The sequence below is a fragment of the Pseudarthrobacter sp. TE9888 genome, assembly GCF_056279345.1.
Genome location: NZ_JBWBRD010000002.1, coordinates 1,409,186 through 1,633,282, shown reverse-complemented (window position 1 = coordinate 1,633,282; position 224,097 = coordinate 1,409,186). Strand labels below are relative to the sequence as shown.

At 65.9% G+C, this 224,097-nt stretch carries 213 protein-coding genes, 3 tRNA genes and 3 pseudogenes (2 of these 219 only partly in view); 111 read left to right on the top strand and 108 right to left on the bottom strand.

The genetic code is table 11. The features are described from left to right. Positions 1-698: the 3' portion of an IS481 family transposase gene (locus ACZ9J7_RS08215; RefSeq protein ID WP_476207363.1), read on the top strand. Its footprint begins 280 nt before the window's first position; 698 of the gene's 978 nt are visible here — the last part of the coding sequence; its start codon lies off the left edge, out of view; the stop codon is at positions 696-698. Between the two features lie 4 nt (positions 699-702). Here ACZ9J7_RS08215 and ACZ9J7_RS08210 read toward each other — a convergent pair whose 3' ends face one another. Then, positions 703-3,141, bottom strand: a complete 2,439-nt coding sequence (locus ACZ9J7_RS08210; protein ID WP_476208513.1) for a phosphoketolase family protein — start codon at positions 3,139-3,141, stop codon at positions 703-705. Positions 3,142-3,327: 186 nt separating this feature from the next. Between ACZ9J7_RS08210 and ACZ9J7_RS08205 the strand changes: the two genes are divergently transcribed. Further along, positions 3,328-5,559: a catalase gene (locus ACZ9J7_RS08205; RefSeq protein WP_476208512.1), complete on the top strand. Its 2,232-nt coding sequence runs from the start codon at positions 3,328-3,330 to the stop codon at positions 5,557-5,559. A gap of 175 nt (positions 5,560-5,734) precedes the next feature. After that, a complete protein-coding gene (locus ACZ9J7_RS08200) occupies positions 5,735-6,334 on the top strand; it encodes a hypothetical protein (RefSeq protein WP_476208510.1) in 600 nt (199 codons plus the stop codon). Positions 6,335-6,401: 67 nt separating this feature from the next. Here ACZ9J7_RS08200 and ACZ9J7_RS08195 read toward each other — a convergent pair whose 3' ends face one another. Both ACZ9J7_RS08195 and ACZ9J7_RS08190 read right to left on the bottom strand, forming a co-directional pair. Beyond that, positions 6,402-6,986: a histidine phosphatase family protein gene (locus ACZ9J7_RS08195; RefSeq protein ID WP_476208509.1), complete on the bottom strand. Its 585-nt coding sequence runs from the start codon at positions 6,984-6,986 to the stop codon at positions 6,402-6,404. A gap of 66 nt (positions 6,987-7,052) precedes the next feature. Beyond that, positions 7,053-7,940: an HAD family hydrolase gene (locus ACZ9J7_RS08190; RefSeq protein WP_476208507.1), complete on the bottom strand. Its 888-nt coding sequence runs from the start codon at positions 7,938-7,940 to the stop codon at positions 7,053-7,055. A gap of 249 nt (positions 7,941-8,189) precedes the next feature. On the opposite strand from ACZ9J7_RS08190, the gene ACZ9J7_RS08185 reads away from it, so the two are divergent. After that, positions 8,190-9,185: a hypothetical protein gene (locus tag ACZ9J7_RS08185; RefSeq protein ID WP_476208505.1), complete on the top strand. Its 996-nt coding sequence runs from the start codon at positions 8,190-8,192 to the stop codon at positions 9,183-9,185. Between the two features lie 86 nt (positions 9,186-9,271). Here ACZ9J7_RS08185 and serS read toward each other — a convergent pair whose 3' ends face one another. Then, positions 9,272-10,552, bottom strand: coding sequence for a serine--tRNA ligase (gene serS / locus ACZ9J7_RS08180; protein ID WP_476208503.1), 1,281 nt, complete (start codon positions 10,550-10,552; stop codon positions 9,272-9,274). Positions 10,553-10,640: 88 nt separating this feature from the next. Between serS and ACZ9J7_RS08175 the strand changes: the two genes are divergently transcribed. Further along, complete coding sequence (locus ACZ9J7_RS08175) at positions 10,641-11,738, top strand: diacylglycerol/lipid kinase family protein (RefSeq protein WP_476208501.1); 1,098 nt, start codon at positions 10,641-10,643, stop codon at positions 11,736-11,738. A 6-nt stretch (positions 11,739-11,744) separates the two neighbouring features. Here ACZ9J7_RS08175 and ACZ9J7_RS08170 read toward each other — a convergent pair whose 3' ends face one another. The 3 genes from ACZ9J7_RS08170 to ACZ9J7_RS08160 form a co-directional block, all read right to left on the bottom strand. Continuing rightward, positions 11,745-11,969, bottom strand: a complete 225-nt coding sequence (locus tag ACZ9J7_RS08170) for a hypothetical protein (RefSeq protein WP_476208500.1) — start codon at positions 11,967-11,969, stop codon at positions 11,745-11,747. 94 nt (positions 11,970-12,063) lie between these two features. Next, positions 12,064-13,035 carry a prephenate dehydratase gene (pheA, locus tag ACZ9J7_RS08165; RefSeq protein ID WP_476208499.1) on the bottom strand — a complete coding sequence of 324 codons (972 nt, stop codon included), beginning with the start codon at positions 13,033-13,035 and terminating at the stop codon, positions 12,064-12,066. Beyond that, positions 13,035-13,361: a rhodanese-like domain-containing protein gene (locus ACZ9J7_RS08160; RefSeq protein WP_224024197.1), complete on the bottom strand. Its 327-nt coding sequence runs from the start codon at positions 13,359-13,361 to the stop codon at positions 13,035-13,037. The genes pheA and ACZ9J7_RS08160 overlap by 1 nt, the downstream gene beginning before the upstream one ends. Before the next feature lie 206 nt (positions 13,362-13,567). Between ACZ9J7_RS08160 and ACZ9J7_RS08155 the strand changes: the two genes are divergently transcribed. The 5 genes from ACZ9J7_RS08155 (at position 13,568) to ACZ9J7_RS08135 (ending at position 16,936) form a co-directional block, all read left to right on the top strand. Continuing rightward, entirely contained in the window at positions 13,568-14,974 is a 1,407-nt protein-coding gene (locus ACZ9J7_RS08155; protein ID WP_476208495.1) for an amidase, read from the top strand. A 128-nt stretch (positions 14,975-15,102) separates the two neighbouring features. Further along, on the top strand, positions 15,103-15,327 hold the full coding sequence (locus ACZ9J7_RS08150) for a hypothetical protein (protein ID WP_476208494.1): 225 nt from the start codon (positions 15,103-15,105) through the stop codon (positions 15,325-15,327). A 126-nt stretch (positions 15,328-15,453) separates the two neighbouring features. Next, a complete protein-coding gene (locus ACZ9J7_RS08145; RefSeq protein ID WP_476208492.1) occupies positions 15,454-15,663 on the top strand; it encodes a hypothetical protein in 210 nt (69 codons plus the stop codon). 197 nt (positions 15,664-15,860) lie between these two features. Continuing rightward, positions 15,861-16,316 (top strand): LapA family protein, encoded by a 456-nt coding sequence (locus ACZ9J7_RS08140; RefSeq protein WP_476208490.1) that lies wholly within the window; start codon positions 15,861-15,863, stop codon positions 16,314-16,316. 38 nt (positions 16,317-16,354) lie between these two features. Beyond that, positions 16,355-16,936, top strand: coding sequence for a dihydrofolate reductase family protein (locus ACZ9J7_RS08135; protein ID WP_476208489.1), 582 nt, complete (start codon positions 16,355-16,357; stop codon positions 16,934-16,936). A 103-nt stretch (positions 16,937-17,039) separates the two neighbouring features. Here ACZ9J7_RS08135 and ACZ9J7_RS08130 read toward each other — a convergent pair whose 3' ends face one another. The 3 genes from ACZ9J7_RS08130 to ACZ9J7_RS08120 are packed head-to-tail and all read right to left on the bottom strand — an operon-like array spanning position 17,040 to position 21,182. Further along, a complete protein-coding gene (locus tag ACZ9J7_RS08130; protein ID WP_476208487.1) occupies positions 17,040-18,527 on the bottom strand; it encodes a carboxyl transferase domain-containing protein in 1,488 nt (495 codons plus the stop codon). Between the two features lie 28 nt (positions 18,528-18,555). Further along, positions 18,556-19,764 (bottom strand): CaiB/BaiF CoA transferase family protein, encoded by a 1,209-nt coding sequence (locus ACZ9J7_RS08125; protein WP_476208485.1) that lies wholly within the window; start codon positions 19,762-19,764, stop codon positions 18,556-18,558. Between the two features lie 47 nt (positions 19,765-19,811). After that, complete coding sequence (locus ACZ9J7_RS08120; RefSeq protein ID WP_476208484.1) at positions 19,812-21,182, bottom strand: SLC13 family permease; 1,371 nt, start codon at positions 21,180-21,182, stop codon at positions 19,812-19,814. Between the two features lie 134 nt (positions 21,183-21,316). Between ACZ9J7_RS08120 and ACZ9J7_RS08115 the strand changes: the two genes are divergently transcribed. Then, positions 21,317-22,015, top strand: a complete 699-nt coding sequence (locus ACZ9J7_RS08115; protein WP_476208482.1) for a FadR/GntR family transcriptional regulator — start codon at positions 21,317-21,319, stop codon at positions 22,013-22,015. 138 nt (positions 22,016-22,153) lie between these two features. Further along, positions 22,154-23,599: a purine-cytosine permease family protein gene (locus tag ACZ9J7_RS08110; RefSeq protein ID WP_476208480.1), complete on the top strand. Its 1,446-nt coding sequence runs from the start codon at positions 22,154-22,156 to the stop codon at positions 23,597-23,599. An 86-nt stretch (positions 23,600-23,685) separates the two neighbouring features. Here ACZ9J7_RS08110 and ACZ9J7_RS08105 read toward each other — a convergent pair whose 3' ends face one another. Both ACZ9J7_RS08105 and ACZ9J7_RS08100 read right to left on the bottom strand, forming a co-directional pair. Further along, positions 23,686-24,195: a DUF4190 domain-containing protein gene (locus ACZ9J7_RS08105; RefSeq protein WP_476208478.1), complete on the bottom strand. Its 510-nt coding sequence runs from the start codon at positions 24,193-24,195 to the stop codon at positions 23,686-23,688. Between the two features lie 34 nt (positions 24,196-24,229). Continuing rightward, a complete protein-coding gene (locus ACZ9J7_RS08100) occupies positions 24,230-24,826 on the bottom strand; it encodes a LysE/ArgO family amino acid transporter (protein ID WP_476208476.1) in 597 nt (198 codons plus the stop codon). A gap of 70 nt (positions 24,827-24,896) precedes the next feature. Between ACZ9J7_RS08100 and ACZ9J7_RS08095 the strand changes: the two genes are divergently transcribed. Next, positions 24,897-25,823, top strand: coding sequence for a LysR family transcriptional regulator ArgP (locus ACZ9J7_RS08095; RefSeq protein WP_476208474.1), 927 nt, complete (start codon positions 24,897-24,899; stop codon positions 25,821-25,823). On the opposite strand, the gene ACZ9J7_RS08090 is transcribed toward ACZ9J7_RS08095, so the two are convergent. Further along, entirely contained in the window at positions 25,783-26,715 is a 933-nt protein-coding gene (locus ACZ9J7_RS08090) for a nuclease-related domain-containing protein (RefSeq protein ID WP_476208473.1), read from the bottom strand. The two genes, ACZ9J7_RS08095 and ACZ9J7_RS08090, sit on opposite strands and share 41 nt — an antisense overlap. A 241-nt stretch (positions 26,716-26,956) precedes the next feature. Between ACZ9J7_RS08090 and pgm the strand changes: the two genes are divergently transcribed. After that, positions 26,957-28,609, top strand: a complete 1,653-nt coding sequence (gene pgm, locus ACZ9J7_RS08085; protein ID WP_476208472.1) for a phosphoglucomutase (alpha-D-glucose-1,6-bisphosphate-dependent) — start codon at positions 26,957-26,959, stop codon at positions 28,607-28,609. Here pgm and ACZ9J7_RS08080 read toward each other — a convergent pair. Further along, the gene (locus ACZ9J7_RS08080) at positions 28,606-29,121 is read right to left on the bottom strand and encodes a 2'-5' RNA ligase family protein (RefSeq protein ID WP_476208470.1); all 516 of its coding nucleotides are present in this window, start codon (positions 29,119-29,121) and stop codon (positions 28,606-28,608) included. The two genes, pgm and ACZ9J7_RS08080, sit on opposite strands and share 4 nt — an antisense overlap. A 127-nt stretch (positions 29,122-29,248) precedes the next feature. Beyond that, positions 29,249-29,854, bottom strand: a complete 606-nt coding sequence (locus ACZ9J7_RS08075) for a malonic semialdehyde reductase (RefSeq protein ID WP_387563785.1) — start codon at positions 29,852-29,854, stop codon at positions 29,249-29,251. A gap of 201 nt (positions 29,855-30,055) precedes the next feature. Here ACZ9J7_RS08075 and ACZ9J7_RS08070 point away from each other — a divergent pair, with 201 nt between their 5' ends. Both ACZ9J7_RS08070 and ACZ9J7_RS08065 read left to right on the top strand, forming a co-directional pair. Next, a complete protein-coding gene (locus ACZ9J7_RS08070) occupies positions 30,056-31,408 on the top strand; it encodes a uracil-xanthine permease family protein (protein ID WP_476208467.1) in 1,353 nt (450 codons plus the stop codon). 75 nt (positions 31,409-31,483) lie between these two features. After that, entirely contained in the window at positions 31,484-31,951 is a 468-nt protein-coding gene (locus tag ACZ9J7_RS08065) for a hypothetical protein (RefSeq protein WP_476208465.1), read from the top strand. A 17-nt stretch (positions 31,952-31,968) separates the two neighbouring features. Here ACZ9J7_RS08065 and ACZ9J7_RS08060 read toward each other — a convergent pair whose 3' ends face one another. Next, positions 31,969-32,874: an SGNH/GDSL hydrolase family protein gene (locus tag ACZ9J7_RS08060; RefSeq protein WP_476208463.1), complete on the bottom strand. Its 906-nt coding sequence runs from the start codon at positions 32,872-32,874 to the stop codon at positions 31,969-31,971. Beyond that, a complete protein-coding gene (locus ACZ9J7_RS08055) occupies positions 32,871-33,755 on the bottom strand; it encodes a GAF domain-containing protein (RefSeq protein ID WP_476208461.1) in 885 nt (294 codons plus the stop codon). The genes ACZ9J7_RS08060 and ACZ9J7_RS08055 overlap by 4 nt, the downstream gene beginning before the upstream one ends. 277 nt (positions 33,756-34,032) lie before the next feature. Between ACZ9J7_RS08055 and treS the strand changes: the two genes are divergently transcribed. Continuing rightward, complete coding sequence (gene treS / locus ACZ9J7_RS08050; RefSeq protein WP_476208459.1) at positions 34,033-36,312, top strand: maltose alpha-D-glucosyltransferase; 2,280 nt, start codon at positions 34,033-34,035, stop codon at positions 36,310-36,312. Positions 36,313-36,347: 35 nt separating this feature from the next. On the opposite strand, the gene ACZ9J7_RS08045 is transcribed toward treS, so the two are convergent. Next, positions 36,348-37,565, bottom strand: a complete 1,218-nt coding sequence (locus ACZ9J7_RS08045) for an ROK family transcriptional regulator (protein WP_476208457.1) — start codon at positions 37,563-37,565, stop codon at positions 36,348-36,350. A gap of 196 nt (positions 37,566-37,761) precedes the next feature. Here ACZ9J7_RS08045 and ACZ9J7_RS08040 point away from each other — a divergent pair, with 196 nt between their 5' ends. The 10 genes from ACZ9J7_RS08040 to ACZ9J7_RS07995 all read left to right on the top strand — a co-directional run bounded on the left by ACZ9J7_RS08040 (position 37,762) and on the right by ACZ9J7_RS07995 (position 48,041). After that, the gene (locus ACZ9J7_RS08040; RefSeq protein WP_476208455.1) at positions 37,762-38,838 is read left to right on the top strand and encodes a Gfo/Idh/MocA family protein; all 1,077 of its coding nucleotides are present in this window, start codon (positions 37,762-37,764) and stop codon (positions 38,836-38,838) included. After that, positions 38,835-39,656, top strand: a complete 822-nt coding sequence (locus tag ACZ9J7_RS08035; RefSeq protein WP_476208453.1) for a hypothetical protein — start codon at positions 38,835-38,837, stop codon at positions 39,654-39,656. The genes ACZ9J7_RS08040 and ACZ9J7_RS08035 overlap by 4 nt, the downstream gene beginning before the upstream one ends. A gap of 113 nt (positions 39,657-39,769) precedes the next feature. Next, entirely contained in the window at positions 39,770-41,095 is a 1,326-nt protein-coding gene (locus ACZ9J7_RS08030; RefSeq protein ID WP_476208451.1) for an ABC transporter substrate-binding protein, read from the top strand. Between the two features lie 13 nt (positions 41,096-41,108). After that, positions 41,109-42,071, top strand: a complete 963-nt coding sequence (locus ACZ9J7_RS08025) for a carbohydrate ABC transporter permease (RefSeq protein ID WP_476208449.1) — start codon at positions 41,109-41,111, stop codon at positions 42,069-42,071. Continuing rightward, entirely contained in the window at positions 42,071-42,961 is an 891-nt protein-coding gene (locus ACZ9J7_RS08020; protein WP_476208447.1) for a carbohydrate ABC transporter permease, read from the top strand. Before ACZ9J7_RS08025 ends, ACZ9J7_RS08020 begins: the two co-directional genes overlap by 1 nt. A 40-nt stretch (positions 42,962-43,001) precedes the next feature. Then, the gene (locus ACZ9J7_RS08015; protein ID WP_476208445.1) at positions 43,002-43,754 is read left to right on the top strand and encodes a sugar phosphate isomerase/epimerase family protein; all 753 of its coding nucleotides are present in this window, start codon (positions 43,002-43,004) and stop codon (positions 43,752-43,754) included. Then, positions 43,751-44,878, top strand: coding sequence for a Gfo/Idh/MocA family protein (locus ACZ9J7_RS08010; RefSeq protein ID WP_476208443.1), 1,128 nt, complete (start codon positions 43,751-43,753; stop codon positions 44,876-44,878). The genes ACZ9J7_RS08015 and ACZ9J7_RS08010 overlap by 4 nt, the downstream gene beginning before the upstream one ends. A 46-nt stretch (positions 44,879-44,924) precedes the next feature. Then, complete coding sequence (locus tag ACZ9J7_RS08005; protein ID WP_476208442.1) at positions 44,925-46,103, top strand: Gfo/Idh/MocA family protein; 1,179 nt, start codon at positions 44,925-44,927, stop codon at positions 46,101-46,103. A 41-nt stretch (positions 46,104-46,144) separates the two neighbouring features. After that, positions 46,145-47,146, top strand: coding sequence for a sugar phosphate isomerase/epimerase family protein (locus tag ACZ9J7_RS08000; RefSeq protein WP_476208441.1), 1,002 nt, complete (start codon positions 46,145-46,147; stop codon positions 47,144-47,146). A gap of 4 nt (positions 47,147-47,150) precedes the next feature. Continuing rightward, on the top strand, positions 47,151-48,041 hold the full coding sequence (locus ACZ9J7_RS07995; RefSeq protein ID WP_476208439.1) for a TolB family protein: 891 nt from the start codon (positions 47,151-47,153) through the stop codon (positions 48,039-48,041). Positions 48,042-48,063: 22 nt separating this feature from the next. Here the strand turns inward: ACZ9J7_RS07995 and ACZ9J7_RS07990 are convergent, their stop codons facing one another. From ACZ9J7_RS07990 to ACZ9J7_RS07980, 3 genes are all read right to left on the bottom strand, one after another. Next, complete coding sequence (locus ACZ9J7_RS07990; protein ID WP_476208437.1) at positions 48,064-48,942, bottom strand: glycosyltransferase family 2 protein; 879 nt, start codon at positions 48,940-48,942, stop codon at positions 48,064-48,066. Next, positions 48,890-49,057, bottom strand: coding sequence for a hypothetical protein (locus tag ACZ9J7_RS07985; RefSeq protein ID WP_476208435.1), 168 nt, complete (start codon positions 49,055-49,057; stop codon positions 48,890-48,892). Before ACZ9J7_RS07985 ends, ACZ9J7_RS07990 begins: the two co-directional genes overlap by 53 nt. Positions 49,058-49,120: 63 nt before the next feature. Continuing rightward, positions 49,121-49,498 (bottom strand): hypothetical protein, encoded by a 378-nt coding sequence (locus tag ACZ9J7_RS07980; protein ID WP_476208433.1) that lies wholly within the window; start codon positions 49,496-49,498, stop codon positions 49,121-49,123. Between the two features lie 150 nt (positions 49,499-49,648). On the opposite strand from ACZ9J7_RS07980, the gene ACZ9J7_RS07975 reads away from it, so the two are divergent. Beyond that, a complete protein-coding gene (locus ACZ9J7_RS07975) occupies positions 49,649-50,170 on the top strand; it encodes a DUF6328 family protein (RefSeq protein ID WP_476208431.1) in 522 nt (173 codons plus the stop codon). A gap of 3 nt (positions 50,171-50,173) precedes the next feature. Then, positions 50,174-50,836 carry a DUF6766 family protein gene (locus ACZ9J7_RS07970; protein WP_476208429.1) on the top strand — a complete coding sequence of 221 codons (663 nt, stop codon included), beginning with the start codon at positions 50,174-50,176 and terminating at the stop codon, positions 50,834-50,836. Positions 50,837-50,858: 22 nt separating this feature from the next. On the opposite strand, the gene ACZ9J7_RS07965 is transcribed toward ACZ9J7_RS07970, so the two are convergent. From ACZ9J7_RS07965 to ACZ9J7_RS07950, 4 genes are all read right to left on the bottom strand, one after another. Next, complete coding sequence (locus ACZ9J7_RS07965; RefSeq protein ID WP_476208428.1) at positions 50,859-51,983, bottom strand: glycerate kinase; 1,125 nt, start codon at positions 51,981-51,983, stop codon at positions 50,859-50,861. Positions 51,984-52,060: 77 nt separating this feature from the next. Next, the gene (locus ACZ9J7_RS07960) at positions 52,061-52,870 is read right to left on the bottom strand and encodes an SDR family oxidoreductase (protein ID WP_476208426.1); all 810 of its coding nucleotides are present in this window, start codon (positions 52,868-52,870) and stop codon (positions 52,061-52,063) included. Between the two features lie 19 nt (positions 52,871-52,889). Then, entirely contained in the window at positions 52,890-53,342 is a 453-nt protein-coding gene (locus tag ACZ9J7_RS07955) for a hypothetical protein (protein ID WP_476208424.1), read from the bottom strand. Between the two features lie 373 nt (positions 53,343-53,715). Then, entirely contained in the window at positions 53,716-54,492 is a 777-nt protein-coding gene (locus ACZ9J7_RS07950; RefSeq protein ID WP_476211818.1) for a class I SAM-dependent methyltransferase, read from the bottom strand. A 217-nt stretch (positions 54,493-54,709) separates the two neighbouring features. Here ACZ9J7_RS07950 and ACZ9J7_RS07945 point away from each other — a divergent pair, with 217 nt between their 5' ends. The 3 genes from ACZ9J7_RS07945 to ACZ9J7_RS07935 all read left to right on the top strand — a co-directional run bounded on the left by ACZ9J7_RS07945 (position 54,710) and on the right by ACZ9J7_RS07935 (position 59,159). Then, the gene (locus ACZ9J7_RS07945; RefSeq protein ID WP_476208422.1) at positions 54,710-56,353 is read left to right on the top strand and encodes an ATP-binding protein; all 1,644 of its coding nucleotides are present in this window, start codon (positions 54,710-54,712) and stop codon (positions 56,351-56,353) included. A gap of 20 nt (positions 56,354-56,373) precedes the next feature. Continuing rightward, entirely contained in the window at positions 56,374-57,924 is a 1,551-nt protein-coding gene (locus ACZ9J7_RS07940; RefSeq protein WP_476208420.1) for a putative bifunctional diguanylate cyclase/phosphodiesterase, read from the top strand. Positions 57,925-58,094: 170 nt separating this feature from the next. Beyond that, entirely contained in the window at positions 58,095-59,159 is a 1,065-nt protein-coding gene (locus ACZ9J7_RS07935; protein ID WP_476208418.1) for an EAL domain-containing protein, read from the top strand. A 66-nt stretch (positions 59,160-59,225) separates the two neighbouring features. Here ACZ9J7_RS07935 and ACZ9J7_RS07930 read toward each other — a convergent pair whose 3' ends face one another. Beyond that, the gene (locus ACZ9J7_RS07930) at positions 59,226-59,462 is read right to left on the bottom strand and encodes a DUF6480 family protein (RefSeq protein ID WP_476208417.1); all 237 of its coding nucleotides are present in this window, start codon (positions 59,460-59,462) and stop codon (positions 59,226-59,228) included. A gap of 133 nt (positions 59,463-59,595) precedes the next feature. On the opposite strand from ACZ9J7_RS07930, the gene ACZ9J7_RS07925 reads away from it, so the two are divergent. Then, on the top strand, positions 59,596-59,949 hold the full coding sequence (locus ACZ9J7_RS07925; protein ID WP_476208415.1) for a hypothetical protein: 354 nt from the start codon (positions 59,596-59,598) through the stop codon (positions 59,947-59,949). On the opposite strand, the gene ACZ9J7_RS07920 is transcribed toward ACZ9J7_RS07925, so the two are convergent. The 3 genes from ACZ9J7_RS07920 to ACZ9J7_RS07910 form a co-directional block, all read right to left on the bottom strand. Beyond that, positions 59,946-60,782: a glycerophosphodiester phosphodiesterase family protein gene (locus ACZ9J7_RS07920; RefSeq protein ID WP_476208413.1), complete on the bottom strand. Its 837-nt coding sequence runs from the start codon at positions 60,780-60,782 to the stop codon at positions 59,946-59,948. The genes ACZ9J7_RS07925 and ACZ9J7_RS07920 overlap by 4 nt on opposite strands. 41 nt (positions 60,783-60,823) lie before the next feature. Further along, the gene (locus ACZ9J7_RS07915) at positions 60,824-61,087 is read right to left on the bottom strand and encodes a hypothetical protein (protein WP_141182959.1); all 264 of its coding nucleotides are present in this window, start codon (positions 61,085-61,087) and stop codon (positions 60,824-60,826) included. A gap of 123 nt (positions 61,088-61,210) precedes the next feature. Beyond that, on the bottom strand, positions 61,211-62,029 hold the full coding sequence (locus ACZ9J7_RS07910; protein WP_476208411.1) for an HAD family hydrolase: 819 nt from the start codon (positions 62,027-62,029) through the stop codon (positions 61,211-61,213). Between the two features lie 157 nt (positions 62,030-62,186). Here ACZ9J7_RS07910 and ACZ9J7_RS07905 point away from each other — a divergent pair, with 157 nt between their 5' ends. Both ACZ9J7_RS07905 and ACZ9J7_RS07900 read left to right on the top strand, forming a co-directional pair. Then, a complete protein-coding gene (locus tag ACZ9J7_RS07905; protein WP_476208409.1) occupies positions 62,187-62,618 on the top strand; it encodes a LexA family protein in 432 nt (143 codons plus the stop codon). Between the two features lie 26 nt (positions 62,619-62,644). Next, positions 62,645-63,925 carry a Y-family DNA polymerase gene (locus ACZ9J7_RS07900; protein ID WP_476211817.1) on the top strand — a complete coding sequence of 427 codons (1,281 nt, stop codon included), beginning with the start codon at positions 62,645-62,647 and terminating at the stop codon, positions 63,923-63,925. Positions 63,926-63,977: 52 nt separating this feature from the next. Here ACZ9J7_RS07900 and ACZ9J7_RS07895 read toward each other — a convergent pair whose 3' ends face one another. Continuing rightward, positions 63,978-64,124: a lmo0937 family membrane protein gene (locus tag ACZ9J7_RS07895; RefSeq protein ID WP_141158652.1), complete on the bottom strand. Its 147-nt coding sequence runs from the start codon at positions 64,122-64,124 to the stop codon at positions 63,978-63,980. 386 nt (positions 64,125-64,510) lie between these two features. Between ACZ9J7_RS07895 and ACZ9J7_RS07890 the strand changes: the two genes are divergently transcribed. Beyond that, on the top strand, positions 64,511-65,689 hold the full coding sequence (locus ACZ9J7_RS07890; RefSeq protein WP_476208408.1) for an ABC transporter substrate-binding protein: 1,179 nt from the start codon (positions 64,511-64,513) through the stop codon (positions 65,687-65,689). Positions 65,690-65,896: 207 nt separating this feature from the next. Continuing rightward, positions 65,897-66,910 carry a matrixin family metalloprotease gene (locus ACZ9J7_RS07885; protein WP_476208407.1) on the top strand — a complete coding sequence of 338 codons (1,014 nt, stop codon included), beginning with the start codon at positions 65,897-65,899 and terminating at the stop codon, positions 66,908-66,910. 7 nt (positions 66,911-66,917) lie between these two features. Here ACZ9J7_RS07885 and ACZ9J7_RS07880 read toward each other — a convergent pair whose 3' ends face one another. Together ACZ9J7_RS07880 and ACZ9J7_RS07875 are read right to left on the bottom strand one after the other, a co-directional pair. After that, positions 66,918-67,868, bottom strand: a complete 951-nt coding sequence (locus tag ACZ9J7_RS07880; protein WP_476208405.1) for a carbohydrate kinase family protein — start codon at positions 67,866-67,868, stop codon at positions 66,918-66,920. A gap of 36 nt (positions 67,869-67,904) precedes the next feature. Next, positions 67,905-68,696 carry an alpha/beta hydrolase gene (locus ACZ9J7_RS07875; protein ID WP_476208403.1) on the bottom strand — a complete coding sequence of 264 codons (792 nt, stop codon included), beginning with the start codon at positions 68,694-68,696 and terminating at the stop codon, positions 67,905-67,907. Between the two features lie 175 nt (positions 68,697-68,871). Between ACZ9J7_RS07875 and ACZ9J7_RS07870 the strand changes: the two genes are divergently transcribed. The 5 genes from ACZ9J7_RS07870 to ACZ9J7_RS07850 all read left to right on the top strand — a co-directional run bounded on the left by ACZ9J7_RS07870 (position 68,872) and on the right by ACZ9J7_RS07850 (position 72,797). Next, the gene (locus ACZ9J7_RS07870) at positions 68,872-69,525 is read left to right on the top strand and encodes a cyclodeaminase/cyclohydrolase family protein (protein ID WP_476208401.1); all 654 of its coding nucleotides are present in this window, start codon (positions 68,872-68,874) and stop codon (positions 69,523-69,525) included. 78 nt (positions 69,526-69,603) lie between these two features. Continuing rightward, complete coding sequence (locus ACZ9J7_RS07865) at positions 69,604-70,536, top strand: hypothetical protein (RefSeq protein WP_476208399.1); 933 nt, start codon at positions 69,604-69,606, stop codon at positions 70,534-70,536. 83 nt (positions 70,537-70,619) lie between these two features. After that, positions 70,620-70,931 carry a hypothetical protein gene (locus tag ACZ9J7_RS07860; RefSeq protein WP_476208398.1) on the top strand — a complete coding sequence of 104 codons (312 nt, stop codon included), beginning with the start codon at positions 70,620-70,622 and terminating at the stop codon, positions 70,929-70,931. Between the two features lie 49 nt (positions 70,932-70,980). Next, a complete protein-coding gene (locus tag ACZ9J7_RS07855; RefSeq protein ID WP_476208397.1) occupies positions 70,981-71,718 on the top strand; it encodes an SDR family NAD(P)-dependent oxidoreductase in 738 nt (245 codons plus the stop codon). Next, on the top strand, positions 71,715-72,797 hold the full coding sequence (locus ACZ9J7_RS07850) for a LacI family DNA-binding transcriptional regulator (RefSeq protein ID WP_476208396.1): 1,083 nt from the start codon (positions 71,715-71,717) through the stop codon (positions 72,795-72,797). Before ACZ9J7_RS07855 ends, ACZ9J7_RS07850 begins: the two co-directional genes overlap by 4 nt. Positions 72,798-72,873: 76 nt before the next feature. Here ACZ9J7_RS07850 and ACZ9J7_RS07845 read toward each other — a convergent pair whose 3' ends face one another. From ACZ9J7_RS07845 to uriH, 3 genes are read right to left on the bottom strand one after another with little or no spacing between them, the layout of a single operon-like run. Further along, entirely contained in the window at positions 72,874-73,836 is a 963-nt protein-coding gene (locus ACZ9J7_RS07845; RefSeq protein ID WP_476208394.1) for a ribokinase, read from the bottom strand. After that, positions 73,833-75,248: a uridine transporter UriT gene (gene uriT / locus ACZ9J7_RS07840; protein WP_476208392.1), complete on the bottom strand. Its 1,416-nt coding sequence runs from the start codon at positions 75,246-75,248 to the stop codon at positions 73,833-73,835. Before uriT ends, ACZ9J7_RS07845 begins: the two co-directional genes overlap by 4 nt. A 15-nt stretch (positions 75,249-75,263) precedes the next feature. Then, positions 75,264-76,385 (bottom strand): uridine-preferring nucleoside hydrolase UriH, encoded by a 1,122-nt coding sequence (uriH, locus tag ACZ9J7_RS07835; protein WP_476208390.1) that lies wholly within the window; start codon positions 76,383-76,385, stop codon positions 75,264-75,266. A 269-nt stretch (positions 76,386-76,654) separates the two neighbouring features. Between uriH and ACZ9J7_RS07830 the strand changes: the two genes are divergently transcribed. After that, a complete protein-coding gene (locus ACZ9J7_RS07830) occupies positions 76,655-77,668 on the top strand; it encodes a LacI family DNA-binding transcriptional regulator (RefSeq protein ID WP_476211816.1) in 1,014 nt (337 codons plus the stop codon). Here ACZ9J7_RS07830 and ACZ9J7_RS07825 read toward each other — a convergent pair. Then, complete coding sequence (locus ACZ9J7_RS07825; RefSeq protein WP_476208388.1) at positions 77,625-79,109, bottom strand: M1 family metallopeptidase; 1,485 nt, start codon at positions 79,107-79,109, stop codon at positions 77,625-77,627. The two genes, ACZ9J7_RS07830 and ACZ9J7_RS07825, sit on opposite strands and share 44 nt — an antisense overlap. Before the next feature lie 325 nt (positions 79,110-79,434). Here ACZ9J7_RS07825 and ACZ9J7_RS07820 point away from each other — a divergent pair, with 325 nt between their 5' ends. Both ACZ9J7_RS07820 and ACZ9J7_RS07815 read left to right on the top strand, forming a co-directional pair. Next, complete coding sequence (locus ACZ9J7_RS07820) at positions 79,435-80,541, top strand: GTP pyrophosphokinase (RefSeq protein ID WP_476208386.1); 1,107 nt, start codon at positions 79,435-79,437, stop codon at positions 80,539-80,541. A gap of 9 nt (positions 80,542-80,550) precedes the next feature. Next, positions 80,551-81,528: a hypothetical protein gene (locus ACZ9J7_RS07815; protein ID WP_476208384.1), complete on the top strand. Its 978-nt coding sequence runs from the start codon at positions 80,551-80,553 to the stop codon at positions 81,526-81,528. 330 nt (positions 81,529-81,858) lie between these two features. Here ACZ9J7_RS07815 and ACZ9J7_RS07810 read toward each other — a convergent pair whose 3' ends face one another. Further along, positions 81,859-82,476: a carboxymuconolactone decarboxylase family protein gene (locus ACZ9J7_RS07810; protein WP_476208382.1), complete on the bottom strand. Its 618-nt coding sequence runs from the start codon at positions 82,474-82,476 to the stop codon at positions 81,859-81,861. After that, complete coding sequence (locus ACZ9J7_RS07805; RefSeq protein WP_476208381.1) at positions 82,469-83,839, bottom strand: MFS transporter; 1,371 nt, start codon at positions 83,837-83,839, stop codon at positions 82,469-82,471. Before ACZ9J7_RS07805 ends, ACZ9J7_RS07810 begins: the two co-directional genes overlap by 8 nt. A 254-nt stretch (positions 83,840-84,093) precedes the next feature. On the opposite strand from ACZ9J7_RS07805, the gene ACZ9J7_RS07800 reads away from it, so the two are divergent. The 5 genes from ACZ9J7_RS07800 to ACZ9J7_RS07780 all read left to right on the top strand — a co-directional run bounded on the left by ACZ9J7_RS07800 (position 84,094) and on the right by ACZ9J7_RS07780 (position 90,525). Beyond that, positions 84,094-85,005, top strand: coding sequence for a VOC family protein (locus tag ACZ9J7_RS07800; RefSeq protein WP_476208379.1), 912 nt, complete (start codon positions 84,094-84,096; stop codon positions 85,003-85,005). Positions 85,006-85,008: 3 nt separating this feature from the next. Continuing rightward, positions 85,009-85,947 (top strand): fumarylacetoacetate hydrolase family protein, encoded by a 939-nt coding sequence (locus ACZ9J7_RS07795; protein WP_476208377.1) that lies wholly within the window; start codon positions 85,009-85,011, stop codon positions 85,945-85,947. Positions 85,948-85,950: 3 nt separating this feature from the next. Then, complete coding sequence (locus ACZ9J7_RS07790) at positions 85,951-87,549, top strand: bifunctional 3-(3-hydroxy-phenyl)propionate/3-hydroxycinnamic acid hydroxylase (RefSeq protein WP_476208376.1); 1,599 nt, start codon at positions 85,951-85,953, stop codon at positions 87,547-87,549. Between the two features lie 67 nt (positions 87,550-87,616). After that, positions 87,617-88,408 (top strand): IclR family transcriptional regulator, encoded by a 792-nt coding sequence (locus ACZ9J7_RS07785; RefSeq protein ID WP_476208375.1) that lies wholly within the window; start codon positions 87,617-87,619, stop codon positions 88,406-88,408. A gap of 107 nt (positions 88,409-88,515) precedes the next feature. Continuing rightward, positions 88,516-90,525, top strand: a complete 2,010-nt coding sequence (locus ACZ9J7_RS07780) for a flavin-containing monooxygenase (RefSeq protein WP_476208374.1) — start codon at positions 88,516-88,518, stop codon at positions 90,523-90,525. 32 nt (positions 90,526-90,557) lie between these two features. Here the strand turns inward: ACZ9J7_RS07780 and ACZ9J7_RS07775 are convergent, their stop codons facing one another. From ACZ9J7_RS07775 to ACZ9J7_RS07760, 4 genes are read right to left on the bottom strand one after another with little or no spacing between them, the layout of a single operon-like run. Beyond that, the gene (locus ACZ9J7_RS07775) at positions 90,558-91,904 is read right to left on the bottom strand and encodes a carboxylesterase family protein (protein ID WP_476208373.1); all 1,347 of its coding nucleotides are present in this window, start codon (positions 91,902-91,904) and stop codon (positions 90,558-90,560) included. 59 nt (positions 91,905-91,963) lie between these two features. Then, on the bottom strand, positions 91,964-93,946 hold the full coding sequence (locus tag ACZ9J7_RS07770) for a flavin-containing monooxygenase (RefSeq protein ID WP_476208371.1): 1,983 nt from the start codon (positions 93,944-93,946) through the stop codon (positions 91,964-91,966). A 17-nt stretch (positions 93,947-93,963) separates the two neighbouring features. Further along, the gene (locus ACZ9J7_RS07765) at positions 93,964-95,559 is read right to left on the bottom strand and encodes an FAD-dependent monooxygenase (protein WP_476208369.1); all 1,596 of its coding nucleotides are present in this window, start codon (positions 95,557-95,559) and stop codon (positions 93,964-93,966) included. Between the two features lie 20 nt (positions 95,560-95,579). Then, positions 95,580-96,422, bottom strand: a complete 843-nt coding sequence (locus ACZ9J7_RS07760; RefSeq protein WP_476208367.1) for a fumarylacetoacetate hydrolase family protein — start codon at positions 96,420-96,422, stop codon at positions 95,580-95,582. Between the two features lie 124 nt (positions 96,423-96,546). Between ACZ9J7_RS07760 and ACZ9J7_RS07755 the strand changes: the two genes are divergently transcribed. Next, positions 96,547-97,251 carry a GntR family transcriptional regulator gene (locus ACZ9J7_RS07755; RefSeq protein WP_476208365.1) on the top strand — a complete coding sequence of 235 codons (705 nt, stop codon included), beginning with the start codon at positions 96,547-96,549 and terminating at the stop codon, positions 97,249-97,251. Between the two features lie 17 nt (positions 97,252-97,268). Here the strand turns inward: ACZ9J7_RS07755 and ACZ9J7_RS07750 are convergent, their stop codons facing one another. The 13 genes from ACZ9J7_RS07750 to ACZ9J7_RS07690 form a co-directional block, all read right to left on the bottom strand. Beyond that, positions 97,269-98,144: a VOC family protein gene (locus ACZ9J7_RS07750; protein WP_476208364.1), complete on the bottom strand. Its 876-nt coding sequence runs from the start codon at positions 98,142-98,144 to the stop codon at positions 97,269-97,271. 33 nt (positions 98,145-98,177) lie between these two features. Further along, entirely contained in the window at positions 98,178-98,891 is a 714-nt protein-coding gene (locus ACZ9J7_RS07745; RefSeq protein WP_476208363.1) for an SDR family oxidoreductase, read from the bottom strand. After that, the gene (locus ACZ9J7_RS07740; protein WP_324643703.1) at positions 98,888-99,577 is read right to left on the bottom strand and encodes a TetR/AcrR family transcriptional regulator; all 690 of its coding nucleotides are present in this window, start codon (positions 99,575-99,577) and stop codon (positions 98,888-98,890) included. Before ACZ9J7_RS07740 ends, ACZ9J7_RS07745 begins: the two co-directional genes overlap by 4 nt. After that, the gene (locus ACZ9J7_RS07735; protein ID WP_476208361.1) at positions 99,574-100,410 is read right to left on the bottom strand and encodes an ABC transporter ATP-binding protein; all 837 of its coding nucleotides are present in this window, start codon (positions 100,408-100,410) and stop codon (positions 99,574-99,576) included. The genes ACZ9J7_RS07740 and ACZ9J7_RS07735 overlap by 4 nt, the downstream gene beginning before the upstream one ends. After that, entirely contained in the window at positions 100,400-101,173 is a 774-nt protein-coding gene (locus tag ACZ9J7_RS07730) for an ABC transporter permease (RefSeq protein WP_476208359.1), read from the bottom strand. The genes ACZ9J7_RS07735 and ACZ9J7_RS07730 overlap by 11 nt, the downstream gene beginning before the upstream one ends. After that, positions 101,170-101,937, bottom strand: coding sequence for an ABC transporter permease (locus tag ACZ9J7_RS07725; RefSeq protein ID WP_275181162.1), 768 nt, complete (start codon positions 101,935-101,937; stop codon positions 101,170-101,172). The genes ACZ9J7_RS07730 and ACZ9J7_RS07725 overlap by 4 nt, the downstream gene beginning before the upstream one ends. 168 nt (positions 101,938-102,105) lie before the next feature. Continuing rightward, positions 102,106-103,101 carry an ABC transporter substrate-binding protein gene (locus ACZ9J7_RS07720; RefSeq protein WP_476208357.1) on the bottom strand — a complete coding sequence of 332 codons (996 nt, stop codon included), beginning with the start codon at positions 103,099-103,101 and terminating at the stop codon, positions 102,106-102,108. Positions 103,102-103,223: 122 nt separating this feature from the next. Beyond that, the gene (locus tag ACZ9J7_RS07715; RefSeq protein ID WP_476208356.1) at positions 103,224-104,867 is read right to left on the bottom strand and encodes a bifunctional 3-(3-hydroxy-phenyl)propionate/3-hydroxycinnamic acid hydroxylase; all 1,644 of its coding nucleotides are present in this window, start codon (positions 104,865-104,867) and stop codon (positions 103,224-103,226) included. After that, entirely contained in the window at positions 104,864-105,616 is a 753-nt protein-coding gene (locus tag ACZ9J7_RS07710; protein ID WP_476208355.1) for an HpcH/HpaI aldolase family protein, read from the bottom strand. Before ACZ9J7_RS07710 ends, ACZ9J7_RS07715 begins: the two co-directional genes overlap by 4 nt. Beyond that, a complete protein-coding gene (locus ACZ9J7_RS07705) occupies positions 105,613-106,065 on the bottom strand; it encodes a nuclear transport factor 2 family protein (RefSeq protein WP_476208353.1) in 453 nt (150 codons plus the stop codon). The genes ACZ9J7_RS07710 and ACZ9J7_RS07705 overlap by 4 nt, the downstream gene beginning before the upstream one ends. Next, positions 106,058-106,852: a 2-keto-4-pentenoate hydratase gene (locus ACZ9J7_RS07700; protein WP_476208351.1), complete on the bottom strand. Its 795-nt coding sequence runs from the start codon at positions 106,850-106,852 to the stop codon at positions 106,058-106,060. Before ACZ9J7_RS07700 ends, ACZ9J7_RS07705 begins: the two co-directional genes overlap by 8 nt. Before the next feature lie 5 nt (positions 106,853-106,857). Further along, positions 106,858-107,718, bottom strand: a complete 861-nt coding sequence (locus ACZ9J7_RS07695; protein ID WP_476208349.1) for an alpha/beta fold hydrolase — start codon at positions 107,716-107,718, stop codon at positions 106,858-106,860. Further along, positions 107,715-108,656: a 3-carboxyethylcatechol 2,3-dioxygenase gene (locus ACZ9J7_RS07690; RefSeq protein ID WP_476208347.1), complete on the bottom strand. Its 942-nt coding sequence runs from the start codon at positions 108,654-108,656 to the stop codon at positions 107,715-107,717. The genes ACZ9J7_RS07695 and ACZ9J7_RS07690 overlap by 4 nt, the downstream gene beginning before the upstream one ends. A 227-nt stretch (positions 108,657-108,883) precedes the next feature. Here ACZ9J7_RS07690 and ACZ9J7_RS07685 point away from each other — a divergent pair, with 227 nt between their 5' ends. The 6 genes and pseudogenes from ACZ9J7_RS07685 (at position 108,884) to ACZ9J7_RS07660 (ending at position 114,800) form a co-directional block, all read left to right on the top strand. Further along, complete coding sequence (locus tag ACZ9J7_RS07685) at positions 108,884-109,936, top strand: D-2-hydroxyacid dehydrogenase (protein WP_476208346.1); 1,053 nt, start codon at positions 108,884-108,886, stop codon at positions 109,934-109,936. 14 nt (positions 109,937-109,950) lie between these two features. Then, positions 109,951-110,688 (top strand): fumarylacetoacetate hydrolase family protein, encoded by a 738-nt coding sequence (locus tag ACZ9J7_RS07680; RefSeq protein ID WP_476208344.1) that lies wholly within the window; start codon positions 109,951-109,953, stop codon positions 110,686-110,688. A gap of 91 nt (positions 110,689-110,779) precedes the next feature. After that, a complete protein-coding gene (locus ACZ9J7_RS07675) occupies positions 110,780-111,577 on the top strand; it encodes an IclR family transcriptional regulator (protein ID WP_476208342.1) in 798 nt (265 codons plus the stop codon). A gap of 156 nt (positions 111,578-111,733) precedes the next feature. Then, positions 111,734-113,083 (top strand): MFS transporter, encoded by a 1,350-nt coding sequence (locus tag ACZ9J7_RS07670; protein ID WP_476208340.1) that lies wholly within the window; start codon positions 111,734-111,736, stop codon positions 113,081-113,083. 2 nt (positions 113,084-113,085) lie between these two features. Further along, positions 113,086-114,023, top strand: a pseudogene (locus ACZ9J7_RS07665) (NAD(P)-dependent oxidoreductase). Positions 114,024-114,167: 144 nt separating this feature from the next. Then, a complete protein-coding gene (locus ACZ9J7_RS07660) occupies positions 114,168-114,800 on the top strand; it encodes an ANTAR domain-containing protein (RefSeq protein ID WP_476208339.1) in 633 nt (210 codons plus the stop codon). A gap of 21 nt (positions 114,801-114,821) precedes the next feature. Here ACZ9J7_RS07660 and ACZ9J7_RS07655 read toward each other — a convergent pair. Together ACZ9J7_RS07655 and ACZ9J7_RS07650 are read right to left on the bottom strand one after the other, a co-directional pair. After that, a pseudogene (locus ACZ9J7_RS07655) lies at positions 114,822-115,685 on the bottom strand (sugar phosphate isomerase/epimerase family protein); the annotation flags it as partial. A gap of 38 nt (positions 115,686-115,723) precedes the next feature. Next, positions 115,724-116,113, bottom strand: coding sequence for a CBU_0592 family membrane protein (locus ACZ9J7_RS07650; protein ID WP_476208337.1), 390 nt, complete (start codon positions 116,111-116,113; stop codon positions 115,724-115,726). Positions 116,114-116,368: 255 nt separating this feature from the next. Here ACZ9J7_RS07650 and ACZ9J7_RS07645 point away from each other — a divergent pair, with 255 nt between their 5' ends. The 3 genes from ACZ9J7_RS07645 to ACZ9J7_RS07635 all read left to right on the top strand — a co-directional run bounded on the left by ACZ9J7_RS07645 (position 116,369) and on the right by ACZ9J7_RS07635 (position 119,716). Next, positions 116,369-116,818 carry a helix-turn-helix transcriptional regulator gene (locus ACZ9J7_RS07645; RefSeq protein ID WP_476208335.1) on the top strand — a complete coding sequence of 150 codons (450 nt, stop codon included), beginning with the start codon at positions 116,369-116,371 and terminating at the stop codon, positions 116,816-116,818. Next, a complete protein-coding gene (locus tag ACZ9J7_RS07640; protein ID WP_476208334.1) occupies positions 116,815-117,234 on the top strand; it encodes a VOC family protein in 420 nt (139 codons plus the stop codon). Before ACZ9J7_RS07645 ends, ACZ9J7_RS07640 begins: the two co-directional genes overlap by 4 nt. Before the next feature lie 94 nt (positions 117,235-117,328). Then, positions 117,329-119,716, top strand: a complete 2,388-nt coding sequence (locus ACZ9J7_RS07635; protein WP_476208333.1) for an ATP-binding cassette domain-containing protein — start codon at positions 117,329-117,331, stop codon at positions 119,714-119,716. A gap of 32 nt (positions 119,717-119,748) precedes the next feature. Here ACZ9J7_RS07635 and ACZ9J7_RS07630 read toward each other — a convergent pair whose 3' ends face one another. Further along, on the bottom strand, positions 119,749-120,723 hold the full coding sequence (locus tag ACZ9J7_RS07630; protein WP_476208332.1) for an alpha/beta hydrolase: 975 nt from the start codon (positions 120,721-120,723) through the stop codon (positions 119,749-119,751). Between the two features lie 60 nt (positions 120,724-120,783). Between ACZ9J7_RS07630 and ACZ9J7_RS07625 the strand changes: the two genes are divergently transcribed. Then, on the top strand, positions 120,784-121,356 hold the full coding sequence (locus ACZ9J7_RS07625) for an MOSC domain-containing protein (RefSeq protein WP_476208331.1): 573 nt from the start codon (positions 120,784-120,786) through the stop codon (positions 121,354-121,356). Positions 121,357-121,379: 23 nt separating this feature from the next. Here the strand turns inward: ACZ9J7_RS07625 and ACZ9J7_RS07620 are convergent, their stop codons facing one another. From ACZ9J7_RS07620 to ACZ9J7_RS07565, 12 genes are all read right to left on the bottom strand, one after another. After that, entirely contained in the window at positions 121,380-122,909 is a 1,530-nt protein-coding gene (locus tag ACZ9J7_RS07620; RefSeq protein WP_476208329.1) for an aldehyde dehydrogenase family protein, read from the bottom strand. Further along, positions 122,906-123,676: an HD domain-containing protein gene (locus tag ACZ9J7_RS07615; protein ID WP_476208328.1), complete on the bottom strand. Its 771-nt coding sequence runs from the start codon at positions 123,674-123,676 to the stop codon at positions 122,906-122,908. The genes ACZ9J7_RS07620 and ACZ9J7_RS07615 overlap by 4 nt, the downstream gene beginning before the upstream one ends. 30 nt (positions 123,677-123,706) lie before the next feature. Next, entirely contained in the window at positions 123,707-125,008 is a 1,302-nt protein-coding gene (locus ACZ9J7_RS07610) for an NAD(P)/FAD-dependent oxidoreductase (protein ID WP_476208326.1), read from the bottom strand. A 2-nt stretch (positions 125,009-125,010) separates the two neighbouring features. Beyond that, positions 125,011-125,331: a 2Fe-2S iron-sulfur cluster-binding protein gene (locus ACZ9J7_RS07605; protein WP_286400767.1), complete on the bottom strand. Its 321-nt coding sequence runs from the start codon at positions 125,329-125,331 to the stop codon at positions 125,011-125,013. A gap of 49 nt (positions 125,332-125,380) precedes the next feature. Continuing rightward, positions 125,381-126,124 carry an SDR family NAD(P)-dependent oxidoreductase gene (locus ACZ9J7_RS07600; protein WP_476208323.1) on the bottom strand — a complete coding sequence of 248 codons (744 nt, stop codon included), beginning with the start codon at positions 126,122-126,124 and terminating at the stop codon, positions 125,381-125,383. Between the two features lie 37 nt (positions 126,125-126,161). Continuing rightward, entirely contained in the window at positions 126,162-128,030 is a 1,869-nt protein-coding gene (locus tag ACZ9J7_RS07595) for a PEP-utilizing enzyme (RefSeq protein WP_476208321.1), read from the bottom strand. A 61-nt stretch (positions 128,031-128,091) separates the two neighbouring features. Continuing rightward, complete coding sequence (locus ACZ9J7_RS07590) at positions 128,092-129,171, bottom strand: PEP/pyruvate-binding domain-containing protein (RefSeq protein WP_476208319.1); 1,080 nt, start codon at positions 129,169-129,171, stop codon at positions 128,092-128,094. A 5-nt stretch (positions 129,172-129,176) separates the two neighbouring features. Further along, on the bottom strand, positions 129,177-130,454 hold the full coding sequence (locus ACZ9J7_RS07585; RefSeq protein ID WP_476208318.1) for a cytochrome P450: 1,278 nt from the start codon (positions 130,452-130,454) through the stop codon (positions 129,177-129,179). A 121-nt stretch (positions 130,455-130,575) separates the two neighbouring features. After that, positions 130,576-131,370, bottom strand: a complete 795-nt coding sequence (locus tag ACZ9J7_RS07580; protein WP_476208317.1) for an IclR family transcriptional regulator — start codon at positions 131,368-131,370, stop codon at positions 130,576-130,578. Between the two features lie 97 nt (positions 131,371-131,467). Then, entirely contained in the window at positions 131,468-132,157 is a 690-nt protein-coding gene (locus ACZ9J7_RS07575) for an HD domain-containing protein (RefSeq protein WP_476208315.1), read from the bottom strand. A 195-nt stretch (positions 132,158-132,352) separates the two neighbouring features. Continuing rightward, positions 132,353-133,708 (bottom strand): MFS transporter, encoded by a 1,356-nt coding sequence (locus ACZ9J7_RS07570; protein ID WP_476208313.1) that lies wholly within the window; start codon positions 133,706-133,708, stop codon positions 132,353-132,355. A 201-nt stretch (positions 133,709-133,909) separates the two neighbouring features. Next, a complete protein-coding gene (locus ACZ9J7_RS07565) occupies positions 133,910-134,782 on the bottom strand; it encodes an NAD(P)-dependent oxidoreductase (protein WP_476208311.1) in 873 nt (290 codons plus the stop codon). Positions 134,783-134,919: 137 nt separating this feature from the next. On the opposite strand from ACZ9J7_RS07565, the gene ACZ9J7_RS07560 reads away from it, so the two are divergent. Next, a complete protein-coding gene (locus ACZ9J7_RS07560) occupies positions 134,920-135,180 on the top strand; it encodes a DUF3072 domain-containing protein (RefSeq protein ID WP_476208309.1) in 261 nt (86 codons plus the stop codon). Between the two features lie 94 nt (positions 135,181-135,274). On the opposite strand, the gene ACZ9J7_RS07555 is transcribed toward ACZ9J7_RS07560, so the two are convergent. After that, on the bottom strand, positions 135,275-135,478 hold the full coding sequence (locus ACZ9J7_RS07555; RefSeq protein ID WP_476208307.1) for a hypothetical protein: 204 nt from the start codon (positions 135,476-135,478) through the stop codon (positions 135,275-135,277). Between the two features lie 302 nt (positions 135,479-135,780). On the opposite strand from ACZ9J7_RS07555, the gene ACZ9J7_RS07550 reads away from it, so the two are divergent. Together ACZ9J7_RS07550 and ACZ9J7_RS07545 are read left to right on the top strand one after the other, a co-directional pair. Next, positions 135,781-137,124, top strand: a complete 1,344-nt coding sequence (locus ACZ9J7_RS07550; protein ID WP_476208305.1) for a glycosyltransferase family 87 protein — start codon at positions 135,781-135,783, stop codon at positions 137,122-137,124. A 28-nt stretch (positions 137,125-137,152) separates the two neighbouring features. Beyond that, on the top strand, positions 137,153-138,409 hold the full coding sequence (locus ACZ9J7_RS07545) for a glycosyltransferase 87 family protein (protein WP_476208303.1): 1,257 nt from the start codon (positions 137,153-137,155) through the stop codon (positions 138,407-138,409). 21 nt (positions 138,410-138,430) lie between these two features. On the opposite strand, the pseudogene mptB reads toward ACZ9J7_RS07545, so the two are convergent. Both mptB and ACZ9J7_RS07535 read right to left on the bottom strand, forming a co-directional pair. Further along, positions 138,431-140,057: pseudogene (gene mptB, locus ACZ9J7_RS07540) on the bottom strand (polyprenol phosphomannose-dependent alpha 1,6 mannosyltransferase MptB). A gap of 149 nt (positions 140,058-140,206) precedes the next feature. After that, complete coding sequence (locus ACZ9J7_RS07535) at positions 140,207-140,608, bottom strand: MerR family transcriptional regulator (RefSeq protein ID WP_476211815.1); 402 nt, start codon at positions 140,606-140,608, stop codon at positions 140,207-140,209. A gap of 180 nt (positions 140,609-140,788) precedes the next feature. On the opposite strand from ACZ9J7_RS07535, the gene ACZ9J7_RS07530 reads away from it, so the two are divergent. Next, positions 140,789-142,288 (top strand): SulP family inorganic anion transporter, encoded by a 1,500-nt coding sequence (locus ACZ9J7_RS07530; RefSeq protein ID WP_476208302.1) that lies wholly within the window; start codon positions 140,789-140,791, stop codon positions 142,286-142,288. A gap of 61 nt (positions 142,289-142,349) precedes the next feature. On the opposite strand, the gene ACZ9J7_RS07525 is transcribed toward ACZ9J7_RS07530, so the two are convergent. From ACZ9J7_RS07525 to ACZ9J7_RS07505, 5 genes are all read right to left on the bottom strand, one after another. Continuing rightward, on the bottom strand, positions 142,350-143,471 hold the full coding sequence (locus ACZ9J7_RS07525) for an NAD(P)/FAD-dependent oxidoreductase (protein ID WP_476208300.1): 1,122 nt from the start codon (positions 143,469-143,471) through the stop codon (positions 142,350-142,352). 75 nt (positions 143,472-143,546) lie between these two features. After that, positions 143,547-144,590: a Gfo/Idh/MocA family protein gene (locus ACZ9J7_RS07520; protein WP_476208298.1), complete on the bottom strand. Its 1,044-nt coding sequence runs from the start codon at positions 144,588-144,590 to the stop codon at positions 143,547-143,549. After that, complete coding sequence (locus ACZ9J7_RS07515) at positions 144,590-145,372, bottom strand: amino acid ABC transporter ATP-binding protein (RefSeq protein WP_275181364.1); 783 nt, start codon at positions 145,370-145,372, stop codon at positions 144,590-144,592. The genes ACZ9J7_RS07520 and ACZ9J7_RS07515 overlap by 1 nt, the downstream gene beginning before the upstream one ends. Next, positions 145,369-146,157, bottom strand: coding sequence for an amino acid ABC transporter permease (locus ACZ9J7_RS07510; RefSeq protein ID WP_476208296.1), 789 nt, complete (start codon positions 146,155-146,157; stop codon positions 145,369-145,371). The genes ACZ9J7_RS07515 and ACZ9J7_RS07510 overlap by 4 nt, the downstream gene beginning before the upstream one ends. 97 nt (positions 146,158-146,254) lie before the next feature. Continuing rightward, entirely contained in the window at positions 146,255-147,118 is an 864-nt protein-coding gene (locus ACZ9J7_RS07505; RefSeq protein WP_476208294.1) for an ABC transporter substrate-binding protein, read from the bottom strand. Between the two features lie 173 nt (positions 147,119-147,291). Between ACZ9J7_RS07505 and ACZ9J7_RS07500 the strand changes: the two genes are divergently transcribed. Beyond that, on the top strand, positions 147,292-148,401 hold the full coding sequence (locus tag ACZ9J7_RS07500; RefSeq protein ID WP_476208292.1) for a LacI family DNA-binding transcriptional regulator: 1,110 nt from the start codon (positions 147,292-147,294) through the stop codon (positions 148,399-148,401). A 25-nt stretch (positions 148,402-148,426) separates the two neighbouring features. Here ACZ9J7_RS07500 and ACZ9J7_RS07495 read toward each other — a convergent pair whose 3' ends face one another. Continuing rightward, positions 148,427-149,467 carry a LacI family DNA-binding transcriptional regulator gene (locus tag ACZ9J7_RS07495; RefSeq protein WP_476208290.1) on the bottom strand — a complete coding sequence of 347 codons (1,041 nt, stop codon included), beginning with the start codon at positions 149,465-149,467 and terminating at the stop codon, positions 148,427-148,429. A gap of 296 nt (positions 149,468-149,763) precedes the next feature. Between ACZ9J7_RS07495 and ACZ9J7_RS07490 the strand changes: the two genes are divergently transcribed. The 7 genes from ACZ9J7_RS07490 to ACZ9J7_RS07460 are packed head-to-tail and all read left to right on the top strand — an operon-like array spanning position 149,764 to position 157,002. Continuing rightward, a complete protein-coding gene (locus tag ACZ9J7_RS07490; RefSeq protein WP_476208289.1) occupies positions 149,764-151,083 on the top strand; it encodes an extracellular solute-binding protein in 1,320 nt (439 codons plus the stop codon). 6 nt (positions 151,084-151,089) lie between these two features. Next, positions 151,090-151,992 carry a carbohydrate ABC transporter permease gene (locus ACZ9J7_RS07485; RefSeq protein ID WP_476208288.1) on the top strand — a complete coding sequence of 301 codons (903 nt, stop codon included), beginning with the start codon at positions 151,090-151,092 and terminating at the stop codon, positions 151,990-151,992. Continuing rightward, positions 151,992-152,894 carry a carbohydrate ABC transporter permease gene (locus ACZ9J7_RS07480; RefSeq protein WP_476208287.1) on the top strand — a complete coding sequence of 301 codons (903 nt, stop codon included), beginning with the start codon at positions 151,992-151,994 and terminating at the stop codon, positions 152,892-152,894. Before ACZ9J7_RS07485 ends, ACZ9J7_RS07480 begins: the two co-directional genes overlap by 1 nt. A 13-nt stretch (positions 152,895-152,907) precedes the next feature. Next, positions 152,908-154,098: a Gfo/Idh/MocA family protein gene (locus ACZ9J7_RS07475; protein WP_476208286.1), complete on the top strand. Its 1,191-nt coding sequence runs from the start codon at positions 152,908-152,910 to the stop codon at positions 154,096-154,098. Positions 154,099-154,151: 53 nt separating this feature from the next. Then, positions 154,152-155,156, top strand: a complete 1,005-nt coding sequence (locus ACZ9J7_RS07470; RefSeq protein WP_476208285.1) for a sugar phosphate isomerase/epimerase family protein — start codon at positions 154,152-154,154, stop codon at positions 155,154-155,156. 47 nt (positions 155,157-155,203) lie between these two features. After that, positions 155,204-155,902 carry a ThuA domain-containing protein gene (locus tag ACZ9J7_RS07465; protein WP_476208284.1) on the top strand — a complete coding sequence of 233 codons (699 nt, stop codon included), beginning with the start codon at positions 155,204-155,206 and terminating at the stop codon, positions 155,900-155,902. Then, a complete protein-coding gene (locus ACZ9J7_RS07460; RefSeq protein WP_476208283.1) occupies positions 155,887-157,002 on the top strand; it encodes a Gfo/Idh/MocA family protein in 1,116 nt (371 codons plus the stop codon). The genes ACZ9J7_RS07465 and ACZ9J7_RS07460 overlap by 16 nt, the downstream gene beginning before the upstream one ends. A gap of 36 nt (positions 157,003-157,038) precedes the next feature. On the opposite strand, the gene ACZ9J7_RS07455 is transcribed toward ACZ9J7_RS07460, so the two are convergent. Continuing rightward, positions 157,039-158,190 (bottom strand): GGDEF domain-containing protein, encoded by a 1,152-nt coding sequence (locus ACZ9J7_RS07455; RefSeq protein ID WP_476211814.1) that lies wholly within the window; start codon positions 158,188-158,190, stop codon positions 157,039-157,041. Positions 158,191-158,406: 216 nt separating this feature from the next. Here ACZ9J7_RS07455 and ACZ9J7_RS07450 point away from each other — a divergent pair, with 216 nt between their 5' ends. Beyond that, positions 158,407-159,768 carry a hemolysin family protein gene (locus ACZ9J7_RS07450; RefSeq protein WP_476208282.1) on the top strand — a complete coding sequence of 454 codons (1,362 nt, stop codon included), beginning with the start codon at positions 158,407-158,409 and terminating at the stop codon, positions 159,766-159,768. Further along, positions 159,761-160,801, top strand: coding sequence for a hemolysin family protein (locus ACZ9J7_RS07445; RefSeq protein ID WP_476208281.1), 1,041 nt, complete (start codon positions 159,761-159,763; stop codon positions 160,799-160,801). Before ACZ9J7_RS07450 ends, ACZ9J7_RS07445 begins: the two co-directional genes overlap by 8 nt. Before the next feature lie 35 nt (positions 160,802-160,836). On the opposite strand, the gene ACZ9J7_RS07440 is transcribed toward ACZ9J7_RS07445, so the two are convergent. After that, on the bottom strand, positions 160,837-162,102 hold the full coding sequence (locus ACZ9J7_RS07440; RefSeq protein WP_476208280.1) for an MFS transporter: 1,266 nt from the start codon (positions 162,100-162,102) through the stop codon (positions 160,837-160,839). A gap of 89 nt (positions 162,103-162,191) precedes the next feature. Between ACZ9J7_RS07440 and ACZ9J7_RS07435 the strand changes: the two genes are divergently transcribed. The 8 genes from ACZ9J7_RS07435 to ACZ9J7_RS07400 all read left to right on the top strand — a co-directional run bounded on the left by ACZ9J7_RS07435 (position 162,192) and on the right by ACZ9J7_RS07400 (position 170,394). Further along, the gene (locus ACZ9J7_RS07435) at positions 162,192-162,731 is read left to right on the top strand and encodes a CGNR zinc finger domain-containing protein (RefSeq protein ID WP_476208278.1); all 540 of its coding nucleotides are present in this window, start codon (positions 162,192-162,194) and stop codon (positions 162,729-162,731) included. 250 nt (positions 162,732-162,981) lie between these two features. After that, entirely contained in the window at positions 162,982-164,142 is a 1,161-nt protein-coding gene (rsgA, locus tag ACZ9J7_RS07430) for a ribosome small subunit-dependent GTPase A (RefSeq protein WP_476208276.1), read from the top strand. A gap of 44 nt (positions 164,143-164,186) precedes the next feature. Then, positions 164,187-164,903 (top strand): alpha/beta fold hydrolase, encoded by a 717-nt coding sequence (locus tag ACZ9J7_RS07425; protein ID WP_476208274.1) that lies wholly within the window; start codon positions 164,187-164,189, stop codon positions 164,901-164,903. Positions 164,904-164,946: 43 nt separating this feature from the next. Continuing rightward, positions 164,947-166,050 carry an agmatine deiminase family protein gene (locus tag ACZ9J7_RS07420; protein ID WP_476208272.1) on the top strand — a complete coding sequence of 368 codons (1,104 nt, stop codon included), beginning with the start codon at positions 164,947-164,949 and terminating at the stop codon, positions 166,048-166,050. Next, positions 166,047-167,813 (top strand): amidase, encoded by a 1,767-nt coding sequence (locus ACZ9J7_RS07415; RefSeq protein ID WP_476208270.1) that lies wholly within the window; start codon positions 166,047-166,049, stop codon positions 167,811-167,813. The genes ACZ9J7_RS07420 and ACZ9J7_RS07415 overlap by 4 nt, the downstream gene beginning before the upstream one ends. Before the next feature lie 32 nt (positions 167,814-167,845). Continuing rightward, positions 167,846-168,742, top strand: a complete 897-nt coding sequence (locus ACZ9J7_RS07410) for a pentapeptide repeat-containing protein (protein ID WP_476208269.1) — start codon at positions 167,846-167,848, stop codon at positions 168,740-168,742. A gap of 37 nt (positions 168,743-168,779) precedes the next feature. Next, the gene (locus ACZ9J7_RS07405) at positions 168,780-170,030 is read left to right on the top strand and encodes a D-arabinono-1,4-lactone oxidase (RefSeq protein ID WP_476208268.1); all 1,251 of its coding nucleotides are present in this window, start codon (positions 168,780-168,782) and stop codon (positions 170,028-170,030) included. Between the two features lie 22 nt (positions 170,031-170,052). Continuing rightward, positions 170,053-170,394, top strand: a complete 342-nt coding sequence (locus ACZ9J7_RS07400; protein ID WP_476208267.1) for a hypothetical protein — start codon at positions 170,053-170,055, stop codon at positions 170,392-170,394. 14 nt (positions 170,395-170,408) lie between these two features. Here ACZ9J7_RS07400 and ACZ9J7_RS07395 read toward each other — a convergent pair whose 3' ends face one another. Continuing rightward, the gene (locus ACZ9J7_RS07395; RefSeq protein WP_476208265.1) at positions 170,409-170,939 is read right to left on the bottom strand and encodes a MarR family winged helix-turn-helix transcriptional regulator; all 531 of its coding nucleotides are present in this window, start codon (positions 170,937-170,939) and stop codon (positions 170,409-170,411) included. 273 nt (positions 170,940-171,212) lie between these two features. On the opposite strand from ACZ9J7_RS07395, the gene ACZ9J7_RS07390 reads away from it, so the two are divergent. The 3 genes from ACZ9J7_RS07390 to ACZ9J7_RS07380 are packed head-to-tail and all read left to right on the top strand — an operon-like array spanning position 171,213 to position 173,202. Then, positions 171,213-172,112: a hypothetical protein gene (locus ACZ9J7_RS07390; protein WP_476208264.1), complete on the top strand. Its 900-nt coding sequence runs from the start codon at positions 171,213-171,215 to the stop codon at positions 172,110-172,112. Then, complete coding sequence (locus ACZ9J7_RS07385) at positions 172,112-172,543, top strand: phage holin family protein (protein WP_476208262.1); 432 nt, start codon at positions 172,112-172,114, stop codon at positions 172,541-172,543. The genes ACZ9J7_RS07390 and ACZ9J7_RS07385 overlap by 1 nt, the downstream gene beginning before the upstream one ends. Beyond that, positions 172,540-173,202 carry a DUF3618 domain-containing protein gene (locus ACZ9J7_RS07380; protein WP_476208261.1) on the top strand — a complete coding sequence of 221 codons (663 nt, stop codon included), beginning with the start codon at positions 172,540-172,542 and terminating at the stop codon, positions 173,200-173,202. The genes ACZ9J7_RS07385 and ACZ9J7_RS07380 overlap by 4 nt, the downstream gene beginning before the upstream one ends. 96 nt (positions 173,203-173,298) lie before the next feature. Here ACZ9J7_RS07380 and ACZ9J7_RS07375 read toward each other — a convergent pair whose 3' ends face one another. Further along, positions 173,299-174,120: a LysR family substrate-binding domain-containing protein gene (locus ACZ9J7_RS07375; protein ID WP_476208259.1), complete on the bottom strand. Its 822-nt coding sequence runs from the start codon at positions 174,118-174,120 to the stop codon at positions 173,299-173,301. Between ACZ9J7_RS07375 and ACZ9J7_RS07370 the strand changes: the two genes are divergently transcribed. After that, positions 174,083-174,487 carry a DUF5997 family protein gene (locus tag ACZ9J7_RS07370; RefSeq protein ID WP_476208258.1) on the top strand — a complete coding sequence of 135 codons (405 nt, stop codon included), beginning with the start codon at positions 174,083-174,085 and terminating at the stop codon, positions 174,485-174,487. The genes ACZ9J7_RS07375 and ACZ9J7_RS07370 overlap by 38 nt on opposite strands. An 87-nt stretch (positions 174,488-174,574) precedes the next feature. On the opposite strand, the gene ACZ9J7_RS07365 is transcribed toward ACZ9J7_RS07370, so the two are convergent. Beyond that, positions 174,575-174,955, bottom strand: a complete 381-nt coding sequence (locus ACZ9J7_RS07365; protein WP_476208257.1) for a VOC family protein — start codon at positions 174,953-174,955, stop codon at positions 174,575-174,577. A gap of 163 nt (positions 174,956-175,118) precedes the next feature. On the opposite strand from ACZ9J7_RS07365, the gene ACZ9J7_RS07360 reads away from it, so the two are divergent. After that, positions 175,119-175,745, top strand: a complete 627-nt coding sequence (locus ACZ9J7_RS07360) for a hypothetical protein (RefSeq protein ID WP_476208255.1) — start codon at positions 175,119-175,121, stop codon at positions 175,743-175,745. A gap of 60 nt (positions 175,746-175,805) precedes the next feature. Further along, entirely contained in the window at positions 175,806-176,414 is a 609-nt protein-coding gene (locus ACZ9J7_RS07355) for a DUF6919 domain-containing protein (RefSeq protein ID WP_476208254.1), read from the top strand. Between the two features lie 26 nt (positions 176,415-176,440). On the opposite strand, the gene ACZ9J7_RS07350 is transcribed toward ACZ9J7_RS07355, so the two are convergent. Next, on the bottom strand, positions 176,441-176,923 hold the full coding sequence (locus tag ACZ9J7_RS07350; protein WP_476208252.1) for a pyridoxamine 5'-phosphate oxidase family protein: 483 nt from the start codon (positions 176,921-176,923) through the stop codon (positions 176,441-176,443). Between the two features lie 66 nt (positions 176,924-176,989). Beyond that, positions 176,990-178,381: a flavin monoamine oxidase family protein gene (locus tag ACZ9J7_RS07345; protein ID WP_476211813.1), complete on the bottom strand. Its 1,392-nt coding sequence runs from the start codon at positions 178,379-178,381 to the stop codon at positions 176,990-176,992. Positions 178,382-178,517: 136 nt separating this feature from the next. Between ACZ9J7_RS07345 and ACZ9J7_RS07340 the strand changes: the two genes are divergently transcribed. The 3 genes from ACZ9J7_RS07340 (at position 178,518) to ACZ9J7_RS07330 (ending at position 181,184) form a co-directional block, all read left to right on the top strand. Further along, positions 178,518-179,249, top strand: a complete 732-nt coding sequence (locus ACZ9J7_RS07340; RefSeq protein ID WP_476208251.1) for a TetR/AcrR family transcriptional regulator — start codon at positions 178,518-178,520, stop codon at positions 179,247-179,249. 79 nt (positions 179,250-179,328) lie between these two features. Next, positions 179,329-180,456 carry an L-talarate/galactarate dehydratase gene (locus ACZ9J7_RS07335; protein WP_476208249.1) on the top strand — a complete coding sequence of 376 codons (1,128 nt, stop codon included), beginning with the start codon at positions 179,329-179,331 and terminating at the stop codon, positions 180,454-180,456. Between the two features lie 23 nt (positions 180,457-180,479). Continuing rightward, complete coding sequence (locus tag ACZ9J7_RS07330; protein WP_476208247.1) at positions 180,480-181,184, top strand: FadR/GntR family transcriptional regulator; 705 nt, start codon at positions 180,480-180,482, stop codon at positions 181,182-181,184. 193 nt (positions 181,185-181,377) lie between these two features. Here the strand turns inward: ACZ9J7_RS07330 and ACZ9J7_RS07325 are convergent. After that, positions 181,378-181,460 (bottom strand) — tRNA-Leu (locus tag ACZ9J7_RS07325). A 395-nt stretch (positions 181,461-181,855) separates the two neighbouring features. On the opposite strand from ACZ9J7_RS07325, the gene ACZ9J7_RS07320 reads away from it, so the two are divergent. From ACZ9J7_RS07320 to pknB, 7 genes are read left to right on the top strand one after another with little or no spacing between them, the layout of a single operon-like run. Next, positions 181,856-182,596 (top strand): FhaA domain-containing protein, encoded by a 741-nt coding sequence (locus tag ACZ9J7_RS07320; protein WP_476208245.1) that lies wholly within the window; start codon positions 181,856-181,858, stop codon positions 182,594-182,596. Continuing rightward, entirely contained in the window at positions 182,593-183,075 is a 483-nt protein-coding gene (locus ACZ9J7_RS07315) for an FHA domain-containing protein FhaB/FipA (protein WP_141158780.1), read from the top strand. The genes ACZ9J7_RS07320 and ACZ9J7_RS07315 overlap by 4 nt, the downstream gene beginning before the upstream one ends. Positions 183,076-183,077: 2 nt before the next feature. After that, on the top strand, positions 183,078-184,778 hold the full coding sequence (locus ACZ9J7_RS07310; RefSeq protein ID WP_476208242.1) for a PP2C family protein-serine/threonine phosphatase: 1,701 nt from the start codon (positions 183,078-183,080) through the stop codon (positions 184,776-184,778). Beyond that, the gene (locus tag ACZ9J7_RS07305; RefSeq protein ID WP_476208240.1) at positions 184,775-186,163 is read left to right on the top strand and encodes an FtsW/RodA/SpoVE family cell cycle protein; all 1,389 of its coding nucleotides are present in this window, start codon (positions 184,775-184,777) and stop codon (positions 186,161-186,163) included. The genes ACZ9J7_RS07310 and ACZ9J7_RS07305 overlap by 4 nt, the downstream gene beginning before the upstream one ends. After that, entirely contained in the window at positions 186,160-187,620 is a 1,461-nt protein-coding gene (locus ACZ9J7_RS07300; protein ID WP_476208239.1) for a peptidoglycan D,D-transpeptidase FtsI family protein, read from the top strand. Before ACZ9J7_RS07305 ends, ACZ9J7_RS07300 begins: the two co-directional genes overlap by 4 nt. Then, entirely contained in the window at positions 187,617-189,347 is a 1,731-nt protein-coding gene (locus ACZ9J7_RS07295; protein ID WP_476208237.1) for a protein kinase domain-containing protein, read from the top strand. Before ACZ9J7_RS07300 ends, ACZ9J7_RS07295 begins: the two co-directional genes overlap by 4 nt. Before the next feature lie 15 nt (positions 189,348-189,362). Beyond that, positions 189,363-191,330: a Stk1 family PASTA domain-containing Ser/Thr kinase gene (gene pknB / locus ACZ9J7_RS07290; protein ID WP_476208236.1), complete on the top strand. Its 1,968-nt coding sequence runs from the start codon at positions 189,363-189,365 to the stop codon at positions 191,328-191,330. Positions 191,331-191,356: 26 nt separating this feature from the next. On the opposite strand, the gene ACZ9J7_RS07285 is transcribed toward pknB, so the two are convergent. From ACZ9J7_RS07285 to ACZ9J7_RS07275, 3 genes are read right to left on the bottom strand one after another with little or no spacing between them, the layout of a single operon-like run. Next, entirely contained in the window at positions 191,357-191,998 is a 642-nt protein-coding gene (locus ACZ9J7_RS07285; protein WP_476208235.1) for an aminodeoxychorismate/anthranilate synthase component II, read from the bottom strand. Beyond that, a complete protein-coding gene (locus ACZ9J7_RS07280) occupies positions 191,995-192,165 on the bottom strand; it encodes a hypothetical protein (protein ID WP_476208234.1) in 171 nt (56 codons plus the stop codon). Before ACZ9J7_RS07280 ends, ACZ9J7_RS07285 begins: the two co-directional genes overlap by 4 nt. A gap of 2 nt (positions 192,166-192,167) precedes the next feature. After that, positions 192,168-192,962: a class E sortase gene (locus ACZ9J7_RS07275; protein ID WP_476208233.1), complete on the bottom strand. Its 795-nt coding sequence runs from the start codon at positions 192,960-192,962 to the stop codon at positions 192,168-192,170. Positions 192,963-193,135: 173 nt separating this feature from the next. Between ACZ9J7_RS07275 and ACZ9J7_RS07270 the strand changes: the two genes are divergently transcribed. Both ACZ9J7_RS07270 and ACZ9J7_RS07265 read left to right on the top strand, forming a co-directional pair. Further along, entirely contained in the window at positions 193,136-193,387 is a 252-nt protein-coding gene (locus tag ACZ9J7_RS07270; protein WP_141158788.1) for a cell division protein CrgA, read from the top strand. Between the two features lie 55 nt (positions 193,388-193,442). Further along, complete coding sequence (locus ACZ9J7_RS07265; protein WP_476208231.1) at positions 193,443-194,033, top strand: DNA-3-methyladenine glycosylase I; 591 nt, start codon at positions 193,443-193,445, stop codon at positions 194,031-194,033. Between the two features lie 201 nt (positions 194,034-194,234). Here the strand turns inward: ACZ9J7_RS07265 and ACZ9J7_RS07260 are convergent, their stop codons facing one another. From ACZ9J7_RS07260 to ACZ9J7_RS07250, 3 genes are all read right to left on the bottom strand, one after another. Next, entirely contained in the window at positions 194,235-194,702 is a 468-nt protein-coding gene (locus tag ACZ9J7_RS07260; protein WP_476208230.1) for a carboxymuconolactone decarboxylase family protein, read from the bottom strand. 542 nt (positions 194,703-195,244) lie between these two features. Next, positions 195,245-196,123 carry a rhomboid family intramembrane serine protease gene (locus ACZ9J7_RS07255; RefSeq protein WP_476208228.1) on the bottom strand — a complete coding sequence of 293 codons (879 nt, stop codon included), beginning with the start codon at positions 196,121-196,123 and terminating at the stop codon, positions 195,245-195,247. Between the two features lie 9 nt (positions 196,124-196,132). Further along, on the bottom strand, positions 196,133-196,678 hold the full coding sequence (locus ACZ9J7_RS07250; RefSeq protein ID WP_141158792.1) for a peptidylprolyl isomerase: 546 nt from the start codon (positions 196,676-196,678) through the stop codon (positions 196,133-196,135). 154 nt (positions 196,679-196,832) lie between these two features. Between ACZ9J7_RS07250 and ACZ9J7_RS07245 the strand changes: the two genes are divergently transcribed. Further along, on the top strand, positions 196,833-197,774 hold the full coding sequence (locus ACZ9J7_RS07245; protein WP_476208227.1) for a hypothetical protein: 942 nt from the start codon (positions 196,833-196,835) through the stop codon (positions 197,772-197,774). A 102-nt stretch (positions 197,775-197,876) separates the two neighbouring features. Further along, complete coding sequence (locus tag ACZ9J7_RS07240; RefSeq protein ID WP_476208225.1) at positions 197,877-198,752, top strand: glycosyltransferase family 2 protein; 876 nt, start codon at positions 197,877-197,879, stop codon at positions 198,750-198,752. 3 nt (positions 198,753-198,755) lie between these two features. On the opposite strand, the gene ACZ9J7_RS07235 is transcribed toward ACZ9J7_RS07240, so the two are convergent. From ACZ9J7_RS07235 to dnaA, 12 genes are all read right to left on the bottom strand, one after another. Continuing rightward, the gene (locus ACZ9J7_RS07235) at positions 198,756-199,730 is read right to left on the bottom strand and encodes a DMT family transporter (RefSeq protein WP_476208224.1); all 975 of its coding nucleotides are present in this window, start codon (positions 199,728-199,730) and stop codon (positions 198,756-198,758) included. 82 nt (positions 199,731-199,812) lie between these two features. Then, a tRNA-Ala gene (locus ACZ9J7_RS07230) sits at positions 199,813-199,888 on the bottom strand. Positions 199,889-199,960: 72 nt separating this feature from the next. Further along, positions 199,961-200,077 (bottom strand): DLW-39 family protein, encoded by a 117-nt coding sequence (locus ACZ9J7_RS07225; RefSeq protein WP_210411329.1) that lies wholly within the window; start codon positions 200,075-200,077, stop codon positions 199,961-199,963. Positions 200,078-200,148: 71 nt separating this feature from the next. Next, a tRNA-Ile gene (locus tag ACZ9J7_RS07220) sits at positions 200,149-200,222 on the bottom strand. Positions 200,223-200,319: 97 nt separating this feature from the next. Next, complete coding sequence (locus ACZ9J7_RS07215) at positions 200,320-200,991, bottom strand: DUF3566 domain-containing protein (protein WP_476208221.1); 672 nt, start codon at positions 200,989-200,991, stop codon at positions 200,320-200,322. Then, the gene (gene gyrA / locus ACZ9J7_RS07210) at positions 200,984-203,662 is read right to left on the bottom strand and encodes a DNA gyrase subunit A (RefSeq protein ID WP_476208219.1); all 2,679 of its coding nucleotides are present in this window, start codon (positions 203,660-203,662) and stop codon (positions 200,984-200,986) included. The genes ACZ9J7_RS07215 and gyrA overlap by 8 nt, the downstream gene beginning before the upstream one ends. A gap of 55 nt (positions 203,663-203,717) precedes the next feature. Further along, on the bottom strand, positions 203,718-205,805 hold the full coding sequence (gene gyrB / locus ACZ9J7_RS07205; protein ID WP_476208217.1) for a DNA topoisomerase (ATP-hydrolyzing) subunit B: 2,088 nt from the start codon (positions 205,803-205,805) through the stop codon (positions 203,718-203,720). Positions 205,806-206,180: 375 nt separating this feature from the next. After that, on the bottom strand, positions 206,181-206,735 hold the full coding sequence (locus ACZ9J7_RS07200) for a DciA family protein (RefSeq protein ID WP_476208216.1): 555 nt from the start codon (positions 206,733-206,735) through the stop codon (positions 206,181-206,183). Then, complete coding sequence (gene recF, locus ACZ9J7_RS07195) at positions 206,725-207,930, bottom strand: DNA replication/repair protein RecF (RefSeq protein WP_476208214.1); 1,206 nt, start codon at positions 207,928-207,930, stop codon at positions 206,725-206,727. The genes ACZ9J7_RS07200 and recF overlap by 11 nt, the downstream gene beginning before the upstream one ends. A gap of 45 nt (positions 207,931-207,975) precedes the next feature. Further along, positions 207,976-208,860, bottom strand: coding sequence for a phosphogluconate dehydrogenase (NAD(+)-dependent, decarboxylating) (gene gnd, locus ACZ9J7_RS07190; protein WP_476208212.1), 885 nt, complete (start codon positions 208,858-208,860; stop codon positions 207,976-207,978). A 116-nt stretch (positions 208,861-208,976) separates the two neighbouring features. Beyond that, positions 208,977-210,101, bottom strand: coding sequence for a DNA polymerase III subunit beta (gene dnaN, locus ACZ9J7_RS07185; RefSeq protein WP_141158802.1), 1,125 nt, complete (start codon positions 210,099-210,101; stop codon positions 208,977-208,979). 537 nt (positions 210,102-210,638) lie between these two features. Further along, a complete protein-coding gene (gene dnaA, locus ACZ9J7_RS07180) occupies positions 210,639-212,060 on the bottom strand; it encodes a chromosomal replication initiator protein DnaA (RefSeq protein ID WP_476208210.1) in 1,422 nt (473 codons plus the stop codon). A gap of 470 nt (positions 212,061-212,530) precedes the next feature. On the opposite strand from dnaA, the gene rpmH reads away from it, so the two are divergent. The 8 genes from rpmH (at position 212,531) to ACZ9J7_RS07140 (ending at position 218,273) form a co-directional block, all read left to right on the top strand. Then, entirely contained in the window at positions 212,531-212,668 is a 138-nt protein-coding gene (gene rpmH, locus ACZ9J7_RS07175) for a 50S ribosomal protein L34 (RefSeq protein WP_003800212.1), read from the top strand. 40 nt (positions 212,669-212,708) lie between these two features. Then, positions 212,709-213,119 carry a ribonuclease P protein component gene (gene rnpA, locus ACZ9J7_RS07170; RefSeq protein ID WP_476208202.1) on the top strand — a complete coding sequence of 137 codons (411 nt, stop codon included), beginning with the start codon at positions 212,709-212,711 and terminating at the stop codon, positions 213,117-213,119. Further along, entirely contained in the window at positions 213,112-213,504 is a 393-nt protein-coding gene (gene yidD / locus ACZ9J7_RS07165; RefSeq protein WP_476208200.1) for a membrane protein insertion efficiency factor YidD, read from the top strand. Before rnpA ends, yidD begins: the two co-directional genes overlap by 8 nt. Before the next feature lie 15 nt (positions 213,505-213,519). Then, positions 213,520-214,485, top strand: coding sequence for a membrane protein insertase YidC (gene yidC / locus ACZ9J7_RS07160; RefSeq protein WP_476208199.1), 966 nt, complete (start codon positions 213,520-213,522; stop codon positions 214,483-214,485). Continuing rightward, complete coding sequence (locus ACZ9J7_RS07155) at positions 214,485-215,048, top strand: Jag family protein (protein WP_476208197.1); 564 nt, start codon at positions 214,485-214,487, stop codon at positions 215,046-215,048. The genes yidC and ACZ9J7_RS07155 overlap by 1 nt, the downstream gene beginning before the upstream one ends. A gap of 20 nt (positions 215,049-215,068) precedes the next feature. Further along, positions 215,069-215,719: a 16S rRNA (guanine(527)-N(7))-methyltransferase RsmG gene (gene rsmG / locus ACZ9J7_RS07150; protein WP_476208195.1), complete on the top strand. Its 651-nt coding sequence runs from the start codon at positions 215,069-215,071 to the stop codon at positions 215,717-215,719. Positions 215,720-215,808: 89 nt separating this feature from the next. Further along, positions 215,809-216,891: a ParA family protein gene (locus ACZ9J7_RS07145; RefSeq protein WP_476208194.1), complete on the top strand. Its 1,083-nt coding sequence runs from the start codon at positions 215,809-215,811 to the stop codon at positions 216,889-216,891. Between the two features lie 65 nt (positions 216,892-216,956). Continuing rightward, positions 216,957-218,273: a ParB/RepB/Spo0J family partition protein gene (locus ACZ9J7_RS07140; protein WP_476208192.1), complete on the top strand. Its 1,317-nt coding sequence runs from the start codon at positions 216,957-216,959 to the stop codon at positions 218,271-218,273. 4,227 nt (positions 218,274-222,500) lie between these two features. On the opposite strand, the gene trxA is transcribed toward ACZ9J7_RS07140, so the two are convergent. The 3 genes from trxA to ACZ9J7_RS07125 all read right to left on the bottom strand — a co-directional run. After that, the gene (gene trxA, locus ACZ9J7_RS07135) at positions 222,501-222,827 is read right to left on the bottom strand and encodes a thioredoxin (protein WP_476208191.1); all 327 of its coding nucleotides are present in this window, start codon (positions 222,825-222,827) and stop codon (positions 222,501-222,503) included. Positions 222,828-222,863: 36 nt separating this feature from the next. Then, positions 222,864-223,820 (bottom strand): thioredoxin-disulfide reductase, encoded by a 957-nt coding sequence (gene trxB / locus ACZ9J7_RS07130; RefSeq protein ID WP_476208189.1) that lies wholly within the window; start codon positions 223,818-223,820, stop codon positions 222,864-222,866. 221 nt (positions 223,821-224,041) lie between these two features. Further along, positions 224,042-224,097 carry the final stretch of a discoidin domain-containing protein gene (locus ACZ9J7_RS07125; RefSeq protein WP_476208187.1) on the bottom strand. The gene runs 1,594 nt beyond the window's last position, so 56 of the gene's 1,650 nt are visible here — the last part of the coding sequence; its start codon lies beyond the right edge, outside the window; its stop codon occupies positions 224,042-224,044.

Here is a 224,097-nt window from a genome sequence, read left to right as displayed (position 1 = left end):
GGATTGCGGCCCACCTGGGCGTGGCCCGCTCGACCGTAGGCAAGGTCCTGGCCCGATACCGGATGCCCCGGCTGGCCTGCCTGGACCAAGGCACCGGGCTGCCCGTCCGGAAGCCTGCACCGCAGCGCTACGAACACAACAACGCCGGAGACCTGGTCCACGTGGACATCAAGAAACTCGGGCGCATCCCCGATGGCGGCGGGCACCGCGCCCTGGGCCGGGCGCTGGGCCGTAGGAACCGAAGGGCCGGTACCGGGTACGCGTACCTGCACCACGCCGTCGATGACCACTCACGGCTCGCGTACTCGGAAATCCTCGGCGACGAAAAGAAGGAAACCGCCGCCGCTTTCTGGGTCCGCGCGGCGGCGTTCTTCGCCGCGCACGGCATCACCGTCAAAGCCGTACTGACCGATAACGGATCCTGCTACCGCTCCCGGGCCTTCGCAGCAGCCCTGGGCCCACACCTCAAGCATCGGCGGACCCGCCCCTACCGGCCGCAGACCAACGGCAAGGTAGAACGCTTCAACCGCACTCTCGCTACGGAATGGGCCTACGCCCGGCCCTACACTTCAGAAGCCGAACGCGCCGCCACCTACGACCAGTGGCTCCACCACTACAATCACCACAGAACCCATACCGGCATCGGAGGCAAAACCCCCATCAGCCGCGTTCACAACCTCAGTGGGAATTACACCTAGGGCGTCAGCCGCCCAGCTTCCAGTTGCGGATCTCCTCCGGGTCCTCGCCGTGGGTGCGGGTGTGCTCCCGGGCGCGGTTCCGCCGGTCCTGCAGGTCCTGGCGCAGGAGCGCCTGCGTCCCGGCGAGCCCGGGCACCCGGTCAATCGCGTCGATGGCCAGGGTGAAGCGGTCGATCCCGTTCAGCATGGCCATGTCGAACGGGGTGGTGGTGGTGCCCTCCTCCTTGTAGCCGTGCACGTGCAGGCCCTGCTGGTTGGTGCGGCGGTAGGCCAGCCGGTGGATCAGCGCCGGGTAGCCGTGGTAGGCGAAGATGACGGGTTTGTCGGCGGTGAAGATTCCGTCGAAGTCAGGGGCCGGCAGGCCGTGCGGGTGCTCGCTGTCGTCCTGCAGCCGCATCAGGTCAACCACGTTCACCACGCGCACTTTGAGCCCGGGGGCCCCTTCGCGGAGCAGTTCGGCGGCTGCCACCGTTTCCACCGTGGGGACGTCGCCCGCGCAGGCCAGAACGACGTCGGGCTCCTCGCCGGGGACTTCCGAGCCGGCAAACGTCCAGATACCCAGGCCGCGCCGGCAGTGGTTGGCGGCATCGGCCGGGCCCAGCCAGGTGGGCGAGGGCTGCTTGCCGCTGACCACGATGTTCACGTAGTCCGTGGACGCCAGGCAATGCTCCATGACCGACAGCAGGGTGTTGGCATCCGGCGGCAGGTACACCCGGATGATTTCGGCCTTCTTGTTCACCGCATGGTCGATGAACCCCGGGTCCTGGTGCGAGAACCCATTGTGGTCCTGCTGCCACACATGCGAGGACAGCAGGTAGTTCAGCGACGGAACCGGCTGGCGCCACTGCAGTGTGCGGTGCACCTTGAGCCACTTGGCATGCTGGTTGAACATCGAATCGACAATGTGGACGAACGCCTCGTAGCAGTTGAACACCCCATGCCGGCCCGTGAGGAGGTAGCCCTCAAGCCAGCCCTGGCACAGGTGCTCGCTCAGCACCTCCATCACCCGGCCGGACCGCGCCAGGTGTTCGTCGACGTCGTCAATCCGGTACTGCCACACCTTGTCGGTGACCTCGTAGACGTTCTGCAGCCGGTTGGACGCCGTCTCATCGGGGCCGAAGAGCCGGAAATTCTCCATGTTCTGCGCGATGACGTCCCGCATCCAGGAGCCGAGCGTGACCATGGGGCTCACGCGGTCGGTGCCCGGGCTGGGCACGTCGACGGCGTGGCCCTGGTACGCGGGCAGTTTGAGCGCACGCCGCAGCAGTCCGCCGTTGGCGTGCGGTGTTGCGCTCATGCGGAAGTCGCCGGTGGGTGCGCCCTTGGCGACGTCGGGCCGGAGCCTTCCCTCGGCGTCGAACAGTTCGCTTGGACGGTACGACTCCAGCCACTCCTCCAGCTGCTTCAGGTGTTCTCCATTGGTGCGGACCTCCGACAGCGGCACCTGGTGGGCACGCCACGTCCCTTCCACCTGGAGGCCGTCCACGGTGCGCGGCCCGGTCCAGCCCTTCGGCGAGCGCAGGACGATCATGGGCCAGCGGTGCCCGCCCTCCCCCTCCTTTTCGGCGTCCGGATCCTGCCGGTGGGCGTCTTGGATGGCCTTGATATCGGCCAGGCACCGGTCCAGCACGGCGGCGAAGTCCCGGTGTGCCTGCTCCGTGTTGTCCGGATCCTGCACGGTGACGAAGTAGGGCTCGTGGCCGTAGCCGCGCAGCAGCTGCTCCAGCTGGTCCTGCGGCATCCGGGCCAGGACTGTGGGGTTGGCGATCTTGTAGCCGTTCAGGTGCAGGATGGGCAGCACCGCGCCGTCCGCCGCGGGGTCCAGGAAGTTGTGCGAGTGCCAGCTGGCGGCCAGCGGACCGGTCTCAGCCTCGCCGTCACCGATGACGACGGCGGTCACCAGCTGGGGGTTGTCAAAGACGGATCCGTAGGCGTGGGCCAGGGAGTACCCGAGTTCACCGCCCTCGCTGATGGAGCCGGGGCTTTCGGGAGCCGCGTGGCTGGGAATGCCGCCCGGGTAGGAGAATTGCCGGAACAGTTCGGCCAGCCCGGCCTCGTCGTTGCCCACGTGGGCATAGATTTCCGAGTAGGTGCCCTCCAGCCAGGCGTTGGCGACGACAGCGGGGCCGCCATGGCCGGGACCGGCAACGAAGAGCATCTCCAGGTTGTCGCGGCGGATGACGCGGTTCAGGTGCGCGTAGACGAAGTTGAGTCCGGGGGTGGTGCCCCAGTGGCCCAGCAGGCGGGATTTGGTGTCCTCAGCCTGCAGGGGTTCGCGCAGCAACGGGTTGGAGCGGAGGTAGATCTGGCCTACCGAGAGGTAGTTGGCGGCACGCCACCAGCGGTCAACGAGCTCCAGTTCCCCCTGCTCGATGCCTTCCTGCTGCACGTCGTCCTGCTGCATGGTGTCCTGCATTCCATCGTGCCCAGCGCTGCCGGCCATAACCATCCTCACCTCGGGTGTGCCGCTGCAGGCGGCTGTTTCCCCATCGCAACAGATGGAGGGGCCGGGTGGCAACCCCCGCCGCCGGACCTTGCCTTTGGCGCCTTGGGCACCTGTAGGGTACTAAGCAAGCTTAGCTTTCGCTGAGGCGGGAGCTGGGACCATCAATTGTGGGGAGATCGAGACATGCCAGCCGAAGACGACGTTGTAATTCCCGGGGTTCCGTCCAGCGAGCCGCCGGCGCTCGAGGAGCCCACCAGCCCGCAGGAGCCGTTGCCGCCCAAACCGGACCAGCGCGGGCCCGAGGCCGTGTCCCCCACGGGCAGCCCAACCGGCGCGCCGGCCACCGCCCGCGCCCAGTCCGGCCAGTACCTGACCACGGCCCAGGGCCTGCGGCTGCAGGATACGGACCATTCCCTGAAGGCCGGTGCGCGCGGCCCCATCCTGCTGCAGGACCACCACCTGCGCGAGAAGATCACCCACTTTGACCACGAACGGATCCCGGAGCGCGTTGTCCACGCACGCGGCGCGGGCGCGCACGGGGTGTTCCGGTCCTACGGCACGGCGTCGAAGGTAACGCGCGCCGGTTTCCTTGCCGCGGACGTCGAAACGCCCGTGTTTGTTCGGTTCTCCACGGTGCTTGGCTCCCGTGGGTCAGCCGACGCCGTCAGGGACACCCGCGGGTTCTCCACCAAGTTCTACACCGATGAGGGCACCTACGACCTCGTGGGCAACAACATTCCGGTGTTCTTCATCCAGGACGGCATCAAGTTCCCGGACGTGGTGCACGCGGCCAAGCCCCATCCGGACCGCGAGATTCCCCAGGCCCAGAGCGCGCACGACACCTTCTGGGACTTCGTGTCGCTCCACACCGAGGCGCAGGCCCACACCCTGTGGAACATGTCGGACCGCGGCATCCCCCGCTCCTACCGGACCATGGAAGGCTTCGGCGTCCACACGTTCAGGCTCATCAACGCGGCCGGCGACACCACCCTGGTCAAGTTCCACTGGAAGCCCAAGCAAGGCGTGCACTCGCTGGTCTGGGAGGAAGCCCAGATCATCAACGGCATGGACCCGGACTTCCACCGGCGGGACCTGGCGGACGCCATCGAGGCCGGCGCCTACCCGGAGTGGGAACTGGGAATCCAGACCTTCCCGGACACGGAAGACCAGATGTTCCAGGGAATCGACCTTCTGGATCCCACCAAGTTCGTCCCCGAGGAACTGGCGCCGGTGCAGCCCATCGGGCTCATGACCCTTAACGCGAACCCCACCAACTACTTCGCGGAAACCGAGCAGGTGGCCTTCCACCCGGGGCATCTGATGCCGGGCATCGACGTCACCAATGACCCGCTGCTGCAGGTCCGCCTGTTTTCCTACCTGGACACCCAGATCTCGCGGCTGGGCGGGCCCAATTTCGCGCAGATCCCGATCAACCGGCCGCACGCCCCCGTCAACGACATGCTGCGCGATGGCATGCACCAGACGGCGGTCCATGGCGGTGCCGCGCCGTACCGGCCCAATTCGCTGGATGGCGGATGCCCGTTCCTGGCGGGACAGGACATGGGGGCATTCGTGGACGTGCCCCTGGCGGTTGCGGAATCCATCAAGGAACGGCGCAACCCGGCATCCTTCGATGACCACTACAGCCAGGCCCGGTTGTTCTTCCGCAGCCTGAGCTCCGTGGAACAGGACCACGTGATCCAGGCCTACACGTTCGAGCTCGGCAAGTGCTACGAGAGCGCCGTCCGAGAACGCCAGCTCCAGGCCCTGGCCAACATTGACGCCGCGCTGTGCGCCGCCGTCGCCGCGGGCCTCGGCATGCCGGCCCCGGAGGCCACCGAGCAGGTGCCGGACCGGGATCCCAGCCCTTCCGTGTCCCAGGTGGGTGGGACCTGGCCGGTTGCCGGGCGCGTGGTGGGCATCGTCGCCGACGCTTCCAGCGACCTTGCGGAGGTGGAGGCCGCCCGCAAGGCGCTCGACGCCGAAGGCATGGTCCCGCTGGTCATCGCACCCAACGGGGGCGTGCTTTCCTCCGACGGGTTGTCGGTGACGGTGCAGCGGACCTTCCTCACGGCACGGTCCACCGAGTTCGACGCCCTCATCGTGGCCGGGGGCAAGCAGCCCGCGCCCGATGCGTCCGCGGGGCGTGATGCTAAGGCGGGAGAGCCGGCTGACGGACTGGATCCGCGGGTGGCTCTCATGCTGTCCGAGGCCTACCGCCATGCCAAGGCCATCGCCGCCTGGGGCTCCGGCTCGGCCGTCCTGGAAGCGGCCGGCATCCAGGAAGGGGCGGCAGGTGTCGTGGCCGGCAGCGATGCGGCTTCGGTGACCGCCACGGTTTCCGGGCTCGTCGCCGCGCACCGCGCCTGGGACCGTTTCCCGGCCGCCGGCGCCGCAGCAGTACAGGACGGCTGATCAAGCCGCGTTAACCTACAGGTCCGTTTGCAGGTCCACCGTTGGGGGTCCGCGTCAACGCGATGCGGACCCGCAGCCGGGCGGGGCCCGGAACCGGGACGGCCGGTACCGGGCAGGCGGTCCGGGCAAAACCACCGGTTTCGCAATTACTACTTCCGGGTAGTGTGGACCCAGAATGTTCACCCTCACCATCAACCAGACGGACAGCCGGCGCGACGGCGACCAGGTGCCGCAGCTGCTCAAGGCGCTGCGGCATATCCCCGCGCGCCTGGATTTCGACCGGTCAGTGGAGGACGAGGTCCAGGGCATTGTCGACTGCCCGCACCAGGCCGTGGAGGCCGCACTGATCGCCCTGCGGAGCGGGCACTGGTTCGTGGGGATCGGCGCAGGGCCGGTGAACGAGCCGTTGCCCAACCAGATCAAGGACGCCTCCGGCCACGGGCTGGTCTATGCCCGCCAAGCGGTGGACCGGCTCCGCAGCAGCAAGGAACGGGTACCGGTTGCCGTGGAGGGTCCGCTGGCGGATGTTGCCCACGACGCCGAAGCGATCCTGCGGCTGCTGGGCCATATCGTGCGGGAGCGGTCCGGCGCGGAATGGCGCGTGCTGGACCTGCTGACCCCGGGAGTCCGCGGCCAGCAGAAGGCCGTGGCGCAGGAACTCGGGATCACCACCCAGGCGGTCAGCAAAGCCGTCGCGCGGGCGCAGTGGAACGAAGAACATGCCGCCCGGCCCGCAGCTGCCCGGTTACTGGCGCTGGTCCTCGCGGTGGACTGACTGCCGGCGGGTTGACCGCCTGGGCCGCGTCCCGCCGTCGTAATGACTGCCAGGGCTCTTCCGGGCCTTAGCTGGCCGTGGCGGCCAGGACCGGCTCGCCGTTGAAGTACTCCAGCTTCCAGCCGTCCACCGCGTGGTGGTGGGCCAGATTGAGGGCCGCGTTGTCCACGCTGGCCAGGGTCTGGCCGATGGCGCGGCTGAGGCTGACGCGCAGCAAGGTGCCGTGGGTGACCACCAGGACGCGCTGGCCGCGGTACTCCTCCGCCAGCGCTTCCAGGGCTGCGAGGCCGCGGTCCGCGGCTTCATCTTCGCTCTCGGCGCCCTTGAACCCGCCGGGTACGCGCAGCGCCTCCAGTTCGGGACCGGCCTGCATTCCCTCGGCCGGCCCGAAGCTGCGTTCGGTGAGCCCAGGGACGCGCCGGGAAACCGTCAGCCCGAGCCCTTCTGCGATCAGGTCCGCGGTCTCGGCGGCGCGGCTCAGCGGCGAGGAGACGATGGCGTCCCATTCGTATGGAGCAAGGATGGCGACGGCGTCCCGCGCCTGGCCGCGTCCGACGTCGTTCAGGGGGATGTCGGTCGCCCCCTGCAGCCGGCGCTCGGCATTCCAGTCGGTCTGGCCATGGCGGACGAGGGCGAACGTCGTAAGGGTCATGCCTCTATTCTGCCTTGGCTCCAGGCCCGCACCGGAATCGCGGCAGCGGACAGTGCCTTCAGCGCCTTAGAGGAGGCTGCGCAGCACGTGGGCGGCACCGTCGTCGTGCACTGAGTGGGTGACTTCGTCCGCCGCAGCGACCACTTCCGCCGGGGCCTGCCCCATGGCAACGCCGCGGCCGGCCCACGTGAGCATTTCGATGTCGTTCCGGCCGTCACCCACCGCAACCGTCAGGTGCTCTTCAAAGCCAAGCCGGAGCCGGAGGTTTTCCAGGGCGCTGGCCTTGGTGACTCCCGCTGCGGCGATGTCCAGCCAGGCCGTCCAGCCCACCGAGTAGGTCACCCCCGCGAGGCCTACGTGGTTGATGGCCTCGTTGAACTCTTCGGGCGTGTTCTCGGTGCTGAACACCACCACGCGGACGGCGGTAGCCTCCAGCATGGTCTGGAAGTCAACGCCCACCGCCTCAACCCCGAAGCTGGCATCCTGGAACCGCTCGGTGGAGAGGAACCTGCCGTCGGCGTCCTCAAGCGCATACTTTGCGGAGGGAAGCCGTTTGCGCAGGGCACGCAAGGCAGGTCCCGGATCAAACGTGGCCTTGTGGATCACCTCGTAGCCGTTTTCCAGTTCGGGGTGCAGCCGAAGGGTCACCCCGCCGTTGCAGCACACGGCGTACCCGCGCTCGATCCCGATCTTTTCGATGATGGGAAGCGTTGCGTTCAGTGAGCGGCCGGTGGCGATCATCACCTCGTGCCCGGCGGCCACCACGGCCTGCGCCGCTTCCCGTACGCCAAGGGACATGTGGCCGTCGTGGTTTACCAGCGTGCCGTCCACGTCCAGGGCGACCATGAACTTCTGGTCCACCTCAGCGAAGCCGATGCTGTTGCGGTTGTAGTCTCGATTGTTGTCTCGCCGGTCATCGTTGCCGGCGACTGAGGTTTCAGTCAGCGTTGTCATTCACACAGTGAAGCAGACGCAACTGGCACGCGCTAGGACGCGGACCACAGGTTTATTGAACTGTTGGTTAACACGGCGGATTTCCACACTCACGGTGCACCGGCTCACGGTGCACCGGCCAACGGACACTGCACCTCCGCACACGCGGGTGTACCGTCCGCCTCGCGGTGCGAACTCCCGACGCCGGTTATCCACATGCACCCGCCGGGCCCTTCAGCCACCAATCACGCTCCAGCGACGATGAATAGCATGCAGCTGATTTCCGCCCTGGACCTGCGCCGCACCACCGGGGACACCCGGTCACTCAGCAGGCGCTATGCGAAGGGTGAACTTGTCCGTGTTCGCAAGGGTGTTTACGCCGCGAAGGATGAATGGGTGTCGCTGGCTCCTTGGGAAAGGTACCTCCAAACGGTCCGGGCCGTGCACCTGGAACTGCCACAATCCACGTTCTGCCTGAATACGGCCGCCGTCCTGTGGGACTTGGAACTCCTTGCTGTGCCCGGATATGTTCACTTGTCCGGGGCATCCAGGGGCCACACCGGCCGCAGCCAGCCAACAACCTCCGCGGCCCCCGACAGATCCGGGCGAACCGGAATCACCCACCTCACCGCTTACGGCATCCACAGGCATCGCGGGGATGCCGCGTCGGTCCGGCGCGGTGGTCTGCTGGTCACTCCGCTGCCCGATACCGTCATAAGTGTCCTGGCTAGGGAAAGCTTCGCGGCAGGAGTCGTCCTGGCGGACCACGTAATCGGCAACCGCCGCCATTCCGGACCTCCGATCAGCGAGGCCGAACTGTTCCAGGCGGCTTTCGAGCTTCCGTCGGCCGCGCGCCGAAACTGGGTGGCACAGGTGCTTAGCTTCGCCTCGCCCCATTCAGAGTCAGCAGGAGAATCCCTCAGCCGCGCACAGATGCATCTTCTCGGCTTTCCGGCCCCCATGCTCCAGGCAAAGTTCCGGCAGGGAGGTTTGCTGCTCGCCCGGACTGATTTCTACTGGCCGCGGTACCGGTTGATCGGCGAGTTCGACGGCGACTCGAAGTACCTGAGCGACGACTACCTGGGCACCCGGACGGCGCGGCAAGCGGTGTTGGCGGAGAAGAAACGCGAGGACAGGCTCCGGGCGGCGGGTTTCCGGGTTGTCAGGTGGGACTGGGCCACGGCCTCCGACCCTTCCCGCCTTACGGCGTGCCTCCGCCAGGCGGGCCTGCCGAATACCCTCACCAAACCGTCCAGCACCCGCTAACGGAAAGTGCACCCCCGCGCTAGGGGGTGCAATGTCCGTTTGAGGGTGCGTTGTCCAGGTGCGGGTGCACCAGAGGGCAAGAACCCCTAGAGGACCGGGAGGACCTCGAGGCCGCCCAGGTACTTCTGCAGGGCCTTCGGCACGTTCACGGAGCCGTCCGCGTTCTGGTGGTGCTCCAGCAGCGCCACGATCCAGCGGGTGGTGGCCAGGGTGCCGTTCAGGGTGGCCACGGCACGGGTGCCCTTGGCTGCGCCCTCCGAATTCACCACCCGCTCGCGGATGTTCAGGCGCCGGGCCTGGAACGTGGTGCAGTTGGAGGTGGAGGTCAGCTCGCGGTAGGCGTTCTGCGTGGGGACCCAGGCTTCGCAGTCGTACTTGCGGGCCGCGGAGGTGCCGAGGTCACCGGCGGCCGTGTCGATCACCCGGTACGGCAGCTCGCACTTGGCCAGCATTTCCTCTTCCCAGGCCAGGAGGCGCTGGTGCTCGGCGGCGGCCTCTTCAACGGTGGTGTAGATGAACATCTCCACCTTGTTGAACTGGTGCACGCGGATGATGCCGCGGGTGTCCTTGCCGTGGGATCCGGCCTCGCGGCGGTAGCAGGAACTCTGGCCCGCGTAGCGGATAGGACCGGCGGAGAAGTCCAGGATCTCGTCAGCGTGGTACCCGGCCAGCGCCACCTCAGAGGTGCCCACCAGGTAAAGGTCGTCTTCGGCAAGACGGTAGATCTCGGCGTCGTGCTTTACATCGAAGCCGGTGCCCTGCATCGTCTCGGGGCGCACCAGGGTGGGGGTGATCATGGGGACGAAGCCGGCCTGGATGGCCTGGTCCATGGCCATCTGCAGCAGTGCCATCTCCAGCCGGGCACCCACGCCGCGCAGGAAGTAGAAGCGCGCGCCGGAGACCTTGGCGCCGCGTTCCATGTCGATGGCGCCGATCAGCTCGCCGATCTCCAGGTGGTCCTTCGGCTCGAAGTCGGGGAATTCACGCGGGGTGCCAACGGTCTTGACCACCACGTAGTCGTCCTCGCCGCCTTCGGGAACGCCGTCCTCCACCAGGTTGGGGATGGTGCGCAGCAGTTCTTCCTGCTTGGTCTGGGCGGCGTCGGCTTCCGCGGAAGCGGCTTTGACCGAATTGGCCAGTTCCTTGACCTCGGCCAGCAGGGCCTGCTTCTCCTCGCCCTTGGCCTTCGCCACCTTCTTGCCGAACACGTTCTGCTCCGCGCGGAGGTTCTCGAAGCGGAGCAGGGCGGCACGGCGGGCGGAATCCGCGGAGATGATCGCGTCCACCACTGATTCGTCCGCGCCGCGGGCGCGCTGGCTGGCACGGAACTTGTCCGGGTTTTCGCTGAGGTCTTTTACGTCGATCACCAGACAAGGGTATCCAATTCACTGCACGACGGCGGGCGCGCGGCTCCGTGCCGCGGCCCGCCTTGCGCCGGGCTACTGTTGAAGCACCATGAGCGACTGGATTCTCTACCTGCTGATTGCGGTGGCGCTTGCCTTCGCCACCTCCAGCTGGTGGGGGGTGCGCCGCCTCAAGGCACTGCATGTGCGCAGCGCCGTGGCCGGGGAAGCCTACGACTCAGGACTGGCGCGGCAGCGGGTTGCGGTGGTCCTGAACCCCATCAAGGCGCGGGCCGACGAAGCCAGGGGAATGATCCACAGGGCATGCCTGGCGGCAGGGTGGGAAGAGCCAGTCTTTTTCGAGACGACGGCGGAGGATCCCGGATTTTCGCAGATGCAGGCCGCGTTGGCGGGAAAGCCCGACGTCGTCCTGGTGGGCGGCGGCGACGGCACCGTCCGTGTGGTGGCTGAGGCCCTCGCGAACACCGGCGTTGCCATGGGCCTGATTCCGCTGGGCACAGGAAATCTCCTGGCCCGGAACGTGGACCTGGACGTGAACGATCTCCACGCCAATGTCCAGACCGCGCTTTTCGGGCGGCAGCGGTACATTGACACTGCCCGGATGGCCATTGAGAACTCCCGCACGGGCCACTATTCGGAGCACGTCTTCCTGGTGATCGCCGGTATCGGCATGGACGCCGAAGTCCTGGCCGATACCAACGCCGGCCTGAAGAAAGCCGTGGGCTGGCTGGCCTACACGGAGGCGGGAGTGCGCCACCTGCCGGGCCGGCGGAAGAAGGTCTCGATCACCCTGGATGACAGCCCGGAGCAGGTAAGGAACATCCGCAGCGTGCTGTTCGCCAACTGCGGCCTGGTCCCCGGCGGCATTGACTTCATCCCGCAGGCCATGATCGACGACGGGAAGCTGGACGTCGTCGTGATGAGCCCCCGCAGCGCCCTGGGGTGGCTGCTGATGTACGTGAAGATCATGTTCAAGCACAGTGGAAAGTTGCCCATCATGACCGTGTACCGGTCAGTCAAGGTGGTCATTAAGTGCCCCGAACCGATGCCCACGCAGCTCGATGGCGACACCGCGGGGGAAGCCACTCAGCTTACGGTCGGGGTGGAGCCCCGGTCACTCCTGGTCAGGGTCAGGGGGCTGGAGCGGGGCGGCGGCCCGGCGCACGGCAGCACGCGCGTGGCGCGCTAACGGGCATCAGGATCCGGACTTCTTCCCTGCATCAGCAGCAGCTTTCGCGTCCGCGTGAGCTTGTTTGGCAGCAGCGTGGGCTTCGGATTGCTCGCGGATCATGGCCTGCTCCTCTTCAAAGCGCAGGCGGTCAGCGCGGTCGGCGTCGTCCCCGTCCCAGTCCTGGTTGTCTCCGGTCGGCTTGGGGTTGACGATCATCCCCTGGCCGTCATTGTCAGTGCTGCTGGTCATGACCCGCTCCCTTCGTCAGGGGCCATACCCCGTGTGGATCAAGCAAGCATACGCACAGTCCACAGTCCGCGGAAGTATTTCCATGGGCATTTGCCTACGCTTTGGGCGAAGCCCCGGAACCGCTTTCACCTGCGGCGGATTCCTCGGCGAGGACGGATTCCACCCATGTGCGGGCGGCGGCGAAGGCCGCGTCGGAGGTGTGGGCCGGAACCCGCGTGGCGTGCCGGTCGGCCCTGGCGTAGGAGCCCAGGAAGCGGGTGCCGGGACTGATGCGGTGCAGCCCCGCCAGTGCATCGGCCACCCTGGCCTCGCGGGTATGGCCGTCGGCGTCGATGCTGAAGAAGTAGTGGCCCAGGTACTGTCCGGTGGGCCGTGATTCGATCCTGCTAAGGTTGACGCCGCGGCTGGCGAACTGGTCAAGGATCTCCATCAGGGCGCCGGGGCGGTCCTCCGGCAGGGGAACCACAACGGTGGTCTTGTCCGCTCCGGTGCGTTCCGGCAGCGGAGCCGGCCGGCTGATCAGGATGAAGCGCGTCACTGCGCCGGGGTTGTCGCCAATGTCTTCCGCCAGGACAGACAACCCTCCATGCTCCCTGGCCACGAGCGGCGCGCAGATGGCCGCATCGTACGGGCAGTCCGCATCCAGCAGCCCCAGGGCAGCAGCGGCCGTCGACGATCCGGGGACATATTCCGCACCAGGTATGTTCCTGTCCATCCACAACCGGCATTGCGCCCACGCGTGGCCGTGCGTGGAGACACGGCGAACGTCCTCCAGCCGCACGCCGGGGCGGGCAGCCAGGACGAAGCTGATGGGAACCAGGACCTCGCGGATGATCCGCAGTTCCGGGCCGGTGGCAATGGCATCCAGCGTGGCAGTCACGCCGCCCTCCACCGAGTTTTCGATGGGGACCATGGCAGCGTCAGCGGTTCCCCCGCGTACTTTGTCCAGGGCGGCATTGACGTTCGACGCCGGCATCCGGACCGCCTCGCGGGCGCCGGGAACCAGCAACAGGGCAGCCTCGGTGAAGGTGCCTTCCGGGCCGAGGAAGGTATAGGTATAGGGCACTAAAGCACCAGGGGCTTGAGTCCGTTGTCCGAGACCAGGGGCTTACCGGATTCCAGCCACTGGTCCATGCCGCCGGAAACGTTGATGGCGGTATACCCCTGGCCGGTGAGCCACTGGGCCACGCGGAAGGAGCGGCCACCCGTGCGGCAAATGACGTAGACGTCCTCGTCCGGGTCGAGTTCACCCAGCCGGGCCGGGATCTGGTCCATGGGAATGTGGACTGCACCCTCGGCGTGGCCGGCAACCCACTCGTAGTCCTCCCGGACGTCCAGGATCACGGCGTCGGCGGGGACGTCATGGACGGGGACGGTATCGAAATCGCTCATCGGAGTCCTGTCTTGGCGGATCTGGTGGATCAAAGTCAGGTTTAAGCCTAGCCCTTCCGGCTCCCTGCACCCGGAACACATCCAGAAATAGGGGCGGGTTAGGCTGGTCAAGGCCCAGGAGGTTTCCATGTCCCAGCAGTTGACCGCCCTTCCCGCACCACCCGGTGGTGCCTGCGCGAACGCCGGGCCCCGGCCGGCAGGCCGCCGTGCCTGAACTCCACGAACTTTCAGCGCTGGCGCTGCGGGACCTCCTGCACAGCGGAGCCGTGTCCGCCGCCGAGGCCACCACCCACTTCCTGGAACGGATTGGACGGGAAAACCCACTGCTGGGTGCCTTCATCACCGTGACGGCGGACCAAGCCCTGGAGCAGGCCGCGGCGGCGGACACCTGCCGCCTTCATTCCGACGCCGGTGACCTGTCGCTGCTGCACGGCATGCCGCTTGCCTTCAAGGACCTCACGGACGTGGCGGGGGTAGTGACCACGCACGGCAGCGCCGCCCTGGACCACAAACCAGCCCCCGCCGACGCTCCCCTGGTGTCCCTTTTCAAGGACGCCGGCGTGGTTTCGCTGGGCAAGACCCAGGTGCCCGAATTCGGACTGACGGCCTACAGCGAAAACCGCATCGCACCGCCGTCGCGCAATCCGTACGCACCCGGCCGGAGCTCGGGCGGTTCGTCCGGCGGCAGCGCAGCCGCCGTGGCGGCAGGGCTGCTGCCCTTCGGTCCCGGGACCGACGGCGGCGGATCGGTCCGCATCCCGGCCGCCGCGTGCGGGCTGGTGGGGCTCAAGCCGGGCCGGGGCCTGGTGGCGGCGGGGGAAAGCGCCGGTGACCCTGCACGGTTGGTGACACCGGGACCCCTGGCCCGGAGCGCAGAGGATGCCGCACTGATGATGGACGTCCTGGCCCCGGGGAACCAATACCTCGAGGCAGTCCGGCAGGAGCCGCCGCGGCTAAGGATCGGCATCACGCTGGACAGTCCCTGGTCCGGCACCTTTCCGTTCACGCCCGACCCGGAAGCCCTGGACGCGCTCCGGGCCGGCGAATCCCTCCTGGAACATGCCGGCCATACGCTTGGTGACGCGGGCGTCCGCTACGACAACCGGTACCCGGACGCCTTCACCACAGCCTGGACCGCCGGAGTGGGCGCCGCCCGGATCAGCCCATTCCGGGAAGCGCTGCTGGCGCCCCTGACCCGAACCTTCCGCCGGCGCGCGCAGCAGCGCAGCCCCGCCAAACTTGCCGAGGCGCTGGCGTTCCTGCGGCAGTTCCAGCACGACACCGAGGCGCAGTACCGGCAGTGGGACCTGATGTTGATGCCCGCGCTGGCGCAGACGCCCCGGCCGGTGGGCTGGTTCACCGGCACCGCGCACGGCAGCGACCGCTGGCCGTCGGCACATTGGCCCGGGGACGCCGACGGCGACTACCGCAAGCAGTGCGAATACGCACCCTGGTCCTCGATGGTGAATGTGTGCGGGCTGCCGGCCATCACCATCCCCGTGCATTGGACCGGTGGCGCCCACGGGAGCGGACTTCCGATGGGAATCCAGCTGGTGGGCCCCATGGGTTCCGAGGCCCTTCTCCTCCAGGTGGCGCGCCAGGTGGGGTACTGAGGCAGGGCACTTTGCTGTTGACCTTAACCTAACGGCGGCTTAACCCAGCTGTAACCTGGGCTACCCAGACTGGTAAAGCGCCATTCCGTTTCCTCCACCTACCAAAGCTCCACGAGGAGTTGTCCCGCATGAATGCTGAACACAGCGCAACCGACTCCGAAACTTACACAGCGCCCCCCGATGGCCGGCCCGACCTGAGCAACACCAACGTCCGGGAGGACCTCGCCATGGCCGGCCGCTGCGCTCTGGTCCACCTGCCGACGGGCCGGACCTGCCTTCTGCCCCTCCGGCACCAGGGGCCCTGCGAGTTCCACCGTCCGCAGGAGGCACAGGACATCGTAAACGGCGGCTGACACCCCCGCATGGCCTGCCCTGCGGGCTGTAGACCGGGGCCATGGGGCCCATGTTGACTTTCCCTGCGTATCGACTCCCGCGCCATTCAGGAGGACGATTAAAGGACAGTCACCAAGGAGGTCTGTATGTGCTACGCATCGAACAAGGACTTCGGATGGGGCGCCAGGAAAGAACCGACGCGCCGGCCCGAAGCCGAGGCGAAACCGGAAACCCCCGCGGAAACGCCCGGGAAGCCGGCCAAGGAACAGGAATTCACGTTCTGGGCCTTCCCCAACTGGCGCAGGACGCCTGCGCCGCACACGCCCTCCGCCGAGCGGAACAAGGAGAGGGTCTAACGCCCCGGCAGTAATGACCGGGCTGGAGTAGAAGGAGGGGTTCCCGGACGGGTGCCCCTCCGCCGGCAAAACACCCCGGCACCGGCTCTGGCTGCAAGCCTTGGCCGCGCACCCCGTTACACGCGTTGTACTATCGCGACCCCGACGTCTATGGTTGCACAATAAGCATGCTTATTATTCTGCGAAAGGAAACGAGCATGAGCGCAGGACAGTACACGCCAGGACCGGACCGCCTGCCGGAACGCGACGTCACCACGCCGCCATCAAGCCCGGCCCAGCCGTCAGGGGACGGCGCCGCAACCCACGGTGGTGCCCCGTCCTACCCAACGCGGGAGCCCGGAACGCCGGCCGCAGGAACCTCGCCCCCGACAGCCCCGGGCGGCGCCCAGGAGCGAAAAGTCACTCGCGCCGGCGTCATCTGGGCAGCGGTAGTGGCTGCCTTGGTGCTCCTGATCCTGCTGATAGTTTTCATCCTGCAGAACCAAGAACAGGCCTCGGTGAAATTCCTGGGATTCGAGGGCTCTGTCCCGCTGGGCATGGCACTGTTCATCGCCGCCGTGACGGGCGGAGTGCTCGTAGCCGTCGCCGGCGGCGCGCGGATTCTGCAGCTTCGCTCCAACGCCCACCGGGCACGGGTCCGGCAGCGCAGGTAACCGCGGCTGCCAGGCCGGCGCGGGAGAGGCTGGCATTAATGGGCAAGGTTGTGGTGGCCAACCACGTGACGCTCGACGGCGTGATGCAGGGACCCGGCCGGCCGGACGAGGATACCCGCGGCGGCTTCAGCCGCGGCGGTTGGGCCGTTCCCTACGCAGACCAGGCCACCGTCCACAAGATGGGCGAACGGATGGGCCCCGACCACGCCTTCCTGTTCGGACACCGCACTTACCGGCAGTTGCTGGAGTCCAGGAACCGGCAGGGCGGCCCCTTCAAGGACGCCCTCCTCAATACGCCCAAGTACGTCGCGTCGAGGAATCCGGAAGCCCAGCTCGAGTGGCCCCATTCAACCCTCCTGCACGGTGACGTTGCCGCCGCCGTGCAGGAACTGCGGGTAGGCACCAGCTCAAACCTGGTGGTCATGGGCAGCGGGGAGCTGATCCGCTCCCTCATGGCCGCCGGCCAGATCGACGAGTACCTGCTCATGATCCATCCCGTCGTCCTGGGCACGGGCCACCAACTTTTCGCCGGCGGCAGCCGCACTGCGCTGCGGCTGGTGGAAGCAGAACCTACTGCCACCGGCGTCATCGTGGCCCTCTACACCCCCGACCGCCGGTAAGGAACGGCGCGCGGCCCAAACCGCCGTCGAGCGCTGTTGCCCCACCCCGTACCGCGCCCGTACCGCGCCCGTGCCGCGGTGCGCCCCGGCCAGGCGGGACCTGTCAGTGGGCTCCCAGGGTAGCGAACTTGCGGGCCCGTGCGGCCACGAGATCAGGTACCGGAGTGGAGGCCACGGTGCCCAGCTCATACTCAATCGCCCGTGCCATCCGGACGCAGAAGTCGCGCGGCTCCAAGGAGGCATCCCCGCGCTCATCAACGATATGGTCCACCAGCCCGTTCGCGTACAGCGCGGCGACGTTCACACCCTGCGCCTGGGCCATGGCGGGCGCAAATTCGGTGGTCCGGTGGACGATGGCGCTGGCCCCTTCCGGCGGCAGCGGCGATAGCCAGCTGTGCTGTGCGGCGATGGTCCTGTCCGCAGGCAGCAGCGCCAGCGCCCCTCCGCCGGCCCCCTGGCCAAGCAGCACGGAAACCGACGGGGAACCGAGTCCGATCAGTTCGTGCAGGGAGCGCGCAATCTCGCCGGCAAGCCCGCCTTCCTCCGCTTCCTGCGAAAGGGCGGCACCAGCGGTGTCGATGACGGTCAGCAGGGGCAGCCGCAGTTCTTCCGCCAGCTTCATCCCCCGCCGCGCTTCCCGCAATGACCCGGGACCCATGCCGGCGGCGTCTTTCCGCAGCGGGCGCGCGTGCCCCAGCACGATGCAGGACTGGGTGCCGAAGCGTGCCAGTGCCAGCAGCAACCCGGGATCCTTCTCCCCCTGCCCGGTTCCGTTGAGGGGCAGTGCGTCCGTGGCGCCGAACTTCAGCAGCTGGCGCAGGTCGGGGCGCCGCGGCCGCCGGGAGAGCTCAATTGACGTCCAGGCGTCCACGGACGATGGCCGGACGTTCACAGTGTCGGGCGCCGCAGGACGCGCCGGCAGCGGGTCCGCCGGAGCGAGGATGTCCAGGGCCCGGCCCACCAGATCGGCGAGATCGCCGGGCTCCACCACGCCGTCGATCAGCCCCTTGTTGAAAAGGTTTTCCGCCACCTGAACGTTTTCCGGGAACGCTTCGCCATAAAGGGCCTGGTACACGCGCGGGCCCAGGAATCCCAGCAGCGCCCCGGGTTCAGCCACGTTAATATGCCCCAGGGATCCCCAGGAGGCCATGACGCCACCGGTGGTGGGGTGGCGCAGGTAGACCAGATAGGGAAGCCCGGCCTGGCGGTGGGCCCGGACTGCCCCGGTGATTTTCACCATGGAGAGGAACGCGAGCGTCCCCTCCTGCATCCGGGTGCCGCCGGAGGCAGGGCCGGCCAGCAGCGGCAGGCCCTCCGCCGTGGCGCGTTCGATGGCGGCAACAATCCGTTGCGCCGCCGCGTGGCCGATCGATCCGGCGAGGAAGGAAAATTCGCTGACGATGAGTGCGACCCTGCGGCCGCGGATCAGCCCGGCTCCGGTGATCACTGATTCGTCGGCGCCGCTGCGCTCCCGCGCCTTGGCCAGGTCCCGGGCATACTCTTCGGACAGCCCGGGCTGCTCCGGTTCCGTGTCCCAGGAAACGAAGGAACCGGGGTCCACCACGACTTCCAGCAACTCGGTGGCGTTCATGTGCCGCACCTTCTCTGCCGTCGCCACGCTACTTGGCACCCGGAGCCGCGGGGGCCAGGCCCAGCCATTCCCGGATGGCGGCGCCGTCCTCATTAAGCAGCGGCGGCGCGTCGTGCTGTGTCGGGGTGGTTTCCGCGGCGTCGCCGGGTGCGAAGAACCGCAGCGGCGGCCCCGGCAGGCTCACCTTTCCCAGCAGGGGATGGTCCACGTCCACCACCAGGCCCTGGGACGCCACCTGCTCCCAGGCGTACACCTCATCCAGTGCGCGGACCTTGCCGGCGGGGATCCCGGCGTCGTTCAGTTTCTGCAGCAGTTCCGCTGCCCCGTACCCCGAGAAGGCGCGTTCGACGGCGGCAATCACCTCGCCACGGTTCCGCACCCTTTCGGCGTTGCTGGCGAAACCTGGGGCGGACGCGTCCAGGCCGAAGGCTGCCGCGAAGGACTGCCACAGCTTCTCACTGCCGACGCTGATCTGGACGCTGCCGTCCTTGCAGTTGAACAGGCCGTAGGGGGCGATGGACGGGTGGTGGTTTCCCTGGGCCTGCGGAACTTCGCCGGCAACGGTGGTCCGGGTGCCCTGGAAGGCGTGGACGCCAATCAGGGAGGCGAGCAGCGACGTGCGCACCACCTGGCCCTGGCCGGTCCGGTTCCGCTCCACCAGGGCCGCCAGGACGCCGAACGCCCCGTTCATGCCGGAGAGCAGGTCGGCGATGGGAACGCCCACTCGCTGCGGATCATCAGGGCCTGAGCCGGTGAGGGACATGAGGCCTGCTTCGCCCTGCAGGATCTGGTCGTAGCCGCTGCGCTGGGATTCGGGGCCATCGTGGCCAAAGCCGGTGATGGACAGGATCACCAGGCGCGGGTTGAGCTCATGCATCGCTGCCGTCGAGAAACCCAGCCGGTCCATGACGCCGGGCCGGAAGTTCTCGATCACCACATCGGCCCGCTCCAGCAGTCCGCGCAGCACCGCCTGGCCGTCACCGCTTTTCAGGTCCAAACTGATGGATTCCTTGTTGCGGTTGCAGGACATGAAGTAGGTGGACTGCAGGTCGTCTTCGGGTCCCACGAAGGGCGGGCCCCATCCCCGGGTGTCGTCCCCCGTGCCCGGGTTCTCCACCTTGATGACGCGGGCACCGAGGTCCGCCAGCATCATGCCGGCGTGCGGTCCGGCCAGTGCCCGGCTGAGGTCGACGACGGTGTGCCCGGCCAGGGGCCCTTGGCGGTTCTCGGTGCTCATGTTCTGGTTTCCTTTCTAAAAAACAGGCTGGGCGGGGGCGATGGCCGTTAGAGCCAGCCGGGGACCACCAGTGCCAGCCATGCCAGGATGGGTCCGGCCACGATGACGATGCCGCTGTAGCCGAGGATCCGCTTGTAGAACTGGTCCTTGTCCACGCCCTCCGGGGCGTTGGCGAGCACCAGGGCGCCGTTGGTGGAAAACGGCGAAACGTCCACGATCGTTGCTGAGACGGCGAGGGCGCAGATGACGCCCACGGCGCCGATTTCACCGGTGGACAGGAACGGAACGGCGAGCGGGATGAGCGCTGCGAGGATGGCGGTGGAGGAGGCGAAGGCGGACACCACGGCGCCGATGAAGCAGATGATGAGGGCTGCAAGCAGCGGCATTCCCAGGCCGGCCACGCCGCTGGAGACGAATTTGATGGTGCCGGCTTCCTCCAGCACGCCGACGAAGGTCAGCATGCCGCAAATGAGCAGCACGGTGGACCAGCTGATCTTGTTGATGGCGCCCTTCTGCGCGGCGGGCGAGACCAGCGCCAGCACGATGGCGATGGTGATGGACACAAAGCCGACATCCATCTTGAAGCCGAGGGCCACAACGGCCAGCACGATCAGTCCGGCAATGGTGACCAGCTGGGGGATCCGTTCGGAACGTTCCTTGGTGGCGGCGATGCCGTCGCCTGCGGGGTCGCGGGGGCCGTACATGCCGGAGCCGAAGCCCTTGAAGGGGACGTCGCCGCCGGCTGCCTTGGCGCCGACGCTGACGGACATGCGGGCTTCGGCTGCCTGCTCCACGAAGTGCCCCACCTTGGAGGACAGGAGGGTCTTACCGCCAAGGACCACGAACAGCACCAGCGCGATGACCAGGTTGAAGATGAAGCTTGAGAGGAACAGCGCCGTCGGGCTGAAGGCGAGGTCGGTCTTGGCCAGGATGCCGTTGACGGTGACGCCGTAAACCGCGATGGGCGAGAAGCCGCCGGCCTGCGCGCCGTGGATCACCATCATGCCCATCAGCAGCGGGCTGATTTTGTACTTGCCGGCGAAGCTCAGGGCGATGGGGGCAATGATGGCGACGGCGGCAGGAGACAGTGCGCCCACGGCGGTGATCACGGCGGTGATGGCGAACATGACCCAAGGGATGAGGGCAACGCGGCTGCCCACGAGTTTGACGGCGCCCCGGACCAGGAGGTCGATGGTGCCGTTGTTTTGCGCGATGGCGAAGAGGTAGGTGACGCCCACTATGGTCAGGAAGAGGCCGCCGGGGAAGTTGGCCAGGATCTCATTGGTGGACATGCCCAGCACCACGGCGCCGAGCAGGAAGGCGCCCACGAAGGCGAGCGCGCCCATATTGAGGGGCAGGACGGTGGCGAGCAGGAACATCGCCGCCAGGATGATGATCGATAAGACAGGAGCGGACATCGTTGGTCCTCCATTGGGGGGTGCGAGAGTGTGACGTGAGTTACTGGCTCACTGGACTAGCCTCTTAGACAGTGAGTCTATCTGTCAATAGACGGTGCCGGTATTCTGGACAAGTACACCCAAGGGAGGGCTTTGTGGAGAAGACGGCACGGATGGGCCTGGAACGCGTGACGCGGCCCCGGCTCTATGAGCAGCTGGTGGAGCAGATCCTGGCGTACATAGAGTCCGCGCAGCTCAAGCCGGGCGACCTCCTTCCGGCGGAGCGCGACCTCGCCGAGCGGCTGGGCGTTTCCCGGGCCACCCTGGCCCAGGCGCTGGTTGCCCTCGAGGTACTCGGCGTTATTGACGTGCAGCACGGCACCGGCGCCGTCCTGGCCAGGCGCCCCAGCGTGGCCTCGGTGGTCAAGGGCCTGCGTGAACACCAAAGCCGGCTGCCGGAAATCGTGGAGGCCCGGAGCACCCTTGAAGTGAAGCTGGCGGCCCTGGCTGCCGAACGCCGGACGGACCAGGACCTTGCCGCCATCGACAACGCCCTGGACGTCATGGCCAGCGAGATCGGCGACGGCGACCGCGGAACCCATGGCGACGAACTGTTCCACCAGGCCATCACCGCCGCGGCGCATTCCTCGGTCCTGGCGCAGCTGATGGCTTTCATTGCGGAAATGATCCTGGAGACCCGGATGGAGTCGCTGGGCCAGCCCGGCCGCCCGGAACAGTCCCTGGCATCACACCGGAAGATCGCCGATGCCGTGCGCGCGCAGGACGGCGAGGTAGCAGCCAAGGCGATGCTGGCGCATATCGAGCTTGTCTCGGACGTGGAGCTGCTCCGCTAGCAGCCACGGACCGGGCCGCCCCACGGCGACACGCCGGGCTGTCTGGGTTCCCGGACAGCCGCCGCGGGATGGCGGTGTTGCGGCGCCCGGAAACCCGATGTGATGGACCCTACGTTTTCATCACTGAGGAGTTTGGCCATGGCCGGAGGCAGTACCGCCGTAGAGGCACGATCAATCGACATGATTCCGCCGGGCGAGCGCCACGGCCACCCGCGGGGCCAGTTCACCCTGTGGTTCGGCGCCAACGCGCAGATCACCGCCATCGTGGACGGCGCCCTCGCCGTGGTGTTCGGGGCGGATGCTTTCTGGGCCATCGTGGGCCTGCTGGTGGGGAACGTGCTGGGCGGCGCCGTCATGGCCCTCCACTCTGCCCAGGGCCCCAAGCTGGGGCTGCCCCAGATGATTTCCAGCCGGGCCCAGTTCGGCGTCTACGGCGCTGTGATCCCGCTGGCACTGGTCATCCTGATGTACGTCGGCTTCGCCTCCACCGGCACCGTCCTCTCGGGGCAGGCCATCAACCTCATGCTGGGAGTGGATACGCCCGCCGTCGGAATCCTCATCTTCGGCGCGGCCACCGCGCTGCTGGCCATCCTGGGCTACAAATACATCCACGCGCTGGGCCGCATCGCCACCGTGCTGGGCCTGGCCGGCTTCCTCTACCTGACGGTCGCCGTCGCCACCAAGTTCGACGTCACCCAGGTGATGATGGTCAAGGGCTTCGAGTGGCCCACCTTCCTTACCGCCGTCGCCCTCGGCGCCGGCTGGCAGCTGACGTTCGGCCCGTACGTCGCCGACTACTCCCGCTACCTCCCGGTGCACACCTCGGAGCGCAAGACGTTCTGGTACACCTTCGCCGGCTCGGTGGGCGGCGCCCAGTGGGCCATGACCCTGGGCGCCCTGGCCGGCGGACTGTCAGCCGCCAAGCTGGGCGGGGATTTCCTGAAGAACCAGGTGGGGTACATGGGAGACCTCGCCGGCGGCGGGCTGCTCGCCATCTTTATCTACCTGATGATTGTCACGGGCAAGCTGACGGTGAACTGCCTGAACGCCTACGGCGCCTTCATGTGCGGCGTGACCATCAGCACCGCGGTCAACCGGCGGGACACCGTCTCCAAAGCCGTCCGGATCGCCTTCATCGTTGCGGTCATAGGCGCCAGCGTCCTCATCGCGCTGTTCGCCAGCAAGGACTTCCTGAACCTGTTCAAGAACTTCGTGCTCCTGCTGCTGATGGTGTTCACGCCATGGTCCGTGATCAACCTGGTGGACTATTACAAGATCTCCCGGGACCGGCTGGACATCCCCGCCCTGTACAACCCGGACGGACGTTACGGCCGCTGGAACGCCGCCGCCCTGGTCTCCTATGGAATCGGCGTCGTCATCCAGGTCCCGTTCCTGGCGCAGTCGCTGTACACCGGCCCGGTCACCAAGCTGCTGGGCGGCGCGGACATCTCCTGGCTCGTGGGGATCGCGGCCACCCTCGCCGTCTACTACCCGTGGGCCAAGGCCACCAACCGCGCCCCGGCGGAATCGATCTACCCGGCGGGCACGGTTGCGGAGCCGGCGGCCGCCGCAGCGAAGGGGTAGGCAGCCGGGGAAAGCGCGACGGCGGCCTGGGCATCAGGTGCCCGGGCCGCCTTTCGTGCCGGACCGGAGCGCCCGGCACCTGCCGGTTAGAACGTGCCGGTGCTTGACCCGGCAGTGCCCGCGACGGCCACGCCAATGATGAACAACAGCCAGAGCGCCCCGTAGCCCAGCAGGCAGAGGTAGCCCAGCACCAGGCCGGTGATGGACATCCCCTTGCCCGAGGGTTCACGGCGCAGGGCCAAATGGCCGGTGATGATGGCGGCGAACTGGGGCAGCAACAGCCAGCCCATGAGCACCGAGGCGATGCCGCAGACCATGCTGGCGATGCTCAGCGTCTTGGGTTCCACCTGCTGGCCGTAGTAGGACGGTTGGCCGAAATACTGGGGCTGGCCATACTGAGCCTGGTTATATGGTCCCTGGCCGTACTGCGGCTGGTTGTACTGGGCCTGCCCGTACTGCGGCTGGTTGTACTGGGACTGGCCGTAGCCGGCTCCCTGCCCATACTGGGCCGGCGGCTGGTACCCGGGCCACGGCGAGCCGCCGGGCTGGTTTTCGGGACGCTGGTAGTCCGGTCCCTGGGACGGCTGGTTGCTCATGGTTTCTCCCCTGTAAATCTGGCTACAGCCTACTTCAGTGCAGGACCAGCCGGACGGCCAGGACCACCATCAGGACGCCAATGGCGGCGTCGATCCACCGCCAGGTCCGGGGACTGGAGAGCACCCGGGCCAGTGCCCTCGCCCCGTAGCCGAGGGCCGTGAACCACAGGACGCTTCCGGCCACGGCGCCGGCGGCAAAGGTCCAGCGCAGCCCGGGGCCCTGCTGGTTGGCGAGGCTGCCCAACAGCACCACGGTGTCCAGATAAACATGTGGGTTGAGGAAGGTCAGGGCGGCCGTGGTGGCGACAACCGAACTCCTGGACCTGGGCGACTGCTCCGTCAGGGCGGAAGGCCTCGCGGCTGCCAGGAAGGACCGCACCGCGAACCACAGCAAATACGCGGCACCGGCCCAGCGCAGGACTTCAAGGACTCCGGGGAATTGGGTAACCAGCGCTCCGATCCCCGCTGTTCCGCCCACGATCAGCAGGGCATCGCCGGCCATGCAGACAGCCACGACCGCCCCGATATGTTCCCGGCGGATGCCTTGCCGCAACACGAAAGCGTTCTGGGCGCCGATCGCCACGATCAGAGCCAGCCCGGTCAGCATTCCCGTTATTCCCGCGGTCCACATCCCACGACCATAGGATTGCGCTGCGGCTGTAGACAAATAACGGATTCTTGCCTGTCCTTAGAATGTCTTCATGAACCTTGAGCACCTGAAGGCCCTCGTCGCGGTAGTCGACGAAGGAACGTTTGAGGCCGCGGCAGACCTGCTCCGCGTCACTCCGTCAGCCGTGAGCCAGCGCATCAAGGCGCTGGAAACATCCGTGGGGCAGGTCCTGGTGCGTCGCCGGCTGCCTTGCACCGCCACCGACGCCGGCGCGTTGCTGCTGCGGATGGGCCGCCAAGTGCAGGTCCTGGAGGCCGAGACCGCAGCAGCATTGGGAGCGGGGTCAAGCTCACGGGCCCATCTGCCGGTAGCCGTCAACGCGGATTCCCTGGCCACCTGGTTCCTCCCCGTCCTGCACCGGGCCGCCGCGTGGGAGGACTCCGCCCTCGACCTGCACGTTGAAGACCAGGGCCACAGCAGCCAACTGCTCCGCGACGGCGCGGTGATGGGCGCGGTGACCTCCGACCCCCTGCCGGTGAGCGGGTGCCGCGTGGAACTGCTGGGGTCCATGCGCTACATCCCGGTGGCCACTCCTGGCCTGCGCCGGCGCTTCTCCGGCCCGGACGGCACGGACTGGGCGGCCATGCCGGTCCTGAAATTCAACGCAAAGGACACCCTGCAGCAGCAACTGCTCGCCATGAAGGGTGTGCTGCACGCTCCGCCCACGCATACTGTGCCTTCATCCCAAGGATTCCTCGCAGCCGTCAGGGCCGGCCTGGGCTGGGGAATGATCCCGGAGCTCCAGCTCTCAAACGAACTGGCAGACGGCACCCTGGTCCGGCTGGACGAGCCGGCCCATCAGGACGTTGCCCTCTACTGGCAGGCCTGGTCCCTCGATTCAAACCGGTTCGCGCGGCTCGGCGCGGCGGTCCGCGGGGCAGCCATGGACCAGCTGCGGCCCGGGACCCGGCAGGAGCCTAGCGGGCCAAGTAGGGCAGGAAATAGACGGCAAAAATAACGAAGGCAGCGAGCAGCGCCAGCTTGGCTCCGCTGGTCCCGCCGTGCTGCTGCGCCCTGGTGTTCCGGCCATGGCGCCAATGGCCGCCCGGCGCAGCCGCATGCTGACCGGCCTGGACATCCCGTGGCGGCAGGGCACGGCCGGCGGGGTGCCGGGATACGCTGCGGGCCCTGGCTGCGTCCTTGGCTCCGGCGTCCTTGGCTCCGGCCTTGCCTCCCGGGCTTGCGGCGGGACCGGCCGGGGGCAGGGCTCCCGCCGGGCGCACCACGGTTCCCGGGCGCACGTTGCGCAGGGCGGTGATTCCGGGCTCCTGCTCGTGCGTGAGCTGCCGGCCCAGGTCCTCGTACAGGCCCACCACGGCCTGCTGGTCCAGCACCGCCGGCAGCGACTCGATCGCCGGGACCACCCGCTGCGAACCGGCCACGGCCACGTCCGAGTCGGTGATACCAAAAAGGTCAGGCTGCGCAGCCATGCAGATCAGTGGGCGCACCAGCCTGCGGTGCGGCGGAGCCAGCACCGAGGCGACGGCAGCGCACTGGGCCAAGGCGCCCTCAACGGCCTGGGTACGTGCATAACGGCCCTGCCACAGCACACCGGAAGCCACCTGCACCTCGCCGGTCCAGTTCTTCGAATCCACCACCACCACACCGCCCGGCCCCACCAGGACGTGGTCCAGGGTGGCCTTGGGCCTGCCCGGCCAATGGACATCGTGGAGCACGTACCAACCGCGGGGAACCAGCTCGCTGAGCTTGTCGGCAACCGTCCGCTCCCCCACCGCACCGGTATCCCATGCCCTGGTGGAGTGTTCGGCCTCATCCAACCGGCGTTTCAGCCGTGCCACGCGCTCGGCAGCAAGCCTGGACTGCTCCGCTGCCCCGTCTCCTGCCCCCATTGGACGTCCCCGTTTCCTTGCCGGAACCGACGGAGGCGGCGGGCCGCCGTCGTCCGTTCCTTCCGCGTGCTTTCGTGGAATTTCCTTGAAATTAGCAGGGCACGGAAGGCCCGGTATATAGGTACTTTTGCGGCCGTGTACTCAGGTTAACTACTTGGTTTGTGTCCGTCACAGCAGGTCACAGCGTCCGGATTCTGGGCGGATCGTTTTGACTCCTGCCAGCTTCTGGCATGCTGGAGCCATGGCTAGCCGCGCGGGTACAGTTGCCCAACCCCAGGACCTTGTTGACATCACTGCGCTCCTTGACGCGTATTACGACATCGCGCCGGACCTCAGTGATCCCGGCCAGCGCGTGGTGTTCGGGACATCCGGGCACCGGGGATCCAGCCTGAAGGCCTCCTTCAACGAGCAGCACATCGTGGCCATCACCAAGGCCATCGTGGAATACCGGGCCGCCCAGGGGGTCACCGGTCCGCTGTTCCTGGCCAAGGACACCCACGCACTGAGCGAGCCGGCACAGAACTCAGCCCTCGAGGTCCTCGCCGCCAACAGCGTCCAGGTGCTGGTCGATGCCCGGCACGGCTACACCCCCACCCCGGCCCTGAGCCACGCCATTCTCACGTACAACCGGAAGGGGGCGCCCGGCGCACCGCAGGCTGACGGCATCGTGGTGACGCCCAGCCACAACCCGCCCGCCGACGGCGGCTTCAAGTACAACCCCCCGCACGGCGGCCCGGCCGACTCGGACGCCACGGGCTGGATCGCCAACCGCGCCAATGAGCTGCTGGAAAACGGCCTGCGGGGCGTAAAGCGTATTCCGCTGGCCGACGCGCAAGCCGCGGCCACCACCGGCAAGTTCGATTTCCTCTCCAGCTACGTGGACGACCTTCCGTCCGTCCTGAACCTGGACGCCATCCGCGAGGCCGGCGTACGAATCGGTGCCGACCCCATGGGCGGCGCCTCCGTTGACTACTGGGGCGAGATCGCCGAGCGCCACCACCTGGACCTCACCGTGGTGAACCCCACCGTGGACCCGCAGTGGGCGTTCATGACGCTGGACTGGGACGAGAAGATCCGCATGGACTGCTCCTCGCCGTCCGCCATGGCCTCACTGATCCAGCGGATGTCCGCAGGCGGATCCTCCTTCGATATCGCCACGGGCAACGACGCGGATGCAGACCGCCACGGCATCGTCACCCCGGACGGCGGGCTGATGAACCCCAACCACTACCTCGCCGTCGCCATCGATTACCTGTACCGCAACCGCAGCGGCTGGAACCCGGCCTCCGTGGTGGGCAAGACCCTGGTGTCCTCTTCCATCATCGACCGCGTGGCGCAGAGCCTGGGCCGCAAGCTCGTGGAGGTCCCGGTGGGCTTCAAGTGGTTTGTGCCCGGCCTGCTGTCCGGTGAAGGCGCGTTCGGCGGCGAGGAATCCGCCGGCGCCTCCTTCAACAAGCTGGACGGCAGCGTATGGACCACGGACAAGGACGGCATCCTGCTGGCCCTCCTGGCGTCCGAGATCACCGCCGTCACGGGCAAGTCCCCGTCGCAGCTGTACAAGGGCCTGACCGACCAGTTCGGCGCCCCGGTCTACGCCCGGATCGACGCCGCCGCGACGCGTGAGCAGAAGGCCAAGCTGGGCAAGTTGTCCGCCGCTGACGTGACTGCCACGTCGCTGGCGGGCGAGGAAATCACCGCCAAGCTCACCGAGGCCCCCGGCAACGGCGCAGCCATCGGCGGCCTGAAGGTGGTCACCGAGAACGCCTGGTTCGCCGCCCGGCCCTCCGGCACCGAGGACGTGTACAAGATCTACGCCGAGTCCTTCAAGGGCGAGGACCACCTGAAGCAGGTCCAGGCCGAGGCCAAAGCCCTGGTGGACAGCGTCATCGCCTAGCTTTCACCTTCGCGGCTCCACAGCCTGAGGACGCGCCTGATGGCGTGGTCGCCACCGGGAGCCATGTCCACCAGGGCGACGCGGTCAAGCACGACGGCGTCGCCCCGGTGGAGGCGCTTGCCACCGTGGTGTGAGACGTGGGGACGGTACCCGGCGAGGGTGTGGGCGGGCGTCAGGATTCTTCCGTCCATGGTGCCGACGGCGGCAACCAACTGCGCGTGCAGCCCCTGCAGGTCCTGCTGGGGCTCGATGAGGCTGACCGGCACCGAACCGTTGCGGCCGAAGGCGGCGTCCTCCCCCACGGCGAGCGCGGCGCCAAGCGCTGCGGCTGCCGGTGCGTCAGCGAGCCCGGCGATGCTTTCGGCGACGTCCGCGCTTTCTGTCGTGGCGGCGTCGAACCTCACGTCAAACCGCAGCAGCGTGATGTGCAGCGGCCAGTCCGTGCGCGGGAAGACCTGGCCTTCGGCCACGGGCTCCACGAAGGCCACAAAAATCAGGTTCCGGGTCGCCATGGCCCCAGTCTCCCACCGGCCCGTCAGACGCCCCATCACCTCCCGCCCTTAAAACCCAAACGCCCCATCAGTAGGTGATAGGGCGTTGGGAAAAAGGGGGCCGGAAGTGATGGCGCGTCGGGGAGTGTTAGACGGTGCGGACGGCGTCGTCGTAGGAGTACTTGGGCTTTGCTTCGCCCCAGGCCTCCTCGCCGGGCTGGCCAATGTTGACCACCAGGAAGCTCTTCTGGTCGCCGGCCGGGAAGAAGGCGGCATCGATAGCGGCGAAGTCGGCGCCGGTCATGGGACCTGCGGCGAAGCCGAGCGAGCGGACGGCCAGGATGAAGTAGCCCGCCTGCAGGTGGGCGTTGTTGTTGCCCGTGGCGGCCGCGAGCGCGGGATCGGCGTCGTACATGGCCTTGGGGGCGTTGTAGCCGGGGAGGAAGTTGTCCCACTTGCCGGCCCAGTCGGTGTCGTAGCTGAGGATGGCCACGAGCGGGGCGGAGGCGGTCTTGGCCTGGTTGCCGCGGGACAAAGCGTCCACCAGGGTGGCCCGCGCCTCGGCCGAACGGACGTAAGTGACGCGCAGCGGCTGGGAGTTGAAGGCGGTGGGGCCGAACTTGGTGAGCTCATAGATGGCCTGGGCCTGCTCCTCGGTCACCTCGCCGGTGAAGGAGTTGGCGGTGCGGGCCTGGGCGAAGATGGCGTCCACGGCTGCCGAATCGATAACCGCTTCTTCATGGGCAATGGTCATTGGCGTACCTTTCGCTGCGGGTCACCCGCCTGCCGCGGTGGCCCCTGGTTGCTTTCCATAGTTGCAACTTCAAGTGAACGCTGGCTCTTCCCACATCGGGGGTGACCTTGGCCACAGCGGGTGCGCGCGAAAACTTGGCGGTATTCTGGACCGAGTTGATCTTCGCCCCCTCGCGGCACCCCCTGAAAGGCATTCCTTCCCATGAGCATGCTCGGAATCAAATGGAAGCTGCACGGCACCGGCAAAACCATCAAGCCCGGCCAGGTGGTGGCCCCGGATGAGCGGCTGGCGTGGCCCCTGACCATCGGCGTGGGCATGCAGCACGTGGTGGCCATGTTCGGCGCCACCTTCCTGGTCCCCATCATCACCGGCATGCCGCCCGCCACCACGCTGTTCTTCTCGGGCATCGGCACGCTGCTGTTCCTGGTAATCACCAAGGGGCGGGTACCCAGCTACCTGGGCTCGAGTTTTGCGTTTATCGCCCCCATTACCGCCTCACAGGCCCAGTTCGGGATTCCCGGTGCCCTGGGCGGGGTGGTGCTGGCCGGCGCCACGCTGGCCCTGGTGGGCGCCGTGGTGCAGAAATTCGGCGCTGGCTGGATCAACCGGCTGATGCCTCCCATTGTCACCGGTGCCATCGTGGCGCTGATTGGCCTGAACCTGGCCCCAGCGGCAAAACAGAACTTCGACGCCGCCCCCATCACTGCCCTGGTCACGCTGGTTACCATCATCCTGGTCAGCGTCCTGTTCCGCGGGATCCTGGGCCGGCTCAGCATCCTGGTGGGCGTGGTGGTCGGGTACCTGGTGGCCATGCTCCGCGGCGAAGTGAAGTACGACAAAATGGACGCCGCAGCCTGGGTCGGCCTGCCGCACTTCCAGACTCCCGAGTTCCACATCGGCGTCCTGGGCCTGTTCGTCCCGGTGGTTTTGGTGCTGGTGGCGGAGAACATCGGCCACGTGAAGTCCGTGGCCGCCATGACGGGGCAAAACCTCGACGGCGTCTCCGGACGGGCGCTGATGGCAGACGGTGCCGCCACCGTCCTGGCCGGCTTTGGCGGCGGCTCGGGCACCACCACCTACGCGGAGAACATCGGCGTCATGGCAGCCACCAAGGTGTATTCGACGGCGGCCTACTGGGTGGCGGGGATGTTCGCCATCCTGCTCAGCTTCTCGCCGAAGTTCGGCGAACTGATTGCCACCGTCCCGGCGGGTGTGCTGGGCGGCGCGGCCACCATGCTCTACGGCATGATCGGCATCCTGGGCGTCAAGATCTGGGTGCAGAGCAAGGTGAACTTCTCCAACCCCATCAACCTGACCACCGCCGCCGTCGCCCTGATCATCGGCATCGCTGACTACACCTGGACCATCGGGGACCTGAAGTTCACCGGTATCGCCCTTGGTTCCGCTGCCGCGCTGGTGATCTACCACGGCATGAAAGCCATCGCGAAGGCGCGTGGAACGGTGGCGGAGCCCGAAACGGAACAGGGCATCCTGCCTCCCGCCGTGAAGTCGGCGCTGAACGCAGCCTCCAAGCGGGCACCGAAGAAGCGTTGAGGCTGAATACAGCGGGGCAGCTCTGAGGGCCCGGTGTAGGTTGGAAGGACGTCAAGCACTACGTTCGGGGGATCCATGCTTGAGAGTTTCATGCGGCTGCCGCGGCCAACACCGCCGGCAAACCACCGCCACGTCCAGCAGTCCGACCTTCCGCCGGAGCAGATCCACACCCTGGACCCGGTGCCCAGAGGCCGCCTGGCGGCCTGTGTAACCGCATTCCTTCTGGGCAGCTGGATGCTTGCAGTACCCGTGGCGCTCATTGACCAGCTCAAGGACGCACCCGGGGCCGGGGCGGCCATTGTTTTCGGGATCGTCGTCGCCCTTGGCGTGGCCACAGCCGCCCTCGGGGGCTTCCTGTTCTTCAACGCCAGGGACCGCCGGAGGCCCTGGTCCGTGGCGCTCATCGGCGCCCTGGCCGGATCTTTCATTGCCGCGGTGCTGTCAGTGTTCCAGCCGGGATACGGCCTGCTGTTGGCCGTCCCGGCCATCGTGGCAGGGGTCCCCGCGGTGATCGTGCTCGCCAGGGACGCCCGCAGGTCCTGAAACGGGTTTGCCCGCGGCTAGGCTGCCTGCCCTTCCGGCGCGGTCCCGTCAGGGGCGCCAAGGTTCCCGCCCGCAACCGGGTGGCCCGGCGGGAACGGGCCAGGGAGGCCACGGCCAAACACGGGTCCCGGCTGCGGCCGCTTCGCCGCCAGTCCGTCAGCATGCCGGGGAAGCAACTGCTTCAGTACCCATGGCATGAAGTACTGGCGCGCCCACACCAGGTCCTCGGCCCGGGCCTGCGTCCACCCGTGGGCCGGAAGCGGCCGCGGCTGGAGCGGCTTCAGCGGGTGGGCCACCTTCAGGGCGTTGAGGGTGGCCACGGCCACGGAGTGGTGGCCCAGCGGGGACAGGTGAAGGCGGTCCGGGTCCCACATCACTGCGTGCTGGAGCTCCGGCAGGCACCACAGGTCCACCATGATGGCGTGGTGCCGCGCACCGATCCTGTGCAGGTGCTCGTTGTAGATCGCCACCCGTCCGCGGATCTTGCCAAAGACGGGGGTGTCGCCCCAGTCCGGACCCGCGTACAGGAGGACGGTGGCTCCGGTGGCTGACAGGATGCCGACGGCTTCGTCGATCTTTTCCGCCAGCTTGTCCGGATCCCCATGCCGGAACACAATGTCGTTGCCGCCGCCGGACATGGCGATCAGGTCAGGCTTCAGCGCCAGCGCCGGCTCCAGCTGCACGTCGAGGATCTGCCGCAGGAGCATCCCCCGGATCGCAAGGTTGGCATACGCGAAGTCCGGCTGGCCTTCGGCGAGTTCTTCCGCCACCCGGTCCGCCCATCCCCGGAGGCCGCCCAGGCTGTTCGGTTCGGGGTCGCCGATTCCTTCGGTGTAGGAGTCCCCCAGGGCAACGAACCGGTGCCAGGGGTGCTTCTCCGGTCCGTCCGCGACGGGGCGCAGGTCCTGCTTCTCTATGGTCATGCTGTCCTCCCTTCAGCCGCGGGCGGGGGTTCCCTCCCCGCCGCAGCATCCTTGCGGGGCGACGTTCCGGTTGGAAAGTCCCGCCCCGCCGACGACGGCCGCGGAAGTTCCGCCACGCCGTCGTACGTTTCCTGCCGCAGCCCCGAAGGCTGCCCGGCCCCGCGGTCCACACCGACGGGGGCCACGACGTTCAGCGCCGCATCCCGCAGGTCCATTTCGTGATGCAGCGCCTGCGTCTGCAGGAACCGCAGCGCGCCCTCGCGGGTGAGGCCGTATTCGTTCATGAGGCTGCGCACCGCCAGGTCCACCAGGACGAGGGAGCTTTGGACGACGGCGAGACCCGCCGTTGCTTCCGCGCGCTCGGCGGTGCGGACCACCACCCGCAGGGCGCGCGATACCTGGCGGGCATAGCTTTGGCTCAGCACCAGGTCATCGCTGGTGAAGGCGTGCGGGGAGGCTGCGTAAAGGGTGATGGCCGCGCTGGTGGCACCTTCGCTGAGGATGGGGACGGAAAGCAGCGACTGCACGCCATGGACGGCGGCGGCACTGGAGTAGCCGGGCCACCGGCGGTCGCGGCCCAGGTCCGAGAGCAGGACGAACGCCCCGGTACGCAGGGCTTCCATGACCGGTCCGTCGGCGAACGAGCACTGTTCCCGGTCAGCCTCGCGCGCCTGCTCGGAACTGGCAGCCAGGGTGCGCGCTTTCCCCAAGCGAAAGAGGGTGGCCGCCCAGCCGATGCTGCGGCGCTCACCTTTGATGCCCGCCATGAAGTCGCGGGTGACTTCCCGGAGGTAGTCTTCGACGTCTTTACTGTCGAAGACTACCTCCGGCGTAACTGGAAGCGGTCCCCAGCCAACCTGCCCCGAGGGATCAGCGGCCATGTTCCAGCCCTGCTATCAGCGCTTCGGCCCACTGCAAAACCTTTGCTCTAAGAATACGACCCCTTGGCGCGTTGGTGGGGGAATCCGGCAAAACAATGGGGATTCCCCCATTGGGCAGAGAACCGGCGCGCCGGTGTCCCTCCCGCTGGCTCCGCCGGGCAGTAGCATCGGGAGGGGGATCACCGAATACTCCCTGCTCGCTTGGGTACCTGACCTTGGGCAAGGGGTCTTGGAGCATCCATGCCAGCACGGAAACGAGCAATGGAAAGAGGAGCTTATGCGGGAGCCGGGCACCAGCGAGCGTACTTCGGAAGCGGATGAGGCCGCGCAGGCCAGCGTGGAAGTGGAAGAGGACGCGGCGGAGCCGTCACCGGACCTTGAGGTCACGTTCGACGAGCAGTTCTTCGCGGCCCGCCCCAAGGCACTGCGTCCCATCGCGCGCCGGCGGCAGTTCGTGGGCAGCCGGCCGTCCTTCGAATTCGACGGGCGTAACGCGGCATACGTGGAGTGGCTGCGGAACCAGGCCATGCTCGGGGACGCGAACACGCTGGCACGGCAGCTGTCCGGCCAGGCCAGCATGTGGCAGAACTCGTACGCGCATCCCAACCCGCGGGCCGCCGTCGAACGCGCCTCCGTATGGTTCACCGCCTACCCGCTGTCCTTCATCACCCGGACCGGGCAGTCATTCCTGTCCGCCCTCGGCGACCCCGAAATGTGGAAGGCGTTCCGCGAGATCGGGATCCGCGGAATCCATACCGGACCCGTGAAGCTCGCCGGCGGCATCAGCGGCTGGTCCCACACGCCCAGCGTGGACGGGCACTTCGACCGCATCAGCATGGCGATCGACCCCGTCTTCGGCACCGAAGAAGAGTTCCGCAGCATGTGCGAGGTGGCTGCCGAGCACGAGGGCACGGTGATCGATGACATCGTCCCCGGCCACACCGGCAAGGGCGCGGACTTCCGCCTGGCCGAGATGAACTTCCGGGACTACCCGGGGATCTACCACATGGTGGACATTCCGGAAGAGGACTGGAACCTGCTCCCGGACGTCCCGGAAGGCGCAGACTCGGTCAACCTCAGCCCCGATTCGGAGCAGGCGCTGCAAAGGGCCGGCTACATCATCGGCCGGCTGCAGCGGGTCATCTTCTACGAGCCCGGGGTCAAGGAAACCAACTGGAGTGCCACGCGGCCCATCGTGGACACCACCGGCAAGACCCGCCGCTGGGTCTACCTGCACTACTTCAAGGCCGGCCAGCCCTCCATCAACTGGCTTGACCCCACATTCGCGGGCATGCGCCTGGTGGTGGGCGACGCCCTGCACTCGCTGGTGGACCTGGGCACGGGGGCACTGCGCCTCGATGCCAACGGCTTCCTGGGCGTTGAGAAGAGCGCGGAAGAGCAGCCCGGCTGGTCCGAAGGGCACCCGCTGTCCGAAGCCGCCAACCAGCTCATCGGCTCCATGATCCGCAAGGTGGGCGGGTTCTCCTTCCAGGAGCTGAACCTGACCATTGACGATATCAAGGCGACCTCGGAGTCCGGCCCCGACCTCTCCTACGACTTCATCACCCGCCCGGCGTACCACTACGCCCTGGTCACCGCCGATACCGAGTTCCTGCGGCTGACCCTCCGGCTGTCCATGGAAATCGGGGTGGACCAGGCCTCACTGGTGCACGCTTTGCAGAACCATGACGAACTCACCTACGAGCTGCTGCACTTCGCCGCCGGCCACCGGGACGAGATGTTCGAGCTCAACGGCGAGGAACTCACGGGCGCCCAGCTGGCCGAGAACGTGCAGCAGACCCTGCGGGACCGTCTCACCGGCGAGAATGCGCCCTACAACGCCGTGTTCACCACCAACGGCATTGCCTGCACCACGGTCAGCTTCATCATGGCCGCCCTGGGGATCAAGGACCCGGCCGCCGTCACCCCGGAGCAGGAGGCGCAGATCCGGGACGTGCACCTGCTCCTGGCCATGTACAACGCGCTGCAGCCCGGAGTCTTTGCCCTGTCCGGCTGGGACCTCACCGGTATCCTGGCACTGGACCGCAGCAGCGTCGGCGAGCTCACGTCACAGGGTGATACGCGGTGGATCAACCGCGGTGCCCACGACCTCATGGGGACCAGCCCGGACGCCACCAACTCATCGGCAGGAATGCCGAGGGCCCGCAGCCTGTACGGTTCCCTGCCGGACCAGCTGCAGGACCAGGACTCCTTCGCGCGGCGGCTGCAGCGGATCCTCGCCGTGCGCGAGGAAAACGGGATCGCCACCGGTACCCTCCTGGACGTGCCCGAGGTCTCCAACCGCGCAGCGCTGGTGCTGGTCAACCGGCTGAAGGACGGGGCCCTGCAGGTCACTGCCCTGAACTTCTCCGGCCAGGACATTACCGGCAGCATCCAGTCCAACGAACTGCCGTCCGGCGCCAACGTCCAGGACCTGTTCAGCGGGGAGACCGTGGCGCAGGTGGACGACCTGCACAGCTTCTTCCTGGAGCTGCCCGCCTACGGCGGAACGGCCCTGCTGTTGACCGAGGCGCCGGAACCCGAGGCGGAGGCGTAAGAAGCCGCCGGGTAGCGCCGGAGCACTGCCCGGCGCTACCCGGCGATGGCGCCGGCCAGGGTGGCTTCAATGATGGCCGGCGACAGAATGTACTGGGTGACCAGCTGGCTTGCCCCCAGCACGGCAGCCTGGCTTCCGGCGCGGGAGACGCTGATGCGCAGGTGCGAGGTGGCGAGCGGGGGCGAGCGCCGGTACACCACTTCGCGGATGCCGGCCACCACGTGCTCCCCCGTCTCACCAAAGCTGCCGCCCACCACAATCACGGACGGATTGAGCAGGTTGACCACGGTGGCCAGCACCTCACCGATGTCCCGGCCTGCCTGGCGCAGCGCCTGGATGGCCTGCAGGTTGCCGTCTGCGGCGAGCCGGATCACGTCGGCGCCCCTCCCGACGTCCAGTCCGTGCTCCCGCAGCGAACGGGCGACGGCGGGACCTGACGCGAGTGCCTCCAGGCACCCGAAGTTTCCACAGGCGCAGAGGACATCCGCGCCTCGGGCCACCTGCACGTGCCCCAGGTCGCCCGCCGTGCCGTTGGCGCCACGCTGCAGTTCGCCGTTGCTGATGATGCCGGAGCCGATGCCGGTGGCCACCTTGACGAAGAAAAAGTTGTTGTGCTCCGGCCAGTGGGCGGACTGCTCCCCCAGAGCCATGATGTTCACGTCGTTGTCCACCAGCACGTGGACGGGCAGGGACCGCTGGACGTAGCTGACCACGTCGAACCCGTCCCAGCCCGGCATGATGGGCGGCTTCACCGGCTTGCCGGTGTCATGTTCCACGGGTCCGGGCAATCCAATGCCGATCCCGGCAAGTTCTGCGACGCTGCGTCCCGCCGAGGCCAGCAGCTCCCTGCCCTGGGCCACCACCTGGTCCAGCACGGCCTCCGGACCGTCGGCCACCTGCTGCTCGAGCCGGTGTTCGGCGAGGATTTTGCCCCCGAGGTCGGTAACCGCCACCACCAGGTGCGTGGCACCAACATCCACGGCCAGGACCAGGCGGGCTGCGGGGTTGAAAGCAAAGCGCGACGGCGGCCTGCCGCCGCTGGAGAGGGCTTCCCCTGCCGGGCCCACCAGTCCGGACAGCATGAGCGCATCGATCCGGGAGGCCACCGTGGAGCGGGCCAGCCCGGTGCTCAGGGCAAGTTCGGCGCGGGTGCGGGCCCTACCGTCGCGGAGCAGCTGGAACAGGTCCCCAGCACGCGACAGGCTGCCGACGTCGGAGTCTTTTCCGGCCTGCCTGCCCGTCGTTGAAGTCATGTCTAAGTCATAACACTGTTACTTACTGCTGTCACCACGTCAGAAGAATGACGCGAAACAAACAACTTTTGCTTGACGCGCGTCAAAAGTAGTTCTACGTTGTGATTCAGGGCACATTCGCGGTTCCGATGGCAACCATCCGCCGCACTGATCCCTCCGGCACTCCAGAGTCCGCCTTACAAAGAGGTAATAGAACTTGTCCCATATCGAAGCGCCAGCAGAACGGCCCCTGGGCGTCGGCATCCTCGGCGCCGGGCCCGTCACCCAGGCCATCCACCTTCCGGCACTGGCCCGGCTCCAGGACATCCTGGAAGTACGGCACATCATGGACGTGGACCCTGCTGTTGCCTCGTCGGTGGCAGCGCGCGTCGGCGCCACCTCCAGCACCGGCATGGATGCCCTGCTGGGAGACCCTGACGTGGACATCGTGGCCATTTGCAGCCCCCACCAGTTCCATGCGGACCAGGTCATCGCCGCCTGCCGGGCAGGAAAGAAAGCGGTCCTCTGCGAGAAGCCCTTCGCCATGAACGGTGGGGAGGCAGCCAGGATCGCGGACGTCAGCGCCGAAACGGGCGTGCCGATCGTGGTGGGAGCCATGCACACCTTCGATCCCGGCTGGCTGGCGGCGGAACAGAACTGGGGTGACCTTCCGGAGCGCGTGCACACCATTCGTTCCTCCATCGTCCTGCCGCCGAATGCCCGCTTCGAAGACTTCGCCACCGAAATCATCACCCGCCCCGCCGCAGGCAACCCCGATTACTCGGACGTCGAGGTCATCAAGGCGATGATGCAGGGCGGGATCATGGGCCTGGCTATCCACGACCTCCCCCTGGTGCGCCGCTTCACGCCGGACTTCGGCGACATCGAGGTGCTCCAGGCCCGGCACGTGCGGCCCTTCGGCTACGCCGTTTCGCTCCGGACCCCCACCCGCGTGATCGAACTGCGCGCAGTTATGAACAGCACCTGGAAGCCGGAATGGACCTTCGAGGCCATCAGCGACGACTCTGCGCTCCACATCGACTTCACGCCGTCCTACGTCCAGGCCGGATCCGCCGTGGCCACCTTCTCCCGCGGCAGCCAGGTCACCAGTTACGGCCCCTACGGCCACAACGGCTACGAAGGCGAGTGGCGGCACCTGGCCGAACTGGCCCGCGGAACCCGACAGGCACCCTCCGCCCAGGATTTGATCGATGACCTGACGTTTGCCCTGGCCATCTCGGAGGCCACCGTGCAGAACGTTGCCGCCGCCGAAAAGGCAGGAGTGAACGCATGAGCGCCTACACAGTGGCAGCAACGCCCCGGGCCGAGGAAGCAGGGGCCGTAGCTTCGGCGGTTGCGTCCCTGCCGGCAACCTTCGGCCCCGCCGCACAGGACCGGACCGCCGACGTTGCGGTAATCGCCGGCGAAGCAGGCTGGACCACGGAGGCCGCCCGGGCCATCGAATCCGGGTCGCGCGGCATTCTGGTGGTGGATTCCGTCCCGGAGGAGACCACGCAGCTGGCGGACGCTGCCCGGGCCGCCGGTGCCGCCGTCGTCCTCGATCTCCACTGGGCCTCCAACCCCGCGCTGATCAACGAAAGCGGCAATCCCGACGGCCGTGATGCCGTACGGGGCGGCCTGGGCACGGCGTCCCTGATGGACAGCGTGGCGACGGCGACCCCGGGCACTGACGTCCGGCGCCTCCTGGCGCGGCACTTTGCCGCCGTGCTGGCCGTCAGCGGACCGCTGTACAGCGCCGAAGTCCTCCGCAGCGATGCCGGCGGATACACGGTCAGCGCACGCCTGGCCAACGGCGCGCCGTTCACCGCCCAGGGCGTGCTCACCGCCGCCCGCCCGGCCGGCGTCGACATCCACCTCTACACGGCCGACGGCGGGGTGGCCGTCCGGGTGCCGGACCCGGACGCCGCGTGGCCCGCCGAAGTCAGGGCCACCGGGGCCCACGGCGAACTTTTGCTTCCAACCCTGTACGAATCCGCCCACCGTGCGGCGTGGCGGCGGCTGAAGACCCATCTCAGCGCCGGCACCCTCCCGGCCGACCTGGCCGGGTTCGCCCGGCTGACCGACCTCTACGCAACCCTCGCTGCAACGTAACCAGCCCACCGATACGCAACCGAACAGCAGTCCAGTCCCACCTCCATTCTCAACGATGAGCAGGACCGCACCAACGGCGCACAGCGCAAGACGGTCCCGAAAGGACACACATCATGAACGCAACTCCCGAACAGCGCCGCTCCTTCTCACGGCGCGGTTTCCTGGGCCTGACGGCTGCCGCAGCCTCCGTACCCCTGCTCGCTGCCTGCGGCGGCGGCTCAGCGTCACAGGGCGGCGGAGGCGGTGCGGGCGGGACCGTCAAGTTCTGGGACATGCCGTGGGCCACGCCCGCCTACAACGACGCTGCCAAGGGCATCGCCGAGGGCTTCAGCGGAGCGAACGGCAGCAAGGCGTCCTACCAGATCATCCAGTGGGCCAACTTCTACCAGACCTTCTCCTCCGCCATTGCCTCCAAGACAGGCCCGGCGGTTTCCACGGGCGGCGGCTTCCAGGCCTTCCAGTTCGAGCAGCAGGGCCAGATCGCCTACGCGGACAAGGTGATCGACAAGCTGAAGGCCAATGGCCAGTTCGACGACTTCCTGCCCGGCGTCCTGGACCCGTTCAAGTCCAGCAAGGGCTACGTGGCGGTCCCGTGGCAGCTGGACATGCGCGTCTTCTGGTACCGCAAGTCGCTGTTCGAGAAGGCGAACGTTGCCCTGCCCACCGACTGGCCTTCCCTGCTGGAGGCCGGCAAGGCGCTGAAGAAGATCGGCGCCTTCGGCTTTACCACCGGCGCCGGCACAGGCAACAACTACGCCAACCACTCCATGATCATGATGATGGTCAACAACGGCGGCGGTGTCTGGAACAAGGACGGCGAGCTGGACCTGCTGAACGACCGCAACGTCGAGGCCATGGAGTTCGTCCTCGAACTCGTCTCCAACGGCATCGTCGATCCCGCCGCCGTGAGCTACACCACGGACAACATGTCGGCCCAGTGGAAGGACGGAAAGGCAGGATACGGCCTGTTCCAGGTGAACGTCCCGCAGCGTGTCGGCGACACTTCAGGCGACCTGCTGGTGGCTGACCCCATCAAGGGCCCGCACGGCGACAAGGCCACCATCGTGTTCCCCAACAACATCATGATGTACACCAACACACCGTCGCAGGACGCCTCGGAAGAGTTCCTGGTGTACTACCTGGGCCAGCTCAAGCAGCTGTGGCAGAAGAAGCTCATGTCCGCCCTCCCGGTCTTCAAGTCGATCACCGAAATTCCGGAATTCGCCGACGACCCCAACAACGTCAAGATCGTCAAGGACTGGCAGCCCATCGCCAAGACCTTCGCCGCCCAGGGCAGCACCCTGAATGCCAACCTGGCCGCCCTCGACGGCGGACAGGCGCTGAACCAGTTCAGCCAGACCATCATCACCGGGAAGTCGGACGCCAAAACTGCCCTGCAGGCCTTCCAGTCCGGCCTCGAATCCGTCCTGAAGAAGTAGAACGGCACCGGCCATGTCCAGTACCACCGCACAGTCCGGCCTGTCACGGGCCCGCCGGGGACTCGCCCCCGGCGGGTCCGGGTCCGCCCCCGGCAAACGCAGGAGCAAGCTCTCCGCGCAGGCCACCAAAACGTTCTTCTGGCTCCTGCTTCCCTCCGTGGTCCTGCTTGTCCTGATCCACGGCTACCCGCTGATCTACGCGGCCGTCCAGGCCACGCATGACGGAAACCTGCTCCAGACCGGCAACTTCGTGGGCGTTGAGAACTTCGCCACCGTCCTCAGCTCGCCCGCGTTCTGGAAGGCCGCCCAGTTCACGCTCTGGTTCACCATCGTGGGCGTCTTCGGATCCTGGCTTGTAGGACTGGGCCTCGCCCTGCTCCTGCGGACCAAGATTCCGGCCGGCAACACCTTCAAGGTCCTGCTCCTGCTGCCCTGGGTGGTGCCCATCGTGGTGTCCTCCACTGCCTGGAACTGGCTGGTGGCCACGCCGGACAGCCTGATCCCGTCCCTGTTCCGAAACCTGGGCATGGGCACACCGCTCTTCCTGGCGGACCCCACCCTGGCCTCGGTCACGGTGATGGTGTTCAAGGTCTGGGTCAGCTTCCCCTTCATGATGATGATGATCTCCGCAGCCCTGGCCTCCGTGGACAGCACCGTCTACGAAGCGGCCAGCATGGACGGGGCCAGCCGCTGGCAGCAGTTCAGCCAGATCACCCTGCCGCTGATTGCCCGCTCCACCTACATCAGCTGGATCCTGATGACCATCTTCTGCGTCAACGACTTCCCCACCATCTACCTGCTCACCGGCGGCGGCCCCGTCAGCGCCACCACCTCCCTGGTGGTCCTGGCTTACCGGACCGTGTTCCAGGACTTCGCCACCGGCCCCGGCGTGGCCATCGCCTTCCTCATGACCATGACCCTGGTGGTCATCTCGGTCATCCTGTACCGCCAGATCCGAAAGTCGAGCGTCGAATAATGAGCGCAGTCCTTCACGCCCACGCAGATTCCGGCCCCGCGCTTGGCGTCGACACCGGCAAGCGCCGCAGGGTCCTCTCCGAAGCGGGCCAGCGAGGCCGCTGGTGGCGCTTCACCGCGATCCTCATCATCACGGCAGTTGTCCTGGTACCCATCATGGTCACCGTGGTGCTCGCCTTCACCCCCGGGCCCAACAGCACCGCCACCGGGCTGACATTCGAGAACCTCAGCGGCGTCTTCTCCAAGACCCTGGCCGCCACCTGGCTGAAGAACAGCCTGGTCACCACCCTCTCCACCGTGGTGGTCTCCGTGGCCGTGGCCGCCCCGGCCGGCTACGTCCTCTCCCGCGGCCGCAGCAAGGCAGTCTCCGGTTACTCCCTGCTGCTGTTCGTCATGCAGTCCCTGCCCATCATCACCTCCGTGGTGCCGCTGTTCATCCTGTTCGCCGGCATGGGCCTGGTGGACAACCTCCTGGGCCTGACCATCATCTACGTGGGCTCCACGATGACTGTGGCCACCTGGATGATGGCCGCGTACTTCGACTCCATCCCCATCAGCCTCGAGGAGGCGTCCTGGATCGACGGGTGCTCGGTCTTCGGATCCTTCACCAAGGTGGTCCTCCGGAATTCCCTGCCCGGCGTGCTCTCCACCGCCATCTTCGCCTTCCTCCTGGCCTGGAACGACTACCTCGTAGCCATCGTGTTCCTGCGCTCGAACGAAATCTTCACGCTTCCCATGGGCGTGCAGTCCTTCTTCCAGCAGAATGCCACGGACTGGACCTCCGTCATGGCCCTGGCCGTGATCATGATGCTCCCGCCCGTCATCGTCTTCGCCACGCTGAACAAATACTTCAGCGTCGGCGGCATCGGCGGCTCGCTCGCCGGCCGCTGACCCGTCAACTTCGATCCACTACAGAACGCTAAGGAAACCCATGTCCTACTCACTTCAGCTGTACACCCTGCGCAACGCGATCGCGGAGGACCTTCCGGGCACCATCAGGAAGGTTGCCGGGATCGGCTACACCCAGGTTGAGCCCTACAACTTCGTGGCCACCGCAAAGGAGCTCGGCGCCGCACTGAAGGAAAACGGCCTTACCGCGCCGTCCGGCCACGCGCCCCTGCTGAGCCAGGACCAGGACGAAATCTTCGCCGCCGCCAAGGAACTGGGAATCAGCACGGTGATTGATCCGTTCCTGCCCGCCGAGCACTGGCAGAAAGCCGAGGACATCCAGGCCACCGCAGCGAAGCTCAACTCCGCCGCGAAGAAGGGCGCCGAGTACGGGATCCGGGTTGGCTACCACAACCACGCCTGGGAACTGGAGTCCACCATCGAGGGCCGCACCGCCCTGGAGTACTTCGAGTCCCTGCTGGACCCGGCACTGGTCCTTGAAGTGGACACCTACTGGGTGGCCGTTGGCGGCCAGGACCCCATCGATATCCTCACCAAGCTTGGTGACCGCGTGAAGTTCATCCACATCAAGGACGGCCCCCTTAACCGGGACAACAAGGCACAGCAGCCGGCCGGCCAGGGCAAGGTCCCCGTGATGGACGTCATCGCCGCTGCGAAGTCCCTTGAGGTAGGCGTGGTGGAGTTTGACGACTACGACGGCGACATCTTCGAGGGCATCGCCCAGAGCCTGGCCTTCCTGGACAGCAACACCGCAGCCGAAGGAGCCAACGCGTGAGCACCCCGGCAGGCACCCCGGCCCGCAGCGGCCCGGTGGGAGTCGGCGTCATTGGCGCCGGCGTCATCAGCAAGCAGTACCTGGATAACCTCACGGCGTTCCCGGACCTGAAGGTCTATGTCATCGCCGACCTCTTCGAGGACGCCGCCGAGGCCCGCGCCAAGGAGTACGGCATCCCTGAGTGGGGAGGCGTGGACAAGGCCCTGAACCACCCCGACGTCGAGATCATCGTCAACCTCACCATCCCCGCCGCGCACGTGGAAGTGGCCACCGCGGCAGTCAATGCAGGCAAGCACGTCTGGACCGAAAAGCCGTTCTCCCTGGATCGCGAATCCGGGCTGGGGCTGCTCAAGACCGCCGACGCCGCAGGCATCCGCCTGGGCTGCGCGCCGGACACCTTCCTCGGCGCCGGCATCCAGACCGCCCTGCGCCTGATCCAGCGCGGCGACATCGGCACCCCGCTGACCGCCATGACCACGTTCCAGACCCCCGGCCCGGAATCCTGGCACCCCAACCCTGCCTTCCTCTTCCAGCACGGTGCCGGCCCGCTGTTCGACATGGGACCGTACTACCTCACCGCCCTGGTGCAGGCCTTCGGCTCCATCCGCAAGGTGGCCGCCGTCGGCTCCAAAGCCAAGGACGTGCGCGTGATCGGTTCCGGACCCAAGGCCGGCGAGGAGTTCACCGTCGAGGTGCCCACCCACGTCTCCGCCATGGCACAGTTCGAATCCGGCGCCTCCTCGCACAGCGTCTTCTCCTTCGAATCCCCCCGGACCCGGATGGGGTTCGTGGAGATCACCGGAACCGAAGCCACCCTCTCGCTGCCGGACCCCAACTACTTCACCGGCGACATCAAGCTTTGGCGCGCCGGTGATGAGGACTGGACCACCGTTCCCGCTACCGGGCCGGCCAACGGCCGCGGCATGGGCGTCCTGGACATGGCCCGCTCCCTCCGCGCCGGTGTGAGGCATCGGGCCACGGGTGAGCTGGCGTACCACGTCCTGGACACGATGGTCTCCATCAGCGAGTCCGTGGATTCCGGCACGTTCGTCGACGTCGAAAGTTCAGCCCCGGCATCCGCCGCCCTCCCCGAGGACTGGGCACCGGAAACCGCAACCCTCTAATCCGGCAAAACCAGTCCAGCCAGCAGGAAGCACGCAGGAACGCATCATGACCGAACCCGAACACCCGTCCACTCCCCCGGCCTCCCGTCCGGGTTCCCGCCCGTTGGGTGTGGCAGCCATCGGTTACGCCTTCATGGGCAAGGCCCATTCCAACGCGTGGCGGAACGTGGCCAGCTTCTTCGACGTCCCGGCCTTCGAGCAGAAGGTCCTCGTGGGCCGGGACGCCGGCGCCGTGGCGCAGGCCGCTGCCAGGTACGGGTGGGCCGAATCGGCAACGGACTGGCGCACCGTGATCGAACGGGACGACATCGACATCGTGGACATCTGCGCCCCCGGCTGGATGCACGCAGAAATCGCGGTCGCTGCCCTGGCAGCGGGCAAGCACGTCCTGGTGGAAAAGCCCCTGGCCAATACCCTGGCCGAGGCCGAACTCATGACCGCCGCAGCGGCCAAGGCCAGGGCCCGGGGTGTGCAGTCGATGATCGGCTTCAACTACCGCCGGGTCCCTGCCCTGGCCCTGGCAAGGGAGCTCATCGCAGAAGGCCGGCTGGGCACGGTCCGGCATGTCCGCGCGGCGTACCTGCAGGACTGGCTGGCCGATGCCGAGGCACCCATGACGTGGCGGCTGCGGAAGGAAACCGCCGGGTCAGGCGCACTCGGGGACATCGCCTCCCACGCCATCGACCAGGTCCTCTTCCTCCTGGGCGGCGAGGTCAACGAGGTCACCGGCCGGCTCAACACCTTCGTGGACCGCCGCCCAGGCGAGAACGGCTTAGAGGACGTCACGGTCGACGACGCCGCCTGGGCCACGCTGTCCCTGGCCTCGGGCGCCATCGCCTCAGTGGAGGTTTCCCGGGTGGCCACGGGCAGGAAGAACAGCCTCCAGATCGAGGTCTACGGGGACAAGGGCAGCCTGCTCTTCGACCTCGAAAACCTCAACGAGCTGGGCTTCCTGGACGCCACCCTCCCCGTCCGGGAGCAGGGCTTCCGCCGGATCCTGGTCAACGAACCCGAACACCCCTACCTCGAAGCCTGGTGGCCCCAAGGCCACATCATCGGCTGGGAACATACCTTCACCCACCAGGTCCGTGACTTCCTGTTGGCCATCAAGGACGGAACCCAGCCCTCGCCGTCGTTCGAGGAAGGACTGAATGTCCAGCACATCCTCAACGCCGTTGAGGAATCCGCAGCCAACAAGAGCACCCTCACCGTCGTCCGCCGATAAGGCCCCACCAGGCGCCAGCACGCCACCAGCCAAGGAGATCCATGTCCCGCCCGTTCACCCTGTTCACCGGCCAGTGGGCCGATTTGCCCTTCGAGGAAGTCGCGAAACTGGCCTCCGGCTGGGGCTACGACGGCCTCGAAATCGCCGTCTCCGGCGACCACCTGGACGCCTGGCGCTGGGACGAACCCGGCTACGTCGACTCCAAGCTGGAAATCCTGGACAAATACGACCTCAAGGTCTGGGCCATCTCCAACCACCTCAAAGGCCAGGCCGTCTGTGATGACCCCATCGACTTCCGGCACCAGGCCATCGTCGGGTCCAAGGTCTGGGGCGATGGCGACCCCGAAGGCGTCCGCCAGCGCGCCGCCGAGGAAATGAAGCACACCGCCCGGCTCGCCAAAGCCCTCGGCGTGGACACGGTCGTCGGGTTCACCGGCTCCTCCATCTGGCAATACGTCGCCATGTTCCCGCCCGTCCCGGAAAAGGTCATCGACGCCGGCTACCAGGACTTCGCCGACCGCTGGAACCCCATCCTGGACGTCTTCGACGAAAACGGCGTCCGCTTCGCCCACGAGGTCCACCCCTCCGAAATCGCCTACGACTACTGGACCACCGTCCGCACCCTCGAAGCCATCGGCCACCGCGAAGCGTTCGGCCTGAACTGGGACCCCTCCCACATGATGTGGCAGGGCATCGACCCCGTCTCCTTCATCTGGGACTTCAAGGACCGGATCTACCACGTGGACTGCAAGGACACCAAGATCCGCCAAACCGGACGCAACACCGTCCTGGGCTCCCACCTGCCCTGGGGCGACCCTCGGCGGGGCTGGGACTTCGTCTCCGCCGGCCGCGGCGACGTCCCCTGGGAAGCCTCCTTCCGGGCGCTGGCCGCCATCGGCTACAACGGCCCCATCAGCATCGAATGGGAAGACGCCGGGATGGACCGGCTCCACGGCGCCCCCGAAGCCCTAGCCGCGCTCAAGAAATACGACTTCCCCGCGTCCCAAACCAGCTTCGACGCCGCCTTCAGCAGCAAGGACTGAACCGGTGCGCAGGCTGTCGCCGGGCCAGCGCTGCGAGGTGTGGACCGCCGCGGCCACGGGATCCCTGGAACTTGCATACTCCACGGGGAATATGCTCCTGGAGGCACCCAATTGGACGCCTGACGGCCAGGCACTCATCCTCAACGGGGACGGCAAATTATGGCGCCTGGGCCTGGCAGATGGATGCCTCGCCGAGGTCCCCCTGACCGGCGTTCCCGCCTTGAACAACGACCATGTCCTGGCCCCCGACGGGGAAACAATCTACCTATCCGCGAATGACGGGCACATCTACCGTGCACCCCTTGCGGGCGGGCCGGGCACAAGGGTGACGGGCGACGACGGGTCCTTCCATTTCCTGCACGGCGTCAGCCCGGACGGCAGTGAGCTCGCTTATGTCGGGATCGAGGACGGGGACTTCTCGCGCCCGGGGCGCCTCATGACCATGCCGTCCCACGGGGGCGCCGGCGCGGCCGTCGATATCGGGCCGGGCCACTGCGACGGGCCGGAATACTCGCCCGACGGGAAATGGCTGTACCTGAACACCGAATCCTTCAGCACGGCTCCCGGACACGCCCAGCTGGCCCGCGTCCGGCCGGACGGCAGCCAGTTCGAACAGCTCCTGGCGAGCGGCACCGTGGACTGGTTCCCGCACCTCTCCCCGGACGGCAGCCTGGCCAGCTACGTCCGCTTTCCTGCCGGAACGGAAGGCCACCCAGCGGACCTGGGGGTCGACGTCGTCCTTGTGTCCACCAGTGACTGGGCCACGCCGCTGCAGACCTGGCCGGTGTTCGGCGGACAGGGCACCCTCAACGTCAACAGCTGGTCGCCGGCCTCCGACCGCTTCGCCTACGTGGCGTACCCGCTGCAGGCGCCGCCAGTACCCGCCACGGGCTGAAGCTAGCCGCCACCCCGGGCCACTAAGGCGCCTGGGCGGCTTCCCGGTCCAGGACAACGTCGTACGCCTCCACCTGCCGGTCCGCAACCGTCGTGGGCGATTCAAGGTGCACTGCCCCGGAGGGCAGGATGCCCGCGCCGCCATAGCGCTCCATCACCTGCCATTGCGCCACCACGTCCTCGCCGGCGTGCCCGGCGGGAAGGCTGCTCCAAAAGCGGAACCCACCGGCGTCAACCAGCAACTGCCTGCGGTACAGGACGCAGCCGCCCAGCCACGCCACGTGGTACGGCACCCACTCGCCCGGCTCCAGGGACAGGTCGGCGCTGACGTGGCTCAGGTTCGCGGCGCTATGCAGCGGCCATCGGTCGAATCCCGGGCCATCCGGGCGGATCCGCTCGGGAGTCACCGGCCCGTCCCACGCCTCGAAAGGTGCCGTCTGGTCGGGCCTGCGGTCAGCCAGGAAGGACAGCCCCTGCGGTGCCATGCCCACGAAACCGCATCCAAGCTCATCCAGGGCGCGGCTCAGCAGGTCCAGTGCGCCCGGTTCCAGCCAGATGTCATCGTCCAGGAAGAGGCACTGGCCGGCGGTGGAACGGTCCAGGAGGAACTGCCGGTGTTCGGCGAGCCCCCGGCGCGGCAGGTGGCGCAGCAGGGTGACGGGCCGGCCTTGCGCTTCGAGGACCCGCACCATCGCGGCGGCCGCCGGATGTTGCCACGCGGGCTCGCCCGCTGACTGGTCGCTCACCACGACGGCGAACGCGGGGTCCTGCTGGCCGGCAAGTCCGGCGAGGGTCACGGCGAGCTCGGCGGGCCGGTTGCAGGTGGGCACCAGGACATCCACTGCCGCCTCACCCTGCCGGTCCGCGGGCTGCGCCCACTGCCCTGAAGACCTCCTGCCCACGGTCCACCCTCCTGGCGTCGATATCGGTTCCGGCGTCCAGCACGGGCGTCCCCCGCTCCCTGCCGGCGTGGTTTCCCGTGTTCCGTACCCAGCCGAACCCGATGTATGCGGTCACGGAAGAGCCCCGGTCCGGCTGCCGGCAGGGCAGCAGGAACCGGGGCCTGCGGGAAAAGCTGGCTTATCCGGCGTCGAAGCTTTCGTCGTCGTCATTAGGCGATTCCTCCTGCGGAAGGTCGTTTCCGCTGCCGTCCGGGATGCCTGTGGCTTCCTGGCCGGACTCCGAGGAGTTCGGCGCCGACCCCTGGGAATCGTCATTGGACTCATCGATCTCCGCGGCACTGGACGGGAGGTCCATGTCGTGCGGAACCGGGTCCTGGCCCATCCCGGACTGCGGCTCGTTGGTGTCCGCGCCCGCCGACGAAGCGCCGCCGGACTGCTGGGCGCCGCTGCCGGACTGCTGGCGGCCCTGCGTGCCCGCCGCTTCCTGCTCGGCGGTGGGGGTGCCGTAGCCGCCCGGGGCCGACTCGGGTTCAGCCTGCTGGTTTTCCTGCGTCATGCTTCCTCCTGTTGTGCGTTGCCGATGGTGCACGGGTGATAATCAGCAAACTTATCAAATGTGGGGGCAGGCGCAACGGGCAGCCTCCTTTCTGGGTACAGGAGGAGTAGAAAGAAGACGTGAACCCCTGCCGGAGAGGAAGGAGCGCCGATGTCCGATCTTGAGGACTACACCGGCCGCACGGGCCGGAACGAGACCCGTGAGGAGCAGCTGGACCGCAACTGGGCCGAGCTCCTCCAGGAGCTGCGCGTACTCCAGACCGGCGTGCAGATCCTTGCCGGCTTCCTGCTGACACTGCCGTTCCAGCAGCGGTTCGAGAAGCTGGATGACTGGGAGGTCGGCCTCTACCTCGCCAATGTGGTTACTGCCGCCCTGACCACCGCCTTCATCCTCCTCCCGGTCAGCGTGCACCGGCGGCTCTTCCGGAAGCGGCTCAAGGAAACGCTGGTTTCCAGTGCCGACACCATCACCAAGATCGCCCTGGGCGGCATCGCCCTGTTGAGCGCCGGGACCGCCGCCCTGGTCTTCGATGTCGCAGCAGGAAAATCTGCCGGCGTCACGGCCGGTGGTGCGCTGCTGGGCGTCATGGTGGTGATGCTGGTGTTCGTTCCCCTCCGCCTGAACAAGCGCGCCACCGGGAGGATCCTTCCGCCGCCAGAAAGCAAGGAGTGATGAATGCGCAAGTGGGCTAAAGAGCATGGGCTGCTGGTGGCCAACCTTGGCCTGTTCCTCGTGTTTTTCGTGGGAATGGTCCTGTCCGGCGCGGCGTCCTACAGCGAAGACCAGCAGGCCCACGGCGAACCCGCCGTGTCCGTGCTCCAGTTCCTGGGCACGGGCGCGTTCGTTGAGGCCACCTTCGAGAACTGGGAATCGGAGTTCCTGCAGATGGCCATGTACGTGGTCCTCACGGTGTTCCTGTTCCAGAAGGGCTCATCCGAGTCCAAGCCAATGGGCAGGAGGGCACCCCAGGACCAAGACCCGCGGGATGCGCAGATCAGCAGTGCCACGCCGTGGCCCATCCGGCGGGGCGGGCTAGTGCTCAAACTGTATGAGCACTCTTTGTCGATCCTGTTTTTCGTCCTGTTCCTGGCCTCATTCCTCCTGCACGCCGCCGGCGGCGTGGACGAGTACAACCAGGATCAACAAAGCCACGGGCAGCCCGACGTCACCTTCCTGCAGTACCTGGGAACCAGCCGCTTCTGGTTCGAATCCTTCCAGAACTGGCAAAGCGAGTTCCTGGCCGTCGGGGTCCTGGTGGGCGCATCGGTGTACCTCCGGGAAAAGGGGTCCCCGGAATCAAAGCCGGTTGCCGAACCGAATTATGAAACCGGCGCCTGAGGCGCCACTGCACGCCCGCCGGTCAGGCGCCCTCAAGTACCTGGCTTGTTGCCCAGGCCAGGTACTTGCCGGCGTTTGCCACGGCGTCCGCGGGGCTGGACGCCACGTCCAGCAGCTGCGCCGCGGCGACCACACCGTGCCCGGCCAGGTCCTCGATCGTCACCAGGATCCGCCCGGCCACCACAATGACAGGGATGCCACGCTCCCGTGCCGCGTCCGCGAGCGCGATCGGCGCCTTGCCGGTCAGCGACTGGGAGTCCATGGAACCCTCGCCGGTAATCACCAGGTCCGCCTGGTCCAGCTGGCCGGCCAGGCCGGTCAGCCCGGCCACCAGCGCAAAACCGCCTTCCAGCGAGGCGTCGGTGAAGGCAAGGAACGACGCCGGGAAGCCGCCTGCGGCGCCCGCGCCGGGGACGTTCACGTCCCGGCCCGTTGCTTCCCGCAGCACTGATGCCCAGTTGCGCAGCCCGGCGTCGAGCCTTTCCACCGCGTCCTGGTCCGCACCCTTTTGCGGGGCGAAGACATGGGCAGCGCCGGATGGCCCGTACAGCGGGTTGCGGACATCGACGGCGATGCGGAACGTGGTGGCGGCCAGGCGCGGGTCCAGTCCCCCCGTGTCCAGCGTTGCGACGTCACCCAGCGAGCCGCCGCCCAGGGGCACCACATTTCCGGCCGCATCCAGGGGCTTCAGGCCCAGGGCGCGGAGGGCGCCGCTGCCGCCGTCCGTCATGGCGGATCCACCCAGCCCCAGGACGATCTCGGAGGCACCGGCATCGAGGGCCGCTGCGATGAGCTGGCCGCAACCGTAGCTATGGGCACGCAGGGCATTTGGCGGGGTTGGTTCCATGTCCGCCAGGCCGGATGCCTGGGCAGTCTCGATCACTGCGGTGACCTTGCCGTCACCACCCTTGTGGATGGCCCACGCAGCCCCGAGCGGGGCGAGGATGGGGCCTACCACGGCGTTCAGCCGCTCTTCGTAGCCGGCCGCCACCGCAGCCTCCAGGGTGCCCTCGCCGCCGTCGGCGATGGGGAACTGGGTGGCGACGGCGTCCGGGTACACCCGGAGCGCTCCCTCGGCGATGGACGCGGCCGCCTCGGCCGCCGTCAGGGACCCCTTGAACTTGTCCGGAGCAATCAGAATGCGCATGGGCTCCATCATGCCAGCAAGCTCCGGGAAAGCGTTTGCCGAATCCGGGATGCGGACTTCCCAAGCGCAGGAGGCGCTTACCCTTCGCGCCATTCGTTGCTTGTGAGATGCGAGCCCGCCTGCGGACCCATCTGCAGCATCCCGCCATCGACCACCCAGGCCGCGCCCGTTACATAGCTGGAGGCCCGCGAGGCGAGGAAGGCGATGACGTCGGCGATTTCCCGGGCGTGGCCGGGACGGCCGAGTGGCACCCCCGGGCGCTCCGTCGTCGTCGGATCCTGGTCCTCCTGCCCCGTCATGGGCGTGGCGATCTCGCCGGGGGCCACCGTGTTGGCTGTGATGCCATACTGCCCCAGCTCAAGGGCCAGGGTCTTCATGAGCCCGCCCAGGCCGTGCTTGGACGCATCGTAGGCGGAGGAGCCAACGCGGGGCTGGAACTCGTGGACGCTGGACACGGCCACCAGCCGCCCTCCCCCTCCTGCCTTGACCATGAGGCGCGCCGCGGCCTGCAGGCAGACGAAGGCCCCGTTGAGGTTCGTATCCAGTATCCGCATCCAGTCGTCGATTCCCATGTCCAGGAACCTGGTGCTGGCACCCGTGCCCGCGTTGTTCACAAAGACGTCCAGGCCGCCCAGTTCGCCGGCGAGATCATCAACGACGGCCGCCGCGGCACGGAATTCCGTCGTGTCCAACTGCCGCACCACGGCCTTGCGGCCCAAAAGGCGGACCTCTTCGGCGGCTTCCTCGGCGCCCGCCTTGTCCGTATGCCAGGTGACGCCCACGTCCATCCCGGCGCGGGCCAGCGCCACGGCCGTGGCCTTGCCGATCCCCGAGTCGGAGGCGGTGACGATTGCGGTGGTGGGTGCGAAGTTGCTGGTGTCCGGCATGGCGGGGCCTCTCAGAGGGTCAGGCAGGGCGGCGGAGGTCGGGCTCGTAGGACTCGTGGTCACCGTCAGCGGATGCTCCGGCCTCCCGGGGTGCCGGCGCCAGGTCCGGCCGTTCTTCACGGACTGCCATGAGGGGCACCGCGAAGGTCACCACGGGCCGGCTGTCGGCGTCGTCAGCCGCCCTGATGGTCAGGCTCCTGGTGCCGGGCGGTACCGAGGGGGCGAAAACCTGCAGGTTGCGTGCGCCGACAGTGGCGGATTCCTGCAGCGTGTATTCGGTGCCAAAGTGGTCCTGGAGCACCAGCCGGGGTTCCGGGGAATCCGCTGAGGGAAGGTGGATGTTTACCACCAGGCCCGAGGCCCAGACTTCCACGGACAGGACGGTGAATTCGGTGGCTGGCGTGACGTGCCGCCCGTAGGTGGGAGGCAGCAGCATCCGGCGAAGGTCTCCGGACGGGATGATATTGCTCATGATGGTTCCTGTGGGTCTTGCGTCGGCGGCCGGCCGGGGCACCGGCGGGTTATCCGGCGCCGCCCGAACGCTGGGGCGCGGTTGCGGCTCGGGCGCTTTTCCGGGCTGGGGTCTTCCAGTCCGGAAAAAGTTGGAAAGGCGCCGTCGCTGCGTTGTTCCTGGTCGATGAAGTTCAGTTCCGGGAGCCGAAGGTGTCCAACCATTCCTCCCAGCCGGCGTGGCCATCCTTTCACCTGGGGTAACTAGTAAGTCTACTGACTATGGAGCCTCCGGATCGGGTCCCTGTCAAGGGGAGTGGCGGGATCTTTGCGGCCGGCTGGGGGGCATTGCGGCATTTGCGTACCCGACGGCCCAGGGACGTTGGGTGGCCGGGCTACCGGCGGGGGCGGACCACTGCGTAGTACCCCGGCACCCGGTCCTGGCCGGGTACGCCGGTCACGGGGTTGGTTTCGATGGCCGTATGGCCGTCTTCAAGGAGTTCCCAGGCCGACGCCGGAAAGGCACGTTCACGCTCTTCGGGACCGAAGTGCCCGGGCATGGGCAGTCCCCGGATGGCCAGTTCCAGCGGCGCCGGGATGCCGCGGGTGGTAGCCCCGAGGTGGGATACGTACTCCACCGGGTTCCCCTGGAAGTTCGTCTCCGCCATGAAGACGGTGCCACGGCGCCCCGCCAGGAGCCGGAGGTTCTCGACGAGCGCCACCTGGTGGGCTGGAGCCAGGACGTGCAGGACGCCGCGGATGAAGGCGTTGGCGCCGTCACCACCCGCGTTGATGGACTCCGCCAGGGCAGCCCCGGCGCCTTCCGCCGTCATGTCGCGTGCTTCAAAGGCCGTGTTGCCATGTCCAGCCGACTCCGCCCGGGCCTTGGCAACGGCGTGCGGCGAGACGTCCACCCCCACCACGCGCGGAAAGACGTCCGCGAGCGCACGGGTGAAGCTGCCATGGCCGCAGCCGGTGTCCACGACGGGAAGGGCGGGGTCCAGGTACTGCAGGAGACTGTCCTTATAGCCTAGGAACTCATGGTCGCTCCCCGAATCCCACAGGACCTCGCCGCCCCGACCGGTGGCCGTGATGCCTGCCCAGTACGCGTCCCACGCTTTATGCCGGTCCTTCGGCGCACCCCTGGACAGCCTGACCAGCTTGGGGATCATCAGGTACTTCTGCAGTATGGACCGCGGCGACTTCGTTGGGGAGGACACGGATCAAATATATGTTCCCTGCCTGGGAGCCGGCGTTGCTTCGGCCACATTACGGCGCGCCTACTCCACCGCGGCACGGTATGCGGGGTGCAACGCCGGGGCCCGGCGCTCTGGACCGGCGCGGCCCGCGTCCCCCTAGAATGTACTCAACTGGGAGGAAGGGATCACTGTGACGGCTGTGCCGAGTGGCGTGCGCCTGGCCCGTACCGCCGTCGTCGCTGATCCCGACGCCGGCCGGCTGGCCCGCAATGCCAAGGCGCTGCGGGATGCCGGGTTCGGCGTCCTGGAGGCCTCGGACGCCGCCGGCCTGGCCGCCCTGCTGGACGCCGGCCAGCCCTCCGTCGTCGTGGCCGACGCGCTTCTGGCCTCCGTCGAGTCCGCGGCGCCCGTCCTGGTCATGGTGGATCTGGACAATCCGCAGGAGATCGCCGCGGCCACCCCGCCCGGCGTCCACGACTGCATTACCAAACCGCCGGAACCTAAGGAGCTGGTCCACCGGGCGTCCGTCCTCATCGAGCAGGTCTCCCTGCGGCGTTCCTCCCGGCAGGTGGCAGAGGGGCTCCGCGAGCAGCTGCGCGAAGTTTCTGCCGCAGTACGCGCCACCAACGATCCGCAGGAGATCGCCAACCACGTCGTCTCCGGCTTCGGCCGGACCTTCAAGGCCGACCATGTGGTCCTTTCCACTTTCGAGGACCACCGCGTCCCGGTGATCACTGCCAAGTGGCACAAGGAGGGACTGGCGGAGCTGCCCCCAGGCGCACTTCCCGGCGAGGACGAGGCGCGCGCCACGGCGGATGCCTTATGGGCCGGGACAGAGACACCCTCCGCGGACGGAACGGAAACCGAGGCGCGTGCCGAGGAGAAGCCGGCCCGGGCCATTGCAGGAGCGGCCTCGACGCTGGCGGTGCCCATCGGCGAAGGCAACTCCTCCCTGGGCATCATCTGGATCGCCATGATGGACCGGCCACGGACCTGGTCCAGCGCCGAGCTGGGCCTGATCCAGCACGTGGCCGGCAACGCCGCCTACGGGCTCATCCAAAGCCACCTGATCAGCAGCCAGCAGCAGGTGGTGAAGCAGTTGCGGGAACTCGACAAGGCGAAGACGGATTTCCTGGCCACAGTGAACCACGAGCTTCGCACCCCGCTGACCTCGATCATGGCGTACCTGGACATGATCCAGGAGAGCACCGAACACCCGGTGTCCAGGGAAGTCCACCAGATGCTGGACATCGTGGTCCGCAACACCGAACGGCTCCGGACACTCATCGAGGACATGCTCAGCGTCTCCCGCGGAGGCCTGGACACCACCGAAATGCAGCTGGCGCCGGTGCGCCTGGGACGCACCCTGGACCTGGTGGCCGCGGCGCTCCGGCCCCTGGCAACCCTGCAGAACGTCACCATCGACGTGGACCCCGTTCCTGAAGACCCGGAAATCCTGGCCGACGAGGTGCAGCTGCAGCAGGTATTCACCAACCTCGTGTCCAATGCCATTAAATTCACGCCCAGCGGCGGCCGGATCGAGGTGGGCAGCGAATCCCACGCCGCGGCGGACGGCTCCAAGTGGGCCACCGTGCGGATCGCCGATACCGGCATCGGCATCTCGGGTGACGAAATCGACCATGTGTTCACCAGGTTCTACCGGGCTTCGAACGCAATGAACGGCGCCATCCCGGGAACAGGGCTGGGCCTTGCCATCTCCAAGGACATCGTGGACCGCCACGGCGGCCGGATCGACGTCGCCTCCACCCTGGGCACCGGGACCACCGTCACCGTCAGCCTCCCCCTCGGCACTGACCGCGTCCAGGCCAATTAGGCGCCGAAGGAGGACTGGCCATGTTTGCCAATGACGACCCCCGGCTCTCCCAGCTGCTGGAAGGCATCGTCAAGCTTGCCTCCGGCGACCTCACGTCCCGGATAGAGGTCTCACCGGCCCGGGACGAGCTCGATGCGATCATCATGGGCACCAACCTGCTGGCCGAGGACCTGCAGGTCATCTACGAGGAACTCGAGCAGCGGGTCCAGGTCCGGACCCAGCTCCTGCACGAGGCGCACCTTGAGATGCAGAAGATGGCCATGCAGGACCCGCTGACCGGACTGGCCAACAGGTCGGCCCTCCTTGAGTCCCTTCGCACCGCCCTGGAAGCCCGGGCGACGGCGAACGCCGAACGGGTGCAGGATGGGCCGGCCATCCTGCTGATGGACCTGGACGCGTTCAAGTCCATCAACGACAGCCTGGGGCACACCGCCGGCGACCAGGTCCTGGTGACCGTGGGCGAAAGGCTCCGGACCGCAGTGCGGGCACCCGACGTCGTCGCCCGCCTGGGCGGTGACGAATTCGCCATTGTCATGCCGTCGGCGTCGGCAGACCAGGCAGCCATCGTGGCGCACCGGATCCTGGCGTCCCTGAACGAACCCATTGAGCTCCCCGGCCGGAGCGTGCGCTGCGGTGCCAGCATCGGCCTCAGCGTCGGCAGCGGGGGCCAAACCCCGGAGGACATGCTGATGGAGGCGGACGTCGCCATGTACGCCTCCAAGGCCGAAGGCCAGAACAAGCTGCACCGGTTCGAGCCGGCGCTGCTGCTGATGCGCAGGCTCCGCAGCCAGCTGGTGGATGACCTGCGGGCCGCCATCAAGAACGATGCCCTGACGCTGTACTACCAGCCTGTGGTGGAGCTTGGCAGCGGCCGGATCGAGGGCGTGGAGGCGCTGGTCCGGTGGAACCACCCCACCCGCGGCTTCATCATGCCGGACGAATTCATCCCCCTCGCCGAGGAGGCGGGGCTGATCTCGGAACTGGGCCTCTGGGTCCTCAAGACCGCCGTGAAGCAGCTGCGGGCCTGGATTGATGCCTCCCTGGTGGACAGCAGGTTCTCCGTGCGCATCAACATCTCCGCCACCGACCTGCAAAGCCTTCAGTTCATCGAGGACGTGCGCAACACACTCCAGGAGACCGGCGTCAGGCCCGAACAGGTTGTCCTGGAGCTGACGGAAGTGGCAATCGTCAAAGGCAACGAGCTGGACCGGTACTCGCTGGGCGGACTCCGCGGCTTGGGCGTGGGCATCGAAATCGACGATTTCGGGACCGGCTACTCCTCCATCAGCTACCTTCGCCGGCTGGCGGTGGACCGGGTCAAGGTGGACCGGTCGCTGATCACCGGGCTGGAGAGCGATCCCAACCAGCCAGCCCTGGTGGCGGCGGTCCTGCAACTGGTGCGGGCGTGCGGGCTCGAAGCGGTGTGGGAGGGCGTGGAAACGGCGGAGCAGGCCGACATATTGCGCGGCCTGGGCTGCCGGAGCGCCCAGGGCTACTACTTCAGCCGCCCCGTTCCCCCGGAACAGATTCCGGAACTGCTGGCTGACCAGCAGGAAAGCGCTAACCAGTAACGCAAAAACTACTGCGCTTTTCCGGCCGCCGTTATACGATCAGCGTGCGGTGTCTGCTTATTCGCCGCCCTGGAAATCAGGTTGGCAGCACCGTTATTTTATAAGGCGTTTGGACATTTGAACATTTTTGGGCCATCAGGTCATTACTTCGTCAACTGGGGGCGTTGCTAATGTCGGTTCGGGTACAGGCATGGGGAATTATCGCCGCCGTGCTGGCGGATACGGATCCTGCGGGAGCCGCCGTCCGGCAGCGGCTGAGCAACAGCCTCGATGAGAATCCCGGCGTGCCCGAACGGGCCCTCCTGGAGTATCTCCTCGAGACCCGGCGCAGCGACGCCAACATGGTGGAAACCCTGGAGGCTGCCAGGGAGATGCGACTGACGCCGCCCGCGCTTCCGCCGCAGTTCGCGGAGCAGCTGGATGCAATCCGCAGCACCTCCCGGATCAGTGCGCTGCTCGAAAACCAGATGCTGATGACCGCCTTCCAGCCGATTTACGGGCTGGAAGGAAAAGCGGTGGTGGGCGCCGAAGCGCTCTCCCGCTTCGTCAGCGACGACGGCGCGGCCGCCGAGCTGTGGTTTGCCGAGGCCGCCGCCGTGGGCCTGGGCGCCAACCTGGAGTTCTCAGCCCTGGGATCCGCGGCAGCGGCCGCACGGGACCTGCCCGCGAACCTGTACGTGTCGCTCAACATTTCGCCCACGTCCTGCATGGACCCGCGGCTGCCGGAACTGTTCGACCACATTGAACTTCCCATCCACCGGGTGGTGCTGGAACTGACCGAGGACATTCCGGAAGAGGAATACCTGCAGTTCCTGTCCGCCATCAATCCGCTCCGGGAAAAAGGGCTGCGCATCGCGGTCGATGACACCCACACGGGAGCCGGCGCGCTGAGCCGCATGATCCACCTGCGGCCCGACTTGCTCAAGGTGGGCCGGAACGTGATCGGCGACGTCGACAAGGACGGACTGCAGCGGGCACTGGCTGCCTGCCTGGTGGACTTCACGGACCAGATCGGCATCACCCTGGTGGCCGAGGGCATCGAAACCGTGGGTGAGCTCAAGGTCCTCACCGAGCTGGGCATCAGCGCCGGCCAGGGGTACCTGCTGGGCCGGCCCTCGGTGCGGCCCAAGGACTGGGCCAGCTGGAATACACGCCTCGACGTGGACGGACTGGAGCGGCAGCTGGCGGGCCAGCCGGAACCACGAGCCGTCCGCCGGCGCGCAGAGTCTTCCTGAAACAACGTCAGGGCAGGCGGTGGGGCGGCGCGCTTTGCGCCCGCCGCCCCACCGACCGTCCAGGCGCTATTCGGAGTGTCCCTGGTCCCTGCTCATCTGGCCCTCCGCCGGCGGCGTCTCCCCCGGCGGGACTCCCCCGCCAGGCTCCAGGCCGGTGACATTGCCTTCCAGCGGGTCCGGGTTCGGTGAGCCGGCAGATTCCCTGCTGCGCTCCTCCGCCAGGCCGGGCTGGGCGGCGCCCTCCTGGTCCTTGCCCGGACGGTCGGGGTTGGCGGGGTCATTTTCCGGATGGTAAGTGCTCATTGCTTTCCTTCCTCTCCGGCTGCGGTTCGTTTCCCCAGCACTGGACTAATTGTAAGCATGCTGATAATTCTGGAGGAGTAGGGCCGGAACGCCGCGGGGGCGGGCGGCACGCAATGTCGGAAGGAGCAGTCACATGGGAATCGGCGACAGCATCGGCAAGGCAGCAGAAAACGCCATGGAGGACCTGGCCGGGACATCCAAACCGACGGAGAAGACGGATGTGCCCGACCCGGCAGACCCGAACGATGACGTGGAAGTCCACTCATCGCTGAGCGAAGGCTCAAATGCGATGGAGGCGGAGAAGCAGAAGGCGCCCGGCCCCAATACGGCAGCCTCCCCGGACCCGGTCTCCAGCAGCCCGCTGGGCGGGGACGCCGAGGAGGCAGGCGGCAGCGCTACGCACAGTGACCGGGAGCAGGACAGGGCAGCGGACGACGACGGCCTGGCTGGGGACGCCACGGCGCCCACCGAAGAGGACCTGGCCTAGCCGGCGGCAGCCGGGGTGCCATCGCCCCCCGGGCTGGTGGGCCACAGGCCGCGGGTGCGCAGCACGTCGCGGAGCAGGTCCGCCCGGTCCGTGACGATGCCGTCCACGCCCAGCTGGAGGAGGCGGTGCATTGCGCCCGCATCGTTGATGGTCCACACGTGCACCACCAGGTCCAGGTCATGCGCGCGCTGGATGAAGCCAGGAGTGACAACGGGAACCCGCCCGTAGCGGACGGGCACCTGCAGGGCATGCACGTCCCTGAGGACCCTGCGCATCAGCCGGTGGAATACCGGCCGGGGAAGGATGGGTCCCAGCAGCGTGAACAAGGCGTTGGAGGCTACCCCGGCCGACGAGGCCACCGGGCGGCTGAGCAGCTTGAGTACAGCCCGCCGCCGCCGGTCCGAGAAACTGGTGACCAGCACGCGGTGATGTACCTGGTGCCGCTCGATCGCGGCAGCAGTGCTGTGGACTGAGCGCCAGTCCTTCACGTCCAGGTTCAGGCGCGCGTCGGGAAGCTGGGCAACCAGTTCGTCGAACGTGGGGATGGGTTCCCGGCCGTTGATCCGGGCTTTTGCCACCTCCGTAGCGGGCAGTTCAGCCACCCTGCCCCTGCCGTCCGTGACGCGGTCCAGGGTTTCGTCATGGAACAGCAGCAGCACGCCGTCCGCGGTGGTGTGCACGTCCGTTTCGAGGTACTGGAAACCGAGCTCGACGCCGGCCCGGAATGCGGCCATGGAGTTTTCCAGGCCCTCAGCCGAGAATCCCCGGTGGGCCATCCCGATGGGAAGCTGCCGCCCGGCGTCGTCAGGGTGCTCAAAGAAAGGCAGGCTCACACTGCGAGCCTACCGCCAGCGTCCGCGGGTGGAACCCGCCGTCAGTCCAGGCAGCCGGTCTCGCCGCAGGGAACGATGTCCACGCCATCGCCGCAGTGCAGCAGGGTGCGCCCGCGGCCGGCGTCCAGGTGGACCCAGACCGCGGTGTGGTCCGCCGTAATGGTGTCCACCACGCCGCCCGCCTCAAACCCGGGCGCGAACTGGACCCGGACCCGGTCCCCCTGGCGCAGCTGCTTCCAGTGCGGAGCGGGCGTTGCTTTGCGCAGCGGCGCGTCGGCCGCGTGCTGCCTGACGTTTCTTGCCATGGTTGCCCCCTTATCGAGCCGGCGGGAGGGTGCCTGCTCTCCACGCTTCACGCTACGGCGGGAAGGTAAACGCCAAGTGAGCGCAAGCTGTGAAGTTGGGGGTGCCGGACCCGCACGGCAGGGTCAGGAGAACTGGACGCCCAGCGCGGCGAGCCGCGCCTCCAGAACCTGGGCGACGCCGTCGTCGTCAAAATGCGGCGCCTGCTGCCCCGCAGCCCGGATGGCATCCGGATGGCCGCTGGCCATCGCGTAGCCGTGGCCGGCCCAGCGGAGCATCTCAATGTCGTTGGGCATGTCGCCGAAGGCCACGACGTCGGCGGCGTCGATGCCCAGTGCGCCCGCGTATTCAGCGAGGGTGACGGCCTTGTTCACGCCGGGCAGGGACAGTTCCAGCATGGCAACGCCCGGTGATGAGTGGGTGGTGGCGGCCAGGTGTTCGACGGCGGGCGCCACCTCGGCGAGGAAGTCGTCCGGGGTGCCCTCGCGGACGATGGCGAGGAATTTGACTACGGCGTCCTCGTCCGTGAGCGTGTCCCGCAGCGGGGCGGGGGTGAACTCGGCGAGGAGTTCGCTGGATTCGTTTTCGATGAAGCCCGGTTCCAGATGGAAGCCGGCGAGCGTTTCGGCGGCAAACAGCGCAGCCGGGCGGAGTGCCTTGATGATGCGGCGGGCTTCCAGGACGGTGTCGATGGCCAGGGTGCGCGCGGAGACCAGGCGGTCCGCCTCGAGGTCCCAGACCACGGCACCGTTGGAGCAGATCACGCGGCCGGTGTGGCCCAACTGCTCTTCGAGCGGGTGCAGCCAGCGGGGCGGGCGGCCGGTCACAAACACCAGTTCGACGCCGGCGTCGCGGCAGGCGTGGAAGGCCCTGATGGTGCGGTCGCTGATTTTTCCATCGTGTCCGAGGATCGTTCCGTCAATATCGCTTGCCACCAACCGCATCCTGCAAGTCTACGTGGGGGTTGGGCCGGCGTCGTCCGCGCAGCGGCCCAAGGCTGGAGGCGCCCGCCCTGGTTCAGGCGCCTCCGCCTGGGTGCCCGATGTCAGTCGCCGGGGCTACACTGAACCTATCGAACATATATTCGAATAAAGGTGTGTTGTGGGCGTTATTATCGGTCCCCGCGTGGTAGATGCGGGCGCCTCATTGTTTTCGGTGCTGATCTCGCCCGTGGCGGTCGCAGCTGGCTTCCCGTCGCCCGCCCAGGACTATTTCGACGGACGGATCGACCTCAATGCGCACCTGATCAAGGACATCACCAGCACCTTCGTGGTGCGGGTGACCGGGGATTCCATGGAAGGAGCAGGCATCAGCGACGGCGACGAGCTGATCGTCAACCGCGCCCTTGAACCCAAGGACGGGTCCGTGGTGATCGCGGTGCTGGACGGGGAACTGACGGTCAAACGCCTGCGCATCACCGGCACCGGCGTGGCGCTGCAGGCGGAGAACCGAAAGTACCCGGACATCCGCGTACCCGCACTGTCCGAGCTCACCATCTGGGGCGTGGCCACCAGGTGCCTGCATCATGTCTAGGGAGCGCAGTGCCTAAGCCGGTCCCCATGCGGCAGCTGCCCCAGATCGCGCACGTGGACGTCAACTGCTTCTATGCCTCCGCCGAACGCGCCTTCGACCCCTCGCTGGAAGGCCGCCCGCTGGTGGTGCTGTCCAACAACGACGGTTGCGCGGTGACCCGCTCCCCCGAGGCGAAGGCCCTTGGCATCGCCACGGGCGAGCCGTGGTTCAAGCTTGCGCCGAGGGCCAAGGAGTGGGGCCTGGTGGCTAAGTCCAGCAACTATGAGCTGTATGGCGACATCAGCTCACGGGTCATGGAGCTGCTGGGCAGGTACTCGGCGTGGCTGGAGGTCTACAGCATCGACGAGGCCTTCCTGGGCGTAAAGGGCAGCCCGGACGACCTCCTGGTGCTGGGCCGCCGGATGAAAGAGGCGGTGCGGCGGCATGTCGGGGTGCCGGTCTGCGTGGGCATCGCCCCCACCAAGACCCTGGCCAAGCTCTGCAACAAGTGGGCCAAGAACAATCCCGCTTTCGGCGGTGTCTGCCTCTGGGAGGCGGTACCGGCTGACGTCCGGGAACTGCTAATGGCCCGGTTGCCTGTGGACGAGATCTGGGGCATTGCCGGCCGGCTCACCAAACGGCTCAACGTGCTGGGAATCTTCACGGTCCAGGACCTGGTCGGCGCGGATCCAGTCGTGATCAGGGACAAGTTCTCGGTGGTGCTGATGCGCACCGTCCTGGAACTGCGGGGCACGCCCTGTATCCCCATGGAGGAAGAGCGCATCGGCCGGGACCAGCTGATTTTTTCCCGCTCCTTTGCCACTCCGGTAACAACAGCCGCCGGACTTCGGGAGGTGTTCAGCGTTTACGGGCAGCAGGCCAGTGCCAGGCTGTCCAAGCACGGGCTGCAGGCCAAGGTCCTGACAGCCTTCGCTGCCACTTCGCCCTTCCGGGACAACGAGCAGGCTTATCCGTCCGTCTGCGTCCCGCTGCCCATGCCCACCGCGGACCCGCTGCTGCTCACCCGGGCCGCGCACGCGCTGCTGCCAAACATCAAAGAAGGATTGAAGTACGCCAAGGCGGGCCTGATGCTCACCGACCTTCGGCCCACGGGCAACCAGCCACCGCTGGCGCCGTTCGAGAACCGGCACGAGGAACGCGGCATCGGCCCCCTGCTGGAGAATGTGAGCCATCGCTTCGGGCGCGGCTCAATAGGGCTGGGACACGCCGGCATCAAATCCGGCCTGGACTGGACCATGAAACGGGGCATGCGCTCGCCCCGGTACACCACGCATTGGGACGAACTCCCCGTGGTCAAGGCGGCCTGAGGCCCCGGTTTCCGCCGCCGGCCGGAGGGCGGGCGGCGGAAACCTGTTGGCGCTAGGCCCGGGACCTGTTTTGGATGAAGTGGAAGATCAGCACCACCACGGCGATCACCAACAGGATGTGAATCAGGCCCCCGCCAATATTTGCGAGCAGTCCGAGGAGCCAGAGAACGGCGATGATAATAGCGATCCAAAGCAACATGAGAATCTCCTACATTGTTTTTTGTTCGAATTGCTGATTGTTCAAACCGGCGCTGCACAAAAAGCCGGCCGTAAGGAATCCACCCCTGCCTCTCGCTCCGGGCCCCCATGCCACATCTGTTATTCACGCCCACGTGACGTGATGGTTATCACCATATTTCAGGAAGTGCCAACTGGAAACGGCCTATCAAATGGAAATAGGAACGTGTCTTATTACCTGGCATCCGCGGGGCCGCGGATAAGACGTTCCGGGACGTTTCTTGACCCTCTGCGACGCCGCGTTGAGCGTTCGCGTCGTCCCGTGAACGCCCGCTACGGGATTGATTGTGGGGCCGCCGGGCCGTCCGTAATCTCGTCTCAGCATCCGCCCCCAGCAGAGGAGTTCCCATGGCCAACCCGCAGGACAAGAATCCGCAGACGCAGCAAGGTTCAACCCGGATCGTTGCCGGGCAGCCCGCTAAATACGCCCGCCCGCGTGGCCTAAAAATCGGAATCGCGGCAGCCGTCCTGGCCCTCATCGGCGGGGGTGCCGCCGTCGCTTCCTCGGTTAACAGCGGCGCCCCTGCGGCCACGCAGGAGGGCGCGCCTGCCGGCAACCCAGCGGCCGAGCTGAAGCTTGGCTACTTTGGGAACGTCACCCACGCGCCGGCCCTCGTGGGTGTCAGCAAAGGCTTCATCAAGGATGAGCTCGGCGGCACCAAGCTCAGCACCCAGGTGTTCAACGCCGGTCCCGCAGCCATCGAGGCCCTGAATGCCGGCGCCATCGATGCCACCTACATCGGACCCAACCCGGCGATCAATTCCTTCGTGAAGAGCCAGGGCCAGTCGGTCAACATCATCGCCGGCGCCGCCGCCGGTGGAGCGCAACTGGTGGTCAAGCCGGACATCACCTCCGCCGCCGGCCTCAAGGGCAAGACCCTCGCCTCCCCGCAGCTCGGCGGAACCCAGGACGTGGCCCTGCGCGCGTGGCTTTCATCCCAGGGATACAAAACAAACGTGGACGGCAGCGGTGACGTGGCCATCAACCCCACGGAGAACGCCCAGACCCTCAAGCTGTTCCAGGACGGAAAGCTCGACGGCGCGTGGCTGCCTGAGCCGTGGGCGTCACGGCTGGTGCTGAACGCCGGAGCCAGGGTGCTGGTGGATGAAAAGGACCTGTGGGATGGTTCGCTGTCCGGCAAGCCCGGCGAATTCCCCACCACCATCCTGATCGTGAACCGGCAGTTCGCCGCCGACCATCCCGACACCGTGAAGGCGCTCCTGAAGGGCCACGCGAAATCGGTCGAGTGGCTGAACAGCGCGTCAGCCTCCGACAAGGCCACCGTGATCAATTCAGCCCTCAAGGAAGCCGCCGGCGCCGAACTGACGGCGGACGTCATTGACCGCTCGTTGAAGAACATTGTGTTCACGGTGGACCCGCTCGCCGGCACCTACCAGAAGCTCCTGGCCGACGGCGTCACCGCTGGCACCACCAAGCAGGCCGACATCAACGGGATCTTCGACCTGCGGGCCCTCAACAGTGTCTCCACCGTGAAGACCTCCGCCGCCGGGCTCGGGCAGGAGTAAAAGCGCATCGATTGCTCCGTCAACGCCCTTTTGAGCCCCCATAACGGCATCTACGGAGCAATCGATGGGGCCGTCGGGTGGGCTTCGGCCCGGGAGCGGCGCGGCCATCTTTCTTGCTTGAATCCTGCGCCTTTCCCGCGGCAGGACCGGGCAACCCGCCTTTAGGCTGGGAGGGTTGGCCGGCGGCAGGCGGCCGGGACTAGGGGGATGCCGGTGCACGGTTACGGAAATGGCAGGGATTCGCAACAGGACGGGCCGGACGGCTACGCCCCGCCAAACGTCCGGCGTTCCCCCAGCGGACGCATCCCGCAATGGGCCATCGACGAAGCGTACGGCAGGGCGGAGGCTGCTTCACCCTGGCGGGCCCCCACCCCCTCTCAACGGCGCCGGAAGAAGTTCCGGGGACGGCCCGGGACGCGGAGCTGGTCCAGGCGGTCCATCCGGGTGCGGACGGTCCTGGGGATCGCCCTGGTTGCCTGCTTGTACTTTTCACCGGCGCTCTTCGACCGCTTGGTCCTTCCTGCCGTGGCCCCGTACCTGCCGGGGGCGAAAATGCCGCCGCCGGGATATGAAGCCGCTTCCGCGCCCTTGGGCACGCCGCCGGCCAGCACAGGCTCCACCGCCTTTGTGCTGCAGGAGTCGCCGAGGGCAAGCCAGCCGGTCATTGCGTACGACCCGTGCCGCCCGGTCCATTATGTTGTCCGTCCGGACAACGCGCTGCCTGGTGGCGACGTCCTGATCCGGGAGGCTGTGGCAGCAGTCTCCCAGGCCTCCGGGCTCCAGTTTGTCGATGACGGACCGACGACGGAAGCGCCGTCAGATGACCGGTCGGCGTTCCAGCCGGACCGCTACGGAAAGCGGTGGGTGCCGCTTCTCATTGCCTGGTCAACGCCTGTTGAGACCCCCGGCCTTGCAGGGAACGTCGCCGGCCTCGGCGGGAGCGCCTACGTGGAGGTCCCCGGCCAGCCGCTGGTCCTCGAAGCAGGGCAGGTGCGCCTTGATGCCCCCGACCTTGCCGGGATCATCGCCGGCAGGCCGGACGGCGCCGCCGAGGTCCGCGCCATCATCATGCACGAGCTCGGACACGTGCTGGGCCTGGACCACGTCAACGATCCGGCCCAACTGATGTATGCCGAAAACATGGGCGTCCGGGACTTCGCTGCCGGTGACCGCGCCGGGCTGGCCCTGCTGGGCAGCGGCCCCTGCGTCCCGCAGCTCTAGCGCCCCACTAAGCCCCTTCCCCTTCTGCCCCGTGGAGCTCCTCCCGGGTCGGCGGGTTGGCGCCCGGGCGGGACACCGTGACGGCGGCCGCGCGGGCGGCGTGTGCCAGGAGTTCGGAGAGTCCCTCGACGGGAAGGTCGCGCAGGTCCTGCCGGTTCTGGGCGCCGTCCAGCTCCCGGTCCACCAGGCCGGACAGCAGGGCCGCCATGAAAGAATCCCCGGCCCCCACGGTATCCGCCACCTCCACCTGTGGGGCGGGAATGGCGGCTTCGCCGGCCCGGCACACACCCCACGGCCCGTCAGCACCGCGGGTGACCACCACCATCGCCGGGCCTTCCTCCCCGCCGAGTGCCAGCCACTTGCGGGCCGAATCCAGCACGTCCTGTCCCGGGTAAAGCCAGGCCAGGTCCTCGTCCGAGGCCTTGACCACGTCGGACAACGTGACGAACTTTTCGGCCTGGCGCCGGGCAAAGTCCACGTCCGTGATGATGCTGGGCCGGCAGTTGGGATCGAAACTGATGGTGGCGGACGGGTGGGCGTATTCGACGGCGGCCAGCACGTCGGTGGCCCCGGGCGCCAGCATGGTGGCAATGGAGCCGGTGTGCAGCAGGGTGGTTCCCTGCAGCATGAAGCCAAGCCGGTCTGCCAGGTGCGGCAGCTCCCAGGCGAGGTCAAAGGTGTAGGTGGCGGCGCCGTCGTCGTCAATCAGTGCGGTGGCCACGCTGGTGGGCAGCTCGTCCGGGGCCACCGGCAGCATGACGGAGCTGGCGCGCAGGTGCGCCGCCACCGAGTCGCCGTACGCGTCCCGGCCGTAACGGCCAATGAACTGCACCGGGTGGTCCAGCCGGGCCAGGCCCACCGCGACATTCAGGGGGCTTCCGCCCACGTGGGCCTCGATTCCGGAAGCGCGCTGGACAACGTCAACAAGGCCTTCGCCGATCACTGTGAGCATGGTCATACTCTGCCAGAAAGCGGCCGCCGTCAGCAGTTCGTGTCAGCCGAGCAGCTTTCCAACCAGTTCCCGGCACGTCACATAGGCCTCCGCGGCGGGATCGATGAGCGCGAAGTGGTCGCCCGGCACCGTGACCAGCCGCGCCGGGACGGCTGCGGAACGGCTGGCCTCCACGTAGGTTGTGGACATGCCCAGGGGCACATCATCGTCTTCCGTCGCGTGGACGGCGTAGACCGGAACGTCCAGCGGCAGCGCTGCCATGGGGTCGGCCACGCGGTGGCGCCCGGGGAAGTCCGACGACGGTCCGCCCAGCAGGTTGCCCACGGCGCCGTTGCTGAGGCCCAGCCTTTCGGCGTCGGCCAGGTTCAGCACGCCGGACTGGCTGACCACCCCGGTGAGGCGGACGCCGTCGTTCGTGTTCTCAAGTTGGCGGGCCTCCGGCCCCAGCCCATCCAGCCGGTCCCTGCCTGCCGCCCACACCGCCAGGTGGCCGCCGGCCGAATGTCCCAGCGCCACCACCTTGCCCAGGTCCAGCGAGTGCGGCCCTGCGAGCGCCGTAAGCTTGTCGATGCCCGCGAGGATGTCCCGAAAGGTCTCCGGCCAGCCTCCGCCGTTCCCGGCACGGCGGTACTCCAGGTTCCAGGCGACCATGCCGTGTTCCGCGAGGTCCATGGCCAGCGGCTCCCCCAGTTCGGCGCCGTACGTGGAACGCCAGTAGCCGCCGTGGATCACCACCACAACGCCCCGGTGTATCCCGCCGGCCAGAAGTTCCGGCAGGAAAAGCTCGCCCCACAGGCTGGGATCCTGGCCGTACTGGTATCTATGCCGCTGCACCCTGCCGAGACTACATGCGCCTGCCGGCGGGTGGGTGTCACGGTGGCCCACTTTTGGGGCGGCGTCAGCGGCAACGCCGCGGGCATCCGCCGCCGGGGCCTCGAAAACTGGGCCAGTCTGGGCGTCCTGGCAGGTGTCCGTTTAGGCCGCCATATTTATGGGCACCATTCATGGCATGGAAAAGGCTGAAGCAACAACCCAGGAATCCACCGTCGAGGAGTGGACACGCGCGCTGGCGGAGTCAACGGGCTCACCGGGCGGAGGCGCGGGGACCGGCCTGATGCTGGCGGTGGCAGCATCACTGACGTCGATAGTGGCCGGCTACAGCGGTGGGGAGGACGACGGCGGGGAGCCGGCGGAGATACGGACCCGCGCGCAGGCGCTGCGCCGGGAAGCCCTGCAGCTGGCTGATGACGACGCGTCCGCCTCCAAAGCCTTCGGTGCTGCCTTCCGGCTGGAACCGGGGGCGGAACGGGACGAGGCAATCCGCCGCGCGTCGCTGGAAGCTGCAGCATCTTCAGCCGTCCTTGGCGAGCGCGCCATCCAGGCGATCGACGACCTCGCCTGGCTCGCCACCAACGGCAACCGGGCACTGGTTGCGGACGTCGTTGTTGCATTCGGCGCCCTCCGGGCCGCCGTGGCAGGCGCCCGCACCAATGTCAGCTTCGACCTTGGCTCCCTCCGCTCCACCGGGGACAGCCTGGATACGGTGCGTCAACAGCACCCGGACCTGTGGGCAGCGGTCCAGAAACTCAATGGAGCCATGGACCGCATCGACGCCCTCACCGCAGACATCGATCACCGCGCCGCCCCAACCGACTCAGCCTGAGCTGTTGGACTCTGCCGCAGGGCTGTGCTTATGGTGGGCAGCATTGTTTGCAGGTGAGTCCGGGGGGAGGCGTACAACATGGAGCCAAGATTCGCTGCGTGGAGCTTCCTCCGCCCCCTTTTACTCGCCGTGGCGGCAGCAGCGGCATGGATCGCCCTGTCCGCTGCGGGCGCTTCCGCTGATTCCGCCACTCACAACGATCCGCTCCTGGCTGCCGCCCCGCCCGCCATGGGAGCGGTCACCACCACAGTGACCCAGCAGGCCCGGGAAGCCTTGCCGGCCGGAACTGTCAGCAACCCTGCCCCAGCGCCTACAGCAGTGCCTTCGATCCAGGCGGCGGCCAAGGAAGCCACCGCCCTGGCCGACCACGTTGCGGAGACTGTTCCGGTGGTCACCACCGTAGTACCGGAAGGAACCGTCGCCGCAACGGTGGATCCGGCCCTGGGTGCCGTGGACCACGTTGTTGGCGGAACGGTGGGGACCATTACTCCCGTGGCCGGCGCGGTCCTCGAACCGGTCCTTGACCCTGTCCTCAGTGCCGTACCCCTGGCTGCGCCCGTGGCCGCCGGAGAGCCGATGGCACCGGCCCTCCCGCCGGTTGCCGACGTGCCGCAGGCCGGAGACGGACCACACGCGGGGGCAGCCGCACCGGTGGTTGCGCCCACCAGCATTGCGCCGGGTTCCGCCCTGCCCGGCCCAGGACCCCTCCACCTCCACGACCGGCTGTCCTGCAACGGCCTGCCGCACCATCAGCAGACCATGCACGCCACCGGTACTCTCCAGCTCCCGGGGACGGATCCGCACAACACGCCGTTCCAAGGACCCTTTGATGCGCTGCCCGGCACCGCTGCAGGCGGAAGCGGTTCATCCAGCGGCAATGGTTCGGGCATGCCCGCATGGCTCGCGTCCCATAACCTGCGGATCCCCGGGGACTGCCAATCCAGCATCGAAGGCAGTTTGCCCGAGGCTACGCCACCGGTGTCCTTCGACCCCGGATCATCTCCCGACTAGTTGCGGCCCTCCGCGTCCCGGCGCGAATGAGCCAGTCCCGGGCTAAGCAGTATGCCCGACCCAAACTTTCAGGAGAACCCCAAATGATGCACCGCACTATCCGTGGATGCCTGCTCAGCGCCGTCATCGCAGGCGGCCTGCTTGGCGCCAACGGCGCAGCCGCCAACGCCTCTGCCACCCCGGCGGCAGCACCGATCACCATGTCCATTGGCCACACCTCAACCCCACCGGGCCAGGCGCAGGCCGGTGAGGCAGTTGCTAATGCAGCACCCGGCGCACCGGACCCCGGGACCGCGCCGACCACTGGCGTCAATTCCGGACTCCTGGGCGTGGGCGTGCTGCTTGTGGTCTTCGGCGGTGTGCTGGCCCTGATCCTGGGCCGAAAGCGCGGCTGACCCGGCGCGGGTAGCGTAGGAAACCACCACCTATCAGGAAGGCCCCCGCATGGCACGCGTCTTCATCACCGGTTCCACCGATGGGCTTGGCCTGGCAACGGCGGACACGCTGCTGCGGGACGGACACGAGGTGATCGTGCATGCGCGGTCCCCGCAGCGCGTCCCCGCGGTGCAGCACCTGCTGGACCGCGGGGCACACTGCCTCGTCGGGGACCTCGCGGCGCAGGCCGAGGTCCGGCAGATCGCGGCCGACGCCAACAGAATCGGCCGGCTGGACGCCGTCATCCACAATGCCGGCGTCCTCAGCGGCGCGGCACTGCTGCCGGTGAACGTTGTGGCCCCGTACCTGCTGACAGCGCTGATCCCCGGACCCCGGCGCCTTATCTACCTGAGCAGCGGCATGCACCGCGGCGGCGACACCGGCCTGGACGGCCTGGACTGGGCAGGACGTACGACGACGGCCTCCTACTCCACCACCAAGCTATACGTCACGGCGCTGTCGGCAGCGGTGGGCAGGCTGGTGCCGGGCGTCGCCAGCAACGCCGTGGATCCCGGCTGGGTGCCCACCCGGATGGGCGGCCGGTCAGCACCGGACAGCCTGGAACTGGGCCACCGCACCCAGGAATGGCTCGCCACCAGCGACGACCCGGCCGCCTTGTCCAGCGGCGGCTATTGGTACCACCAGCACCTGCAGGCCCCGCACCCGGCCGCCAGTGATCCGACATTCCAGGACGCCCTGCTGGCCCGGCTCGCCGAACACACAGGTGCCACCCTGGAGGGCCGGTGAGCTCAACGGAGAATGGCGCGGAGGCATCCGAGCGGGAAACAGGGCACCCCACGCTAAAAGCGCCTGACCGGCCGCATCCCGTGACCCTCCGCGAGGTGGCCGAAGCGGCCGGCGTTTCCACGGCCACGGTCTCTCTGGTGGTCAATAAGAAAAAGGATGCCCGGATCGCCGCGGACACCCGCCAGCGCGTCACGGACGCCATCCGTTCCCTGGGCTACCGGCCCAACGCCATGGCCAAAACCCTTGTCAGCGGAACGTCCAAGTTCATTGGGCTGGTAGCCGACGGCGTGGCCACCACGCCATTTGCCGGCCAGATCATCCACGGGGCGCAGGACGAGGCGCGGAAGCACGGGTACGCGCTGCTCATCGCCAACACCGAGGGCAACGGCGAGCTGGAGCAGGACGCCATCGCCATGATGCTGGAGTACAAGGTGCGCGGCATCCTGTATTCCACCTGGTTCCACCGGCAGGCCGACATTCCGTCGCCGCTGCGGGAAGCGGACTTCGTCCTGGTGAACTGCTTCTCCAACGAACAGGGTGCCCGGGCCGTGGTTCCGGACGAGGTCCAGGGCGGCCGCTCCGCGACGGAACTCCTGTTGGCGCACGGCCATCGGCGGATCGCATTCATCAACGCCACCATCCCGGCACCGGCCAAGGATGGGCGGCTGGCCGGTTACCGGCAGGCCTTGGAAAACGCCGGTATTCCGTTCGATCCGGACCTGGTGCTGGAGGCCTGTCCGGACCAGGAGGGCGGCTACCTGGCCACGGCCGGGCTGCTAAAGCGGGGCGCCCCTGCCGTTTTCTGCTACAACGACCGCATGGCCATGGGCCTCTACGACGGCCTCCGCGAACACGGGCTGTCCATCCCCGGGGACGTCGCCGTGGTGGGCTTCGACAACCAGGAAGTCATCGCCGCACACCTCCGGCCGCCGCTGTCCACCGTGGCCCTGCCGCACTATGAACTCGGCGCCGCCGGGGTCCGGGTGCTGCTGGGAATCGACCCCGCCCCCGGCGGCCCGGCAAAGATCCACTGCCCTGCCGTGGAACGCGCGTCGGTGCAGGTCCAGGCCCACGCATAGCCCATCGATTGCTCCGTAAACGCCGTTTTGACGCACGAAAAGGGCGTTTACGGAGCAATCGATGGGTTTGTAGGGGTTAGGCGTTACCGAGGCGGCGTTCGACGTCGGCCGCTTCCGGATACGCCGCCTGCGTCCCCTTGCGGGTGGTGGCCAGCGCCGCGGCAACGGAGGCGAACGCTGCGGCTTCCGGGAGTGCATCGCCCGCGGCCAGCCGCACCGCCACGGCACCGGTGAAGGCGTCCCCGGCTCCGGTGGTGTCCACGGCGGACACCGTGGTGGGCCGGATCCGGGTCACGCGGGCACCGGGCGCTGCGAGTGAGTCCAGCACCACGGACCCCTGCGAGCCCAGGGTCACCAGGGCCTGCTGGATCCCGTGGCCGGCAAACCGCTCCCGCACCGCGTCCCACTCCTCAGCAGCAGCGTCCGCCCCCGGAACTTCAGAAGCCAGGAACAGCGCGGCCTCGTGCGCGTTGACCAGGAGGACGTCTGCCAACCCAGCCAGGGCTGGCGGGATCTCTGCATACGGCGACAGGTTCAGCAAAACTGTTGCGCCGGCGTCGTGCCCTGCCTGTGCGGCGGCCAGCACGGTCTCCATGCTGACCTCCAGGCAGAGGCTCACCACGGCGGCCCCCTCCAGGACCTCCGCGGCGCCGGCCACGTCCGCCGGGGACAGGGTGCCGTTGGCGCCGGCGGAGATGATGATGTTGTTCTCGCCGCGGGCGTCCACGGCGATGACGGCGACGCCGGTGGGCTCGCTGGAGGTGCGCACGTGGCTGACGTCCACGCCTGCGCCGGCCACCGAGGCCTCAAGCATGTTGCCGTTGGCGTCCTCCCCCACGGCGCCGACCAGGCTGACGTGGCCGCCCAGCCGGGCTGCGGCCACGGCCTGGTTGGCGCTCTTGCCGCCGGGGTTCACGGCGAAGCCGTTGCCCTGCACGGTTTCGCCGGGCTGCGGGAGCCGCTCGCAGTAGATGGTGAGGTCCGCGTTCAGGGAGCCGACGACGACGATCCGGCCTGGAGCGGCAGCGGCAGCACTCATGCGGCCACCTCGGCCTCAACCGGCTTGGGGATCAGCAGCGACGCCGCGAACGCTGCCACGGTCAGGGCCAGGCCAACCACCACGACCGTCAGGTACGACGCGGTCGCATCACCGAGGGCGGAGGTGGCCACCAGCACGGCGGGCAGGATGAGGAAGCTCAGGCCCGCGCCCAGGTTGAAAGCACCGGCGTTCATGCCGGGGAGGAAGCCGGGGTTGCCGGCGGGCGAGAGGACAACGCCGAGTCCATTGAGCATGATGTTGACCGTACCGGCGTACATGATGCCCAGCAAGACCGTGCCGGCAATCATCATGGGCAGGCTGTGCAGGCCCAGGAAGGCGATGACGGCGAGCGCGGCGATGCTGCCCAGCAGTCCGATCCGCAGCACCCTGGTGTACCCGAGCACCGGCGCGAGGCGTCCGCTGAGCGGGCCCACCAGCCAGCCCAGCAGGGCGTAGGGGGTGAGGATGATCAGCGACATTTCGGTGGGACCCACCCCGAAGCCGGGGTCCGCGGCCTGGACGTAGGCGGGCACGATGCCGTTGATCACCGCGAAGATGCCGGTCATGGTCAGGGTGGTGGTGAGCAGCGGGGCCCAAGTGGCGCGCTGGCGCAGGTGCACCGTTTCCACCATCGGCTGGGCGGCGCGCTGTTCGGTGCGCCAGAAGGCGAAGAACGCGGCGGCGGCGACCAGCACCAGGGCCAGGCTCAGCATGAGCGTGCCGGAGTCGAAGCCGGCCACAAGCTTGGCGGCCTCGTTGAGCGCGGTGAGCAGGGCGCCCACGGCGACGACGATGAAGAACACGCCGCGCCAGTCCATCCGGGTGCCGGCGCCGGGCTTGCTCTCAGTGGCGAGGAACATGATGAGGGCGGTGGCCGCGAGTGCCAGGACCACCATCAGCCAGAAGATGCTGCGGAAGCCGAAGTGCTCGGCGAAGTAGCCGCCCACGAAGGAGTCCACGCCGGCCACGCCGCCGTTGACGGCGGTGATGAGGCCCATGAGGGTGCCGTACTTGCGCGGGTTGCTGACGGCGGAGCGCAGCATGATCAGGCAGAGCGGAACGGTGGGGCCGCTGACGCCCTGGATGATGCGGCCCACGAAGAGCCAGGTGATGTCCGGGGCCAGTGCGGCGATGACGGAGCCCACCGCCATGAGCAGCATCATGCCCACCAGGACCCTTTTGCGGCCGATGATGTCGCTCAGGCGCGGGAGGAACAGGGAGAACAGGGCGGCGGCGGTGAAGAACCAGGTCTGCGAAAGGCCGATCAGGGCCTGGTCCGCCTTGAGTTCCTGGCCCATGGTCACCAGGGCGGGGCTGAGCATGGAGGCATTGAGCTGGAACGCCACGCAGGCGGCCAGCAGGGCGGTCATGAGGGCGGCGATGTTGCCGCGGCCGGTCTTGGTTTCAGTCATGGTTGCGGTGGCCATCTACTTGACGCCTCCGGCGGTGAGCCGGGCATCTTCGTTAAGTTCGACGTCGGACGCACCGGCGGCGGTGCGGTCTGCACCTTGGTGCCTGCCGGCGTCGTCCGCTGTGGCGTTGGCGCCGGGCTCGCCGATGCGGACCAGTGCGTCGGTGACCAAGTCCCAGAACCGTGCGTGGTCCAGGTCCACGGCCACGCTGGTGTGGCAGTCGGCGGGGGCGGGGGCGCGGAAATCGGCGACCGTCATGCCCAGGGTGAGGGTGCCCTGGAGTTCGATGTTGACCGGGACCTTGCGGGTGCTGACGATGCTGGGGTCGATGACGTACGCGACGGCGCAGGGATCGTGGACCGGCGGGTAGTCGAAGCCCTGGGCGTCCTTGTAGGTGTGGGCGAAGAAGTCCATCAGCTCGGTGACGAATTTCGCCGGGCCGGTGCCGATGGCGGCGATCTTCTCCACCACGTCCGGGGTGGCCAGCGCCTGGTGGGTGAGGTCCAGGCCCACCATCACCACGGGCCACTTTTCGTTGAAGACGATATGCGCGGCTTCGGGGTCGATGATGATGTTGAACTCGGCCACGGCGCTCCAGTTGCCCACGTGGTAGCCGCCGCCCATGAGGACCACTTCCTTGACGCGTTCCACGATGCGCGGTTCCTTGCGGGCAGCCAGGGCGATGTTGGTCAGGCCGGCGGTGGGGACCAGGGTGACGGTGCCGGGCTCGTGCGCCATGACGGTGTCGATGATGAGGTCGACGGCGTGGCGCGGGTCCAGCTCGATGGTGGACTCAGGGAGGGCGGGGCCGTCCATGCCGGACTCGCCGTGGATGTCCGGCGCGGTTTCGATGCTGCGGACCAGCGGGCGGGGGCAGCCGGCGGCGAAGGGGACGCCGGTGATGCCGGCGATGGTGCCGACGGCCAGGGCGTTGCGGGTGACTTTTTCGAGGGTCTGGTTGCCCACCACCGTGGTGACGGCCAGCAGTTCGATGTTGGGGTTGCCGTGTGCCAGCAGCAGGGCCACGGCGTCATCGTGGCCGGGGTCGCAGTCCAGGATGATCTTCCGGGGTTCTGTTGAACCCGTCCGGTGCTGGCTGGCTTGGGGATTTGGTTCCACGATGGTGCTCCACGTCATTGGGGCCTGCCTTGGGGGCAGGGGTCTTGAGTATTCCGCGAGTGATCATGGCAGGGTTTTGCGGTCTACGTCAAGCGCTTAACGTGCGGTGGCGCATTGTCGCACGTCAAACGCTTGATGCCATGTGGGACAAGGAACCCTGCCGACCTTGCCGTGGCGGCCTGCAGGGCTCGCAATCCGTGCGCGCCGGGGCCTACTACGATCAAAGTATGGATTCCGGGGAACAGGTACAGCAGCAACGGCCACGGCCGCGGCGGGTGACGGCGGCGATGGTCGCTGCGCGGGCCGGCGTTTCGGTGGCCACGGTGTCGCTGGTGGCCAACGGCAAGACAGCCGGCCGTGTGGCCGAGGACAACATTTCCCGGGTCCGGGAGGCCATTGCGGAGCTGGGATACGTGGTGGACGGGATCGGCAGTTCCCTGGCCAAGGGCGTCAGCTCGATTGTGATCCTGGTGGCGCCTGACATCTCCAACCCGTTCTTCGCCAAGGTGATTGCCGGGGTGCGGGAATCGCTGGGCCCGCAGTACCAGCTGCTGCTGTCCGTCACCGAAGCCGGCGAATTTCCCGAGGCCGACGACGTCCGGCGGCTGATGTCGCTCCGCCCGGCGGGGCTGCTGGTGGACGCACCCAACGCGGGGTTCCTCGAAGACCTCGCGTCGCCGTCGCCCCTTGTCCTGCTTGATGCGCCGGGACTCGAGTCCTACGCGCCCTCCGTGAACCTGGATGTGGCCAGCGGGGCACGCCAGCTGGCGGCGCACCTGGCCGACGCCGGGCACAGGGAAGCTGCCTACGTGGACAGCGTGACCGGCACCGAGACGTTCGCGGTCCGGCGCGCGGCGTTCCTGGAAGAGGCCGCCTCGCGCGGCATCACCGTCAGCCCGGAACGCATTATCAGCACCACCATCGACGTCGGTGCGGCGGCCGGCGCGTTCGCCGAGGCGTGGCCGGACTGGCAGCGCTCGGGGGTAACCGCCGTCGCCTGCGCCACCGACACCCACGCGTACGGCGTGCTGCAGGAAGCACGGGTGGCAGGGATCCGGATCCCGGAGGAGCTGGCCGTGGCCGGGTTCGACGACCTGCCCTACTCGGCCACCAGCAATCCGGGCCTCACCAGCGTGCACCTGCCCGCCACGGCCCTGGGCCAGAAAGCCGGGGAGCAGCTGCGCGGCCTCATGGAGGGGAAGTCGCTTGGACACGGCGGCGTCACCCTGGAGACCTCGCTGGTGGTGCGCGGGTCCACTACGGCATCGCCGGCCGGTTCCCCTCCCGCAGCCAGTCATTGAAGAACGCGTCAAGCTCCGTGCCGGATGCCGCCTCCATCACCTGTTCAAAGTCGTCCGTTGTTGCCGAGGCGTTGCTGTAGCGGTCCAGCCAATCCCTGGCTCCTGCAAAGAACGCCTTGTCCCCCACCTTGGTGCGCAGGGCATGGAGGGCGGCGGCACCCCGGTTGTAAACCTCCGCCGCAAAGAGGTTGTCCCGGCCGGGATCGGCAATGTTCAGCGCCCAAAGGTCCTTGCTGTCCAGTTCCGCCACGGTGTCCGCGAATTGCTGGGCCACGGTTGCCTGGCCCGTGTGCTCGGCCCACAGCCACTCAATGTAGGTTGCCCAGCCCTCGTTTAGCCAGATGTCCTTCCAATCTGCCGGGCTGACGTCGTTGCCGAACCACTGGTGTCCCAGTTCGTGGACGACGGTGGCCTCATCCGCAGCCCCTGAGTAGACCGGCCGGGTTTGGGTTTCCAGGGCGTAATCCACGGAATCATCGTCCACAACCGCGCCGAAAGCCTCGAAGGGGTACCGTCCGAACAGGCCGGACAGGAACGTGATCATCTGGGGCTGCTGTGCGAGGGCGGCGGTGGTTTTCTCCAGGTCGGCTCCGGCCACGCCGTCATCCACCGCATTGATGATCGGCAGGCCGTGGGGTCCTTTGGCGTAGGTGAGGGTGTAGTCACCGACGCTCGCCGTTGCAAGGTAGCTGGCCATTGGATCCGCCGCTTCCCAGGTCCACGTTGTCCAGCCGGCCTTGGTTTTGGGTTTGCCGTCGGGCAGGCCATTGGCCACCGCTGTTTTCCCTTCCGGGACCTTGATGTGGAAGGAGTAGGTGGCTTTGTCTTCCGGGTCATCATTTACGGGAAACCAGGTGGGCGCGCCATCGGGCTCGTTGACCACCATCGCCCCGTCAGCGGTGGTCACCCAGCCGTAGAGCGCCCCCGTGGTGTCTTCCGGACGCCCCGTGGCCCCGCCGTAGTCGACGGTGATGGTGGTTTTCTGGCCTGCCTTCAGTTTTGTCCGGAGGCCTACGGTGAGCTCCCAGGTGCGGTTGGCGTCATCCTGCTCCTGTGTCCAGCCGGAAGGGCCCGCGCCATGGTTGAGGTCCTTGCCGTCCACCTCCACCGCCGTCACCGCCAGGCCGCGCAGGTCGAAGTTGAGGCTGTCCAGGTCCTGGGTGGCGCGGAGGGTAATGATTGCCTCCCCTGCGAGCTTCCCGGCCAGTGCGGCCGGATCCGCCGGCGGAGTGTATTGCAGGGCCAGATCATAGTGCAGGACGTCGTACCCGCCGTTGCCCGCGTAGGGAAAGTAGGGGTCGCCACTCCCCGCGGCACCGTGCCCATACCGGCCCGGGCTGTCCTGGGGTGCTGCCTGCGCCGCGTTGATCCCGGCCGCACCGGCCGCCATAAGTGCCACTGCTGCCGCGCCGATGCGCCGGGTCTTCGTTTGCTTGGTCATGGTTGCAGTCCTGGAAAGTGCGGGCGGCGGGGAGCCCTGCTCACCGCAACGACGCTCACGCCGCCGGAGGGGAATTCTTGTGTGCCTTCGCGGCGACCAGACCGATGCCGGCGGCTCATCGGCCGCTGCCCCCAGTTGGGAAGGAATCTAGGCCCGCCCGCGCGGCGGGTCAACACTTTGGCCTCCCCCCGGGCCCCCCTTTCGTATCCCGGGTCCCACCCGGTCGGGAGGCCCGGCGGTAGGGGCATCGCGCGGGGCACCCCCGGGAGACCAGCCGGCTCCGCGCCGCCGCCGTTCTGTCATACCCCGGCCGTAAGCTGGGACCATGCCGAGTAACTGGGAAAGTCTGGACGCACCGCTGCGTGAGTCGGTGCAGCACAACGTGGAAATCTATGAGCGCGTCCGGCCTGCCCTGAAGCTGGTTACCCGTGATGTCCTGCTGGTTTTGCGGGACATGCTGAAGGACAGCGAGGTCACGCCCCTGTTCGTTACCGGCCGCACCAAGACCGTGGAATCCTTCAAGGAAAAGATCTCGCGCACGGAGGAGCCACTGGAGCCGGGTGGGCGGAGGCTCCTGAAGTTCCCGGACCCGTTCCGCACGCTCAATGACATGGTGGGCATCCGGGTGATCACCAAGCTGCCGGCGGAAAACGCCGCGGTGGCCAACATCATCAAGCGCCAGCGGCAGCTTTTCGACTGCCGCGGCGACCGGGAAAAGGACATTGGTTCCATTGAATCCGGAACCTACGGGTATTCCAGCCGGCACCTGATCCTGCGCACCATCCAGAACGAAGCCGTCAAGGAGTACCAGCAGGTCTTCAACCCGGACCTGCAGCCCAACGGCAGCTACTTTTTTGAGTGCCAGATCCGCACCATTTTCGCGCACGCGTGGAGCGAGATTGAGCACGATATCCGCTTCAAGGCCGAGGATCCCCGCGCCTGGACGCCGCACTTCGACCGGCAGTTCACCGCCACCGCGGCCATGCTGGAAACCGTGGAAACGGCGTTCTCCGACCTTCACGAAAGCTACGAGGAGGTCCGCGGCTACTGGGACATGGACGGCGAGGGCGCGGCCCCACTGACGCCCAACCGCATCCGGGACGTCTGGCGGACCCTGCTCCCGCACGTGGACCGCAAGGTGGACGACGACTGGGGCTGGGCGGCCGAGCTCCTCGCAGCGCACGGGCTCAACCAGACCATGCAGCTGGCCGGACTGCTCAGCGCCAACCAGATCACGGAGGTCCGCAAGGCCCTGGACCACCGCTACTCCCCCGGCCCGGACCGGCTCCTGGATGACCTTCTCCTGTGGCAGTACGGCACCAAGCACATCGACCTCACCGCAGAAGATCCCGACGCCGTCCCGCACCCGCGACGCGACAGCCTCCTGCGGCGGTTGCGACAGATTGAGCGGTACAGGATGACGAAGAAGTAGGGGCGGTTGGTGGAACCCCTGCGGCTGGTCCTGTCCGGCTTCGGTGCCGTGGGCCGCTCTTTTGCCGATGTTGTCCTGGAGCAGGGTTCCCTGTTGCAGATTGCTGCCGTCCGGGGTCATGGGACGGAAGTCTTCCTCGCGCCCGGTTCTCCGGTTCCGGATCGCTCCTCTTGGGGGCCGATTCGGTCCATCGAAGAGACACTGGCCCGGACCGGCTCCTCCGTCCTGGTCCAGGCCCTGCCATCCTCGCCTTCGGCTCACGCACGTGTACTGCAGGAGGCGCTTGCCGCCCTGAGGGGTGGAGTGGATGTGGTGACAGCAACGAAGAGCCATATTCTCAGTCATTGGCGGGACCTTGAACGTGCGGCCGAGGAAGGTGAGAGCCGGATCCGCATTTCCGGGGCCACAGGCGCGGCGCTTCCCACGGCGGACATGGCCCGCGTTGCGCTGCGGGGCATGGGCTGCAGCGCCGTCCGGGCCTGCCCCAACGGCACCTCCACGTTCATCCTCGATGAGCTGTCCCGCGGTGCCGGGCTGGAGTCCGCGGTCCGGGAGGCGCAGCGCCGCGGCATCGCGGAGGCAGACCCGTCTGCGGACCTGTCCGGGAAGGATGCGGCCACGAAGGTGCGGCTGATCGCCGGGCTTCTCTGGAACTGGGACGTTTCCCGGATTGCGGTGGAGACGGAACCCATTTCCTCTTCCACGGCTGCCAGGGCGCTGGAGGCCTCCCGGCGAGGCCTGCGTTTGCGCGCTGTGGCGTCGGCCTCCCTGGAGCGACCCATGGTGGTCACGGTTCGTTTGGAAGCCGTGCCCCCGGGAGACCCGCTTTTCGCTATCGCTGGGCCGGAGAAGGCCATGGTTTTCAGGTGCCCGGACGCCGGGGACGTCAGCGTGCAAGGCGGCCGCTCCAGCCCCAAGGGGGCGGCGCTGGCGATGCTGAAGGACGTACTTAACTTGGTCGGACTAAATAACTCGGGTTTTCACTAACGACAGAGCCAGCAACGACCTGTGTCGGTGATGCCTTCGATTGTGCTTCAAACCGAAGCTTCTTCTCATATATGGAAAACATTGTCAGGAGCGGCACTGCCGGGTGCGCAAACAAGACTGCAGGAGGGGCCGCAACCCGACACGGCCGGTTGTCGCAATACCTAGCCTTTGCGTCGTTGAAACAGATGCTGAGCGTTCGTTTGCGCAGCCAGACGATGAATGAGTGTCAGAGTTCTCTTCCTTGCCGATACTGCGCCATCATCCAGCCCAGCAGACGGACGGCCTGGAACGAGAGGTGCCCCAGGCCGCCCGACTCCACTTCGGCGAAGCTCAATCGGCGGCGACGGGTGCCGCCTTGGTCGCACGACTTGCCTTTGTTCCGTCAGAGTCAACTCTGAACACCCGAAGCTGCAAGGCCAAGGTTGAGTAGTAGCCCACCAAGGTCAACAGCTCAAAGACCGTGCGCTGACCGAGCAGTTCCTCTGCCGCATACCAGGCGCAATCATTAAGGTCTCCGTCGAGCAGGGCCAGGACTGTCCGGCCGACCAGTGATTCGACGCCGTCGAAGGGCGTTATATCTTCCCGCCGGATAGCGTCCAGCTCATCCTGGCTGAATCCGAGAGCCCGCGCTATCGCCTCGTGCGACTCACGTTCGAAGGTGGAACGTTGACGGGCGGCGACAGTGAGGATGGCGAGCTCGCGCGCCCGGTCGGGCAGTCCGGTTTCGTAGCGCAGCGCGGCGCCAAGCGCTTGAAGTGCCATCCCGACCGACGGTGACAACAGAAAGTCACCGAACGGCCCATTGAGGCGACCCTGCTCATCCGTCAGGGCGAAATGCTGCGGGCCTTGGGCCCGGGTGCCCTGCGTGATGGCTTCGTACAGCTTCTTCTGGTCCGGCTCCATCTGATCCGGCCGCAGGCTATCCGTGCGTCGCAGCATCTTAGGCATTGACTCCGTGGATGGGGCTTTCCACCCGGTCCTCCGTTTCTGCACCCAGGTTCACGCCTGTACGGTCGCGGACCAGGAGGGTGGCGATGATGGACACCACGACCATCAGTTCCAGGTAAACCGTCACGGCGCCGGTGGACCCCGTGGCTTGCACCAGTGCCTGGGCGATGGTGGGAGCGAACGCGCCGCCAACGATGGCCCCCAATGCGTAGGCGATGGAAACACCGGAAAAGCGCACCGTCGCGGGGAAGATTTCGGTGTAGTGCGCTGACAACGGGCCGATGACCAGGCCCAGGCCAACAGTCACCAAGGTCAGTCCGGCGAAAAGCCCTACGGTGGACGCGGTGTTCACCAGCGGGAAAAGGAAAAGCAGCGCTGCGGCGAGCAGGAGCCATCCGAGGAGCATCGTCTTACGGCGTCCGAGCTTGTCGGAGAGCCCTCCGCCAATGAGGGTGAAAATCAGCCAGGAAACGGCGGACGCCGTCACCACCCAGAGGACCTCCCCCGGGTTCAAACCAACAGGGCCCGCAGGATCGGTGGCATACCGCTGGATGTAGCCGCCGGTAGTCATGTAGCCAGCAGCCTGGCTTGCGGAAGGAATCAAGGCTGCCAGCAGGACCAGGCGCCAGTGCTTCCTGAAGAGCTCGACAATCGGCGCACGAGCCTCCTTCTTGCGTTCGGCCAGTTCGCTGAACACCGGGCTCTCGTCCACCCGACGTCGAATGTAGTAACCGATAACGATCAGCGCCACGGAAAGGATGAACGGTACGCGCCAACCCCACTCCAGGAAAGCCTCACCGGGCGCGATCAGGGTCATCGTGGCCAGCATGCCGGACGCCAGCAGCAGCCCAAGGGGGGTTCCGATCTGCGGTGATGCGCCGAAGATTCCACGCCGGTTCGTTGGGGCATGCTCGACGGCCAGGAGTGCGGCGCCTCCCCACTCGCCTCCCGCCGAAATGCCCTGCAGAATCCTCAGCAGGACCAGCAATATTGGAGCCGTCAACCCGATGGAATCGAAGGTGGGCAACAAGCCGATCAGTGCGGTCGAAGCACCCATCAGGACCAGGGTGGCCATCAAGACGACACGGCGACCGTAGCGGTCACCGAAGTGCCCGGCCAGGAAGGCACCGAGCGGCCGGAACAGGAAGCTGATGCCAACCGTCAGGAATGCCAGAAGCGGTGCCGCGGCCGCTCCCGCAGGTTCGAAGTAGACCTTCGTGAAGATCAGGCCCGCGGCGGTGGCGTAAAGGAAGAAGTCGTACCACTCGATCGTGGTACCGGCAACGGTTGCAAAGACCACGCGTCGGCGATCCCGGGAGCTGCTGCCCAGCTCCGGGCTCCGCGTAGACGTCCGTTCTGTCATGTCATGTCCTTTCCCAAGTCACACCTTTGTAGAGGGGAAATTATAAAGTTTCGCACAGCAGAACACGTTCTGCTTGATGGATTACCACACGCTACTTGAGTGTGAGTTGCCGCACAAGCCCCAAATATTCCAAACTCACCGGGGTTGTCTTCGTCAACCAACAACTGCTAGCGTCCTCACAAGATCTGCATAACAGAACATGTTCTACTGAACGGAACACCAATCAAGTGATTCATCCAGAGATGGGGTACCTAATGTCTTGGGGCGCAATTTCCGAAATGGGGCCGGTATCGATCCGGACCTCCAACCTTGAACAGTCCGTCTTCGACGCCACCCAGATCCTTGGCCTGCGCGAGACCAAGCAAACCGACGGCGTCTCCTACCTGGCTGCCGCCGATGTGCACCACGAGCTGACGTACGTCGAGTCCGACGTCGACGGCCTGGAAGCCTTGGGACTCATCGCCGCTAACGGCGATGCGCTCAGGGATGTACGACGGCGGATCGAGGACGAAGGTTTTCTGGTCGTCTCAGAGAAGCCCACCGGAGAGGGCGTAGAGGACGGCTTCACGTTCATCGGTCCGGAGGGCTTTGCCTTCGAAATTTCCCTGGGCCTGCAAAAGGCCGGCATCGCGTCCAAGGGTTTCGGCCCGAACCGGTACGGCCACTTCAACTTCCATCCGCAGGATCACTACGGAATGGTGCAATTCCTGACCAAGGTCCTCGATTTCCGGATTTCCGATGTGATCGGCACCGGAGGTTCGAGGGGCTACTTCCTGCGCTGCAACACCGAACACCACGGCATCGCCGTCCTGCAAGGGCGGGGCACGTTCCACCACCACGCCTGGGAGGTTCAAGGCGTCAGCGACCTCACCAAAGCCGGAGATCGTCTCCACGCCTTGGGACGGGAGCTGCTTTGGGGTCCGGTCCGGCACGGTGCGGGCAACAACATTGCCTGCTACTACAAGGAACACTCGGGAAACGTGGTGGAGCTGTACACCGACATCGAACAAATTTATGACGACAACCGCGAACCAGTGGTGTGGGAAGACGGCGAAGTGTGGTGGAACCAGTGGAACGACTACCTCCCGGAAGGATTCCGCGCCTTGGGGCTGGCCCCAACCCCTTCCAAGTACCGCCAAAACACCCAGCTGGTGGGAGGACGCTAAGCCATGAAGTTCGTTCGATTCAGCAGTGAAGGCGCACTGCCCCGAATTGGCGTCGTCGTGGACGATTCATATCGGGTCATCGAGGGCCACCATGACCTGCTCGACTTGATCCGACAGGGTGAAGAAGCCCTGCGGAAGGCCGGCGAACAAGCAATCCTGGCAGGCGCCGTCGTCGATCCTTCAACGGTCAGCAACCTCTCCCCGATTGCCACTCCGCCCACCTTCCGCGACTTCTATGCCTTCGAACAGCACGTCAAGGCCGGCCGGGAGTCGCGTGGCCTGGAGATGAACCCACTCTGGTACAAAATCCCGGTCTTCTACTTCTCCAACCCCTACAACTTCAGGGGCGAAGGCGAAATCCCCATGACCCCGGGATCCGAACGCTTCGACTTCGAGGTCGAGGTCGCCGCAGTTGTCGGCAAAGCCGGGCAGGACCTCACGGCCGAGGAAGGCGAAGCCGCCATCATTGGTTACAGCATCCTCTGCGACTGGAGCGGCCGCGACGTCCAGCACGAGGAAATGCTCCTCTCGATGGGGCCCGTGAAAGGCAAGGACACAGCCACGTCGCTCGGCCCCTGGCTGGTCACCAAGGACGAGCTGGAGCCGCACCGGACTGCAACGGGTTTTGACCGGGCCATGTCCCTCACAGTCAATGGCGTCGAATATTCCCGGGCCAACTGGGCTGACGTCCACTACTCGTTCGGCGAGATGGTTTCCTACGCGAGCCGCGGCACCGAGGTTCGCCCCGGTGACGTCTTCGGCTCAGGCACCTGCGGCACGGGCTGCATCCTTGAACTGAGCCGCACGCACGGCGAGGGTGAATTTCCGTGGCTGGAGGCCGGTGACGAGGTGCTCATCGAAATCGAGGGCCTTGGTACCCAGCGCACTACGATCGCCAAGACTCCGGAGCCGGCGTCGTTCCGCCGTCAGGGAGTGGAGTAGGAGATGGAAGCAGACACGAACTATGACGTCGCGATCGTAGGCTATGGCCCTGTAGGCCAGACCCTGGCAACGCTGCTGGGACGGCAGGGGTGGTCGGTCCTGGTTCTGGACAAGCAAGCCGGCCTGTACCCTCTGCCGCGGGCGTGCCACCTGGACCACGAGGCCATGCGGATCCTGCAGGCGATGGGCATCTCAGAGAAGATCAACGCAGCGATCGTTCCTGCCCGCGAGTACCTGCTCCTCCGCGCCGACCTGAGTGTCCTGTCCAACCTGCCACGTGGCTGGGAAACTCCAAGCGGCTGGGAATCCTCCTACCACTTCTATCAGCCGGACATCGAGGACATCTTCGACGCGACGGCCAAGTCGACCCCGGGCGTCACAGTGCGCCAGTCGACTAACGTGCAGACAGTATCCGATCTCGGAGACCGCGTTGCGTTGACGGTCGACGGCGGCGCGGAACCTATCTTTGCCCGTTTCGTTGTGGGGGCGGACGGCGCCAACAGCCTTGTCCGGGAGCAGGCGACGATCGCGAGGGACGACTTTGGGTTCGAAGCGACGTGGGTGGTTATCGACGTGGAAATGAAGGAGGGGGCCACGGCCCCTGATGTTCCAGATACCGGCCAGGTCCTCGATCCCGCGCAGCCTTCGCACATGGCCTGGTTGGGGGGTGACCATTACCGCTGGGAGTTCATGATCGTCGATGGAGCCGATCCTGTGGAAGCGGCAAAGCCGGAAAACGTCTGGCCCAAGCTTCGTCGATGGATTAAGGAGGACACAGCAACCCTTCTACGGTCCACCACTTATACGTTCCATTCCCTGGTGGCCTCCACCTTCAACCAGGGCCGCATCTTGTTGGCAGGAGATGCAGCGCACCTGATGCCGCCTTTCATGGGCCAAGGGATGATCAGCGGAATGCGGGATGCAATGACGCTGTCGTGGATGCTCAACAAGGTGCTTAACGGCACCGCTCCGGTCGATTTCATGGACGCCTACACCGATAGCCGCCGGCCGCACGTCACGGAGTACATCGCCGAATCGGTCCGTGTGGGCCAGATGGTCTGCGAGACGGATCCCGCCAAAGCAGCGGAACGGGACCGCAAGCTGGAAGCCCAAACGGAAGCCAACCCGCCGTTCCAGCCGCAGCTGGGAGCCGGGTTCGTGGACGGCGCCTTGGGTGGCCGGCTGGCCGTTCAGCCGCGCATTGCCTGTCACAAAGGCGCCCTTTTGGACAATGTCCTCGGCTCCTCGTTGACGCTGCTGACGGCCCACCCGGACGTGCTGGATGGCTTGTCCGGATCCGCGAAGCGTCATCTGGAATTGCTGGACGTCTCAGTAGCCACCATCAGCGCGCATTCTACTGAAGCCTCCCCCGGGGCCGGCAGCCTTGTGGAACAAGGGAGCCGCTTCACTGACTGGCTGGGTGCCGCTGACGCCGATTGGGTGGTGGTCAGGCCGGACGCGTACGTGTTCGACGCCGGAAAGGGCACCGGGGCTTTGGAGGAATCCATCGACAAACTTCTGGCTTACGTCACCCGGCGTTCGCCCCTGTTGGGCGGAAATGAAGAGTCCGGCGAGCTTGTGGGAGGCACTGTTCATGCGTAATGCCAGCGGGGTCCGCGGTCTGTCTATGCTGGCTACAGACGACCCACACACGAAGAGGCTAAGTCCCATGAACGTCACCCTCCCCGAGGAGTCCTCCACCGATCCGGCATACCGGTATCCGATCGAGTCGGTCGAGAATGCCGCCCGCACCCTCCTCATGCTGCGTTCGAAGTCCAGCATCCGCATCGTCGACGTCGCTAAGGAACTTGGTGCGGCTCGGTCGACGGCGCACCGGATGGTCTCCACGCTGGCCCAGGCCGGATTGCTGGAACGCCACCCGACGGACAAGTCCTTCGTCGCGGGTCCGGCATTGATGCAACTGGCGCAAGCGCTGACAAACAAGGGCGACATCCGGACCGAGATCGAGCCGACCCTCGCCTGGCTGGCCAGACAGACCGGGGAGACTGCCCACTATCTGATACTCAAGGAAGACCAGGCGTTGTTCCTTGCGTGCGTGGAAAGCCCGCACATTATCCGCGCCGTCTCCAGGGTGGGACATCGCCTTCCGGCCCATATAACTTCGGCTGGAAAGTGCCTTCTGGCAAACCTTCCCCCGGAAGAAGTGGATCGCCTGTTTTCCGGGGAACGGAGCTGGACCACCGGAACCGACCTGGCGATCCACGACCGCGATCACTTGCTTGCCGAACTCGCCCAAATCTCCAACCGCGGTTGGGCCCTGAACAATGAAGAAAGCGAACCGGGCGTCATTGGTGTCAGTGCCGTGGTCCGCGACGACCAAGGGGATGTCCTCGGCGCGGTGACGGTCTCGGGGCCGGCGGAGCGTATGCGGCCCCGCATCACAGAAATCGTTGCAGCAGTCCGCACTGCCACGGACGATTTCCGACTTCAGAGGGGCTGACAGGACCCACTTCAGCTCGCGAGTAACCGCGCGGACACCGCGCTAATTCCTGACCAAGACAACGTCGTCACATAAACCGCGCCATAAAGGCGCGCAGGAGGAAACTCATGAATGCCTTGATCACGCCGGCAGCCACCACCGAACGGACCTCGCCCGTCCATAGCGGGGACCTTTACGGCCGGGACGAATACGCACAGGTTACGGAGACCGACCAGGAGCTGTGGGCCTACGTTAAAGGTGCTGAGCTGCCCGTCCTCATGGCCGCGCTTGCCGCAGCACTGAAGGACATGTCACTGCTGGAGCCGGATCTCTCCCCACCTTTGCCGCCCATGGGTGCCACTACACAGCCCTACGGCGGCCTGGACGAGGACCAGATCGCCCGTGGCCGGGACATCGCCTTCGAAGGGCTGCGGCGCCTGCGCGATAACAAAGTTCGGACAGTGGGTGAACTTACCGCGGCTCAGGCGGACCACATCCTGGACTGGTTTACCGGCGGGCGCACCAGCTCTGATCCGAATTGGGCTGGAGAGATGCAGCATGAATTGCTCATTAGCCCCCAGCGGAACGGCTCGCCCAACTGGTCCTTTGACGAGCTTTCCCAGGGACGAACCTTCGAAACACTGATTGTGGGCGCCGGCGTTTCCGGCATCGCTGCAGCGTACAGACTCAAGGAAGCTGGACTCCCCTACACCTGGATTGAATCCTCCCACCGGATGGGAGGAACGTGGTGGAAGAACCACTACCCTGGCGTCCGCCTGGACACCCCGACCTACGGGTACAGCTTTTCCTTCGCCCAGCGCGATGACTGGCCACACCAGTTCGCCAAGGGCGAGGAAGTCCTTGAATACCTGGAAACAGTGGTGGCCCGCGCAGAGCTTGCCGACGAACTCGAACTCCATACGTGGCTGGAGAAAGCCGAGTTCGATGAGGGAACCAGGACCTGGAAAGCCACCACCGGATCCGCGGACGGAACCCGGCAGACCCGCCGGTTCAACGCCATTATCACCTGCGTAGGCCAGCTCGATCATCCCCACATTCCAACTTGGCCCGGGCAGGAGGAATTCACCGGGGCGCAGATGCACTCGCAGGAGTGGGACCACTCCGTGGACCTGCGCGGCAAGAAGGTGGCCGTGATCGGTACCGGTGCCAGCGCCTACCAAATTATCCCGGCAATTGTCGATCAGGTTCAGAGCCTTCACGTCTTCCAGCGCAGCGCGCCATGGATGCTGCCCGCCGAGAGCTATCACGAGCCGATGTCAGGGACCGCTCATTGGTTGCATTCAAAGGTTCCCCATTACGGCAAGTGGTTCCGCCTCTGGGTCACGGCGCTTGGCGTCGAAGGTCGCATCAACGTCGCCACGGTCCAGGAGGGATGGGACAAAGCCCCGTTGAGTGTCAGCCCCAGGAACGAGGACTTCCGCCAAGAGGTCATCCGACGCATGGAGCTCCAGTACGAAGGCCGTCCGGACTTGCTCGAAAAAGCAATCCCCAACTACCCGCCGTCGGCCAAGCGCCTGCTGCGCGACAACGGCGTCTGGGCTGCGGCGCTCATGGCCCCCGCCACCACGGTGGTGTCATCAGGTTTGGAATCGTTCGCCCCCACCGGGCTGGTTACCGGCGCCGGAGAACACATCGATGTGGACGTGGTGATCTACGCGACCGGGTTCCGTCCCTCCGACTACCTTGACCCCATCGAGATCGTTGGGCGTGGCGGCCTGGAAATCCACGACTACTGGCAGGGAGATGCTAAGGGGTTCGCCGGAATTACTGTGCCCAATTTTCCGAACCTGTTCATGATGCTGGGACCCAACACCACCGGCGTGGCCGCGGGGGGTCTGCACATCATGATGGAGCGCGCCGCCGAGTATGCGGTTGAGGCGATCCACCAGCTCCTCCTGCGGGACAAGGCTGCGCTCGACCTGAAGCAGGAAGCACTCGACCGTCATATCGAGTGGGTGGACGCCGAGAACCGCCGCATGACGTGGGGCCAGCCCTACGTCACCAACTGGTACAAGAACCGTTTCAACAGGGTCTCCCAGGTGTGGCCTTTCAAGACCACCGAATACTGGCGGATCACCGAGAAGGTTGAGGCGGACGACTACGAGTTCCTTCCGTAAGGCCGGGAAGGTGTTGGGCAGGGAGGGAACCCCTAGCCCAACACCCGTACTTCCGCCTCGCTGGCTGGCGCCCACCGGACCCCGTCAGCATCAATGACCAGCGAGCGCGGGGCCGCGACGTCATAGCGGCTGCTTTCGGCCACTCCGCAGTACAGGAACCGGCAAATCAGTTCCCGCATCGAGGCAGTCACCCGGGAAGTTTCCGCCTCCGTGGCGTTGATCATCATTGGGGAATCACTCCAGCGGTCTGTTCCGTCGAAGATGAATGCGAGCGGGAAGCAATGGGCTGAGTAAGCACCATCAAGCTTGCTTTGGTGATCGAACCGGACCACCTGCGCAGGTACGGGTGAGTGTGCGGCGATCTCCAGGGCGGGGAGGCGGAACTGGGCCAACGTGGCGGCTCGGACCATCCTCAGGTAAGCATCAGGCTCGTCACCCTTGGCGTCCAGCAGTTCCGCCGCCAGGGCCGGGTCTTTGAAGGTTCGTTCAAGGAACTCGTTCACGCCCGCATCTGAGAACCGTTCCCTCGGCTGGTTGCGCAGGAACGCCGCGGACTCTTCAGCAGTGGTGATCATCAGCAGGGCCCCGGTGTGGATTCTCTGCACCGAATCGGCATACCTGACCAAGTCGGCCGGAGCCTCCGCTGACTCGGCGGGCATGTACGGGAACGGCCGAAGACCTGTCCTCGCAGCCTCCTGGGCATCCAGAAGGGCCGGAGTAGGAGCAGCGGACAGGTCCGAGCCCAATGCCTCAAGAACAGCTGCGCGATGGTTCAGCCAGACGTCCACGGGCAGGGGCGCCAAGCGGGGCATGCTGAGCAACAGGGTTTGCGCCGCCATACCGCGAACAGACGGGTCCGTGCTCAGCGCGTAGGCGTACCAGGCCCCGGCGGAATCCCCGGCCAGGGTAACCTTGGCCGGGTCTCCCCCGAAAGGGCTGATGTTCTCCCGCACCCAAGCCAGTGCGGCTTTAAGATCACGCAACGGTTTGGTGGATTCCGTGGGGTCTCCGGACGGACTGAAGTGCCCGGCCACCCCCAGCCGGTAGTTCACGGTGACCAGAACAAAGCCGCCGGTCCGTATCAGGTCCGGGGAGTCGTACCAGCGGCTCTCCCCGGAACCTGTGGTGAAACCGCCACCCGGAATGAAGAACAGCACAGGCAATCCGTGGGCACCGGCAGGCGCCTGGACCCGCAGGGTAAAAGCGTCTTCCCGCTGTTCAAGTTCGCTCAGCGCAGTACCAAGCAAGCCGTCCAGCATGCCCGGCCGCTGCGGAAAGGCGGCTGGGCCGGTTTGTGCTTCGCCGGCAACCCCACCGGCAACCTCACCGCTTCGCGAATCCGCAGGAGCCGTGCCGTAGCGAAGTCCGGGCGCGTCCATTACTCCTCCACAGAGACTTGCCCGGACCTTCCCGGCGGGGGTGTCAATCAGCAGAAGCGTCACGCAAGGAACTCGTGATCGTCAGCCTTGACTGTCTCGGTTGCCTCCCAGTACTCGACGTTGGTGTAAGGCCACACCTGCGAAACACGGCCGTGCGAGTTCTGGTACCAGCTGCGTACGTAGGGCTGCCCCCACGCCATCCGGCGATTTCCGGCGTCGACCCATTCCACAAAGCGGCCCAGCGCCGCCGGTTTGACGTCGATCGCGGAGGCACCGCGCCGCAGGACCTCGTGGACGGCCTTGAGGGAAAATTCGACGGCGCGCTCAATCATGAAGTGCAGGCTTCCGGCCACTACACCACCAACGTTGGGTCCATAGATCAGGAAGAAGTTGGGGAATCCAGGGACAGTGACGCCGTTGTAGGCCCGGGCATCGCCCTTCCAGAAATCGTGGATCTCCACACCATCACGGCCGACGACCTCCACTTCATCCAGGTAGTCCGAGGGTTTGAATCCGGTGGCGAAGACGACGATGTCCACCTCGTGTTCAACGCCATCGTTGTCGATGATCCCGTTTTCCGAGAACCTTTCGATCCTGGAGGTGACCACGGTGGTGCCCTCGGACTTGAGGGCTGCGGCCCACACCCCGTTGTCACGCAGCATTCTCTTTGCACCGGGCGGGTAGTTGGGAATGGCGTTCTGGAGCAATTCAGGACGGTCCGCGAACTGCTCCTTCATGCGCTCGACCAGCATCTCCCGCACTTCCTGGTTCTTGGCCGAGACACTCAAGGGAGCGCCCTGCCAGCCGTCCTCCGCCGTGACGGTGTGCAGGCGGCCCGGAATACCTTGAAGCGTCACCCACAGCCGGTACCACTGCGCGTAGTGCGGCACCTTGCGCCGCAACCAGTCAAAGGTGCCACTGACGCCGTCGTGATAACTGGGAGCCGGCAGCATCCACGGCGCGCTGCGCTGGAAGAGCACCAGCCCGGCCACCTCGTCAGCCAGCGCCGGCACAATCTGGTAGGCGCTGGCACCCGTGCCGATGACCGCCACACGCTTGCCGCGGTAATCTACATCGTGCGACCACTCCTGGGAGTGCATGGTCACCCCGCGGTAGAGCTCAGCGCCGGGGAAGTCCGGGATGTTGGGCCGGTCCAGTTGGCCCAGGGCACTTACGACGGCGGCAAAGGTGCGGAACCGCTCCTGCCCGCCGCCGTGGCGGGTGGTCGCCTGCCAGGTGCGGGATTCCTCGTCCCACGACAGGCGGACAAGCCGGGTGGAGAACTCGATGGACTCCACCAGCCCTGCGCGCTCAGCCACGTCCCGGACGTAGTCCAGGACGTCTCCGCCTTCGGCGAACTGGTGTGGCCAGTCACCACGCTGGGCGAAGGAATACGAATAGCCGAACGTGGGGGTATCGAGGCGGACACCGGGGTAGGTGTTCTTGGCCCAGGTCCCGCCCAGGGTGGGCGCGTCTTCCACCACGGTGAACGGCACACCTGCCTGCGAATAGCGGAAGGCGGCAGCGATTCCGGCGATTCCGGCACCGATGATCAACACGGGGAAGTCGCGTCCGTCAGCTACCTCATCGAAAGTCCACTGCGGAGCTCCGCCCTTGTCCGGAGCGAGGTCGAGTTCGTGCTTCAGCGACGCGAACCAGTTCTCGCGGCCACCTGTGAGATACCCGAGGAGGTCCGTTACGGCGTCGTTCTCCAGCAAATCAACACTGGTGATCTCCTTGTCCCGCAGCTGCCGCAAACCGTCCAAAGCAAGTGCCTTGGCGCGTTCCTGCTGCTCCGGTGACATGCCTCCGTGCGGATGAGGCTGGGTGTCCACCAGAGTCAAGGGGGGCTCCAGGTCGCTTTCAAGGAAAGAAGAGTCTCCGAGCGCCGCCGCGAGGGCGGCGAGCAGGACAGGAAGTTCCGCCTGGGCGACGATCTTTTCCAGTTGGACGTCGTCCTCGACGATCGGCTCTGAGCTTGCTTCCCAGTAAAGGTCATCAAACCGCATCGTCTCAGACCTTATTTCCTGCATGCTGGGCATTTTTCCTCCTTGATTCGTCAGGACCGCGACAGCGGATCGACGTATGAACGCAGTTTGTTGATCACGGCCGTCTCACTTTGGTCAGTGAATACGGCAGCGACGTAGCGGTCCGGCCGCACCAACACGGTGTGGGGTGTGGCCAGCCCGGGACGCGCAAGAACCCGTGCCGCATCTACTAGGACCTGCTCGTCACCATTCCGGCGCGCGGCGTCGGAATTACCATTGAGCGTGATCCGGCGAGCGCCCAGCAAGGACCAGAACTGCTTGCCCGCTGTCGTTCCGGTGCTGCCTGCGCCAAGCGTGATGAGTGCCCATCCACTCCCCAGGTGGGAGTCCAGGGGAGCCACGGAACCGTACTCGTCAGTCAGGGTCGGTTGGCTTAGGGCAAGGCCCACCCAGGCCGCGAGTCGACGATCAACGTCGCGATCGGCCTTGATGGCAACACCGTTGCGGTAGTCCGGCGGGGTGATGAACCGCATCGACCCCAGGTACCGATGCGCAGCGGGAATCAGGCTGACCGCACGGAAGGCAATATCCCGAAGATTGGTCCTGAAGGCTCCTACGGCCATCACCACAGCGCCCGTCCGGCGCGAGACCTTGACCATCTTGGCCGCGTGGGTGCGGCGTTCCGACTCGTAGGTGGACAGAAGGCGGTCGGTCCCCACACCGCGAAGCACCTCCAGCAGCTTCCAGCTCAGGTTCAGGGCATCCCGCAGGCCTGCGTTCAGTCCTTGTCCGGAGAAGGGAGGCATCAGGTGCGCCGCATCCCCAATCAGGAAGGCGCGGCCCGAACGGTAAGTGCGGGCAAGCCGTTGATGGGCTACATAGACCACAGCGCGCCTGACGTCTTCGGTGCGGAGCTCCGGGTGGAAGGGCCGGGACAACTCCAGGATCTTGTCCGGGGCCGTCATCTCGTCCGGATCTTCGTGATCGAAAAGCATGAATTCGAGCCGCAGGCGGCCCTTGATTCCGGGAACCAGGACGTAGGGACGTGTCCCGTTGCCATGGAACTCGGCGAAGGGTTCGCGTGCTCCAGGGACGTTGAGCAAGTCCACAACAATCCATCGTTCCTGCTGGGTGGAACCCACCAGGTCGATGCCCAGGCTCTCGCGGACAAAGCTGCGACCGCCATCTGCCCCGACCAGCCACGAGGCTGTCACGGTGCCCGCGCCGGCGTCGGAATCAAATCCGACTGTTACCCCGCCCGCTTTCTGGCTGATGGAATTTACCTGGGCACCGGCCAAAAACTCAATACTCTGGTGTTCGCAGGCCTTGTTCCACAGCAGTTCTTCCAGCACGGGCTGGTCGAACTGCGACTTCGCAGGATGCCCGATGCGGGAGGGAACAGGCGTGGACGACGCAAGTGGCCGGTCATTCAGCCCGAAGTAGCGGCTGCCGGTTCCCAGCAGCGATTCCGCTTTCAACGCTTCCGCGAGGCCCAGCCGGTCCATCGTCCGGAAGGTCTCGTCAGCGATGCTGATGGCCCGCGGCAGGTCCATCGGCGCCTTGGCGGTTTCCAGCAGCACAACGTGCGCACCGCCGTCGGCCAGCAACAGCGCCGCCGTCAGCCCAACGGGCCCGGCCCCCACAACCGCAACATCGAAGTCATCCATAGTGTTTCCTCCACGCATCCTCAAGCAACGAGGACGTTGCGAAGGGTGCCCAGTTTGCCGACCTCAACCTCGACGACGTCACCCGGGACCAGGAATGTGGGCGGCTCCATGAAGAGACCCACACCACCGGGCGTACCGGTGACAATGACGTCGCCCGGAGCCAGCGGAGTGAACGCGGTGACGTACTCGATGATGGCGGGGATGTCGAAGATGAGGTCTGCGACGGCGGCGCGCTGCCGGACCTCGCCGTTGACGCGGGTTTCCACCACGAGCTCGGTGACGTCACCGACTTCCTCGGCGGACATGAAGTACGGGCCGAAGGCACCGCTGAGCGGGAAATTCTTGCCCGGGGTCCACTGACCCGTGTGGCGCTGCCAGTCGCGGGCGCTGAAGTCATTGAATGCGGCATAGCCGGCAATGTAGTTCCAGGCGTCTTCAGGCTTGACGTGATCCGCGTGGGCTCCGATCACCAGCGCGACTTCGCCTTCGTAGTCGTACATGGAGCTTTCGGCGGGAATCGGCAGGTCCGCGCCGTGGGCGGCCAGGGTATCGGAGAAGCGTGCGAAGACGGTGGGCTTGCCTACCTCGTCCCGTCCGGTTTCTTCACGGTGGCTGCGGTAGTTAACACCAATGCAGATGACCTTGCCCGGGGTGGACAGAACGGGAAGGAAGGAGGTTCCTTCAACGGGCTGAACCGGCGCCTTGTCCCATTTCAGGGCAGCTGACAGCAGATCTTCCTCGATGGCCGACTGCAGCGAAGAGCTGAGCTTGGCTCCGCTGGGACCGAGGTCCAGCAGTTCTCCGTTGGTCTCCAGTCCCCACGTGGGCTGGCCTTCCTGGTTCAAGTAACTCGCGTAGCGCATGTGAATCCTTTCTAGGGCCGGCGTCATTGCCTCCGGCTTGCCGGTGTTTGAACTATACGGAGAATGCATTCTTGAGTCAATAATGTAGTTTTAGTGTGTTAGTGCGTAAGTGTACGCTTGTCCCATGGCACGACAAGCGAATGCAGAAACCATCAGTGAAGTAGTGCGGGGCAAGTTGCGGGCCGACATCTTTGCTGGCCAGTGGGCCCCGGGCACCAACCTCCAGGTTGGTGAGCTCACCAAGCGGTACGGCGCCAGTTCCACGGTCGTCCGTGAAGCACTTGTGCGTTTGGCTGGTGAAAAGTTGCTGCAATTCCGTCCCAACAGAGGCTTCTTCGTGTCCGAATACACCTTGGAAGAACTGCGCGGTCTGGGTGAACTTCGTTGCCGGGTGGAGGAGTACGGGCTGACCTTGGCCATTGAACAGGGCGACGTTGCCTGGGAGTCCGATCTTCTTGCCGTCCACCACCGCCTGGAGCGGACCCCGCGCCGCACCAGCGAGGACCCGAACCACATCTCGGTGGAATGGTTCCTGGCCCACCAGGCGTTCCACGCAAAGTTGCTGGAAGCCTGTCCTGTCCCCTTGCTTCAGGATTTCGCAGCCACCCTGGGCGAGGCTACCGCTCTTTACCGCCTCTGGACCGCGCCGGATAAACGCGCTCAATCCCGGGACATCGAGGCCGAGCACCGCGCGATTCTCGAGGCGACCATAGCCCGCGATGCTCCGACGGCCACCAAGCTTCTGCGGGAGCACTACATGCGCACGATCGACGTGATCGAAGAAGCCGAGTTTCATGCCGCCTCCGACGCCGGGCTGCCCAAGGAGTAAAGGCAACCCGGCCGTTCTTAGTTCAATGCGATGGGGAAGGCTCCGTGCTTCCGGAAATCCTCGCCGTTGTAGACGCCCCAACGGTTGAACCAGGTCCGGTCATCCTGGTCCCACTCGATCGGGGGACGCTCCAGTTCGTGGATTTGCTCGAGATCGGTGTACAGTTCGACCACGGTGCCATTGGGTTCGACATAATAGGCGGCGATGTTGTGGCCCGCGCCGTGGCGGACCGGGCCCCAGATCAACCGACGGCCCTTGGCGAACAGCCGGTCGCCGAGGCGGCCAAGGTCGGCAATGGACTGCGTCTGCCACGCGTGGTGGTGCAGGGAACCGCGGCCTTTGATCAAGGCAATGCCGTGGTGGTCCGGGTTGCAGCGCAGGAAGTACGCGAAATCCTGGCCAATGACATCGGAAACCTTGAACCGGAAAAACTCGACCAGGAAGTCCTTCATGGCGGTGGGATTCTGAGGATGGATGTTGATGTGGCCATAACGGTCCGGGCCAAACGATGACGGACCGTGCCGGTGGTCCTTCATGCCCACATAGACGTGGTAGACGTATCCTTCCGGGCCGAGGACGGCGAAGCCCTCACCGATCTCCCGCTCCAAAGGGCTGCGCGTAAGGATCGGGAACCCTGCCGTTTCCAGCCGCTTGCGAATGATTTCGAGCCCCTCCGGGCTGTCTGCCACAAGGCCGACGTGGTCGATTCCGTCCTCCTCGCCCTTCACGTAGACCAGCTCGTGGTGACGGTCCGCAGCGGACAGGTAGGCACGCTTATCATCGTTCAGCGTCATACGCAGGCCGAGGACGTCGGTGGCCAGTTCAAGGGACTCGTCGTAGTCCCGGGTTCTCATAGCGAGATAGCCCATTTCGGTGATCACACCAAGTGACATAGCTAAAAATGCCTTTCTTTCAGGTGCCGGCTCCTAAACGGAGCGCGACGCGCCACCATCCACGCGGATGTTCTGGCCTGTGATGTAGCTTGATTCCTCGCTTGCGAGGAACCGGATGACGCGGGCCACTTCACTGGAGCTGGCAGCCCTGCGCAGCGGTATCCGGGTGGTCCATTCAGCCGGCACGGTACCGGGGTCCTCCTTCGTGAATCCAGGGAGGACATTGTTCATTCGGATTCCGGACGGCCCGTACTCGTCGGAATACAGCTTGGTAAAAGACCCCAAGGCGGCGCGGAATGTGCCGGATACTGGGTAGTTCGGATTGGGTTCAAAAGGGGAGCTGGTGGAAACGTTCACGATCGATCCCCCGCCCCCGGCCAGCAGGTGGGGGGTGACGATTCGAGCCATGCGGATGACGTTCATGAGGTACATCTCGTAGCCCTCGAGCCATTCGTCGTCGCTGATCTCAAGCACCGGCTTCCTGGCCGCGTGGCCGGCACTGTTGATTACGACGTCGATCCGCCCGTAAGTCTCCAGCGCCAAGTCGGTAATTGACTGCAGATCCCCAACGGAACGGTTCGAACCGACCGCGCCCACGCCGCCGAGGCAGCGCGCCAACTCCAGGGCACTCCCGGAGGGCGAAAGGGCTGCAATCTTGTACCCGTCATCAGCCAACGCCCTGGCAGCCGCGCCGGCGATCCCGCGACCGCCGCCGACCACCAGCGCAACTTTGCCTGATGACTTCACCCCTTGTCCTCCGCCGCCCCGAGCTCGGCGTAGTGCTGGACGAGCTTGTCCATGGCGAGCGCAGACAGCTCGGCCGCCTCAGCAAAGTCGATCTCATCTCCTGCGGAGGCCGAGATGTAGAAGCCGTCCGTCAAGGCGCGGCCCAGCATGACGACTTTCCGGGCGAGGTCCGGCTTGACGCGCAAGGCCGCCTCCGGGAGGCCCGGAGTGACAGCCTCAACCATGAGTTCATACATCTGCTCGCGCACTTCCAAGTACTTCTGGCGGGCTGCGTTGCCCGCCAGCCGCTTCTCCAGGGCAAACAGCAACCCGATGATCCAGAACGCTTCCTGTGCGTGCTCAGGATCAGTTGAATTTGCGGCGGACCCGGCGATACTCGTACGGAGGATCACCCTGTTCTCCGGCCCACGGTGGCGTGTCTGCCAGTTTTCGAAGCAGTAATCGATCAGTGCGGCAAAGAGGCCCTCTTTGTTTTCGAAGTGCCAGTAGACCGAACCGATTGGCAGGCCGGCAACCCGTGCCACCTCGGCCATGGTGGTGCCTTCATAGCCCACTTTCACGGCAAGCTGGAGCACCGCCTCAAGGATTGCGCGTTCATTTTCCGGCGTGGACTGGTGGACCCGGCGACGCTTGCCGCTCTCGGTCTTGCCGTTGCTGCTGACATCCGCGCCTGCCCGGGGGCTCATGCGTACAACCCGTCGTGCGCGGTCATCCGTTCGCCGCCGGGATTGGTCTTGGCGAACTGAACCTCCTCGTACACCTGGTGGCGAAGTTCGCCGAAGCGGTGCAGGGACCGCGTGTCGGCCTGGCTGCGGGCATCGGGAAGGTCGATGTGGATGTCAGCCTGGACAATAGTGGGCGAGCTGGACAACACCAGGACGCGTTCAGCCAGGTAGACGGATTCGTCAATGTCGTGGGTCACGAAGAGGATGGTCATGTCCAACCGCTTCCAGACTTCACGGACCAGGTCCTCCAGCTCTCCACGGGTTTGCGCGTCGACGGCCGCGAAGGGCTCGTCCATGAGCAGGACGCTGGGGTTGGAGGCTACGGCACGGGCGATCGCCACGCGCTGCTGCATGCCGCCGGAGAGCTGCCACGGGTAGCTCTTGGCAGCGTGGGACAGGGTGACGGCCTCAAGCGCATCCTTGACCCGGGCCTTACGCTCATCCTTGGGCACGCCGGAGGTCTTGAGCGGCAGCTCGACGTTGTCCTCGACACTCAACCAAGGGAAGAGGCTGCGGCTGTATTCCTGGAAGACCACGGCCATGCCCTCGGCGGGCCCGGAGACGCGCTTGCCGTCCAGGACCACTTCACCGGATGTTGGATCCAGGAGCCCGGCAATGCATTTGAGCAGCGTCGTCTTTCCGGAACCGGAGGGCCCTACCAGGCAGGCGAACTCGCCGGCGTGGAGATCGAAGGTCAGGGACCGTACGGCCTCCACCTCGTTCCGTGTGCCTGCGCTATATACCTTGCGCACCTGCTGGACACTGAGCCGGATATCCGACTTGCTAGCCGTCATTGGAGGCCTCCTTCAGACCGTAGTACCATCCCAGAACCCGCTTCTGGATTGCCTGGAATACCACCGAAAGCAGCACCCCTATGATCCCCAGGAGAAATATTCCGCTCCACATTTCGGGGATCGCGATGCGGTTCTGGAAGTTAATAATGGAGTAGCCAATACCGTCGGTCGACGCGAACATTTCCGAGACGACCAAGAGGATAAGCCCCACCGCAAGGCTATGCCGGATGCCGGCCATGATGAGCGGCGAAGCGCCGGGAAGCACCAGGTAGCGTATGCGGTCGAAGCCGCGGAGCCGGTAGACGAGTGCCGTGTTCTTCAGCACTTCGTCGAGGGACCGCACGCCTTCGATCGTATTGAGCAGGACAGGCCAGAGGCAGCCCAGTACTATCACAGTGATCTTCATCGTGTCATTGATGCCGATGAGCAGGAGCAGCACCGGGATGAGGATGGTTGAAGGCACTGCCCGGATGAATTCCAGCAGGGGTTCCAGGAACCAGCGGAGGTTGCGCGAGAGACCGATGGCGATCCCCAGCGCCACCCCGAGTATCAGGGAGACGGCAAGGCTGATGAGCAGCCGACCCATGCTGGGCACGACGTCGGTGAAGAACTTCTCGCTGAACCACACGTTGATGAACGTCGTGGCCAGTTTGTCCGGCTTGGGAACGAAGAAGTTGGCTCCCTGGGCTGTGAACGCCCACCAGATGGCAATGAGGATTGCCGGCAGGCCGAACCACATGCCGAGGCGTTTGAGGACGATCATGCCGCCACCTCCGAACGGACCGAGCTGTGCCAGAAAAGCACCTTGCGCTCGATGAAGCGGAAAATAAGGTTCACCAGGATGCCCAGGAGCCCGGATGTCAGGATCAGTGCGATCATCGCCGCCGGGTTGTCGTTCAACTGGGCCTGTGCCACTGCCCGGCCTATTCCGGGCGTACCGACGATGAGTTCGGAACTGATCGCAAGGATCAGGGCAACCGTGGCAGCAAGGCGGATGCCGGTCATCAGGTACGGCAGGAGCGTGGGCAATACCAGGTGCCGAACCCGCTGAAGCCACGTCATCCGCAGCGTGCGAACGGTGTCGTCGGCCACCTTGTCAATGTCCGTGATGCCGTACATGGCCTGGATCAGGACAATCCAAAAACAACCGTAAACCACAATCAGGAGTTCGGCGCCGATCCGCGGTCCAAAGAACAGTGCGGCCAAGGGAATCAGGCCTACAGCAGGAATGGGACGCAGGAACTCGACCGTGGTGTGCGTTGCAGCGCGCAGGAAGCGGCTCGAACCGATGAGCAAGCCCACTGCGAGGCCGCCCAGCGTGGCGATGGTCAGCCCAAGGAACCAGGCCCACATCGTCTGGCCCACGGTGAGCCAGAACTGGGTGAAGGTGAAGTTTTTAAGGAGGGTAGGAATGACCACCGATGGTGGTGGCAGGTGGTGCTGGCTGACTGGGCCAAAGGCGGAGAAGAGTTCCCAGGCGATGAGTGCCGCCAGGATGCCGGCGACGCCCAGGACGTAGGGTCCCACAGCAATCCACCGGTCAGCACGACGCACTCTGTGTTCCCGCGCAGGCGGGGCACTCACAGCCACGCTCCTCAGCGTTGGACTTTGCGTTTCCACGGTTTTGTTCTGCTCTCATTTGTGCGATCAGTGGCTGGCGGGGGCCGCAGGGGGGAGCGGCCCCCGCCAGCGGCTTTATGGTTTCCAGATCACCTTGGCCACATCGGGCGTGGTGTTGACGATGCCGTACTTGACGAGCAGATCCGCAAACAACTGGATTGTCTCCTGTGAGACATCCGGGTTGTAGAGCGAGAGTTGGGCCTTCTTCGCAGCCGCGGGATCGGTGCCCAGGGCCGCCGGCATGGCGTCGCGGATCAGATCATTGTTTTGGGTCAGGAAAGGCAGCGCTTCCTTCATGGCTTCCGTGAACCGCTTGACCTTGTCCGGATCGCTTTGCACCAGTTTGCCGCTGGAGATGGAGACCAGTTCGTTGGCGCCAAGGCCGGTGTCGTGGATGAAGTCGCTGACGACACGGCCACCTTTGGACACTACCTGCTGGATGAAGGGAGAGCCTGCCATACCGGCGTCGATCTGGCCGGCTTCGATCTGGGCTGCAACTTCCGGGAAGGACAACTGGACGAAGGTCACCTTCTTCGGGTCGCCGCCGTCCTTGGCAATTGCTTCACGGATGCCGATCTCGCCGATGCCGCCCAGTGCGTTGACGGAAACCTTTTTACCTTCAAGGTCCCGGGCAGATTTGATGGTGGATGAGGCACCCACTACCACGGCGGTGGAGTCTTCAACGATTTTGGGGTCATTCTGGGTGACACCTTCAACGATGCGGACATCGAGCCCCTGGGTGGTGGCCGTCAACGCCGTCACGGGGCTTGCCAGCATGAAGTCCAGGTCACCGGTTGCCAGCGCCGGCAGCTGTGCCGCACTGCTTCCTGCGCCCACTACCAGCTGCAAATCGATTCCATGCTTTTCGAAGAAGCCTTTATCCTTGGCAACCTGGAAGGCTGCCACGGTGTTGGACGGGAAGATCCCGTAGGTGACCTTGGTGAGCGCTCCGGAGCTGCTGTCCGCAGCAGCGGGGGCGCTGCCGTCGACAGATCCGGATGCGCAGCCACTGAGCGCCAGCGCCAAGGCTACGGCGCCGACGGCCGCTGCGCGGGTTTTGTTGATATTCATGGATTCGCTCTCCCTTGAGTGATTGCTGCGCGGGCCTTTGCCTGCCGTCTTCAGCGACGAGTTGCAGCAACAGTATTTTGCTAATTAAGCCTTTGTCAACGGATTATGCATTCTTAATTATATTATGCGTTCTGAGGTGCAAATGTGACGTCAGCCACGCTGAAGACCTTGTCCAGAACACCGCTGAGCTCCTGCGCGAGACACTCCGCAGCCACCACGTGGTCCGGACGCACAACGATCGCCGAGAAGGGCCTCTCGTCGAACCAGGACTTCAGGACGCCGCTTTCGTCACCAACAACGCGAACGCCGGGTGCAGCAGCAGCTTTGGCCCACGGCAACTGCGTGGCCGGCACTGCATGGACCAGAACGCCGCCAAGCCGTCCGAGCTTCTCTGCCGCGACCTCACTCACAAACGCCATGGGATCGTTGTTCCAGACCACCACACGCCAGCCTTGACCGGTGGCATCGTCCAGCAGGACCGACTTACCGTCCTCGCTGCGGACCGTGGGCTGAGGGAAAAGTGTTCCCACCGTCCGCGGAGCGTCTTCCCGGTCCGGCAAGGACTTCCACGCCGGGAGCTTCGACGGAACCACAACGCCGTGATCGTACTTCGGCATCGGCTTATAGCCCTGGCTGTTCAGGCGTGCGCGGGCCCTGGGGAGCCGGTCCACCACGGCGGCAGCCATATCGCGGACAGCCGTGCGGAGCCTGTTGTGGTCTGTGACCAGGTTCGCCATGTTCAGCGACAACGCCACCATGGCTTTCACGTGCTCCCGGCGCTCGTCTTCGTAGGAATCAAGCAACCGGTCACTTGCTTTTCCTTGGACGACGGCCGCGAGTTTCCAGCCCAGGTTCAAGGCATCCCGGATTCCGGAGTTCCACCCTTGACCAGCCACCACAGGCATTACGTGGGCAGCGTCGCCGGCCAGAAGGAAGCGACCTACGCGGAACTTCTCTGCGACCCGGGCATGATGGGCATAGACCCGACGGCGGATGATATCCAGGCCCGCGGGATCGGGCACGTGGGGGGCAAGCAGGGCGAAGACGAACTCATCATCCTCGGCCAACTCTTCCGATTCCCCTTCAAACAGCGTGAACTCCCAGCGCCGAATGCCGTGGGGCAGGCTAAGGGTTGCGTAGCCGCGGCTTGGGTCTCCACCGAATACCGCGTGCGGTGTGCCGATGGGATCGTTCGCGACGTCGATCACGAGTCCGCGCGTCGATCGGGTCTCGCCTTCGAACTTGAGCCCCAGGTGCTGACGGGTCAGCGAGCGCCCGCCGTCGCAACCCACGACGTAGCTGCCCGTAATCCGCTCCTCACCAGTGGGCGTGCTGACCGTGGCGATGACGCCGTCGGAATCCGATGCGAAAGCCTCCACCCGGCAACCGAAGCGCACCTCCACATGGGGGTACCGCGCCAGGCCCTCGAGTAGAGCCTTATCAACCAGGGGCTGGATAAAGCCGTTACGTCGGGGCCAACCGAACTCACGGGTTGTGGGGTTGATCTCTGCGAGGATCTTGCGGTCGCCGTTGATGATGCGGATCTTCTGGTCGGGGACCGTGTGCGGAAGCACCTTGTCCACCAGTCCAATGGTCTGCATCGTCCGGAGAGCTTCGTCGTCGATGCCCACGGCGCGGGGGTAGTCGATGAGCTCGTCGCGGCCTTCGAAGACCACCGTGCTCACGCCAAACTGGCCAAGGAGGTTGGCCAAGGTCAATCCGACCGGACCGGCTCCGATGATAATGACGTCCCTGCGGTCGCTCATTTTGTGCCCCTCAGGGTCTTGATGGATTCTTGGGCCGCACGGCTAAGGAATACAAGGTCAATGCCGAGGCCCACATAGTCGACGAGGTCCCGGTCAAGAAGGTGGGCGGCGTAGGTACCGGAGCCCGAATAGATGCCCAGGGTCACACCGTGTTCCCTCGTCAAAGCTGCCAAGTCGACGATGGCTTCCCGGACAGGTCCGTCTTCCCAGTCTCCCCTGCCGGGAAGACCGAAGGATACGGCCAGGTCCGCCGGTCCGATGTAGATGGAGTCCAGGCCGGGAGTCGTGACAATCTCTTCCGCGTTCTTCAGGCCCGCCACTGTTTCAATCTGGGCGATGGCAGACACTGCAAGGTTGCCCGCTTCGGTGTAGGACTCTCCCTTATAAAGGGCAGGCCTGCTCGGACCGAGGCTACGGTTGCCCACGCCGGGGTACTTGGTGGCCTCCACCAGCATTCGCGCTTGCTCGCCCGACTCGATGGTGGGAGCGATGATTCCGCGTGCGCCGCTGTCGAGGAGGCGAAGGATCGGAGCCGGATCAAGGCTTCCCACCCGCGCATAGGTATAGGCGGAGCCCCGGGGTGCGGCCCGCAGCATGGTGCAGGCCGCTTCGAGTCCCACTTCGCCGTGCTGCAGGTCGACCACCACGCCGTCGTAACCGGCAGCCAGCGCCCACTCCGTCACGGACAGGGATGGAATGGCCTGGTGCAAGAGTGCCGGTGGCCGTCCGCCGCGGCTATCCCACTTCATTTCGCGGCACTTTCGGTCAGGCGCTTGGCGTGCGCGGCAGCGTTCATGCCGCCGAAGATGGGGTTGATCTCGCGGCGCGCGATCTTCCACTCGCCATCCACGTCGCGGTAGACCTCCCGGAATTCACCTACGCTGGCAGGCATGAGCGGGTTCTCCGAGGAGTCCCGGAACGTCAGGTACTGCGTCCAGCCGTGGAGTTCCTCGCCGACCCATTCCAAACGGATGCCGCCGATGAGGTGGCGGCCCACCACTCCCGTGACCTTGGCACGTCGTTCGCCCCAGGCCTTGATGGCGTCCCGGCCATCCATGTCTCCGAGGGGGCCGGTGGAAACTGCGTCTTCGGTGTAGAGCTCCCACGTCGTGTCAGCCTTGCCGTGGTCGAGTCGCCACAGAAGTTCCGCGACGAGCGCCTCGATGGCCACCCGGGTTTCAACGGTTATCTTACGCATCAACAGCCTCCACCAGGTGCGCGGTGACGTCTCCGAACCCGTGCGAGTACTTCGCGGTGTACGTAACGTTGGGATCCCAGTCCACAATCAGCCCGATGGATCCGGAGAGCAGGATTTCTCCGGCGCGGAGGGGCTTGCCGATCCTCAGGGAGGTCTCTGCCAACCACTGGATTGCATTTATGGGATCACCCATGACGTTGCCGCCGACGCCGCGCGTCAATTCTTCGTCGCCGCGGTAGAGGACCATCTCCACCTGTTTGAGGTCGATTTCACCGTAAGGGATGCGGACCGGACCCGTGACGATACCTTCGCAGGCGGCGTTGTCGGCGATCGTATCCACGATGCCCATTTTGTAGCTGTGGTAGCGGTTATCCACCAGTTCCATGGCCGGGGTGACGTAATCGATAGCGGCTTCCACAGATGCCAAATCCGAATCCAGGATGTCGGACTTGAGGACGAAGGCAAGCTCGGCCTCGATCTTGGGGTGGAAGTACGCTGACGACGGCCGCTCAACGGGCGACTCGAAAACCATGTTGTCGAGGATGATCCCGTAATCCGGTTCGTCCACTCCGGCGCGCTCCTGAACGACGGGGTTGGTCAGGCCCACTTTCCGGCCTACCCGACGGCGGCCTTCCGCGGCTTCGCGCTGCTGGGTGACGAGTTCGGAGATGCGGTAGGCAGCATCCTTGTCCTTGTCCGGGAGCCGGTGGCGCACAAACTCGATGGGGGTGCGCGTGGTCCGCGCGTTGTAGAGATCTTCAGCGATCTCCGTAATGATGTCCGGCACCGGTATCAGGCCTTTCTGCTGAGGAAATCGAGTGCTTTTTCGTTGAAACTGGCGGGGTCCTCCCACTGTGGCCAGTGGGCCGCGTTGCGGATCAGTGCCAATTCGCCGTCGGGAATGGCTGCTGCCAGGGTCTCTCCCGTGCCGACGCCTCCAGTTGGCTCGTGGTCCGTCCACACGAGCAGCGCCGGCACGGGAATGGCTGCATAGTCTTCCTTGGTCACCTGGTTCCGGGCCCGGATATCCGGAACCTGGAGCGCCATGATGTGCTCCATGGATGTGATGAAGCCGGGCCGCCCGTAGATGGCGCGGCGAACTTCCACCAACTCGTCCGTAATCTGCCCTGGATCATGGATGACCACTTGGAGCCGCGCCTTGACGTTCTCGTAGCTGGGGTCTTCCACTGCCCTGCGGCTGATCGGGCTGACCCGGTCCATGGACATTGGTCCCACCATCCGGCCCCCAGGGGCGCTCAGGATGATGGTGTGCAGTCGTTCGGGGTGGTGCGCGGCGAACTTGATGGCGATCCAGCCGCCCAGGGACTCCCCCAGGAGGTGCACCTTGTCCAAGCCGAGCACGTCCAGGAGTTCCAGCAGGTGCGCCTCGTAGTCAGGGATCTCCAGGTCGGCCTCAGCCAACGTCGTATAGCCATGCCCGGGGTAGTCGTAGCCGATGACCTTGTACTTCTGCGCCAGTGCACGGATGTTGTGCGTCCACGCTTCGATGTGCCCGCTGGTGCCGTTGAGCAGGACCACGGTTTGCTCACCGTCGCCAACGGTGAGGACCCGGGTCCGCCACGGACCTGCCTGAACATACTCGAGGGTGTGGGGAAGATCGGCAATCTCCCCCCACATTGTTTTCCGGGTCATGAGTCTTGGGGAATGGCAGCGGTGATCCCAAAGCCGGCACCCCAGGTCTTGACGGGCCAGTAGCGGTCAACCACCATGTCGTAATCGCCCGCCGTCGACAATGCGCTGAACGCTGCGATCCACGAACGCATCTCGTGGGCGGCGCTTCCGCCCTCGGCGATGAATTCGTCGTTGTCCCAGCTGTCTACGTCACTCAGGGAGCCCGAACGGAACACCTTGAGCAGTTTCTGGTCCCATTCCTCATTAAGGGGAGCGCTGGATGCGCGTCCTTCGGCAATTGCCTGGATGCCCTGGATGATCTTCCCTTCCCTGGCCGCCCGGTCCTCCTTCGACGGCGAGTAGGACACCAGCCGCTGCTGGACCGGCTCCGGCGAACCGTCGTACTCGGGAATCGGCGGGTTGTGTGAAAGTCCGCCGGATGCCACCAAAAGGACTCGCTTATCCAACTGCTGGGCAGCACGGCCCAAGGCCTCCCCCATCAAACGGATGCGCGCCATGGGGGTCAGGGGCTTACCGATCGCGTTCACGAAGACGGGAACGAACGGACGGGTGAAGCCGGCGCCGAAGAGGAATTCCAAGGGCTGCATGACGCCGTGGTCAACCTCCAGTCGCTCGGAGCGGGAGATGTCGATCCCCTGGGCGATGGTCAGTGCGTGCAGCTGCCGTGCTGTATCGGAATCGACGGGAAGCGGCCCCTCCCCGGTGCCGTAGTCACCGACGCCCACAGCCTGGGCACCAATGGCAAACGGCGGCATCATCGAGTACAGGACGCCGTTGAAGTGGTCCGGGCCGAAAATGACGGTGACGTCTGGCGCGAAGTCTTCAACGAATGAGCGGACCTCGCCCAGGGCTTCATTGATTTCCGCGAAGATGTTCCCGCCCGGATCGACGTTTCCAAATGACGGCGCGTGTGACAACGCGGCTAACGCAAGCGACATTGCTTTCCCTCTCAGTGACGTCGGCCACATCGGGCCGTTCCCTAGAGTGTAGATTCTAGATTCGACATTTTCAAGGGCGAAAGTGATTTAGGCCATGGGCGCATGCAGGGTCGGAGTCCAATGCGGCAGTGCGAAAGCGTTGCGTTCGCTGGCCTCAGATCCCGGACAAAGCATCCAGAGTGAAATCTATGTTCACTATTTAGGACACCGCCCAGTATGCTGGACGCATGACTTCCACCAAGACCGTGGCCATCGCCGTCCCGCTCGAAGCAGAGCTTGTGGACCAGATCCGTGCCGTGGACCCCTCAGCAACCGTCCTCTACCAGCAGGACCTCCTGCCGCCGGAACGATTCCCCGCGGACCACGCAGGGGATCCGGCCTTCAAACGGACGGATGAACAGGAGGAGCGCTACTGGGCAATGCTCAACAGCGCCGAGGTGCTGTACGGTTTCCCCAACGAGAGCCCTGACGGCCTGGCCCGCATCGCCCGGGAAAACCCGAAGCTGGAGTGGGTCCACGCGATGGCGGCCGGGGCAGGCGGAGCCGTCAAGGCGTCCGGACTGAGCCAGGATCTCCTGCAGAAGTTCAAGATCACCACCTCCGCCGGGGTCCACGCCCTGCCCCTCGCAGAGTTCGCAGCGATGGGAATCCTCAACGGCTTCAAACGCAGCGCCGAACTTGCCCAGGACCAGGCTGCAAAGGCCTGGCCCAGCCTGCGGATCCCCACCCGGCTGGTGAACGGATCGAACCTGGTCATCAGCGGCCTAGGTGAAATCGGGATGGAAACCGCCCGGATCGCCCGGGCGCTGGGCATGAACGTGAGCGGCACCAAGCGGACCGTGGAGCCCATCGACGGGATCGACCAGGTAGTGGACAACGCCGGCCTCCCTGCCCTCCTGGCCACGGCAGACGCCGTCGTCAACACCCTGCCCGGCACCGCCTACACGGAAAAGCTGTTCAACCGGGACCTGTTTGCCGCCATGAAGCCCGGGACCACCTTCGTCAACGTGGGCCGCGGAACCGTGGTGGACGAGGACGCGCTGCTGGAGGCACTGGACAACGGCCAGGTGGGCTACGCCTGCCTCGACGTCTTCGCCGTGGAGCCGCTGCCGCAGGACAGCCCCCTGTGGAACCACCCCAAAGTCATGGTCTCACCCCACACCTCGGCCCTCAGCGCCGCCGAGAACCGCCTCATCACGGAGAGGTTCTGCAGCAACCTCCGGACGTTCCTCGACGGCGGGGACCTCCCCCACCTCGTGGACACGGTCCATTTCTACTAAGACGGGGCAGAGAAGTGCGCATCGCCAGAATCCAAACAGCAACAGGCCCGCAGCACGCCGTTGAAAGCGACGGCACCTGGCACCACATCATCGACCCGTTTGAGGAAACCCACCGCTACACCGGCGGCACCACCCCGCACAGCGAGGCAACATTCCTCGCCCCGGTGAGGCCCGCCGTCGTCCTGGGCATTGGCCACAACCGCACCTTGAATGACCACCCCCTGCCCATCCAGGCGTGGCACAAGTCCGTCCACACCGTCGCCGGACCCGGCGACGCCATCACCGCGGTGCGCGGCCAAGGCACGGTCCACGCCGAGGGTGAACTCGCCGTCGTGATCGGCAGGACAGCCGCCAACCTGACCGTGGAGAACGCCCTGGAGCACGTCCTCGGCTACACGTGCGTCAACGACGTCACCAACGTGGACCAGAACGCGGTGGACGAGCGGAATTTCCAAGGCAAGTCAGGCGTCAACTACACGCCCCTGGGCCCGTGGATAGAAACCCAACTCCCGGATCCCGAAAAGGTGGCCATCGACGTTTACGTTAACGGAGCAGCGAAGGCCGCCTCCGGGACCTTCAACCTCCCCTCCACAGTGGTGGACTGCCTTGTGTACGTCACTTCCTGGCTCACCCTGGAACCAGGGGATGTGGTGATGACCGGCGCACCCGCCACAGTGGTGCCCGTCGAGCCCGGGGACCGGGTGGACATCGTCGTGGAGGGCATCGGCACACTGAGCAGCCTCGTGGCCTGACGGGAGGAGTGCGCCGACGCGGCACTTATGATGGATTGCGTTCAGTTGACTGAACGCAACCGCACTCTGCCTTGGCGACCTAAGGAGAATCATGGCCGATTCCCATATCCCCGCGTCATCCGACAAGCCGGGAGCCACCTCGCCGGCGCCGGCCGTTACGCGGGCAGCAGCCGTCCTGGATGCCCTCGCCGCCTCGGCTACCGGCCGCCTCACCCTGAGCGACCTCTCGCGCGAGGTGGGAATACCCAAGTCCTCCACCTCCAACCTCCTGCTGGCGCTGGAGGAGGCCCGGCTGATCAGCCGGCAGGGCTCGGAGTTCACCCTGGGCCGCAAGCTGGTGGAACTGGGCGCCGCGTATCTGGGCAGGATGGACGAGGTGCAGGAGTTCTACCGCTACTGCGAGCAGGCCTCCGTCCTGTCCCGCGAAACAGTGCGGATCGCCATGCTGGATGGCACCAACGTCATTTACCTTGCCCGGTATGAGGGCCACCCCGCGGTGCGGCTCACCTCCAATATCGGCGACAAGATGCCGGTGTCCCTGTGCGCCGTGGGCAAGGCCCTGATCGCTCGGCTGCGTGACCATGACCTGGAGGAAATGTTCCCGGACGACGCCGAACTGCCGGTCCTCACGCCCAAATCCCTGCGCACCGGCTCGGAACTGAAGGCGCAGCTGAAGGAGATCCGCGCGCAGGGGTTTGCCTTTGAGGATGAGGAATCCACCACCGGCGTGGTGTGCCTCGCCGTCTCCGTCCCCACCCGCGGCGCCCACGGCCCCAGCCTCGGCCTGTCCGTGACAGCCCTCAAGGCCACCTACACGCCGGAGCAGGGCTCGCAAATGGTCAAGGAACTGCAGGAACTGGCCCACTCCCTGGGCAACCCGATGGGCTAAGCGCGCCGGCCCGGGTGCCGTCCGTAAAAACAAACCGAAAACTGTTGCCAGCCGTTCAGCTTGCTGTATTGTGTTCAGCATAGTGATCGACACAACAGGTGTTGCCGCTATCCCACCAGGCCAACGGGGGCCTGGAGTGCATTAGAGGGAGTTTTCGTGACAACTCGTACTAACTCACCGCAGGCCACCACGGACGGCGCCACCGTCGATCCGGACCAGCTGCGAAGGGCAACTCTTGCCAGCTCCGTAGGGTCTGCCCTGGAGTACTACGACTTCTACATCTACGGCCTGGCCTCGGCCCTGATCTTCGGCCCGCTGTTCTTCGCGCCGCTCGGCGAGAGCGGAGCCGTTATCGCCTCCTTCGCCACGTACGGCGTCGGATTCGCGGCACGGCCCTTCGGCGGCGTGGTCTTCGGCCACATCGGCGACCGCTTCGGCCGCAAGATGGTGCTCATCCTGACCATCGGCCTGATGGGCCTGTCCAGCTGTGCCATTGGCCTCCTGCCCACCTTCGACCAGGCGGGAATGCTGGGGGCGGTGCTCCTGGTGACGCTGCGCATCCTCCAGGGCCTGGGCGCCGGCGCCGAGCAGGCTGGTGCCACCACCCTGATCTCCGAGGTGGCTCCGCGCCGTCGTCGTGGTTTCTTCGCTTCGCTGCCGTTCGTGGGCATCCAGCTGGGAACCCTCCTGGGCGCCGGCACCTTTGCCCTGATGGCCCTGGCGGACAAGCAGGTCCTGCAGGGCTGGCTGTGGCGCGTTCCGTTCCTGGCCAGCATCATCCTGATCGTGATTGCCGTCTTCATCCGCCTCCGGCTCAAGGAGACCCCGGTCTTCCAGGAACTGGAGAAGCACAAGGCCGTGGTCAAGAACCCGGTGGGCCAGATCTGGAAGCACTCCAAGAAGAACGTGCTGGTGGGCATTGGCCTCCGCATGGGCGAAAACGGCAACTCGTCCATCTACTCCGCGCTGCTGGTGTCCTTCATCAGCATGCCGGCCGGTGTCTTTCCCGGCGACAAGTTCATCGGCCCCACCGGCCTGCTGATCGCCGCGGGCTTCGCAGCGGTGCTGGTTGTTGCCTTCGGCGCCTTATCCGACCGCTTTGGCCGGGTTCCCGTGTACCGCTACGGCGCCCTCTTCCAGGCCGTCATCGCCCTGCCGGCCTTCTACCTGGTAACGCTCGGCAATGTGGCCCTGGTCTGGGTGGTCATGGTGGTGGGCATCGCCCTGGGCGTGCAGTCCATGCTTGGCCCGCAGTGCGCCCTGCTCCCGGAGCTCTTCGGCTCGCAGCACCGCTTCACCGGCGTTGCCCTGAGCCGTGAACTTTCCGCCGTACTGGCCGGCGGCTTCGCCCCGATGATCGGCGTTGCGCTGCTGGCGGCCACGAATCACTCCTGGCTGGTGCCCGCCCTGTACTCACTGGTCCTGGCGGGAATCTCGTTCGCCACCACGTTCTTCACTCCGGAAACCAACGGCCGCGACCTGGTGCTCGTGGAGGACGCCAAGTGACCATCGGCAACGCCGCGCCGGCGGACCCTGCGCCCAAACGCGCGGGGTTCGTCGGGCCGGGCTGATGGGGGCGCCGATGGCCGCCAACCTGCTCACGGCAGGGTGGCAGGTCACGGGCTGGAACCGCTCCCCCGCGGCCGTCAGACGCCTGGAGGCGCTGGGCGGGGCGGGTGCCAGCCACGTTGCGGACCTCCGCGATGAACCCGTCATCATCTTCATGCTCCCCGATCTCCCTGTCATCGAGGACGCTGCGGCGGGCCTCCTTGAGGCGTGGCGGGCGGCACCGCCCGCACCGGGAACACTCGTTGTAGTGATGAGCAGCGTGTCGCCCGTTGCGGTGCAGGCCTTCGGGCTCGCTGTTGCAGAGGCCAGCGGCGGGAACGCCTCGGTGCTGGACGCCCCGGTCAGCGGCGGAACGGACGGAGCGCAACGGGGAACCCTGGCCATCATGGCCGGCGGGTCCCCGGAAGACTTCGTCCGCGCCCTCCCGGCCTTGGAGGCAATGGGGACATCCGTCCGCCGGCTGGGTGGCCTGGGTGCCGGCTCGCTGGCCAAGGCGTGCAACCAGCTGATCGTGGGAACCACGACGGCGGCACTCGCCGAGGCTGCCGAGCTTGCGGAACGCTCGGGCCTGGACGTCAGAGCCCTCTTCGAAATCCTGGCCGGCGGCCTCGCCGCCAGCAGGGTGCTGGAGCTGGTGGGCCCCCGGCTTGCGGCAAAGGATTACACGCCGACAGGGCCGGCGAAGTTCATGCACAAGGACCTGTCCTTCGTACTGGAAAGCGCCGCGACTGCCCACACCGCCGCACCGATGGCCTCCGCCGGCGTCGACCTGTACGCGGAACTGGTGGCGCAGGGCCTGGGCGACCAGGACCTGGCCGTGGTGCGGCAGGCGCTCGCCAACCTGGGCACCGCCTCCCCGGGGGAGTCTCCGCACTGATTCCACTGTTCGCCTGGCCCCGTTGAACCGGCGCTTTCCAACCCGCCCGGGCTGCGGTCCAAACCGCGGGACCTCTGCTATATTCTGGTGTTTTCAGGCCTGGGCGCAGGGGAGCCGGGCGACAGCACGTCGAACGGCCCTTTATTGAAACCAAGCAGCAGGCACCCAGACTCCGCGCAGGGTAACGTCCAGCACACTGATTTCCTCAACTGCCCCACCGGATTCGTTGAGTACTACTTCGCGGACGGAGTCTTCCGCTGGTCGGACGGGCTGTACCGCATCTACGGGTACGAACGGGGCGAGGTGGTCCCGACCATGGAGATGGTTCTTCCCCACGTCGAGCCCGAAGACCGGCCAAGGGTGCAGGCCTACTGGGACCATGTGTCCACCCAGAGCGGACCGTCATCGATCTACCTGTCCATCCGGGACCGCAAGGACCACCAGCACAAGCTGCTCTATTCCGCCGACTACATCATGGACGGAGACACCCCGATCGGCGTCTGGGGCGTGGTGGTGGACCTCACCACCTCAATCCATACGGACCGGCACCAGCTCGCCACCGAGGCGGTGGCTGCCTCTGCCCTCAACCGGGCGGTCATCGAACAGGCCAAGGGCATCCTCATGGGCCGCACCGGTGTCACCGCCGACCAGGCCTACAGGCTCATCAGCCAGCTGAGCCAGGACACAAACCGCAAGGTCTACTCTGTTGCCCAGGACATCGTGGACCGTGCCACCGTCCGCGCCGGGGATCCGGACCAAAGCCACCCCCTGCTGTAACCGCAGGGAAGAACAGGCCTCCTACGCCGAAGTGGAGGCCAGCGAGTCCCGCAGTGCCGCGTCCGCGTCACGCAGGACCTTGGCGGCGACCTGAAGGCCCTCAATCCGGCCGAGCGAGACGTCCTCGTGCTCGATGTTGACCAGCCTCTCCGGGTCCACTTCGTGCAGGGCGCGCAGGAAGTCGGTCCAGTAGGCGGTGTCACGGCCGCGGCCCAGGGCCACAAAGTCCCAGGCAGAGTTCCGCGGCCATTCGTTGGCCCATTCGTCCCCGCCCAGGTTGGTGCGGTCCTCGTCCGGTGACAACCGGCGGAAGCTGTTGTCCAGCACCCCGTACAGCGCGGCATTTTCCTTGTTGATGCGCACGTCCTTGGCGGCAGCCTGGAACACCAGGGGACCGAGTTCCCGGACCACGGCCACCGGGTCCATCTGCTGCCAGAAGAGGTGGCTGGCGTCCAGTTCCACACCCACGTGCGTGGCGCCCGTGAGCCCAATCAGCTTCCGGACGTCGGCGGTGTTGAACACCAGGTTCTGCGGGTGCAGTTCCAGGGCCACCTTGACGTCGAGTTCGCGCGCCAGCTGGTCGATCTCCTTCCAGAACGTGGCCGCGATCTCCCACTGGTAGTCCAGGACGTCCAGTGCGGCCGAGTTCCAGGCATTGACGATCCAGTTGGAAACGGTTGCCCCGGGCTCGCCGCCGGGCAGGCCGGACATGGTGACCACCCGGTCCTGGCCCAGCCGGTGGGCCAGCCTGATGGCGCGGCGGATGTCCTCGGCGTGCTTTTCCCCGATCTCCGGGTTCGGGTGCAGGGGGTTGCCGTTGCAGTTCAGGCCGGCAATGGAAACGCCTGTCCCCTCGAACAACGCCAGGTAGTCATCACGCGCCGCGAGCTTTGGAGCGCCGGGCTGGGACCGCCGCTGTCCGCCTAGAGGGCCAGCCGCGGACCATCCGCCAGGACGGGCGCGGAACCGACCACGGGCAGGGCATCGGTGAATGCCTCGACGACGGCCAGCTGGCCAGTGGAGTCCGGGACGCCGGGGTACTGGACATGCGCAACCTCGGCCGGCTCGGCGGCAGCTTCCTCCGACCGCATGCGGACCAGTGCCACCGCAGAGATCAGGAACCAGGCGATATTGGTGACCACTGAGGGCCAGGCGCCGTGGAGTGTCCCGTTGATGATGAAGGCAACCGAGCCGAACAGGTTGGCCGTCTGGAAGCCCTTCCCGGCCTTCAGCCACCCCATGGACACGGCCAGATATGCACTGAGAATCGCAACAGCGCCTGCCCAGCCGGCAATTTCCCACAGCAGTTCCATGGCGTCCTTCCAAGGTGGTGCCCGCGCCGTATCAGGGCAGGGCTGAAGAGGTGGTTCAAGGTTGGGTTTCGCCGGATGCCGTTCCGTGGGAACCTGCATCATCCAGCTCTGCGTTGACTCGAGCCCTTCGGGCGAGGACCTCTTACGCTGGCCGGCGGCATAATCATATCCCGCGCCGGGACACGGCTTTTACCGCCGAAACGTGATACTCCCCACGTCTGGACAAGGCCCGCTCGGCGTAGCACGATCGAAGCTGTGACCAGCAGTCCCGCACCCGATCCCTACCTCCGCGAACTCACCCAGCTGAGGCGCGTCAAAGACCGGGTGGACCGCGAATATGCCCAGCCGCTGGACGTCGAATCCCTTGCCAGGGATGTCCATATGTCGGCCGGCCACTTCAGCCGCCGCTTCAAGCTGGCCTACGGCGAATCCCCCTACAGCTACCTCATGACCCGCAGGATCGAGCGGGCCATGGCGCTGCTCCGCAAAGGCGACCTCAGCGTCACCGAGGTGTGCTTCGCCGTCGGCTGTTCCTCGCTGGGCACCTTCAGCACCCGCTTCAGCGAACTGGTGGGCATGGCGCCGAGCGTCTACAAGCAGGAGGCAGCGGAGTCGACGGCGGGGATCCCGGCCTGCGTGGCGAAACAGGTCACCAGACCGGTCAGGAATCGAGAAGCGCCGGCCGGTGAGCCGTCACTAGCATGACTGGCATGGACATCAACATTTCTTCCACCTTCCTTCCCGCCACCGATCCGGACGCGTCCCTCGCCTTTTACCGGGACGCGCTCGGCTTCGAAATCCGCAACGACGTGGGCCGAGGCACCATGCGTTGGATCACCGTGGGCCCCGCCGGCCAGAAGGACGTCTCCATCGTCCTGCACCCGCCGGCAGTGGACCCGGGCATCACCGAGGACGAGCGCCGCACCATCACCGAGATGATGGCCAAGGGCACCTACGCCACCATCGTCCTGTCCTCCCCCAACGTGGACGCTGCGTTCGCCAAGGTGGAGGCAACCGGCGCGGACGTCGTCCAGGAACCCATCGACCAGCCCTACGGCATCCGGGACTGCGCCTTCCGCGACCCCGCCGGCAACACGGTCCGGATTAACCAGCAGCCTTAGGCATATAAACAAGCACGTATATAACGGACGACGCCGAAACGGGGCTGCCAGCGCAGCCCCGCTCCGGCGCCGCTCCAGGAAGAAGGGGGACACCTTGAGCACGGAAGCAGATACGGAAACCACCCAGGCGGCGCACGTTGCCGACAGCCACGACCTGATCCGGGTGCAGGGCGCACGGGAAAACAACCTCAAGGACGTGAGCCTGGAGCTGCCCAAACGCCGCCTGACCGCGTTCACGGGTGTCTCCGGCTCAGGGAAGAGTTCCCTGGTGTTCGCCACCATCGCCGCCGAATCACAGCGGATGATCAACGAAACCTACAGCGCCTTCGTCCAGGGGTTCATGCCCAGCCTGGCAAGGCCTGACGTGGACCGGCTGGAGGGCCTGACCACGGCCATCATCGTGGACCAGGAGCGGATGGGGGCCAACCCGCGCTCCACCGTGGGCACTGCCACCGACGCCAACGCCATGCTGCGGATCCTCTTCAGCCGGCTGGGGAAGCCCTATGTCGGCCCGCCCACGGCGTTCTCCTTCAACGTGCCCACCCGCAAGGCCAGCGGCATCATGAGCACGGAGAAGGGCGGCCGGGTGGAGAAGAACGTGGTCCGCCAGGTCACCTACCTGGGCGGCATGTGCCCGCGCTGCGAGGGCATGGGGAACATCAGCGACATCGACCGGACCGCCCTCTACGACGACTCGAAGTCCCTTTCCGAGGGCGCGCTCACCGTTCCCGGCTACTCCATGGATGGCTGGTACGGCCGCCTCTTCGAGGGCATGGGCCTGCCCATGGACAAGCCCATCGCCAAATTCACGGCCAAGCAGCTGGACACGATGCTGTACGCCGAGCCCACCAAGATCAAGGTGGAAGGCGTCAACCTCACGTTCGAGGGCGTGATCCCCAAGATCCAGAAGTCCATGCTCTCCAAGGACGTGGAGGCCATGCAGCCGCATGTGAAGCGGTTCGTGGAGCGTGCCGTCACGTTCGCCACCTGCCCGGACTGCGGCGGAACGCGGCTCACGCCGGAGGTGCTCAACTCGCGGATCAACGGCAAGAACATCGCCGAGCTGTGCACCATGCAGATCAGCGACCTGGCGCAGTGGGTCCGCGGCCTGGACGAACCATCAGTCCGGCCGCTGCTCGCCGGGCTGCGGGACCTGCTGGATTCGTTCGCCGGGATCGGCCTGGGCTACCTGTCGCTGGACCGGCCGGCGGGTACCCTCTCCGGCGGCGAGGCGCAGCGGACCAAGATGATCCGGCACCTGGGCTCCTCCCTGACCGATGTCACCTACGTTTTCGATGAGCCGAGCATCGGCCTGCACCCGCACGACATCGAACGGATGAACACGCTCCTGCTGCAGCTGCGGGACAAAGGCAACACCGTCCTGGTGGTGGAGCACAAACCGGAGATGATCGCCATCGCCGACCACGTCGTCGACCTCGGTCCCAAGGCCGGCACCGCCGGCGGCGAGATCGTGTACGAGGGCGATGTGGACGGGCTGCGTTCCAGCGGCACCATCACCGGCCGGCACCTGGACGACCGCGCCCGGCTGAAGGATTCCTTCCGGAACGCCACGGGCGCCCTGGAGGTCCGTGGCGCGTCGACCAACAACCTGCAGGACGTCGACGTTGATGTGCCGCTGGGCGTGCTCTGCGTGGTGACGGGCGTGGCCGGGTCCGGCAAGAGCTCCCTCATCCACGGCTCGCTGGCAAAGCGCGAGGGCGTGGTCGTCATCGACCAGGGGGCCATCAAAGGCTCACGGCGGAGCAATCCGGCCACCTACACGGGGCTGCTGGAGCCCATCCGGAAGGCGTTCGCCAAGGCCAACGGCGTGAAGCCGGCACTGTTCAGCTCGAATTCCGAGGGCGCCTGCCCCACCTGCAACGGCGCCGGGGTGATCTTCACCGAACTGGGCGTCATGGCCACCGTGGAGTCCACCTGCGAAGACTGCGAGGGCCGCCGCTTCCAGCCCGCCGTGCTCGAATACACCCTGGGCGGCCAGAACATTGCGGATGTCCTGGACATGTCCGTGGACGCGGCATTGGCCTACTTTGCCGAGGGGGACGCCAAAACGCCCGCCGCGCACAAGGTCCTGGAACGCCTGGCGGATGTGGGCCTGGGCTACATTTCACTGGGCCAGCCGCTGACCACCCTGTCCGGCGGCGAGCGCCAGCGGCTGAAGCTGGCTACCCAGATGGCTGAGTCCGGGGATGTCTACATCCTTGATGAGCCCACGGTGGGTTTGCACCTGGCGGACGTGGAACAGCTGCTGGGGCTCCTGGACCGGCTGGTCGACTCCGGGAAGTCCGTCATCGTCATCGAGCACCACCAGGCGGTGATGGCGCACGGCGACTGGATCATCGACATCGGTCCGGGAGCAGGGCACGACGGCGGCAGGATTGTCTTCGAGGGCACCCCGGCTGACCTGGTGGCCGGGCGGGCCACGCTCACCGGCCAGCATCTGGCGGCCTACGTCGGAGCGTAAAGCGGGCGGCTGGCCCTGCCGGGGACGCTGCGTCAGCGGCTGCCCGGCAGCTGGCCCAGGAAGCTGACGGTGGCGGTTCCAATCTGCTGCTGGGCGCCGCCGCGGCTGATGCCGGGGTCGCCGTCGCCCGGCTGTGCGCCGTAGTCACCGAAGAAAGCGTGCACTCCGCCCTGCACGGCGATGAACTCGGTGTCCGCCGGCAGGAGGTCCCTGGAGGCCTGGATCTTCTCCGGCGTGCTGAGGCCATCCTTGGTCCCGGAGACGGACAGCACTGCCAGGCCGGCCCGTCCCTGCAGCGACTCCACCGGGTAGGAGGCATACAGGACCAGCCCGGAAATGTCCGTGTTGTGGAGGGCGAATGATGAGGCCGCCACCCCACCCAGGGAGTGGCCGCCCACCGCCCAGCTGGTGATGTCCGGGTTGTCCTGGATGGCACTGCGGGCCTGGTTCCCGTCCAGCAGGCTGAGCCCGAGCGGCTCCTTCAGGATAACCACCCGGTACCCCGCGCCCACCACGGGACCCAGGACGTCCTGGTAGGCCCGGGCGTCCACCCGCGCGCCCGGGTAGAAGACCAGCCCCCTGGTGGTCCTGGCTCCCTCGGCCGACATGGTGATGGCGGTGCTGGTTTCGCTGACGGTGAGGTCCGACGCCGGCCCGGCCTCCGCCGTCGGCCCCGGCTGGTAGGCGAAGGGGTTGAGCCAGGCGAGCCCGGCGGCAACCGCCAGGACGGCCAGCCTGCCGGCCCACGCGCCGATGGCGCGCACACGCGAGCGGTGCCGTGGCACATCGCGGCGGCGCCAGAGCAGGACTGCCCAGGCTGCACCGGCGGCGGCAGCGGCCAGCAGGATGCCCGGCAGCAGCGGATGGCCGCCCAGGACGGCGGGGTTGCCTGCCAGCATCCACAGGGCGACCCCCATCAGGGCGGCAGCGCAAGCCACTGATGCCCAGAACAGGGCCGTCCGTTTCCTGGGCGGCGCACAGGCTTGGCCGGCCGGTGAGGTCTTCATGGTTCCTGATCCTTCCATCCGGCGGCAGGATTTCAATGCCGGCTGGCCTACGCTGGCCGTATGCCCGAAATGTTCCGGTACGACGTCGAGATCCTGCACCTGCTGGTCTCCCCTGCGCACGCGTACTTTGGCCGCGCCCGTGACGGCGCCGCCGATGTCCCTACCGCTGATGCCCGGCAGGCTGAGGTGGTGGCCGGCAAGGGCATCGTGGGCGACCGTTTCTTCGGGAAGGCCGCGCACATGGATGCTGCGGTGACCCTGTTCGCCGTCGAATCCCTTGAGGCCATCGCTGCCGAACTGCGCGCGGCGCCATTCGATCCGCTGCTGACCCGCCGGAACGTGATCCTGCGCGGAGCCCAGCTGCCGCCGCTGCTGGGGCAGGACTTCGTGCTGGAATCCGGCGGCTGCGCGGTGACCCTGCACGGCGGCCGGCACGCCCAGCCCTGCGCGTGGATGAATGAAATGCTCGCCCCCGGCGCCCACCCTGCCATGCGCGACCGCGGCGGCATCCGCTGCCGCGCCGTCTCCAGCGGCTTCCTGCACCGGGGTCCTGCCGTGCTGGTCAGCCCGGTGCCGCTGGACCCTGCCCAGGCAGGCGAGGCCAGCGTCCTGCGGCCGTCGCGGCTGCCGTAGCAGGCGCCCGGCCGGACGGGCCCCTACCGTTTCCGGTGGATGGACTTGTAGCTCAGGTAGGCGTTGAGGCCCTCGATCCCGTACTCGGTGCCCAGCCCGGAGTCGTGCCGGCCGCCGAACGGGGCGGAGTGGTTGGAGGCGAAGAAGTTCAGTCCCACCGATCCCGTGTCCATGCGGTCCGCCACGGCGAGCGCGGCGTCCTCGTCCCGGCCAAACACCAGGCCGCCCAGTCCGAACTCGGTGTTGTTCGCCAGTGCCACTGCCTCCTCGACGCTGCCGCCGGCGTCGTTGTATTTGAGGATGGTGATCACCGGCCCGAAGATCTCCTCCCGGGCTATCCGCATGTCCGGGGTGACGTCAGCGAACACCGTGGGCTCAATGAAGTAGCCGTCCTCCAGCCCTCCGGCCAGCGACGCAGCGCGTCCTCCGGTGGTGGCCCGGGCACCTTCAGCCAGCCCGGACTCGACGTATTCCATGACCGTCCGGTACTGCGCTTCGGTGGCGCAGGGGCCAAACATCGTGTCCGGATCCAGGGGGTCGCCCTGCTTCCCGGCGGCGATGGTGGCCGTGACCATGTCCACCACCTCGTCATACCGGCTGGCCGGGGCCAGGATGCGGGTGGAGATGTAGCAGGTCTGCCCGGTGTTGCGCATGGAGGACTTGACCAGGACCCGGGACATGGCGTCCAGGTCCGCGTCCGGCAGCACGATCGCGCTGGACTTGCCGCCCAGCTCCAGCGTGACCGGGCGCAGCAGCTCACCGCAGGCCGCGGCGATCTTCCGGCCCACGGGGGTGGAGCCGGTGAATGCCACCTTGGCCACCCCCGGGTGCTTGACCAGTACGTCGCCCAGCCGGCCGGAGCCGGTGACCAGGTTGACGACGCCGGCGGGGACGCCTGCTGCGGCGATGGCGTCAATAATCACCCGGATGGACAGCGGGGTGGGTGACGCCGGTTTGATCACCACGGTGCAGCCGGCCAGCAGCGCCGGTGCCAGCTTGATCATCACCAGGTTGATGGGAAAGTTCCACGGGGCGATCAGGGCGCAGACGCCCAGGGGATCGCGCCGCACCACGGATTCGCCGCCGCCGCGGGGGAAGGGACGGACGTCCTCCTGTTCCAGGTATCCGGCCAGGGTGGCGAAGTAGCGCAGGATCCCGGCGGCGTTGGCGGCGGCGCCTGAGGATTCGGCCACCGGGGATCCGTTCTCCCGGGAATTGGTCAGGGAGAGTTCGTCGGCGCGCTTCTCCACTTCATCGGCGATCCGGAGCAGGTAGGCGGCCCGCTCGGACGGCGCCAGCCGGGGCCATTCGCCGTCGAAAGCCTGTTGGGCGGAGCCGACGGCGGCGTCCACGTCCTCCGGCGTGCCGTCGGGGACCGAACCCCAGACTTCGCCGGTGGCGGGGTCGGTCACCGGGTTCCGGCCGGTGCCCCGGGAGGGCTGCCAGGCGGCGTCGACGTAGATGGTGTCCACGTGGGTGTGCGGCAGGGCCAGGCCGGACCGCGTGGCCAGGGCCGGTGCGCCCGCCGGTGCGTCATGCGTGGCGGAGGTCATCGGATCACCGCCGTCTTCAGCAGGGCGTTAGACCTGGCCAGGTCCGCGGTGGCCATCTCGAGGGCGGCCCCGGTGATGAGCTCGGGGATGATCTCGGCAGCCAGCCGGTCCGTGTAAGTGGCGGGATCCATGCCGAACCAGGAAGAGGCCAGGGCGATGCCGGCGTGGTCGAACCGCCATAGCCTGTCGGCGTCACGCATCAGCGCGTCCTCGAGGGAGCGGGCCACGGGCCTGGTGTCGTGACCGTCGATGATTGCGCAGACCTGCTCCACGAATCCGGGGGCATAGCCCAGGCCGGGAAGGACCCGGCGGGCCACGTCGCAGCCCTGCTTTTCGTGCTCATAGCGGATGGTGGCCTTGCGCCAGTCCCCCGTGAACCCTTCCGAGAGGATCCGGGACTCATCCACGTGGGCCCAGCCGGTGTCATGCAGCAGCGTGGCCACCCGCACCAGTTCCGCATCCGCCTCCGGGTAGGCGCGGCACAGCCGTTCGGCGAAGGCAAGGGAGATGGGCAGGTGGATGTCGTTGCCGCGGGCCCGGGTCTCGTGGACCACGGCCTTCCAGAGCGCGTCGAGCGAGTCCAGGGCCGCGGGGGTGCCGGCAATGGGAGTGGTGTCCACGGGTCCTGCGGCGGGGATGGGGCGGACGCTGTATTCGGCGGCGAAGGCATCGGCCAGGGCGTCGCCCGTGTCCGGTGCGGTGCCGGGGGCGCTGCCGGCGGCAATGCCGGGCTCCGCCGGGGCAAACGGCGTCTTGGGGGTGCTCATAATGCTCCTTCGGGTTGGCTGGCCTGGCGGCTAGCTGTCCGTGGTGATGGTCTTGAGTTGGGTGCCGGGGTCAGCGGCGGCCTCGGCCGGAATGTTGAGGCCCTTGGCGAGCGCGTTCTTGACGGCCATGAAGTCCAGCGGCGCGTTGACGCAGTCCGCGGCGATGATGCGGCCCTGGCGGTAGTAGAGGACGCTGAATTTTCCGCGTTCCCGGTCGTTCCGGACTACGGTCCGGTCGTAGCCGTTGCACAGGCCGGCGATCTGCAGCTTGAGGTCCGCCTGGTTGGACCAGAACCACGGGATTCCGGCGTACTCCTCGCGCCGTCCGGTCAGGGAATACGCGGCCACCTTGGCGTGCTCGATGGCGTTGTTGACGCTTTCCAGCCGGATCCGTTCCCCGGGCTCGGAGCCGGGAACGGGGTTGGGCATGTTGGCGACGTCCCCCACGGCCACCGTGGTGCCGTCGGAGGCCAGCGCGAACCGGTCCACCACCACGCCGTTGTCCACGGCCAGGCCCAGCTGTTCCGCCAGTTGGGTGTTGGGAATGACACCGATGCCGATCAGGACGATCTGTGCCGGCAGTACCGTCCCGTCCTGGAGCTCGACGGCGGCAACCCGGGTGCCGCCGTCGTCAGCGGTGAAGCGCGCCGCACTGGTGTTGAGCCGGATGTCGAGGCCGCGGGAGCGGTGGGCCTGCAGGAAGTATTCGGCGGTTTCCTCCCCGACGGCCCTGCCCACCAGCCGCGGCCCGAACTCGAGCACGGTGACATTTTTCGCCATCTTCTGCAGGCTGGACGCGGCCTCGAGGCCGATGAACCCGCCGCCGATCACCACCACATCCGTGGCGTCGCCCACTTTTGCCTTCAGTGCCAGGGCGTCGTCGGCGTTGCGGAGGTAGAGCACACCGTCCAGGCCGCTGCCCTCGATCTCCAGTTTCCGGGCGCGGGCGCCTACAGTGAGGGCCAGCCGCTTGAACGGAAACTCCCGGCCCGAGGACGCATGTGCCACTCCGGAGCCGTCCGCTTCCTTGTCGATCCGGACGATGTATTCGCCTTTGACCAGGTCCACGTTGTGCTCGGCCCAGTAGTCGTTGGACCGGAAGATGAGGGATTCGCTTTCCACGGTGCCCTGCAGGAACTCCTTGGACAGCGCCGGCCGCTGGTAGGGCCGGTGGTCCTCGTCCCCCAGCAGGGTGATGTGTTCGTCGAAGCCGAGCGCCCGGAGCGATACGGCCAGCTGCACGCCGGACTGGCTGGCGCCGATGATCAGGAGCCCGGTCCTGGTGGGGACCGTGGCCGTTCCGGCTTCCTGCTCCACTGCCTGCGTTCCCATGGCTACACCTGGGTTTCGGGGGTGGTGACGAACAGTTCGAGCTCCTCGGTCAGGCGGAGCTGGCAGGACAGCCGGGAGTTGTCCTCACGGTCCACGGCGGTGCCGTAGAGCATCTCGTCCTCCATGTCCTCCATGGGAGGAAGTTGCGAAGCGCAGTCCTCGCGGACGAAGACGTGGCAGGTGGCGCAGGACAGCGAGCCGCCGCATTCGGCCACGATGCCGGGGACGCCGTTGCGCACCGCGGTTTCCATGACCGAATCGCCTGCATTGCCTTCGACGTCCCGGACGGTGCCTTCTGCGTCGGTGAAGTGAACCGTTGGCATTGTGGTCCTCCTTGGTTGAAGTTGGTTGGGTGGTGGCGGGGGTGGCCGGTCAGATGAACTGCCGGCCGCCGTCCACCACCATGGTCTGGCCGGTGTAGTAGGAGCTGTCCGGCCCGGCGAGGAACAGGGCGGCGCCCACGATGTCCTCGGGCTGGCTGGCGCGCTTGATGGCCCCGCGGTCCACGCCGTAGTTCTCGGCGTTTTCCATGAGCCCGTAGCTGGCTTCGGTGAGCGTGAACCCCGGGGCGATGGCGTTCACCGTGATCCCCCGCCGGCCCAGTTCCTTGGCCATGACCCGGGTGAGTGCCACCACCCCGCCCTTGGAGGCGACGTAGTGCGCCCATTGCTCGGAGCCGCTGAAGATCGTGGCGCTGGAGAGGTTGATGACGCGGCCGCCTTCGGCCAGGTAGGGGCTCGCGGCGCGGGTCACCAGCCAGGGTCCCTTGAGGTTGACGTTCATCACCAGGTCCCACTCGGCCGGATCGATGTCCTCGAAGCGGCTGCGGGTCACCCCCGCGTAGACCGCCGCGTTGTTGAGGACGACGTCGATGCGCCCGTTTCCGAACTCCGCGCAGCTTGCGGCGAGCTGCTCCGTGGAGTCCAGGTCGGTCACGTCGGCGGCGAAGGCAGCGGCGCGGGCGCCGGCTTCCCGGACCAGCTTGGCGGTCTGCTCAGCACCTTCGAGGTTGATGTCGGCCACCGCCACCCGGTAGCCGCGGCCGGCGAAGCCGAGCGCAAACGCCCTTCCCAGCCCGCCGGCGGCTCCCGTGATGAGGACCGTTCTTTCATTCATGTCCTCAGTGGAATATTCTCCTGAGGGCATGTCCAGATCAGACATGGCTGTGGCTGTGGGCGCCGGGGCCGGCAACCACAAGGTCGTCCTCGGCGTCCAGGATCTGGACCGTGCCCTTGGTGCCGTCCACCCGCAGCCGCTGGCCGGTCTTGATGGTGGTTGACCCGGAGCCCGTTCCGGTCACGGCCGGCAGTCCGTATTCACGGCACACGATCGCGGCGTGGCTCATCATGCCGCCGATGTCCGTGACGGTTGCGCTGATCTTGCCGAAGATGGGTCCCCAGGAGGGCGCCGTCACCGTAGCCACCAGGATCTCGCCCTGCTGAACCTCGGAGAGCTGGTCGGCGTCGGTGACCACCCGGGCCAGGCCTTCCACCACGCCGGGCGAGGCGGCCATGCCGCGGAGTCCGCCGCCTTCCACTTCTTCGCCCGCTCCCAGCCACTGCTGGACCTGCTCGGTGGTGATGCCCCAGAGCATCCTGGTGAAGGGTTCGGTGATGGAGGCCGGCGGGGTGTTCAGGGCCGGCGCGGGGCGGGCGGTCTTGAGGGCGTCCACGATGCCGCGGCGGCGTTCGATCTCCTCGGGCCAGTAGTCGGGGCCGATGGGCTTGGCGCCCACGCCCCAGCCGGTGACCAGGTCGAAGAGGGCGTCGCGGACCTCATTGCGGCCCAGATAGAGCAGGTCGTCCGGCTGGGTCCAGAAACCCTCGGCATGCATCATGCGGGAGAGTTCGCGGATCTTGCGCCAGAAGACGCCCATGGTCCAGTGCTCGATGTAGAAGTTGTGGTTCTCCACGTAGGGGTAGGCGGTGGCGGCGAGGCCGCGCTTGGCGTCGAAGACTGCCTGGTTGTCGCCTTCGAGGAGGTCCCGGTATTCCTCGATGATGCGGTCGCGTTCGGCGATGAGGGCCTCGACGGGACGCATGATCTCCTGGCTTTCGTCCACGCGGCGGATGTAGTCGGCGATGTAGCCCAGCGGGATTTCCTGGTTCACGTTCCAGTACTTGTCGTGGCCGTAGAAGCCGTTGCCCACGGTGAAGTTGAACCACGGGTCCTTGGCACCTTCGTACTGGGCCAGCCAGCGGTCCCCGCCCGGGGCGGCGGCGATGGCACCCAAAGTAGCCTCGACGTCGTCCGTGTTTCCGAAATGGGGCTGCAGGCCCAGCTCGACGGCGAGCTTGGCGAGCTGCTTGAGCTCGTCATCGGGGCGGAACAGTTCCATGTCCACGCCCTGGACCATGCTGGCGATCGACTGGTCCGGGATATTGGGGAAGACCTGCTTGCAGAAGTTGAAGAAGTCCAGGTAGGCGATGTAACCCAGGTTGAGGAACTCGAAGTGGTACTGCCAGTTCTGGTAGGCCAGCTGGATGAGCCGGTCGTAGCTTTCAAGGAGCTTCTCGGAGCCGTCTTTGCCCTTGCCGGAGGTGATGTCCTCGAGCGGGACCATGTCCGGCAGCTTGGGGAAGGAGATGGTTTCCATCTCGGCGATGGTGCCCTTGACCTTGACGTGCCAGTCCTTGAGCAGCTGCTCCCAGTTCTGGAAGTAGTGGCCGACGCGCTGCTCGAACAGCGGCACGCGGGCGGCGATCTGGTCCTCCGGGACGGGAATGGGGGACATGTAGAGGTAGCCCAGGTGGATGCGGAACTCAATGCCGTTGGCGTTGGGGATCATGAGGTGCCGGGCGTTGTACTGGCCCAGGCACTTGACCGCGAATTCGCCGCCGATGGTCTCGAAGGGCTTGAACACGGTGGGCCAGTGCTGGCTGTCGCAGAACCAGAACTTGGCGTCCTCCTGGTCCTTGAGCTTGTCCTGGAACACCAGGTAGTAGGGGTAGATCTTTTCCCAGCCTTCGGCCCCGGCGGGAACCGGCAGTTCGGAGGGCTTGGGGAACGACTTCATGGACATGGCGGTCCTTTCAGGAGGGCTCGGCGGTGAGCCTTGGTGGGGGTGAAGCCTCGGATGGGGGTCAGGCAGTCGGTTTGAGCGCGGGGGTGCTCAGTCCGGAGAAGTAGCCGCCGGTGACGACGGGCTGGGGTGCGGTCACCGGTGCGGGCTTGGAGGAGTGGACCGTCTCCGGCCGGGACTGCAGGAGGAGCAGGTTTTCGCCGTCGGGGAGATCCGCGTCGAGGGCCCACTCAATGTCCTGGGGGCACTTGTAGTGCTTCTCGGCCCGCTTGGCCATCTGGGCGACGGCGGTGAGCTCGGCGTCGGTGAGGCTGCGGCGGCCCCGGCGTTCGTCGTCGACCTCGCGTTCCACCAGGCCCTTGGCGCCGGCGTCCGGGACCAGTTCGGCGTGCTTGTCGCCCAGGTGTTCGGTGACGACGGCGAGGGTCACCTTGTCCAGCACGATGTTGTCCGGGGTGACCTGGCCGGAGACCACCATCTCGCCCACGCCGTAGGAGGAATCGATGGTGATCTTGGACCGGTCGCCGTTGGTGGGGTCCATGGTGATCGCCACGCCGGAGACCTTCGAGTTGACCATCTTCTGCACCACGACGGCCATGGAGAGGCCTTCGTTGGGGATGCTGTTCTTGAGCCGGTAGATGATGGCGCGGGAGGTGTAGAGCGAAGCCCAGCACTGGCGGATGTGGTCGGTGACTGCCTTGACCCCGTCCAGCCAGAGGTAGGTGTCCTGCTGCCCGGCGAAGGACGCGTCCGGAAGGTCCTCGGCGGTGGCGCTGGAGCGCACTGCCACGGGGACAGGGGCGTCGAAGCGTCCCATCAGGGATTGGTAGGCGGCGATGGTCATGCTGCGCAGTTCTTCGGGCACGGGGCGGGAGCAGATGTCCTCGCGGATGGCCGCGGACACCTGGTCCACCTGCCGGGTGTCCTTTGGGTCCAGGCCGGCGAGCAGTTCGTGGATCTTCGCCGTGATGCCGGCTTCGTCCATGAAGGCATCGAACTGGGCGGTGGTGACGACGAAGCCGGGCGGAACGGGCATGCCGGCGGAGGTCATGGTAACCAGGGACGCTCCCTTGCCGCCGAGGTTTTCAAGCTTCGGCTCGATGCCGCCGTCGAAGAACTGGACATAATCGTTGCTTTGCATGGTGTTTAGGCCTCCCAGGTGACAGGAACGGTCTCGGGAACACGGAAGGAGAGGTTTTCGCGGAAGGCGATGTCCCCGGGGGCGTCGAGCTGCAGCCGGGGGGCGAGCCGGGCCACTTCCTCGAGCGCGATTTTTGCCTGCAGCTTGGCGAGCATGTTGCCCAGGCAGTAGTGGATGCCGAACCCGAAGGAGAGGTGCTCGCGGGCGTTCGGCCGGGTGATGTCGAAGTCCCCGCCGTCGGTGAACTTGGTTTCATCGCGGTTGGCCGAGCCCATCAGGAGCAGCAGCTGCGAGCCCTCCTGGATGGGTACTCCGCCCACCTCGGTGTCCTTGAGGGCTTTGCGCCGCCATCCGACGATGGAGCCGGCGTAGCGGAGGACCTCGTCGATGGCGGCGGGGATCTTCTTGGGATCCGCCACCAGCTGCTCCCACTGCTCCGGACGGGCCAGGAGCTCGCGCAGGGCGTTGGAGATGAGGGTGGTGGTGGTCTCGTGCCCGGCGAAGAGCAGGCTGTAGAGGACCGAGGCGATCTCGTGGTCCGAGATTTCGGCGCCGTCCTGCTGGGCCTTGACCAGGTCTGCGGTGAGGTTGTCGCCGCCCTGTTCGTGGGCCGCCCGGACCAGTCGCAGGCATTCCTGCCAGTACTCCACCAGGTTGTGGGCGTGCGGGATCTGCTGTTCGTCGCTGAGGTCGCCCCAGGTCATGGCGGCGCGGGAGTCCGACCAGCGCTTGAACGTGTCCACCTGGGAAACGTCGGCCCCGATCAGGGTGAGGATGGTGATCGTGGGAACGTCGTAGGCCAGGTCCTTGACCAGGTCCCCGCGGCGCTCTTCGCGGGACAGCATCTTTTCGAGCAGGTCCACCACGTTCTGCCGGATGAACGGTTCCAGCGCCTTGTAGCGGCGGGGCGTGAAGGCTTTCTGCACTACGGCGCGGATGCGGGTGTGCTCCGGCGGACGGCGCGCGGACAGGCCGGAGTAGGCGGTGAAGCCGCCCTCTTCCATGATCTTTTTCGCGGCGGGTCCGCGTTCCCGGACCGGGGCCTGGGCGTTCTCGCTGGAGAACGTTTCCCAGTCCTCGAAGACGGCTTTGATGTCGTCGTACCGGGAGACGACGTACAGGCCGGTGCGCTCATCGAACATCACGGGCTGCTCGGCCCGGAGCTCTGCGTAGGCGGTGAAGGGATCCTTCATCTGGAAGGGTTCGTAGCCGTGGTGCCCGGCGGGGGCTTCGGCGCCGTACCCGAAAGGACAACGGCCAGCCGTTTCTGTCGACGATGACATGTTGACTCCTGGTGACTTGGCTCCGCCCGGCGCCTCGGGGCGGCGGGGGTTTCTTAGTGACCAGTGTGGTCCACATCACCGGGCGGGGACAGCGCCGGCTTCCACTGGACGGAATCGAACGTCAGAAGCGCGGACCTTTGTGGACGCCGATCAATGTCTCCAGGGGGATCCGCGCGGTGGCCTTTTCGATTTGGGCTGAGATGCCCTTGAGGACGGGGAGGTACCTGGTCATGGTGGATGCCTGTGCGGTGGGCAGCACCAGGCCGATCGCGGCGCCGATCCGACCGGTATGGAACACCGGGACCGCGATGGAACAGGAGCCAAGCCGCACTTCCTCGAGGGTGGTGGCGTAGCCCTGCGCGTGGATGTCCACCAGCTCGGCGGTGAATTTTTGCGGGTCGATATGGGTGTGGGCGGTGGCGCGTTCCAGGTCCCGGTGAAGGTAGGCGTCGCGCACCCAGTCGTCTTCGAACGCCAGGATGACTTTCCCGACGGCGGTGGCGTGCATGGGAAGGCGGCCGCCCACCCGGGAGGCGCGGGGCACGCGCTTGGAGCCGTAGACCCGGTCGATGTAGAGGACCTCATTGCCGGCCCGGATGGCCAGGTGTGCCGTCTCTCCGGTCAGCGAGAACAGGTCCTGGATGTAGGGGTGGGCGGCATCGCGCAGCTGGCGGCCGGTGTTCTGTGCGAGCTCCCACAGCCGGATGCCCAGCTGGTAGCGGCCGTTGGGTTCGCGCGAGAGGAATCCCCAGTCGGTCAGTTCGTTCACCAGGCGGTGCGCGGTGCTGAGCGGGAGCCCGGATTTGTCTGCAATGTCGGTCAGGCTCAGGGCGCCGCGGGACGTCTCGAAGGCTTCCAGGATGGACAGTACTTTGGACGTCACGGTGCGTCCGGGGTCGCGGCTGCCGCCGGCCATGGGGGCCTCCTCGCTCCTGGCGCTGGGCCCACGGTGCCGGCAGCGTCCGGATTGAGTCTAAGCGCGGGAACGGCTCCGGGCCGCGCCGGTTTCCAGGTCAGCCAAGCAGGCGTTGCCGTTGCGGCCAGAGGGTGACCGATTCCAGGGCTGACAGCGCCCGCGCCATGGCCTGCGCCTCGGCGGTGAACAGGTGGCCGTGCACGCGCTGGGAACAGAGCCGGAGGGCCTGCCCGCGGTCCAGTCCGAACCAGTCCATGACGGTGTCGATGCCGTGCGGGCTGAGGCGCCAGGTCTTGTCCGCGTCCTTGACGATGGCGTCCTCGATGGAGAGGGCCTCCCGCCGGGAATCGTGGCCGTCGATGATGCCCAGGATGGCGGGGATCCTGGTGTGGTCGTAACGGCACTCGGCGAGGATGTCCGCGGCCAAGCGCGCCCCCTCCTTTTCGTGCAGCAGCACCAGGTCCTGCCTGCCGCCGCCCGGCGCAATGGCGGCCAGGACATCGCCGGGCGGGACCTGTGACCAGCCGACGTCGTGCAACAGGATGGCGGGAAGCACCACCGCGGCGTCCGCCTCCGGGTGGGCGTCCAGCAGGGCGCGGGCCAGGCCGAAGGCGTAGAGGGTGTGGGTGTCGTTGTCCCGGACCTGCAGGTACGGTGCGGCGAGGTCCCAGATCCCTGCCAGCACCGGGTCCAGCGCGATGACCCCGGCCGGGTTCGGCTCGATCCCGGAGGCAACAGCGGCGGCGTCGAGGCCTGAGTGGTTGGCGGCAGGCTGCAGCTTCGTCATTCCTACAGCCTGCCCGGCATCGTGCCCACGGGCAACGGGCGGCTTCTGCCCAGTGGAACCGGGCGGTGGGCGGACGACGGCGTCACCCACGGCACGCTTTCGGCCCACCTGGGGCGGGGAAGCCCCGGAAACCCGAGGACCCGCCGTCGTGCGCTGCCTGAAAGCCTGCCCGGCGTGACGCCAGGACGGGGACAGTCAGGCCTTCCGTCCCTCCAGGTCTGCCAGGGACGTACCCCTGGTGTCGGAAGACATCAAGGTGGCCGCGGCCGAGACCAGGCAGATGCCGAGCGTAGTCAGCCCGATGGTCAGCGGGATGTTCGCGGAGCCCGGAGGGGCGATCGCCGTGAAAATGCTCGGGAAGAACGACGCGATCATAAGTCCAATGTTCTGCGACACCGCGAAGCCGGTCACCCGGATCCGCATGGGGAACTGCTCCTGGAAGAACGTGGCGAACGTGGCGTTCCACATCTGGAAGAAGATGCCCTGCACGATCACCACGCAGACAAAGACCAGCGGCAGGCTCCCCTGCTCGATTGCCCAGAGGTATCCGGTCACCAGGACGCCACCGATGACGCCGCCGGCCGCCATGAGCATGCGCCGGCCGATCCTGTCCGAGAGAGCGCCGAAAACCGGGATGGTCACCACGGCCGCGACATTGGCCACCAGCGTCACCCACAGGAATTCGCTGCTGGAGAAGCCGTTGCCATAGCCCTTCTGCGTGGCGTAGGAGACGCCGAAGATCAGCGTGGCCATGCCGATGACATTGGTAAACGTCATGAGGATGCAGCGGACCAGGACGCCGGGGCGGGTGCGAAGAAGTTCAACGAGCGGGAAGCGCTGCTGAACCTGGGCCGCTCCGGACTGCGCGGCGTACGCAGGAGGTTCGGTCACCCGGCGGCGGATGAGGTACCCGGCAAAGATGACGACGGCGCTGAGCAGGAACGGGATGCGCCAGCCCCAGGCACCGAACTGGTCAGCCGGGAGGAGGGCGGCGAGCGGCAGCAGGACGGCGGTGGCCAGGATTGACCCCACCTGCGTGCCCTGGAGGCTGAAGCTGGCGAAGAATCCGCGCCGGGCATCCGGCGAGTGTTCGACGATCATCGCGCTGGCACCGCCCAGTTCGCCGGCCACCGCGAAGCCCTGAATCAGGCGGAGCATCACCAGCAGGGCCGGGGCGAGGAGGCCCACCTGCCCGTACGTTGGCAGGAGCCCGACGGCGAAAGTCGCGAAGCCCATGAGCAGCATGGCGAAGACGAGCACTTTCTTGCGACCGTGCCGGTCCCCGTAGGCCCCCAGGACGACGGCGCCCACCGGGCGGGAGACGTAGCCCACCGCATAGGTAGCAAGGGAACCAATGATCCCAACGGTCGGGTTCTCTGCGGGGAAGAAGATGGTGGGAAAGATGAGCGTGGCGGCCAGCGAATACAGCGCGAAATCGTAGTACTCAAGGGCACTTCCAATCCAGCCGCTCATCGCCGCTTTCCGCGGATCCCGGGGACCGGTTCCGCCTTCCTGGCCAGCATGTACGACGCGGGTTGGGGTGGTGCTCATGGTGCTAATGTCCTTCGTCTTCATTGGCAAGGAACCGGACCGCTGTGGCAGCTGAGGCTTTGGCGGTGTCCGCGCCGCAACCCGCCGGAGAGGGGGTCGGGCGACAGCTCTTGAATCGATTCATCCAATGTAGAAGGTGACGTGCGTTACGTCAATGGGCAAGCGCTATCCAAGCCGTTAGAAGCCGCGGCGCACTGCCTGCTACCGGCTGGCGTAATAGGCCGCAGCCATGTCCTGCTTGGTGCGGCCCTGTTCTGCCACACGGTCCAGCCTGGCGGCGAACGCTTCCGCCCCGTCAAGCTTCAGTCCCAGTTCAGCAGCGGCATCCACGATCAGGTGGGCGTCCTTGCGGGCCGTGTCCACGGCGAAGGACGCAGGCTCGAGTCCCTCCTCCAGGATGAGCCCCATCTTGGTCCGCAGGTAGGGAAGGTCCAGTCCGCCGCCGTCGATTACGTCGAGGAACTGCTGCGGATCGACGCCGAGCTCCTCCGCCAGGGCAACCACCTCACCGGCGGCATTGGAGGCGGCAATGACCCAGCTGTTCACCACGAGTTTGAGCCGGGTGGCGGAGCCTTCGGCGGGGTCCTGCCCCGCCCACATGGTCCGGGCTCCGATGGCATCCAGGACCGGCGCCACCCGCTGGCGCACCGGGTCGGGTCCCGCGGCAAGCACCAGGAGCTGGCCGGCTTCAGCAGGGGCCCGGGTGCCGGAAACGGGTGCTTCCACCAGGTCCAGCCCGAGCTCCGCGGCCAGTTTGGCCAACGCGGGAACGTCCTGGACGCCCACGGTGGTGGACTGCACCCAGGCCATGCCGGGCCGGGTGCCGGGGGCCGCAGCCCGCATGACTTCTTCCACTGCGGCGGCGTCGTAGAGCATGGTCAGGACGACGTCGGCCGCCTCGACGGCGCCGGCAGGGTCAGTGGCGCGCCGCGCACCGTCCGCGGCCAGGGGTTCCGTTTTGGCCGCGTCCCGGTTCCACACCGAGACGTCATGGCCGGCCCGCAGGAGGTTCCGTGCCATGGCCGCCCCCATGATTCCCGTGCCGAGCACTGCGACTTTGAGCTTGGTATCCATCGAGTCATTCTCCTGGCTGCGTTGAGGTCTGCGTCTACCTATTCAACGTCTCCATGATTCCCCGACTTATTCAAGCCAGGGCATTTGGGTGCGCATGTTCCGGCGGAATGTCGGTGCCCCGACCTAGACTCGTTCCCATGAGCGACAGCAACCAGGAAACAATCGGCAGCCCCGAACCGGAACCGAACGCAGGGCTCAACAGGGATCCGGAAGACTGGATAACAGGGGATGAACCCATGACGGCGGCCCAGCGCAGCTATCTCGATACCCTTGCCCGCGAGGCGGGCGAGGAACTTCCCGCGGACCTAAGCAAGGCGGACGCATCAAAGCACATCGACCGGCTGCAGCAGCGCAGCAGCCGCGTGGGCGGCGACGGGGACAACAGCCAGCCACGGTAAACGGTCGACGCCGGAAGTGACGGCGGTGCCAAGGGAGCCCCGTTAGGGACCGGCTGCGTTGGTGCCGGCGGGATCAGGTGCGGGCCGAATGGCCTTACCAGGCCTGGTGTTCGCGGGTGAGGCCGAAGGGGACGGCGTCGCTGAGATCCACCGTGAACTTGTCGGCGCCATGGCGGGTCACCAGGATGCCGTGGCGACGGCCCATGAGTGCATGGGCCTTGGCGGCTGCGACGGCGGCGTCGAGCTCGGTGTCCATGCTGTGGCGGTCGGAGACGGTGAGGGTCAGGGGGAAGTTCATGGATATTGCCTGTGTCTTTCAGGGGATGGGTGGGCATACTCCGCCCAGCGCTCCCCCTGGCTGCATAGGCGGCAGGCACTTTCGCGCCTCGACCCATGGTGCCTGAGCAAAAATGTGCCAGCAACTTTAGATAAATGACGCAGGTCAGCGCCTTGGGCACCACCATTTGTCCTGACAATTACTGGCCGCAGGGCGCCGTCAATTAGAGTTGGAAGGGAGTGGGAGCCGGTTTTCGAAGCTTCCAGCTGCCTTTGAAACCCGCCCCGCGGCCCACCCGAGCCCTTATTGCGCGACCGCTGACTGTGCAACGACCTGACAAGGATTCCGCCATTTCCACCGACGCTCTCTTCGGCAATCTGACCAGGATCCGCAACGTCATCCTCCCCACTCCCGTGCGGAGCGCACTGAATTCCGGGCGTGGACTGCTGGGCGGCTTCATCGTGGTCCATTTGGTCTTCCTGGTGTTCGCCGCTTCGCTCTCCCTGCGCGGCGAGGCCTTCAGCGACACCTTCATTTACCGCGACTGGGCCATGGCCGGCTTCAACGAGGCGAACCTGACGGGCGGCCCCAGCCCCTGGGTCTACCCCATCCTGGCCCTGATCCCCATGGCCGTCGCGGGCCTCGCAGGTCCTGGACCGTTTTTCTTCCTCTGGGTCCTCATGACAACGCTCCTCAACGGCTGGGCACTGCTGAAACTCACGGAGCGGGGGCGGAACACCAACGCCATCCCCGCCGGCTGGTGGTGGCTCGCCTTTACCTTCCTCATGGGCTGGCTGGGATTCGCCCGCGTTGACGGCCTCACCGCCCCGCTGGTCCTCGTGGCCCTGGCATACGGCGTCCAGCGCCCGTTCATCGCCTCGGTCCTGCTGGCCATCGGCACCTGGGTGAAGGTCTGGCCGGCGGCCATCATGCTGGCCCTCTTCGCCGTCGTGAAGAATCGCCTGCTGGTGGTACTGGCAGGAATCGCGACTACGGCAGGCGTCGTTGCGCTGGCAGCAGCCCTGGGCAGCGTCCCCAAGCTCCTGAACTTCCTTACCCAGCAGGGCGACCGCGGCATGCAGCTCGAGGCCACCTTCACCACCCCGTGGCTGTGGCTTTCCGTCCTGAACGTGGGCGGCTCCCGCATGTACATGAACACGGACATCAACTCCATGCAGGTGGACGGCCCCGGCACCGCCACCATGTCCGTACTGATGCAGCCGCTCCTGGTCCTGGCAGCCCTGCTGGTGGCTGGCCTGGCCTTCTGGGCCCTCCACAACGGCAAGCAGCACAAGGTGGCCGGCGGCGTGGACCGGACCGAGCTGCTCCTCGCCGGCGCCCTCGCCCTGGCCGCCGCCTTCGTAGTGTTCAACAAGGTGGGCTCGCCCCAGTTCATGGTGTGGCTGGGCCCCGCCGTCGCCGTCGGCCTGGCGCACAGCTGGCGCGAATGGCGCGTCCCGGCACTGATGCTGATCGCCATCGCCGTGGCCACCTACTTCATCTACCCTCTCTTCTACGACGCCCTCAGCCACAACAACCCGTGGATGGCGCTGGTGCTGACCATCCGCAACCTCCTGGTGGTGGTCCTGTTCCTGTGGAGCGTCCGGCGCCTGTATTCGCTGGGCAAGAAGACCGCCGCACCTGCCCCCGCGCTCAAGGAGACCTAAGATTTCCACAAGGTTCTTTGACCGTTTGGTGACGGTCCGCAGCAAGGTCCTGCCGGCCAAAGTAGTGGACTGGTTCGCCCGGCCGTCCAGCGTGTGGTGGGGCTTCGCCGTCGTCCACCTGTACTTCCTGGGCTGGATGGCGTCCTTCTTCCTGAACGGCGATACGTTCAGCGACACCGAGCAGTACCGGCAGTGGGCCACGGCCGGGTACAACCCGTCGGACCTGACCGGGAAGATCAGCCCCTGGGTCTACCCCGTGCTGGCGCAGATCCCCATCTTCTTGGCGAACATCGCCGGGCCGGCCCTCTACCTGCTGGTGTGGTTCCTGATCATCACGGCACTCAACGCCGTCGGCCTGCTCTACCTGACCCGCGGCCCGCGGAAGGTGACCGGCGTGGCCCCGGCGTGGTGGTGGCTGTTCTTCACCGTCTTCATGGGCTACCTGAGCTTCGCCCGGGTGGAAGGCATCACCGCACCCATCGTGCTGATCGCGCTGCTCTACGCCGCCGAACGGCCCGTGGTGGCGGGCATCCTGCTCAGCATCGCCACGTGGATCAAAGTGTGGCCCGCAGCCGTGCTCGTACCCATCGTCATCGCCAGCCACAAGCGCGTCCAGGTGGTCCTCGCCGGCGCCGCCGTGACCGCCGTCGTTGGACTGGGGACCTGGCTGACCGGCGGGCTGCCGCACATCATGGACTTCCTGCTCAACCAGGGCGAACGCGGCATGCAGCTCGAGGCCACCTTCTCCACACCGTGGGTCTGGCTGAGCGTCTTCCACATCGCCGGTTCCAAGATGGCGGACAACACGGCCATCAACTCCACCGAGGTCTACGGCCCCGGAGCCAGTACCGCAGCGTTCCTAATGCAGCCGCTCCTGGTCCTCGCCGCCGTGACCGCCGCCATCCTGCTGGTACGGGCCATGCGCCGAGGCGCCGAGCGCGAGGAATTGTTCCTTGAGGGCTCCCTCATGATGGTCACCGCGTTCATCGTCTTCAACAAGGTGGGCTCGCCGCAGTTCATCATCTGGCTGGCCCCGGTGATCATCGCGGGCCTGGCCCACGACTGGGAGCGCTGGAAGGTGCCCGCGGCCCTGCTGATGGGCATCGCCATCACCACGTTCGTGATCTACCCGCTGTTCTACACGCCCCTGATCCACGCCCACCCGGTCATGGCGGCCATCCTCACCACCCGCAACGTACTCCTGGTGGTGCTGCTGTGGTGGTCGGTGAAACGCACGGCGGAACTGGGCCGCAGGACGTCCACGCGGGTACCCGCGGGCGCCTAGCTTTTTATTTGGCCCGCCCGGCTAACGGCTTTCGGAGCGGTCGACGGCGGCGGGGGCCTGGGATGCGGCGCGGCGGCGCGCCGCCCTGCGCTCCACAGCCCACTGCCAGCCGCGGCGGCCCAGGTCCAGCGGCCTGCCCTCGATGAGCAGTTTCCGCGTGTGGACGTCCAGTACCAGCAGGTAGAACGTGAAGGCCAGGGCGGTGAAGAACGCCAGGGACGACGCGTCGATGGGCAGTTCCACGAAGGACCAGACCGAGAGCTGGTCCTGCGCGCCGAACACCACGAAGAACGTCACGCCCACGTACAGCGAGCGGATCTGCCAGTCGTCCCGGATGCCGGTGACGGCCAGGAACGGCAGGAACCACAGGATGTACCAGGGCTGGATGATGGGTGAGAGCATCACCACGGCGGTGAACGCCAGGGCCATCCGGCGCACCGCACGGGAGTAGTCGCCACGGAACATCAGCAGCAGGACCAGGGCGATGGCGGCCCACTTCATGGCTGTCCTTAGCCAGGTGGCCAGCGTTCCACCCGGCAGGCCCAGGGCGTTGGCGAGCAGCTCCACCTGCTGGCCGATGAAACCGGACGGCGAGTAGCCGGTGTAGCCGGGGGTGGGGTCCATGATGGCCCAGGTCCAGCCGATGCCCAGGTTGTAGGGAATGCCGCTGAGGGCCAGCACGCCGAAGCTGATGCCCGCCGTCGCTCCCCACATCAGGAACTTGCGCGGCCAGGAGGCGGACGGTCCTGCCCACATGACACCGATGAACGGCAGCAGCAGCACGGTGATGGGCTTGATGCCCACGGATGCGGTGACCAGGAGGATGCCCAGCAGGTAGCGGCGGGTGGCGGCCAGGTAGACGCCGGCGACAGCGAGCCCCACCATGAGTGCGTCGTTGTGGGCGCTGGCGATGAAGCTGATGAGAAAGAGCGGGTTGGCCACGGAGATCCAGAGGGCCCGTGCACCGTTGATGCCGTGCAGTTCGGCCAGCTTGGGCACGTAGATGACGCAGAGCAGGACGCCGACGCCGGCCAGGAGCCTGAAGAGCAGGACTGACGCGTCGGGCTGGGCACCGGTCAGCCCCACCACGGCGCGCGCGAGCCACAGGAAGTACGGCCCGTAGGGGGTCCTGTTTTCCGCCCAGGCGGGGTCGGCGCCCAGGGCAAACCAGTTGTTGAGCGTGGAGATGCCCACCTCGTAAGGGTTCTGGCCCTCCTGGACCAGGCGGCCTTGGCCGGTGTAGGCGTAGACGTCCCGTGAAAAGACGGGCACGCAGAACAGCAGGGGCAGTGACCAGGCCGAAATGGCGATGACTACGGACCGCAGCGACGAGTGCCCCCAGTCCCCCAACCTCTGGCCAAGCCTTAGCCAGGAGCGCATCAGGAGCATGGCACCGGCCGTCAGCAGCACGGTGGACACCGCCACACCCCACCCCTTCGGTGCGGAGCGCGATCACCACCGGCTGGCGGATCATGGGCGAGCCGTTGGCGATCCAGCCGGTGCCGATGGAGCCGACAAACATCATGAGGGCGCCGATGAAGCCTTCGATGGTGGCGAGATAGGCGCGGCCCCTGGCGGGCGCGGAGGCGTCGACCGGTTTACCCGGCCTGCTCTCCGACGTCTCAAGGTGTGACCCGCCTGCCGTCATGATTGTGTGGTCCCCTACTTTGTTACGGCATTGGTTGCACCGGCTCTATGGGCCGCCCTGCAACCCGGTCATTTTATCAGCCGCGCTTACTGCTGCCCCGGGGGCATGGCCGGGTGGCAAGGCACAGTTTGGCAACAGCGGCCGGTTCCCTAACGTGCACGCAGCAGCGCCAGGAACTCATCGGCCATGCCGAGTTGTTCCTCCAATTTGGCACGGCGCCGCGCTGCCTCTTCGATGAACCCGTTCAACTCAGTTCTGATGTCCGTAACGTCCTCGCCGGGCGCGGCAGCTTCCAATGCGTCAATGACCTTCAAGAGCCCGGCCATGGCTTCGAGCGTGAATCCGAGCGGCTTCATCCTGCGGATCAGGAGCAGGCGCGTGAAATCGCGCTCAGTGTAGAGGCGGAATCCGCCGTCCGTGCGGCCGGACGGTTTGAGCAGGCCCACCTCGTCATAGTGGCGGATGGTGCGCAGGGACATCTGCGAACGGTCCGCCAGTTCGCCGATATGCATTGTGGCCACCACTTCTTCGGCGGTCATTTCTTTCATCATCACGTCACCAATCCGGCTCAACCCTTACGTTAGGGTAGTGTTGCATGCGCAGCCGGCAGTCACCGGCCCTTCTCTCCACCCCAATTGTCTTCCATGGCAGGGCTGGACCCTTGCGCACCGTGGCGCGCACAACGTTGCCCACCCGCTCTTTCCTGAGAGCCAAGTCCCTGGAGCCGCTCCTTGGCCGTCGTCGACCGCCCCCGCCCCGCCCGGCAACCGAATTCCGTCCTGGCCGCGCTCCGCTCTCCGCGGCAGCTGACCCGCGAGGTCCTCGCCGGCATGGTCACCACCCTCGCCCTGGTCCCGGAGGTCATTTCGTTCTCGATCGTGGCCGGGGTGGATCCGATGGTCAGCCTGGTCGCCTCCATCGTGCTTGCCCTGGCGATGTCCATCCTCGGCGGACGGCCCGGCGTTGTGACGGCCGCCGCGGGCTCGGTGGCCCTGGTCATTGCTCCGCTGGTCCACGAGCACGGCGTCCAGTACGTCCTGCCGACGGTGCTGCTTGCCGGCGTCATCCAGGTGGTCTTTGGCCTGGCCGGCCTTGCCCGCCTGATGCGGTTCATCCCGCGCTCGGTGATGATCGGGTTCGTTAACGCCTTGGGTGTGCTGATCTTCATGGCGCAGGTGCCGCACGTCCTCAATGTTCCGTGGCTCGCCTACGTCCTGTTCGCCGTAACGCTGGCCATCATCTTCATCCTCCCGCGCTTCACCAAGGTGGTCCCGTCGCCGCTGGTGGCCATCGTCGTCGTCACTGCGATCGCCATCCTTGCGGGCCTTGCTGTTCCCAACGTCGCCGACGAGGGGCCCCTCACCGGCCAGATGCCGGGAATCACCCCGTTCCTTGTTCCGCTTGATGTTGAGACGTTCCGGCTGGTGCTGCCCACGGCCCTGAGCGTGGCGTTCGTCGGCCTCATGGAAACCCTGCTCACGGCGAAACTGGTCGATGACATCACGGAAACCCCCTCGCACAAGGGCCGCGAATCGTGGGGGCTGGGCGTCTCGAACATCCTCGCCGGTTCTTACGGCGGCATCGCCGGCTGCGCCATGATCGGCCAGACAGTCCTGAACGTGAAGACCGGGCAGGCGCGCACCCGCATCTCTACCGTGGTGGCCGGGGTGTTCCTGCTGGCCCTGGTGACGGGGCTGAGCTCGATCATGGGGCAGATCCCCATGGTGGCCCTTGCCGCGGTCATGATGGTCGTGGCCGTCACCACGGTGGACTGGCACAGCGTCAGGCCGGCCACCCTCAAGAGGATGCCGCTGCCGGAGACGATCGTCATGGCTGTCACGGTGGCCGTCGTGGTGTTCACTGGCAACCTGGCCTACGGCGTACTGGTGGGCGTCATCCTGGCGATGGTGCTGTTTGCGCGCCGGGTGGCCCATGTCATCACCGTTGAGCGGAACCTGGCGGACGACGGCGGGAGCGTGCGTTACGAGGTGGTGGGGCCGCTGTTTTTCGGCAGCAGCAACGACCTGGTGGAGCACTTCGCCTACGGCGAAGATCCCGCCTCGGTGACCATCGATCTTAGCCGCGCCCAGATCTGGGACGCGTCAACGGTGGCCGCCCTGGACTCCATCGAAACCAAGTACGGACACCACGGCGCCACGGTGGCCATTGAAGGCCTCGATGAGCGCAGCACCGGCTTCCACCGGCGGCTCACCGGGCATTTGGGCGCCTGACTTTCGGCGCGCGTCCAGGAGCGGGGCCGCACGTCTGCGGTCCCGCTCCTTCGCGCATGACCTAGGAGAACCGCCCCGGCCGGAACGTCGCCAGCATGGGGTGCTTCCGGCCCGTCAGGATTTCACCGGCAAGAAGTTCGCCGGCGATAAGGCCCAGGGTGGCACCGGAGTGCGTGAAGGCAACGAAGCAGCCCGGCACCTGGCCGACTTCGCCCAGGACGGGTTCGCCGTCACCGGGGATCGGCTTGTAGCCCATCTTCCAGGAGGCCGGCTTGAGTTCCGGGTTGCCGGCAACCAGCCTGGAGGCTTCATCAGCCAGTTCCTGCACTACTTCCTCCGGGACGGTGAAGGAACCGTCCGCGTGCTCGGTGATGTGTTCCTCGTACCAGTCGTGGTCCAGCGCGAACGTGCCGCCGGGGTTGGGCCGGAGCGCGGCGCGCGGGGTGTTCATCACGGCGGTGACGTCGTGCTGCACCTGTTTGGTCACCACCAGCATGGACACCGGCGAACCATTGGGGATGTGCACGCCCAGGGGCTGGACGACGGCGGGCGTCGCTGCCCCGCACGCCACCAGGACGGCGTCGGCCGGGTAGGTCCCGCCGGACGAGGTCTCTACGCCGGTGGTGCGGCCGCCCTCCACCATGACGGAGGTTTTGCCGGCGTTGAGGACGAGTTCGCCGCCACGGGAGTGGAACTCCTCCATCAGGAAGTCGATCAGGTCCGGAAGGCTGACCCAGCCTTCGCCGGGGTTGAAGATGGCGTTGTCCGGCACGGCACTGGAATCGATACCGGGGGTGGCTGTTGCAATCTCTTCCGGAGCCAGCAGTTTGGAGTCGTAACCGATGGACTTCTCGTAAGCGTGCCGCGCCTCGGTCGTTTCAGCCTGCCCGTCCGCGTTCCACATGAGTCCGCCGCCGAACTGGAGCCACTCCCGTCGGGGGTTGGAGGCGAAGAGCGTGCGGTAGCGGTCCACGCCGGCCACCCGCAGCTGGTGGTAGGGGGTTGACCGTTCGCCGGCGGAATTGAGCCAGGACAGGGAACGGCCGCTGGCTTCGCTGGCCAGGCCGCGCTCGGTCAGGAGGATCACGGAGGCGTCTTCGCGGAGCAGGTGCACGGCGGTGGAGACGCCCAGGATGCCGCCGCCGATGATGGCGACGCGCTTGGTAGCTGTAACAGAGGACATTGGTGTCCCTTTCTGTGGAATTCGGGGTGGTGAGGGACGCGAACGGTGCGTCCTGGAGAAGAGTTGGGGGGAACCTCAGGCCAGGGCGTGGATCCCCTCGATGACTTTCAGTACTTCGAGGGGGCCGGCGGGGTCGACGGGCAGCGGCCCCTCCCCGCGCAGGGCTGCGGCCAGTTGCACGTAAAACTTCGGGTAGGCGCCGCGTTCGGCAGGAACGGGGGACGTTGCACCATTGATGCCCAGGAGCCCCCAAGACTCCTGGGGGTCGAGGCCATATGCCGGATCCGACGGCGGCATCCCCGCTGCGAGGGCAGGTTCCTGGCCGTCAAGACCCCACTTGGTGTACCCGGCCTCGGAGCCGAGGAGGTGGAAACGGGCGCCCGCCTGGGCGGCCATCCCGTTCATCCACAGCCGGGAACGGACTCCGGAGGCGTGCAGCAGTGACACGAAGGCTTCAGTGTCGGCAGCGTCCGGATGTGGCCCGCGGTTGACCGTCTCGCCGTAGCTCCGTTCCACCGGGCCGAACAACTGGACGGCCTGGTCGATCAGGTGGGCTCCCAGGTCGTGCAGGATGCCGCCGCCCTCGGAGAGGGACACGGTGTCCCGCCAGTTTCCAAACCCTTCCGGCCGCCACCATTCGAACCGTGATTCGAAGCTGCTGACCTGCCCCAGCGCTCCCGAGGCCAGGATCTTCCGGAGGGTCAGGAAGTCCGCATCCCACCGGCGGTTCTGGAACACCGTGAGCCGCACCCCGGCGTCGTCCGCCCTGCTGATCAGTTCCTCACCCAAGGCGGATGTGGGCACGAAGGGCTTGTCCACCACTACGTGCAGGCCGTGCGCGATGGCCGTCGCGGCCAGTCCGAAGTGGGTGTGCGGCGGGGTGCCCAGGATGACCAGGTCCAGGTCCGCGGACAGGGCGAACAGCTCTTCCGGAGTTCCAATGATCCGTGCCCGTGGGTAGAGGCGTGCCGTCTCGGCCGCGCGCCCGGGCTGGGCCGTCACGATCACGTCGAGCGAGAAATCCGGGTTGGCCGCGATCAGCGGCGCGTGGAAGACCTTTCCGGAGATCCCGAAGCCGACGACGGCGGTCCGGATGGGTGCAGCGGGAACCGTACCCATCAGAGCACCTCGGAGAGGAAGCGCTGGAGGCGTTCGCTGCGGGGGTTGTCGAAGAGTTGGGTGGGAGTGCCTGCTTCGACCACTTCACCTTCGTCCATGAAGACCACCTGGTCGGCGACTTTGCGGGCGAAGCCCATTTCGTGGGTGACCACCAGCATGGTCATGCCGCGGCGGCCCAGGCCCGCCATGAGGTTCAGGACGCCCTTGACCAGCTCAGGGTCCAGGGCGCTGGTTGCTTCGTCGAAGAGCATGACTTCGGGTTCCATGGCCAGGGCGCGGGCAATGGCGACGCGCTGCTGCTGGCCGCCGGAGAGATCGCGGGGGCGGTGGTCGGCGCGTTCGGCGAGGCCTACTTCGGCCAGGCGTTGGCGGGCGCGATCCATGGCCTGGGCCCTGGGCATGCCCTTGACGGCCCAGAGGGCCAGGGCAACGTTTTCTTCCGCGGTGTGGTCCGGGAAGAGGTTGAAGTGCTGGAAGACCATGCCGATGCGGGTGCGCAGGGTGTCCGGGTTGGTGCCCAGGGTGCTGTCGCCGGCGAGCAGCACGTCGCCGCTTTTGGGTTCATGGAGGCGGTTGATGCCCCGCAGCAGGGTGGATTTGCCGGAGCCGGAGGGGCCGATGATGCAGGTGGTGGTTCCGGGGGCGACCGTGAGGCTGACGTTGCGCAGGACGTCGATGTCGCCGTAGGCCATGGTGACGTTGTGCAGTTCCAGGCTGGAGCCGTGGAAGGTCGGGGCCCCGATGCGGCCTGCTGTGGTGGTGTTTTGCGTGGGGGTGTTCATGTGTTGCTCCCGGTGGTGAGCGGCGAGGCCGCGTCGAGTTCCTTGACTTCCTTCAGCCCGCTGGTGGGTGGCGCGGCCCGGCGGCGTCCGGTGCGGAACTTGTTGTCGAAGTGGTTTACCAGGTGCGTCAGCGGGACGGTGATCACCAGGTAGAACAGGCCCGCCGCGACCAGGGGTGAAAGGTTGCCGGACAGCACAGCGGCGTCCTGGCCCACGCGGAAGAGTTCGCGTTCGGTGACCAGCAGGCCCAGGAAGTACACCAGGGAGGAGTCCTTGACGATCGCGATGAACTGGTTCACCAGGGCCGGAAGCACCCGGCGTACGCCCTGGGGCACCACCACCAGGGCCATCGACTTGGCGTAGCTCATCCCCAGGGCGCGGCAGGCCTCGCCCTGGCCCTTGTCCACACTGAGGATGCCGGCGCGGAAGATCTCCCCGATGTAGGCGCTGGCGATCAGGCTCAGCGCGATGATGCCCAGCGGGTAGGGGGACGGCCCGAAGATCGACTGGCTGAGCCGGGCGAAGCCCTGGCCGATCAGCAGGATGGTCAGGATGGCCGGCAGGCCCCGGAAAAGGTCCGTGTAGATCCGGGCCGGAACCCGCAGCCATTTCGAGGGTGAGATGCCCATGACGGCCACCACCATCCCCAGCACCGTGCCAAGGAGGGTGGCGGCGATGGAGATGATCAGCGTGTTCAGCAGGCCGACCGCCAACAGTTGGGGCAGGACCTCGGCCATAGCGCCGAAGTCGAAGAAAGTACGGATGATGGTGTTGAACCAGTCCATGGTTGCTCTCAGACGTAGATTGGGTGGAGGTGCCGGGGCGGGCAGCGGCCAGCGGGGCCCGCCCCGGCCGTGGAGCCGGAGGGCTTGCGCGCGCGGGCTACTTGCTGGGTGCCGGTGAGGTGGAGTCGGCCTGTTCGGCCTTGGGCAGGTACTGCTTGGGCATCGGGGAGCCCGGGAACCATTTCTGGTAGAGCTTCTTCCAGGTGCCGTCTTCCATGGCGGCGGCCAAGCCCTTGTTCAGGGCTTCCTTGAAGGCGGTCTTGCCCTTGGCGACGGCGAACCCGGCCGGAGCGTCGAAGGACGGGATGTCCGCGGCGCTGACCAGGCCGTGCTGGTCCTCGTAGGCCTTCGCTGCCTCGTAATCCAGGAAGTGGGCGTCCACGCTGCCGCTGTTCACGGCCGCGATGGCGGTGTTGTTGTCCGGGAAGCGGACCAGGCTGGCCGAGGTGAAGTTCTTGACGGCGTACGCTTCCTGCAGGGTTCCCTGGACCACGCCCAGGCGCTTGCCGGCCAGGCCCTCAGCGCTTGTGATGCCCGACGTCTTGGTGGTGATCACCGTCAGGTAACCGGCCAGGTAGCCGTCCGAGAAGTCCACGGTTTCCTTCCGCTTGTCCGTGATGCCGATCGCGGCCACACCGGCGTCGAACTGCCCGTTGGCCACTGCGGCCAGGAGGCCGGAGAAGTCCTGTCCGGTGAAGACCACGTTGTCCACACCGGCCCGGTGGGCCACATCCTTGAACAGTTCGACGTCGAAGCCGGTGAAATTACCGGACGCGTCGGCGAAGGTGTACGGCTTGGAGTCGCCCAGGCTGGCCACGCGGATGGTGCCCGGCTGGATCAGGCCGTAGGGGTTGTTCTCAGTGGTGGAAGCGGCGGAGGTGGAGCTGCAGCCGGAGAGCGCCAGGACCGCAGCCAGTGCTGCGGCGGCGATTCCAGCCGGGCGGAGGTTCTTTTTCTTCACAGCGTTGTCCAATCGTTGGGAGGGAGGCGGTGCTGTCAGGGCCGCCGAAGAAAGTCGCCGATGCTCTTGTTGAGTCCGGTCTCACACCGTAGGGTTGAGACCGGACTCACATCGATGGATAGAAATGTAGCGGAAGTCACAGGGGGCGTCAACAGCCTCTTCGAAAGGTGAAGATGAGCGCTGAAGGAGCACGGCGGCGGGACGTCACCGTTGCAGACGTCGCAAAGGCAGCCCAGGTCTCCAAGGCCCAGGCAGCCCGCGCGTTGGGCAATTACGGCGCCGTCAGCGACGACGTCCGTGAGCGCGTCCAGGCCGCGGCGGAGGCCCTTTCCTACCGGCCCAATGAGCTTGCGCGCAGCATGAACACGGGCAAATCGCACACCATCGGCGTGGTGGTGGGTGACATCGAAAACCCCCACTTCGGACTGGCAACCCGGGGCATCACGGACACGGCAAAGAAGGCCGGCTACAACGTCATCCTGGTCAATACTGACGAGGACCGCGAGGCGGAAGTGGACGCCGTGCGGGTGCTGCTGGACAAGCGCGTGGACGGGCTGATCGTCGCTCCTGCGTCCTCGGTGGACACCGGACACCTCCAGGAGGTGCACCGGTCAGGCCGGCCCATGGTCTTCATCGACCGCACTGCCGGGGACATGCCGGTTGAGACCATGGCCGTGGACATGGCACGGATTTCGCGCGAGGCTACGCGGTACCTGCTGGATGCGGGCCACCGCCGGATCGCCTTCATTTCCACGTTGAGGACTAATGCCCCGTACACCCCGGAGGTGACACTGGAGTCCTCACAGATTGCCGACCGTATCGAAGGCATGCGGGAGGCCTTCATGGAGTCCGGGGTGGCTTTTCCGGAGGACCTGGTCCGGCTGAACGCGGGCGATGAAGACTCCATCCGCAGCATTACCCGGGAAGTGCTCAGGGGGCTGGACCGAGCCACGGCCGTGGTGGCGTCCGACGGCCTCATCGCCCTCAGCGTTGTGGAAGCGATCCAGGAACTGGGTCTGTCCATTCCAGCGGATGTTTCATTCCTGATGTACGACGACTTTGCGTGGACCAGGCTGACCACCCCGCCCCTCACGGTCATCGCCCAGCCCGTCTACAACATGGGAGTGGCGGCAGCGAAGGCGCTGATCCGGCAAATGGAGGGGCTCCCGCCCGCCGCTCCCGCACAGTTCACGGCAACCCTGGTGCGGCGTGGGTCAGTGGGGCCGCGCCCGGCCACCACCGGGAAACCTGGCCGAGAACAGCTGGCGGGAAAGCCCGCCTGACGCCCCGGGCGCCCCGCCCCTGCACTCAGGTGGCGGGAGCGGCCGTGGATTCGCGGACAATCACATGCGTGGCAAGTTCCACGCGGTGGGAATCCAGGACCTCGCCGCGCGCCTGGCGCAGGAGTGACCTGAGGGCAGCCCGCCCCATCTCCTCGAGGGGCTGCGCCACCGACGTGAGCGCCGGCACGGATTCCTCGCCCTGGATTGTGCCGTCGAAACCGACGAGGCTGATGTCCCCGGGAACCTTCAAGCCGCAATGCGCCGCCTCGCTGAGCACGCCCAAGGCGATGCTGTCGCTTCCGGCAAAGATGGCCGTGGGGCGCTTCTCGAGGCCAAGCAGCGCCTTCATCCCGGACACCCCGCTGTCCCGGCGGAACCTGCCGCCGGAAATGATGTACTGCGGATCCACGGAGAGGCCATGGGCTGCGAGGGCAGCCATGTAGCCGTGGAGCCGCGCCTGGTTGCACTCGGCCCGCTCAATACCGCCGATGTAGGCAATGCGCCGGTGGCCCAGTTCCAGCAGGTGTTCGGTGGCGGCCTTGCCGCCGGCCCAGTTGGTGGCGCCGACGCTGACCACGTCCGCGGGAGGCGGGTTGAGCGGATCGATCACCACCACAGGGATCCGGCGACGCCGGAAAGCATGCATCTGCGCCTCGCTGAATGCCGAGGTCACCACGATCATTCCGGCCCTGCCTTCGTCGACCATCCGCTGCGCGCGGCGCTCCGCGGTCTGCACCGTAGGGGTCGACGGCCCGGTGACGCTTACCAGGACCTCGACATCCTCGGCAGCGGCGAACTGCAGGATCCCGTCCAGGACCTCGGTGGTGTAAGCCGAGGTCAGGACGTCCACCACCACCTCGATCACGGCGCTGGTCCTCGTCACGGAACGGCGCTGCACGGGTGATTGATACCCCGCCTGCTCCAAGGCGGCCAGGATACGGGCCCGGGTCTCCGGCGCAACATCTTCGCGGCCGTTGACCACCTTGGACACTGTGGGGGTGGAAACCCCCGCCTGCAAGGCAACAGCTGCCAGGGTTGTCTTTGCCGGCCGTGCAGTCTTCGCCACTGGCTCATCCACTCTTTCGAAACATTTCGCTTACGGCCATCTTGCCCGCGTTTCATCAGGGCGTCAACTGACTACCGACAAGGAACGGTCGAGACCATCACGGCCAACCCTTGACTGTGACCCGGCTCACGGCTAGATTGGCACCACCGCTCGCAAAGTTTCGAAAACTTTCGAAAGCCGCGCGGTACGACCACTGACCGAATTGACGCGGGCCATCCGCCTCGGAGCCGAGGCAAACGCCTGCTTCACACGTTACCGGGACCCAGCGTTGAGCCCGGAGGATGAACGGAAGCGAAATGAAGATTCGAAAGTTGCGCTCGGCAGCGTTGGCAATTTCCGCAGCAGGACTGGCAGTCAGCCTCGCTGCCTGCGGTTCGTCAGGTCCTGCCGGCTCAAACGTCAGCAGCGATTCGGCCACCATGTGGGGACTCACCGGCGGCAACCAGCCGGTGCTCCAGAAGTCGGTGGATGACTGGAACCAGGCCAACCCGGACAAGTCCATCAAGCTGGATTTCTTCGCCAACGACGCCTACAAGACCAAAGTCCGCACCGCCGTCGGCGCCGGCGAAGGCCCCACCTTCATCTATGGCTGGGGCGGCGGAGTCCTGAAGTCGTACGTCGACGCCAGCCAGGTTGACGACCTGTCCACCTTCATCAAGGACAACCCGCAGGTCAAGGACCGCTACCTTCCCTCAGTGCTGAAGAACGGTGAAGTGAACGGCAAGACCTACGCACTGCCGAACAACAACGTCCAGCCGGTTGTCCTCTACTTCAACAAAGACGTCTTCGACAAGGTGGGAGCCCAGCCCCCGAAGACCTGGGATGAGCTGATGGCCCTGGTGCCGAAGTTCAAGGCGGCCGGTGTTGCCCCGTTCTCGCTGGGCGGCCAGTCCAAGTGGCCGGACCTGATGTGGCTTGAGTACCTGGTGGAGCGCATTGGCGGCCCCGAAGTCTTCGCCAACATCGCAGCCAACAAGCCCGGAGCCTGGTCCGACCCCGCCGTCAAAGAGGCGCTGACCAAGATCCAGGACCTGGCCGACGCCGGCGGGTTCATCAACGGCTTCTCATCCGTTGCGGCGGACAGCAACGCAGACCAGGCCCTGATGTACACCGGCAAGGCCGCCATGATCCTGCAGGGCGGCTGGATCTACCAGGGCATGAAGAAGGACGCCGCCGACTTCGTCAAGAGTGGAAAGCTGGGGTACACCACCTTCCCCACCGTTTCGGGCGGCAAGGGTGACCCGACGAACGTCGTGGGCAACCCCTCCAACTTCTGGTCCATCTCCGCCAAGGCGACCGATGCCCAGAAGAAGGCGGCCCTGGACTACGTCAAGGACGGCATGTTCACCGATGCCAACACAGATGCCTTGATAAGCTCCGGCGCCGTCCCGGTAGTCAAGGGAATCGAAGACAAACTGGCCGCCTCACCCGACAAGGACTTCCTGACCTTCGTCTACGGCCTGGCCAAGAACGCCCCCAGCTTCACCCTCTCCTGGGACCAGGCCCTCAGCCCCGCGCAGGGTGACGCCATGCTGTCCAACCTGGACCAGATCTTCCTCAAGAAGATCAGCCCTGACCAGTTCATCAGCACCATGAACGCCACGATCGGAAAGTAAGGGACCATGACGGCTCTTGGTTCCGCCAACCGGGGGGTCCGCGACGCGGGCCCCTCGGGGTGGCTCGCAGTCCCGGCCCTGGTCTTCTTCCTGGCGTTCGCTGTCGTCCCGCTGATCGGCGTCGTCTTCCTCAGCTTCACCAGCTGGAACGGTTTGGGCGAGATCAAGCTGGACGGCCTGTCCAGCTGGACCACGGTCCTCACGGATCCGGTCACCGGCAACGCCCTGGTGGTCACCGCGAAGATCATGTTCTTCTCGTTCATCGTCCAGGCGCCCATCAGCCTGCTGCTGGGCGTGTTCACGGCCGGCGGCCAGAAGTACCGCGCCGCCCTCGCCGTGCTCTATTTCCTGCCGTTGCTGCTTTCGTCCGCCGCCGTTGCCATCGCCTTCAAGGCCCTGCTCGATCCCAACTTCGGCCTGGGCCCCGGATTCAACCTGCCCATCCTTGCCCAGGACTGGCTTGGCAACTCGGATTTGGTCCTGTTCGTGGTGGTCTTCGTGATTGCGTGGCAGTTCGTTCCCTTCCACACGCTGATTTACCAGGGCGGCGTCCGCCAGATCCCCACGTCGCTGTACGAGGCCGCCGAAATCGACGGCGCGGGACGCTTCCGCCAGTTCTGGAACATCACCCTGCCCCAGCTTAAGTACACGATCATCACGTCCTCCACCCTGATGGTGGTGGGCAGCCTCGCCTACTTCGACCTCATCTTCGTGCTCACCGGGGGCGGTCCCGGCTACAGCACGCGGCTGCTACCGCTGCACATGTATCTGACGGGTTTCAAGGCCAACGACATGGGCGCCGCGAGCGCCCTGGGAGTCATTCTCGTCGTCATCGGACTGGGCCTGGCGCTCATCCTCCAGCGGTTGGGCGGCAAAAACCGCAACGCAAGCCAATTGGAAGGTGCCTGATGGCCTCCACAACACAACTTCCCGTCCCACCGGCCCCGGCGGGCAGCATCACCGCAGCACCGGTTACCCGCACCAAGGGACCCGGGCGGCTCCGGCCAAACCTCCTTGGCGGCCTGGGCGGCTGGCTTTGGCTGGCCATCATCATCGTCCCCATCTATTACGTGGTGATCACCAGCTTCAAGAACCAGGCTGGCTTCTTCACCTCCAACCCCATGCTCCCGGCAACGGACCCCACCCTGGACAACTACAAGCTGGTCCTGGAGAACAACTTCGTCAGGTACTTCACCAACAGCCTGATCGTCACCCTGGGCACGGTCCTGCCTGCCCTGCTGGTGTCCTTCATGGCCGCGTATGCAATAGTCCGCGGCAAGGGCCGGTTCCTGAGCCTGACGAACAACCTGTTCCTCCTTGGCCTTGCCATCCCCCTGCACGCCACCATCATCCCCATCTACTGGATGATCACCCGGGCGCACATGTATGACACCTTGCTGGCACTGATCCTTCCGTCCGTGGCATTTGCCATCCCGGTCAGCGTCCTCATCCTGTCCAACTTCATGCGCGATGTCCCCAATGAGCTTTTCGAATCGATGCGCCTGGACGGCTGTTCCGACTGGGCCATGATGTGGCGCCTCGCCCTCCCCATGACCAAGCCGGCGGTCATCACCGTCGGTATCTACAACGCCCTGCACGTCTGGAACGGTTTCCTCTTCCCGCTGATCCTGACGCAGAGCCCGGCAACCAGGGTCCTGCCGCTGTCCCTGTGGACCTTCCAGGGTGAGTTCAGCGTGAACATCCCCGCCATTCTCGCCTCCGTCGTCCTGGCGACCCTCCCCCTGCTGGTGGTGTACGTCGTCGCCCGCCGTCAACTGTTGAGCGGCCTGACGGCCGGCTTCAGCAAGTAGAAAGGACTCCTCCATGACCACCGCACAACCCTTGCGGGTCGGCATGGTGGGCTATGCCTTCATGGGTGCAGCCCACTCCCACGCCTGGCGCACCGCGCCGCGGTTTTTCGACCTGCCCCTGCAGCCACGGCTGGCCGCGGTGGCGGGCAGGAATGCCGACGGCGTCCGCGCCGCAGCGGACAAGCTCGGCTGGGAATCGGTTGAGACGGACTGGCGCCGCCTGATCGAGCGCGACGACATCGACCTCATCGATATCTGCACTCCCGGCAACACCCACGCCGGAATTGCCATCGCCGCCCTTGAAGCCGGAAAGCACGTGCTGTGCGAGAAGCCGTTGGCCAACTCCGTGGAGGAAGCCGAAAGGATGACGCTTGCCGCGGAGACCGCCGCCAAGAACGGCGTCCTCTCCATGTGCGGCTTCAGCTACCGCCGCACGCCGGCCCTGGCGTTGGCCAAGCGGTTCGTGGACCAGGGCCGGCTCGGCGAGATCCGCCATGTCAGGGCCCAGTACCTGCAGGACTGGCTCACCGACGCCAACGCCCCCATGACGTGGCGGCTGGACAAGGCGAAGTCAGGCTCCGGCTCCCTGGGTGACATCGGAGCACACAGCATCGACGCCGCGCAGTGGGTAACGGGCCTGAACATCAGCGGGGTCTCGGCCCTGCTGGAGACCTTCGTGCAGGAACGCCCGCTGGCCGGCGACCTGGTGGGACTCGGCGGGCACGGCGACCTCAGCAGCGACGCCCCGCGTGGGAAGGTCACCGTGGATGATGCGGCGATCTTCAGCGCAAGGTTCGACGGCGGCACCTCAGCAGGTGCCGTGGGCGTCTTTGAAGCCACGCGCTACGCCCTGGGCAGGAAAAACGCCATGCGGCTGGAGGTCAACGGCACCAAGGGTTCCCTTGCCTTCGACTTCGAGGACATGAACGCCCTCTCCTTCTACGACGCCGCCGAATCCCCCGACGCCGGCTTCCGGAAGATCTTCGTCACCGAGCCCGAGCACCCCTACGCCGGAAACTGGTGGCCCACCGGCCATGGCCTGGGGTATGAACACGGTTTCACCCACCAGGTGGTGGACCTGGTCACGGCCATCGGCGAAGGCCGCCAGCCCGAGCCGTCCTTCGCGGACGCCCTGCAGGTGCAGCGGGTCCTGGCGGCCGTGGAGTCGAGCGCCGCAAATTCCAGCCAGTGGCAAAAGGTCTAGGCAGCGGTTCGGCCCATGGAACAACCAGCTTCAAACGATTCAAGGAAACACACATGACACGACCAATCACGCTGTTCACCGGCCAGTGGGCCGACCTGCCCTTCGAGGAAGTGGCGCGGCTCGCGGGCGAGTGGGGCTTTGACGGGCTGGAGATCGCCTGCTGGGGCGACCACCTGGATCCGCGCCGGGCGGCCGAAGACGACAACTACCTCCAGGGCCGGCTGGACATCCTCGAGAAGAACAACCTGCAGGTATTCGCCATCGCCAACCACCTGACCGGCCAGGCCGTGTGTGACGATCCCATCGACGAGCGCCACCAGGGCATCCTGTCCGCCGAAGTCTGGGGTGACGGCCAGCCCGAAGGAGTCCGCCGCCGGGCAGCGGAAGCCATGAAGGACACCGCCCGCGCTGCTGCCCGCCTCGGCGCCAAGACCGTCACCGGGTTCACCGGCTCCTCCATCTGGAAGGCGGTGGCCATGTTCCCGCCCGCCTCCCAGGACATGATCGACGCCGGATACCAGGACTTCGCGGACCGCTGGAACCCCATCCTCGATGTGTTCGACGAGGAGGGCGTCCGGTTCGCCCTGGAAGTCCACCCCTCAGAAATTGCCTACGACTACTGGACCGCCAAGCGAACCCTCGAGGCGATCGGCCACCGGGAGAACTTCGGCCTGAACTTCGATCCATCGCACTTCATCTGGCAGGACCTTGACCCCGTGATGTTCCTGCAGGACTTCGCGGACAGGATTTTCCATGTCCACGTCAAGGAGTCCGTCCGCCAACTCGATGGCCGCAACGGACGCCTGGGCTCGCACCTTGCCTGGGCTGACCCCCGGCGCGGCTGGGACTTCGTCACCGCGGGGCACGGGGACGTCCCGTGGAACAGGATCTTCCGGACCCTGAACGCCATCGGCTACGAAGGCCCCACGAGCATCGAATGGGAGGACGCCGGCATGGACCGGCTCATCGGCGCCCCCCAGGCGCTGGCCATGGTCCAGGACCTGGCCCGGATTGCCCCGCCGGCAGCGGCCTTCGACGCCGCCTTCGCCAGCCACTGACCCACGCCCTGCCGGCAAAAGCCGGCAGCCAGACAAAGGAAACTTCAATGACAGAACGCAAGAATGCGCTGGTCGTCCGCGGCGGCTGGGACGGCCACCAGCCGTACGAGGCCACGGAGCTCTTCATTCCCTACCTCAAGGACCACGGCTACGACGTCCGCGTGGAGGAATCCCCCAAGGTCTACGCCGACGCCGAATACATGGCAGGAGTGGACCTGATCATGCAGTGCATGACCATGAGCACCATCGAAAAAGACGAGTTCGCCGGGCTGCGGGCGGCCGTGGAGAACGGCACAGGCCTGGCCGGCTGGCACGGCGGGATCGCCGATTCCTACCGGAACACCTCCGACTACCTGCACCTGATCGGCGGCCAGTTCGCCTGCCACCCCGGCAAGCACCCGGACGAGTGCACCGGCGAGCAGTCGGACAACTACGTGCCCTATACCGTCAACATGCTGCCGGCCGCCGCGGACCACCCCATCACCAGGGGCATCAAGGACTTTGACCTGGTCACCGAACAGTACTGGGTCCTCTCTGACGACTATGTGGACGTCCTGGCCACCACCACCCAGAAAGTCCGCGAGTGGGACCCCTGGAACCGCGAAGTGACATCCCCCGCCATCTGGACCCGCCAATGGGGCAAGGGCCGGATTTTCGTATCCACTCCAGGGCACCGCGTGGAAATCCTCCAGGACCAGAACGTTCGCACCATCATCGAAAGGGGCCTGCTGTGGGCAAGCCGTTGAACGTCGGAATCGTTGGCTGCGGAGCCATCATCGCGCAGTACCTCGCCAACTTCCGCCGGCTGGACCAGGTCCAGCTGGTGGCCGTTGCGGACCTGGACCCGGCACGTGCCCAGGCAGTTGCGGATGATTACGACGGCGTCCGCGCCCTGTCCGTGGAGGACCTGCTCACCGCACCGGACGTGGACCTGGTCCTGAACCTCACCATCCCGGCCGCCCACGCGGACGTTGCCCTGAAGGCAATTGCCGCCGGGAAGAGCGTCTATGGTGAAAAGCCCCTCGCTGCCACCACGGAAGAAGCCCGCCGGGTGCTGGACGCGGCGCGGGAGGCGGGCGTCGTCGTCGGCTGTGCGCCTGACACCGTGCTGGGCACGGGGATCCAGACCGCCCGCAAGGCCATCGATGACGGCCTGATCGGTGCCCCCATCTCGGCGTCTGCCACCATGGCCACCCCGGGCCATGAACGCTGGCATCCCAACCCGGACTTCTACTACCAGCCCGGCGGCGGCCCCCTCCTGGACATGGGTCCGTACTACGTCACGGCACTCGTAACGCTGCTGGGCCCGGTGGTGTCGGTGATGGGCGCCGCCAGCCACACCCGGAACGAGCGAACCATCGGATCCGGACCCCGGCAGGGCGAAAAAGTCCCCGTGACCATCGACTCCCACGTCACCGGCGTCCTGGTCCACGCCTCCGGGGCGCTGTCCACGCTCTTCATGAGTTTTGACGCCGTGAAGTCCAAATCGCCCAATATCGAGATCCACGGTGAGCGCGGCTCCCTGGTGGTACCGGACCCCAACCACTTCGACGGGGACGTCCAGCTGTTTTCGCTCGGCGCCGAGGACTGGGAAACCCTTCCGGTGTCCGCCGGCTATGTTGATTCCGGCCGCGGGTTCGGCATCGCGGATCTCGCCGCCACGCCGGAGGGCAGGGAACCCCGTGCCGGCGGCGCCCTGGCCTACCACGCCCTGGAGGTCATGGAATCCGTGCTGGAGTCCGCGCACAAGGGCACGTCGGTGGCCATCCAGAGCACCGTCGACCGCCCTGACCGCGTGGAGCTTACGGTCCTGGCTGAGCGGGCGGAAGCACTCCAGCCCAAGTAGGCGGGTGTCCGGAACCGTGCCGCAGACGCAGCCCGCCTAGAGCAGCTCGTCGCTGCGGGCGGCGCGGTTCCGGCCCAGGGACTTGGCCCTGTATAACGCGGCATCCGCGGAGGCCACGAGGTCATCAACGTCGGAGGTCCCGCCGTCGTACGTGGAAATACCGTAACTGGCGGTGGGCATCTCCATCCCGTTCAGTGTCTTGGCGCCGGCCAGCCGCCTGCTGATCTCTTCCGCAATGGTTTCCGCGCGTTCGGCGCTTGCCCCTGGAACCAGGATGACGAACTCTTCCCCGCCATACCTGCCGATCAGGTCGGTGGAGCGGACCGTGGCAACGCAGGCGCCGGCGAAGGCCTGCAGCGCCAGGTCCCCGGCGGCATGGCCATGGGTATCGTTGACTGCCTTGAAGTGGTCGAGGTCGGCAAGGATCAGGGCCCCGGAGCCGCCCGTGATGCTCCGGTCGGCCAACTGCTCCGCCGCAAGGTCCATGAAGGCCTTCCGGTTCAACAGCCCGGTGAGGTCGTCCCGGGAAGCCACCACCCGCAGCGCGCGCGTCTGCTGCTCGCTGCTCAACGCCGCCATACTGAACGACACCACCACCAGCAGCACCATGGTGACCATGGTGGTGACTGCTGATCCGAAGACAGTGATGAAAACGGGACCGTTCGGGCCTTCCACCAGGAACGCCAGCCAGCGGAAGAAGTAGAAAACGGACAAGCCGCCTGCGGCCACGGCCATGGGGATGCGCACCCGCGAGTAGCCGGGTTCAAGCCGCCACAGCTCCCGCGAAGCCATTCCGATGGTCAGGCTCATCGCGGCGAGGAACACCGGGCCGCCGGACCAGGTGTTGGTGGCGGGATGGTCCAGCAGGGAGGCAACCAAGGTTACCAGGGGGATACCGGTGAAGGCCCATTTGGGCGGCCGCACCGTCCGCAGCGAACGGGCTCCGGCCCACACCGCGACCCCGCCGTGGACCAGCAGGGTGTTTCCCACCGGGTTGGCCCACACCTGGTGGGACGTGCCGTCCAGGAGGAAGCAACCCGATCCGGACAGGAAGAACAGCAGGGCTGCGCACCACCAGGCGCTGTACGGCGAGCGCGTCACCCGGTAAGCGGAGAAGTAGAACAGGACCACCAGCACCAGGGCCATCAGGCCGAAAGCGATGCGCAGGGTTGCCGTATCCAGAACCATGTGCCAGAAGTCCCCCCAAACGCGGCGAATGCTGCTCACGACAGTATTGCATTCCACCCTGACATCGCAGAAGCTCCTGCACATCCCTGACGGCTGCCGGGAACTTCCCCGGTTGCACCGGAGTTGGACTGGACATGGACGACCCTCCTTCACACATGCCCTGGCCCCTCTGCCACCTGACCGGAACACCGGCCACACCAGGAGAGGGGCGCCCGAATGTATGAATGGATCATGCTGGGCATCGGCCTGGTCCTGACCGTCGGCACCGGCTTCTTCGTCGCCTCGGAGTTCGCGCTGGTGAACCTTGACCGGCATGACCTTGAAGCCCGCCAGGCCCGCGGCGAGAAGCGGCTGGGCCCCACCATCAAAGCCCTTCGCATCACCTCCACCCACCTCTCCGGCGCCCAGCTGGGCATCACGCTGACCACCCTCCTGACGGGCTACACCTTTGAGCCTGCCATCAGCAGGATGCTTAGCGGCCCCCTGCAGTCCGCGGGGCTGGCCGAAGCCCTGGTGCCCGCCGTCGGCTCCGTCGCCGGCATCTTCCTGGCTACGGTCTTCTCGATGGTGGTGGGCGAGCTTGTCCCCAAGAACTTCGCCCTGGCGCTCCCCCTGGCCACCGCCAAGGTGGTGGTCCCGTTCCAGGCCCTCTTCACCGCGGTCTTCAAGCCGGTCATCCTTCTGTTCAACAACACGGCCAACAGCATCATCCGCAGCTTCGGCATCGAACCGAAGGAGGAACTCTCCGGTGCCCGCAGCGCGGAGGAGCTAAGCTCCCTGGTGCGCCGCTCCGCCGTCGAGGGCGTACTGGACCTGGACCACGCCACCCTCTTGCACCGCACCCTCCGCTTCTCCGAGTACAGCGCGGCGGACGTGATGACCCCGCGCGTCCGGATGGCGGCCGTAGCCGCCGCGGATACCGCGGAGGACATCGTGGCCCTTGCCACCGCCACCGGCTACTCCAGGTTTCCCGTGATCGGGCGCGACCGGGACGACGTCCTGGGCGTCCTGCACGTCAAGCAGGCCTTCGCGGTGGCCCCTGGCCGGCGTGCGGACACCACCGCAACGGGCCTCATGACCGAGCCGCTCAGGGTCCCGGAATCCATGGGCGTTGACACCCTCCTGGGGCTGCTGCGGCACCAGGGACTCCAGGTGGCCATTGTCTCCGACGAGCACGGCGGCACCGCCGGGATCGTCACCCTGGAGGACCTGGTGGAGGAAATCGTAGGTGAGCTGGAGGACGAACACGACCGGGCACGTGCCGGGGTGGTCCGCACGGGCCGTTCCATCACGTTCGACGCCGCCCTGCGGCCGGACGAGCTCCTGGACCGCACCGGCATCGAAGTCCCCGACGGCGAGGAGTACGACACCGTGGCCGGATTCGTCACGGACCGGCTGGACCGCCTGCCGGAGCTGGGCGACGAGGTAGCGGTCGACGGCGGCACCCTCCGCGTGGAGCGCGTGTCAGGCATGCATGTGGAGCGGCTGCGTTTCACCCCCGGAGCGTCCGGCGAACCGCCGCGGAGCCCGCACGACCGGATCATCGACACCCTGACCCAGGAGCTGACCCATGAGTGAGTACCTTCCCGGCATCATCTGGCTGGTGGTGCTCCTTTTGGTGAACGGCTTCTTCGTGGGCGCGGAGTTCGCCGTCATTTCGGCCCGCCGCTCCCAGATCGAACCCCGTGCCGAGGCCGGCAGCAAAGCGGCCAAGACCACGCTGTGGGCCATGGAGCACGCCACGCTCATGCTGGCCACGAGCCAGCTGGGCATCACCGTCTGTTCACTGGTCATCCTGAACGTGTCCGAACCTGCCATCCACCACCTGCTGGAAATCCCGCTGGGCCTGACCGCATTGTCCTACGAGGCAATCAGCATCATCGCGTTTGTGGTGGCGCTGCTGCTGGTGACGTTCCTGCACGTGGTGGTGGGCGAAATGGTGCCCAAGAACATCTCCTTCTCGGTGCCCACCCAAGCAGCCCTCCTGCTGGCCCCGCCCCTGGTGTTCGTGGCCCGGGTGTTCAAGCCGGTGATCTGGACGTTGAACGGGATCGCCAACTCGATCCTTCGCCTTTTCAGGGTGGAACCCAAGGACGAGGCCACCAGCGCGTACACGCTGGACGAGGTGGCCACCATCGTGGAGCAGTCCACCCGGGACGGCATGCTTAAGGACACCACCGGCGCCCTGATCAATGCCTTCGAATTCACGGCCAAGACGGTGGCCGACGTCCAGGTGCCCATGGCCGACATGGTGCTGCTGCCGGAGACCGCCACCCCGGCCGACATCCAGCAAGCCGTCGCGGCACACGGCTACTCCCGCTACATCCTGGCCAACAGGGCCGGTGAGCCCGACGGGTACCTGCACCTCAAGGACGTCACGGACCTTACGTCGGCGGAAAAGTTCCACCGTCCGGTTCCGGCCAAGCGGGTCCGGCGCCTTGCCTCGGCATTTGCGGGGGCGGACCTTGAGGACGCTTTGGCGGCGATGCGGCGGACGGGCGCCCACGTGGCCAGGGTGTTCGACGCCGACGGCGGGACCACCGGGGTGCTCTTCCTGGAGGACATCATCGAGGAGTTGGTGGGTGAGGTGCAGGACGCCACCAGCGCCTGAAGTCCCTGCCAACCGGTCGGCTCTTCTCCTTGGTCTCAGAGGCGCAGTTCCCGGAGCCGGAGCAGGGCAACGGCCGCTCCCGCCACCAGGAGAGCGGCGGCGGCGCTGATTCCCGAGTAACCGGCTACGCCCATGACCGGTCCTGCGGCGGCGCTGCCCAGTGCCGCCGCCAAGGACATGGCGGCGTCCGAGAAACCCTGGGCGGGGATCCGCTGGGAAGGCGCCAAGGCAGCGACCAGCAGGGTGGAGCCGGCCACGGTAGTGGCGGACCAGCCCAGCCCCAGCAGGACCAGGCCGGTGGTCACGGCCGCCGGATACTCCGGCGCCAGTCCCGTGAGTGCCACCGCGGCCAGGAGGGTTGCCAGCCCCGCCAGCACCATCCGCGCCGGTCCCATCCTGTCCGTCAGCCACCCCATCAGCGGCGACAGGGCGTACATCCCGGCGATATGAAGGGAAATGGTCAGGCCGATCAGCGCGATGGTATCCGGGTGGCCTGCTGCCGCCCCGGCCTGGTGCTGCATGTGCAGCGGGGTCATCGACATCACCGCCACCATCACGGCGTGCGCGGCCACCACCGCCACCACTGCCCCGCGGGTGGTGCGGTTCTCCCGCACGATCCGCCATCCGGCCTGGAGGCCGCCCCGGCGCCGGACACTGTCACCGGTATCAGGACCATCCATGGCCCGGCGGGTCAGCAGCGGATCGGGCCGCAGGAAGAGCCATACGATCGAGGCGCCGATGACCATCCCGGCTGCCGAGATGAGGAAGGGCCCGGCGGCGGCCGGAATGCCCAGCCAGCCGGCCAGTACCGCGCCGGGACCCACCATGTTGGGTCCGGCAACTGCACCGATGGTGATGGCCCACACAACGAGTGAGAGGTCCCGCCCGCGGTGTGCGGGCTCGGCCAGGTCCGTGACCGCGAAGCGGGCCTGGAGGTTTACTGCGGAGGCGACGCCCACCAGGAAGGCTCCGGCGAGCAGCAGGAGGAAGTAGCCCGTGGTCACCGCGCCCACCATCAGCGCGGTTCCGGCGATCGCAGCCGCCAGTCCGGAAGCGAGGGCAAATCGCCTGCCGCGGGAGAGGGCCAGCTGCGCCAGCGGAATGGCGGTCACTGCCGTTCCCAGCGTCAGGAACGTGTTGACGGACCCCGCCCAGGCTTCCGAGCCGGACAAATCCACGGCCAGGATGGACCCGAGGGCCAGCGTGGAGCCGTTGCCCAGGCCGGAAAAGATCTGGGCGGACACCAGCGTCCTGCGCATGCGGGACTGCAGGGACCGGGCGGTATCGGCGGTGGCGGTCAAGGATCTTGCTCCTCGGTCAGGGAAAGGTGGCATGGGGCGGGTCCCGTCGGGGCAGCCCGTCGCCATGCCCAGTGTGGTGTCATGGGTTTATGCAGTTCAACCATGACAACATGTCCGGGGTCCGGGTGGCTGAGGCACTGGTCAACATGCTCGACGGCGGGGCCTGGAACGCAGGGGCTGTGGGCGACCTCCTGGCCGGCCACCTGTTCCACGACCCGGAGGTGGGCGCGCCCGAGGAAGCGCTCCTGCGGGACTGGACATCGCACCTGCGCACTGTCTTTGACTCGGACAGCGAGGAAGACCGCTGCGCAACGGTGAACGCATTGCTGGAACAGGGGGTCAAGCGCGTCTTCCTGACCGCCCACGATGGCCTTGGCCCGCACCTCCACTTTGCTGAAACCAGCGACAGCCTGGTGGAACGCGTGCGTGCCCTCACGGCGGGCGGCCTGGCCATCTTCATTACCGAGGCTGCAGGTGGGAGGCTGGGCACCTGTGCCAGGGACGGCTGCCCGAAGGTTTTCGCGGACACCAGCCGGGGCGGCCGGAGGGCCTATTGCTCGGCACGCTGCGGCAACGCGGACGCCGTGATGCGCTACCGGGAGCGCGGGCGCCCGGGCGGCAGTCGTTAGCAGTCGGCCCTCAACCCTGGCCTCCGACGGCGGGGGGCGCTAAAGTGGGACCCGTTCCCGACCTGCCGTTCCCGGCAGCAAGACTGGGACCCCGTAGGGGATTGGAGGTGGTTTCGATGACTTCAGTTGCCGCGCGCCCAGAGCGCCACGCACCCACCACATCAGCCACCCCTCCCGGTTGCACGCGCCTGGCCTGACGGCACCATTCCGCAGCAGCGTCACCGCACCGGGGAACCGCAAGGAAACCACAGTGCACCTTTCTTCAGGCGACCCCCTGGACAATCCCTTAAGCACCACCCACCCAACCGGCGGCCCCGGCGCTTACGGCTACACCCCCGCCGTCGCCCGCCACTTCGACCAGTACCCCTGCCCCGGCGCCACGGAATGCGGACGGGTGGTCCGCGCGGACCGCACCCTGCTGCTGGTCGCCGCCGGGGACGGACTGCTCCACCTGCCGTATCCGCTGTCCGGGGACCCTGCCGTCACCGGCGACTGGGTCTGGATCGGCCCCAACCGAGCCGGTGACCGGCAGATCCTCGCAGTCCTCCCCCGCCGCTCGGAGCTCAGCCGCAAACGCGCGTTTGAGGATTCCTCCGAGGAACAGGTCCTGGCCGCAAACATGGACACCGTGGGCGTCGTGGTGCCCGTCGACAGGCCACTCACGCACAACCGGCTCGAACGCACGCTCGTTGCGGCGTGGGACTCCGGCGCCACCCCGCTGGTGATCATCACCAAAGCCGACCTGGTGCAGGTGGCGGACGACGTCGTCGGGAAGGTCATCCTGCAGGCGGCGGGCGTGGAGGTGGTTACCACGTCCGCAGAAACCGGCGACGGCATCGACGAACTGATGTCCCGCATCCCCGCCCGTGGCACCATCGCGCTCCTGGGTCCGTCCGGCGCGGGCAAGTCCACCTTGATCAATGCCCTGGTGGGCCGTGAGGTCCAGCAGACCGGGGAGGTGCGGTCCGGCGACTTCAAGGGCAAGCACACCACCACGGCACGCGAACTGGTGCCGCTGGCCAACGGCACGGTGCTGATGGACACACCCGGTGTGCGGGGTTTCGCGCTGTACGACGCCGGGGAGGGCCTGGGCGGGATGTTCGGCGATGTGGAGGAACTGGCTGCCGGCTGCCGCTTCGCGGACTGCGCCCACGGCGGTGAACCGGGCTGCGCGGTGCGGGAAGCGATTGACGGCGGCGTCCTGGAGGAACGGCGCTGGAGCTCCTACCTGAAGATGCAGCGGGAACTGGCGGCGCTGGCACGCCGCTCGGACATCGCCGCCCAGCGCGCCTATTACCGGGAGTGGCACCAGAAGGTGGTGTCCGCCGGAAAATCGCAACGCTGGGCGGAACGCGAGGCCACCGAACGCCAAGGCCGGACCACGGGGAAGGACCGTAAGCGGAAACGGTAGGAGAGGCGGTATTCCCGTGTCCGGACCGGGAGTAGGGTGCGGTCATGGACATCATCATGGTTCCGGGTTTCTGGCTGGACGCCTCATCCTGGGAGGAGGTGGCACCCGTCCTGGAAGCGGCAGGGCACCGCCCCCGCCCCCTCACCCTTCCGGGGAAGGAGACTGTTGACTCGAGCCGGGCGGGCATCAACCTGCAGGACCACATCGACGCGGTGGTGGAGGTCCTGGACAACCTGCCCGGCAAGGTGGTGCTGGTGGGCCATTCCGGTGGCGGCGCCATCATCCATGGTGCGGTGGATGCGCGGCCGGACAAGGTGGAACGGGCCATCTACGTGGACAGCGGCCCGCTCGGTGAAGGCGGTGTCATCAATGACGAGTTGACCGCCGTTGGGGATGATGTCCCCCTGCCTCCCTGGGAAGACTTTGACGACGCCGACCTGGTGGACCTCACCGAAGGGCTTCGCCAGGCTTTCCGTGCCCGGGCTGTTCCGGAGCCCCGCGGCGTTGCCTACGGCGAGCAGCGGCTGCACAACCGGCGGCGCTATGACGTGCCCGCCACCGTGATCGCCTGCGAGTTCCCGTCCGCCATGATCCGGGAATGGATCGCAGCGGGGCATCCGTTCGTCGCGGAACTGGCCAAGGTCCGGGACGTCGAGTACATCGACCTGCCGACCGGGCACTGGCCGCAGTTCACCAAACCGGAGCAACTGGCACGGGCCATCCTGGCGGCCGTCGACCGCACCGCGATGTCCCCGGCCTGAAAAACCCTTGCGCAGGACCGGTACGGTCCCCAATAATAAATGAATGGCATTCATTTATTCAACCTCCGCCGCGGACAGCGCCGCCCCCGGCGACGCCCACACCCGGCCCGCAGCCCGCATGCCCGCAGAGTGGGAGCCCCACCAGCGGACGTGGATGGCTTTCCCGCCGCCCAACGACACCTTCGGACCGGCGGGAAGCTCCACCCTCGACCGCGCGCGGGCCGCCTGGAGCAAGGTGGCCCAGGTCATCGCCCGCTATGAGCCCGTGACTGTCATCGCCGATCCGCGGGACGCCACCCCCGCACGGGAATGGCTCGGCCAGGGCATCGACGTCGTGGAGATACCACTGGACGACGCGTGGCTCCGGGACAGCGGCCCCACCTTCGTTCACGCGGCAGACGGCTCGTTGGCCGCCGTTGACTGGATCTTCAACGGCTGGGGCGCGCAGCACTGGGCAGCCTGGTCCAGGGACCAAAACGTTGCCCGGGGCGTGGCAGCCGGCATCGATGTGCCGGTCCGGCCGAGCTCCCTGGTGAATGAGGGGGGAGGATTCCACGTGGACGGTGAAGGCACCGTGCTGCTGACCGAGACGGTCCAGCTCGATCCCGGCCGCAACCCCGGCGCCACCAAGGAATCGGTCGAGGCGGAAGTCCACGCGGCCCTGGGCACCACCAAGGCCATCTGGCTTCCGCGCGGCCTCACCCGGGACTACGACGAATTCGGCACCCGCGGCCACGTGGACATCGTCGCCGCCTTTGCCGGGCCCGGCACCATCCTGCTGCACCGGCAGGACGACCCCGCCCATCCCGACCATGCGGTCTACCTTCAGCTGAAAGCCGTCCTCGGAGGCCAGCTGGATGCCCACGGGCGGCCCCTGCGAATTATCGACGTTCCAGCCCCCACCACGCTGAAGGACGACGACGGTTGGGTGGACTGGTCCTACATCAACCACTATGTGGCCAACAAGGTGGTGGTGCTCTGCGCCTTCGACGATCCCAACGACGCCATCGCCGCCGGCATCCTGGAACGTGCCTACCCCGGACGAACCGTGGAACTGGTGGACGCCCGGGACATCTTCGCCTTTGGCGGGGGCATCCACTGCATCACCCAACAGCAGCCGGCCCGGCAGAAGGGCGGTGCGGCGTGAAACTGGCTGAGCACAGCACCCAGCCCGCCACTTCCCGCCCGTTTGAGGTGGTGGAGGCCAGCATAAGCCGGCTCAGGGCAGCCCTTGAGGCCGGTGAGGTGAGCAGTGAGGAGCTTGTCACCCTCTACCTGGCACGCATCGAGAAGTATGACTCTTCAGGAATATGCCTGAACTCGCTCGTGGTGGTGAACCCGGAAGCCCTGGCCGAAGCACAGGCATCCGACCGCCGGCGGGCTGCCGGCTTCACGCTGGGCCCCCTGGACGGCATCCCGTACACGGCAAAAGACAGCTACAAGGTCAGGGGACTCACCGTTGCTGCGGGGTCGCCGGCCTTCAAGGACCTGGTGGCCCAGCAAGACGCCTTCACCATTGAGCGCCTCCGGGCCGGCGGCGCTGTCCTGATCGGCCTGACCAACATGCCACCCATGGCCAACGGAGGTATGCAGCGCGGAGTATATGGGCGGGCAGAGAGCCCTTACAACGCCGATTTCCTCACGGCAGCCTTTGCCTCCGGGTCATCCAACGGTTCCGGCACGGCCACTGCTGCCAGCTTCGCGGCGTTCGGACTGGCGGAGGAAACGTGGTCCTCAGGCCGGGCCCCGGCATCGAACAACGCCCTGTGCGCCTACACGCCGTCCCGCGGCGTCATCTCCGTCCGCGGGAACTGGCCGCTTGTTCCCACCATGGACGTGGTGGTTCCGCACACCCGCACCATGGCGGACATGCTGGAGGTCCTGGACGTGGTGGTGGCCGACGACGCCAACCCCCGCGGCGACTTCTGGCGTGTCCAGCCGTGGATCCCGGTGCCCAAGGCATCCGCTGTGCGGCCGCCGTCGTACGTTGCCCTGGGCATCCCTGACGCAACCGCCGCGGCTGGCGTACTGGCAGGCAAGCGTTTTGGTGTGCCCCGGATGTACATCAGCGCGGATCCGCAGGCCGGCACCGCCGACGCCCCGGGCATCGGCGGACCAACAGGGCAGCGGATCGACACGCGCGCGTCCATCATTGAGCTGTGGAAGGCGGCCCGCCGCGACCTGGAAGCGGCCGGCGCCGAGGTGGTGGAGGTGGATTTCCCTGTCATCTCCAACTACGAAGGAGACCGGCCCGGTGCGCCCACCATCTCCACACGCGGCCTGGTGTCACCGGAATACCTGCGCCGGGAAATCGTGGACCTCTCGGCCTGGGCCTGGAACGACTTCCTGGAGGCCAACGGCGACCCTCTGCTCAACTGCCTGGCCGATGTCGATGGCTCCGCGATCTTCCCCGCACCGGACGGTGCACTGCCGGACCGCTACGACGGCTTCGATGACGACATCGCTGACTATCCGGCGTGGATCCGGGAGCATGGCGTTCCCGACCTCGCCCATATTCCGCACCTGCCCGCAGGCCTGGCCGGACTCGAAGAGACCCGCCGGGTGGACCTGGAGGCATGGATGGACCGGCTGGGCCTGGACGCGGTCGTCTTCCCCGCCGCCGCGGATGTGGCCCCGGCGGACGCGGACACGAACCCGGCTTCGGCAGACACGGCCTGGCGCAACGGCGTCTGGGTGTCCAACGGGAACCTGGTCCCCCGGCACCTCGGCATTCCCACGGTCACGGTGCCCATGGGCCTCGCAGCGGACATCGCCATGCCGGTGGGCCTCACCATGGCCGGAAGGGCCTACGGCGACACGGAGCTCCTCCGCCTGGCTGCGGCGTTCGAAGCGACCGGCCGGCGCCGCGTCCCGCCGCCCCGCACCACACCTGTAGGAAAAGGAGCCTGACCCCAGCCAGCCGCGGTGGGTAGGCTGGAAGCATGGCGTGGCCCCTTGCCAACCCGGCCGCCCTCCGGCCTGACTGCTCACAGTGCTTTGCCCTGTGCTGCACGGCCTTCGGTTTTGCCCGCTCCGCAGACTTTGCCGTCGACAAGCCGCCCGCCACGCCGTGCTCCAACCTGGCCGCAGACTTTTCCTGCACCATCCATGACAGGCTCCGGGCCCGCGGTTTTGCCGGCTGCACGGTTTTCGACTGCTTCGGCGCGGGGCAGGCCGTCAGCCGGCGGCTGTTCGACGGAATCTCCTGGCGGGAAAACCCGGAAACGGCAACGGACATGTTCGCGGCCTTCCGGATCCTGCGCCAACTCCACGAGATGCTGTGGCACCTGGCCCAGGCGGAGGCGGCGGCCTACAGCGCGGACACCGCCTGCGAGGTGCGCCATGTGGAGTCCGGCGTCCGGAGGGTCGCCGAAGGCGGGCTTGGCGAGGTCCTGGCAGCCGACGTCGAATCCCTTCATCGGCAAGTGGGCGAAGCTTTGCGCTGGGTCAGCGAGGAGGTCCGCGCCGGGTATCTCGACGATGCCCGGCAGCCTGCCGGCCTCGCACCAGGCGCAGACCTGGCCGGAGCGCGCCTGGCCGGGTTGGTGCTGTGCGGCGCGGATCTGCGCGGCGCCTGCCTGATCGCCGCCGACCTCCGCGGCGCAGACCTGACAGCGGTGGACCTGCTGGGCGCAGACCTGCGGGATGCAAGGCTCGACGACGCAGACCTCAGCCATGCGCTCTTCCTTACCCAGGCGCAGGCCGCCGCCGCCCGCGGCAACGCGTCCACACGGCTCCCCGACGGGCTGGAACAGCCCGCCCACTGGGGCCCGGAACCTGCCAACGGCCTCCCGCCCACCCAGCGGATGCGCCTTGACAGCCGGGATTGTGAGCGCTGACAGTGGGGGGAAACCGACGCCAAGCGAAAGCCACTCGATGAAGAACTGGGCAGGAAACCTCGAATACTCCTCCGCTGATGTCAGGCGGCCGGAGTCCGTTGCGGAGCTGGCAGCCATCGTGGCCGCTTCGCCACGGGTCAAGGCCCTGGGGTCCCGGCACTCGTTCAACCGCGTGGGTGACACAGACGGCGTCCACGTGCTGCTTGATGCGCTGCCGCAGCGGGTGGACCTGGACCCCGGCCGTGGCACGGTGCGCGTCAGTGGTGGCGTCAGTTACGGAGCACTGTGCCGGACCCTTGAGAAGTCCGGCGTGGCCATCCACAACCTTGCCTCGCTGCCGCACATCTCGGTGGCAGGGGCCGTCCAGACCGGCACCCACGGCTCGGGCGTGAACAACCAGTCCCTCGCCGGCGCCGTGGAATCGATTGACTTGGTGCGGGCTTCCGGCGAGCAGGTCACCCTGACCCGGGCGGACGGGGACGAGTTCCTGGCCAGCGTGGTGGGCATCGGGGCCGCCGGCATCGTCACCGGGCTGGAACTGGCAGTCCAGCCCAGTTTCAGGATGCGCCAGCGGGTCCTCGAAGACCTGCCGTGGGAGAACGCCCTGGCCGATTTCAGCTCCATCGTCTCGGCCGCCTACAGCGTGAGCCTGTTTACGGACTACGCCGGCGGCACCGTCAACCAGGTCTGGCTCAAGGCGCTGGACGGGGAGCTGCCTCTTCCCAGCCTGTTCGGGGCCACCGCCGCCCAGCAGCCGCGGCACCCCCTGCCGGACATGTCAGCGGAAAACTGCACGGCGCAACTGGACGAACCCGGGCTGTGGCTGGACCGGCTGCCGCACTTCCGGCACGAGTTCACCCCGAGCAACGGCGATGAACTCCAGAGTGAGTTCATCCTTCCCATCGAACACGCCCCAGCCGCGCTCCAGGCCGTCCGCGCACTGGCAGGAGGCCTCGCGCCCCTGCTCTTCGTCTCGGAGATCCGCACCGGCGCCGCGGACGAGTTCTGGCTCAGCCCGTTCCACAAGCAGCAGAGCGTCGCGCTCCACTTCACCTGGAAGCCGCTGCAGCCTGAGGTGGAAGCCTTCCTTCCAGTCCTGGAGGAAGCCCTGCGCCCCTTCGGCGCGAGGCCGCACTGGGGCAAGCTGTTCACCGCGGACGGCCATGACTGGGAGGCCCTGTACCCGCGCTTCGCAGATTTCCGCGCGTTTGCCGCCGGGCATGATCCCGAAGGCAAGTTCCGGAACGGGCTGCTGGACAGCATCCTGGGTGTCCAGGCCCGGCGGTAGGGAACGCCGGTACGCTGGACGCATGACTTTCCGCGCCGCCGTCGTCCCCGCCACCGCCCTGGCCGCTGCCCTCCTGCTGACGGGATGCGGCGCCGTGGGGGACGCGGCAGGGAACGCTGCCAGCGATGCCGCGTCCAAAGCCGCCTCGGCCGCCGCCCAAGAGGTCAACCGGCAAATCTGCGCCGTGGTCAAGGACGGACTGGTCAGCGCCGAGGACCGCAAGGCGCTGGCTGGCTTGGTCTCGGCCGCCAAATCAGCAGGGGTACCCGCAGAGATCACGACGCCGTTGGGCCAGGTTGCGGAGTCCGGAGACCAGGTGCCCGCAGACTCCCTCCGGGCACTGCAGGACGCCTGCCGGGCATGAGCCGGTAGGCCGGGTCAGTTTTGGCGCGGCTGTTCCCAGCTCCGCATGCCGGCTGCCCGGCCGGACTGGGGGCGGTGCGCCCGGTGCTCCGGCGGTGCGAACGGAACCACGCCCGGGTCCCGGCTAAGCGGGACTGCGCGGACAAACTTGGTGAGCTCCTCACGGAGTACGTTCCAGCCAATGTCCGGATCGTCGGGGTAGGCGTTAACCTCCGCTTGCCGTGCCACTTCGACGGCTGCCACACCGGCGTCCGTCAGTTCCACCTTCAGCTGGCGCCGGTCCGAGGTGCGGCGGGTCCGGGTGATGAGTCCGTTAGTTTCCAGCCGCGTGAGGACCCTGCCCAGCGTCTGGCTCTGGACCCTGATCGTGTCGGCAAGCTGCTCTTGGTTCAGTGGGCCCCCCATCAGGCCTTCCAGTGCGATGACGGCTGCACGGGTGAGGCCAAGGGGGGCCAGTGCATCGTCCTGGCGCCGCTGGATCAGGCGCGCCGCCAAAGTGATCAGGCGGTAGCTGCTCCGGGCGTCCGGATCGAGATTGCTGGTCATCGGCCGCGGCCTTCCTATTGGTGGCGAAATGCTGGTCACCCTGCGTCGCTACACTCCTACAATAAGCATGCTTACCAACATGATTGCAAGTAGGCTTATCATCCACTGCCGTCCAGCGGGGCTGCTCGGGCTTCCAGCATCCAACACCAATCCACGCCCCCTTGCGCTTCAAATGGAAAGTGTGCTTAGTATCTAATTAGTAACCATGCTTACTAAGTCGCCAGCATTGCTGGTTCTTGATCGCCAGCTAACCCTTTCTGAAAGAGAGCGAAGATGACAGAGAACCAATGGCCCCAGACCCCGCACACCGCCAGCGATCCGGCCATCGCCGATCCGTACGGCGGAATCGAGGCGGCCCCCCAGCAGGCCTCTTACCCATCCACTCCTGATGGCAGCTCCAAGAAGCAAGCTGCCAAGGAGGAAGCCTCCAACGTCGCCGGCGAAGCCGCATCTGCGGCCCAGGGGGTGGCCCAGACGGCCAAGGGTGAGGCTGCGAATGTTGCGCATGAGGCGAAGGCCAATGCGCAGGACCTGTTGAGCCAGGCCAAGTCGGGCCTGACCAGCCAGGCAGGGACGCAGCAGCAGAAGGCTGCCGAGGGCATCCGCAATATCTCCACCCAGCTGCACAGCATGGCCAGCGCCCCGGACCAGCAGGGCATGGCCGGTGACCTGGTCCGGCAGGCAGCGGAGCGCACCTCCTCGATGGCCACCTGGCTGGAAAACCGGGAACCGGGCGACCTCCTCAGCGAGGTCCAGCGCTTCGCCCGCAACAAGCCCGGAACCTTCCTGCTCCTCGCCGCCGGCGCCGGCGTCCTGGCCGGCCGCCTCACCCGCGGCCTCACCGCAGGCCCGCCCGAGGCGCAGCGGCCGGCGCGGAGTTCCAGCCCCGCACAAGGTTCAGGCCAGCACCGCGCCGCGCAGTCACCGCCGGTGGCACCGCTGCACCCGGAGACCGTGTATGCCGCAGGCACCGACGACCTCTTCGATGAGCCCACCGTGCGCGGGACCGCTCCCGTGTCCACCAGCACCCTGCCGTCGGGGACTGCCGAGGAGATTCCCCTGCGTTTCGAGGACGACCCCTTCCGCGCCGAAAACGGTGTGTACACCGGCGAAGAGGCACCCGGAACCGACGGGACGTACGGCAGTGACCGCCATGGCACGGGTGGTCTGTGATGAGTAGCCAGATACCGGAGCCGCCGCCCAGCGCGGCGCATGTGAAAGCGGACAACGCCTCGATCGGTGAGCTGCTCGGGGACGTGACCCGGGACCTGTCCACCCTGATGCGCCAGGAAGTGGAACTGGCCAAAGCCGAACTCAAACAAACCACCACCCGCGCGGGCAAGGGCGCCGGCATGCTCGCCGGCGCCGGGATCGGCGGACACTTCGTCCTGCTCTTCCTCTCCCTGGCCCTGATGTGGGCCCTGGGCGCCATCATGGCCCTGGGCTGGGCAGCGCTGATCGTTGCCGTGATCTGGGCGATTATCGCCGCAGTCCTGGCCTCCATCGGCCGTAAGGAACTCAAGCAGATCAAGGGCCTGCCCCAAACCGGGGAAACCCTCTCAGAAATACCCCCAACCCTCAAACCAGGCGAGGTAAACCGATGAGCGAAAACCCCGACGCTATCCGCGCAGACATAGAAGCCACCCGGGCACGCCTGGGCACCAACGTCGACGCCGTGGCCGACAAAGTCACCCCGTCCAACATCGTCCACCGCCAAACCGACAAGGTCCGCGACGCCGTGACCGGGGTGAAGGAGAAAATCATGGGAGCAGCAGACCACGCCACCACAACAGTCCACGACAGGACCTCCACCGGGACCGGACACACCACCAACGCCATGCACACCGCCGGAGACAACCTCCACCAGGCCAGCGACACCGTCTCCGCGAAACTCTCCGACGCCGGCCAGGCCGTCTCCCACGCCCCGGACCAGGTCAAAGCCAAAACCGCCGGGAACCCCCTGGCCGCCGGGCTCATCGCCTTCGGCGCCGGCATGCTCCTCTCCTCCCTGATCCCGGCCAGCGAGAAGGAACGCGAAGCCGCGGACCAACTCAAAACCGCCGCCCAGCCCCTGGCAGAACAAGTCACCGACGCCGCCAAAACCATGGCCCAGGACCTCAAGGAACCCGCCCAGGAAGCCATGGACAACGTCAAAGCCACCGCCACCGACGCCGCCCACAACGTCAAAACCGAAGGCCAATACGCCGCCACCGACGTCAAAGACCGCGCCACAAACGCCAAAGACAACATCCAAAACACCTGACCAACCCCACGCGGCAAAAGGAAAGCCGGTTCCGCAGGATGCGGAGCCGGCTTTCCTCTCCCCCGGGCGGGGCCCGGCCACCGCAGGAACTGTGGGCTAGCGCTTGCCCTTCTTGCGGGACCCCTTGCCGCGGCCCTTGTCCGGGTTGGGGGCGTAGCGCTGGGCCACCTTGGGCGCCTTCTTGGTGCCGGTGCCGCGGCGGTCCGGCTTGGGTTCCTTCTTCACCTTCTGCGGCTGGGCCGAGGGCTGGCGGGAGCTCTGGGCGGTGCGGCCACGGACCACGCCGATGAACTCCTCCAGCACGTCATCGGTTGCCTCTGCCGGCCAGGCCAAGGCAATTTCGGTCCCCTCGGCACCGGTGAGCCTTCGCGCCACGGTGTCCTTGACATTGAAGTGGCGTGCCACTGACATCGGGAGGATCACCAGGCCGGCTCCGGAGGCCACCACCTGGAGCGCCGCATCCGGTCCGCCCAAGGTTGCAGGATCAAGGAAGGATTCCTGCGCGAGGTCGGCAAGCGCCACTTCCTCGAACACTGAAATCTCATGGCCTTTCGGAGCAACCACCACGGGCTGCTCCTCGTACAGCGGGATAACGCTGAGGCCTTCGCGCTCAATGGGAAGGCGGACGAAGCCCATGTGCGCCTTGCCGTCGTCCAGCACGTCGCGCTGCACGCCGTCGTCGACCATAAATGCTTCAAGGGGAATATGCGGCATCCGCTCTTCCCAGCGGCGGATCCACTTGCCCGGGGTCACCCCTGCCACATACGCGATGCGCAGCACGCGCTGGGCGGCCTCTTCAGGGGCGGGCTGGCCATCGGGCGTGGGGGTATTGTCGGCGGGCACGTCTTCACAGTACCCGCCGCCCGGATACCCTTGAAGCATGACCTCTGCAAACTCCCAGTCCATGAAGCCGGCCACCGTTGCCAAGAAACTTGGCATCTACCTGCCGGCCACCCCGCAGGAGTTCCAGGATTCAACCATTACCCGCGAGGAATTTGCCGAACTCCAGGCCAACCCGCCGGAATGGCTTGCCGAACTCCGCCGCAATGGGCCCCACCCCCGCCCCGTGGTGGCCCAAAAGCTGAACGTTTCCATCAGCGGCCTGGCCCGCGCCGGCGTGGAGGAAGCGCTCACGACGGCGGAGATCACCGCGCTGCTGCAGGCTCCCCCGCAGTGGCTCGTCAGCGAACGCGCCACGCACGCGGCCGTCCGCGCCGAAGGCCAGCGGGTCAAGGACGAAGCTGCCAAGAAGCAGGCCAAGAAGGACCGCGCACAGGCCAAGTAGGCCGCAGCCGCGTCTCAGAAGCCTGTTCGCCTGTCAGGACCTTGAAGGTCCGGATGCGCGAACAGGCTTCTGTGGCATCCAGGCCCCTCAGTCCTGGTGGATCTGGACGTAGTTGCCGCAGCCGTCGTCGAATACGGCGCTGGTCCCGAATGAATCAGTGGTGGGCGGTGTCTTGAAGCTCACCCCGGCGGCCACCAGCCGGTCATACTCTGCCTGGACGTCGGGGACTCCGAAAACGATGGCAGGGAGGCCGGCCTCGCGGACGGCGTTCATGTAACTGGCGCCTATGGGGTTGTCGCTGGGTTCCAGGAGCAGTCCCACCGAGCTGTCCTCCGCTCCCGGATCCTTGATGATGTACAGGTTGTACTCCGGCATGGCCATGAGGGTGTCGAAGCCGAGAGTGCCGGTGTAGAAGGCGTGGGCGGCCGCGGGATCCTGGACGTGGATGCTGCACAGTTTGAGTCGCATGGTCCCACGGTACCGCCCATCGCCATGCCTTCCAGGCTGTCAGCTTCCCCCTTTTCCCAGCCATTGACGCTATGCCCGGAAGACGGTCCAATGGAAGGACCAGCCCGGGCTTTCCGGCCCGGGCCAAGTCTTGATGGGGAATGGCGGGCGCGGGAGGTACAGGATGTCCATCTTGGCGGAATCCCTGAACCAGGGACTGTTTCACGGTGCGTGGGCGGTCCTGCTGTGCGGGCCGGCGCTGGTTGCCAGCGTCGCCACCACCGTCTTCGTTGTACGGCGCCGGTCCCTGGCACCCGCAAGCGACGCAACACAGGCGCCCGACCAGCTGTTTTGGGACCTTTTCCTCGGGTCCTGTGTAGCCCTTCCTGCCCTCGTGATCCCGGCCTTAGTGTCGCCGTGGGCGGGACTGGTGCTGGCTGCGGCAGCAGCCGCCTCCGGCATCGCCGCATACCGGGGCAGCCCACGGATCCTGGCGTGGCGCGCCGGCCGACGGGAACACAGGGAGCAGCTTTGCGCCCATCAAGCGGCCCGCCTGCAGCATGATGAGCTGATGCTCCGGTGGCAGCGCTACGAGCTGGATCCCGGCTGCAGCATCGACTATCCGGCCCTGACCGACGTGCGGCTGCCGGAAACGTCCGCACTGATCAAGGCCATGCGGACAGCGGACCAGCTGCGGACAGCCACGCACACGGGCTACCCGGCCGCCGTCGGAAGCCTGGCTGCTTCGCTGGCAGCGGCCGAACGGGCAGCGGGAATTCCTGCTGCGCTGCCGGCTGAGCGGACCGGCTGACGTTAACTGCTGTGTCGAAGGGGTTGGATTGCCCCCGAGGCCCGGCGATAGCATCCCAGGATGAAGCCTGAGGAACTGCCTGCCCATGACCAGTACGGCCGGCTCCTGGAAGACCGGGGAGTCTGGCGGCAAGCCACCACGCTGGAGGCTGCCGGTGAGCTGACGGCCCGGTGGCTGGAAGGCGGAAGTTCGTACCAGCCCGGGCATTTCGCCGCAGTGTTCGACGCCGAGACCAAACCGATCGCCGCAGCGCTGGCGGAGTTGAACCGCAACGGGCTGTTCACCAAGGAGTCCCAGCCGGGCATCCTTGGCGATGGCGCCGCGCAGCGGCAATACGTCACCGGATTCTGCGGCGCCGAAACCGCGCGCGGACTGCTGGCGCTGTCCACCCGAACCGAACTGGTGACCGTGGCCCATGCACCGGGCGAGGCAAGCAGCGCCGCCATTCCGGTGACCCTGGCACGGACGGAGATCGCCACGGTGCTGGGTTCCAGCGAAAATCCCGTGACGGACGATCAGATCCAGGATTGGGCCGGGGAGACCAACGATGCGCTGGCGCTCCTGCTCGCTGATTCCTGGTACGTGGAGATCCTCGATCCTGTGTGGGGACGCAATGACGTGCTGCTGCCGGCGGTCCTGAAGGCATTGAAAAGGGCGGAGCAGCCGTAGCCGCCCCGCCCCACCGGTAGCCGTCGTTACAGCTCCACGGTGCCGCTTTCGCCAACGCTCATGCGGCTGTTCGTCACCTTGGATTTGACCCACTGCAGGACCGTTGCGGCAGTGCCGCCCGGGCTGGTCCAGTACTCCGCCGAGTCCGAGTCCACCCGGAGGAGGCAGACCTCGGGGGTGTCCGGGCCGTCCGGGAACCATGCTTCAACTACCTGGTTCCACATCTCGTGGATCTTGGCGCGGTCCGTGACCACCTCGGCGGTCCCAGCAACGGAAACCCATTCGGTCTTCTTGCCGAAGGCGACGTTAACGCGGGGATCAGCCCGGACATGGGCAACCTGCGAGGTGCCAAGCCCGGTGAAGAACCACATGTCGCCGTCGTCCTTGACCTCCTGGACGGCCAGCGGTCGGCTGACGAGGGCGCCTTCTTCGTTGATGGTGGTGACCATGCCGATCTTGGAATCGTTGATGATCTCAGTAACCTTGCTGATGCTCTGCGCGTCAGTCATGCCTCACCTCGTTCGTCGAAAGTAGGGGAAAGTCCCCGCCGCCAGCCTATTAGTAAGCATGCTTATTTACCAGCCGGATGCCACCGGAACCTTGGCAACCTCGGCAATGCGCGCGGCCGTGATGCGGCCCATGCGGATGGCGCCGTCCACGTGCTGGTAGCCCTCCGCGGCGAGGTCCGACGAGGACCAGTAGATCGGGCCAACCGGTGCGTGCTGGTCCTTGCCATAGCGGTGGAGGCCTCCAAGGTCATAGCTGGCCGCGTAGGCGCCACGGGTCCATTCCTCGGAGCCCCAGTCGGACTCGTAATAGACCTCAGGGGTGAGGGCCTCGTCACCGAGGTAACCCGCGATGGATTCGAGGATGGCCTTCCTGCGGTCCTCCGCACCCAACTCGAAAACGGCGTCGGCCTTTTCATCGGACACGAACCCCACCAGGGTGCCCCGCGGGTCGCCGTGGTTCGTATTGTCGTACACCTCCTGGACCAGGGCATCCGCGCCAAAGCCGGTGCCGGAGAGTCCTTTGTCCCGCCAGAACGGGGTGCTGTAGACGGCGTGCACCTTGATGACCAGGCCCAGGGACTGGTGCTGGTGCATCTGGTGCTGCCGGCGCGGCAGCGGCGGGTTGAAGGAGACGCGGGAGTAAAGGTTGGGTGGCACGGCCATGATGACGAAACGGGCGTTGACCGTTGCACGGTCCGACTCGACGGTGACGCGGTGGCCGCCATCCTCGTCGGGCTTCCAGTTGATGGTGCGGACCGGCGAATTGAGGACGACGTCGTCTCCCAGCTCCTGCGCCTGCAGCAGGGACACCTGCTGCATCCCACCGACCACGCGGCGGTCCAGGATGAAGTCCTCGTCCGTCAGGTGGGTGAAGGAGCCGGCCGAAGCAGCCATCAGGACCGCCTGCAGGGCGGAGAAGGAGTGCGCCGGCTTGGTGAGCATTCCGCCGGCGATAAACAGGCCGATGTTTTTGCAGGCTTCCTCGTTGGCAGAGTTCTGCCGGAGCCAGTGATGGAAGGAGATCGTGTCGAGTTCACGCGCTTTGGGGTGGGCCCAGGGTTCGGCGGGTCCAACCTCCGCGGCGAGGCCGTCCAGCAGCGCCACCAGCCGGTCCATTTCGACGGCGGTTTCCGGGTCCAAAGGAAAGGTTTCACCCGTATAGCGCACGGGCGTGCCGTCTGCGCCGAGATAAATGGATTCGCCTTCGCGGTAGCGCGGGTAGGTCTCCAGGCCCAGTTCCTGGAGCAGTTCCAGGAGGGCTGTCTGGTCCGGGGAGACCCACTGGCCGCCGATCTCGAGCATGGCTCCATCAACAACGTCGGTCCACGTGCGGCCGCCCACCCTGTCGCGGGCCTCAAGCACGGCGACGGTGAGTCCGGCCTTCTTCAGTTCGCGGGCGGCGGTGAGTCCGGACGGCCCGGCTCCAACGACCACAACGTCGCGGTTCAGGTTCAGCATGATGTCCTCTCTGCGGCCCAGGGTGACGGGGCCCACTAAATGAATGCTGTTCATTTAGTAAGAACTATAGCCGGTGCCTGCCGGCAGCGGAAGTACTGAATGGAATAATGCAGGGGACGACGACGAAAGGGCAGGAATGCCGGCAGTATCAGCCGCACAGGGGCGCTCCACCAGCAATGGCGGCGCGCAGAGGAGGCGGGCAGGCCGGCCCTCGGCGGCAGTGCTGGACAAAGCGGGGATCACAACAGCCGCTCTGGAACTGGTCGGACGGAAGGGATACGACGGACTGACCATGGCCGCCCTCGCCAAGGTGCTGGATGTGGCACCCTCCGCCCTCTACAACCATGTGGCATCGAAACAGGACGTGTTGCTGCTGGTCGAGGATCACCTGATGTCGCTGGTGGACGTCTCAGGCTTCGCGGACGGCAGCTGGGAAGATGCCGTGCACACCTGGGCATGGAGCTATCGGGACGTTTTCGCCGAACACACTCCGCTCATTCCCGTCATTGCCGTGTTGCCGGTCACGGATGCCCCGCAGACCCTCGCCATGTATGAAACCGTCAGCAAGGGATTTTCCGACGCCGGATTCCCACAGGAGCGGATCATTCCCGCCATTGTGGCGCTGGAGTCCTTTATCTTCGGCTCCGCGTATGACGTTACGGCACCCGAGGACATTTTCGATTCCGGCTCCATGGCGGAGTCAACCCCGCACTTCACAGCCGCCGTCCGAAGCTCCTCCACGGCACCGCCGAAGGCCTCCTCCAGCCACCCCGACGCCAGCCATCGGGACCGTGGCCGGCAGGCGGATACCGCCTTCCAGCTGGGCCTGGACGCACTGGTCTCCGGACTGGCCGCACTGCGACACTGACCCCTACTTGTATTACAAGTTCTAAACTTATATCCTAACGCTGCGCGCGAAGGAGCCCGCCCAGCCACTAGGAGAATCCATGAGCACCGTCGACCTGATCCGGCACGTCAAGCTGTCCACCGCCCGCCTCCCCCTCACCGTTCCCATCAGTGACGCCAAGGTCTTCACCGGCCGGCAGAAGCCCATGACCGAGGTTGTCTTCCTCTTCGCCGAAATCACCACCGAACTGGGCCACTCCGGCATCGGCTTCAGCTACTCCAAGCGGGCCGGCGGACCGGCCCAGTACGCCCACGCCAAAGAGGTGGCGGAGGGCATCATCGGCGAGGACCCCAACGACATCGCCAGGATCTACACCAAGCTGCTGTGGGCCGGCGCCTCAGTGGGCCGCTCCGGCGTCGCTACCCAGGCCCTGGCCGCCATCGACATTGCCCTCTACGACCTCAAGGCCAAGCGCGCCGGCCTCCCCCTGGCCAAGTTCCTGGGCTCCTACCGCGACTCCGTGCGGACCTACAACACCTCAGGCGGTTTCCTGAACGCCACCTTGGACGAGGTCAAGGCACGCGCTACGCAGTCCATCGAGGAAGGCATTGGCGGCATCAAGATCAAGGTGGGCCTGCCGGACAGCAAGGAGGACCTGCGCCGCGTTGCCGGCATCCGCGAGCACATCGGCTGGGACGTCCCGCTGATGGTGGATGCGAACCAGCAGTGGGACCGTGCCACGGCCCTGCGGATGGGCCGCCGGCTGGAGGAGTTCGATCTCGTCTGGATCGAGGAACCGCTGGACGCCTACGATTTCGAAGGGCACGCCCACCTGGCCCAGGTCCTGGACACTCCTATCGCCACTGGTGAAATGCTCGCCTCGGTGGCCGAACACAAGGGCCTCATTGCCGCCAACGGCTGCGACATCATCCAGCCCGACGCCCCGCGCGTCGGCGGCATCACCCAGTTCCTCCGCCTTGCCGCCCTCGCGGACGAGCGCGGCCTGGGCCTGGCCCCGCACTTCGCCATGGAAATCCACCTGCACCTCGCCGCGGCCTACCCCCGCGAGCCGTGGGTGGAGCACTTCGACTGGCTGGATCCTCTGTTCAACGAGCGCCTTGAAACCAAGGACGGCCGCATGATCGTCCCGGACCGCCCCGGCCTCGGGGTCACCCTCAGTGACCAGGCACGTGCCTGGACCACGGATTCCGTGGAGTTCGGGGCGTAACGCTAAAGCCGTAACCTTGAGCCATGAGCCGGAACCTCACCGCGGACCTTGCCGCTGACCTTCGCAACCGCATCGTTGACGGCGTGATCCAGCCGGGTGAGAAGCTTCCCAGCGAAAACACCCTGATCAGCGACTTCGGCGTGAGCCGGACAGTGGTCCGTGCCGCGCTGACGAGGCTCCAGGCCGAAGGGCTTGTGGAAACCGAACGGGGGCGCGGCAGCTTCGCCCTGACACCGCCGTCGGACGGCCCGTTGGCAGTGCCGGGCGTCCGGCCGGTGGCCACCACGGAGGACAGGCTGCACCTGCTGGCTTTCCGTATGGGTGTGGAGGCGGAAGCGGCCGCCTTGGCTGCCCGGAACCGCACGGACAGGCAGCTACGGGCGGTTGGCGCGGCGCTGGAGGCCTTCACCGAAAGCGCCGGCCACCCCGCCCATGCCATGAAATCGGACTTCGAATTCCACCGGGCGGTGGCCGCGGCCTCCGGCAACCCGTATTACTCCGACTGCCTGGCTGCGCTGGGGCAAACAATGATCGCCATGCCCCGCACCCGCCTGATGACCGGCGTCGAGCATTACGCCCGGGACCATTTCGACCAGGTGGTCCAGGAGCACCGGTCCATCCTCGAGGCGATCGCCGACGGCGACGAGGCTGCCGCGGCGGCAGCGATGCGCAGCCACCTGGCCAACTCACGACGCCGGTTCAAGGCTTCGGCGCGGCCGTCGAGCTAGGGCCCCCGTCCGAGTCCTGGGCCCGTTCGCTGATCGGCGCACCCGCCAACGGACGGATCACCCTGGAACGCGCGGGTGCATCGTCCACGCGCGGGTGCAATCTTCGTGGGCGCATGCAATCCACCAGAACCGCCGTGTCATGCGGGAAACGCAAAAGAGCCCCGGTCCAAAGACCGGGGCTCTTCCATTTGCGTGCGCGAGGGGGGATTTGAACCCCCACGCCCTTTCGGACACTGGCACCTGAAGCCAGCGCGTCTGCCGTTCCGCCACTCGCGCGCAACTTCTTCCACTTGGCCGGTCCGGTTTCCCGTTCCATGTCTCGTAAAAGCAGCGAGATCAAGCATAACGGACAGATGCCGCAAATTACCAATCGGCCGAACGCCGCCCTCCCATGGGCCGTCCGAACCGCAATTAAGCCGCGTGGAAGCAGGCAATTCCCGGACGGCAACCGCCCCGGGATGGCCGCCCCACAGCCGCCAGAGACAATCACTCCTCCGAACTTTTGCCGGCGCCCGGCCGTTGTTGATTAAGGTCATTCGCAGGGCTGGCCATTAGTATCGGATGTAGGAGTGGCCACTTCCGGCGGGCATCCCCGCGCAGCGGTGGACTGCCCCGCAGATGTTGGTCGGGAACAACTACTGCCCCGGAGCCGGGGGGAAAGGAGAAGCACCATGGGTCTGCTGGACAAGGTTGAACGTGGCATTGAAAAGGCCGTCCGCGGCGTCTTCTCCACCGGTTCCAAAGCCCAGGTTGAGCCGGTGGAGATCGCCAGCCGGCTCCGCCGCGAGGTGGACCACAAAGCACTCACAGTGGCCGCGGGCCGCACTTTGGTACCCAATGTCTTTGACGTCCAGCTCAGTGACGATGACTTCGGCAGGGCGCAGGAATGGGGCACCCCGCTGGCCGAGGAACTGTGCGACGTCGTCATCAACCACGTCCGCAGCCAGGGCTACACCCTCCAGGGTCCCGTCCGTATTTCGTTCCGCCGCGACGCGGAAGTCCGTGCCGGTGACTTCGAAATCGCTTCCTCCACAGAGAAATCCCAGGGTTCCGGCGCGGCCCAGGCAAGGCCCAACGTCCCTGCGGCTCCGAGCCGGCAGCCGGTCAGGCTCCAGCCTGTCCTGGATATCGACGGGCAGCGCTATTCGCTGAACGCCCCGTCCATCGTCCTGGGCCGGTCCTCCGAGGCAGACATCCTCATTGAAGACACCGGCGTTTCGCGGCGCCACCTGGAGATCCGCACGGAGAACGGAGTCACCAGCGCCGTGGACCTGGGGTCCACCAACGGCAGCTATGTCAACGGCCAAAGGGTCTCCGGAAGCACCGAACTCACTGACGGCTCCACCATCACGATGGGACGGACAAAGATCATCTTCCGCCTGCTTCCTGCCAACCAGGGTGGCCACGTATGAGCGACCTCACCATTACCGCGCTGCGGTTCGGTTTCCTGCTGCTCCTCTGGGTCCTGATCTTCAGCATCGTCTCCGCCATGCGCCGGGACCTGATGCTGGGCCGCAAGGCTGCCGCCGGCGCACCCACGGCCCGGCAGCTCCGGCGGAACCCCGAACTGGCCGAGACGCCTCCGCAGCCTGTAAAGCAGCAGGCCCGGCAACTGGTGGTGCTGGAAGGACCGCTCAAGGGCCGCACCCTCCCACTGGCAGCAAGCCCCATCCTGCTGGGACGCGCCCAGGAAGCCACCCTGGTCCTCGAGGACGACTACGCCTCCGGCCGCCATGCCAGGCTCTTCCCACAGGGAAGCCGCTGGTTCATCGAGGATCTTGGCTCCACCAACGGAACCTACCTGGGCGACCAGCAACTTACCCGTGCCCTGCCCGTCGAGCCAGGGGTACCCGTGAGAATCGGCAAGACGGTCATTGAATTGAGGCCGTAACCGTGGCCGTTCCCGAAAACCCCGCAACCGGCTCCAGTCCGGCGCAGCGGCCCCTCATCATGCGCTTCGCCGCGCGGTCGGATGTTGGCCGGATACGTGCCAAGAATGACGATTCCGCCTACGCCGGCCGCCATCTGGCCGTGGTCGCGGACGGAATGGGAGGACACGCGGGCGGCGACGTCGCCTCGGCCGCAACCGTCCTGGACATGATCCACCTGGACAGCCCGGACCACGGAGACGACGCCGGGACCGTTTTGGCCGATGAGATCCAGACCGCCAATTCCCTCCTCTCCGAACTGGTGCACATCAACCCGAAGCTGGCGGGCATGGGTACCACGGTCACCGCCCTCCTGCTGGCTGAAGGCAAGCTGCACTTCGCCCACATCGGCGATTCACGCGCTTACCGGCTCCGCGACGGCGAATTCAAGCAGGTCAGCGTGGACCACACCTTCGTCCAGCGGCTCATCGACGAAGGCCGGCTGCGGCCCGAAGAAGCCGAAACGCACCCCCACAAGAACGTCCTCATGCGCGTCCTTGGCGACGTCGACGCCAGCCCCGAGCTGGACCTGGACACCCTCGACGCCCGGCCCGGGGACCGCTGGCTGTTGTGCTCGGACGGCCTGAACTACGTTGCCGCGCATGCCGTGGAACGGACGGTCCGCGAAACCCACAACCTGCATGAGTGCGCCGAAACCCTTGTTGAGCTGACACTCGAGGCCGGTTCCCCTGACAACGTCACCGTGGTCATGGTGGACATCGTGGAGGAAACGCCCGACGACGTCAGCACGGCCGCCGTCGAAATCGTCCCGCCGGTGCAGGGCACGAAGCCCGCTGCCGCGGCAGAAGGTGCCCCCGCCGCCGCAGCGGTGGGCGCGGCAGCCGCTGCGGACGATCCCAAGGAAACACCCTCCTCCGGGCCCGGGGAAGCCACTCCCGGCTCTGGTGCGGCCAAGGAGCCGGCAAACGGCGAGGCCGCCGATGCCGGTCAGGGCGAGTCCGGCAGTACCGATCCCCATCTTGGCGAGCACCTCTCCGCTGAGGTCCTGCGTGAGGAACTTGCCTCACGCCCCCACGAACTGGTGGGTGCCGCCGCGGCTGCCGCGGAGTCCGGCTCCATCCCGACGGTGGCAGGCCGGACAGTGGCCCGCCGCGCTGCCACGCTCCTCACCCACAAGGCGGAACCGGCGGACGGAGAGGACGCCGTGCCGGCTTTGCGTCCGCGCCGCTGGCTGACCTGGTCCATCGCGGCCGCCGTACTGGTTGTGGTGGCTGTAGGCCTCTGGCTTGGCTACGCCTGGACCCAGACCCGGTACTACGTGGGCGAGTTCGATTCCCGTGTGGCCATCTACAACGGCGTGTCCCAGCGGCTGGGTCCCATCCAGCTCTCCTCCCTTGAAGCGGTGACGGACATCCGGATGGACTCCCTTCCACCCTTCTCCCAGCAGCGCGTCCGCCAGACGGTCCCTGCCAATGACCTCTACGACGCACAGCGCATCGTGAAGAACCTGGAGCTGACCGGGACCACTTCCCCCGAGGAGGAGTGCCCCAAGGTGTCCGCTTCGGCGACACCGCCCCCGGGCAGCGCACCTCCGGCCACGGTGGCAGCCCCGCCGCCGGCAACCGATGCGTCCGCCCCTGCCCCCGCACCGTCGGCCCCGTCCCCCTCACCCACTCCGACCATCACCTGCGAGGCGGCCAAATGAGCCAGGTAAGCACCATGCCCAAGCCTCGCCGCAACGTCGAACTTGCCTTGCTGCTGCTGGCCCTCGCCGTCGGCATCGGCGCCAACATGATGGTTGGCGTGGACCAGGAAAAGGCCTTCGACTCAGACTTCTGGTTCCAGTCGAGCCTCCTGGCAGTGGCCGCGCTCGTTTTCCATGGCGTACTGCGTTTCCGGGCCAAATATGCTGATCCAGTAATACTTCCGATTGTGATCGCGCTGAACGGTCTGGGCCTGGCGATGATCCACCGCCTGGACGCCCCCGGCGAGGACACCGGGAACAACCAGCTTCGGTGGACCCTCATCGCCATGGCCGTGGCCATTGCGGTGGTGTTCTTCCTCAAGGACCACCGCATCCTCCGGCGGTTCACCTTCATTTCGCTGGCGGCTTCGGCTCTTCTGCTGATCCTGCCGCTCGTCCCGGGGATCAGCGCCGGGGAAATCCTGGGCGCCAGGGTGTGGATCCGGTTCGGTTCAATGACGTTCCAGCCGGGCGAGGTCGCCAAGATTACGCTGGCAATATTCTTTGCGGGGTATCTTTCGTCCAACCGGGACCTGATCCTGCTTGCGGGCCGGAAGATCGGCCCCTTGCAGTTCCCGCGGTTCAAGGACATGGGCCCGATGGTCACGGCTTGGCTGGTCAGTATTGGTGTTCTGGTTTTCCAGCGAGACCTGGGTTCGTCCCTGCTGTTCTTCGGCCTGTTCATCGTGATGATCTACGTGGCCACCAGCCGGATCAGCTGGGTGGTGATCGGGCTGGCTCTGATCCTGGGCGGCGGCTTTGTTGCGGCACAGGTCTTTTCCCACGTGCAGCAGCGCGTCTACGGCTGGCTCAACGCCTTCTCCCCCGATGTTTATGAAAACGGCAGCCGGCAGGTCATCGAGGGCCTGTTCGGCATGGCCAACGGCGGGCTGGTGGGGACCGGCCTGGGCCAGGGCCGCCCGGACCTGGTCCCGTTCGCCAACAGCGACATGATCATCGCTTCGCTGGGCGAGGAGCTGGGACTGATCGGGCTGTTCGCCATCGTGCTGCTCTACCTGCTGTTCGTCACGCGCGGCTTCCGGGCAGCCCTGGGCACGCGGGACGCGTTCGGAAAGCTGCTTGCCTGCGGCCTGTCCCTCGCCGTGGCCCTCCAGTGCTTCGTAGTGATCGGCGGCGTCACGCGCCTCATTCCCCTGACCGGGCTTACCACCCCGTTCCTGGCGGCCGGCGGATCGTCCCTCCTGGCCAACTGGATCATCGTGGGGCTGCTCCTGTTGATTTCCCATGCTGCCCGCGGGCCGGTGGATACAACTCCGCTCCCACCCGCCGGTGCGGCGGCGGCAAACGGCATTGACACTCCAACCGAGGCGGTGAAGCAGGCATGAACCAAGCAATTCGACACTCATGGGTAGCCGCAGTTGCCATGTTTGCGCTGCTCTTCGGCGCCATCAGCTATGTGCAGGTGGTGGGCGCCGACGACCTCAAGACCAATCCGCTGAACCAGCGCGCCATCCTGCAGAACTACTGCAACGACCGTGGCGCCATCATCGTCGGCGGCACTCCCGTGGCTGAGTCTGCGGAAACCGGTTCGGAAACGTGCAAGTTCCAGCGGACCTACCCGCAGCCGGAACTCTACGCCGGCATCACCGGCTACTTCTCGAAGAACTACGGAGCCACGGGCCTGGAGCAGACCATGGGCGCCGAGCTGGCAGGGAACTCCGACCAGCTCTTCCTTGACCGGGTGGGCCAGCTTTTCCTGGGCAACCAACCCAAGGGCGCGTCAGTGGAACTGACCATCGATCCCCAGCTCCAGCAGCTTGCCTACAGCCTGATTCCGGATGGCCAGCGCGGCTCGATCGTGGTCACCAACCCCAAGACCGGCGCAATCCTGGCCATGGCCTCCAAACCGTCCTACAACCCGAACCTTGTGGCCACCCAGGATGCCAAGGCGGAAAGCGCCAACATCAACGAACTGGTCAAGGTGCCTGGCATCAACCTCAACCAGAACGTCAGTGGCCCCACCGGGGAACTGCTCGCTCCGGGCTCGGTTTTCAAGCTTGTGGATACGGCCGCGGCCCTGGCGTCCGGGAAGTACAACAAGGACAGCGTCCTGCCGAACCCTGCTGAGATGCCCTTTGACGGCATCCAGTACAAACTGCCCAACTATGCCGGCGGCAACTGCTACACCAAGGACACCGCCTCGTTCGCGTTCGCACTGCAGCAGTCCTGCAACACGCCATTCGCGAGCATCGCCCTGGACCTGGGCCGCGACGCCATCGCCGCGCAGGCCAAGAAGTTTGGGTTTGGCGAGGACGTCGGGGGCCAGCTGAAGCTCGGCCACGCGGCGGGGAACGGCTTCCCCGATAATCTGGACGCGCCCGGCCTGGCCCAGTCCGCCATCGGCCAGAAGGATGTCCGGGTCACGCCGCTTCAGGTCAACATGATGACGAATGCCATCGCCAACGGCGGCGCCCAGATGGCGCCCAGCCTCGTCAAGACCCTGCGGTCCCCGGACCTGCGCGTCATTGACGAGCCGCAGCCGTCACAGCTCAGGACATCCACCACCCCGGAAATCGCCAAGCAGATCACCGAATGGATGACCAGCGTGGTAACTGACGGTATCGCCAAGGGCGCTGCCGTCCCGGGCGTCCAGGTCGCAGGCAAGACCGGCACCGCCGAACTCGGAAACGGAACCAACAATTCGTGGTTTACCGGGTTCGCCCCTGCTGACAACCCGAAGGTCAGCGTCACGATCGTCATGGAAGGCGTAGACATCTACGCGGGAGCAAAGCTGACCAGTCCCAACGCGAAGAAGATTTTTGAGGCGGTGTTGAATAAGTGAGGCCTACAACGGGAATCACCCTCGGCGGCAGATTCCAGCTGACCACGCGGATTGCGATCGGCGGCATGGGGGAAGTGTGGAAGGCCAAAGACCTCGTCCTGGGCCGTATCGTCGCCATTAAGGTGCTGAAGGAGGAGTACACCGGTGATCCGGGATTCCTCCAGCGCTTCCGCGCTGAGGCACGCCACACCGCGCTGCTGAACCACGTGGGGATCGCCAACGTCTTCGACTACGGCGAAGAGGAGGGCTCGGCCTACCTGGTCATGGAGCTGGTCCCGGGCCAGCCGCTGAGCAGCATCATTGAACACGAACAGGTGCTCTCGCCTGACCGTACGTTGTCGATCATCGCGCAGACCGCCCGCGCCTTGGCCGTCGCGCACGCCCAGGGCCTGGTCCACCGTGACGTTAAGCCCGGCAACCTCCTGATCACCCCTGACGGGAGGGTCAAGGTAACCGACTTCGGCATCGCCCGCCTTGCCGACCAGGTGCCGCTCACCCAGACCGGGCAGGTCATGGGAACCGCGCAGTACCTGGCGCCCGAGCAGGCAACGGGCCAGACCGCCACCGGTTCCTCGGACATCTACTCCCTCGGCGTCATTGGCTACGAGTGCCTCAGCGGCCACCGCCCGTTCTCCGGCGAATCCCAGATCGCCATTGCCCTGGCCCAGGTGAACGACGCCCCGCCGCCGCTTCCGGAGAGCCTGCCCACGCCGGTCCGGGCGCTCCTGATGTCCATGCTGGCCAAGGACCCCAAGGACCGGCCGGCGAATGCCATCAAGCTCGCCGAAGCGGCGGAGGCCATCCGCAACGGGGACGTGGGCGCCGCCCGCGCCGCGGTGCCCGGCATGCTGCTTTTCGACGCCTCCACGGGACCCATCACGGCTCCTGTCGACACCGCCACCGCCCCCACCGGCGTGATCGGAACGCAGCGGGATTCTGCCCCTACCGCCACGTCGGCACTGCCGGTGATGGGGGCGGGCGCAGCAGGTGCTGCGGCAGCCATGGCTGCCGGCGCCCACGGCGCATCCGCGGACGACGCGGAGCGGGCGCAGGGGCCGCTGGCCCGCGCCAACGCGTTGGCTGCCGAGCGGAACTGGGACCAGGAGGAGGAAACGTACGACGACGGGCCCTCCGACGAGCCCAGGCGCAAGGGCCGCAGCCCCTGGACCTGGCCCCTGGTCGCCTTGATCCTGTTGCTGCTCTTCGCCCTGGTGGGCTTCCTCCTGAACCAGGCGGGACTCTTCTCGCCGGCCGGGAACCCCAGCTCCAGCGCCACGGCCAGCAGCGCACCGCCGTCGTCCGCGACGCCCACGCGGACCACGCCCTCCGCAACGCCGACGCAGACGCGCAGCACGCCCACCCCCACACCCACCACGCAGCCCACCCAGTCCACGGTCAACGTCATTCCGGCCGCGTACCTGGGCAAGGACTACCGGCAGGTCCAGGCTGCCCTTGCAGGCATGGGGCTCCAGGTGACCGTCGTTCCGCAGGAGAGCAGCACGGAGGCGCCCGGAACGGTGCTGGAACTCAACCCCACCGGGACGGTTCCCAAGGGTTCGCTGATCACCGTCGTCTACGCGACCGCTCCCAGCCCTGCGCCCACCACCGCCGCACCGACCCCTACCCCCACGTCGTCCTCACCGGTGGCCGGACCGACGCCCATCTCGCCCCTGGCAACCTGCGCGGCCGGCCAAACGCCCGGAATGCCTCCGACCTGCGCACCCTGATTGTCGGGACTACCAGTGAATGAGTCACCACGCACACCGTTGCACCGGGAGGACAGCCTTCCGGTGGATAACCGGCGTGTCCTGAACGGGCGCTACGAGCTGGGTAACCTCATTGGCCGCGGCGGCATGGCGGATGTCTACAAGGGAACTGACACCCGCCTGGGCCGGACCGTGGCCATCAAGCTGCTGCGGCCGGACATGGCCCGGGATCCGCAGTTCCAGGCCCGCTTCAAACGCGAAGCGCAGGCGGTGGCAGCCCTGAACCACCCGTCGATCGTGGCCATCTTTGATACCGGCGAGCACGTGGTCCATGACGGTTCCACCGAGGACGTACGGGTGCCGTACATCGTCATGGAATACGTTGAGGGCAGGACCCTGCGCGAATTGATCCGTGCCAACGAGGTCAGCATCAGCCAGGCGATCGACTACTGCCTGGGCGTCCTGGCGGCCCTCGAGTACAGCCACAAGGCCGGCATCGTGCACCGGGACATTAAGCCTGCCAACGTGATGTACTGCCCGGGCAGCAACTCGGTGAAGGTGATGGACTTCGGCATTGCCCGGGCCATCGCCGATTCCTCCGCCACCATGACCCAGACCCAGGCAGTGGTGGGAACGGCACAGTACCTCTCGCCGGAACAGGCCCGGGGCGAGACGGTGGATGCCCGCAGCGACCTCTATTCCGCTGCCTGCCTGCTCTACGAAATGCTGACTTCGCGGCCGCCGTTCGTCGGGGACAGCCCGGTTTCCGTGGCTTACCAGCATGTCCGCGAGATCCCGGAACCGGCCAGCAGCCTCAACCCGGATGTATCCCCGGCGCTGGATACCGTCCTTGCCAAGGCCCTGCAAAAGAACCGGACCGACAGGTTCCAGGACGCAGCGGCCTTCCGGCGCGCCTTGCGCGCTGCCAAGGCCGGTGTTCCCGTGCCGGCCGTGGCGGCGTCAGAGGCGCCCACCGATCCCAACGACCACGTTCCACAGGCGACCCCGCCCACCGAGGCGTTCGCCGCCACAGGGGCAAGCTTCCTTGACGATGCCCCCACCGGACGGCTGGCCGCCACCAACCTTTACCATGGCGATGCCGGAGCGGCGGCTCCGCTGGAAGTGGCCGACGAGCACGGGGCTGACGCGTATGGGGCGGGGGCGCTCCCGCTGGGCTTCGCTTCGGAACGTGAGCCGAGCACACGGCAGAAGTCCCGGCGTCGTGCCTGGATCGCGACGCTGGTGATCTTCACCCTCCTGATCCTCGCCGGCGGCGGATTGTGGCTGTACCAAACGGTCAACCGGCCCGCTCCCGCGCCGCCCAAGGTGTCCATTCCGGCGGTGGCGTCCATGACGGAAACCGCCGCACTGCAGGAGCTGTACAACGCCGGCCTGAGGCCCCGGATCGCACGGTCCGCAAACGACACAGTCCCCAAGGGGACGGCCATCGGGACGGACCCCGCGGCTGGAGGTTCGCTGGATCCGGGGGCCGAGGTCATCCTTAACGTTTCGGATGGCCCCAGTTCGGTGAAGATCCCTGACAGCCTCCCGGGCAAGACCGAAGCCGCGGCGCGGGACATCCTCCGGCAGGTGGGACTGGTGGGCGCCCCGTCGACCACCACCGCCAACAGTGCCACTGTCCCGGCGGGGATCGTCATCACGTCCAACCCGGCTCCCGGGCAAAGCGTCGGTGTCGGCACCAGCGTCGAGCTGATCGTGTCCACCGGAAAGGTGGTGGTCCCGGAACTGCGTGGCCTGATGCGTGACGAAGCCGAGGCTGCACTGAAGGAGCTCGGCCTGGTGCCCTCGGTGGTTGAGGTGGAAAACTCCCAGGTGGAGCCCGGCAAGGTCACGGACCAAAGCGACCCGGCCAACGCTGCCGTGGAGCAGGGGAAGACCATCACCGTCGTGGTGGCCAAGGCGCCGCCGCCACCGCCGCCTGCGCCAACGGAAACCGCCACGCCGACGTCGACACCAACGCCCAAGCCCACCAAGAAGGGCTGACCGCGTCCGTGTCGGCCCGGCTCCGGCTACTGCTGGATCAGTGGGCTCAGCTTCGCTGCCCGGGCAGCCGCGCCCTTCATGCCCAGCGATTCGAGCCAGTTGCCGAGCATCTGGTACCCGCCCTCGGTGAGTACCGATTCCGGGTGGAACTGCACCCCGCACAGTGGTGCCGTCCGGTGCTGCAGCCCCATGACCACTCCGGACGCGGTCTGTGCCGTGATTTCCAGGACGTCGGGGATGGATTCCCGCACCGCGGCCAGTGAGTGGTAGCGGGTGGCCGTGACGGGGGAGGGCAGCCCGGCGAAGACGCTGGTGCCAATGTGCTCCACCTTGGACGTCTTGCCGTGCATGAGTTCCGGGGCATGGGTCACCTTGCCGCCGAAAGCCTCGGCCAGCGCCTGGTGGCCCAGGCAGACGCCGAACATGGGAACGCTTTTTTCACCGCACCACTTGATCAGCTCGATGCAGACCCCCGCCTCCGCGGGATTTCCGGGCCCGGGGGATATGAGGACGCCGTCACGGGTGCTGGCCAGTTCGATGGCCTCGGCGAGCGTGACGTCGTCGTTGCGGACCACCGTGGTCTCGGCGCCGAGTTCCTGGAGGTAGCCCACCAGGGTGTAGACGAAGCTGTCGTAGTTATCCACTACAAGGATCTTGGTTGTGGTCATGGCTGGTCTGTGGAACCAATCGTTGAGTCGGTGAATGGGGTGAAATGGGACATCCAGGGGAACAGGAACTGGACCATCAGCACCAGGGCGAGGAAAACCAGTGCCAGCGAGATGATGATCCTGAGCCACAGCGGCCCGGGGAGGTGTCGGAAGATCCAGGCGTACACGGTCAGTTCCTTCCGGTGGCTGCTGCCACCTGGGCCGCGATTTCGGCCGGTGGTCCTGCCGCTGCGGGCCGCCAGCTGTCCAGCAGGGCGTAGGCGATGATGCGTTCTTCCGCTCCGAATCGGGGGTTGCAGCTGGTCATGGTGAGGTAGCTTTCGGTGGGCGCGGCACCCGGCTGGGTGGGGACCGGTTCCAGGACATCGGTGCGGGACGGCATGACGATCTGGTTGTTCCGGAAGACGTAGACGTAGAAACCGTCCTTGGTCTGGACGTAGATCTTGTCGCCCGGGACCAGGGTGTGGATGTTGTCCAGCACGGCTCCGTGCGTCTGGCGGTGGCCGGCCACCGCGAAGTTGCCGACGGCGCCGGGCATGGCGGTGTTGCTGTAGTGGCCCAGGCCCAGGGTGTCCAGGACGTCCTGGCTTGTCCCCTGGACGATCGGACGGGTGTAGGTGGGACCGAACCTGGGGATGTACATGATGCCGATGGTGCCGGCGTGGCCCGGCGCCGTCCCCACCACGGGCTTTCCAAAGTCCTCACCGGCGGCGGGAGGCGCCGCCGCTGCGGAGGCCGAGGGCGCGGGGGCTGCGGTGCCCAGGTCCTGGGCGAATTCCTTGATGACCTGGCTCTGCTTGGCATCGGACTCGACGTTGGTCCACCACAACTGCCACGCCACAAAGAGCAGGAGGATAACGCCGGCGGTGATCAACAGTTCACCAAACACCGAGATGATGCCGTGCAGGAGGGCACGACGGGGCCGGGGCGCGGTGGCGGGCCCCGCCTTCTCCTGCAATACCACGCGTTCTCCTCCGGGCATCTACCCTGGGCACCGGCTGCCCATCAACTGCGGCTAGAATTGGCTGCTAGTAAGAATCCAGATTTGACCAAGATCGCGCAGACCGCTGGCAATTTCCTTCTTGCAGGATACCAAGCCCGGGCCGCCGAGCTTGCCCAGTCCGCCAAGGAGAGCCAGTGCCCGAGTCAAAGCCTCGCAGGAAGACCGCCAGCACCGCCCAGCCGGCATCACCGCAGGCCTACAAGCCCAACCCGGTATGGTTCAAGCCGGTCATGTTCGGCCTCATGATCATCGGCCTCTTCTGGATCATCACGTTCTACATCAGTGAGGGACGGTTCCCGGTCCAGGCCTGGCAGTCCTGGAACATCGTTGCGGGCTTCGGCATCGCCATCGTCGGGTTCCTGATGACCACCCGCTGGCGCTCCTAGCGCCTGCAGCGGAACTGTTCCAAGGAGGACTCCACTGGCTCCGGATTCCAGCGGCGTGATCGTCGGCGAGGATGGCCTGGCCCGGCCTGCCTGGGCTGCCACTGATCCGCTGATGCGCGACTATTACGACCAGGAATGGGGACTGCCCGTCACCGACGAACAGGGCCTCTACGAGCGGATTTGCCTGGAGGGTTTCCAGGCGGGCCTTTCCTGGGCCACCATCCTGCGAAAGCGGCCGGCCTTCCGCGCGGCCTTTGCCGGCTTTGACCCGGATGCCGTGGCGTTGTTTGGCGCCCCGGAGGTGGAGCGGCTGATGCAGGATCCCGGCATCATCAGGAATCGGCTGAAGATCCTTGCAGCTGTGAAGAACGCCAAGGCCACCCAGGAGCTCAGGAACGACGGCGGACTGGTGGAGTTCGTGTGGGGCTTCCGTCCGGCGAGCACGCCCAAGCCACAGGCAATTACCGATATTCCCACCCAATCCGAAGAGTCGGTGGCCCTGTCCAAGGCGCTCCGTAAGCGCGGATTCTCGTTCGTAGGCCCCACCACCATGTTCGCCCTGATGGAAGCGATCGGCATGGTAGACACCCACCTCCTGCAAAGCCACCGCCGTGGATCTTCCGGCGTGTGGCCCATTGGGGCCTAAAGGTACGGGCGCCGGCCGTTATCCCCAGCTGTTGGGAAGGTTATCCACAATGTGGAGAACCTTCGCCTTCGAACCAAAGTGATGCCGCTGCACCGCCCCGCGGGCCTTTTCCCTGAAACCTGCCGGCCAGATGTGGTTATTAACAGTGTGGAATACCTGTGGAAAAGTACAGTGCCGCCTGGCGGAAAGGTCCGGCCAGAACTAGGAGCGGTCCCGCCGGACCGGGTGGTGGCTGGTGATGGACACCCTGTTAAAGGCGTTCATGGTCACGGCAAGCCAGCTCACGGCTGAAAACTCCCCGGCGCTGAGCCGCTCCCGCGCATAAGCCTCCGTAGCCTCCCGTGACCGTTCGTCCGGGAGTTCTGTAATGCTTTCCACCAAGGCCAAGGCGGCCCGCTCCTGGTCGGTGAAGAGTGCCGTTTCACGCCATGCGGGCAGGACCGCGAGCCGCTGCGGGGTTTCGCCGGCGTCCGCGGCCTTCCGCACATGGAGGTCCAGGCAATACGCGCATCCGTTGATCTGCGAAATGCGCACATTCAGGAGCTCCACCAGGCCCCGGCCCAGTCCAGCCTCCTCTGCTGCTTCCTGGACCTTCAGGCCCAACCCGCTGATGGCTCTCCACAGGGCCGGGTGCTGTTTGTCCAGGTACAGGTGTTCGGTGGCGCTCACGGGAGTCCTTGTCGGTCGAACGGCTTGGCAGGCCACCATCATAGGCAGGTGGCAGCCCGGCACTGAGGACGCTTGTCCACTTACCAACAACGCGATACCCACAACTTATCCACAGGTGGGGAAAACTTCGTGGAAATCCGGCGCTCCTGGAGCCTGCAGCCTTACTCCTACGGGTTCACTCCCGGCCGAAACAACAGTGCTGTCACTTATTAACAGTGTGGATACCGCTGTCGATAACCCCCTGCGAACGGCGTGCACCGCATCCCGTCGGCCACGTTTCCGCCGCTTTATCCACAGGTGGCACCGAAATTGGCCGCTTATCCACTTACACACAGCAATATCCCCACAAGTTATCCACAGGTGTGGAGAAAGCCGGTCCGGCACGCCTCGTGGGGACCGAAGAACGCCGGGGGAGGCCGAACAAAGGCATGAACTACAGCTATGTAAGTTACCAACACTGTGGATAAGCGCTGTGGAAAACAGGAATGCCCCCGGCACCGGAGGATGACGGGGGCATAAAGTTGTCCGCAAATCGATAAGGGTTAGAGCGTCACCCGTGCCCAGCTCGCAGCGACGAGAAGGACCACCACGGCGGCCAAACCCAGTGCCTGGAGGAGGCCTTGGCGGCGTCCGCGCGGGGTGTAGGCAAGGACAGCGGCGCAGAGCCCACCGGTAATGAGCCCACCCAGGTGGGCCTGCCAGGCGATGTGGGGGATCAGGAAACCAATGACACCGTTGATGGCGATCAGGACCCAGAGCTGCCTGGTATCGCCGCCCCGCTGGCGTTGGACCAGCAGCATGGCGCCGAAGAGGCCAAAGATGGCACCTGAGGCGCCGACCAGCCCCACCAGGCCCTGGCCCGGGACCAGCACCGGGTTCAGCAGCAGGTAGCCCACCGATCCACCAAGGGCGGAGATCAAGTACACCGCAAGGAAGCGGGCCCGGCCCAGGACAGGTTCCAGTGCCTGCCCAAAGATCCACAACGTGTACATGTTCAGGAGGATGTGCAGGAAGGAGTCCGGGGAATGGAGGAAGGCTGACGTCAGCATCCGCCAAGGTTCAAAGGCGCCGTACTGCGGGGCGACGAAAATGTTGTTGTAGGCGAACTGCTTGTACACCCAGTCGCCAGGTATAAGCATCTGCAGGGCGTAGACGACTACACACGCTGCGATGATGCCGAACGTCACCAAAGGCCTGCCGGTGGCTACGGCGCCGCCGTAGACCGACCGCACCTCCGGCGTCGTACGTTTTGTTTCATTGACGCAGTCAACGCACTGGAATCCGACGGCGGCCGCCCGCTGGCAGTCCGGGCATGCGGGGCGCCCGCAGCGCTGGCAGCGTACGTAGGACGGCCGGTCCGGGTGCCGGGGGCAGACCGGGACCTGGGCGGACGGCTCGGCCGACGGAATTCCGTAACTCATGGTGCGGCGTTACAGCTGTTCGATGTCGATGCTGTTGATGGTGACGTCCTCGACCGGGCGGTCGCCCATGCCGGTCCGGACACCCTCGATGGCGTCCACAACCTTCTTGGATTCCTCGTCGGCAACTTCACCAAAGATGGTGTGCTTGCCCTGGAGCCAGTCCGTGGGAATGGTGGTGATGAAGAACTGTGAACCGTTGGTGCCCTTGCCCATCTGGATGCCGGCGTTGGCCATGGCCAACTTGTAGGGCTGGTTGAAGCTCAGCTCGGGATGGATCTCGTCGTCAAAGCGGTAGCCGGGGCCACCGGTTCCACGGCCCAGGGGATCGCCGGCCTGGATCATGAAGTCCTTGATGATGCGGTGGAAGATGGTTCCGTTGTAGAGCGGCGTGCCGGTCTTGTCCTCGCCGGTTTCCGGGTGGGTCCAGGCCTGCTCGCCGGTGGAAAGGCCCACGAAGTTCTTGACCGTCTTGGGCGCGTGGTTGCCGAAGAGGTTAACCACGATGTCGCCGAGGCTGGTGTGGATGGTTGCTTTTGCAGTTGCGATGGCAGTCATAGGTTGATTCTCCCATGCCGGTTCCGGGCAGCCATGGCCGCGGGGGCAGTTCCGCGCTGGGTGAAATCGCCCTAAAATCCGCAGAGTGAATAGCCCGTGGTGATCTGGGCACGTAGGCTAGCGACAGAACCGTCACATTAATCGGGAGGTAGTTGTGAAGAAATCGGATCGTATTGCCCGTGACCTTGAGCAGTCGGTCACCAGTGCGGTGGAAAACGCCAAGGATTGGGCGGGCCCCCGAGTGGAAGCTGCCGTGGACTGGGCTGTTCCCCGCCTCCAGCAGAGCCTGGATACCGCATCTCCCAAGATCCAGGAAGGCCTGAAGACGGCGGCCCACAGCCTGGCCGACGGCGTTGCCACCGTGACTCCGCGGATCCAGGACGGACTGGCCCACCTGGCGCCCAAGATCAATGAGGTGGTGGAGGGCGCATCACCCAGGCTGCATGAGGCCCTCGACAAGGCCACTCCAGTGGTCCTGAATGCCCGTGACCGGGTGGTGGTGGAATACCTGCCCAAGCTCTCGGACCAGATTGGCGTGGCCTCCGGCGCTGTGCACCGCACCTTGGAAAACACCCCGGCCCGGGTTGACGCCGTCGCGCAGAAGCTCGGGGACGTGGGAATCATCCACGCCCTCCAGGAGCAGGCACAGGCCACCGGCACGCAGCTGAAGGCGGCCGCAGCAGGAGCCAGCCGCGCAGTGGACGTGAAGCTTGCCCAGCCGGAGAAGCCGAAGAAACGCGGCTGGCTGGTCTTCGGCGTGGTGGCTGCTGCCGTTGCGGCCGGTGTTGCAGCGTGGAAGGCCTCCAAGCCGGTCGAGGACCCCTGGAAGACTCCCTCGCCGGTCACCCCGACCCCCGCCCCTGTCCCGGCCACCACCGTCAGTGACGTCAAGGCAACAACTGCCGACGCCGCCGACAAGGGCACGTCCGCAGCCGCCTCCGCAGCCGGTGCTGCCGCGGACAAAGCCGGTGACGCAGCCGAGACTGCCGCTGATAAGTCAGCGGACGCCGCCGACAAGGCCAAGCACGTTGCTGACGACACCGAAGGCGGCGCCAAGACGGTTGCCGATGAAGACAAGGGCAGCAGCCAGGCCTGATTTTCGCCGTTCACACAAGGGGGCTCCGTTTGACGGCGGGGCCTCCTTTTGTGTCTCTTCCCGTCCGCGGAGGCATCTTGCCCGGATGCTAGATTTGAAGTGATGTCAGCCAATCGATCCTCTGGGGATGCCGTGAACGACGCAGCCGTACAGCTCCGCGTGTCAATCGTCATCCCGGCGTACAACGAGGAGGGCGTAATCAGGCAGTGCCTGATAGCTGCCATCTACCAGTCCGTTCCCGCCCACGAGATCATCGTGGTGGACAACCTTTCGAAGGACCGGACCGCTGACATTGTCCGCCAGATGCAGCTTGAGTATCCGGAAAGCCCCATCATCCTCCTGAGCCAGGACCGCGAGCAGGGACTGATCCCCACCAGGAACTTCGGGCTGGACAGTGCCACCGGGGACATCCTGGGCCGGATCGACGCCGATTCCATTGTGGAACCCGACTGGGTCGAGCAGGTGCAGAAGGCCTTCGCGGACCAGTCGGTCCAGGCGGCAACCGGCCCCGTGGTCTACTACGACATGCCGATGCGCCGCTTTGGACTCAAGGCGGACGACAAAATGCGCCAGCTCATGCTGAAGCTGGCCAAGCACCAGTACCATTTCCTCTTCGGCTCCAACATGGCGCTGCGGGCCAGCGCCTGGGAGACCATCCGTTCCGAAACATGCCGGGATGAGAAGGACGAGATGCATGAGGACATCGATTTGTCCCTGCACCTGGCCGACCATGAGCTGCCGGTCCGTTACTGGCCTCAGATGGTATCCGGGATGTCGGCCCGGAGGCTTGAGGATTCACCGCGGGACTACCGCTACTACGTCACCCGGTTCGACCGGACCTACAAGGCGCACAACGTCCGGAAGATGGCGCTGAAGGCCCCCATGGTGGTGTTCTTCTCGGTGTACTTCCCGGCCAAGCTCCTCAGGGCCATCCACACCGTCAATACGGCCCAGCCGGTCCGGCGCGGCGGCCAGTAGCGCCTAGTCGGTTCCCAGCCCGGTGAGGTATTCCGGCGGCGGTTCCTCCTGCGGATCCGTTCCTCGGCCCCTGCCCATGGCGTTCCCCTGGCCCCGGCCACTCCTTCGGCCCCTGCCGTTCCGTTGACCCAGGACCACGACGGCAAGTCCCGCCAGGATCAGGCCGAGCCCTGCATAGGTGCCTGCCGGCAGGGTCTCATGCAGGAACAGGGCGGCCAGCAGCGCTGCGCCGGGGATCTCCAGGAGGATGATCATGGAGACAATCAATGGGCTCATGGTAGCCAGCAGGTGGTTGAAGGCAGTGTGGCCCACCAATTGGGCGCAGACGGTGATAGCCGCGATGCCCAGCCAGCCGGCCGGCTCGAACCCGGCCAGGGGTTGCCCCCAGAGCAGCGCCATTCCTGCCACGAGGACGGCGCACATCCCGTAGCACAGCGTTGTATAGGTCCCGGTGGACATGCTTTGCCGGGCCTTACCGCCGGCGAGCGTATATAGTCCTGCCAGCGCTCCACCGGCCATGGCCAGCAGGTCTCCCGTGAGGGCCTGCGGGGAGGAGCCCATATCGAAGCCGGTGATCGCAAGGACTCCGCCAAAGGCAATTCCCAGCCCTGCCAGGACCTGCCAGCGGTGGCGGATGCCGCGGAAGAGCTGAAAGACGGCAATCCATGCCGACTGCAGGCACACGAGGGCTGTGGCAGCTGCTACGGACGTCAGCTGAAGGGATGTGATGAAACAGGCGAAGTGCAGGGCCAGCGCAATGGCGGCCAACATGGACCAGCGGAACTCCCGGCCGCTGATCCTGCGGAACTGGCCGGGTTCCCGGGCAAGGGTGGGAGTTGCCATGACAGCGGCACCGATGGCATTGCGCCAGAAGGCGATGGCAAGCGCGCTGACGCTGGTGGCGCCAAGCGTGGCGGCGATGAGCGGTCCGGAGGATGCAACGCCCAGGACCCCCAGGGCAGCGAAAAAGAAGTTCAATGCAGCCCCCTGGTGCTGGTTCCGTGCGCAGATGGAAAGCAAAAAGTCCCGGCCGGCGTTTCCGCTGACCGGGACTTTCCTATGGTGGAGGCACGGGGACTCGAACCCCGAACCCCCTGCTTGCAAAGCAGGTGCGCTACCAATTGCGCCATGCCCCCATAAGAAGCAACCCGTCAATCATACCCTAGAACCGGGGAGCCTCTGACCGGCTCCCGGAGTGGGTGTCCGGGCTAGTCGACCGTGTCGGTTGACTTGCTCCAGACCGTTTTCCGGGCTTCGGATTCCTGTGCTTTCCGGTAAACCAGGAAGCCTGCGATTGCGGCTGCCAGTACAAGCAACTTCTTCACATGCTCCCCAATCCGGCAAGGTACCGGACGGATCCGGACCAAACCTCGGTTTGAAACCTGCACAGGTTCCGTGGGCGTACCAGGACTTGAACCTGGGACCTCTTCGTTATCAGCGAAGCGCTCTAACCGCCTGAGCTATACGCCCTCAATCCCTCATCGGGCCGAGACATGACTTTACAGCACACCCCGGCCCGATCTCAAATCGGGGCATTCCACCGGCGTGGAGCCGGTGGAATGGTGTCCTAATCGTCGGTGAGGGTCACGCCGATGCCGCCCACCAGGGTGGCGGAAATGTTGTACAGGACAGCGGAAAGCATGGAGAGCGCCGTCAGCAGGACGACGTTGACCACGGCAATGATGGTGGCGAATGAGGCCACCTGGCCCAGCGAAGCAACCTTCTTCAGCTCGAAGCCGCCGCTTTCTGCGCCCGCCAACGTGCCGAGGAGGCTGTCCACCTGGTCAAAGATCCCGGTGAGGTCCAGGACGGTCCACAGGACGATGGCGGCCACCACCGTGACGATGCCCAGTGCCACAGACAGCAGGAATGCCATCTTCAGCACGGACCACGGATCCACCTTGCTGATCAGCAGCCTGGCCCGGCGGACCTTTGCCTTCGGAGCGGGCTTCACCAGGCCCGGAGTTCCCTGGCCGGAGGCTCCCTGCGCAGGACGCTGGCCTGTTTGTGCCGGGCGCTGGCCGGGCTGGCCCTGGAAGGGGCGCTGGCCTGGCTGTGCGGGCCGCTCTCCCTGCTGGGGGCGCTGGCCCGGGACGGCAGGCCGCTGGCCCGGTGCACCGGCGGGCGCCGAGGGGCGCTGCTGGGGACGAACGGGGGCGTTCACGCGGGGTGCCGCTGAAGGCCGGTTCCCGTCGGGAACAGTACTGTTCGGCTTGGGAAATGAGTCGGAATTACTCACTCGTTACCTCCGTGTTGTCTTCGTTCGGCTCAGCGTCGCCCGAGGCGTCCTCTGACTCAACGGCCGGTGATTCTTCTGCCATTGCTGGCGCGGCGGATTCCCCAGCGGTTCCGCCATCTTCAGCCAACGTTACGTCATCGTCGGCGGATTCCTCGTCCTCAAGACCGCGTTCGCTGTTGCGTGCCACCTCGATAATCCGGTCGTTCTTGTCCGGTTTGGCGAAGATGACGCCCATGGTGTCACGGCCCTTGGCCGGGACACCGGCCACGGAAGACCGAACAACCTTGCCGCCCTCCATGACCACCAGGACTTCGTCTTCTTCCTGCACGATGAGTGCGCCCACCAGGTGGCCGCGCTCTTCCTGGTACTTTCCTACCTTGATGCCCAGGCCGCCGCGGCCCTGGAGCCGGTACTCCTCCACGGCAGTGCGCTTGGCGTAGCCGCCTTCGGTCACGATGAACACGAATGAACCGTCGGTGACCACGTCTGCGGCAAGCAGTTCGTCATCCTCGCGGAATTTCATGCCGGTAACGCCGGAGGTGGCACGGCCCATGGGGCGCAGGGCGTCATCGGTCGCGGTGAAGCGGATTGACTGGCCCTTGCGGGAGACCAGGAAGAGGTCATCGGTCTCGGACACCAGCTGCGCGGAGACCAGTTCGTCACCGTCCCGCAGGTTGATGGCGATCACGCCGGCCGAACGGTTGGTGTCGTAATCTTCCAGCCTGGTCTTCTTCACCAGGCCCCTCTTGGTGGCGAGGACCAGGTACGGGGCCTGCTGGTAGTCCTTGAGATCCAGCACCTGGGCGATGTGTTCGTCAGGCTGGAAGGCCATCAGGTTGGCCACATGCTGGCCCTTGGCGTCCCTGCCGGCTTCCATCAGCTCGTAGGCCTTCGCGCGGTAGACCCTGCCCAGGTTGGTGAAGAACAGCAGCCAGTGGTGGGTGGTGGTAACGAAGAAGTGCTCCACCACGTCGTCTCCACGCAGCTGGGCGCCCTTGATGCCTTTGCCGCCGCGCTGCTGCGACCGGTAATTGTCGCTGCGGGTGCGCTTGACGTAGCCGCCGCGGGTGATGGTGACCACCATCTCCTCTTCGGGGATCAGGTCCTCCATGGACATGTCGCCGTCGTAGCCCATGAGGATCTTGGTGCGGCGGTCATCGCCGTGCTTGTCCACGATCTCACCGAGCTCGGTGCTGATGATCTCGCGCTGGCGCTGTTCCGAACCAAGGATTTCCTTGTATTCGGTGATCAGGGCTTCGAGTTCTGCGTGCTTTTCCTGAATGCGCTGGCGTTCCAGGGCGGCGAGGCGGCGCAGCTGCATGTCCAGGATGGCCCGGGCCTGCAGCTCATCGATGTCCAGCAGCTCCATCAGCCCGTCCCGGGCGGCTTCGGTGGTGCTGGAGGCGCGGATGAGGGCGATGACCTCATCCAGCATGTCCAGTGCCTTCAGGAGCGCCCGCAGGATATGGGCTTCTTCCTCTGCCTTGCGCAGCCGGTACCGGGTGCGGCGGGCGATGACGTCCATCTGGTGCGTCACCCAGTGGCGGATGAACGCATCCAGGCTCAGGGTCCGCGGCACACCGTCCACGATGGCCAGCATGTTGGCTGAGAAGTTGCTCTGCAGTTCGGTGTGCTTGTAGAGGTTGTTCAGCACCACCTTGGGCACCGCGTCGCGCTTCAGCACGATCACCAGGCGCTGGCCGGTGCGTCCGGATGTTTCATCGCGGAGGTCGGCAATGCCCTGGATCTTGCCGTCCTTGACCAGTTCGGCGATCTTGATGGCCAGGTTGTCAGGGTTGGCCTGGTAGGGAAGCTCCGTGACCACCAGGCAGGTCCGGCCCTGCAGTTCCTCCACGGCAACCACGGCGCGCATGGTGACCGAGCCGCGGCCGGTGCGGTAGGCGTCTTCGATGCCCTTGTGGCCAAGGATGGTGGCTCCGGTGGGGAAATCCGGGCCCTTGACCCGCACCAGCAATTCCTCGAGGAGTTCCTCGCGCGTGGCACCAGGGTTGGATAGGTACCACTGCACGCCGTCGGCTACTTCCCGGAGGTTGTGCGGCGGGATGTTGGTGGCCATGCCTACGGCGATGCCGGAAGAACCGTTCACCAGCAGGTTGGGGAACCTGGCCGGCAGGATGGTGGGTTCCTGGTTCTTGCCGTCATAGTTGTCCTGGAAATCGACGGTTTCCTCGTCGATGTCCCGGACCATTTCCATGGCCAGCGGCGCCATTTTGGTTTCGGTGTACCGCGGTGCGGCGGCGCCGTCGTTGCCGGGTGAGCCGAAGTTTCCCTGCCCCAGCGCCAGCGGGTAGCGCATGGTCCAGTCCTGGATGAGGCGCACCAGGGCGTCGTAGATCGCGGTGTCACCGTGGGGGTGGTACTGGCCCATGACCTCGCCCACCACGCGGGCGCACTTGTTGAAGGACCGGTCGGGGCGGTAGCCGCCGTCGAACATGGCGTACAGCACGCGGCGGTGCACGGGCTTGAGGCCATCGCGGACGTCGGGCAGGGCACGGCCCACGATGACGGCCATGGCGTAGTCCAGGTAGGAACGCTGCATTTCCGTCTGCAGGTCCACCTGTTCCACGCGGTCGATCAGCACGTCGCCTTCAAGAACGGTGTCCGGAGTTCCGCCCTCAGGGGCGGAGTTCTCGGGGATTTCGTCGCTCATTAGTTATTTTCCGTTTCAGGTATATGTCTGGTTCCGAATACTTTGGAGCGGGTCCTTAGATGTCCAGGAACCTGACGTCCTTGGCGTTCTGCTGGATGAAGTTGCGTCGGGATTCCACGTCTTCACCCATGAGGACGGAGAAGATCTGGTCGGCGGCGAGGGCGTCATCCATGGTCACCTGCAGCAGGGTGCGGTGGTCGGGGTCCATGGTGGTGTCCCACAATTCGGTGTAGTCCATCTCGCCGAGGCCCTTGTAACGCTGGATGCCGTTGTCCTTGGGAATGCGGCGTCCGGCTGCCTGCCCGGCCACGAGTTTGGCGTCGCGTTCACGGTCGCTGTACACGTAGTCGTGGGGGGCGTTGGACCACTTGATCCGGTACAGCGGCGGCTGGGCCAGGTATACATAGCCGTTCTCGATGAGGGGGCGCATGTACCGGAACAGCAGGGTCATCAGCAGTGTGGTGATGTGCTGGCCGTCCACGTCGGCATCCGCCATGAGCACGATCTTGTGGTAGCGCAGCTTGGTGAGATCAAAGTCCTCGCCGATGCCGGTGCCAAAGGCGGTGATCATGGACTGGACTTCGGCGTTGCCCAGGGCCTTGTCCAAACGGGCGCGCTCCACGTTCAGGATCTTGCCGCGCAGCGGCAGGATGGCCTGGGTCTCGGGGTTGCGGCCGCGCTTGGCGGAACCACCGGCCGAGTCACCCTCCACGATGTAGACCTCGCACTTTTCCGGGTTTTTGGAGGAGCAGTCCGAAAGCTTGCCGGGCATGCCAAAGGACTCCAGCGGGCTCTTGCGCCGAGCATTGTCGCGGGCCTTGCGCGCAGCCATCCTGGCCTGCGCGGCAGAGATCGCTTTGCGGATCACGTCGCGGGCGGGGCCGGGATTGCGCTCGAGCCAGTCGCCCAGCCCGTCGGTGACCACGCGCTGGACGAAGCCTTTGACCTCGGAATTGCCGAGCTTGGTCTTCGTCTGGCCCTCGAACTGCGGTTCAGCCAACTTGACGGAAATGACGGCGGTGAGGCCTTCACGGATGTCGTCACCCGTGAGGTTGTCGTCCTTTTCCTTGATGATGCCTTTTTCCCGGGCATAGCGGTTGACCAGGGAGGTCATGGCAGCACGGAAGCCTTCTTCGTGCGTGCCACCTTCGTGGGTGTTGATGGTGTTGGCGTAGGTGTGGACGCTTTCGGAATAGGCGCTGGTCCACTGCATCGCCATTTCCAAGGCGATCTTGCGGTCCTTGTCCTCAGTTTCGAAGGCGATGACGTCCTCATGGACCACCTCGACCTTCTTGCCCGAGTTCAGGTGCCGGACGTAGTCCAGCAGGCCTTCGTCGTATTGGTAGACCACAGTGCGGTGTTCTGCGCTGACTTCGCCCTCGGTGCTGAGGTCGTCAAGGTCCAGGTCGCCGTCGGCATTGTCCCCGGCCGGTGCGCGCTCATCCGTCAGGGTGATCCGCAGGCCCTTGTTCAGGAACGCCATCTGCTGGAAGCGGGCGCGCAGCGTCTCGAAATCGAAGTCCGTGGTCTCAAAGATCGCCGGATCCGGGTAGAACGTCTGGGTGGTTCCCGTGGCGTCCGTCTCTTCGCCCATGACCAGGCTGCCCTGCGGCTTGCCTCCGTCGGCAAAGGACATCCGCCATACGTGTCCCTGGCGGCGCACTTCGGTGTCCACGCGGCTGGACAGGGCGTTGACCACTGAGATGCCCACGCCGTGCAGGCCACCGGAGACTGCGTATCCACCGCCACCGAACTTGCCGCCGGCGTGCAGGATGGTCATGACCACCTCGACGGTGGGCTTGTGTTCCGTGGGGTGCATGTCCACCGGGATACCGCGGCCGTCATCGACTACTTTAACGCCGCCGTCGGCCTGCAGGACGATCTCGATGTGGCTGCAGTATCCGGCCAATGCTTCGTCCACGGAGTTGTCCACCACCTCGTACACCAGGTGGTGGAGGCCACGGGGTCCGGTGGATCCGATGTACATGCCTGGACGTTTGCGGACAGCTTCGAGGCCCTCGAGGACAGTGATGTCGCTGGCGCCATATTCCCGCGGCGTGGTGGCAGCAGCCGGGGTGTCAGGGGTGCGGCCATCCTCGACTGCTGTATCTGCTGCCAGAATATCTGTATTGTCGTTAGCCACAGGCGCTGCGACTCCTCTGTTCTCGATGATGGCCGGCCGGTGCCTCTCCCAGGGAAAGCCACCCGCCAACAGGCACAAACTTATGGCGCCGGTGACCTGCTGACAGTGGTGCTCCGTTCCCCGAACGCGGAGAGCGCACGGAGAACGGACTGAAGTCAACGTTTCATCCGCGCCCAGTTATCTGCACCAATTCTACCGTGAACCGGCTCATATCCCCGCATTCCAGGGCCTTCAGCACAGGTGAACATGGCTGTGCGAGGCTCTTGGCCGCGCCTAGGGCGGCCCAGCGGTACGCCCTCCGGGTGCCTATACGCGCACTGGTCCTTACAGCGCCCTACACGCCCTTGCGCGCAGTTTCAAGAGTTGCCGCTCCGGCTATCCGTAAGTATCCCGGGGACCACGGCCCTGGACACTGCGTCCACCCTTGCGCCAGCTCGGTGCCGACGGTCCGAGGACCTGGATTTTGGTGACCACTCCATCACCCAGTTCCCGCCGGAACTTATCAAGCAGGCTGGTGCTCAGGAGCCGAAGCTGGGTGGCCCATGCCGTGGAATCACACCGCACGTGGAGGGTGGTGTCGGTAAAGCTCTCCGGTGTGCAGTGGGAGGAGATTTCCGGTCCCACCAGGGTTGCCCACTCCGCCATGACCGAACCAACGGCGACCGGCGACGTCCAGCCCCGCTCCGCCACCAGCCGGCCAACCACTTTCCCCAGCCCCAGGGGATCCCGCCCGGTGGCGTGGAACTGGCTGAAGCCGCGGGTGTCCCGGATACTGCCCTTGGTTTTCGGTGCGCCCGGACGCGCCACTTTCCGGCGGACTTCGCCGCGCGCGGCCGCGGCTTCACGCATACGGTTCAGTGCAGCCTGCGGGGCATCGATGTCGTCAGGTTCCCGGCCGGGCTGCAGCCCGCCGCGCTGGTCACTGCTCATCGATACCTCCCGGGACGACCTTCACCCGCCGTCCGGAGAGTTCTTCCGGAATATCGGCGTCGACGGCGGCGGTCACCAGGACCTGTTCCGCGCCGGAGACTATTGCGGCCAGTTTACGCCTGCGCTGGACGTCGAGTTCGGCAAAGACGTCGTCCAGGATGAGGATGGGCGCAGAACCGCCGGTGCGCGCATCGTCCAGCATCACGTAATACGAGGCCAGGCGAAGGGACAGGCACATGGACCAGGTTTCACCATGCGAGGCGTACCCCTTGGCAGGGGCTTGCCCGAGCATCAATTCCAAATCGTCACGGTGCGGGCCCACCAGGGAGATGCCGCGTTCAAGTTCTTTCCTGCGGGAATCCGCGAATGCCTGGACATAGCGGTCCGTGAGCTGGTCCACGGAGAGAAGGCGGAGGTCATCGGGGCTGCCTGAAGAACCTCCCCCCGTGGCGCCCTGGGCACTTCCGGCCGGAACGCCGTCGTCGTCCATCTGGTTCTGCAGCGTTGACCGGTAGGTGGCGTCCGCCGGCTTGGACGCATCCGTAAGTTCGGCGTAGGCGCGGGCGAGGTGCGGGCGCAGCCTTTCCACGAGCTCCAGCCGCGCGTGCAGCAATTCCGCTCCGGCCTTGGCCATGTGTTGGTCCCACACCTCGAGGGTGGATTCATGCGCGGAGGTGAACTTACCCGCCCGCGCGGACTTGAGCAGGGCATTGCGCTGTTTCAGCACCCGGTCGTAGTCACTGCGGGTGGCCGCGTGGTGCGGGATGAGGCTGGCCAGCAGCTCGTCCAGGAAGCGGCGGCGGTTGGACGGATCTCCCTTGACCAACGCCAGATCTTCCGGAGCGAAAAGTACTGTCTGGCAGATGCCCACGAGGTCACGTGCACGCACAGGATTACTGCGGTTGATACGCCCACGGTTTGCCCGGCTGGCGTTGATTTCCAGTTCAAGGACCGTGGTCTGCGTTCCGCGGACCAGCCGCGCCCGGACCAGCGCGCGTTCCGTGCCGAACCTCAGCAGGGGCGCATCGGAGCTGACCCGGTGGGAACTGAGGGTAGCCAGGTAGCCGATGGCCTCCATCAGGTTGGTCTTGCCGATGCCGTTGTATCCCACAAGGACGGTGACGCCGGGTTCCAGGGCGAGATCCACCTGGGCGTAACTGCGGAAGTCGGTCAGTGAAAGGTGTTCCAGATACACGCGGTTTTCGGCAATTCTGGGAACTCTGCTGGTTCCCGGTGGCTGCTACTTGGCGGGACGGGTTGCGTGGCCGCCGAACTGGTGGCGCAGCGCGGAAACCATCTTCATGGCTGGCGAGGTATCCTCCCGGGACGCAAACCGGGCGAACAATGCGGCGGTAATGGCCGGAGCGGGGACGGCGTTGGCGATGGCTTCCTCAACGGTCCACCGGCCTTCGCCGGAGTCTTCCACGTAATCGTCGATCGAGGCCAGGCCGGGGTCCTCGTCGAGGGCCTTGACCATGAGGTCCAGGAGCCAGGACCGGACAACGGTTCCTTTTTGCCAAGCCCGGAACGTGCCGGGAAGATCGGTGACGATGTCCTTGGCTGCAAGCAGTTCGTAGCCTTCGGCGTACGCCTGCATCAGTCCGTATTCGATTCCGTTATGGACCATTTTGGCGTAGTGGCCGGCCCCAATACCGCCGACGTGGACGAAGCTGTCCGCCCGATCGCCTTCGGGACGCAGTGCATCGAAGACCGGCAGGGCACGTTCAATGTCTGCGGCATCCCCGCCGGCCATCAGTCCGTAACCGTTCTGCAAGCCCCAGACGCCGCCCGAGACACCGCAGTCAGCGAAACGAATGTCCTTGGCGGCAAGGAGTTCGCCATGCTTCTGGTCCTCGGTGAACCTGGAATTACCTCCGTCGATGACCAGGTCGCCCGGTTCCAGCTTTTCGCTGAGTTCTGTGATGACGGCGTCCGTTATGGGCCCCGAGGGCACCATGACCCAGATGATCCTTGGCGCCGGAACGGCGGCGATCAGCTCATCGACGCTGGCGGCATCGGTTACGTCCGGGTTCCGGTCGTAACCGGTGACTTCCAGGCCACCTTTGCGCAGGCGCTCACGCATGTTGAATCCCATTTTGCCGAGGCCGATCAGTCCAATATGCATGATGAACTCTTTTCTGCTCTAGTGGGAGGAACGGAGTTGGCGGCGGGAGCCGATGGGTGGGCCCACGCCGCCCGGGTTCCCTGGCCGAGCTTGCGAGGCAAGGGAGGCGGCGGGGACTAGTTGGGAAGCCGGACCGGCATTACCAGGTAGCGGTAGTCGTCCTGGTCTTCGCCGTCGGCGTCTGCCTGGGCCGTGATCATGGCGGGCTTGGGCGCGGTGGTGAAGGAGAACCGGACGAATTTGGTTTCGATGACGCTGAGTCCCTCGATCAGGTAATGCGGGTTGAAGGCAACCGTGATGTCCTCGCCGGACAGTTGGGCCTCAAGCTCTTCTGATGCCTGGGCGTCCTCTCCCGTTCCGGCATCAAGGTTGAGCAGGCCGTCGGTGAAGGCAAGACGGACCGGGGTGTTGCGTTCGGCCACCAGCGATACACGGCGGACAGCCTCAACGAGTTCCTGGGTCTGCACCGTGGCGTGGATCGGGGTGGATTCGGGGAACAGCGACCGGATCTTGGGGTAGTCGCCATCCACCAGCAGCGAGGTGGTGGTGCGGCCTCCGCTCTCGAAACCGATCAGGCGGCTGTCGTCGTCGGACAGGGCTAGGTTGATGTCGCCGCTGTTGCCAAGCGTTTTGGCTACTTCGTTGAGGGTTTTGGCCTTGACCAGGGCACTGGTGGAGATCCCGGGAGTCACAGGCTTCCAGGGTACTTCGCGCATGGCCAGACGGTACCGGTCGGTGGCCAGGAGCGTTATCAGGTCGTCCTCGATTTCCATCCGCACGCCGGTGAGGATGGGCAGGGTGTCGTCCTTGCTCGCCGCGATGATCACCTGGGAGACAGCCTGGGCAAAGGCATCCCCCGGGACGGTTCCGCTGATGGCCGGCAGTGACGGAAGTGGCGGGTACTCGGCTTCCGGCATGGTGGCGAGGTGGAAGCTGCTTCGGCGGCAGGTGAGGGTGACTTTGTTCCCGTCAGTCTCCACGTCCACAGGGGCGGACGGCAGGCTGCGGCAGATGTCGGCCAGGAGGCGGCCGGATACCAGGATGGTGCCTTCGTCCCGGATATCGGCGGTGATCTCAAGGCGGGCCGAGGTTTCGTAGTCAAAGCTGGAAAGGCTGACGGTTCCGGCTTCGGCCTTCAGCAGGAGGCCGGACAGGACAGGCACTGGAGGCCGCGGAGACAACGACCGGGCTGTCCAGGTGACGGCTTCTGCCAGGACGTCCCGATCGACTCTGAACTTCACGGAAGGGTGCCGCCTTTCATTGCTGCTGCCATGTAAACCCGGGAATTTCGCAGGAAACTCCGGAAGAAGTTGGGCGCACCCCGGCTGGTGCATGGTCCGCGGAGACGGAAACCACACGAAAACCCAGGGATGGGAGCGCTGCTGACAGCTTAGCCGGAAGATCGGGGATTAACCCATCCCCCGCAGGACCAGCCCGGCTCCTCCGGGGCCGGCGGGCCCCCTCGGTGGAAGGGCGGAAGGTTCTTGTTGTTTGAGGGATTTCAATTTTTTGGGATTAGTAGTGTTAATAACTGCTGTGGAAACTGTGGATAACCCGGTCCAGCCGCGTGGTTCCGCGCTTAAGGCCTGTTCACGGACTGTGCGTTAACTGGGTTTTAAACAGGGTGTGGATGGGGACAACGCAAACGGCCATTTTTAACGATCCACAGACGGCTTAAGGGTTTTAAGCCCATTAACCGCGCTTGTCCCCTTAAGTATCCACAGGCTTATCCACATGCCCCTGTTAATAAGGTATAGAGTGCCTGGTGCGGTGTGGATTCAGGAGTCGCGTTGCTGCTGTTTGATCCGGTTGGTCAGCTCGGTCACCTGGTTGTAGATCACACGGCGCTCCGCCATGAGTTCGCGGATCTTTCGGTCGGCGTGGATGACGGTGGTGTGGTCGCGGCCGCCAAGTTCCTGTCCGATCTTGGGAAGCGACATGTCCGTCAGCTCCCGGCACAGGTACATGGCGATCTGGCGTGCAGTCACCAGGGTCCGGGTGCGGGACTTGCTGCAGAGTTCTTCCATGCTGAGCTTGAAGTAGTCAGCCGTCTGCTGGAGGATCTGGGCGGACGTGATCTCCTGGGCGCCGTCGTCGGTAATCAGGTCCTTCAAGACCATCTCGGCAAGGGCCACGTCCACGGGCTGCCGGTTCAGGCTGGCAAAGGCCGTAACCCGGATCAGGGCGCCTTCGAGTTCGCGGATGTTGCTGGAGATCTTCGATGCGATGTACTCCAAGGCATCGTCCGGGGCGGACAGCCCCTCGCTCAGCGCCTTCTTGCGGAGGATGGCGATACGGGTCTCAAGCTCCGGCGGCTGGATGTCCGTCAGCAGGCCCCACTCGAAACGTGACTTCATCCGGTCCTCAAACCCGGCCAGCAGCTTGGGCGGCTGGTCCGAGGTGATGACTACCTGCTTGTTGTTGTTGTGCAGGGCATTGAAGGTGTGGAAGAACTCCTCCAGCGTCCGGTCCTTGCCCGCCAGGAACTGGATGTCGTCGATCAGCAGGACATCGACGTTCCGGTACGTCGTCTTGAAGCTGGTGCCTTCGTCATCGCGGATCGAGTTGATGAAGTCGTTGGTGAATTCTTCCGAGTTCACGTAGCGGACGCGGATCCCGCTGTAGAGGCGCCGGGCGTAATGGCCGATCGCATGCAGGAGGTGGGTCTTGCCCAGGCCTGAATCTCCGTAGATGAAGAGCGGGTTGTATGCCTTGGCGGGCGCTTCGGCAACAGCCACGGCGGCGGCGTGGGCGAACCGGTTCGAGGAACCAATCACGAAGGTGTCGAAGACGTACTTGGGGTTCAGCCGGCCGAACTCATGCGACGTGCTGGGGAGCATAGGCTGCGGCTTCTGCTCGATGACCTGGTCCGGCGCGAAAGCAGGTTCGACGACGGGCTCGGGCTCCTTGTGGATGGGCACCAGATCGGTGTCCACGTCGATGGCACAGCGGATGTCTTCGGAGAAAACGTTGTGCAATGCATCGTCAAGGGCTTCCTTGACCTGGGTCTGGAGCACTTCGCGGGTGAGTTCGTTCGGGACGGCCACCAGGAGCGTGGAACCGATAAGGCCCTGCGCCTGGGCAAGGATAACAAAGCCACGCTGGCGTGGTGATACCCGGTGGTCCTGTTCCAGCAGGCTGACCACCCGGCGCCAGGAACTTCCGACAGTATTGGCGTGGTTGGCTTCGTCTACTGTCATCAATCGGTTCCCTCAAAACTTGCTATGCCTGCATTGCCTGCAGCCCCAAGTCCGGAACCAGGGTGCTGGCCCAGCTTCATCCACAGGGTTATGCACAGTCCGTGGATAATCGGCTACTGGGACACTCTAGGTGATGAAAAGCCTAGAAGATAGCTGGCTATCTGGCTGTGGATAATTACACGGTTGTGGTTCTGGAAGTGCCCCTGTGAGCCACTTCATCCACAGGCTGTTGGGGATACTTAGCAACAGCTGGGGACAGCCGTGCGGTACCGTTCCGGTTTGACTCGGACCCGCAAATTGCCCTAACGTTGTGAAGTCCTTTGTGTCCGCTTTTTGGGCCCCATCTGAACATCCAGACGCAGTGCGCCTGGGCAGTCGGGGGAAGCGTGCATATACAAAACTTAGCGTCGGCCAGTTCTTCCCCTTTACTGATCGGGTGGGCGCACCTTTGATCCACTGGAGTAACTAACGTGAGCAAGCGGACTTTTCAGCCGAATAACCGCCGTCGAGCCAAGAAGCACGGCTTCCGCCTTCGTATGCGTACCCGTGCCGGCCGTGCCATCCTGGCAGCCCGTCGTGGCAAGGGCCGCACCGAACTGTCGGCCTAGATAACTGGCTTATCGGTAGACATTCCCTTGCGAGTTTAAGGTGCTGGCCGCCCGCAACCGCTTGAGGACCCCAACCGATTTTTCAACAACTGTACGTTCCGGTGTCCGCAATGGACGCCGGAACGTAGTGTTATATGCGGCAGCCATTGCTGCTGACGAACCCAGCCGGATCGGGTTCATTGTTTCCAAGAGTGTAGGGAACGCTGTGGTCAGGAACCTCGTTAAGAGGAGACTGAGAGAAGCGGCCGCTGCCTCGTTGCGCGAGCACGGTACAGGACTCGCCATCGTGGTTCGGGCGCTTCCTGCGTCCGCCTCGGCCAGCTGGGACCAGCTGCTGTCGGACTACAACGCTGCACTGGAATCTACGCTGAACCGGCTGGCCGGCCGTCCTTCGCGGGCTGCCGGCAGTGGTTCAGCCGGTACAACACAGGAGGGGACACCGCGTGCCTAACGCCACCGCCGTCGTCGCCCGTCTCCGCACCGTGACCGCCGTTGTCGGCACGTTTCTCTGGAACCTGCCCCGGAACATCCTCATTCTCCTGCTGATGGCCTACCGCAAGGTGGTTTCTCCCTTGTATGGGCCGGTCTGCCGGTTCTTCCCTTCCTGCTCGGCCTATGCCCTGGAAGCGGTCACCGTTCACGGCGCCGTCAAGGGAAGCTGGCTTGCAGCCCGGCGCCTTGGCCACTGCCACCCATGGAATCCCGGCGGAGTGGACCACGTCCCCGCCGGGGGACGGGTCTGGCCAGCTGGCCAGACCCCCACAATTGTTGTGCTGAACAATCCGGACCGGTACCTGGTTGCTCGGACTGATGAAGAAGGCCGCAGTGCGGCCTGACGAATAGGGATAAGTATGGACATCTTTGGAACAATCATTGCCCCATTTAAGTGGCTGGTTTCCTTCATCATGGTCGCGTTCCACGATGGCCTGAGCGCCATTGGGATGCCAGCGGCGAATGGCTGGACCTGGACCCTGGCCATTATCGGACTGGTCCTGGTGATCCGTGCCGCCCTGATCCCTGTATTCGTCAAGCAGATCAAGGCGCAGCGTGGCATGCAGCTCCTGCAGCCGGACCTTAAGAAGCTCCAGGAGAAGTACAAAGGCAAGACCGACCAGCTGTCCCGGCAGGCCATGGCCCAGGAACAGATGGCCATGTACAAGAAGCATGGAACCAACCCGTTCTCGGCATGCCTTCCCATGCTGATCCAGATGCCGTTCTTCTTCGCCCTGTTCCAGGTGCTCTCCGGCATTTCAGGAGCGAAGGAACAGGGTGAAGGCATTGGGGCCATGAGCCACGAGCAGGTTGTCGAGTTCGACGCGTCCAGCATTTTTGGGGCTCCGCTGTCTGCAGCCCTGCTGCACGGGGGCGCCGGCAACGTTGCCGTGGTAGTGCTGTCCATCGTGATGATCCTCGCCATGACGGCCTCGCAGTTCATCACCCAGAAGCAGATCATGGCCAAGAACATGTCCGAAGAGGCCATGGCCAGCCCGTTCATGCGGCAGCAGAAGATGATGCTCTACATCCTGCCCCTCGTCTTCGGTGTGGGTGGCATCAACTTCCCCATCGGCGTGCTGATCTACTGGACCACCACCAACCTTTGGACCATGGGCCAGCAGTTCTTCGTTATCCGCCGGATGCCGACGCCGGGCTCCCCCGCAGCAAAGGCCCTCGCCGAACGCCGTGCCGCCAGGGGCCTGCCGGCTCTGTCCGTCCTGAGCGGGAAGCGGGATGAAGCAGCCGACGAAGCCGCAGCGGCCGCAGTTGAGATCAAGGGACAGCGTGTCCAGCCCCAGCGCAAGAACAGGAAGAAGAAGTAATGTCAGCCGAGAGCACCGAGCACGCCCTTTCTGAAGAGATCGAAGATCAGGACGAGTCCGTGGGCCAGGATGATCCCGCCGCCCAAGGTTCCGCCGCCAGCCGCCTTGAGGAAGAGGGGGACGTCGCCGCCGACTACCTGGAGGAACTGCTGGACATCGCCGACATCGACGGCGACATCGACATCGAGGTCCGCAACGGACGGACCTACATCTCCATCGTTGCCGAAGAGGAAACCGAAGGCCTTGAAGGCTTGGTCGGCGAAGACGGTGAAGTCCTGGAAGCCCTGCAGGAACTGACCCGCCTCGCAGTGCTGTCTGCGACGGAGAACCGTTCACGGCTCGTGCTGGACATCAATGGCTACCGGCAGGAACGTACCGGACACCTGCAGAAGATCGCCGAGGACGCCGCAGCTTCCGTAAAGGAATCCGGCAAGGCGGTGGCCTTGGAGCCGATGAGCGCCTACGAACGCAAAATCGTGCACGACGCCGTAGCTGACCTCGGCCTGGTCAGCGAGTCCGAGGGCGAGGGCGCCGGACGCCATATCGTCGTTTCCGCAGACTAGTGAATGCCGGACCAATAGTTATGGTTGACATCACGGCAGCAGAGCAGCGCGCTGCTGAGAAGATCTTTGGTGACCGCCTGGAGCTGGCAAAGCGCTACGTGGAGCACCTCGCCACGTCTGGTACCGAGCGGGGCCTTATCGGCCCCCGCGAGGTGCCCAGGCTGTGGAGCCGCCATGTGCTCAACTGCGCAGTCATCGAAAGCGAGATTGCGCACGGAAGCCATGTAGCCGACGTCGGGAGCGGTGCCGGCCTGCCGGGCCTTTGCCTTGCGATTGCGCGCCCCGACCTTGAGCTCACCCTTATCGAACCACTGGAGCGCAGGGTGATTTGGCTTCAGGAAGTCGTCGATGACCTCGGCCTGGACAATGTCACGGTGATGCGCACCCGCGCCGAACTGGCTGTCGGGCATGTGGAAGCGGACGTCGTGACCGCCCGCGCCGTATCTGCGTTGACCAACCTGGCCGGCCTTACCATCCCGCTGCTGGGTGGGCACGGCGAAGTGGTGGCCATCAAGGGCCGCAGCGCGGGCGAGGAAATCGAGAAGGCGGCCAAGACCATCCGCAAGCTGGGTGGTGTGGAGACGTCGGTGCTGACCGTCGGTGACAACCTCCTGGAGGAGCCGACGACGGTTGTGCGCATCGTGGTGAACAAGTCCCAAAAGAAGTCCTAATGCGGGCCCGCTGACGGCTGTCAGCAGGCCGGAGCAGTTAGGCTAGACAACGGCAGCAAAATTGGCTGAACGAGAGTGAGTGTGCCCCAGTGACCAGTAGTGAAGCCTCCGCACAACGGATCCCACCGTTTGTGTCCTTGGGGTCGGCACGTTCTGTCGCTGGGTCAGGGCTGGCGGGCACCGCTATGGCACCCGGCCGCGGCGGTAATCATCCGAAGTCGGTTGTCTCGCCCTCGTCCGGCAATGCGGTTTCACGTGAAACAACCCCTGCCGGTCGCTCCAACGTTATTGATGCCATCGATGACTCGAGTCCCATCGCGCGTGAACTTGCCCATGAAACCAAACGTCGTGAGCGTTTGGTGGGGCGGAAGCTTCCCCGCCCGGAAAAGACGCGCATCTTTACCGTGTCCAACCAGAAGGGCGGCGTGGGCAAGACCACCACGACAGTGAACATCGCCGCTGCCCTTGCCGCGGCCGGACTGAACGTCCTGGTGATTGACATCGATCCGCAGGGCAATGCTTCGACCGCGTTGGGCATCGAACACCATGCGGACGTGGACAGCATCTACGACGTCCTGATCAACGACGTTCCGCTGGCTGATGTGGTGGCTCCCTGCCCGGACATTGGAAAGCTCATCTGCGCACCCGCCACGATCCACCTTGCCGGCGCCGAGATTGAACTCGTATCCCTTGTAGCCCGTGAACAGCGCCTGCGCCGGGCCATCGATGTGTATGCCAAGGTACGCGAGAAGAACGGCGAAGAACGCCTTGACTACGTTTTCATTGACTGCCCTCCGAGCCTGGGCCTGCTGACGGTCAATGCCTTCTGCGCAGCCAATGAGGTCCTGATTCCCATCCAGTGCGAGTACTACGCCCTGGAAGGACTCAGTCAGCTCCTCAAGAACATTGAGATGATCCAGAAGCACCTCAATGCCGATCTTGTTGTATCGACCATCCTGCTCACCATGTATGACGGCCGCACCAACCTGGCCGCACAGGTAGCTGCGGAGGTGCGCCAGCACTTCCCCGATCAAGTCCTTTCAGCCGTCGTTCCCCGCTCCGTGCGAATTTCCGAGGCCCCCAGCTACCAGCAGACGGTCATGACCTACGACCCTTCCTCAAGTGGTGCGCTGTCCTATCTCGAAGCCGCCGCAGAAATCGCCGAACGCTAGAATCTTCAATACCGCAACGCACGGAGCCAGGCTCGTCCCGGCTCTACCACTGGAGGGATTTACCCATGAGCGAGAAGCGACGGGGCCTAGGCCGCGGTCTTGGCGCGCTGATTCCTAGTTCCGCCGCAGCCAATGGGTCTTCCGGTAACGGTGGGGCGGTATCCCGGCCGGTGGATCTGTTCTTCCCCGAAGGTCGAAAGAAGACCGAACCCCTGGACCAGCCCGCAGCACGGGCTGAAGCCAACGCGGACAAGGATACGGCAGCGAACAGCCCTGCCAGGCGATCGGCGGCTAAACCAGCGGCTGCTAAGTCCCTCGAAGATAAGGGTGGTGCTGAGGCAGCCAACGCTGCTTCCAGCACCGATGCGCCGGCCACGAAAAAGGCTCCCGCCAAGAAGGCTCCCCGTTCCGGGGCCAAGCCGGATGCGGAGCCTGCCGTCCCTCCGGCTGGAACAGCTGCCGAGCCCGCTCTGGAAGAAAAGGAAGCTGTTGCTGTAACTGCCGCTGCCGCTACCTCCAGTGCCGCGGACGCAGCCGTTGACTCCGGGGTTGAACTCGTTGAGGTTCCGGGCGCCCGCTTCGCGGAAATCTCCGTCGCTGATATCCACCCCAACCGGAAACAGCCCCGCAGCGTCTTCGATGAAGACGACATGGCCGAGCTTGTACACTCAGTACGCGAGATTGGCGTTCTTCAGCCTATCGTTGTTCGGACATCAACCGAAGATGGTAGCGAGCCCTACGAATTGGTCATGGGTGAACGCCGCTGGCGCGCTGTGCAGGCCGCAGGGCTGGATACCATCCCAGCGATCATCCGGGACACAACAGATGACGACCTCCTGCGTGACGCGCTTCTGGAAAACCTCCACCGAAGCCAGCTGAACCCCCTGGAAGAGGCGGCGGCGTACCAGCAGCTCCTGGAGGATTTTGGTACCACCCACGAGCAGCTCGCTGACCGGATCGGCCGTTCCCGGCCGCAGGTCTCCAACACCCTGCGGCTCCTGAAGCTCCCACCGCTGGTACAGCGACGCGTGGCTGCGGGCGTGCTGTCAGCGGGCCATGCCAGGGCCCTGCTTTCCCTGCCTGACGCAGCTGCAATGGAGCGCCTGGCCCAAAAGATCGTTGCCGAGGGCATGTCTGTCCGGGCAACGGAAGAAGCAGTCACGCTGTACCAGGATCCTGCTAAGCCGGCCAAGAACAACATCCCCCGCCCCGGCGCCAGGCATGAGCGCCTCGACTATCTCGCCTCCTCACTCTCGGACCGTCTGGACACCAACGTCAAGATCTCCCTGGGCGTCCGGAAGGGCAAGGTCAGCATCGAGTTTGCCAGCGTTGAGGACCTGAACCGCATTATGGATGTTTTAGCTCCTGGTTCAAATAGCTGATTAAACAAAAGGGTCCGATCCTCGCAGATCGGGCCCTTTCGTGTTGTTACGGTGCCTTACACGGTCCACTTTCCACGCTAGGACCCGCCCGGCTGCATCCAGACCGAACATGGGAGAGGGACCAGGCTAATGATTCAAATAGCAGCCCATTGTGTCTGGCAGCCTGTAGTGGCACTCGATGGACGGAACTTCTTTCGTATATCGGGCCCACTTCGTCGACAACCGAGTGTCGGAATATTCCCTTTGGTGCGGCTATTTCCGAATCGAGATTCTCGACCAAAGATTTCCGCACAACCACCGAAATGTAAGGTTGTTGGGGTGGCGATCCGGGCGCGAAGGTGTTGTGTTTCACGTGAAACCGTCTCCTGGAGCTCCGCAGGAGCCGACTCGGAGACCCCATTTGCCTAGGCCTTCATTTTGTAGGTGTTGTACAACGTCCAACGGTGGCAGTGCAATTACTGAGGGATGCGGGGAATCGGCCCAATCGCGACTCAAGGAATCCAAGAAAGTGTTGCCTCATTGCGGCACTTTGGCTGTTTTGCACCTAGAGCCCGCATTTGTCCCTCCTTATCCGGTAAGACCTTGTGAAAGGGTCGCGCGACTTACGTTCAAAGCGGCTCACGTTCAACCGCCATTGTGGCACGCGGTGCGGCTGATCGGGGCGGCCGCAGGAAAGAATCCCATCCGACTGCCATCACAAAGCGTAGGGGCGTGCCAGGAGCGGAATGCTGGATCGGAGACTAGGCGTTGTTGATTCTTAGATGCACCGCCCTGGGCTCTTTGGCCTGAAGGTTATAGGTGGGGAAAGAAGGCCGCCAATTCAGGCGCTAGAGACCTCCTACTCCTCGCGTGATTATGCCGTCGCTAGGTATTCGACAACAATCCCCCATTGGATCATTCTCGGCAGCTCTTTCCTTCTCATCAGCCTCCGTCACACGAATTCAGTGACGAGCGCCCCGTGGATTGGACCTTTGGTGTCCGCAGCCCCCGGACTATGCTCATCTTAGTGGCGTGTTCTTGGAATTCGGGCTTTGATTTTACTCATGACCATGAGTGTGTGTCCGCTAGATGTCTCACGTGAAACGCATCCGCAGCTTTGGACGTCGCTGTGTCTCGCGCCAGTTTCACGTGAAACGGCCGAGTGAATCGGCGGCTAGGGCGGACCAAGCCTCATGGGGCGTAACCAATCGCACGAACAGCCTGTACGACCACTTCCCTTTTCGACAGGTCCAGCGCTGCGCAGGAGCCGCGTTCGTCCCGTTGGGTAAGCATGGGATCGCCGCAGGACCTGCGGCGACATGTCCTCCTGGTCGCTTTACCGGGCCGCCACGACCCCCGATCAGCATGTTTCACGTGAAACATGCCGCTTATGACTGAGCAGTGGGTAGCTGGACGGACTAGGCGTGAGATTCTGCATCTTTTGGCCCGCGGTAGAAGTACCTTGATCCGGAGTGGGCGCTAAGACATGATTACCGTGGACGGCCTGGAGGAAGTCAACGACAGTGAAATGGTTCGCGCACATGAACTGATCCCCATCGCGGGTAGACACATCGGTTGCGGTGGCCTTAGGAGCCTTCGAAAAGACTTTCAAAATATGCCAGAGACACCAACTGACTGAGCGCAGCAGAAGCGCTCTAATGAGATCCTTGACGCAGCATGATCCGGGTATTGACTGAAGGGACACGGTGAGGAGGGTTGGGCCTGACTGAGCAATTGACTGCTCGTACGGGCTTCCAGTTGGTCACGCATTGCAGAGACTGGTGCTGTGCACAGCGCTCCCCCGCCACAGTCGAGGCAGAGTTGGCAGCATCCTAAAGGAGCCCGGGAAGGACCTGACGGCCCTCTAATAGTCGGATCGTGTACGCGCCGATGCTAGCCAGGTTATTGAATGCCCCTGCCACATCGCAGCTCAGACTTCCACACCGGCCCGTGCTCTTCGGTAGATTGAGGAGTAGCTGTACCCGGGTCAGTGTTCGTTCCGCACAGGTGTCCGGGGGCACGTCGTCCGGTGGATATCACTGTGGATAACTTTGTGGATGAAGACCCCCAGCGGGACGGGTAGAGCCGCGCCTCCCTTCCCTACTGGTAGCAAACATTTCGTGCCCGGACCCGTAGGGTTCGTCTGCGAGCAGTGACGCGACGACGATGTTTCACGTGAAACTGCCCAGGACGCCGAAAAGTGTGGAAACAAGCTGGGATATTACCCGTTGTTGGTTAATTTGCTGCCTCTCTTTGAGGCAACCAGCGGCAAGTATCAGGGTGTAGATCAGCCCTGGATGGCGCTGAACAGGCATGACACCAAGGTGACACTCAGGGTGAGTCGATTCAGTACGCTTCCCAGCGGGCCCAACCTCGCTGGACCCTGTGGATAACCCTGTTGATTAGGTGCAACGCGGATGTGGATAACGCTGTGGATAACTTCTTCCGAGGAGGGGAGGCATGCACGGTCCTGAGCCTCGACTTTGTTCGTCTGAGTCACCGTCGCCTGCGGGGTTTCTCTTCGCGTATGGGATACCGCGGCCTAGCTGTAGAGGAACTACAGGAATGCCGTGCTACTGACCACGGACCAACCCCGCCCCTGGTACGTGGAAAGGGCAGTGCTACGACAACTAGCACTGAGAGGGATGGGCAGGCTGTAAAGAGATCCGACGATCGATTCGTCGCCGGCAGGGATCCAGTGACCTGAATCGTCGCCGTGTCTGTACCTTTCGGTCCTCTCTGTCGAACTTTGTATTATGTGCATTGCTAAGACTGCTGTTGGAGTCCCGACTCCCGGATCTCAATAGCGTGCCGTAGGAGCACTCGTAGGTCCGCTCCACGGGTCCCATATTTCGCTTGCGCGCGGTAAGACTTGCAGGGGCGGGCTAGCCCGCTTTAGTTTCACGTGAAACACCTTCCGGCATGGATGCTATGTTTCACGTGAAACGACTGCGGTAAGTCCGGACGTCGGGGCGGACGGGGTCTCCCAAACGACAACGTTGGACCGCGTCCTGAAGCCGACACTCTTCAGGCCCAATTGCCCTGCTGACTTCGACGGCCAGCTCCTGCGCTGAGTTCACTGCGACCTTCACTGCTCATGGCCCGGTATCCCAAAGCAATGATCAATGCTTAGCGTAGGCTTCGGCGGCATGCCTTTGCGTCGGTAGACGAGGTTGTGCAGGGCCTGGACTCAACGGGTACGTAGCCGGCAGCAACGTGTGAGGCCCGAAACCTGGCAGCCTGAATGCCGGTATGAGGGCCGCTCGGACGCTACCTGGCTCGTGCCGCTGGTGCCTGGCGGCCATATTTCAACGCGAGCTCGAAGGGGGGCGAGCTGGCGGACTGCCTCTCAGATGAGACGCTGCCCAGGGTGGCAGAGACGGATTAGCCCATAGTCGGGTTTGCCCTCATGATGTCCTGTGTCGCGAAGTACTGGCCGCATCCGCCTGCCCGCGATAGAGTGCACCGGTACCTACAATGTAGGCCTCACCGGAGTGCAATAGAGCGCGAAGAAGAATCGCAGCGGCCGTATCTGCTGTGTCCGTCGACATCCGATCCTTCTCCTCACTTCACGTGGAGCGCCCCAAAAGGTCTCAAACAGGACCTAGGGGCCAGTACCGCCAAGGCGCAATTGCCCACCTGATGTGTTTTCCTTGGCAGATATGGGAATCGGAGCTGCCCCACGTTCTTATTACTCCGTCCGTGTGTTTCACGTGAAACACAGTCCTCGATTCCATAGGTCAGGCCTATAGTTCCATTGGTTTGTACCGAGATGTAAGCGGGACGACTCTTGACGGCCATCGCCGCCAGACAGGACAGCACGTTTCTTGTGGTGAAATGGCGCGCGCTCGGTTCCAGTGCACAGTACAAGGTACCCGCGGTTTCCGCCGGCCGCCGCATGAACAGGCCTGCGACGGGCCCCTGGAGTTGTCGAGTTCCATACCTTGGGGCGTGTAATGGCAGAACCGGCCGCGGATTGGCGAGAAAGGGCTGCTGATGGCGGGCGCGAGATACATGTGGAGCTGGCAGCGTTTCACGTGAAACATTGCATGCGTGGAAGCGCCAAGTGTTCGTCCGGAAGGAGCGACCCGGCGGGTTGCCCCGTGTTCCTAGTCGCCTTCATCTGGTCCCTGCAGGGAGGACCTTGGACCTCAAATGGCCAGGAAGGCAAAAAAGTGGTCACTACCAACCGGCGGTGACCACTTTTTCGCATCTTTCCCTGCAAAGCTATCGCGGGGACTTCAACTATCAGGAGAGGACGTCGGAAAATTCCTTCTCGAAGAACTGCTTGGGCTTGGCCCCGATAACGGTGCTCTTCACTTCACCGTTCTGGAAGAGGTAAACAGCCGGAATCGAGGTAATTCCGTATTGTGCGGCGATGGCGGGGTTGTCGTCAACGTTGACCTTAACGACATCAACCTTTTCGCTGTACTCCCCTGCGATCTCGTCCAGGATCGGGCCGAGCTTGCGGCACGGTCCACACCATTCAGCCCAGAAATCAACGATCACCGGCTTGTCGGCAGAGAGGACATCGGTACCGAAACTTGCGTCAGTTACATCTTTTGCGTTGCTCATAACCTTCTCTTTCTTTTCAAACTACGGTGGCGCAAATTAAGCGGGCAGGTCGGCCAGATAGTGCTCGACGTCGATAGCGGCAACACAGCCCGAACCTGAGGCGGTAATTGCCTGCCGGTATGTGGGGTCAACAACATCGCCGGCAGCGAATACGCCCGGAACGCTGGTCCGGGAGCTCCTCCCCTGCACAGCGATGGTTCCTTCGGGAGTCAGGTCCAGGACGTCCTTGACGAGATCCGTCCGGGGATCGTTACCGATGGCGACGAAGACTCCGGTAACGGCGAGCTCGGACAGAGAACCGTCCAAAAGGTTCTTCAACCGCAGGCCCGTTACCTTGTCGGTGCCGAGCACGTCATCAACGGTGCTGTTCCAGACGAAATTGATCTTCTCGTGCGCGAGTGCACGGTCGGCCATGATCTTGGACGCCTTCAGCGCGTCACGGCGGTGAACAACCGTTACCGATTTCGCGAACTTGGTAAGGAACAACGCCTCTTCCATGGCGGAATCGCCGCCGCCGATGACGGCGATGTCCTGATCCTTGAAGAAGAAACCGTCACAGGTTGCACACCAGCTGACACCGTGTCCTGAGAGCCGCTTTTCGTTGGGCAAGCCCAGTTCCCTGTAGGCGGAGCCGGTAGAGAGAACGACTGCCTTTGCCTTGAAGGTCTCCCCCGTTGCAATGGTGACCGTTTTGATGGGTCCGTCGAGCTTGAGGTCAGTAACGTCCTCGAACTGGATCTCCGTCCCGAACCGGGCCGCCTGCTTCTCGAAGTTCTCCATCAGGTCCGGCCCCATGATGCCCTCCGGGAACCCCGGATAGTTTTCCACGTCAGTGGTGTTCATCAGTTCGCCGCCGGCGGTTACCGATCCAGCCAGCAGCAAAGGCTTGAGGTCTGCCCTGGCAGTGTAGACGGCTGCCGTGTAGCCTGCGGGGCCTGAGCCCACAATGATGACGTCGCGAACGTCCGACGCCGACTTCTCTTCGATGGTCACTGGACCGTGAACCTCTTCCTTGTTCGACTCGCCTCCCCTTGGAGGCCGGCCACATGGCACAACTGTGTCCGCTTGCTGAATATTCCAGCGCCCGGGCAACGAGGGCCATCCTGCAGCGCAGAAGAAGTCCAGCCGTTAGAGGGCGCACTGCACCCAGCGTACAGTCCTGGTGCTGCGTTCCGGAGTGCAGCATCAGCCTGCTTGACGCTGTTGCTGGAGTGCTACTGGACCTTGATCTCGGCGAGCCGCAGACCGTAACCGTACCGGGTCTTCGGTG

What these genes read in the sequence shown, in the direction of transcription:
- ACZ9J7_RS07730 (WP_476208359.1), bottom strand. Translation starts at nt 101,173, where the DNA reads ATGATCGTCCTCAAACGCCTCGGCATGTGGTTCGGCCTGCCGGCAATC.
- ACZ9J7_RS07790 (WP_476208376.1), top strand. Translation starts at nt 85,951, where the DNA reads ATGGAAGCAGACACGAACTATGACGTCGCGATCGTAGGCTATGGCCCT.
- ACZ9J7_RS07740 (WP_324643703.1), bottom strand. Translation starts at nt 99,577, where the DNA reads ATGAGCCCCCGGGCAGGCGCGGATGTCAGCAGCAACGGCAAGACCGAG.
- ACZ9J7_RS07305 (WP_476208240.1), top strand. Translation starts at nt 184,775, where the DNA reads ATGAGCCAGGTAAGCACCATGCCCAAGCCTCGCCGCAACGTCGAACTT.
- ACZ9J7_RS07385 (WP_476208262.1), top strand. Translation starts at nt 172,112, where the DNA reads ATGAGTAGCCAGATACCGGAGCCGCCGCCCAGCGCGGCGCATGTGAAA.
- ACZ9J7_RS07445 (WP_476208281.1), top strand. Translation starts at nt 159,761, where the DNA reads ATGAGTGAGTACCTTCCCGGCATCATCTGGCTGGTGGTGCTCCTTTTG.
- gyrA (WP_476208219.1), bottom strand. Translation starts at nt 203,662, where the DNA reads ATGAGCGACGAAATCCCCGAGAACTCCGCCCCTGAGGGCGGAACTCCG.
- ACZ9J7_RS07610 (WP_476208326.1), bottom strand. Translation starts at nt 125,008, where the DNA reads ATGGGAACGCAGGCAGTGGAGCAGGAAGCCGGAACGGCCACGGTCCCC.
- trxA (WP_476208191.1), bottom strand. Translation starts at nt 222,827, where the DNA reads ATGAGCAACGCAAAAGATGTAACTGACGCAAGTTTCGGTACCGATGTC.
- ACZ9J7_RS07845 (WP_476208394.1), bottom strand. Translation starts at nt 73,836, where the DNA reads ATGAGTGCTGCCGCTGCCGCTCCAGGCCGGATCGTCGTCGTCGGCTCC.
- ACZ9J7_RS07900 (WP_476211817.1), top strand. Translation starts at nt 62,645, where the DNA reads ATGCGGCAGCTGCCCCAGATCGCGCACGTGGACGTCAACTGCTTCTAT.
- ACZ9J7_RS07870 (WP_476208401.1), top strand. Translation starts at nt 68,872, where the DNA reads ATGGAAAAGGCTGAAGCAACAACCCAGGAATCCACCGTCGAGGAGTGG.
- ACZ9J7_RS08200 (WP_476208510.1), top strand. Translation starts at nt 5,735, where the DNA reads ATGTTCACCCTCACCATCAACCAGACGGACAGCCGGCGCGACGGCGAC.
- ACZ9J7_RS07590 (WP_476208319.1), bottom strand. Translation starts at nt 129,171, where the DNA reads ATGCAAAGCAACGATTATGTCCAGTTCTTCGACGGCGGCATCGAGCCG.
- ACZ9J7_RS07200 (WP_476208216.1), bottom strand. Translation starts at nt 206,735, where the DNA reads ATGAGCAGTGACCAGCGCGGCGGGCTGCAGCCCGGCCGGGAACCTGAC.
- ACZ9J7_RS07555 (WP_476208307.1), bottom strand. Translation starts at nt 135,478, where the DNA reads ATGAACTTCCCCCTGACCCTCACCGTCTCCGACCGCCACAGCATGGAC.
- ACZ9J7_RS07625 (WP_476208331.1), top strand. Translation starts at nt 120,784, where the DNA reads ATGCCCGAAATGTTCCGGTACGACGTCGAGATCCTGCACCTGCTGGTC.
- ACZ9J7_RS07825 (WP_476208388.1), bottom strand. Translation starts at nt 79,109, where the DNA reads ATGACCAAGCAAACGAAGACCCGGCGCATCGGCGCGGCAGCAGTGGCA.
- ACZ9J7_RS08130 (WP_476208487.1), bottom strand. Translation starts at nt 18,527, where the DNA reads ATGAACGCCACCGAGTTGCTGGAAGTCGTGGTGGACCCCGGTTCCTTC.
- ACZ9J7_RS07395 (WP_476208265.1), bottom strand. Translation starts at nt 170,939, where the DNA reads ATGACCAGCAATCTCGATCCGGACGCCCGGAGCAGCTACCGCCTGATC.
- ACZ9J7_RS07795 (WP_476208377.1), top strand. Translation starts at nt 85,009, where the DNA reads ATGAAGTTCGTTCGATTCAGCAGTGAAGGCGCACTGCCCCGAATTGGC.
- ACZ9J7_RS07155 (WP_476208197.1), top strand. Translation starts at nt 214,485, where the DNA reads ATGTCAGCCGAGAGCACCGAGCACGCCCTTTCTGAAGAGATCGAAGAT.
- ACZ9J7_RS08090 (WP_476208473.1), bottom strand. Translation starts at nt 26,715, where the DNA reads ATGGGGGCAGGAGACGGGGCAGCGGAGCAGTCCAGGCTTGCTGCCGAG.
- ACZ9J7_RS07940 (WP_476208420.1), top strand. Translation starts at nt 56,374, where the DNA reads ATGTTTGCCAATGACGACCCCCGGCTCTCCCAGCTGCTGGAAGGCATC.
- ACZ9J7_RS07640 (WP_476208334.1), top strand. Translation starts at nt 116,815, where the DNA reads ATGACTGGCATGGACATCAACATTTCTTCCACCTTCCTTCCCGCCACC.
- ACZ9J7_RS07855 (WP_476208397.1), top strand. Translation starts at nt 70,981, where the DNA reads ATGGCACGCGTCTTCATCACCGGTTCCACCGATGGGCTTGGCCTGGCA.
- ACZ9J7_RS07885 (WP_476208407.1), top strand. Translation starts at nt 65,897, where the DNA reads ATGCCGGTGCACGGTTACGGAAATGGCAGGGATTCGCAACAGGACGGG.
- ACZ9J7_RS07490 (WP_476208289.1), top strand. Translation starts at nt 149,764, where the DNA reads ATGAAGATTCGAAAGTTGCGCTCGGCAGCGTTGGCAATTTCCGCAGCA.
- ACZ9J7_RS07690 (WP_476208347.1), bottom strand. Translation starts at nt 108,656, where the DNA reads ATGTCGCTTGCGTTAGCCGCGTTGTCACACGCGCCGTCATTTGGAAAC.
- ACZ9J7_RS08125 (WP_476208485.1), bottom strand. Translation starts at nt 19,764, where the DNA reads ATGAGCACCGAGAACCGCCAAGGGCCCCTGGCCGGGCACACCGTCGTC.
- ACZ9J7_RS08095 (WP_476208474.1), top strand. Translation starts at nt 24,897, where the DNA reads ATGAACCTTGAGCACCTGAAGGCCCTCGTCGCGGTAGTCGACGAAGGA.
- pgm (WP_476208472.1), top strand. Translation starts at nt 26,957, where the DNA reads ATGGCTAGCCGCGCGGGTACAGTTGCCCAACCCCAGGACCTTGTTGAC.
- ACZ9J7_RS07580 (WP_476208317.1), bottom strand. Translation starts at nt 131,370, where the DNA reads ATGGCCGGCGGCAGCCGCGACCCCGGACGCACCGTGACGTCCAAAGTA.
- ACZ9J7_RS07465 (WP_476208284.1), top strand. Translation starts at nt 155,204, where the DNA reads ATGACAGAACGCAAGAATGCGCTGGTCGTCCGCGGCGGCTGGGACGGC.
- ACZ9J7_RS08025 (WP_476208449.1), top strand. Translation starts at nt 41,109, where the DNA reads ATGTCCAGTACCACCGCACAGTCCGGCCTGTCACGGGCCCGCCGGGGA.
- ACZ9J7_RS07250 (WP_141158792.1), bottom strand. Translation starts at nt 196,678, where the DNA reads ATGACTGCCATCGCAACTGCAAAAGCAACCATCCACACCAGCCTCGGC.
- ACZ9J7_RS07575 (WP_476208315.1), bottom strand. Translation starts at nt 132,157, where the DNA reads ATGACGAAGCTGCAGCCTGCCGCCAACCACTCAGGCCTCGACGCCGCC.
- ACZ9J7_RS07960 (WP_476208426.1), bottom strand. Translation starts at nt 52,870, where the DNA reads ATGCCGGACACCAGCAACTTCGCACCCACCACCGCAATCGTCACCGCC.
- ACZ9J7_RS07390 (WP_476208264.1), top strand. Translation starts at nt 171,213, where the DNA reads ATGACAGAGAACCAATGGCCCCAGACCCCGCACACCGCCAGCGATCCG.
- ACZ9J7_RS08045 (WP_476208457.1), bottom strand. Translation starts at nt 37,565, where the DNA reads ATGACTTCAACGACGGGCAGGCAGGCCGGAAAAGACTCCGACGTCGGC.
- ACZ9J7_RS07360 (WP_476208255.1), top strand. Translation starts at nt 175,119, where the DNA reads ATGTCCATCTTGGCGGAATCCCTGAACCAGGGACTGTTTCACGGTGCG.
- ACZ9J7_RS08150 (WP_476208494.1), top strand. Translation starts at nt 15,103, where the DNA reads ATGAATGCTGAACACAGCGCAACCGACTCCGAAACTTACACAGCGCCC.
- ACZ9J7_RS07895 (WP_141158652.1), bottom strand. Translation starts at nt 64,124, where the DNA reads ATGTTGCTTTGGATCGCTATTATCATCGCCGTTCTCTGGCTCCTCGGA.
- ACZ9J7_RS07140 (WP_476208192.1), top strand. Translation starts at nt 216,957, where the DNA reads ATGAGCGAGAAGCGACGGGGCCTAGGCCGCGGTCTTGGCGCGCTGATT.
- ACZ9J7_RS08140 (WP_476208490.1), top strand. Translation starts at nt 15,861, where the DNA reads ATGAGCGCAGGACAGTACACGCCAGGACCGGACCGCCTGCCGGAACGC.
- ACZ9J7_RS07350 (WP_476208252.1), bottom strand. Translation starts at nt 176,923, where the DNA reads ATGACTGACGCGCAGAGCATCAGCAAGGTTACTGAGATCATCAACGAT.
- ACZ9J7_RS07410 (WP_476208269.1), top strand. Translation starts at nt 167,846, where the DNA reads ATGGCGTGGCCCCTTGCCAACCCGGCCGCCCTCCGGCCTGACTGCTCA.
- ACZ9J7_RS07365 (WP_476208257.1), bottom strand. Translation starts at nt 174,955, where the DNA reads ATGCGACTCAAACTGTGCAGCATCCACGTCCAGGATCCCGCGGCCGCC.
- ACZ9J7_RS07620 (WP_476208329.1), bottom strand. Translation starts at nt 122,909, where the DNA reads ATGACCTCCGCCACGCATGACGCACCGGCGGGCGCACCGGCCCTGGCC.
- ACZ9J7_RS07255 (WP_476208228.1), bottom strand. Translation starts at nt 196,123, where the DNA reads ATGAGTTACGGAATTCCGTCGGCCGAGCCGTCCGCCCAGGTCCCGGTC.
- ACZ9J7_RS07780 (WP_476208374.1), top strand. Translation starts at nt 88,516, where the DNA reads ATGAATGCCTTGATCACGCCGGCAGCCACCACCGAACGGACCTCGCCC.
- ACZ9J7_RS07695 (WP_476208349.1), bottom strand. Translation starts at nt 107,718, where the DNA reads ATGACCCGGAAAACAATGTGGGGGGAGATTGCCGATCTTCCCCACACC.
- ACZ9J7_RS07935 (WP_476208418.1), top strand. Translation starts at nt 58,095, where the DNA reads ATGTCGGTTCGGGTACAGGCATGGGGAATTATCGCCGCCGTGCTGGCG.
- ACZ9J7_RS07710 (WP_476208355.1), bottom strand. Translation starts at nt 105,616, where the DNA reads ATGAAGTGGGATAGCCGCGGCGGACGGCCACCGGCACTCTTGCACCAG.
- yidC (WP_476208199.1), top strand. Translation starts at nt 213,520, where the DNA reads ATGGACATCTTTGGAACAATCATTGCCCCATTTAAGTGGCTGGTTTCC.
- ACZ9J7_RS08035 (WP_476208453.1), top strand. Translation starts at nt 38,835, where the DNA reads ATGAGCGCCTACACAGTGGCAGCAACGCCCCGGGCCGAGGAAGCAGGG.
- uriH (WP_476208390.1), bottom strand. Translation starts at nt 76,385, where the DNA reads ATGACGTGGAGCACCATCGTGGAACCAAATCCCCAAGCCAGCCAGCAC.
- ACZ9J7_RS07860 (WP_476208398.1), top strand. Translation starts at nt 70,620, where the DNA reads ATGATGCACCGCACTATCCGTGGATGCCTGCTCAGCGCCGTCATCGCA.
- ACZ9J7_RS07950 (WP_476211818.1), bottom strand. Translation starts at nt 54,492, where the DNA reads ATGATCCCCAAGCTGGTCAGGCTGTCCAGGGGTGCGCCGAAGGACCGG.
- ACZ9J7_RS07755 (WP_476208365.1), top strand. Translation starts at nt 96,547, where the DNA reads ATGGCACGACAAGCGAATGCAGAAACCATCAGTGAAGTAGTGCGGGGC.
- ACZ9J7_RS07330 (WP_476208247.1), top strand. Translation starts at nt 180,480, where the DNA reads ATGAGCCGGAACCTCACCGCGGACCTTGCCGCTGACCTTCGCAACCGC.
- ACZ9J7_RS07600 (WP_476208323.1), bottom strand. Translation starts at nt 126,124, where the DNA reads ATGAATGAAAGAACGGTCCTCATCACGGGAGCCGCCGGCGGGCTGGGA.
- ACZ9J7_RS07355 (WP_476208254.1), top strand. Translation starts at nt 175,806, where the DNA reads ATGAAGCCTGAGGAACTGCCTGCCCATGACCAGTACGGCCGGCTCCTG.
- ACZ9J7_RS08190 (WP_476208507.1), bottom strand. Translation starts at nt 7,940, where the DNA reads ATGACAACGCTGACTGAAACCTCAGTCGCCGGCAACGATGACCGGCGA.
- ACZ9J7_RS07820 (WP_476208386.1), top strand. Translation starts at nt 79,435, where the DNA reads ATGCCGAGTAACTGGGAAAGTCTGGACGCACCGCTGCGTGAGTCGGTG.
- ACZ9J7_RS07435 (WP_476208278.1), top strand. Translation starts at nt 162,192, where the DNA reads ATGCAGTTCAACCATGACAACATGTCCGGGGTCCGGGTGGCTGAGGCA.
- ACZ9J7_RS07865 (WP_476208399.1), top strand. Translation starts at nt 69,604, where the DNA reads ATGGAGCCAAGATTCGCTGCGTGGAGCTTCCTCCGCCCCCTTTTACTC.
- ACZ9J7_RS07405 (WP_476208268.1), top strand. Translation starts at nt 168,780, where the DNA reads ATGAAGAACTGGGCAGGAAACCTCGAATACTCCTCCGCTGATGTCAGG.
- ACZ9J7_RS07735 (WP_476208361.1), bottom strand. Translation starts at nt 100,410, where the DNA reads ATGACGGCTAGCAAGTCGGATATCCGGCTCAGTGTCCAGCAGGTGCGC.
- ACZ9J7_RS07630 (WP_476208332.1), bottom strand. Translation starts at nt 120,723, where the DNA reads ATGAAGACCTCACCGGCCGGCCAAGCCTGTGCGCCGCCCAGGAAACGG.
- ACZ9J7_RS07830 (WP_476211816.1), top strand. Translation starts at nt 76,655, where the DNA reads ATGGTCGCTGCGCGGGCCGGCGTTTCGGTGGCCACGGTGTCGCTGGTG.
- ACZ9J7_RS08105 (WP_476208478.1), bottom strand. Translation starts at nt 24,195, where the DNA reads ATGAGCAACCAGCCGTCCCAGGGACCGGACTACCAGCGTCCCGAAAAC.
- ACZ9J7_RS08075 (WP_387563785.1), bottom strand. Translation starts at nt 29,854, where the DNA reads ATGACCATTGCCCATGAAGAAGCGGTTATCGATTCGGCAGCCGTGGAC.
- ACZ9J7_RS08210 (WP_476208513.1), bottom strand. Translation starts at nt 3,141, where the DNA reads ATGGCCGGCAGCGCTGGGCACGATGGAATGCAGGACACCATGCAGCAG.
- ACZ9J7_RS07605 (WP_286400767.1), bottom strand. Translation starts at nt 125,331, where the DNA reads ATGCCAACGGTTCACTTCACCGACGCAGAAGGCACCGTCCGGGACGTC.
- ACZ9J7_RS07315 (WP_141158780.1), top strand. Translation starts at nt 182,593, where the DNA reads ATGAGCGACCTCACCATTACCGCGCTGCGGTTCGGTTTCCTGCTGCTC.
- ACZ9J7_RS08070 (WP_476208467.1), top strand. Translation starts at nt 30,056, where the DNA reads ATGAGCATGCTCGGAATCAAATGGAAGCTGCACGGCACCGGCAAAACC.
- ACZ9J7_RS07970 (WP_476208429.1), top strand. Translation starts at nt 50,174, where the DNA reads ATGCGCAAGTGGGCTAAAGAGCATGGGCTGCTGGTGGCCAACCTTGGC.
- ACZ9J7_RS07715 (WP_476208356.1), bottom strand. Translation starts at nt 104,867, where the DNA reads ATGAGCGACCGCAGGGACGTCATTATCATCGGAGCCGGTCCGGTCGGA.
- ACZ9J7_RS07965 (WP_476208428.1), bottom strand. Translation starts at nt 51,983, where the DNA reads ATGCGCATTCTGATTGCTCCGGACAAGTTCAAGGGGTCCCTGACGGCG.
- ACZ9J7_RS07805 (WP_476208381.1), bottom strand. Translation starts at nt 83,839, where the DNA reads ATGACAGAACGGACGTCTACGCGGAGCCCGGAGCTGGGCAGCAGCTCC.
- ACZ9J7_RS07480 (WP_476208287.1), top strand. Translation starts at nt 151,992, where the DNA reads ATGGCCTCCACAACACAACTTCCCGTCCCACCGGCCCCGGCGGGCAGC.
- ACZ9J7_RS07760 (WP_476208367.1), bottom strand. Translation starts at nt 96,422, where the DNA reads ATGCGCTACGCGAGTTACTTGAACCAGGAAGGCCAGCCCACGTGGGGA.
- ACZ9J7_RS07705 (WP_476208353.1), bottom strand. Translation starts at nt 106,065, where the DNA reads ATGCGTAAGATAACCGTTGAAACCCGGGTGGCCATCGAGGCGCTCGTC.
- ACZ9J7_RS08060 (WP_476208463.1), bottom strand. Translation starts at nt 32,874, where the DNA reads ATGACCATAGAGAAGCAGGACCTGCGCCCCGTCGCGGACGGACCGGAG.
- ACZ9J7_RS07955 (WP_476208424.1), bottom strand. Translation starts at nt 53,342, where the DNA reads ATGAGCAATATCATCCCGTCCGGAGACCTTCGCCGGATGCTGCTGCCT.
- ACZ9J7_RS07380 (WP_476208261.1), top strand. Translation starts at nt 172,540, where the DNA reads ATGAGCGAAAACCCCGACGCTATCCGCGCAGACATAGAAGCCACCCGG.
- ACZ9J7_RS07975 (WP_476208431.1), top strand. Translation starts at nt 49,649, where the DNA reads ATGTCCGATCTTGAGGACTACACCGGCCGCACGGGCCGGAACGAGACC.
- ACZ9J7_RS07515 (WP_275181364.1), bottom strand. Translation starts at nt 145,372, where the DNA reads ATGAACACCCCCACGCAAAACACCACCACAGCAGGCCGCATCGGGGCC.
- gnd (WP_476208212.1), bottom strand. Translation starts at nt 208,860, where the DNA reads ATGCATATTGGACTGATCGGCCTCGGCAAAATGGGATTCAACATGCGT.
- ACZ9J7_RS07340 (WP_476208251.1), top strand. Translation starts at nt 178,518, where the DNA reads ATGCCGGCAGTATCAGCCGCACAGGGGCGCTCCACCAGCAATGGCGGC.
- ACZ9J7_RS07285 (WP_476208235.1), bottom strand. Translation starts at nt 191,998, where the DNA reads ATGACCACAACCAAGATCCTTGTAGTGGATAACTACGACAGCTTCGTC.
- ACZ9J7_RS08170 (WP_476208500.1), bottom strand. Translation starts at nt 11,969, where the DNA reads ATGACCAGCAGCACTGACAATGACGGCCAGGGGATGATCGTCAACCCC.
- ACZ9J7_RS08145 (WP_476208492.1), top strand. Translation starts at nt 15,454, where the DNA reads ATGTGCTACGCATCGAACAAGGACTTCGGATGGGGCGCCAGGAAAGAA.
- ACZ9J7_RS07925 (WP_476208415.1), top strand. Translation starts at nt 59,596, where the DNA reads ATGGGAATCGGCGACAGCATCGGCAAGGCAGCAGAAAACGCCATGGAG.
- ACZ9J7_RS07910 (WP_476208411.1), bottom strand. Translation starts at nt 62,029, where the DNA reads ATGCGGTTGGTGGCAAGCGATATTGACGGAACGATCCTCGGACACGAT.
- ACZ9J7_RS08005 (WP_476208442.1), top strand. Translation starts at nt 44,925, where the DNA reads ATGACCGAACCCGAACACCCGTCCACTCCCCCGGCCTCCCGTCCGGGT.
- ACZ9J7_RS07345 (WP_476211813.1), bottom strand. Translation starts at nt 178,381, where the DNA reads ATGCTGAACCTGAACCGCGACGTTGTGGTCGTTGGAGCCGGGCCGTCC.
- ACZ9J7_RS08055 (WP_476208461.1), bottom strand. Translation starts at nt 33,755, where the DNA reads ATGGCCGCTGATCCCTCGGGGCAGGTTGGCTGGGGACCGCTTCCAGTT.
- ACZ9J7_RS07450 (WP_476208282.1), top strand. Translation starts at nt 158,407, where the DNA reads ATGTATGAATGGATCATGCTGGGCATCGGCCTGGTCCTGACCGTCGGC.
- ACZ9J7_RS07320 (WP_476208245.1), top strand. Translation starts at nt 181,856, where the DNA reads ATGGGTCTGCTGGACAAGGTTGAACGTGGCATTGAAAAGGCCGTCCGC.
- ACZ9J7_RS07770 (WP_476208371.1), bottom strand. Translation starts at nt 93,946, where the DNA reads ATGCCCAGCATGCAGGAAATAAGGTCTGAGACGATGCGGTTTGATGAC.
- ACZ9J7_RS08030 (WP_476208451.1), top strand. Translation starts at nt 39,770, where the DNA reads ATGAACGCAACTCCCGAACAGCGCCGCTCCTTCTCACGGCGCGGTTTC.
- ACZ9J7_RS08160 (WP_224024197.1), bottom strand. Translation starts at nt 13,361, where the DNA reads ATGAGCGATTTCGATACCGTCCCCGTCCATGACGTCCCCGCCGACGCC.
- ACZ9J7_RS07880 (WP_476208405.1), bottom strand. Translation starts at nt 67,868, where the DNA reads ATGACCATGCTCACAGTGATCGGCGAAGGCCTTGTTGACGTTGTCCAG.
- ACZ9J7_RS07650 (WP_476208337.1), bottom strand. Translation starts at nt 116,113, where the DNA reads ATGGAACTGCTGTGGGAAATTGCCGGCTGGGCAGGCGCTGTTGCGATT.
- ACZ9J7_RS07485 (WP_476208288.1), top strand. Translation starts at nt 151,090, where the DNA reads ATGACGGCTCTTGGTTCCGCCAACCGGGGGGTCCGCGACGCGGGCCCC.
- ACZ9J7_RS07240 (WP_476208225.1), top strand. Translation starts at nt 197,877, where the DNA reads ATGTCAGCCAATCGATCCTCTGGGGATGCCGTGAACGACGCAGCCGTA.
- rsmG (WP_476208195.1), top strand. Translation starts at nt 215,069, where the DNA reads ATGGTTGACATCACGGCAGCAGAGCAGCGCGCTGCTGAGAAGATCTTT.
- ACZ9J7_RS08110 (WP_476208480.1), top strand. Translation starts at nt 22,154, where the DNA reads ATGGCCGGAGGCAGTACCGCCGTAGAGGCACGATCAATCGACATGATT.
- ACZ9J7_RS07300 (WP_476208239.1), top strand. Translation starts at nt 186,160, where the DNA reads ATGAACCAAGCAATTCGACACTCATGGGTAGCCGCAGTTGCCATGTTT.
- ACZ9J7_RS08065 (WP_476208465.1), top strand. Translation starts at nt 31,484, where the DNA reads ATGCTTGAGAGTTTCATGCGGCTGCCGCGGCCAACACCGCCGGCAAAC.
- ACZ9J7_RS07420 (WP_476208272.1), top strand. Translation starts at nt 164,947, where the DNA reads ATGGCATTCATTTATTCAACCTCCGCCGCGGACAGCGCCGCCCCCGGC.
- ACZ9J7_RS07500 (WP_476208292.1), top strand. Translation starts at nt 147,292, where the DNA reads ATGAGCGCTGAAGGAGCACGGCGGCGGGACGTCACCGTTGCAGACGTC.
- ACZ9J7_RS07525 (WP_476208300.1), bottom strand. Translation starts at nt 143,471, where the DNA reads ATGTCCTCTGTTACAGCTACCAAGCGCGTCGCCATCATCGGCGGCGGC.
- ACZ9J7_RS07685 (WP_476208346.1), top strand. Translation starts at nt 108,884, where the DNA reads ATGACTTCCACCAAGACCGTGGCCATCGCCGTCCCGCTCGAAGCAGAG.
- ACZ9J7_RS07785 (WP_476208375.1), top strand. Translation starts at nt 87,617, where the DNA reads ATGAACGTCACCCTCCCCGAGGAGTCCTCCACCGATCCGGCATACCGG.
- ACZ9J7_RS07335 (WP_476208249.1), top strand. Translation starts at nt 179,329, where the DNA reads ATGAGCACCGTCGACCTGATCCGGCACGTCAAGCTGTCCACCGCCCGC.
- ACZ9J7_RS07615 (WP_476208328.1), bottom strand. Translation starts at nt 123,676, where the DNA reads ATGAGCACCCCCAAGACGCCGTTTGCCCCGGCGGAGCCCGGCATTGCC.
- ACZ9J7_RS08080 (WP_476208470.1), bottom strand. Translation starts at nt 29,121, where the DNA reads ATGGCGACCCGGAACCTGATTTTTGTGGCCTTCGTGGAGCCCGTGGCC.
- ACZ9J7_RS08135 (WP_476208489.1), top strand. Translation starts at nt 16,355, where the DNA reads ATGGGCAAGGTTGTGGTGGCCAACCACGTGACGCTCGACGGCGTGATG.
- ACZ9J7_RS08205 (WP_476208512.1), top strand. Translation starts at nt 3,328, where the DNA reads ATGCCAGCCGAAGACGACGTTGTAATTCCCGGGGTTCCGTCCAGCGAG.
- ACZ9J7_RS07510 (WP_476208296.1), bottom strand. Translation starts at nt 146,157, where the DNA reads ATGGACTGGTTCAACACCATCATCCGTACTTTCTTCGACTTCGGCGCT.
- treS (WP_476208459.1), top strand. Translation starts at nt 34,033, where the DNA reads ATGCGGGAGCCGGGCACCAGCGAGCGTACTTCGGAAGCGGATGAGGCC.
- ACZ9J7_RS07595 (WP_476208321.1), bottom strand. Translation starts at nt 128,030, where the DNA reads ATGTCCATGAAGTCGTTCCCCAAGCCCTCCGAACTGCCGGTTCCCGCC.
- ACZ9J7_RS08015 (WP_476208445.1), top strand. Translation starts at nt 43,002, where the DNA reads ATGTCCTACTCACTTCAGCTGTACACCCTGCGCAACGCGATCGCGGAG.
- ACZ9J7_RS07980 (WP_476208433.1), bottom strand. Translation starts at nt 49,498, where the DNA reads ATGACGCAGGAAAACCAGCAGGCTGAACCCGAGTCGGCCCCGGGCGGC.
- dnaA (WP_476208210.1), bottom strand. Translation starts at nt 212,060, where the DNA reads ATGACAGTAGACGAAGCCAACCACGCCAATACTGTCGGAAGTTCCTGG.
- ACZ9J7_RS07775 (WP_476208373.1), bottom strand. Translation starts at nt 91,904, where the DNA reads ATGGACGCGCCCGGACTTCGCTACGGCACGGCTCCTGCGGATTCGCGA.
- ACZ9J7_RS07565 (WP_476208311.1), bottom strand. Translation starts at nt 134,782, where the DNA reads ATGGATACCAAGCTCAAAGTCGCAGTGCTCGGCACGGGAATCATGGGG.
- ACZ9J7_RS08100 (WP_476208476.1), bottom strand. Translation starts at nt 24,826, where the DNA reads ATGTGGACCGCGGGAATAACGGGAATGCTGACCGGGCTGGCTCTGATC.
- ACZ9J7_RS07400 (WP_476208267.1), top strand. Translation starts at nt 170,053, where the DNA reads ATGACTTTCCGCGCCGCCGTCGTCCCCGCCACCGCCCTGGCCGCTGCC.
- ACZ9J7_RS07915 (WP_141182959.1), bottom strand. Translation starts at nt 61,087, where the DNA reads ATGGCAAGAAACGTCAGGCAGCACGCGGCCGACGCGCCGCTGCGCAAA.
- ACZ9J7_RS07750 (WP_476208364.1), bottom strand. Translation starts at nt 98,144, where the DNA reads ATGTCACTTGGTGTGATCACCGAAATGGGCTATCTCGCTATGAGAACC.
- ACZ9J7_RS07585 (WP_476208318.1), bottom strand. Translation starts at nt 130,454, where the DNA reads ATGTCATCGTCGACAGAAACGGCTGGCCGTTGTCCTTTCGGGTACGGC.
- ACZ9J7_RS08000 (WP_476208441.1), top strand. Translation starts at nt 46,145, where the DNA reads ATGTCCCGCCCGTTCACCCTGTTCACCGGCCAGTGGGCCGATTTGCCC.
- ACZ9J7_RS07535 (WP_476211815.1), bottom strand. Translation starts at nt 140,608, where the DNA reads ATGATGAAAGAAATGACCGCCGAAGAAGTGGTGGCCACAATGCATATC.
- ACZ9J7_RS07675 (WP_476208342.1), top strand. Translation starts at nt 110,780, where the DNA reads ATGGCCGATTCCCATATCCCCGCGTCATCCGACAAGCCGGGAGCCACC.
- ACZ9J7_RS07800 (WP_476208379.1), top strand. Translation starts at nt 84,094, where the DNA reads ATGTCTTGGGGCGCAATTTCCGAAATGGGGCCGGTATCGATCCGGACC.
- ACZ9J7_RS07560 (WP_476208309.1), top strand. Translation starts at nt 134,920, where the DNA reads ATGAGCGACAGCAACCAGGAAACAATCGGCAGCCCCGAACCGGAACCG.
- ACZ9J7_RS07520 (WP_476208298.1), bottom strand. Translation starts at nt 144,590, where the DNA reads ATGGGTACGGTTCCCGCTGCACCCATCCGGACCGCCGTCGTCGGCTTC.
- ACZ9J7_RS07930 (WP_476208417.1), bottom strand. Translation starts at nt 59,462, where the DNA reads ATGAGCACTTACCATCCGGAAAATGACCCCGCCAACCCCGACCGTCCG.
- ACZ9J7_RS07455 (WP_476211814.1), bottom strand. Translation starts at nt 158,190, where the DNA reads ATGGTTCTGGATACGGCAACCCTGCGCATCGCTTTCGGCCTGATGGCC.
- ACZ9J7_RS07720 (WP_476208357.1), bottom strand. Translation starts at nt 103,101, where the DNA reads ATGAATATCAACAAAACCCGCGCAGCGGCCGTCGGCGCCGTAGCCTTG.
- ACZ9J7_RS07470 (WP_476208285.1), top strand. Translation starts at nt 154,152, where the DNA reads ATGACACGACCAATCACGCTGTTCACCGGCCAGTGGGCCGACCTGCCC.
- ACZ9J7_RS07765 (WP_476208369.1), bottom strand. Translation starts at nt 95,559, where the DNA reads ATGGATGACTTCGATGTTGCGGTTGTGGGGGCCGGGCCCGTTGGGCTG.
- ACZ9J7_RS08020 (WP_476208447.1), top strand. Translation starts at nt 42,071, where the DNA reads ATGAGCGCAGTCCTTCACGCCCACGCAGATTCCGGCCCCGCGCTTGGC.
- ACZ9J7_RS07475 (WP_476208286.1), top strand. Translation starts at nt 152,908, where the DNA reads ATGACCACCGCACAACCCTTGCGGGTCGGCATGGTGGGCTATGCCTTC.
- ACZ9J7_RS08175 (WP_476208501.1), top strand. Translation starts at nt 10,641, where the DNA reads ATGAGCGACTGGATTCTCTACCTGCTGATTGCGGTGGCGCTTGCCTTC.
- ACZ9J7_RS08120 (WP_476208484.1), bottom strand. Translation starts at nt 21,182, where the DNA reads ATGTCCGCTCCTGTCTTATCGATCATCATCCTGGCGGCGATGTTCCTG.
- ACZ9J7_RS08195 (WP_476208509.1), bottom strand. Translation starts at nt 6,986, where the DNA reads ATGACCCTTACGACGTTCGCCCTCGTCCGCCATGGCCAGACCGACTGG.
- ACZ9J7_RS07370 (WP_476208258.1), top strand. Translation starts at nt 174,083, where the DNA reads ATGACCTCTGCAAACTCCCAGTCCATGAAGCCGGCCACCGTTGCCAAG.
- ACZ9J7_RS08185 (WP_476208505.1), top strand. Translation starts at nt 8,190, where the DNA reads ATGCAGCTGATTTCCGCCCTGGACCTGCGCCGCACCACCGGGGACACC.
- ACZ9J7_RS07425 (WP_476208274.1), top strand. Translation starts at nt 164,187, where the DNA reads ATGGACATCATCATGGTTCCGGGTTTCTGGCTGGACGCCTCATCCTGG.
- ACZ9J7_RS07810 (WP_476208382.1), bottom strand. Translation starts at nt 82,476, where the DNA reads ATGCCTAAGATGCTGCGACGCACGGATAGCCTGCGGCCGGATCAGATG.
- ACZ9J7_RS07890 (WP_476208408.1), top strand. Translation starts at nt 64,511, where the DNA reads ATGGCCAACCCGCAGGACAAGAATCCGCAGACGCAGCAAGGTTCAACC.
- ACZ9J7_RS07570 (WP_476208313.1), bottom strand. Translation starts at nt 133,708, where the DNA reads ATGAGCACCACCCCAACCCGCGTCGTACATGCTGGCCAGGAAGGCGGA.
- uriT (WP_476208392.1), bottom strand. Translation starts at nt 75,248, where the DNA reads ATGACTGAAACCAAGACCGGCCGCGGCAACATCGCCGCCCTCATGACC.